Annotated in this window: 202 protein-coding genes, 4 tRNA genes and 1 pseudogene (2 of these 207 running past the window's edge); 106 read left to right on the forward strand and 101 right to left on the reverse strand. The window is 60.1% G+C overall.

Going from position 1 to position 228724, the window contains the following annotated elements:
- Positions 1–685: the 3' portion of an NADPH-dependent 7-cyano-7-deazaguanine reductase QueF gene (gene queF / locus ACMYUN_RS24025; protein WP_129999674.1), read on the forward strand. It extends 146 nt beyond the left edge of the window; the window shows 685 of its 831 coding nt (coding positions 147–831); its start codon lies off the left edge, out of view; the stop codon is at positions 683–685.
- A 185-nt stretch (positions 686–870) separates the two neighbouring features.
- On the opposite strand, the gene ACMYUN_RS24030 is transcribed toward queF, so the two are convergent.
- Entirely contained in the window at positions 871–1134 is a 264-nt protein-coding gene (locus tag ACMYUN_RS24030; protein ID WP_016775472.1) for a DUF4404 family protein, read from the reverse strand.
- Positions 1135–1242: 108 nt separating this feature from the next.
- Entirely contained in the window at positions 1243–1863 is a 621-nt protein-coding gene (locus ACMYUN_RS24035) for an HAD family phosphatase (RefSeq protein ID WP_310406599.1), read from the reverse strand.
- 198 nt (positions 1864–2061) lie between these two features.
- Between ACMYUN_RS24035 and ACMYUN_RS24040 the strand changes: the two genes are divergently transcribed.
- The 3 genes from ACMYUN_RS24040 to rssC all read left to right on the forward strand — a co-directional run bounded on the left by ACMYUN_RS24040 (position 2062) and on the right by rssC (position 4760).
- A complete protein-coding gene (locus ACMYUN_RS24040) occupies positions 2062–2751 on the forward strand; it encodes a VacJ family lipoprotein (RefSeq protein ID WP_039760748.1) in 690 nt (229 codons plus the stop codon).
- A 345-nt stretch (positions 2752–3096) separates the two neighbouring features.
- The gene (gene rssB, locus ACMYUN_RS24045; protein WP_415761952.1) at positions 3097–4281 is read left to right on the forward strand and encodes a two-component system response regulator RssB; all 1185 of its coding nucleotides are present in this window, start codon (positions 3097–3099) and stop codon (positions 4279–4281) included.
- On the forward strand, positions 4278–4760 hold the full coding sequence (gene rssC / locus ACMYUN_RS24050) for an anti-sigma factor antagonist RssC (protein WP_003226553.1): 483 nt from the start codon (positions 4278–4280) through the stop codon (positions 4758–4760). Before rssB ends, rssC begins: the two co-directional genes overlap by 4 nt.
- Positions 4761–4889: 129 nt before the next feature.
- Here rssC and tal read toward each other — a convergent pair whose 3' ends face one another.
- Positions 4890–5816 carry a transaldolase gene (gene tal / locus ACMYUN_RS24055; RefSeq protein ID WP_415761953.1) on the reverse strand — a complete coding sequence of 309 codons (927 nt, stop codon included), beginning with the start codon at positions 5814–5816 and terminating at the stop codon, positions 4890–4892.
- A gap of 202 nt (positions 5817–6018) precedes the next feature.
- Positions 6019–6975, reverse strand: coding sequence for a glycosyl hydrolase family 5 (locus ACMYUN_RS24060; RefSeq protein ID WP_415761954.1), 957 nt, complete (start codon positions 6973–6975; stop codon positions 6019–6021).
- Positions 6976–7264: 289 nt separating this feature from the next.
- Between ACMYUN_RS24060 and ACMYUN_RS24065 the strand changes: the two genes are divergently transcribed.
- From ACMYUN_RS24065 to ACMYUN_RS24100, 8 genes are all read left to right on the forward strand, one after another.
- Positions 7265–7705, forward strand: a complete 441-nt coding sequence (locus ACMYUN_RS24065; RefSeq protein ID WP_039760729.1) for a low molecular weight protein-tyrosine-phosphatase — start codon at positions 7265–7267, stop codon at positions 7703–7705.
- Positions 7706–7744: 39 nt separating this feature from the next.
- Positions 7745–9967 carry a polysaccharide biosynthesis tyrosine autokinase gene (locus tag ACMYUN_RS24070; protein WP_129999672.1) on the forward strand — a complete coding sequence of 741 codons (2223 nt, stop codon included), beginning with the start codon at positions 7745–7747 and terminating at the stop codon, positions 9965–9967.
- Between the two features lie 40 nt (positions 9968–10007).
- Positions 10008–11090 (forward strand): glycosyltransferase, encoded by a 1083-nt coding sequence (locus ACMYUN_RS24075; protein ID WP_016775464.1) that lies wholly within the window; start codon positions 10008–10010, stop codon positions 11088–11090.
- A 15-nt stretch (positions 11091–11105) separates the two neighbouring features.
- On the forward strand, positions 11106–12218 hold the full coding sequence (locus ACMYUN_RS24080) for a polysaccharide pyruvyl transferase family protein (protein WP_415761955.1): 1113 nt from the start codon (positions 11106–11108) through the stop codon (positions 12216–12218).
- Positions 12215–13447, forward strand: coding sequence for an oligosaccharide flippase family protein (locus ACMYUN_RS24085; RefSeq protein ID WP_415761956.1), 1233 nt, complete (start codon positions 12215–12217; stop codon positions 13445–13447). The genes ACMYUN_RS24080 and ACMYUN_RS24085 overlap by 4 nt, the downstream gene beginning before the upstream one ends.
- Entirely contained in the window at positions 13438–14541 is a 1104-nt protein-coding gene (locus ACMYUN_RS24090) for a hypothetical protein (protein WP_016775461.1), read from the forward strand. The genes ACMYUN_RS24085 and ACMYUN_RS24090 overlap by 10 nt, the downstream gene beginning before the upstream one ends.
- Positions 14542–14553: 12 nt before the next feature.
- Positions 14554–15600, forward strand: coding sequence for an acyltransferase family protein (locus ACMYUN_RS24095; RefSeq protein WP_415761958.1), 1047 nt, complete (start codon positions 14554–14556; stop codon positions 15598–15600).
- 223 nt (positions 15601–15823) lie between these two features.
- Positions 15824–16954, forward strand: coding sequence for an SGNH/GDSL hydrolase family protein (locus ACMYUN_RS24100; RefSeq protein ID WP_415761960.1), 1131 nt, complete (start codon positions 15824–15826; stop codon positions 16952–16954).
- 178 nt (positions 16955–17132) lie between these two features.
- Here ACMYUN_RS24100 and ACMYUN_RS24105 read toward each other — a convergent pair whose 3' ends face one another.
- Both ACMYUN_RS24105 and galU read right to left on the reverse strand, forming a co-directional pair.
- The gene (locus ACMYUN_RS24105) at positions 17133–17546 is read right to left on the reverse strand and encodes a mannose-1-phosphate guanylyltransferase (protein WP_415761961.1); all 414 of its coding nucleotides are present in this window, start codon (positions 17544–17546) and stop codon (positions 17133–17135) included.
- Positions 17547–17577: 31 nt separating this feature from the next.
- Positions 17578–18411 (reverse strand): UTP--glucose-1-phosphate uridylyltransferase GalU, encoded by an 834-nt coding sequence (gene galU / locus ACMYUN_RS24110; protein ID WP_024013613.1) that lies wholly within the window; start codon positions 18409–18411, stop codon positions 17578–17580.
- Positions 18412–18798: 387 nt separating this feature from the next.
- Between galU and galE the strand changes: the two genes are divergently transcribed.
- The 6 genes from galE (at position 18799) to ACMYUN_RS24140 (ending at position 25000) form a co-directional block, all read left to right on the forward strand.
- Positions 18799–19815 (forward strand): UDP-glucose 4-epimerase GalE, encoded by a 1017-nt coding sequence (gene galE, locus ACMYUN_RS24115; RefSeq protein WP_016775458.1) that lies wholly within the window; start codon positions 18799–18801, stop codon positions 19813–19815.
- Between the two features lie 230 nt (positions 19816–20045).
- The gene (locus tag ACMYUN_RS24120) at positions 20046–20282 is read left to right on the forward strand and encodes a hypothetical protein (protein WP_016775457.1); all 237 of its coding nucleotides are present in this window, start codon (positions 20046–20048) and stop codon (positions 20280–20282) included.
- A gap of 145 nt (positions 20283–20427) precedes the next feature.
- The gene (locus ACMYUN_RS24125) at positions 20428–21489 is read left to right on the forward strand and encodes a polysaccharide biosynthesis/export family protein (protein WP_042609067.1); all 1062 of its coding nucleotides are present in this window, start codon (positions 20428–20430) and stop codon (positions 21487–21489) included.
- A 12-nt stretch (positions 21490–21501) separates the two neighbouring features.
- Positions 21502–22167, forward strand: coding sequence for a YjbF family lipoprotein (locus ACMYUN_RS24130; RefSeq protein WP_415761964.1), 666 nt, complete (start codon positions 21502–21504; stop codon positions 22165–22167).
- A complete protein-coding gene (locus ACMYUN_RS24135; protein ID WP_129999665.1) occupies positions 22164–22925 on the forward strand; it encodes a capsule biosynthesis GfcC family protein in 762 nt (253 codons plus the stop codon). Before ACMYUN_RS24130 ends, ACMYUN_RS24135 begins: the two co-directional genes overlap by 4 nt.
- Complete coding sequence (locus ACMYUN_RS24140) at positions 22922–25000, forward strand: YjbH domain-containing protein (RefSeq protein WP_415761967.1); 2079 nt, start codon at positions 22922–22924, stop codon at positions 24998–25000. Before ACMYUN_RS24135 ends, ACMYUN_RS24140 begins: the two co-directional genes overlap by 4 nt.
- Positions 25001–26130: 1130 nt before the next feature.
- On the opposite strand, the gene ACMYUN_RS24145 is transcribed toward ACMYUN_RS24140, so the two are convergent.
- From ACMYUN_RS24145 to ACMYUN_RS24155, 3 genes are all read right to left on the reverse strand, one after another.
- A complete protein-coding gene (locus ACMYUN_RS24145) occupies positions 26131–27525 on the reverse strand; it encodes an undecaprenyl-phosphate glucose phosphotransferase (protein WP_310406577.1) in 1395 nt (464 codons plus the stop codon).
- Positions 27526–27914: 389 nt separating this feature from the next.
- A complete protein-coding gene (locus ACMYUN_RS24150) occupies positions 27915–28574 on the reverse strand; it encodes a winged helix-turn-helix domain-containing protein (protein WP_039760697.1) in 660 nt (219 codons plus the stop codon).
- A 277-nt stretch (positions 28575–28851) separates the two neighbouring features.
- Positions 28852–29592 (reverse strand): winged helix-turn-helix domain-containing protein, encoded by a 741-nt coding sequence (locus ACMYUN_RS24155; protein ID WP_415761968.1) that lies wholly within the window; start codon positions 29590–29592, stop codon positions 28852–28854.
- A 490-nt stretch (positions 29593–30082) separates the two neighbouring features.
- Between ACMYUN_RS24155 and ACMYUN_RS24160 the strand changes: the two genes are divergently transcribed.
- Positions 30083–30916 (forward strand): undecaprenyl-diphosphate phosphatase, encoded by an 834-nt coding sequence (locus tag ACMYUN_RS24160; RefSeq protein WP_415761970.1) that lies wholly within the window; start codon positions 30083–30085, stop codon positions 30914–30916.
- On the opposite strand, the gene ACMYUN_RS24165 is transcribed toward ACMYUN_RS24160, so the two are convergent.
- Together ACMYUN_RS24165 and dusA are read right to left on the reverse strand one after the other, a co-directional pair.
- Positions 30917–31297: a DUF2388 domain-containing protein gene (locus tag ACMYUN_RS24165; RefSeq protein ID WP_415761971.1), complete on the reverse strand. Its 381-nt coding sequence runs from the start codon at positions 31295–31297 to the stop codon at positions 30917–30919.
- A gap of 75 nt (positions 31298–31372) precedes the next feature.
- Complete coding sequence (dusA, locus tag ACMYUN_RS24170) at positions 31373–32359, reverse strand: tRNA dihydrouridine(20/20a) synthase DusA (RefSeq protein ID WP_415761972.1); 987 nt, start codon at positions 32357–32359, stop codon at positions 31373–31375.
- A gap of 220 nt (positions 32360–32579) precedes the next feature.
- Here dusA and lepB point away from each other — a divergent pair, with 220 nt between their 5' ends.
- Positions 32580–33374 carry a signal peptidase I gene (gene lepB, locus ACMYUN_RS24175; RefSeq protein WP_415761973.1) on the forward strand — a complete coding sequence of 265 codons (795 nt, stop codon included), beginning with the start codon at positions 32580–32582 and terminating at the stop codon, positions 33372–33374.
- Positions 33375–33515: 141 nt separating this feature from the next.
- Here lepB and ACMYUN_RS24180 read toward each other — a convergent pair whose 3' ends face one another.
- The gene (locus ACMYUN_RS24180) at positions 33516–34304 is read right to left on the reverse strand and encodes a transporter substrate-binding domain-containing protein (RefSeq protein ID WP_415761974.1); all 789 of its coding nucleotides are present in this window, start codon (positions 34302–34304) and stop codon (positions 33516–33518) included.
- A 100-nt stretch (positions 34305–34404) separates the two neighbouring features.
- On the reverse strand, positions 34405–34887 hold the full coding sequence (locus ACMYUN_RS24185; RefSeq protein ID WP_415761975.1) for a hypothetical protein: 483 nt from the start codon (positions 34885–34887) through the stop codon (positions 34405–34407).
- Between the two features lie 164 nt (positions 34888–35051).
- On the opposite strand from ACMYUN_RS24185, the gene ACMYUN_RS24190 reads away from it, so the two are divergent.
- On the forward strand, positions 35052–35720 hold the full coding sequence (locus tag ACMYUN_RS24190) for a ribonuclease T2 family protein (RefSeq protein ID WP_415761976.1): 669 nt from the start codon (positions 35052–35054) through the stop codon (positions 35718–35720).
- Between the two features lie 173 nt (positions 35721–35893).
- Here the strand turns inward: ACMYUN_RS24190 and ACMYUN_RS24195 are convergent, their stop codons facing one another.
- Positions 35894–36751 (reverse strand): LysR family transcriptional regulator, encoded by an 858-nt coding sequence (locus ACMYUN_RS24195; RefSeq protein ID WP_415761977.1) that lies wholly within the window; start codon positions 36749–36751, stop codon positions 35894–35896.
- Positions 36752–36860: 109 nt separating this feature from the next.
- On the opposite strand from ACMYUN_RS24195, the gene ACMYUN_RS24200 reads away from it, so the two are divergent.
- From ACMYUN_RS24200 to ACMYUN_RS24210, 3 genes are all read left to right on the forward strand, one after another.
- Positions 36861–37568, forward strand: a complete 708-nt coding sequence (locus tag ACMYUN_RS24200) for a haloacid dehalogenase type II (RefSeq protein WP_415761978.1) — start codon at positions 36861–36863, stop codon at positions 37566–37568.
- Between the two features lie 11 nt (positions 37569–37579).
- Entirely contained in the window at positions 37580–38353 is a 774-nt protein-coding gene (locus ACMYUN_RS24205; protein ID WP_415761979.1) for an aldolase, read from the forward strand.
- A gap of 174 nt (positions 38354–38527) precedes the next feature.
- Positions 38528–40096, forward strand: coding sequence for a diguanylate cyclase (locus tag ACMYUN_RS24210; RefSeq protein ID WP_415761980.1), 1569 nt, complete (start codon positions 38528–38530; stop codon positions 40094–40096).
- 160 nt (positions 40097–40256) lie between these two features.
- On the opposite strand, the gene ACMYUN_RS24215 is transcribed toward ACMYUN_RS24210, so the two are convergent.
- A complete protein-coding gene (locus tag ACMYUN_RS24215) occupies positions 40257–40604 on the reverse strand; it encodes a hypothetical protein (RefSeq protein ID WP_415761981.1) in 348 nt (115 codons plus the stop codon).
- A 189-nt stretch (positions 40605–40793) separates the two neighbouring features.
- Here ACMYUN_RS24215 and ACMYUN_RS24220 point away from each other — a divergent pair, with 189 nt between their 5' ends.
- A complete protein-coding gene (locus ACMYUN_RS24220) occupies positions 40794–41234 on the forward strand; it encodes a carboxymuconolactone decarboxylase family protein (protein ID WP_310406561.1) in 441 nt (146 codons plus the stop codon).
- 116 nt (positions 41235–41350) lie between these two features.
- Here the strand turns inward: ACMYUN_RS24220 and ACMYUN_RS24225 are convergent, their stop codons facing one another.
- From ACMYUN_RS24225 to ACMYUN_RS24235, 3 genes are read right to left on the reverse strand one after another with little or no spacing between them, the layout of a single operon-like run.
- Positions 41351–42943, reverse strand: a complete 1593-nt coding sequence (locus ACMYUN_RS24225; protein WP_415761982.1) for a DHA2 family efflux MFS transporter permease subunit — start codon at positions 42941–42943, stop codon at positions 41351–41353.
- Complete coding sequence (locus ACMYUN_RS24230; RefSeq protein WP_415761983.1) at positions 42940–44049, reverse strand: HlyD family secretion protein; 1110 nt, start codon at positions 44047–44049, stop codon at positions 42940–42942. The genes ACMYUN_RS24225 and ACMYUN_RS24230 overlap by 4 nt, the downstream gene beginning before the upstream one ends.
- 30 nt (positions 44050–44079) lie before the next feature.
- Positions 44080–44910 (reverse strand): AraC family transcriptional regulator, encoded by an 831-nt coding sequence (locus tag ACMYUN_RS24235; protein ID WP_415761984.1) that lies wholly within the window; start codon positions 44908–44910, stop codon positions 44080–44082.
- 96 nt (positions 44911–45006) lie between these two features.
- On the opposite strand from ACMYUN_RS24235, the gene ACMYUN_RS24240 reads away from it, so the two are divergent.
- The 6 genes from ACMYUN_RS24240 to ACMYUN_RS24265 all read left to right on the forward strand — a co-directional run bounded on the left by ACMYUN_RS24240 (position 45007) and on the right by ACMYUN_RS24265 (position 55695).
- Complete coding sequence (locus ACMYUN_RS24240; protein WP_415761985.1) at positions 45007–46149, forward strand: MFS transporter; 1143 nt, start codon at positions 45007–45009, stop codon at positions 46147–46149.
- 181 nt (positions 46150–46330) lie between these two features.
- Positions 46331–47167 (forward strand): hypothetical protein, encoded by an 837-nt coding sequence (locus tag ACMYUN_RS24245; RefSeq protein WP_415761986.1) that lies wholly within the window; start codon positions 46331–46333, stop codon positions 47165–47167.
- Positions 47145–51536, forward strand: a complete 4392-nt coding sequence (locus ACMYUN_RS24250; protein ID WP_415761987.1) for an AAA family ATPase — start codon at positions 47145–47147, stop codon at positions 51534–51536. Before ACMYUN_RS24245 ends, ACMYUN_RS24250 begins: the two co-directional genes overlap by 23 nt.
- A 118-nt stretch (positions 51537–51654) precedes the next feature.
- A complete protein-coding gene (locus tag ACMYUN_RS24255; protein ID WP_039760670.1) occupies positions 51655–52146 on the forward strand; it encodes a sigma-70 family RNA polymerase sigma factor in 492 nt (163 codons plus the stop codon).
- A 40-nt stretch (positions 52147–52186) separates the two neighbouring features.
- Positions 52187–53170, forward strand: a complete 984-nt coding sequence (locus tag ACMYUN_RS24260) for a FecR family protein (protein ID WP_415761988.1) — start codon at positions 52187–52189, stop codon at positions 53168–53170.
- Positions 53171–53268: 98 nt separating this feature from the next.
- Positions 53269–55695 (forward strand): TonB-dependent siderophore receptor, encoded by a 2427-nt coding sequence (locus ACMYUN_RS24265; protein WP_415761990.1) that lies wholly within the window; start codon positions 53269–53271, stop codon positions 55693–55695.
- Between the two features lie 54 nt (positions 55696–55749).
- Here the strand turns inward: ACMYUN_RS24265 and ACMYUN_RS24270 are convergent, their stop codons facing one another.
- Together ACMYUN_RS24270 and ACMYUN_RS24275 are read right to left on the reverse strand one after the other, a co-directional pair.
- Complete coding sequence (locus ACMYUN_RS24270) at positions 55750–57252, reverse strand: trypsin-like serine peptidase (RefSeq protein ID WP_415764000.1); 1503 nt, start codon at positions 57250–57252, stop codon at positions 55750–55752.
- A gap of 100 nt (positions 57253–57352) precedes the next feature.
- A complete protein-coding gene (locus ACMYUN_RS24275) occupies positions 57353–58504 on the reverse strand; it encodes an MFS transporter (protein WP_415761991.1) in 1152 nt (383 codons plus the stop codon).
- Positions 58505–58750: 246 nt separating this feature from the next.
- Here ACMYUN_RS24275 and ACMYUN_RS24280 point away from each other — a divergent pair, with 246 nt between their 5' ends.
- Positions 58751–59725, forward strand: coding sequence for a diaminopimelate epimerase (locus ACMYUN_RS24280; protein ID WP_415761992.1), 975 nt, complete (start codon positions 58751–58753; stop codon positions 59723–59725).
- 128 nt (positions 59726–59853) lie between these two features.
- Here ACMYUN_RS24280 and codA read toward each other — a convergent pair whose 3' ends face one another.
- The 5 genes from codA to ACMYUN_RS24305 form a co-directional block, all read right to left on the reverse strand.
- Positions 59854–61089, reverse strand: coding sequence for a cytosine deaminase (codA, locus tag ACMYUN_RS24285; RefSeq protein WP_415761993.1), 1236 nt, complete (start codon positions 61087–61089; stop codon positions 59854–59856).
- A 14-nt stretch (positions 61090–61103) separates the two neighbouring features.
- Positions 61104–62375, reverse strand: a complete 1272-nt coding sequence (codB, locus tag ACMYUN_RS24290) for a cytosine permease (RefSeq protein WP_415761994.1) — start codon at positions 62373–62375, stop codon at positions 61104–61106.
- Positions 62376–62678: 303 nt separating this feature from the next.
- Positions 62679–63491: an alpha/beta fold hydrolase gene (locus tag ACMYUN_RS24295; RefSeq protein ID WP_415761995.1), complete on the reverse strand. Its 813-nt coding sequence runs from the start codon at positions 63489–63491 to the stop codon at positions 62679–62681.
- 198 nt (positions 63492–63689) lie between these two features.
- The gene (queD, locus tag ACMYUN_RS24300; protein ID WP_007915588.1) at positions 63690–64046 is read right to left on the reverse strand and encodes a 6-carboxytetrahydropterin synthase QueD; all 357 of its coding nucleotides are present in this window, start codon (positions 64044–64046) and stop codon (positions 63690–63692) included.
- Between the two features lie 85 nt (positions 64047–64131).
- Positions 64132–65211: a patatin-like phospholipase family protein gene (locus ACMYUN_RS24305; RefSeq protein WP_415761997.1), complete on the reverse strand. Its 1080-nt coding sequence runs from the start codon at positions 65209–65211 to the stop codon at positions 64132–64134.
- 258 nt (positions 65212–65469) lie between these two features.
- Between ACMYUN_RS24305 and ACMYUN_RS24310 the strand changes: the two genes are divergently transcribed.
- Genes ACMYUN_RS24310 through ACMYUN_RS24325 form a run of 4 tightly spaced genes read left to right on the forward strand, consistent with a single transcriptional unit; the run spans position 65470 to position 68071 of the window.
- On the forward strand, positions 65470–65778 hold the full coding sequence (locus ACMYUN_RS24310) for a PepSY domain-containing protein (protein WP_016775414.1): 309 nt from the start codon (positions 65470–65472) through the stop codon (positions 65776–65778).
- Complete coding sequence (locus ACMYUN_RS24315) at positions 65778–66089, forward strand: PepSY domain-containing protein (RefSeq protein WP_129999634.1); 312 nt, start codon at positions 65778–65780, stop codon at positions 66087–66089. Before ACMYUN_RS24310 ends, ACMYUN_RS24315 begins: the two co-directional genes overlap by 1 nt.
- A 3-nt stretch (positions 66090–66092) precedes the next feature.
- Positions 66093–66761 (forward strand): response regulator transcription factor, encoded by a 669-nt coding sequence (locus tag ACMYUN_RS24320; RefSeq protein WP_252876626.1) that lies wholly within the window; start codon positions 66093–66095, stop codon positions 66759–66761.
- Positions 66758–68071, forward strand: a complete 1314-nt coding sequence (locus ACMYUN_RS24325; RefSeq protein WP_415761998.1) for a sensor histidine kinase — start codon at positions 66758–66760, stop codon at positions 68069–68071. The genes ACMYUN_RS24320 and ACMYUN_RS24325 overlap by 4 nt, the downstream gene beginning before the upstream one ends.
- Before the next feature lie 131 nt (positions 68072–68202).
- Here ACMYUN_RS24325 and ACMYUN_RS24330 read toward each other — a convergent pair whose 3' ends face one another.
- Entirely contained in the window at positions 68203–68958 is a 756-nt protein-coding gene (locus ACMYUN_RS24330; RefSeq protein ID WP_371699990.1) for a methyl-accepting chemotaxis protein, read from the reverse strand.
- A gap of 102 nt (positions 68959–69060) precedes the next feature.
- A pseudogene (locus tag ACMYUN_RS24335) lies at positions 69061–70449 on the reverse strand (HAMP domain-containing protein); the annotation flags it as partial.
- A gap of 286 nt (positions 70450–70735) precedes the next feature.
- Between ACMYUN_RS24335 and ACMYUN_RS24340 the strand changes: the two are divergent.
- Together ACMYUN_RS24340 and ACMYUN_RS24345 are read left to right on the forward strand one after the other, a co-directional pair.
- Positions 70736–72052: a Na+/H+ antiporter family protein gene (locus tag ACMYUN_RS24340; RefSeq protein WP_129999631.1), complete on the forward strand. Its 1317-nt coding sequence runs from the start codon at positions 70736–70738 to the stop codon at positions 72050–72052.
- A 108-nt stretch (positions 72053–72160) separates the two neighbouring features.
- Positions 72161–73843 carry a methyl-accepting chemotaxis protein gene (locus tag ACMYUN_RS24345; protein WP_415761999.1) on the forward strand — a complete coding sequence of 561 codons (1683 nt, stop codon included), beginning with the start codon at positions 72161–72163 and terminating at the stop codon, positions 73841–73843.
- A 126-nt stretch (positions 73844–73969) separates the two neighbouring features.
- Here the strand turns inward: ACMYUN_RS24345 and ACMYUN_RS24350 are convergent, their stop codons facing one another.
- Entirely contained in the window at positions 73970–74905 is a 936-nt protein-coding gene (locus tag ACMYUN_RS24350) for a LysR family transcriptional regulator (protein WP_415762000.1), read from the reverse strand.
- Positions 74906–75018: 113 nt separating this feature from the next.
- Here ACMYUN_RS24350 and ACMYUN_RS24355 point away from each other — a divergent pair, with 113 nt between their 5' ends.
- The 3 genes from ACMYUN_RS24355 (at position 75019) to ACMYUN_RS24365 (ending at position 76389) form a co-directional block, all read left to right on the forward strand.
- On the forward strand, positions 75019–75504 hold the full coding sequence (locus ACMYUN_RS24355) for a DMT family transporter (RefSeq protein WP_129999629.1): 486 nt from the start codon (positions 75019–75021) through the stop codon (positions 75502–75504).
- Positions 75505–75507: 3 nt separating this feature from the next.
- A complete protein-coding gene (locus tag ACMYUN_RS24360) occupies positions 75508–75960 on the forward strand; it encodes a DMT family transporter (protein ID WP_310406540.1) in 453 nt (150 codons plus the stop codon).
- A 261-nt stretch (positions 75961–76221) separates the two neighbouring features.
- Positions 76222–76389, forward strand: a complete 168-nt coding sequence (locus ACMYUN_RS24365) for a metallothionein (RefSeq protein ID WP_129999627.1) — start codon at positions 76222–76224, stop codon at positions 76387–76389.
- Between the two features lie 22 nt (positions 76390–76411).
- Here ACMYUN_RS24365 and ACMYUN_RS24370 read toward each other — a convergent pair whose 3' ends face one another.
- Together ACMYUN_RS24370 and ACMYUN_RS24375 are read right to left on the reverse strand one after the other, a co-directional pair.
- Positions 76412–76684, reverse strand: a complete 273-nt coding sequence (locus tag ACMYUN_RS24370) for a hypothetical protein (protein ID WP_129999626.1) — start codon at positions 76682–76684, stop codon at positions 76412–76414.
- A 49-nt stretch (positions 76685–76733) separates the two neighbouring features.
- Complete coding sequence (locus ACMYUN_RS24375) at positions 76734–76961, reverse strand: DUF6555 family protein (protein WP_415762001.1); 228 nt, start codon at positions 76959–76961, stop codon at positions 76734–76736.
- 146 nt (positions 76962–77107) lie between these two features.
- Here ACMYUN_RS24375 and ACMYUN_RS24380 point away from each other — a divergent pair, with 146 nt between their 5' ends.
- The 7 genes from ACMYUN_RS24380 to mnmH all read left to right on the forward strand — a co-directional run bounded on the left by ACMYUN_RS24380 (position 77108) and on the right by mnmH (position 82937).
- The gene (locus tag ACMYUN_RS24380; protein ID WP_415762002.1) at positions 77108–77872 is read left to right on the forward strand and encodes an AraC family transcriptional regulator; all 765 of its coding nucleotides are present in this window, start codon (positions 77108–77110) and stop codon (positions 77870–77872) included.
- A 226-nt stretch (positions 77873–78098) separates the two neighbouring features.
- Positions 78099–78272, forward strand: coding sequence for a DUF1427 family protein (locus ACMYUN_RS24385; RefSeq protein WP_073471384.1), 174 nt, complete (start codon positions 78099–78101; stop codon positions 78270–78272).
- A gap of 31 nt (positions 78273–78303) precedes the next feature.
- Entirely contained in the window at positions 78304–79260 is a 957-nt protein-coding gene (locus ACMYUN_RS24390) for a quinone oxidoreductase family protein (RefSeq protein ID WP_415762003.1), read from the forward strand.
- A 256-nt stretch (positions 79261–79516) separates the two neighbouring features.
- Positions 79517–79987 carry a hypothetical protein gene (locus ACMYUN_RS24395; protein WP_415762004.1) on the forward strand — a complete coding sequence of 157 codons (471 nt, stop codon included), beginning with the start codon at positions 79517–79519 and terminating at the stop codon, positions 79985–79987.
- A 9-nt stretch (positions 79988–79996) separates the two neighbouring features.
- Positions 79997–80626 (forward strand): hypothetical protein, encoded by a 630-nt coding sequence (locus ACMYUN_RS24400; protein ID WP_415762005.1) that lies wholly within the window; start codon positions 79997–79999, stop codon positions 80624–80626.
- 173 nt (positions 80627–80799) lie between these two features.
- Positions 80800–81834: a selenide, water dikinase SelD gene (gene selD, locus ACMYUN_RS24405; RefSeq protein WP_024013506.1), complete on the forward strand. Its 1035-nt coding sequence runs from the start codon at positions 80800–80802 to the stop codon at positions 81832–81834.
- Complete coding sequence (gene mnmH, locus ACMYUN_RS24410) at positions 81834–82937, forward strand: tRNA 2-selenouridine(34) synthase MnmH (protein ID WP_415762007.1); 1104 nt, start codon at positions 81834–81836, stop codon at positions 82935–82937. Before selD ends, mnmH begins: the two co-directional genes overlap by 1 nt.
- Before the next feature lie 134 nt (positions 82938–83071).
- Here mnmH and ACMYUN_RS24415 read toward each other — a convergent pair whose 3' ends face one another.
- Positions 83072–83746 carry a hypothetical protein gene (locus ACMYUN_RS24415; RefSeq protein WP_039763430.1) on the reverse strand — a complete coding sequence of 225 codons (675 nt, stop codon included), beginning with the start codon at positions 83744–83746 and terminating at the stop codon, positions 83072–83074.
- Positions 83747–84029: 283 nt separating this feature from the next.
- Here ACMYUN_RS24415 and ACMYUN_RS24420 point away from each other — a divergent pair, with 283 nt between their 5' ends.
- Together ACMYUN_RS24420 and hemB are read left to right on the forward strand one after the other, a co-directional pair.
- On the forward strand, positions 84030–84728 hold the full coding sequence (locus ACMYUN_RS24420; RefSeq protein WP_039763429.1) for a glutathione binding-like protein: 699 nt from the start codon (positions 84030–84032) through the stop codon (positions 84726–84728).
- Between the two features lie 246 nt (positions 84729–84974).
- On the forward strand, positions 84975–85949 hold the full coding sequence (gene hemB / locus ACMYUN_RS24425; RefSeq protein WP_415762008.1) for a porphobilinogen synthase: 975 nt from the start codon (positions 84975–84977) through the stop codon (positions 85947–85949).
- A gap of 124 nt (positions 85950–86073) precedes the next feature.
- Here hemB and ACMYUN_RS24430 read toward each other — a convergent pair whose 3' ends face one another.
- Together ACMYUN_RS24430 and ACMYUN_RS24435 are read right to left on the reverse strand one after the other, a co-directional pair.
- Positions 86074–87603, reverse strand: a complete 1530-nt coding sequence (locus ACMYUN_RS24430) for an FAD-dependent oxidoreductase (protein ID WP_415762009.1) — start codon at positions 87601–87603, stop codon at positions 86074–86076.
- A gap of 202 nt (positions 87604–87805) precedes the next feature.
- Positions 87806–90010, reverse strand: a complete 2205-nt coding sequence (locus ACMYUN_RS24435) for a TonB-dependent receptor (protein WP_415762010.1) — start codon at positions 90008–90010, stop codon at positions 87806–87808.
- Positions 90011–90277: 267 nt separating this feature from the next.
- On the opposite strand from ACMYUN_RS24435, the gene ACMYUN_RS24440 reads away from it, so the two are divergent.
- On the forward strand, positions 90278–91360 hold the full coding sequence (locus ACMYUN_RS24440; RefSeq protein ID WP_415762011.1) for a DUF1615 domain-containing protein: 1083 nt from the start codon (positions 90278–90280) through the stop codon (positions 91358–91360).
- A 71-nt stretch (positions 91361–91431) separates the two neighbouring features.
- On the opposite strand, the gene ACMYUN_RS24445 is transcribed toward ACMYUN_RS24440, so the two are convergent.
- From ACMYUN_RS24445 to ACMYUN_RS24460, 4 genes are all read right to left on the reverse strand, one after another.
- The gene (locus ACMYUN_RS24445; protein WP_415762012.1) at positions 91432–91872 is read right to left on the reverse strand and encodes a phage infection protein; all 441 of its coding nucleotides are present in this window, start codon (positions 91870–91872) and stop codon (positions 91432–91434) included.
- A gap of 132 nt (positions 91873–92004) precedes the next feature.
- Positions 92005–92697 carry an anti-sigma factor domain-containing protein gene (locus ACMYUN_RS24450; protein WP_415762013.1) on the reverse strand — a complete coding sequence of 231 codons (693 nt, stop codon included), beginning with the start codon at positions 92695–92697 and terminating at the stop codon, positions 92005–92007.
- Positions 92694–93221, reverse strand: coding sequence for a sigma-70 family RNA polymerase sigma factor (locus ACMYUN_RS24455; RefSeq protein ID WP_039763419.1), 528 nt, complete (start codon positions 93219–93221; stop codon positions 92694–92696). The genes ACMYUN_RS24450 and ACMYUN_RS24455 overlap by 4 nt, the downstream gene beginning before the upstream one ends.
- Before the next feature lie 161 nt (positions 93222–93382).
- A complete protein-coding gene (locus ACMYUN_RS24460; protein ID WP_415762014.1) occupies positions 93383–93904 on the reverse strand; it encodes a DUF3455 domain-containing protein in 522 nt (173 codons plus the stop codon).
- Between the two features lie 291 nt (positions 93905–94195).
- Here ACMYUN_RS24460 and ACMYUN_RS24465 point away from each other — a divergent pair, with 291 nt between their 5' ends.
- Complete coding sequence (locus ACMYUN_RS24465) at positions 94196–94825, forward strand: glutathione S-transferase N-terminal domain-containing protein (RefSeq protein ID WP_415762015.1); 630 nt, start codon at positions 94196–94198, stop codon at positions 94823–94825.
- Between the two features lie 129 nt (positions 94826–94954).
- On the opposite strand, the gene ACMYUN_RS24470 is transcribed toward ACMYUN_RS24465, so the two are convergent.
- Positions 94955–95395 (reverse strand): CBS domain-containing protein, encoded by a 441-nt coding sequence (locus ACMYUN_RS24470; RefSeq protein ID WP_039763416.1) that lies wholly within the window; start codon positions 95393–95395, stop codon positions 94955–94957.
- A gap of 301 nt (positions 95396–95696) precedes the next feature.
- Between ACMYUN_RS24470 and ACMYUN_RS24475 the strand changes: the two genes are divergently transcribed.
- Entirely contained in the window at positions 95697–98057 is a 2361-nt protein-coding gene (locus ACMYUN_RS24475; RefSeq protein WP_415762016.1) for a DNA polymerase II, read from the forward strand.
- Here the strand turns inward: ACMYUN_RS24475 and ACMYUN_RS24480 are convergent.
- From ACMYUN_RS24480 to ACMYUN_RS24490, 3 genes are all read right to left on the reverse strand, one after another.
- The gene (locus ACMYUN_RS24480) at positions 98022–98492 is read right to left on the reverse strand and encodes a DUF1810 domain-containing protein (protein WP_415762017.1); all 471 of its coding nucleotides are present in this window, start codon (positions 98490–98492) and stop codon (positions 98022–98024) included. The genes ACMYUN_RS24475 and ACMYUN_RS24480 overlap by 36 nt on opposite strands.
- 24 nt (positions 98493–98516) lie before the next feature.
- Entirely contained in the window at positions 98517–99338 is an 822-nt protein-coding gene (locus ACMYUN_RS24485; RefSeq protein ID WP_415762018.1) for an aldo/keto reductase, read from the reverse strand.
- A 227-nt stretch (positions 99339–99565) separates the two neighbouring features.
- Positions 99566–100714, reverse strand: a complete 1149-nt coding sequence (locus ACMYUN_RS24490; protein WP_415762019.1) for an aldose epimerase family protein — start codon at positions 100712–100714, stop codon at positions 99566–99568.
- Positions 100715–100990: 276 nt separating this feature from the next.
- On the opposite strand from ACMYUN_RS24490, the gene ACMYUN_RS24495 reads away from it, so the two are divergent.
- From ACMYUN_RS24495 to ACMYUN_RS24505, 3 genes are all read left to right on the forward strand, one after another.
- Positions 100991–101740 carry a hypothetical protein gene (locus tag ACMYUN_RS24495; protein WP_016775367.1) on the forward strand — a complete coding sequence of 250 codons (750 nt, stop codon included), beginning with the start codon at positions 100991–100993 and terminating at the stop codon, positions 101738–101740.
- A gap of 137 nt (positions 101741–101877) precedes the next feature.
- Positions 101878–102663 (forward strand): sulfite exporter TauE/SafE family protein, encoded by a 786-nt coding sequence (locus ACMYUN_RS24500; protein ID WP_039763409.1) that lies wholly within the window; start codon positions 101878–101880, stop codon positions 102661–102663.
- Positions 102664–102849: 186 nt separating this feature from the next.
- Positions 102850–103419: a DUF4174 domain-containing protein gene (locus ACMYUN_RS24505; protein WP_415762020.1), complete on the forward strand. Its 570-nt coding sequence runs from the start codon at positions 102850–102852 to the stop codon at positions 103417–103419.
- Between the two features lie 277 nt (positions 103420–103696).
- Here ACMYUN_RS24505 and ampC read toward each other — a convergent pair whose 3' ends face one another.
- Complete coding sequence (ampC, locus tag ACMYUN_RS24510; protein ID WP_415762021.1) at positions 103697–104863, reverse strand: class C beta-lactamase; 1167 nt, start codon at positions 104861–104863, stop codon at positions 103697–103699.
- A gap of 159 nt (positions 104864–105022) precedes the next feature.
- Here ampC and ACMYUN_RS24515 point away from each other — a divergent pair, with 159 nt between their 5' ends.
- Positions 105023–105895 (forward strand): LysR family transcriptional regulator, encoded by an 873-nt coding sequence (locus tag ACMYUN_RS24515; RefSeq protein WP_039763399.1) that lies wholly within the window; start codon positions 105023–105025, stop codon positions 105893–105895.
- 151 nt (positions 105896–106046) lie between these two features.
- Here ACMYUN_RS24515 and gudD read toward each other — a convergent pair whose 3' ends face one another.
- Together gudD and ACMYUN_RS24525 are read right to left on the reverse strand one after the other, a co-directional pair.
- Positions 106047–107390: a glucarate dehydratase gene (gene gudD, locus ACMYUN_RS24520; RefSeq protein WP_310406501.1), complete on the reverse strand. Its 1344-nt coding sequence runs from the start codon at positions 107388–107390 to the stop codon at positions 106047–106049.
- A gap of 25 nt (positions 107391–107415) precedes the next feature.
- Complete coding sequence (locus tag ACMYUN_RS24525; protein WP_039763397.1) at positions 107416–108762, reverse strand: MFS transporter; 1347 nt, start codon at positions 108760–108762, stop codon at positions 107416–107418.
- Positions 108763–109118: 356 nt separating this feature from the next.
- Here ACMYUN_RS24525 and ACMYUN_RS24530 point away from each other — a divergent pair, with 356 nt between their 5' ends.
- Both ACMYUN_RS24530 and ACMYUN_RS24535 read left to right on the forward strand, forming a co-directional pair.
- The gene (locus tag ACMYUN_RS24530) at positions 109119–109832 is read left to right on the forward strand and encodes a FadR/GntR family transcriptional regulator (RefSeq protein ID WP_310406497.1); all 714 of its coding nucleotides are present in this window, start codon (positions 109119–109121) and stop codon (positions 109830–109832) included.
- A gap of 91 nt (positions 109833–109923) precedes the next feature.
- Positions 109924–110154, forward strand: a complete 231-nt coding sequence (locus tag ACMYUN_RS24535) for a hypothetical protein (protein WP_129999607.1) — start codon at positions 109924–109926, stop codon at positions 110152–110154.
- A gap of 98 nt (positions 110155–110252) precedes the next feature.
- Here ACMYUN_RS24535 and ACMYUN_RS24540 read toward each other — a convergent pair whose 3' ends face one another.
- Entirely contained in the window at positions 110253–111155 is a 903-nt protein-coding gene (locus ACMYUN_RS24540) for a DMT family transporter (protein WP_415762023.1), read from the reverse strand.
- A 101-nt stretch (positions 111156–111256) separates the two neighbouring features.
- Here ACMYUN_RS24540 and ACMYUN_RS24545 point away from each other — a divergent pair, with 101 nt between their 5' ends.
- Positions 111257–112138: a LysR family transcriptional regulator gene (locus ACMYUN_RS24545; RefSeq protein WP_039763394.1), complete on the forward strand. Its 882-nt coding sequence runs from the start codon at positions 111257–111259 to the stop codon at positions 112136–112138.
- Between the two features lie 185 nt (positions 112139–112323).
- Here the strand turns inward: ACMYUN_RS24545 and yegQ are convergent, their stop codons facing one another.
- Entirely contained in the window at positions 112324–113652 is a 1329-nt protein-coding gene (gene yegQ / locus ACMYUN_RS24550; protein WP_415762024.1) for a tRNA 5-hydroxyuridine modification protein YegQ, read from the reverse strand.
- 156 nt (positions 113653–113808) lie between these two features.
- On the opposite strand from yegQ, the gene ACMYUN_RS24555 reads away from it, so the two are divergent.
- Positions 113809–114870 carry an AI-2E family transporter gene (locus ACMYUN_RS24555; protein ID WP_039763392.1) on the forward strand — a complete coding sequence of 354 codons (1062 nt, stop codon included), beginning with the start codon at positions 113809–113811 and terminating at the stop codon, positions 114868–114870.
- On the opposite strand, the gene ACMYUN_RS24560 is transcribed toward ACMYUN_RS24555, so the two are convergent.
- The 3 genes from ACMYUN_RS24560 to ACMYUN_RS24570 form a co-directional block, all read right to left on the reverse strand.
- Positions 114867–115049: a hypothetical protein gene (locus tag ACMYUN_RS24560; protein WP_016770690.1), complete on the reverse strand. Its 183-nt coding sequence runs from the start codon at positions 115047–115049 to the stop codon at positions 114867–114869. The two genes, ACMYUN_RS24555 and ACMYUN_RS24560, sit on opposite strands and share 4 nt — an antisense overlap.
- 104 nt (positions 115050–115153) lie before the next feature.
- Positions 115154–115348 (reverse strand): hypothetical protein, encoded by a 195-nt coding sequence (locus ACMYUN_RS24565; protein ID WP_016770691.1) that lies wholly within the window; start codon positions 115346–115348, stop codon positions 115154–115156.
- 230 nt (positions 115349–115578) lie between these two features.
- The gene (locus tag ACMYUN_RS24570) at positions 115579–115959 is read right to left on the reverse strand and encodes a hypothetical protein (RefSeq protein WP_024013471.1); all 381 of its coding nucleotides are present in this window, start codon (positions 115957–115959) and stop codon (positions 115579–115581) included.
- A 243-nt stretch (positions 115960–116202) separates the two neighbouring features.
- Here ACMYUN_RS24570 and ACMYUN_RS24575 point away from each other — a divergent pair, with 243 nt between their 5' ends.
- Together ACMYUN_RS24575 and ACMYUN_RS24580 are read left to right on the forward strand one after the other, a co-directional pair.
- Positions 116203–117021, forward strand: coding sequence for a shikimate 5-dehydrogenase (locus ACMYUN_RS24575; RefSeq protein WP_039763390.1), 819 nt, complete (start codon positions 116203–116205; stop codon positions 117019–117021).
- 187 nt (positions 117022–117208) lie between these two features.
- On the forward strand, positions 117209–117727 hold the full coding sequence (locus ACMYUN_RS24580) for a cupin domain-containing protein (RefSeq protein ID WP_415762025.1): 519 nt from the start codon (positions 117209–117211) through the stop codon (positions 117725–117727).
- 133 nt (positions 117728–117860) lie between these two features.
- Here the strand turns inward: ACMYUN_RS24580 and ACMYUN_RS24585 are convergent, their stop codons facing one another.
- Entirely contained in the window at positions 117861–118505 is a 645-nt protein-coding gene (locus tag ACMYUN_RS24585; RefSeq protein WP_039763387.1) for a YceH family protein, read from the reverse strand.
- 125 nt (positions 118506–118630) lie between these two features.
- On the opposite strand from ACMYUN_RS24585, the gene ACMYUN_RS24590 reads away from it, so the two are divergent.
- Entirely contained in the window at positions 118631–119140 is a 510-nt protein-coding gene (locus tag ACMYUN_RS24590; RefSeq protein WP_016775348.1) for a DUF1993 family protein, read from the forward strand.
- Positions 119141–119298: 158 nt separating this feature from the next.
- Here ACMYUN_RS24590 and sstT read toward each other — a convergent pair whose 3' ends face one another.
- Positions 119299–120531, reverse strand: a complete 1233-nt coding sequence (gene sstT / locus ACMYUN_RS24595; protein WP_110646841.1) for a serine/threonine transporter SstT — start codon at positions 120529–120531, stop codon at positions 119299–119301.
- Positions 120532–120838: 307 nt separating this feature from the next.
- Here sstT and ACMYUN_RS24600 point away from each other — a divergent pair, with 307 nt between their 5' ends.
- Complete coding sequence (locus ACMYUN_RS24600; RefSeq protein WP_415762026.1) at positions 120839–121996, forward strand: MFS transporter; 1158 nt, start codon at positions 120839–120841, stop codon at positions 121994–121996.
- On the opposite strand, the gene nhaR is transcribed toward ACMYUN_RS24600, so the two are convergent.
- Positions 121991–122890, reverse strand: a complete 900-nt coding sequence (gene nhaR / locus ACMYUN_RS24605; protein WP_039763383.1) for a transcriptional activator NhaR — start codon at positions 122888–122890, stop codon at positions 121991–121993. The two genes, ACMYUN_RS24600 and nhaR, sit on opposite strands and share 6 nt — an antisense overlap.
- Before the next feature lie 133 nt (positions 122891–123023).
- Here nhaR and ACMYUN_RS24610 point away from each other — a divergent pair, with 133 nt between their 5' ends.
- Together ACMYUN_RS24610 and ACMYUN_RS24615 are read left to right on the forward strand one after the other, a co-directional pair.
- A complete protein-coding gene (locus ACMYUN_RS24610) occupies positions 123024–123266 on the forward strand; it encodes a hypothetical protein (protein ID WP_065615992.1) in 243 nt (80 codons plus the stop codon).
- Between the two features lie 29 nt (positions 123267–123295).
- Entirely contained in the window at positions 123296–124045 is a 750-nt protein-coding gene (locus ACMYUN_RS24615; RefSeq protein WP_415762027.1) for a TerC family protein, read from the forward strand.
- 247 nt (positions 124046–124292) lie between these two features.
- Here the strand turns inward: ACMYUN_RS24615 and ACMYUN_RS24620 are convergent, their stop codons facing one another.
- Positions 124293–124460 (reverse strand): hypothetical protein, encoded by a 168-nt coding sequence (locus ACMYUN_RS24620; protein ID WP_310406486.1) that lies wholly within the window; start codon positions 124458–124460, stop codon positions 124293–124295.
- Positions 124461–124694: 234 nt separating this feature from the next.
- On the opposite strand from ACMYUN_RS24620, the gene ACMYUN_RS24625 reads away from it, so the two are divergent.
- The 3 genes from ACMYUN_RS24625 to ACMYUN_RS24635 all read left to right on the forward strand — a co-directional run bounded on the left by ACMYUN_RS24625 (position 124695) and on the right by ACMYUN_RS24635 (position 125882).
- Positions 124695–125366: a peptidase C39 family protein gene (locus ACMYUN_RS24625; protein ID WP_415764001.1), complete on the forward strand. Its 672-nt coding sequence runs from the start codon at positions 124695–124697 to the stop codon at positions 125364–125366.
- 90 nt (positions 125367–125456) lie between these two features.
- Positions 125457–125663 (forward strand): DUF6021 family protein, encoded by a 207-nt coding sequence (locus tag ACMYUN_RS24630; protein ID WP_039763378.1) that lies wholly within the window; start codon positions 125457–125459, stop codon positions 125661–125663.
- 12 nt (positions 125664–125675) lie between these two features.
- Positions 125676–125882, forward strand: a complete 207-nt coding sequence (locus ACMYUN_RS24635; protein WP_415762028.1) for a hypothetical protein — start codon at positions 125676–125678, stop codon at positions 125880–125882.
- Between the two features lie 54 nt (positions 125883–125936).
- Here ACMYUN_RS24635 and pbpG read toward each other — a convergent pair whose 3' ends face one another.
- The gene (pbpG, locus tag ACMYUN_RS24640; RefSeq protein WP_415762029.1) at positions 125937–126875 is read right to left on the reverse strand and encodes a D-alanyl-D-alanine endopeptidase; all 939 of its coding nucleotides are present in this window, start codon (positions 126873–126875) and stop codon (positions 125937–125939) included.
- 230 nt (positions 126876–127105) lie between these two features.
- Complete coding sequence (gene folD, locus ACMYUN_RS24645) at positions 127106–127960, reverse strand: bifunctional methylenetetrahydrofolate dehydrogenase/methenyltetrahydrofolate cyclohydrolase FolD (RefSeq protein ID WP_415762031.1); 855 nt, start codon at positions 127958–127960, stop codon at positions 127106–127108.
- A 275-nt stretch (positions 127961–128235) separates the two neighbouring features.
- Between folD and ACMYUN_RS24650 the strand changes: the two genes are divergently transcribed.
- The 11 genes from ACMYUN_RS24650 (at position 128236) to ACMYUN_RS24700 (ending at position 139228) form a co-directional block, all read left to right on the forward strand.
- Positions 128236–128312: transfer RNA gene (locus ACMYUN_RS24650), tRNA-Arg, on the forward strand.
- Between the two features lie 32 nt (positions 128313–128344).
- A tRNA-His gene (locus ACMYUN_RS24655) sits at positions 128345–128420 on the forward strand.
- Between the two features lie 57 nt (positions 128421–128477).
- Positions 128478–128562 (forward strand) — tRNA-Leu (locus ACMYUN_RS24660).
- Between the two features lie 77 nt (positions 128563–128639).
- A tRNA-His gene (locus ACMYUN_RS24665) sits at positions 128640–128715 on the forward strand.
- Between the two features lie 400 nt (positions 128716–129115).
- Positions 129116–130426: a trigger factor gene (tig, locus tag ACMYUN_RS24670; RefSeq protein WP_016775337.1), complete on the forward strand. Its 1311-nt coding sequence runs from the start codon at positions 129116–129118 to the stop codon at positions 130424–130426.
- A gap of 92 nt (positions 130427–130518) precedes the next feature.
- Positions 130519–131154, forward strand: a complete 636-nt coding sequence (gene clpP, locus ACMYUN_RS24675) for an ATP-dependent Clp endopeptidase proteolytic subunit ClpP (RefSeq protein ID WP_016775336.1) — start codon at positions 130519–130521, stop codon at positions 131152–131154.
- A gap of 112 nt (positions 131155–131266) precedes the next feature.
- On the forward strand, positions 131267–132550 hold the full coding sequence (gene clpX / locus ACMYUN_RS24680; RefSeq protein WP_016775335.1) for an ATP-dependent Clp protease ATP-binding subunit ClpX: 1284 nt from the start codon (positions 131267–131269) through the stop codon (positions 132548–132550).
- Between the two features lie 164 nt (positions 132551–132714).
- Positions 132715–135111, forward strand: a complete 2397-nt coding sequence (gene lon, locus ACMYUN_RS24685; RefSeq protein ID WP_039763374.1) for an endopeptidase La — start codon at positions 132715–132717, stop codon at positions 135109–135111.
- 149 nt (positions 135112–135260) lie between these two features.
- A complete protein-coding gene (locus ACMYUN_RS24690) occupies positions 135261–135533 on the forward strand; it encodes an HU family DNA-binding protein (RefSeq protein ID WP_003183171.1) in 273 nt (90 codons plus the stop codon).
- Between the two features lie 227 nt (positions 135534–135760).
- Complete coding sequence (locus ACMYUN_RS24695) at positions 135761–137632, forward strand: SurA N-terminal domain-containing protein (protein ID WP_415762032.1); 1872 nt, start codon at positions 135761–135763, stop codon at positions 137630–137632.
- A 735-nt stretch (positions 137633–138367) separates the two neighbouring features.
- Positions 138368–139228, forward strand: coding sequence for a DUF2242 domain-containing protein (locus ACMYUN_RS24700; RefSeq protein ID WP_415762033.1), 861 nt, complete (start codon positions 138368–138370; stop codon positions 139226–139228).
- A gap of 389 nt (positions 139229–139617) precedes the next feature.
- On the opposite strand, the gene ACMYUN_RS24705 is transcribed toward ACMYUN_RS24700, so the two are convergent.
- Together ACMYUN_RS24705 and ACMYUN_RS24710 are read right to left on the reverse strand one after the other, a co-directional pair.
- Positions 139618–140658 carry an AraC family transcriptional regulator gene (locus tag ACMYUN_RS24705; protein WP_039763370.1) on the reverse strand — a complete coding sequence of 347 codons (1041 nt, stop codon included), beginning with the start codon at positions 140656–140658 and terminating at the stop codon, positions 139618–139620.
- A 3-nt stretch (positions 140659–140661) separates the two neighbouring features.
- Positions 140662–141792: a carbon-nitrogen hydrolase family protein gene (locus ACMYUN_RS24710; protein WP_415762034.1), complete on the reverse strand. Its 1131-nt coding sequence runs from the start codon at positions 141790–141792 to the stop codon at positions 140662–140664.
- Between the two features lie 207 nt (positions 141793–141999).
- Here ACMYUN_RS24710 and ACMYUN_RS24715 point away from each other — a divergent pair, with 207 nt between their 5' ends.
- Positions 142000–144039: an FAD-dependent oxidoreductase gene (locus ACMYUN_RS24715; protein ID WP_415762035.1), complete on the forward strand. Its 2040-nt coding sequence runs from the start codon at positions 142000–142002 to the stop codon at positions 144037–144039.
- A 125-nt stretch (positions 144040–144164) separates the two neighbouring features.
- Positions 144165–145091 carry a 1-aminocyclopropane-1-carboxylate deaminase/D-cysteine desulfhydrase gene (locus ACMYUN_RS24720; protein ID WP_415762036.1) on the forward strand — a complete coding sequence of 309 codons (927 nt, stop codon included), beginning with the start codon at positions 144165–144167 and terminating at the stop codon, positions 145089–145091.
- Positions 145092–145094: 3 nt separating this feature from the next.
- Here the strand turns inward: ACMYUN_RS24720 and ACMYUN_RS24725 are convergent, their stop codons facing one another.
- Together ACMYUN_RS24725 and ACMYUN_RS24730 are read right to left on the reverse strand one after the other, a co-directional pair.
- Positions 145095–145643 (reverse strand): cytochrome b, encoded by a 549-nt coding sequence (locus ACMYUN_RS24725; protein WP_129999594.1) that lies wholly within the window; start codon positions 145641–145643, stop codon positions 145095–145097.
- 345 nt (positions 145644–145988) lie between these two features.
- Positions 145989–146285: a hypothetical protein gene (locus tag ACMYUN_RS24730; RefSeq protein ID WP_415762037.1), complete on the reverse strand. Its 297-nt coding sequence runs from the start codon at positions 146283–146285 to the stop codon at positions 145989–145991.
- Between ACMYUN_RS24730 and ACMYUN_RS24735 the strand changes: the two genes are divergently transcribed.
- Entirely contained in the window at positions 146279–146575 is a 297-nt protein-coding gene (locus ACMYUN_RS24735; protein ID WP_165368426.1) for a hypothetical protein, read from the forward strand. The genes ACMYUN_RS24730 and ACMYUN_RS24735 overlap by 7 nt on opposite strands.
- 89 nt (positions 146576–146664) lie before the next feature.
- On the opposite strand, the gene phnX is transcribed toward ACMYUN_RS24735, so the two are convergent.
- Entirely contained in the window at positions 146665–147492 is an 828-nt protein-coding gene (gene phnX / locus ACMYUN_RS24740) for a phosphonoacetaldehyde hydrolase (protein WP_415762038.1), read from the reverse strand.
- Between the two features lie 150 nt (positions 147493–147642).
- Positions 147643–148752: a 2-aminoethylphosphonate--pyruvate transaminase gene (locus tag ACMYUN_RS24745; RefSeq protein WP_415762039.1), complete on the reverse strand. Its 1110-nt coding sequence runs from the start codon at positions 148750–148752 to the stop codon at positions 147643–147645.
- Between the two features lie 113 nt (positions 148753–148865).
- Here ACMYUN_RS24745 and ACMYUN_RS24750 point away from each other — a divergent pair, with 113 nt between their 5' ends.
- On the forward strand, positions 148866–149726 hold the full coding sequence (locus tag ACMYUN_RS24750; protein WP_415762040.1) for a LysR substrate-binding domain-containing protein: 861 nt from the start codon (positions 148866–148868) through the stop codon (positions 149724–149726).
- A gap of 104 nt (positions 149727–149830) precedes the next feature.
- On the opposite strand, the gene ACMYUN_RS24755 is transcribed toward ACMYUN_RS24750, so the two are convergent.
- Positions 149831–151225: a type VI secretion system Vgr family protein gene (locus ACMYUN_RS24755; RefSeq protein ID WP_039763363.1), complete on the reverse strand. Its 1395-nt coding sequence runs from the start codon at positions 151223–151225 to the stop codon at positions 149831–149833.
- Positions 151226–151446: 221 nt separating this feature from the next.
- Between ACMYUN_RS24755 and ACMYUN_RS24760 the strand changes: the two genes are divergently transcribed.
- The gene (locus tag ACMYUN_RS24760) at positions 151447–152151 is read left to right on the forward strand and encodes a YebC/PmpR family DNA-binding transcriptional regulator (protein ID WP_039763362.1); all 705 of its coding nucleotides are present in this window, start codon (positions 151447–151449) and stop codon (positions 152149–152151) included.
- Between the two features lie 99 nt (positions 152152–152250).
- On the opposite strand, the gene ACMYUN_RS24765 is transcribed toward ACMYUN_RS24760, so the two are convergent.
- The 4 genes from ACMYUN_RS24765 to ACMYUN_RS24780 form a co-directional block, all read right to left on the reverse strand.
- The gene (locus tag ACMYUN_RS24765; RefSeq protein WP_415762041.1) at positions 152251–153564 is read right to left on the reverse strand and encodes a leucine-rich repeat-containing protein kinase family protein; all 1314 of its coding nucleotides are present in this window, start codon (positions 153562–153564) and stop codon (positions 152251–152253) included.
- Between the two features lie 226 nt (positions 153565–153790).
- On the reverse strand, positions 153791–154921 hold the full coding sequence (gene zapE, locus ACMYUN_RS24770) for a cell division protein ZapE (RefSeq protein WP_415762042.1): 1131 nt from the start codon (positions 154919–154921) through the stop codon (positions 153791–153793).
- Between the two features lie 210 nt (positions 154922–155131).
- On the reverse strand, positions 155132–155887 hold the full coding sequence (locus ACMYUN_RS24775) for an anti-sigma factor family protein (protein WP_415762043.1): 756 nt from the start codon (positions 155885–155887) through the stop codon (positions 155132–155134).
- The gene (locus ACMYUN_RS24780; protein ID WP_016775320.1) at positions 155884–156390 is read right to left on the reverse strand and encodes an RNA polymerase sigma factor; all 507 of its coding nucleotides are present in this window, start codon (positions 156388–156390) and stop codon (positions 155884–155886) included. Before ACMYUN_RS24780 ends, ACMYUN_RS24775 begins: the two co-directional genes overlap by 4 nt.
- 156 nt (positions 156391–156546) lie before the next feature.
- On the opposite strand from ACMYUN_RS24780, the gene ACMYUN_RS24785 reads away from it, so the two are divergent.
- Positions 156547–157653, forward strand: a complete 1107-nt coding sequence (locus tag ACMYUN_RS24785; RefSeq protein ID WP_415762044.1) for a catalase family peroxidase — start codon at positions 156547–156549, stop codon at positions 157651–157653.
- Positions 157650–158195, forward strand: a complete 546-nt coding sequence (locus ACMYUN_RS24790; RefSeq protein ID WP_415762045.1) for a cytochrome b — start codon at positions 157650–157652, stop codon at positions 158193–158195. The genes ACMYUN_RS24785 and ACMYUN_RS24790 overlap by 4 nt, the downstream gene beginning before the upstream one ends.
- 59 nt (positions 158196–158254) lie before the next feature.
- Here ACMYUN_RS24790 and ACMYUN_RS24795 read toward each other — a convergent pair whose 3' ends face one another.
- Complete coding sequence (locus tag ACMYUN_RS24795; protein WP_415762047.1) at positions 158255–159406, reverse strand: M14-type cytosolic carboxypeptidase; 1152 nt, start codon at positions 159404–159406, stop codon at positions 158255–158257.
- 418 nt (positions 159407–159824) lie between these two features.
- Positions 159825–160223 carry a DUF6124 family protein gene (locus ACMYUN_RS24800; protein ID WP_129999697.1) on the reverse strand — a complete coding sequence of 133 codons (399 nt, stop codon included), beginning with the start codon at positions 160221–160223 and terminating at the stop codon, positions 159825–159827.
- Positions 160224–160353: 130 nt separating this feature from the next.
- Here ACMYUN_RS24800 and ACMYUN_RS24805 point away from each other — a divergent pair, with 130 nt between their 5' ends.
- Positions 160354–161013, forward strand: coding sequence for a LexA family protein (locus ACMYUN_RS24805; RefSeq protein WP_039763355.1), 660 nt, complete (start codon positions 160354–160356; stop codon positions 161011–161013).
- 42 nt (positions 161014–161055) lie between these two features.
- Here ACMYUN_RS24805 and ACMYUN_RS24810 read toward each other — a convergent pair whose 3' ends face one another.
- The 4 genes from ACMYUN_RS24810 to ACMYUN_RS24825 form a co-directional block, all read right to left on the reverse strand.
- A complete protein-coding gene (locus tag ACMYUN_RS24810) occupies positions 161056–163005 on the reverse strand; it encodes an acetyl/propionyl/methylcrotonyl-CoA carboxylase subunit alpha (RefSeq protein ID WP_415762048.1) in 1950 nt (649 codons plus the stop codon).
- On the reverse strand, positions 163005–163817 hold the full coding sequence (locus tag ACMYUN_RS24815) for a gamma-carboxygeranoyl-CoA hydratase (RefSeq protein WP_415762049.1): 813 nt from the start codon (positions 163815–163817) through the stop codon (positions 163005–163007). The genes ACMYUN_RS24810 and ACMYUN_RS24815 overlap by 1 nt, the downstream gene beginning before the upstream one ends.
- Before the next feature lie 13 nt (positions 163818–163830).
- Entirely contained in the window at positions 163831–165435 is a 1605-nt protein-coding gene (locus tag ACMYUN_RS24820; RefSeq protein WP_415762050.1) for a carboxyl transferase domain-containing protein, read from the reverse strand.
- Between the two features lie 100 nt (positions 165436–165535).
- Positions 165536–166699: an isovaleryl-CoA dehydrogenase gene (locus tag ACMYUN_RS24825; RefSeq protein WP_123462381.1), complete on the reverse strand. Its 1164-nt coding sequence runs from the start codon at positions 166697–166699 to the stop codon at positions 165536–165538.
- 291 nt (positions 166700–166990) lie between these two features.
- On the opposite strand from ACMYUN_RS24825, the gene ACMYUN_RS24830 reads away from it, so the two are divergent.
- Positions 166991–168688 (forward strand): AMP-binding protein, encoded by a 1698-nt coding sequence (locus ACMYUN_RS24830; protein WP_415762051.1) that lies wholly within the window; start codon positions 166991–166993, stop codon positions 168686–168688.
- Positions 168689–169340: 652 nt separating this feature from the next.
- Here the strand turns inward: ACMYUN_RS24830 and ACMYUN_RS24835 are convergent.
- The 3 genes from ACMYUN_RS24835 to ACMYUN_RS24845 all read right to left on the reverse strand — a co-directional run bounded on the left by ACMYUN_RS24835 (position 169341) and on the right by ACMYUN_RS24845 (position 171922).
- Positions 169341–170240 (reverse strand): hydroxymethylglutaryl-CoA lyase, encoded by a 900-nt coding sequence (locus ACMYUN_RS24835; protein WP_415762052.1) that lies wholly within the window; start codon positions 170238–170240, stop codon positions 169341–169343.
- A 145-nt stretch (positions 170241–170385) separates the two neighbouring features.
- Positions 170386–170787, reverse strand: coding sequence for a MerR family transcriptional regulator (locus ACMYUN_RS24840; protein ID WP_041477108.1), 402 nt, complete (start codon positions 170785–170787; stop codon positions 170386–170388).
- A 205-nt stretch (positions 170788–170992) separates the two neighbouring features.
- Positions 170993–171922, reverse strand: a complete 930-nt coding sequence (locus ACMYUN_RS24845; protein ID WP_016775308.1) for a LysR family transcriptional regulator — start codon at positions 171920–171922, stop codon at positions 170993–170995.
- A gap of 171 nt (positions 171923–172093) precedes the next feature.
- Here ACMYUN_RS24845 and ACMYUN_RS24850 point away from each other — a divergent pair, with 171 nt between their 5' ends.
- Positions 172094–173323 (forward strand): acyl-CoA dehydrogenase, encoded by a 1230-nt coding sequence (locus tag ACMYUN_RS24850; protein WP_129999577.1) that lies wholly within the window; start codon positions 172094–172096, stop codon positions 173321–173323.
- 149 nt (positions 173324–173472) lie between these two features.
- Here the strand turns inward: ACMYUN_RS24850 and ACMYUN_RS24855 are convergent, their stop codons facing one another.
- Both ACMYUN_RS24855 and xthA read right to left on the reverse strand, forming a co-directional pair.
- Positions 173473–174807, reverse strand: coding sequence for a substrate-binding domain-containing protein (locus tag ACMYUN_RS24855; RefSeq protein WP_415762054.1), 1335 nt, complete (start codon positions 174805–174807; stop codon positions 173473–173475).
- A 204-nt stretch (positions 174808–175011) separates the two neighbouring features.
- A complete protein-coding gene (gene xthA / locus ACMYUN_RS24860) occupies positions 175012–175824 on the reverse strand; it encodes an exodeoxyribonuclease III (protein ID WP_415762056.1) in 813 nt (270 codons plus the stop codon).
- A 324-nt stretch (positions 175825–176148) separates the two neighbouring features.
- Between xthA and ACMYUN_RS24865 the strand changes: the two genes are divergently transcribed.
- The 3 genes from ACMYUN_RS24865 (at position 176149) to ACMYUN_RS24875 (ending at position 182264) form a co-directional block, all read left to right on the forward strand.
- The gene (locus ACMYUN_RS24865) at positions 176149–176799 is read left to right on the forward strand and encodes a GNAT family N-acetyltransferase (protein WP_129999574.1); all 651 of its coding nucleotides are present in this window, start codon (positions 176149–176151) and stop codon (positions 176797–176799) included.
- A 66-nt stretch (positions 176800–176865) separates the two neighbouring features.
- A complete protein-coding gene (locus ACMYUN_RS24870; protein WP_310406444.1) occupies positions 176866–178593 on the forward strand; it encodes an autotransporter assembly complex family protein in 1728 nt (575 codons plus the stop codon).
- Entirely contained in the window at positions 178590–182264 is a 3675-nt protein-coding gene (locus tag ACMYUN_RS24875; RefSeq protein ID WP_415762058.1) for a translocation/assembly module TamB domain-containing protein, read from the forward strand. The genes ACMYUN_RS24870 and ACMYUN_RS24875 overlap by 4 nt, the downstream gene beginning before the upstream one ends.
- 166 nt (positions 182265–182430) lie before the next feature.
- Here the strand turns inward: ACMYUN_RS24875 and ACMYUN_RS24880 are convergent, their stop codons facing one another.
- The 8 genes from ACMYUN_RS24880 to ACMYUN_RS24915 all read right to left on the reverse strand — a co-directional run bounded on the left by ACMYUN_RS24880 (position 182431) and on the right by ACMYUN_RS24915 (position 195453).
- Complete coding sequence (locus tag ACMYUN_RS24880; RefSeq protein ID WP_415762060.1) at positions 182431–184926, reverse strand: fimbria/pilus outer membrane usher protein; 2496 nt, start codon at positions 184924–184926, stop codon at positions 182431–182433.
- A gap of 85 nt (positions 184927–185011) precedes the next feature.
- Complete coding sequence (locus tag ACMYUN_RS24885; protein ID WP_415762061.1) at positions 185012–185758, reverse strand: molecular chaperone; 747 nt, start codon at positions 185756–185758, stop codon at positions 185012–185014.
- A gap of 74 nt (positions 185759–185832) precedes the next feature.
- Positions 185833–186417, reverse strand: coding sequence for a fimbrial protein (locus ACMYUN_RS24890; RefSeq protein WP_129999570.1), 585 nt, complete (start codon positions 186415–186417; stop codon positions 185833–185835).
- A gap of 105 nt (positions 186418–186522) precedes the next feature.
- Positions 186523–187170: a response regulator gene (locus tag ACMYUN_RS24895; RefSeq protein ID WP_129999569.1), complete on the reverse strand. Its 648-nt coding sequence runs from the start codon at positions 187168–187170 to the stop codon at positions 186523–186525.
- Positions 187171–187192: 22 nt separating this feature from the next.
- Positions 187193–190354, reverse strand: coding sequence for an ATP-binding protein (locus ACMYUN_RS24900; protein WP_415762062.1), 3162 nt, complete (start codon positions 190352–190354; stop codon positions 187193–187195).
- 87 nt (positions 190355–190441) lie between these two features.
- Entirely contained in the window at positions 190442–191629 is a 1188-nt protein-coding gene (locus tag ACMYUN_RS24905) for an EAL domain-containing protein (RefSeq protein WP_415762063.1), read from the reverse strand.
- On the reverse strand, positions 191616–194429 hold the full coding sequence (locus ACMYUN_RS24910) for an ATP-binding protein (RefSeq protein WP_415762064.1): 2814 nt from the start codon (positions 194427–194429) through the stop codon (positions 191616–191618). The genes ACMYUN_RS24905 and ACMYUN_RS24910 overlap by 14 nt, the downstream gene beginning before the upstream one ends.
- A 55-nt stretch (positions 194430–194484) precedes the next feature.
- Complete coding sequence (locus ACMYUN_RS24915; RefSeq protein ID WP_332769731.1) at positions 194485–195453, reverse strand: fimbrial protein; 969 nt, start codon at positions 195451–195453, stop codon at positions 194485–194487.
- Positions 195454–195974: 521 nt separating this feature from the next.
- Here ACMYUN_RS24915 and ACMYUN_RS24920 point away from each other — a divergent pair.
- From ACMYUN_RS24920 to ACMYUN_RS24935, 4 genes are all read left to right on the forward strand, one after another.
- Positions 195975–196457: a MarR family winged helix-turn-helix transcriptional regulator gene (locus tag ACMYUN_RS24920; protein WP_415762065.1), complete on the forward strand. Its 483-nt coding sequence runs from the start codon at positions 195975–195977 to the stop codon at positions 196455–196457.
- A complete protein-coding gene (locus tag ACMYUN_RS24925; RefSeq protein ID WP_415762066.1) occupies positions 196447–197916 on the forward strand; it encodes an efflux transporter outer membrane subunit in 1470 nt (489 codons plus the stop codon). Before ACMYUN_RS24920 ends, ACMYUN_RS24925 begins: the two co-directional genes overlap by 11 nt.
- A gap of 15 nt (positions 197917–197931) precedes the next feature.
- Positions 197932–199134: an HlyD family efflux transporter periplasmic adaptor subunit gene (locus tag ACMYUN_RS24930; RefSeq protein WP_016775298.1), complete on the forward strand. Its 1203-nt coding sequence runs from the start codon at positions 197932–197934 to the stop codon at positions 199132–199134.
- Between the two features lie 166 nt (positions 199135–199300).
- Entirely contained in the window at positions 199301–200830 is a 1530-nt protein-coding gene (locus tag ACMYUN_RS24935; protein WP_039763332.1) for a DHA2 family efflux MFS transporter permease subunit, read from the forward strand.
- A 120-nt stretch (positions 200831–200950) separates the two neighbouring features.
- Here the strand turns inward: ACMYUN_RS24935 and lpxH are convergent, their stop codons facing one another.
- The gene (gene lpxH / locus ACMYUN_RS24940; protein WP_039763330.1) at positions 200951–201703 is read right to left on the reverse strand and encodes a UDP-2,3-diacylglucosamine diphosphatase; all 753 of its coding nucleotides are present in this window, start codon (positions 201701–201703) and stop codon (positions 200951–200953) included.
- A complete protein-coding gene (locus ACMYUN_RS24945; protein WP_415762067.1) occupies positions 201700–202206 on the reverse strand; it encodes a peptidylprolyl isomerase in 507 nt (168 codons plus the stop codon). Before ACMYUN_RS24945 ends, lpxH begins: the two co-directional genes overlap by 4 nt.
- Before the next feature lie 251 nt (positions 202207–202457).
- Here ACMYUN_RS24945 and ACMYUN_RS24950 point away from each other — a divergent pair, with 251 nt between their 5' ends.
- Positions 202458–204155, forward strand: coding sequence for a glutamine--tRNA ligase/YqeY domain fusion protein (locus tag ACMYUN_RS24950; RefSeq protein ID WP_415762068.1), 1698 nt, complete (start codon positions 202458–202460; stop codon positions 204153–204155).
- Between the two features lie 18 nt (positions 204156–204173).
- Entirely contained in the window at positions 204174–205556 is a 1383-nt protein-coding gene (gene cysS, locus ACMYUN_RS24955) for a cysteine--tRNA ligase (RefSeq protein ID WP_415762069.1), read from the forward strand.
- Positions 205557–205678: 122 nt separating this feature from the next.
- Here cysS and ACMYUN_RS24960 read toward each other — a convergent pair whose 3' ends face one another.
- Positions 205679–207514 carry a sigma-54-dependent Fis family transcriptional regulator gene (locus tag ACMYUN_RS24960; protein ID WP_415762070.1) on the reverse strand — a complete coding sequence of 612 codons (1836 nt, stop codon included), beginning with the start codon at positions 207512–207514 and terminating at the stop codon, positions 205679–205681.
- A 386-nt stretch (positions 207515–207900) separates the two neighbouring features.
- On the opposite strand from ACMYUN_RS24960, the gene ACMYUN_RS24965 reads away from it, so the two are divergent.
- The 6 genes from ACMYUN_RS24965 to ACMYUN_RS24990 are packed head-to-tail and all read left to right on the forward strand — an operon-like array spanning position 207901 to position 213853.
- Entirely contained in the window at positions 207901–208995 is a 1095-nt protein-coding gene (locus ACMYUN_RS24965; RefSeq protein ID WP_415762072.1) for an ABC transporter ATP-binding protein, read from the forward strand.
- Positions 208995–210107 (forward strand): ABC transporter ATP-binding protein, encoded by a 1113-nt coding sequence (locus ACMYUN_RS24970; protein ID WP_415762073.1) that lies wholly within the window; start codon positions 208995–208997, stop codon positions 210105–210107. The genes ACMYUN_RS24965 and ACMYUN_RS24970 overlap by 1 nt, the downstream gene beginning before the upstream one ends.
- Positions 210104–210970 (forward strand): carbohydrate ABC transporter permease, encoded by an 867-nt coding sequence (locus ACMYUN_RS24975; protein ID WP_007912484.1) that lies wholly within the window; start codon positions 210104–210106, stop codon positions 210968–210970. Before ACMYUN_RS24970 ends, ACMYUN_RS24975 begins: the two co-directional genes overlap by 4 nt.
- Positions 210971–210979: 9 nt before the next feature.
- Positions 210980–211780 (forward strand): carbohydrate ABC transporter permease, encoded by an 801-nt coding sequence (locus tag ACMYUN_RS24980; RefSeq protein WP_003192012.1) that lies wholly within the window; start codon positions 210980–210982, stop codon positions 211778–211780.
- Between the two features lie 10 nt (positions 211781–211790).
- Positions 211791–212063 carry a DUF2160 domain-containing protein gene (locus ACMYUN_RS24985; protein WP_038861868.1) on the forward strand — a complete coding sequence of 91 codons (273 nt, stop codon included), beginning with the start codon at positions 211791–211793 and terminating at the stop codon, positions 212061–212063.
- Positions 212064–212110: 47 nt separating this feature from the next.
- A complete protein-coding gene (locus ACMYUN_RS24990) occupies positions 212111–213853 on the forward strand; it encodes an ABC transporter substrate-binding protein (RefSeq protein ID WP_129999555.1) in 1743 nt (580 codons plus the stop codon).
- 201 nt (positions 213854–214054) lie between these two features.
- Here ACMYUN_RS24990 and ACMYUN_RS24995 read toward each other — a convergent pair whose 3' ends face one another.
- The 13 genes from ACMYUN_RS24995 to nuoC form a co-directional block, all read right to left on the reverse strand.
- Positions 214055–214432 (reverse strand): type II toxin-antitoxin system VapC family toxin, encoded by a 378-nt coding sequence (locus ACMYUN_RS24995; RefSeq protein WP_415762074.1) that lies wholly within the window; start codon positions 214430–214432, stop codon positions 214055–214057.
- The gene (locus ACMYUN_RS25000; RefSeq protein ID WP_415762075.1) at positions 214429–214860 is read right to left on the reverse strand and encodes a type II toxin-antitoxin system Phd/YefM family antitoxin; all 432 of its coding nucleotides are present in this window, start codon (positions 214858–214860) and stop codon (positions 214429–214431) included. The genes ACMYUN_RS24995 and ACMYUN_RS25000 overlap by 4 nt, the downstream gene beginning before the upstream one ends.
- 441 nt (positions 214861–215301) lie before the next feature.
- Entirely contained in the window at positions 215302–216765 is a 1464-nt protein-coding gene (gene nuoN / locus ACMYUN_RS25005; RefSeq protein ID WP_024013420.1) for an NADH-quinone oxidoreductase subunit NuoN, read from the reverse strand.
- A 7-nt stretch (positions 216766–216772) separates the two neighbouring features.
- Complete coding sequence (gene nuoM, locus ACMYUN_RS25010) at positions 216773–218305, reverse strand: NADH-quinone oxidoreductase subunit M (RefSeq protein WP_016775285.1); 1533 nt, start codon at positions 218303–218305, stop codon at positions 216773–216775.
- 39 nt (positions 218306–218344) lie between these two features.
- Positions 218345–220198, reverse strand: a complete 1854-nt coding sequence (nuoL, locus tag ACMYUN_RS25015; protein ID WP_024013419.1) for an NADH-quinone oxidoreductase subunit L — start codon at positions 220196–220198, stop codon at positions 218345–218347.
- Positions 220195–220503 (reverse strand): NADH-quinone oxidoreductase subunit NuoK, encoded by a 309-nt coding sequence (gene nuoK / locus ACMYUN_RS25020; RefSeq protein ID WP_003180046.1) that lies wholly within the window; start codon positions 220501–220503, stop codon positions 220195–220197. Before nuoK ends, nuoL begins: the two co-directional genes overlap by 4 nt.
- Positions 220504–220506: 3 nt before the next feature.
- Entirely contained in the window at positions 220507–221007 is a 501-nt protein-coding gene (gene nuoJ / locus ACMYUN_RS25025; RefSeq protein ID WP_007951462.1) for an NADH-quinone oxidoreductase subunit J, read from the reverse strand.
- 9 nt (positions 221008–221016) lie between these two features.
- Entirely contained in the window at positions 221017–221565 is a 549-nt protein-coding gene (gene nuoI, locus ACMYUN_RS25030) for an NADH-quinone oxidoreductase subunit NuoI (protein ID WP_016775283.1), read from the reverse strand.
- 11 nt (positions 221566–221576) lie between these two features.
- Positions 221577–222584, reverse strand: a complete 1008-nt coding sequence (nuoH, locus tag ACMYUN_RS25035; RefSeq protein ID WP_016775282.1) for an NADH-quinone oxidoreductase subunit NuoH — start codon at positions 222582–222584, stop codon at positions 221577–221579.
- A complete protein-coding gene (nuoG, locus tag ACMYUN_RS25040; RefSeq protein WP_415762077.1) occupies positions 222581–225295 on the reverse strand; it encodes an NADH-quinone oxidoreductase subunit NuoG in 2715 nt (904 codons plus the stop codon). The genes nuoH and nuoG overlap by 4 nt, the downstream gene beginning before the upstream one ends.
- Positions 225296–225431: 136 nt before the next feature.
- Positions 225432–226787 carry an NADH-quinone oxidoreductase subunit NuoF gene (gene nuoF / locus ACMYUN_RS25045; protein ID WP_129999551.1) on the reverse strand — a complete coding sequence of 452 codons (1356 nt, stop codon included), beginning with the start codon at positions 226785–226787 and terminating at the stop codon, positions 225432–225434.
- Positions 226784–227281, reverse strand: coding sequence for an NADH-quinone oxidoreductase subunit NuoE (gene nuoE / locus ACMYUN_RS25050; protein WP_003223804.1), 498 nt, complete (start codon positions 227279–227281; stop codon positions 226784–226786). Before nuoE ends, nuoF begins: the two co-directional genes overlap by 4 nt.
- Before the next feature lie 2 nt (positions 227282–227283).
- Positions 227284–228724: the 3' portion of an NADH-quinone oxidoreductase subunit C/D gene (gene nuoC / locus ACMYUN_RS25055; RefSeq protein WP_415762078.1), read on the reverse strand. Its footprint extends 344 nt past the window's final position; 1441 of the gene's 1785 nt are visible here — the last part of the coding sequence; the start codon falls outside the window, past its right edge — the gene reads right to left on this strand; it ends in the stop codon at positions 227284–227286.

A 228724-nucleotide genomic window follows, 5' to 3' on the forward strand; every position in this document is an offset into this window, starting at 1 on the left:
GGATTTCTGGAACTGCTTCGAGCTGTCGTGGCTGCTGCCCTCGGGCAAACCGGTGGTGGCGATCGCCGAATTCAGCATACCGGCGGACTCGCCGAACATCATCGAGTCGAAGTCGTTCAAGCTGTACCTGAACTCGCTGAACCAGACGCCATTCGCCGACGTCAGCACATTGGAAGCGACGCTGGTCAAGGATCTGTCCGCCGCTGCCGGCAAACCGGTGGGCGTTCGCGTTCGCAGTCTGAAGGACGTCGAAGCCGAAGGCGTGGTGGCGTTGCCGGGCGTGTGCATCGACGATCTGGATATCAGCGTCAGCAACTACGAGCACCCGCGTCCGGAACTGCTGCGTTGCGATGATTCGCGCGTGGTCGAGGAGAGCGTGCACAGCCATCTGCTCAAATCCAACTGCCCGGTGACCAGCCAGCCGGACTGGGGCAGCGTCGTGGTGGAATACCGCGGCGCCGCGCTGGATCACGCCAGCCTGCTGGAATACATCGTCAGCTTCCGCCAGCACTCGGATTTCCATGAGCAATGCGTTGAGCGGATTTTTCTTGATCTGCAGCGGTTGCTGAAGCCGGAGAAACTGACGGTATTTGCGCGCTATGTTCGGCGCGGCGGGTTGGATATCAACCCGTATCGCAGTACCGAAAGCGTACAGCTGCCGAATCATCGCCTCGTACGTCAATAAGATCCGGAATGTGCGATATCCAATGTGGGAGCGAGCCTGCTCGCGAATGCGGTGTGTCATTCAACGATGATGTCGACTGACACGACGCCTTCGCGAGCAGGCTCGCTCCCACAAGGGCTTGCATGCACATTTTGCAAATGAAAAAGCCCTGCCATCGCTGGCAGGGCTTTTTTGTGCGGCGGGCGTCAGATGCCCATGCTGCCCAGCGTATTCATGATGTTGCGCAGGGTGCCGGCGATTGCCGGGTGTTCGACTTCGAAGCGCTCGACCGCCAGGTTCACGCCGTCGGCGATGCTCGCGTCCTGCGTGGCAGTTTCCAGCTGGATTTCCGATTCGATCTGCGCCATCAGCGCATGCAGATCCTCACGCTCGGCTTCCGACAGCGGTGGATTGTGTTCCAGCTGCTCGCGCAGGGTATCGAGCTGTTTTTGCAGTTCTTGGGCGGGCATGGTGGTTTCCTTTTATCAATAGGCACTGGCATTGACCGCAGCCGCGCGCCAAAGGTCTATGGCTGACCTTTAGATTAATCCACTCTGGGTAAACCTGCATGACGTCGATCAGGGCTTTTCGCCTTTGGCGCGGCGCAGGCTGATATCGGCGAGACAGGCGTCGAGTTCACCGAGATGATCGATCACCGAATGCACGCCCAGGCTGAACAGCTGCACGGTTGCCTTGCCGCGCAACTGTTCGCGCTCCTTTTGCGACAGAGCCTGCCACTCGCTCGGGCTCAGGCCGCACAGCGAGCCACAGGATGCCAGCCCAATCGTCCACAACCCGGCATTCAGGCCAGCCTGCAACAGGCGCGGCTCACCGCTGACCAGCACGCAGCCATCGAGTCGGTCGATGTTCAGATCCATCAAGGCTTGCCAGCACGCATTGGGCGCCGGCCACGGATTCATTGTTGCTGAATGTTGCGTCGGCTTGATCCAGTCCGGCAGCGAGGCGGCCAGTGACTGAGCGAGGGCAGGGGGTAACTCATCCAGCCATGCGCAGGGAATCTGCTGACGCTGCAAGCTTTTCAGGCTATCGAGTGCGCCAGGGGTGGCTTCGGTGTGTTGCGTCTGGGCGAGGGTCTGCTGCGCGGCCCGTGCACCGAAATCCACCAGGCAGCCGCTGAGGCCGAACAGTACGGCCGTCAGGCGGGGCGCGGCGACGGGCAAGGTTTCGGCGTGTGTCATGGCAACGTCCCTGAAATAACGCTCAAGGCTAGGGCGCGCGGGTGACAGTTGCATGACAGCCCTGTGAAAGTCGGCGTAGGAAACTTCCTGCATATCCTTGCTGCGGCGCACTGCCCAAATCGCCGTTTACGCTTATACTAGCGGCCTCAACGCACGGGCCGAGCGTCCGCGCCAGTATCAAATCCAAGGAGTTTTTCTATGCGCTGGAGCCCTTCGCTCACTCAGCTAAGTGTTTGTGCCAGCCTGTTGCTGGCGCCGTTCGCCACCCAGGCGGCCACCGAAGAAGACCCTTGGGAAAGCGTCAACCGGCCGATTTTCCAGTTCAACGACTTCGTTGACACCTACGCGCTGAAGCCATTGGCGCAGGGTTATGAGTTCATCACTCCGCAATTCGTTGAAGACGGCATCCATAATATGTTCCGCAACGTCGGCGACGTCACCAACCTGGCGAACAACGTTCTCCAGGCCAAACCCGCTGCCGCTGGCGTTGATACTGCCCGACTGATTTTCAACACCACCTTCGGTCTGCTCGGCTTCTTCGACGTCGGCACCAAGATGGGCTTGAACCGCAGCGACGAAGACTTTGGTCAGACGCTCGGCTATTGGGGCGTGGGCAGCGGCCCATACGTGATGCTGCCGCTGATGGGGCCGAGCACCCTGCGTGACGCACCGTCGAAATACGTCGACAGCTTCACCGGCGCGTACCGCTACATCGACCATGTGCCGACACGTAACTCGATCTTCGGCCTGAACATCGTCGACACCCGCGCCAGCCTGCTGTCGAGCGAGAAGCTGATCAGCGGCGACAAATACACCTTCATCCGCAACGCTTACCTGCAGAACCGCGAGTTCAAGGTGAAGGACGGTCAGGTCGAAGACGATTTCTGATTTCGACCGGTGACAGAAAGGCGACCCCTCGGGTCGCCTTTTTTGTGCGCGGCAGGGCATCGCCAGTGACCGTCGCTACCTTCCATCGGGTTACGCTTGGAGCGGTTCTTATAACTCCCGGTGATTTGACAAACAAAGTCGTCAAGCGACAATCGGCGCATGCTTGAAACGCTCTGCGGATGGGAGTACCGTCTGCGCCTTAGAAGGGCACCTCTGTTTAAAACCGCGCGCCAGGCGAATGCTTGAAAGTGCTGCAGCAGAGAGGCTAGAAAGCGAATCCAGTAGTCTGCGCAGGGCCGTTGCCCCGCTCACTACGCCAACCTAATTCTGGCGCCGTTTGCCCACATGCCAAAAACCAGTGCCACGCTGCTGATAATCGATGATGACGAGGTAGTGCGCGCGAGCCTCGCGGCCTATCTGGAAGACAGTGGTTTCAGCGTCCTGCAGGCCGGCAACGGTCAACAGGGTCTTCAGGTATTCGAGCAAGACGAGCCCGATCTGGTCATCTGCGATCTGCGCATGCCACAGATGGGCGGTCTCGAACTGATCCGTCAGGTCACCGAGCGCTCGCCAGAGACGCCAGTTATCGTCGTCTCGGGTGCCGGGGTGATGAACGACGCGGTCGAGGCCCTGCGCCTGGGCGCGGCGGATTACCTGATCAAGCCTCTCGAAGATCTGGCTGTGCTCGAGCATTCTGTGCGTCGGGCCCTGGATCGAGCGCGGCTGCTGCTGGAAAACCAGCGTTACCGCGAGAAGCTGGAGAAGGCCAACCGCGAGCTCGAAGCCAGCCTGAACCTGCTCCAGGAGGACCAGAACGCCGGTCGCCAGGTGCAGATGAACATGCTGCCGGAAAGCCCGTGGAGCATCGACGAATTCCACTTTGCCCACCAGATCATCCCGTCGTTGTACCTGTCGGGTGATTTTGTCGACTATTTCCGCGTCGACGAGCGCCGGGTCGCGTTTTACCTGGCGGATGTTTCCGGGCATGGCGCGTCATCAGCCTTCGTCACCGTGCTGTTGAAGTTCATGACCACGCGTTTGCTCTTCGAATCGAAACGCAGCGGTACCTTGCCGGAGTTCAAACCTTCGGAAGTGCTCGGTCATATCAACCGGGGGCTGATCAGTTGTAAGCTGGGTAAACACGTCACAATGGTCGGTGGAGTCATCGACGAGGAGACCGGTTTGTTGACCTATAGCATTGGCGGCCATCTGCCTTTGCCTGTGTTGTACACGCCTGACAGTGTTCGTTATCTCGAAGGTCGTGGCCTGCCGGTGGGGCTGTTCAATGAAGCCACTTACGAAGACCACGTGCTTGAGCTGGCGCCGACGTTCAGCCTGACGCTGATGTCTGATGGCATTCTGGACCTTTTGCCAGAAGCAACGCTCAAAGAAAAAGAGGCTGCTTTGCCTGAACGGGTGAAGTCAGCGGGCGGCAGCCTGGATGGTCTGCGGCAAGTGTTTGGTTTGGCCACGCTAGGGGAGATGCCGGATGATATCGCCCTGTTGGTGTTGAGCAGGAATCTTCAATGAGTACCGGTAGAATCCAGTTCGCCGAGCAGGACGGCACCTTTGTCCTGAAGTTCGTCGGTGAAGTTCGCCTGACCCTGTGTTCGGCGTTGGATGCGACTATTGAGAAAATCTTCACCGCGTTGAATTTCAACGCGATCGTGATCGATTTGACCGAAACCCGCAGCATCGACAGCACGACGTTGGGCCTGTTGGCCAAACTGTCGATCCTGTCGCGGCAGAAGGTCGGCCTGTTGCCGACGGTTGTCACCACCCACGAAGACATCACCCGTCTGCTGCAATCGATGGGCTTTGAGCAGGTGTTCAACATCGTCAATCATCCGGTGCCGTGCCCGGAGTGCCTGGACGATCTGCCGGATCAGGATCAGTCGGAGGAAGTAGTGCGAATCAAAGTGCTGGAAGCGCACAAGATTCTCATGGGCCTGAACGATTCCAATCGGGAAGCGTTTCATGATCTGGTGAATGCGCTGGAGCGGCATTGATCCAGTGAATTGAGGAAGCATGGGCCGGGCTCTTCGCGAGCAGGCTCGCTCCCACATTTTGATCAGCACTTACCATAAAAAAGGGCGAACCCTCACAGGTTCGCCCTTTTTGCGTTCTACAAACTCAAATCACAGCTTGGCCTGCAGCAACGCTTCCAGCTTCTCCTGGTCGCGGGCGAACTGACGGATGCCTTCAGCCAGTTTCTCGGTGGCCATCGCGTCTTCGTTGGACAACCAGCGGAATTGCGCTTCGTTGAGGCTCAGACGCGCTTCGCCGGCATTGCCCGGCGCCAGTTTGCGTTCCAGCTTGCCGGTGTCGGCGGCCAGCTTCTCCAGCAGTTCCGGACTGATGGTCAGGCGATCGCAGCCGGCCAGTTGTTCGATCTGGTTGATGTTGCGGAAGCTCGCGCCCATGACCACGGTCTTGTAGTCATTGGCCTTGTAGTAGTTGTAGATGCGCGTCACCGACTGCACGCCAGGATCATCGGCGCCGGTGTAGTCGTTGCCGTTGGCCTTCTTGTACCAGTCGTAGATGCGGCCCACGAACGGCGAGATCAGGAACACCCCGGCATCGGCGCAGGCGGCGGCCTGGGCGAAGGAGAACAGCAGGGTCAGGTTGGTCTGGATGCCTTCCTTCTCGAGGATCTCGGCAGCGCGAATGCCTTCCCAGGTCGAGGCGATCTTGATCAACACGCGGTCGCGGCTGACGCCAGCCTTGTCGTACAGCTCGATCAGACGATGCGCACGCTTGAGAATCGCATCCTGGTCGAAGGACAGGCGCGCATCCACTTCGGTGGAGATGCGGCCCGGAACCACGTTGAGGATCTCTTTACCCACTGCGACGCCGAAACGATCGCTGGCCAGGCCGACATCGCCCTTGCAGTCGCGAACGCAATCGTTCAGCAGTTCGGCGTAGCCGTGAATGGCCGAAGCCTTGAGCAGCAGGGAAGGGTTGGTGGTGGCATCGGTCGGTTTGACTCGGGCGATCGCTTCGAAGTCGCCGGTGTCGGCAACCACGGTGGTGAACTGTTTGAGTTGTTCCAGCTTGGAAGTCATGGGCGTGCTCTATCCTATGGGTCTGAAGACATTACCCGAGCGCTGACAGGCACTCAAGGGTGCATTCGTGGATCGATGGCCCCTGCGGCAACAACCTGAAAACGATTGTTTGAAAGGTGGGGCGCGGTGTCGCTGAATACGATGCCAAAACAGCCCACAGGTTCAAAGCAACCGACCTGTGAACAGACCGGTTGCCCACGACCTACTCGGCGTTCAACAAACCTTCCACGGACAAGCGTGCCGGTTTTGGCTGGCCGTCGGAGGTGAGAAAGCCGAAGTTCTTCTCACGATCATTGCTGCCGGTATCACTGTTCCTCCATTCATAGATAGAAGTCAGCGGGATATTCAGACGTTTAACGTCAGCGATAAACGCGTTGATCTTGGTCGCTTGTCCCTCAGGCCCGCCGTTTGAGGCGAGGGCCGAAATCCCCCATTCACTGATCACCCCCGGCAGATTGAAATTCTGCTGGATGAACGTCTGCGCGTTGCTGATCTGCGTGGCGGTCATGCCATAAGGATGATAGGAAACGGCTTTCAGGCATTTGGGGTAATCGCTGACGATACTTTTCATCGCCACCGTCGAAGCCGAGCCTGCGCTTGGCGGCCGAGCGAAGCCGAAGCCGACCCGTGGTGTCGTCTGCGGCTGGCCTTCGAAGGCCTTGCACATGCCAGCCATGAACGGCACGAAAGTGGTGTCGAAATTGCGCGTCGGCCAATAGGTTTCCAGGTCGGGTTCGTTCCAGATTTCGATCGCCACCAATTGCGAACTCCAGGATTTTTCCAGCCCGGTCACGGCGTTGGCGAACTTACCGCCGGCGGCGTTCAGTTCCTCGGGCGAAGTGGCCGGCAGTGCCTTGATTGCGCGCACTGTCAGCAGCACCGGAAGCCCGGCGGAAGCGGCGGCGGCGAAGGCGTCGCTGACCTGTTTTTGATAAGTCTTGGCGGTGAGGCTGTCGCTCCACACGCCGAAGCGCACAAAGCTGAAGCCTGCTGTCTTGATTTGCGCGGCATCGGCAGCGGTGAAGCTCTGGATCTTCACCTGAACGCCGATGGTTTTCGCTGGAAGGTTGGGGAACAGCTCGCTGGCGTGAACCTGGCTGGTAGCACCGAGCGCCATCAGGGCGAGGGCGGCGAGTTTATTGCGCTGTGCTGTTTTCATGTCTGCTCTCCTGAAGAGAATGACAACTACGAATAGGTATCCCGTTACTCAATTTCCGATAACGGTGATGGCACTAAGTGCGTGAATGTTATTTTTTGTCAGGAAAACAGCAACTGAAAATCACAGTTATTTTTAGTCCGCTAATTGTGGTTGGGGCGGCTTAAAACGCTGTGGTACTTAATGTTCCTGTACTAACAGGGCGAAGCTATTTCTGAGTGCAGGAAAGTCGTGAGGGTTCATTAACTTTCACGACATGTTGGCTGTTTGATATTACACAGGAATGCAAGACTTGTTCAAAAAGATCCTCGTTGTCTGCGTGGGCAATATATGCCGAAGTCCGACGGCTGAACTGCTGCTGCGCAACGCGCTGGCCCCTGCCGCCATCACGGTGTCCTCCGCTGGCCTGTCCGCGCGCGTGGGCGAGGGGGTCGAGGCCTCAGCGCGGCAGGTTCTCGAAGAACACGGGCATTGTGCCGAGGCCTTCAAGGCGCGGCAGTTGACGTCGGATATCGTCAATGACTCGGACCTGATCCTCGTCATGGAAAAGGCCCACATTAATCAAGTGCTGAAGATTGCCTCACACGCCAGAGGCAAAGTGTTTCTGCTCGGTAAATGGCAGAGCGAGCGCGAAATACATGATCCGTATCGTCAAGGCAAAGCCGCGTTTATTCATGCCCACGCATTGATTGAAGATGCGGTTAGTTCATGGGCGAAGCGTCTCGGGCATTGATGAATCTTCTTCAGAACAGTAAATGGTAAGAACAGACTTATGCAGTTACCGTCCGTAATCGGCACCCGCGACAATGATCAAGACAGTATTGATCTGCTCGGCATCTTCGGCAGCCTGATCGACCAGAAGTGGCTGATCGGCGCGCTGACCGGTGCCTTCATGGTCACCGGCGTCGCCTATGCGGTGCTGGCGACGCCGGTGTACCTGGCGAACGCGCTGGTGCAGGTCGAACCGAAAAAGAACGACATGCTCGGTTTCTCCGACCTCAACAGCATGCTCGGCGGGCAATCGCCGTCGGTGACCGAAATCGGCATCATCAAATCCCGCGCGGTGATCGGCAAAACCGTTGACGACCTGCGCCTGGATATCGACGTCACCCCCAACACGTTCCCGTTGATCGGCGGCTTCCTTTCGCGGCGCTATCGCGGTGACAGCGAGACCAGCGTCGCGCCGCCGCGCTTCGGTTTGACCAGTTATGCCTGGGGCGGTGAGCGCTTGGAGTTCTCTCGGCTGGAATTGCCGAAAGATCTGCTCGGCAAGAAACTCACCCTGATCGCCGGCGAGCAGCAGCGCTTTGAGCTGTTCGATGAAAACGACAATCTGCTCGCCGAAGGTGTGGCTGGCGAAGCGTTTGCCAACGACGGTGTAGAAGGGCAGATCGCGCAACTGGCAGCCAACCCCGGCACGCGTTTTCAAGTGGTGCGCAATCCACGCATCGTGACCATTCAGGGCTATCAGGACGCGCTGGATATCTCCGAACAGGGCAAGGAGTCGGGGATCATTCGTCTGGCGCTGGCCAGCTCCGACGCGGCCGAGGCGGTGAAGATCCTCAACAAGATCGCCTCGCTCTACGTCGAGCAAAACGTGCGCCGCACTTCGGCGGAAGCCGCGCAAAGCCTGGCCTTCCTGCAAAGCCAGTTGCCCCAGGTCAAGCGTGATCTGGCCAAGGCCAGCGACGCCCTGAATGCCTACCAGACCCACGGCAAGACCGTGAATATCTCGCTGGAAACCCAGTCGGTGCTGGGCCAGTCGGTAGCGCTGGAAACGCGCATCTCCGAACTGAAAATGCAGCAGGCCGAGCTTGATCGCAAGTTCACCAAACAGCACCCGGCCTATCGCGCCTTGATGACGCAGATCGGCGAGCTGACCCAACAGCAGAAATCCCTCGAAGGCAAGGTTCAGGACTTGCCGGCTACTCAGCAGGAACTGCTCAACCTGACCCGCGACGTCGAGGTGGCTTCGCAGATCTACACGCAGTTGCTTAACAAATCTCAGGAACTGGACATCGTCCGCGCCGGGGCCGTTGGCAATGTGCGTTTGATCGATACCGCTGATGTCGACCTGACCAGCCCGATCAAACCGAAGAAAGCGCTGATTGTGCTGATCGCGACATTACTCGGCGCGTTTGTCGGCGTGGCGCTGGTGCTGTTGCGCAAATCCCTGAGCCGAGGCCTCGAAGGCCCGGAAGGCATCGAGCAGTTGGGCCTGCCGGTGTATGCGTCGATTCCCTACAGCGCCTTGCAGGAGGAAGAGGACAACAAAAAGGGCCGCGCCCGCGATGGCGTCGACAAACCAGCATATCTGTTGGCGCTGCGCAACCCGACCGATCTGTCGATCGAATCGATCCGCAGCCTGCGCACCTGCCTGCACTTTGCCGGGCTCGACTCGACCAACAACCGCATCATGATTTCCGGCCCGAGCCCGCAGGTCGGCAAGACCTTCGTTTCGTCCAACCTTGCGGCGGTCATGGCCCTCAGCGGCCAGCGCGTGGTGCTGATCGATGCCGATATGCGCAAAGGGCACCTGCACAAAACCCTCAACACGCCGATCAGCAATGGTTTGTCCGACCTGCTGGTCAAGCGCTGCACCCTTGAGCAGGCGATCAACAAAGTCGAAGTCGACAACCTGCATTTCATCAGCCGGGGGCAAGTGCCGCCCAATCCTTCCGAATTGCTGATGCACGCCAACTTCCGTGAGCTGCTTGCGCAACTCAGCGAGCGCTACGACCTGGTGATCATCGACACGCCGCCGCTGCTGGCGGTGACCGATGCCGCCATCGTCGGTCGCGAGGCTGGGATCAGCCTGATTGTCACCCGCTTCGGGGTGAACCCGGCCAAAGAGATCGAACTGACCATTCGCCGCTTCGCCCAGAACGGCATCGAGTTGAAAGGCGCGGTGTTCAACGGCGTCGAGAAGCGTGCGGCCAGCTATTACGGCGGCACTGGCTATTACAACTACGAATACGCGTCCGACAAATCCTGATGGTTGCCGATTGTTCTTTCCTGTTTGAAGTGGGTGAGTTGTGAAAAAAATACTGCACGTGGCAGAGACGATCAAAGGTGGCGTGGCGACGGTGATCCGCACGATCTCGGCATCCCCCGAAGATGACGCGGCGAATTATCAACTGGTCTATCTGGTGCCCGAGGATCAGGCCAAAGAGCTGCACGGTATCGCCCCCCAACAGGTGCGCACCTTCCCGCGCAGCGGCCGCAACGTGCCGTCGCTGCTGCGTTTCGCCTGGCGTCTGAGCCAGGTGCTGCTCAAGGAAAAACCCGACGTCGTGCATTTGCACAGCACCTTTTCCGGCGTGATCGGCCGTGTTGTGTGCGTGCTGTTGCGACCATGGCGCAAGCCGAAAATCGTCTACTGCCCCCATGCGTTTTCATTCCTGATGGAAAGCTCGCCGACCAAGCAGAAGGTCTATGCGTGGATCGAGCGGGTGCTGCAGAAAGTCACCGACGTGATCATCTGCGTCAGCCAGTACGAGTTGGATAAAGCCGCGCGTTTCGGTATCGAGCGCAAGCGCATGAAGCTGATCTACAACGGCATTCATCACAAGGATGACGCGCCGAAAAGCGCTGGCGCCGAGCCGATTCATCTGCTGTTCGTCGGGCGTCTGGATTACCAGAAAGGCTTCGACGTGCTGCTCAAGGCCTACGCCAAGGTCAATCGCAACGACCTCAAACTGACGGTGGTTGGCAGTGCGGTCAACGAAGACTCTGTCGAGTGCCCGCCGATGGATTCGGTCGAGTACCTGCCCTGGGTGACCCCGAGTGAAGTGCAGGCGCTGTATCAGAAAGCCGATGCGCTGATCGTACCGAGTCGCTGGGAAGGCTTTGCCATGGTGCCGCTGGAAGGCATGGCCATGGGGCTGCCGGTGATTGCCAGCAACTGCACCTCGCTGCCGGAACTGGTCACCAACGAAGTGTCTGGCTACGTCTTTCCGTCCGGCGATCACCAGGCGCTGGCCGACGTGTTGACGATCATCCAGAAGCCGCGCCTGCTCGACCTTGGCAATGAAGGCCGGAGCATTGTCCGCGAACGCTTCAGCGCCGCGTTGATGATCCGCCAGACCTACGACCTGTATCACGCTCCCACTTATTAAGTAGAACTCAAGCTTATGAACGTAACGATTTTGCATGGCTACAGTGCGTCCAACTCCGGTGACGGTCTGCTCGTCGATCTGGCCATTGCTCTGGTGCAGCGTAACTTCGGTGAGGACACCGCGATCAGTGTCGTGGCGTCCGACCCTGAGTCGTTCAACTATCTGCCGCACCCGCGTTTCGATGCGCCGGTGATGGCGGCCAAGGGTCTGGGGCGGGTCAAGCAAGCGGTGTTTCTCAATCAGTCCTACGCCGGGCTCGCCGATCTGCTGAAGAAAACCGATCTGATCGTCGGTGTCGGCGGCGGTTACATGCGCTCGAAAAGCGCCTTCGAGCACATCAAGCTTAAGCTTGGCCACGCCAAGCAACTGGAAACCGCGATCCTCAGCCAAGTGCCGTCGGTGTACCTGCCGCAGAGCATCGGCCCGTTCCACGGCGAGAGCAGCAAGATTGTCGAGCACTACGCCAGCGCCGATGCGGTGTTCGTGCGTGACAACCGTTCCTCGGCGATTTTTGATGCTTGCGAAAACGTCTACCGCGCGCCGGATCTGGCCGTGCAGTCGCTGGCAAGCAAGATTCTGCAGCAACCGAAGTTCACCCGCTGCGCCGCCTCGCCGGCGACAGTCTGCGTGGTGCTGCGCAAGCCGCCGGAGTGGAGCAAAGAGAAGAAGGTCGCCTACGTGGCCAATCTGAAACTGCTGCTGCAGCGTCTGAAGAACAAAAGTAAAGTGGTCTGCGCCGTGCAAAGCGCCGTACGTGGCAACGATGACGGCGCGTTCTACCGCGAGCTGGGCATCAACGAAGACCTGCTGTCGCTGAAGGCAACCATTGCCAAGTACCAACCGGACCTGGTGATCTCGGTGCGTCTGCACGGCGCCATCGAATCGCTGCTCTCCGGCGTGCCGGCGTATCACATCAGCTACGAGCGCAAAGGCTTTGGCGCCTATCAGGACATGGGCGTCGAGGACTGGGTGATCAACGGCGGCGATATCGACGTCGACACCATCATCAACACTGTTTACGCGCCCAATGCCTTGGCGGATTTCGGCAAGCGCCTGACCGACACTTGCCGCGAAATCGAAGCGAAAACCGTGGCCATGGACGAAATCATCAAGGGTGTCGTTCGATGATATTTCGGCTGTTGCTTCGCGGCGGAGCCTTGGGCGCGAAGTTCTTGCTGGTGTTGGCCATCACCCATTACCTCGGTTACGAGGCGCTGGGCTTTTATGGTGTGGTGGTCGCGGCGTCGTTGATCGCTTCGAAGTTCTACAGCGTCGGCTTCAGTTCCGAAATAAACCGGCTGATCAGCGTCGGCGGCAGTTCGCGGCGGGTGGTCGACAAGGTTCTGCTGCTGTATCTGGCGGTGGGGCTGTTGCTGTCGGTACTGACGGTACTGATCTATTCGCTGTTCCAATCGGTGGAAGCGACCGTCACGCTGATCCTTTGCGTGACCCTGGTGCTGCTCACCGAGCACCTGTCGTTCGAAATCAATTCCTTCGTGTTTTCCGCGCAGAAAGCCACCGCCGGTGCTCTGCTGTTCTTCATCAAGACCGGCCTGTGGGCGGTGTTGGCGGTGGGCGGCATGGTGCTCGGCTGGGTCGCGGGCATCGCCAGTGTGTTGTGGCTGTGGGTCGCCGCCAACGTGCTGGTGATCATCGCCGGTTATTTGATCGTGGTGAACGTGCACAAGGGCCGCGAAGCCGCGCCGCTGGACACCGCGACGGTGTGGAAGGCCGGGTTGCCGTTCTATCTCGGCACCGGTCTGATCGCGCTGAGTCAGTACGCCGAGCGCTTTCTGATCATCGACCTCGAGCCTTACGCCAGCCTCGGCAAATACGTGTACGCGTGGTCGGCGGCCAACACTTTGCAGGCGTTGTCGTATGCGGTGGTGGCGGTGGTCGGCATCCCGGTGTTGGCCAAGCGTTTTCAGGCTGACCAGCAGGCGTTCACGGTCAGGCAACTGTTCGTCAACAAATGGGTGATGCGCTCGCTGGTGGTCTCCGCCGTTGTGGCTGTGGCGATCTACGTGTTTTTCAATGTGCTGCTCGATTACGTCGCCAGCAGCGTGCCGCGTCCGGATAACGCGCTCCTCGCGGTGCTGATTTTTTCCTTCGCCTTGCGGGCGATCGGCGACATCGTCTGGGGCGGTTTGATTGCTTCGAAAAACAGCCGGGTGTCGCTGGCCAGCGCGGCGCTCTGCCTGCTGATTTCAGTGCCGGTCAGCTATGTGCTGATCAAGCATTACTCGATCTATGGCGCGGCGTGGGGCAACGTCTTCGCCATTGTCGTGCAGCTTGGCGTGATCGCGGTGTTGACCCGTGTCAGCGGCGCGAAAAAGGCTGCGCTGTCATGGGCCTGAAACTGCCGCGCATCGAGTTTCGTGGGCGCAAATTCGATTCGTCGATTTCCTTCCTGATCCTGTTCACCGGGCTGTTTCTGTCAGTGGCGATGCCGTTGCTGGTGCCGCGTGATCCGGGTCCGGATGCGATGACCTTGTGGTCGTCGTATGCGCGCGCCGACAACTGCAATTTCTGGAACCCGTTCTCGCCGGATCGCTCGTCCTACGAATGTTCGGCGTTCCTGCTGCGGCCCACCGGGATCAACCTGACCAATGCCTGGGCCTACGGCATGTTCTGCAATTTCTTTCTCACGGCGATTCCGGTGGTGGTGTTTCGGCGCATGCCGCTGACCATTTTCGGCACCCTGTGCCTGTGGGGCATCGTGCGCTCGTTCTTCCTCGAGAACCTGACCAAGGAAATCATCGTGTCGGTGGCGGTGTTGAGCATTCTGCTCAGCGCATTGACGCGCAAATATCGCGGCGGTTTTTTTCTTTCGGCGGTGATTTACGGCGTGCTGATCCGGCCGTACTGGATTCTGTTTTCGCTGTCGTGGGTCGGCGTCTGCGTCATGAAAAAGTACGTCTCGCGATTTACCTTCTTTCTGATGCTGTTCCTGTTTTATCTGGCGGTGGCCATGGCCATTCAGCTGGCGCTGGGCTTCCCGGTGTCGTCGATCCGGGCGAGCAACAACGAGCTGCGCACGGCGGGCGAGGAGGGCTCGAAGTCGCTGATCGTCTCGTGGCTCAGCGGCAGTGACTTCGTCTCCCAGGCACTGGATTCGATGATCATTTTCTTCCGCCTGTCGTTCCCGGTTGAGCTGATTTTGCTGTCCGGGCCGGGGCAGGTGATCTTCGTTGCGCTGATGATCATGACCGCGCTGCTGCTGTTCAAAGTCATCACTTCGACCGACTACAAGGGCGCGCCGATCCAGACCAAACCCAAGGAACTGATCGCGATTCCGCTGGCGTTTCTGTTGGTGCAGGGCTTGTTCGAGCCGGACTTCGGCTCCTTCGCCCGCCACTTCTCGATGGTCGTGCCGGTGTTGTTCGTCGGCCTGGGCTTGATGCTGCGCGCGAACAAACCGGTGCAGGTCGAATCAAGAATTCTCACTTAAGGCAGGTGCTCTATGTCGAGCAAGAAAAAATCCCTGGAGATCGAAACCCTGCGCGGCCTGGCGTGCCTGCTGCTGGTGCTCTATCACGTCATCGGCCCGCTGGGCGGCGGCTTGAAGATCGACATCGGCTCGCCGTTCCGGGTCATCGCCGACTCGATGGTGTATGTGCGCATGCCGCTGTTCACGTTCATCTCCGGCTACATCTATTCGATCTACAAGATTCGCGGCAATGACTTTTCCGCCTTCTTCGCCGGCAAGGTGCGCCGGTTGATCGTGCCACTGTTCTGCGTCGGCGTGCCGTTTTCAGTGTTGCAAGCGGTAGGGCCGGGAGTGAACAAGGACGTCGGCGTGATCGATGCGTTGTTGTCGTTCTGGGTGCCGATCAACCACTTTTGGTTTCTGCAGGCGGTGTTCAGCATTTTCATCTTCGTCGGCCTGCTGGAATGGCGCGGCCTGCTGCGTTCGGCGACGCGGCTGTATGGCTTGTTTGCGTTTGCCGCGGTGTTGTTCCTGCTGCCGCCGTTGCCGCTGGATGCGTTCGGTATCAACGGCGCGATCTACCTGCTGCCGTTTTTCGTCGCGGGGATGATCGGTCAGGAAAATGTCGATGTTTTCAAGCAGCGTTTCAAAGTGATCGGGCCGCTGTTGTTTGTGCTGATCTCGCTGACGCTGCTGTACGTCGCGGCGATTGATCGTGAGCTGATTGTCGATCGCCGCAGCCTGATTGGTTTGGCCGTGGGGTGCGTGTCTTGCATCGCGTTGCTGTCGAGTGACATGCGCTCGAAAGCGCTGACCTGGCTCGGCGGGTATTCCTATGCGATTTTTCTGTTTCATGTGCTCTTCGCAGCGACCTCGCGCTTTGTCCTCGGGCGCCTCGGCGTGAAGGATGAGAGCTTGCTGGTGCTTGGTGGTCTGAGTTGTGGATTGCTCGGGCCGGTGCTGTTGGCGATGGTGTTCAGCCGGTTCGATTTCACCTCGGTGCTGTTCCTTGGCGAGCGGGCGGCGAAGGAGAAAGCGCCGGTGATTGTGGCTCCGGTGGTGCAGACGCAGAACAGCTGACAGCTTCGCGAGCAGGCTCGCTGCAAAATCACACAATCCCTGTGGGAGCTGGCTTGCCAGCGATTGGGGCAGGTCAGACGCAGTCATATTGACTGACCCACCGCCATCGCTGGCAAGCCAGCTCCCACAGGTGTTTCGATGTGCAGAGATTTGGCGGAGGACCATAAACCCCGTGGGACCGAGCCTGCTCGGGAAGGGTTATTACAGATGAAGGAAATTTTGCATGCTGGCAGTGGATGACGCTCAACCCGTAGCAGCGTCGGTGGTTCAGGTAGACGACGCCCGCCAGCGCTTTGCGCAGTGGCGCGAGGGCAAGGCCGGCAAGGTGCTGGCGGTTTCGGTGATTGGCGACAGCTACACCGCCGGGCAGGATTTCTACCTGAACAAACTGGTGCAGCGAGTGGCCGCCGAGGTGGGTTTCGCCGGCCCCGGTTACGTTGGTTTCAACCACGGCGCGGCGCTGGGCGGCACGCATTTCAAATACACCCGCAGCAGCGACAAATACTTCGGCGGCGGCTGGAAGGTTTCCGAGCTGGGCCAGGCCAGCCCGGACAGTCGCACGATCAGCGGCAAACCGGGCGCGTGGTTGCAAGTGGATGCCAGTCCTTCGCCGCGCATCGATACCGCGGTGACTCAGGCGAAACTGTTGTATCTGGGCAGCGGCGAAGCCGACGAGCTGCGCTATCGCTGGTCGCCCGCGCAAGACTGGCAACCGTTGCAGCTCGCAGGCTCAGGCGTTCAGGAAGTCGCGCTACCCAGCGCTCCATCAGCCGCAGACTGGTCATTCAAACTGGAAGTGGTGAAGGGCGCGCCGACACTGTTCGGCCTGTGGCTGGGCAACGCTCAGCAAGGCGTGCGAGTGTCGAAACTGGCAGCCTCCGGCGCGGCATCGGCCGATTTTTATCACACGGATCCACAGTGGCAGACGCAATGGAAAGCTGTGGTGGCGAAGATCCCGGCCGACGTTTACCTGATCATGCTCGGCGGCAACGATCAGGGCTTCGGCGTCAAGCCTGCGCAGTACCTGCAAAACGTTCAGGGCCTGGTGAGCATGCTGCGCGAGATCCAGCCAGCGGCGAGCATCAACCTGATCATGCGTCAGGACACCACGCGCTCCAGCGCTTATCCGATGTCGGCCTATGCGCAGGTGCTCGAACCGTGGGCGCGTGAACAGCATCTGGGTTTTGCCAACCTGCAATGCGCATTCGGCCCCGACATCAAACGCTACGCCAGCGCGATGATCGGCCCGGACAAGATTCATCCGTTACCGGCCACGGGCGGGAAGGTGATTGCCGATTATTTTTATGGCTGGATAACGGGTACGAGTACCGGTTGCGACGACTCGCCACCATGATCGTTCCCACGCTCCGCGTGGGAATGCCGCCCGGGACGCTCCGCGTCCCTCCGCAGCGTGACGCAGAGCGTCACTGGATGCATTCCCACGCGGAGCGTGGGAACGATCAATGCTGACTGTGCCGCCGCTTTCGTGAGCAGGCTCGCTCCCACAATGGATCGGCGTGAAGCCCGGGTGATCAGGCGTCGCGCTTGAAGGCGTCGATGAGCCCCAGCAGTTCGTCAAGCTTGCGCGGCATCAACCGCGCATCACAGCGCGTCTCGACGTTGATGATGATCGCCGGGTCGTTGCAGCAGATGCGCACGCGAAAACGCCAGTCGCTGAAGATCACCTTCAGGCCATCGCGGTCATCCATTTCCAGCGCCTGTTCGCCATACAACGCTTTCAGGTGCGCGAGCAGCGGATAGGGATCGCGCATCGGTCGGCGAATATCGCCGGACGCAGGGAACACGCCGATTCGCTCCACCAGCAGAATCGTGCCCAGCCAGGTCTCGTTGGCGCTGGGCAGCGGTTGATGGCGCGACAACCAGCTCATCACCCCGAGGTTGCCCACCTCACGTTCAATCTTTGTCGAATGTTGTGCAATATTCATGGTTGCCTGCCTCTGGTGGTGGGGAGTCGTCTCAGCGGCCCTTGAGGTACACGTTGTCGTAGCAGAAATTCGTCGCTTGCAAGTAACCCTCGGCATCGCCGCAATCAAAGCGCAGGCCTTTGAATTTGTAGGCCAGCACGCAGCCGTTCTGCGCTTGTTTCATCAGTGCGTCGGTGATCTGGATTTCGCCGCCCTTGCCCGGTTCGGTGTCGGCGATCAGGTCGAAGATGTCCGGGGTGAGGATGTAGCGCCCGATGATCGCCAGGTTCGACGGCGCGTCCTGCGGCGCCGGTTTCTCCACCATGTTGTTGACCCGGTAGATGCCCTCGGAAATCAGCTCACCGGCAATCACCCCGTACTTGTGAGTCTGGTCCGCGGGGACTTCCTGGATAGCGACGATCGAGCAGCGAAACTTCTTGTACAGCTGGATCATCTGCGACAGCACACCGTCGCCTTCGAGGTTCAGACACAGGTCGTCGGCCAGCACCACGGCAAACGGCTCATCGCCGATCAACGGGCGGCCACTGAGAATGGCGTGGCCCAGACCTTTCATTTCCACCTGACGGGTGTAGGAAAAAGTGCAGGTGTCGATCAGCTCGCGGGTGCCGGCGAGGAATTTCTCTTTCTCGGTGCCGCGAATCTGGTGCTCGAGTTCGTAGCTGATGTCGAAGTGGTCTTCCAGCGCGCGCTTGCCCCGGCCGGTGACGATGGCCATGTGTTGCAGGCCGGCGTCCCGGGCTTCTTCAACGGCGTATTCGATCAACGGCTTGTTGACGATCGGCAGCATCTCTTTCGGCATGGCTTTGGTCGCCGGCAAGAAACGCGTGCCGTAGCCGGCAGCGGGGAACAAACATTTACGAATCATAAAAGTATCCTGGACAGTCATGGAACACAGGCGACGGTTGCGCGCCACAAAGTGGCGGCAAGTTTCAATGATTATTGAAGGCTTACTTTAATACCCGAGTCAGGTTGTTGCTGGCAATTAGTTGAGCTGTTAAAAAGCGCTAATGTTATGAGATGTCGACTACTTGGTTATAAGTTATTTTTAGTCGGTATCTGTCGATAGTGATAAGTATCCAGGGAGTGCTAATAAGTACCCGTCAAACAGTTTGACCGGCAAAAATAATTATTGCCAGTGGTTGAACTAAATTTGTTTTAGGTTGTTGTCGCCCTGTTTGTGTGAATTGCTCCGCATCTCCACCAGGCATGGCTTGACACGCTACCGGGTATTTATTCAATGACGGACCGCGCTATGAAGATTCTGGTAACGGGTGGCGCCGGCTATATCGGCTCGCATACCACACTTGCATTGCTTGAAGCAGGTTATGAAGTTGTCGTTCTGGATAATCTTTGTAACAGCAGCGACGCAGCACTTCACGCCGTTGAAGCCATTTGCGGCAAAAGTGCATGGATGATTCGCGGCGATGTCTGCGATCGGCCGTTGCTCGACCGGATTTTCCGCGAGCATCAGATCGACGCCGTGCTGCATTTCGCCGGGCTCAAAGCCGTGGGCGAGAGTGTGCGCAAGCCGCTCGAATACTACGAAACCAACGTCGGCGGCAGCATCACCCTGTGTCAGGCGATGGCAGCGGCGGGGGTGTTCCGGCTGGTGTTCAGTTCCTCGGCGACGGTGTACGGCGAGCCTGAAGAAATGCCGATTCGCGAGGATTTTCCGACGGGCAATCCGACCAATCCCTACGGCCAGTCCAAGTTGATCGTCGAGAACGTGCTGCGTGACCTGAGCCTCGCCGAGCCGCGCTGGAGCATCGCGCTGCTGCGCTACTTCAACCCGATCGGCGCCCACGCCAGCGGGCACATGGGCGAAGACCCCAACGGCATCCCGAACAATCTGGTGCCGTATATCAGCCAGGTTGCGGTCGGCAGCCTGCGCGAGCTGTCGATCTTCGGTAACGATTACCCGACCGCCGATGGCACCGGCGTGCGCGATTACATTCATGTCGTCGATCTGGCGGACGGGCATTTGAAAGCGTTGCAGTCGATCAGCGAGCGCACCGGCATTCACACCTGGAACCTCGGCACCGGCGATGGCTACAGCGTGCTGCAAGTGCTGCATGCCTTCGAACAGGCGTGCGGGCGGCCGGTGCCGTACCGGATGATGCCGCGCCGCGCCGGTGATATCGCCGAGAGTTTCGCCGATGCTTCGAAAGCGGCGAAAGAACTCGGCTGGAAAGCCACGCGCAACTTGCAGGACATGGTCGCCGATACTTGGCGCTGGCAATCGAATCATCCCAATGGTTATTCGCGATGATGGCCATTTAGTCCGATGTTAGTTTCAGTCAGGTTGTTAGATAACGTCGGGAAATTACACTGGCAATGCCATTTGCAAATCCGTAGATATAAACCTGCCGTTCGACTTTAGCAGTTGCGTAGCGCTGTGAAAGAACAACGGATCTTGTTCGCGCTCTTTGCGGACTTGAAAGCTACCAGCTCTGACACAGACCTGTTTTTTAACAGTTCGAATGTTAGAAAGGAGTTGTTATGAAAAAAGTGATGGCAGTTGCCCTGTTGACGATGTTGAGCAACTGGGCTGCCGCCGCTGAAGCGCCGTTGACAGCGGTAACCAATGTAGGTGGCAGTGTGGCGGCTTCGCAAGCGCCCGCGGCCAGTACTGCAATGGTTGCCAGTGCTGTAGCGGCGTCCAACAGCGGTGGCAGTGCCAACGGTGGTACCACCGGTACGACGGGTACCACCGGTACAACCGGCACGCATAACTAACAGGAACATTTGTTAGTGCAGTACAGAGTCGCCCGACGCAAGTCGGGTGACTTTGTTTTTTGGATTCGCCCTTGAATAGCGTAGTGCCATTATGACTCGTAGTGTTTATCTTTTAATGTTGGCAAGTCTCGCTTTGCAAGGTTGCATGTTTTCCCCCGGCCAGTACCTGAGCACCAGCGATATCACCCGCCAGGGTGCCAGCGAAAGCAGTCGGGTCGAGCTGATTCCGATCACCCCGAAGCTGATCGCCATGAACCGCGCCACGCAGAAGCGTGAGTCGCTGCCGGCGGAGCTGCTGGTGACGCCGGCGGAATATCGCATCGGCAACAACGACGTGCTGTACATCACCGTCTGGGATCACCCGGAGCTGACCGCGCCGTCCGGCGCGCAACAACAGATCGATGCCAACGGCCGTCTGGTGCGCTCCGATGGCACGCTGTATTACCCGTTCATCAAGGAAGTCCAGGCCGCCGGCCGGACCATCCAGCAACTGCGCGCGGACATCGAACAGCGCTTATCGGCATTCATCGCCGAGCCGCAGGTCGATGTCGCGGTGCTGCGCTTCGCCAGCCAGAAAGTCGTGGTCACCGGCGCCGTTACGAAAGCCGGTCCGCAAGCGATTTCGACCAATCCGCTGAGCGTGGTCGAAGCCCTCGGTTCCGCTGGTATCGACACCAACAATGCTGACTTGTCGGGCCTGCTGCTGACGCGCAACGGGCGGGTCTATCCGCTCAATCTCGACTCGCTCAATCAGCAGGATTCCGAACTGCAGAACGTCTACCTCAAGGGCGGCGATCAGCTGTATCTGCCGTACAACGACAACAAGCGCATCTACGTCATGGGCGAAGTCAACCAGCCGCGCGCGCTGAGCTTCAAGACCGCAACCATGAACCTGTCCGACGTGCTCGGTTCGGTCGGTGGCCTGAGTCAGACCAGTTCCAACGGTAACGCGGTGTACGTGATTCGCGGCGTGGAAAATCTCGACGTCGAGCCGGCGAAGATCTATCAGCTCGAAGCCGAATCGCCGACCGCCATGGCGCTGGCCTCGCACTTCCAGGTGCGGCCGCAGGATGTCGTCTACGTCGGCCCGGCCAACGTCACTCGCTGGAACCGTTTCATCAGCCAGTTGGTGCCGTCGGCGTCGATTGTCGGCACCGGGGCTTCGGCAGCGAAGAACTGGAGCGAATACAGCAACAACAGCAAATAAGGCCGCCCGACTGTGAATCTATTGAAAGTGGGCGTCTGCCTGATGGCGGCCTCGTTGCTGTGCGGCTGCAATCCGCTAATGAGTGCATCGCTGAACAACCTCAAGGCCGCCGTCGTCGGCCCCGACGAGGTTGACGTTTCGGCGGCCGAAGTCGCCGGGGTCAATTACCCGCAACTCAAACTGACTACGCCGTCCGGCTCAGGCGTGCTGGCGCTGGTGCGCGAGCGCGAAGATCTACAGTTCTGGGTCGCCTCCGGCAAACAGGTTTTGCTGCTGCGCGATGGCCTCGCCGTGCGCAGCATCGGCCTCGGCCTGCAAGGTGATCTGGATGGCACGCGGCTGGCCGATGATTCGCCGTTCAAGCAAGGCCTGCATCACGTCGCCGACGGTTTCACCACACGGCGCTGGATTGATCTGTACAAGGGCCAGGAAGTCGGCGTGATCGTCAACAGCCGCTTTTCGCGCCGTTCCACCGAGACCCTGGAGATTCTCGACAAGGCTTACTCGGTGCTGCGCGTCGATGAACAGATCGACGCCCCAGCCATCGGCCTCAGCGCAACCAATCGTTACTGGGTCGACCCGCGGGACGGTTTCATTCTGCAGAGCGAGCAACAACTGACCTCGCAATTGCGCGTCAAGCTGGTGCAATTGACTCCTGACCGCAGGCATCTGCCGTGAAGCGCCTGGGCCTTATCGCGGCGGGTCTTTTGCTGATCTCTGGGGCGTGTCAGGCCGCCGTCACCGTGTCCGGCGACGTCGCCAATCCCGGTCCGATCGCATTGCCGCCGGGCGGGCGCCTGCTCGATGTGATCAGCGAAGCCGTGCCGAATGCCGAAGGCTACTGGCTGGCAGGCGGCTTGTTGCGCCAGTCGCTGGTCGCGGAACAGACGCGGCTCAAGGTCGGCGTGCTGTTCGATCTCGAGGTGCTGCAACGCATGGCGACGCTGTTTGATCGGCCTAGTCGCGCGGCACTGGCGCAGCGCGTTGCTGAAGAGGTTCGACAGATGCCGGTGACCGGCCGGCAGATCGCTGACCTAGATCCGGTGGCCGTGGAAGTCGGCTTCGCGCGCAACATTCGTTTGGATGACGGCGATCGGCTGATCTATCCGAAACGGGTTGATGAAGTGCAGGTGTTGGGCGCAGTCACCGAGCCGTGCCACTTGCCGTACCAGCCATTGCAGGAGGCCCGCGAATATCTCGAAGGCTGCTCGATTCTCGACGATGCCGAGGCCGATTACCTGTGGTTGATCCAGCCCAACGGCGTGTCGCGGCGCGTCGGCATCGCGCACTGGAATCGCGAGAGCGGGCAGTTTCCGGTGGCCGGCAGCAGGATTCTGGTGCCGATTAAAAATGATGATCTAGATCCGCCTCTTCCTGAACTGAATCAGCAGTTGGCCGAATTCATTGCCACGCAGCTGGCCGAGGTGGTTCGTTGAAGTTACGTTTTGCAGCTGTGTTGTTATTGCCCTGCGGTCTGGCTCACGCCGAGCCGCGCATCACCCAGAATGACTTCGGTGGCGCCGGTCTGTTGCAGACGCCGACCGCACGCATGGCCCCGGCCGGCGAGCTGAGCGTCAATGCCAACCGCACCGATCCGTACAGCCGTTACAGCGTGTCGTTGCAACCGCTGGACTGGCTCGAAGGTTCGTTCCGCTACACCGCGATCACCAACCGGCCGTACGGCTCGGAGGCCCTCAGCGGCAGTCAAAGCTACAAGGACAAGGCGGTCGACGCCAAAGTGCGCCTGTGGCAGGAAAGCCACTGGGCGCCAGAAGTGGCGCTGGGCTTCCGAGATATCGGTGGTACCGGTTTGTTCTCCAGCGAATTCTTCGTCGCCAACAAGCGCTTCGACAATTTCGATTTCAGTGCTGGCATCGCCTGGGGCTACATCGGTAATCGCGGCGACTTCGACAACCCGCTGGGCTACGTCAGCAATCGCTTCGATACCCGACCGGCGCTGGAAGGCACCGGTGACGTCAACTCCGGTGCGTACTTCCGCGGCAAGCCTTCGCTGTTCGGCGGCGTGAGCTACCAGACGCCTTGGGACCGCCTCAGTCTGAAGCTTGAATTCGAAGGCAACGACTACAAGAACGAGCCGAAGGACAACGAGATCAAACAGGACTCGCCGATCAACCTTGGCGCGGTGTTCAAGGTGACCGATTCGATCGATCTCAGCGCCGCGTGGGAACGCGGCAATACGGCGATGTTCGGCGTGACCTTTCACACCAATTTCGTCAGCCGCAAAGCGCCGGCCAAGACTTACGATCCGACTCCCGAACCGCTGCCGGCGAAGGCGCCGACGACCTCGATGGAACAGGTCAACTGGGCCGATGTGTCGCGGCGTTTGCAGCAGAATGCCGGGTACAAGGTCGAGCGCATCAGCCAGCGCGATTCCGAACTGATCGTCTATGGCGAGCAGCAGCGGTATTTCCATTCGTCCAAAGCCGTTGGCCGCGCGAGCCGGATTCTCGACAACAGCGTCAACGACGACATCGACTGGTTCACCGTGGTCAACAAGCGTTATGACTTGCCGCTGGAAGAAACCAGCCTGCCGCGCCAGACCTTCCGCGAAGTGATCAACAACGAAGAGCCGTTGGAGGCGCTGCACCGCACCACCGAAATCAACCCGGCGATGCCGCACAACGAGAAAACCCTCTACAGCGAAGCGCCGCAGCATTTCAGTTACGGCGTAGGATTGGGCTTCAAGCAGAACGTCGGCGGCCCGGATGGTTTGCTCTATCAGTTCAGTGCTGACGCCGACGCGGAATACCGCTTCAACCGCAACACCTGGTGGAGCGGTTTGCTCAGCGCCAACCTGGTCAACAACTTCGACAAATTCGTCTACGACGCGCCGAGCGGATTGCCCCGCGTGCGCACGGATTTGCGCCAGTACCTGACCACGTCAAACACGACCATGCCGTTGTTTCAGCTCAGCCATGCCGAGCAGTTAGACAAGGATCTGTATGGCATGGTGTACGGCGGTTACCTGGAATCGATGTTTGCCGGTGTCGGCGCGGAAGTGTTGTTCCGCCCGACCGGCGAGCGCTGGTCGCTGGGCGCGGATCTGAACTGGGTGCGCCAACGTGATTTCGATCAGGGTTTTGCCTTGCGCGATTACTCGGTAGTGACCGGGCATATCACCGGCTATACCGACCTGCCGTTCGACACGCTGGCGGCGGTCAGTGTCGGTCGCTATCTGGCCGGAGACTGGGGCACCACCGTGGACATCTCGCGCGAGTTTTTCAACGGTGTGCGCGTCGGTGCCTGGGCGACTATCACCACGGCCAGCAGCGCGGAATATGGCGAAGGTAGTTTCGACAAGGGCCTGTACCTGTCGATCCCGTTCGACGAAATGATGAGCATGTCGACCATGCGCCGTGCCAACTTGGTCTGGGCACCACTGACCCGAGATGGCGGCGCCAGACTGAGCCGCAGCTATCAACTGCACTCAATGACCGATAGCCGGGAAGGGGACATGTTCTATCGCAACTTCGAAAAGATTACCGAGTAAGCGCTGGTCTCCCGAGCCGAAACAAATCCTGTGTAGGAGTGAGCCTGCGTCACGCCACACATCCCGGCCATAACCCAACCCCCTGTGGGAGCGGGCTTGCCCGCGAAGGCGCCGGCACATCCAACATCTTCATCGCCTGACTCAGCGCTTTCGTGAGCAAGCCCACTCCCACAGTAAATCGGCACCACGCCACACATCCCGGCCATAACCCAACCCCCTGTGGGAGCGGGCTTGCCCGCGAAGGCGCCGGCACATCCAACATCTTCATCGCCTGACTCAGCGCTTTCGTGAGCAAGCCCACTCCCACAGTAAATCGGCACCACGCCAAACATTCCGGCCATAACCCGAATCCCTGTGGGAGCGAGCCTGCTCGCGAAGGCGCCAGCACCTCCAGCATCGCCATCGCCTGACTCAGCGCTTTCGTGAGCAAGTCCACTCCCACAGTAAATCGGCACCACGCCAAACATTCCGGCCATAACCCGAATCCCTGTGGGAGCGAGCTTGCTCGCGAATGCGCCAGCACCTCCAGCATCGCCATCGCCTGACTCAGCGCTTTCGTGAGCAGGCTCACTCCCACAGTAAATCGGCACCACGCCACACATCCCGGCCATAACCCGAATCCCTGTGGGAGCGGGCTTGCCCGCGAATGCGCCAGCACCTCCAGCATCGCCATCGCCTGACTCAGCGCTTTCGTGAGCAAGCTCACTCCCACAGTAAATCGGCACCACGCCACACATCCCGGCCATAACCCGAATCCCTGTGGGAGCGGGCTTGCCCGCGAAGGCGCCGGCACATCCAACATATTCATCGCCTGACCTACCGCTTTCGTGAGCAAGCCCACTCCCACCGGGGGTTGTGTTACACCACAATTTTCGACCCAAACCCTAATTCCCGTTGGAGCGAGCCTGCTCGCGAATGGTCCGGCACATCCAACATCTCCAGTGCCTGACACAACGCTTTCGCGAGCCTGCTCGCGAAGGCGCCGACACATCCAACATCTCATCGCCTGACACACCGCTTTCGGGAGCAGGCTCGCTCCCACGGGGGCGCACCTGTAGTCGATACTGGTTACCCAAATCCCGCTCACAAAAAAGGGGACTTTCGTCCCCTTGTGATCTGAGCGCTGAACCTCAGTAGATATCCTTCGACAACAACGTAAACGGCGTCTTCACGAGGATCTTCAGATCCAGCCACAACGACCAGCTGTTGATGTACTGCAGGTCAATCTCGACACGCTTCTGCATCTTGTCGATGGTGTCGGTCTCACCGCGGCAGCCGCTGATCTGTGCCAGGCCAGTGATGCCCGGTTTGATTCGGTGACGCGCCATGTAAGCGAGGATCTTGCCCGAGTAGTAATTGTTGTGCGCCACCGCATGCGGCCGTGGCCCCACCAGCGCCATGTGCCCCTGCAACACGTTGAACAGTTGCGGCAACTCATCGAGCGAAGTGCGGCGGATAAAACGACCTACTGCGGTGATACGCGAGTCATTGCGGCTGGCCTGCTTCACTTCGCGGTCATCGTGGACACGCATCGAACGGAATTTCCAGACCTTGATCACCTTGCCGTTCCAGCCATGGCGGTCCTGCTTGAAAAACACCGGGCCGGGCGAGTTGAGTTTTACCGCCAGAGCGATGATCAACAGCAGCGGACTGAGCGCGATGATCGCCAGGAATGCCACGGTTTTCTCAACCAGACTCTTGCTCAGGGCAGCGGTCGGGCGGCTGGTCAGCGGGCTTTCGTTCAAGTAGATCGCCGGCAGGCCATCCACGACTTTCACCGAATGGTTGAGCAAGGTCAGGCTGTTCAAATCCGGTACCCACACCACGTCGACGTTGGCACCGAGCAAATCGACATACATCGCTTCGATTTTCGCGGCTTCGCACAGCGGCAGGGTGATGTACAAGCGGCGGATGTCGTGGGCTTCGATCAGTTCGAGCAACTCGTCCTGAGCGCCGACGACACGCGGTGCGTCGGAAGCGAGGACTGGTTTGTCACCGTTGCTGACCAGGCCAATCAGCGGCAGGTTTTCCAGTTGGCTGAGTTTCTTCGCCAGGCCCAACGCCAGTTCGCCAGTGCCGACAATCAGCGTCCGGTGTTCGCTTTTACGCGAGCGCTGGTAGTACTTGGAAAACGCGTGCAACGGCGCGTAGAGGAATGCCTGACCGAGGAAGCCGTATACCGCCCAACTCAAGATCACCTGACGGGAAAACAGCTCATCGGCCTGACAGACAAACGCAATGCACGCCAGCGCGGCCATGGTCATCGACCAGCCCATGAACAGGCGGCCGAGGCCAGTCAGGTAGTTGTCGCGTTTGCGATAAACACCCGTGAATGTGTAAGCGGGCACCGAGGCCAGGACGGCGAGGGTGGCGCACATTCGGTAGTAGAACGCGACGGTGCCGGTGTGCTGTTCAGCAAGAATGAACAGCAGCGTCACGACGAAAGCCTGTGCCAGCGCCCATTGGCCCCAAAAGGTCAGTCCCTTGAGGCCCGTGCTTCGATTAATACTGAGAGAAAGATCCATACGATATCCCCAAAAGACGTCCATTCAGGTTTCAACAGTTGAAAGCCGAGTTGTTATGCAGACTTATTGTTTTTGTTTTAGCGAGTGTCTTGAGGTAACAACATCGAGAGCCGAACTGTCGTCAGCCAATAGACTAAGTTATTGTCCGGAATGGTGTCTGACGAGTTCTAACAAGATGGCACAGTGCCAACTTTTTAATAATTAAATAGATGGCTGTTAGAAAAGGTCGTAGAGAGGGGGATGAAAAAGCGAGGGCGTATTTGTTACTGTTGAAGGGTGGAGGCAGGGAGCTTTTATCGAATCAGGGAGGGTAAACCAAACAGAGTGCTCTTCTTGTTGTTGTAGTCGCACTTTATATCTGTTTGTCTCGGTTTGTGTGTCGCTTGTGATTAAGCGACGACTTCCTGGATCAGGCAATATCCGCGATTTCTTACGGCTCGGAACAATCGCTCGCCATTACTTGCGCTCTTGAATTTATCCTGCAATCGACTCAGGCACATTTCCAGGCCACGGTATTGCTCGGGTTCCCGGCCAATACTGATGATCAAGTCATCGCGACTGACCACACGCTCATCATGGCTCAGCATTTTTCTGACCAGAGCGGTTTCCAGACCAGTCAGGCTGATCGCAACATTGTCCTTGAGCAGCACGCCTTGTTCATCGTCAAGATGCCAGGTGTCACTGCAAGGCTCAGTGCTCTCGGTGACATTGGAGATATGAGCGCGTTCTGCACTGCGGGTCGGGAAGCTTTGAAACGGATTGTCTGTTTGCGCGGCTCGCCATTCATTTTCAAGAGTGGCCAGTATGCGTTGGGTATCATGTTCGATACTGCGCGCAACATTCTTTCGGCTGAGGCTTGGGTAACTGAACTCCATGACCATCGGGGCGGAAGAGGGCGAAGCAACACCTTCAACAAACATTTGTGCCTGCGACGTGCCAAACGAATTGAAACGCTCACTGGACAAGATGCTTTCCAGTTCACGTTGCGACGTTGTGCTGTGCGTCACAACAACAAAATATTTTCTGGGGAGGGTTGTACTCGTTTCCATGTCTCTCTCCTAAATACACACCAAAATTGGCTAAAAGATAAATCGGCAGGCGAGCAATGACTTCCTCGGAAGTAATCGTAGGCAGGGTTCTGGCCGAAAATGGCCATCGATAAATTCCACTCGATCTGCTGCTATGTTATGGAGTTTTATTGTTATGTGGCGTGATGCCGTGCTCATTCAAGTGCTTGAGTTTTAATAAGTATGAGGCGCTATTGAAACGATATGGCTGCATCAGACGATCCTTCGTACGTATGCAAAAGGGAAGACTGCCCGAGACTCAGGCAGTCGATATCAGGCCCCGCATCAGGCGATAGCCGTAGCCGCGGATGCTCTGAATCGCGTTTGTACCATACATGTCCTTGATTTTTCCACGCAAGCGACTGATTGATTTTTCCAGTGCCCGAGGGTCGTAGAAATTGGCGTTGAGGCCCATGATGCTGGCGATTTCATCATGACTCAGAATGTGATTGCCTGTGTGCGCAAAGGCCTCGAGGATCTTCATTTCGGCGAAAGAGATATCCAGTTTGCGCCGACTGTCCATCAGGCAGATCCGCGTCGGATCAAGCGTGAGGTTGATATCTCGTTGCCAGTCTTCGCTGTTGAAGAATTCCGCCAGCAAGTCTTCGCTGTCATCGCTCAATGTGTTCAGCTTGATACAGGCATCCGCCCCGGCGAGGAAATATTTGATCTTGTTGACGGCACCGCGGCCGGTAACGACAGCGCAAATAAGTGGCTTCAAGTTGTCATCGCGCAGGGTCTGCACCAAGGCCAGATTTTCTTCGATAGCTTGTGGATTATCGATGATGACGAAAATGGCGCGATAGGAACCTATGTAGCCGCGCTGTTTATATGAACTCGTGAAAGCACCTGTTTCCAGGGTCATATCGGGCTGCACGTGCTTTGCGATCAGCGATCTGAAATGATCAGCCACACCCATTGTACGACCCAGAGCAAGAACACCGGATTCATCATTTGTCGGGCGCGGACTTCTAGTCGCCAAGTTCCCTGAGAGCATCATGCGTTGACTCGAATTAGGTGCTGACATCGGGATGTTAAAGCACCGGTTCTCATCTGTGACTGACAATTGGTAACATTTGCGCGGATTTTAGACGTGTCTCCCGAGTTTTCTAACAATAACTAAGCTTTTCAGGCTTTTAGTTGATTTTCTCGGGCTTGTGAACTAATGCGCAGGTGATGGCTATATGCAATGGTGCCACTATTTTGAGCTTGTGGCGATGGCTTTGTCTATGTCCTTTTGCCATTGATTGGCCATGTCAACAATGTGTGAGGTTGATCACACTTCATATCTGAACTGAAATATTTGTTGTAATAGATGTAAATTTTTTCCGTTTAGTTCGTCGGCCGACGATTACTAACAGTCCTTGAGTCTAACTCTGCATAAACCCTATTCTTCCGGATCGGCGAATCGCTGTATGCATACTTCAGATACTCAACCCCTGAGTGTTATTGAACCGGTCGCTCACCCTGAGTGCTCTGACGGAGGATTAATGGATTTCTGGACCGTTTTCCAGGTGTTGATATTAGGCGCGGTAGAAGGCTTGACCGAGTTCTTGCCCATTTCAAGTACCGGTCACCAGATTATTGTCGCCGACCTGCTCGAGTTTGGCGGCGAACGCGCGATGGCGTTCAACATCATTATTCAACTGGGGGCCATTCTTGCTGTGGTCTGGGAGTTTCGTCCGAAGATCTTCGAAATCGTCAAAGGCCTGCCCACCGAGCGCAACGCGCAACGTTTCACCCTCAATCTGCTGATCGCGTTTTTCCCGGCCGTTATCCTCGGCGTGTTATTCGCCGACGCGATTCATGAATACCTGTTCAACCCGATCACCGTTGCGGTGGCCCTGGTTGTTGGCGGCATCGTCATGTTGTGGGCCGAACAGCGCAGCCATGTAGTCAGCGTCGAACATGTCGACGACATGCGCTGGTCTCACGCGTTGAAGGTCGGTTTCGTACAATGCCTGGCGATGATTCCCGGCACCTCGCGTTCCGGCTCGACCATCATCGGCGGTCTGCTCTTCGGCCTTTCGCGCAAAGCCGCCACCGAGTTCTCGTTCTTCCTCGCCATGCCGACCATGGTCGGCGCCGCCGTTTATTCCGGCTACAAATACCGCGACCTGTTCCAACCCAACGACCTGCCAGTCTTCGCCCTCGGCTTCGTCACCGCATTCATCTTCGCCATGATCGCCGTGCGTGGCCTGCTCAAATTTATCGCCAACCACAGCTACGCCGCGTTCGCGTGGTACCGGATCGGTTTTGGTTTGTTGATTCTGGCAACCTGGCTGTTTGGCTGGGTCAACTGGACCGCGGCTGCGGCCGCTTGATCACTGCGCGCTGATCAACGCCGCCACGGCGAGATCGTTTAACGTCGAATCCGACGACTCCTGACGAAAGCGCTGCAAGGCCGAGGTGAAATACGCGGCTTGCAGCATGCCGTCGCTGGCCAGGAAGTACCGCGCGGCTTCGATTTCCTCAGCCGAGTAAACACGTTTTTTTAGGCCGGATACGTCCAAGGTTCCATCGACCGACACCATCGTCGCGGTGAACACCAGAAAGCCAGACATTTGCGTCGACTCAAAAGGGCTACCGCTCCCTTCACCACACCCTCGTGCAAAATTGCAGTCGGCAAAGACGCTCGAGGAAACCGTCGAGCATAAAGCGAGGAGGGTGAAGCGATTGAATAGAGCACGTTTAAACGCGGGCATAACCGAGAGACATCCTGTCAGTACATCAAAATACCGGGCAACGCTCATGCGCCGCCCGCACACTCAAACCATCAATCAACGACCTTCAAGCAACTCAGCCGCCTGATCCAGCAACGCCAGCGGATCCTTGGCCTTGTGAATATCCACCGACAACAACTGACGGAATTTCCGCGCGCCCGGGAACCCCGTGCCCAGGCCCAACACATGCCGCGTGATGTGATGCATCGCACCACCGGCCAGCAAATGCTCGGCTATATAAGGACGCAACTGCGCCAACGCCTCAGCCCGACTGATCACCGGTGCGGTACTGCCGAACAGTTGCTGATCGACCTCCGCCAGCAAATATGGATTGTGATAAGCCTCACGCCCGAGCATCACACCGTCGAACGTCTGCAGATGCTCATGGCAGGCTTCCATGGTCTTGATCCCGCCGTTCAGCACAATCTCCAATTCCGGAAAATCCGCCTTCAACTGCGCCGCGACGTCATAGCGCAACGGCGGAATGTCGCGATTCTCCTTCGGAGACAACCCCTCGAGAATCGCAATCCGCGCATGCACGGTAAAACTCGTGCACCCGGCATCCCGCACCGTACCGACGAAATCGCACAACTGGGCATAACTGTCGCGCCCATTGATGCCGATCCGGTGCTTCACCGTCACCGGAATCGACACCGCATCGCGCATCGCCTTCACACAATCAGCCACCAACTGCGGATGCCCCATCAGGCACGCGCCGATCATGTTGTTCTGCACACGATCGCTCGGGCAGCCAACGTTCAAGTTCACTTCGTCGTAGCCGTGCTCTTGCGCCATACGTGCGCAGGCCGCGAGATCAAGCGGAACGCTACCGCCCAACTGCAACGCGAGCGGGTGTTCGGCTTCGTGGTGACGGAGGAAACGTTCGTGATCGCCGTTGAGCAACGCGCCAGTGGTGACCATTTCGGTGTAGAGCAGGGCGTGCTTGGACAGGAGGCGCAGGAAGTACCGGCAGTGGCGGTCCGTCCAATCCATCATGGGCGCGACGGAAAAACGGCGGGAGAGTGGGGCGGGTTGTAGGGACATGTGAGGAATCTGGAATCAAGAAGGCGAAGGCGCAAGAGTTTATCAGGATTACGGAACGGCAAAGATCCGTACAGCGGCGTTATGTGCTCAGGCCGGACGCGAACGCTCCGGCTGATTGGCGGATCTTGTTTAACGCTGCACCGACGCCTATGCCCGTTGGACAACTGGACTGAGTAATGGCAATTAAGTAGCATCCGTTTTTTTTCAGGATCAGTCCGTCATGGAAGCCACCTCGCCAAAGCGCCCACTGCAAGCGTTAGTCATGTCCTGTCTGGTGGCCGGCTGGGGGCTGGTCTACGTCGGTCAGGTCAAATGGGCGGTGCGCATTGCAGCTCTGCTTTATATCGGCGTTGTCCTGATGGGGGTTTGCGGATTAACGACTACTCCGATAGGGCTATATGCTGGCGTCGTGTTCGCCGTACTAGTGAAACTGGGTTCTGCGACTGTGGCGGCGATGCTGGCGCGCAGAAACGACACTTCGGTGACTAGCCCTGGCATTCGATTCCATGTGCTTTACGTGGCAACTCTTATCGTGATCACGCTTGTATTGCTGGGGCCGTTGAGAACTGCAACGTTGGGATTCAAAACTTACTTCATTCCCTCCGGCTCGATGGTTCCGACTCTGTCTATCGGCGATTACATCGTCACAAACCTGCGCATCGGCTCGCCGCAGGTGGGAGATATCGTGGTCTATCGCTACAACGGTACCGAAGCGGTCAAACGCGTTGCGGCTGTGGGGGGCGATACCTTGTCGATAGTCGACGGGGAGGTCATTCTCAATGGTAAAAACCTTGGACTGTTCTTTGCTCCGCGAGAGCGGGTGAAGAACCGTCGTTATATGCAAACTGCGCCAACGCTGGTCGAAAAGAATCATGTCTATCTGCTCGGCGATAACCGCGATAGCAGCAATGACAGTCGATTCATGGGGCAGGTGAAAGTTGATGACATCACCGGCATAGTCACCGGGATTTGGTGGTCAGAAGACCGGTCAAGGATCGGTACGGTTTTCCCTTGAGGGGGCTCTTGCAGGCACTTGCTTCTCCGGCGATTGCGCATCGCCGGAAAGCCATAACACCAACACACTGAAGTACGGCGGCAACAGCATCGGCAGCAGCCTCAATCATTAAAGCTCCGCCATGCTGCACGACGATAACCATTACTGCCCCGGCACCGCAATCCACTCGCTCAACGTCTGCTGATACTTGCCAGTGACCTTGCTCAAATGCAGCCACTGATCGACATACAGTTTCCAGCTGATGTCATCGCGCGGCAGCAAGTACGCTTTCTCACCGTATTGCATGTACTGATGCGGATTCACCGCGCACAAGCCGGGTTTGAGTTTCTGCTGATACAGCGCTTCCGAGGCGTCGGTGATCATCACGTCGGCTTTGTTGTCGAGCAGTTGCTGGAAGATCGTCACGTTGTCGTGCAGGGCCAGTTGCGCTTTGGGCAGGAAGGCGTGGACGAAGGCTTCGTTGGTGCCGCCGGCCGGTTCCACCAGGCGCACGTTGGGCTGGTTGATCTGGTCGATGGTCTGGTATTTCGACTGGTCGGCGCAGCGCACCAGCGGGATTTTGCCGTCGGTGTCGAGGGTGTTGCTGAAGTAGGCTTTTTTCTGCCGCTCGAGTGTGACCGAGATGCCGCCCATGCCGATGTCGCATTTGCCGGCCTGCATGTCGGGCATCAAGGTTTTCCAAGTGGTCTGCACCCATTGCACCTTGACGCCGAGGCTGTCGGCCAGTGAGCGGGCCATGCTGATGTCGATGCCTTCGAAGTCGCCGTCGCTGCGCTTGAAGGTGTAGGGCTTGTAGTCGCCGGTGGTGCAGACGCGTAACAGGCCTTGTTGCTGGATGCTGTCGAGGTGGGTGGTCGGCTCGGCGGCCTGAACGGTGAAAGGCAACGCGAGCAATGCACCGAGCAGGATTGTGGTTTTTGTCGTTGGCATCTGTCGGACTTTTCTCTGGGGTGGACGGAAAGGACGTGCTTGAAGTTAACCACGTTCTCACCGTTGATCCAGTCCGGCGTCGCGCGTCAGGGCTGATCCGTTACAGACCCAGCCCTTGCTGCACCACTTGCAGCAGATTGTTTTCGGTCAGCGCAATCGCATCCAGCTCCTGGCCGGTTTCGATGGTCTGCAACCACCAGTGACTTTCGCCATGCTCGTCAACCGTGCGCAGCAAGGACTGATCGCGTCCCGGCACCTTGATCTCGACACGTCCGCAACCGTCCTCGGTAAACCGCGCAATCGGATCGAACGTCAGGCTGTGATGGTTGGCCTCGATCACCAATTGGTCGATGGCGTAGTCATGGCTTTCGCCGTCCGGTGAACTTTCGCAAACGTGCGTAGGATTTCGCCGAATCTTCAGTCCTACTTCGGTGACCGGTTGCAGCCAGGCCTCGATACGGTGGTACAAGTCGTACACCTGAGCAGGCCAGCAATCGATCTCAAGCGCAGCGCAGGTGATGTCGTCAGCCTGTGTGTGCCGGGTCTGCTTGAGTCTGGCGGCGAGTTCGTCTGCTTTACTCATGTCGGTTCCCTTGTTGGATGTCTGCCTGTTCAGCGTAGACCTTTGCACGGCGCAGGGCCTTGCCTTGCGTCATGCGCTTGCAATACAAGCGTGTCGAAATCAGCACTGGCCAAGCCTGGCCAACAACGAAAACCACGGACGCAGGCGTCCCAAGGAACGGGTTAATGAAAAAGCTGTTTACAATTCTGGCAATGATCGCGCTGACAGCCGGTAGCATTGGCATGAGTTCGGCGCGTCAGTCGTCATCGAACAAAGCCCAGGCGGAATCGGTAGCGGGAGTGTTCGACTACTACCTGCTGGCGCTGTCCTGGTCGCCGACTTTTTGTCTGACGCACAAGGACGACGCGCAGTGCACGGGCAAGGGTTATGGTTTTGTCCTGCACGGTTTGTGGCCGCAATACGCCAAGGGCGGTTGGCCGCAATCCTGCCCGCCGCTGACCAGACTGTCGGCGGCAGAAACCAGCAAGGGCCTCACGATGTACCCGACGAAAAAACTCCTTGATCACGAATGGTCCAAGCACGGTACCTGCAGCGGTCTCGGCGCAATGGGCTATCTCGACAAGTCAGATCAGGCTCTCGGCGCAGTGAAGATTCCGCAGGCGTTACAGCCGTTCGGCTCGACCTCGTACTACTTCGAAGCTCAGGAGATTGTCGATCTGTTTCGCAAGGCCAATCCGGGTATTCCCGAGGACGGAATTGCGGTGGTTTGCAGCGGGCCGCAGCTGTCGGAAGTGCGCGTGTGCATGAACAAGGATTTGCAGTTCGGCGCGTGTGGCAAAGGGGTGAAAACTCAGTGTCGGGCGGGGGATATTCGGGTGCCGCCGGTACGGTAAGCCATCCGTAATGAGCCAAAAAAAACAGGCGCTCCCGTGAGCGCCTGTTTTTTTTGGCCTGAGGATTTGGAAATATGAATACGACCCACGCTACTACCCAAACACCATGAACATCCCCACCGCCGACCTGCTCCGCGAAGTCAACAAACCCGAATAAACAACCCCGGGGGGATTCAGGCAAATCCCCCCGCATCCACGCCCAATTCCCCACGCAAAAACTCCACCAGCCCCCGCTGCAACACGCTCAACGCTCCTTCACGACTAACCAACGCCAGTTCCGTCGGCGCCAACTCAGGAAGGTCCATACACACCTCATGCTCCGGCAATACCGCCGAAACCGGCAGCACCGAAACCCCCAACCCGGACGCCACCGCCGCTTGGATCCCGGTCAGGCTGTGGCTGCCGAACGCCACTCGCCACGGTCGCTGCGCTACATCGAGCAGGCGAATCGCCCGTTGCCGGTACAGGCAGCCTTGGGGAAACAGCGCCAGCGGCAGCACACCGTCGCGGGTGTCGACCTCAGCGCCTTTGACCCACACCAGCCGCTCCGGCCAGGTGGCCCAGGCCGGGCCGCTGTCGGGTTCGCGTTTGATCAGCGCAATGTCGATGTCGCCGGCGTCGAGGCGTTGGCGCAGGTCGAGGCTCATGCCGCTGATGGTTTCCAGGCGCGCCTGCGGATGGCTGCGGGTGAAGCCGGCGAGGATCAGCGCCATGCGCCGGGCGTCGAAGTCTTCCGGCATGCCGATGCGCAGCACTTCCAGGTCGACGTCGCTGGCCAGCGCTTGCGTGGCTTCGGCGGACAGCGCCAGCAACCGGCGCGCGTAGTGCATCAGCAGTTCGCCGTGTTCGGTGACCGCGACGTGCACTCCGGTGCGGTCGCGCAGGAGTAGCGGGTGGCCGACCAGATCTTCGAGTTTGCGCACCTGCTGGCTGACCGTCGATTGCGTGCGGTGCACACGCTCGGCAGCACGGGTGAAGCTGCCTTCATCGACCACGCAGACAAAGGTTTTCAGCAATTCCAGATCCAGCATGGCGGTATTCCTGATAGTTGTTTTGCGAATGACGATCGCGTGTTTATTTAATTTCACACTATCACCGCACGCTCATAAGCTGAAGTCCTTACTCTGGAGGAATCGACCGATGACCTTACACAACACGCCGCACCCGCACTGGCTGACCTTCGATTGCTACGGCACCCTCATTCAGTGGGATGAAGGACTGAAAGCCGTGGTCAAGAAAATGCTCAGCGACAAGCGCCAGCACGCAGTGGACGCCGATAAGTTGATCGAAGTCTACGACCGTCACGAGCATCGTCTCGAGCAAACGCCGCCGCACCGTTCCTTTCGTGAACTGAGCACGCTCGGCCTGCAACTGGCGCTGGAAGAATTGGGCTTGCCGAGCCAGCCCGAGGACAGTCAACGCCTGCCGGCCGCGATCCCGAACATGCCGCCCTTTGCCGAAGTGGTCGACACCCTCGCGCAGCTCAAAGCCATGGGCTTCAAGCTGTGCATCGTCTCAAACACCGACGACGACATCATTGCCGGCAACGTCGCGCAACTCGGTGGCCATATCGACCGTGTAATCACCGCGCAACAGGCCGGTGCCTACAAACCGGCGCCACGGCTGTTCGACTACGCTCATGAGCAATTGGGCGTCACCCGCGATGAGGTGGTGCACATCTGCGCCAGCCCGATGCTCGATCACACAGCGGCGCGCGACATGGGCTTTCGTTGCGTGTGGATCGATCGCGGCACGGGTCGTCAGTTGTTGCCGGACTATCGCCCCGACGCGATCCTGCCCAGCCTCGATCAAGTGCTGCCGCTGCTCAAATCCCTCGGCTGGACCTAAGGAGAATTGCCATGGCTCATATCTTGAGCGGCACTGGCAAAGCCAGACCCAGCGCAACGCTGCACCTGGAAACCGAGGCGATCATCACCGCCCGCAACGAACTTGCTGCGTGCTTTCAACTGGCCGCATTGCATGGTCTGGAGGAGGGCATCTGCAATCACTTTTCGGCGATGCTGCCGGGGCATAATGATCTGTTTCTGGTCAATCCATACGGCTACGCTTTTTCGGAAGTGACCGCGCAGAATCTGCTGGTCTGTGACTTCGCCGGCAATGTGGTCGCTGGCGATGGCGAGCCCGAAGCAACTGCGTTCTACATCCACGCGCGCCTGCACAAACAACTGCCACGGGTAAAAGTTGCGTTCCATACGCACATGCCCCACGCCACGGCGTTGTGCCTGTTGCAAGGCCCGCCGCTGGTGTGGCTGGGGCAGAGCGCGCTGAAGTTTTACGGGCGCACAGCGGTGGACGAGGATTACAACGGCCTTGCGTTGGACGCATCCGAAGGCGACCGCATCGCCAGCGTCATGGGCGACGCCGACATTCTCTTTCTGAAAAACCATGGTGTGATTGTCGCGGCGCCGACCATTGCCGAAGCCTGGGACGATCTGTATTACCTGGAGCGCGCCGCGCAGGTGCAACTGCTGGCGATGGCCACTCAGCGCGAATTGAAACCGGTGCCCCATGCGATTGCGCAGCGCACCTATGAACAAATGCGTGAAGGCGATGCACGAAGTGCCCGCGCGCATCTCACCAGTGCGATGCGGCGCCTGGCCCTGCACAACTGATTAGCGATAAAGAAGCAATCGTAAATAAATCGATGAAAAGCGATCATCCAAACTCGCGACGCGCCGATAACTGGGCGGGAAGCGGGCGTTTGCCCCGTGCATCCCGGTGGGCTACGCTCACGAACACAAGGGTTTCGGGCTCGCGCCCCTGCCGTACCTGCCCAGGACATGCTTTTGCCACTCTCCATTCACGATCCGCATCAGGCCCCCGGCACGCTCAAGCGCCTGCCACTGCGCAAAGCGGCGGTGCTGTTTATCGTTGCGGTGAGCCTGTGCCTGTGCGGTCTGCTGTACCTGCAACTGGAGCAGTCACGGCGTCAGGATCTGGCGGTGGCGAAGATGGCTTCGGGCAACCTGACCCGGGCCATGGCGCAGCAGGCCGAGGACACTGTGCGGGCGGCGGACCTGGTGATGACCAGCCTCGTCGACTGGATTCAGGACGATGGTTACGGGACGGCGCAGCGACCTCGGTTGCAGCGGATCTTTGCCCGCCGCGCGCAGCAACTGGATCAGTTGCACGGCATCTTTCTTTTCGATCGCGAAGGGCAGTGGGTCATTACGTCGTTCCCCAATCTACCCCGTGGCAATGGCGTGGCCGATCGCGAATATTTCAAGTTCCATCAGCAGAATGCTTCGACGGTTGCGCACATCGGCCAGGCGATTCGCAGCCGCGAAAACGGCGAGTGGATCATTCCGATTTCCAGACGCGTCAACGACCAGCTCGGCAACTTTCAGGGCGTGCTGATGGCTGGCATCCGCATGTCGTACTTCGATCAGTTCTTCAAAAGCTTCAGCCTTGATGACAGCGGCATCATGTTTCTGGCGCTGACCGACGGCACCTTGTTGGCCCGACGCCCCTTTGACGAAGCGCTGATCAATAGCTCGGTGGCCCACGGCGAGATCTATCAAACCCTGCTGCCCAACGCTAACGCGGGCACGGCGATGCTCAATTCCGTGGTCGATGGCGTGACACGATTGTATGGCTATCGGCAGCTTGCCTCATATCCGCTGGTGGTCTCTGCCGCGACTTCGCAAGACACGATTTTGCGGGGCTGGCACGACCGCGCATTTCAGTCCAGCGTGATCGTCGCGCTGGTTGTTTTGGGCATTGGTCTGTTCGGCTGGGTATTCATTCATCAGGTGCGCGACGGCGAGCGTATCGAGAAAAATCTACGCAGGGCTCAGCTGGCGCTGGAACAGATCGCCACCCACGACAGCCTCACCGGGCTGGCCAATCGACGCTTGTTCGAGCGTTCGCTGGATATCGAATTTGCCCGTGGCGCGCGCCAGGTCAGCCCGGTCAGCCTGATCATGCTCGATATCGATTTCTTCAAGCGCTACAACGACGCGTATGGTCATGTCGCCGGCGATCAGTGTCTCGCACAAGTGGCGCAAGTGGTGAAGACCTGCTGCCAGCGCAAGTCGGATCTGGCGGTGCGTTACGGCGGTGAGGAATTCGCCGTGCTGTTGCCGGACACCGACATCAACGGTGCGCTGGCGATTGCCGGGCAGATTCGGCGCAGCGTGATCGACAAGCACATCATCCACAGTGGCTCGCCGACCGGCTATCTCACCGTGAGCCTGGGCTGTTATGCGTTTATTCCGCACGGCAACGACAGCCCGCAGGTGTTTATCCAGCGCGCGGACGCGGCGTTGTATCAGGCGAAAAATGCCGGGCGCAATCGCGCGGCGGTGTATGCGTCGGAAGAAGGTTTTGCCGAACTGATGCGGTCGGATCGCTGATTCTTTCAATCAACATAAATCAGAAGTGGGAGCGAGCCTGCTCGCGAAGAGGGCATGTCAGTCACCCTGTTTTTTGACTGATACACCGCTTTCGCGAGCAGGCTCGCTCCCACATTGGTCCGTGACGGACTCAAGACTATCTGGGATGGCTCTTGTTCGTTCAGCCGCCCGTGCCACCGCCCGCGCCACCTGTACCGCCGCCGGCCGAACCGGTGCCACCACCCGCGCCGGAACCCGAACCGCTGGCGCCGCCATTGGTGCCCGTGCCCGTGCCCGTGCCCGTGCCGGTGCCCATGCCCGAACCAGTGCCGGTGCCGTTATTGGTTCCGCCAGAACCGCTGCCACCCGATGGCGAGCCCGGGGTGTTGTCTGGCGGCATGGTCGAGCTGCTGGCGCCGCCGGACTTGGTGCCCGTCGCATCGGTGCTGTCATTGGCAGCGAAGCTGGCGGCGGATGCCGTAGCGAGCAGACCGGCCAACAATAACGAAGTGAATTTGCGCGTCATCATGGTACGTCTCCTGATAAAGGGGATTACCTGATATTGGTCTCGCACGCCCAAGCCTTGGTGCCAGTCGAGTGACGAGCGGTCAATCGCCGCGCCAAGTGGCCTACCGTTCTTCTGCAATATTGGCTATTTGCCGAACCACCCCCGGGGACTAACGTAGCCACACATTCAATCGCTACCCCGGAGTCCACCATGCAACCTCGTGCCGATTTCTACACCGCTTCCCCTGATGCCATGAAGGCGATGATGGCGCTGGAAAATGCCGTCTCGAAACTGCCGCTGGAAAAGAGCCTGATCGAACTGGTCAAGCTGCGCTCTTCACAGATCAACGGCTGCGCATTCTGCATCGACATGCACACCGCCGACGCGATCAAGGACGGCGAAACCCCGCGTCGCCTGTTCGCCGTGACAGCATGGCGGGAAGCGCCGTTCTTCAGCGAGCGCGAACGTGCGGCACTGCTGTGGACCGAGTCGCTGACGCAACTGAGCCTGACCCACGCGCCCGACGAAGATTACGAGGTAGTCGCTGCGCAGTTTTCGCCCAAGGAACTGGTTGACCTGACCGTGGCGATCAACACCATCAACGGCTGGAATCGCCTGGCGGTGGGCTTCCGCAAACTGCCCCAGGCTTAAGTCCCACGCACATCCCCTGTAGGAGTGAGCCTGCTCGCGATAGCGGTAGGTCAGTCACCATGTTTGCTATCTGACAGACCGCTATCGCGAGCAGGCTCACTCCTACAAGGGAATCTTCAATGTGCTTGTGAACTCGGCGCCGCCGGTGGCTGCACCTTGCGCATCAAGGGCACCATCGCCGTGGCGATGATGAAGCAGACCATGATCATCAAAAACGTATCGCCATAAGTCTGCGTCTGCGCCTCGCGATACGTCACCAGCCACAGCTGCCGGAGGCTGGCGGTGACGCCGACATCGCCGCTCTGGCCGAGGTTGGCGAAGTTGCCGCCGACCTGCGACAGCCACTGATTCATCGCTTCATTGCTGCTGTTCAGATGCTCGGCCAACCGGGTGAAATGCAGGTTGGTGCGGTCATTGAGAATCGTCGCGCAGGCAGCGATGCCAATCGCACCACCGAGGTTGCGCATCAAGTTGAATAACCCTGACGCGTGCTTGAGCCGCGCCGGTGCCAGTCCCCCCAAAGTCAGCGTCACCGCCGGTGGCACGGCCAGTTGCTGGGCGATTCCGCGCAACGCTTGCGGCAGCATCAACTCTCCGGCGCCCCAGTCGTGAGTGATCGGGCTGAACTCCCACATCGACAAGGCAAACAGGCCGAGGCCGAGCATCATGATCCAGCGCAGATCAACGCGATTGGCCAGAAAGGCATACAGCGGAATCGCCAGGATCTGGAACACTCCGGTGGAGAAAACCGCCATGCCAATGTCCAGCGCGCTGTAGCCGCGCACGCGCCCGAGAAACAGCGGCGTCAGGTAAATCGTTGCGAACAGGCCAATGCCGGTGACGAAGGAAAAGAAGCAGCCGAGGGCGAAATTGCGATCCTTCAACGCACGCAGATCGACGATCGGATTGGCCACGTGCAGCGTGCGACCGATGAAGGCCAACCCGGCGAGTCCGCTGATCCACGCGGTAGTGAGGATTGTCTGGTCACTGAACCAGTTCCAGCGCGGACCTTCTTCGAGGGTGTATTCCAGACAGCCGAGAAACAGCGCGAGAAACACCATGCTCAGGTAATCCGCGCCCTTGAGCAGCGACAGTTCCGGCTGATCGATCTTGACCAGCATCGGCACCGCTACCGCGACGAAAATCCCCGGCACCAGGTTGATGTAGAACAGCCAGTGCCACGACGAAAGGTCAGTGATCCAGCCGCCGATCACTGGTCCCAGCGTGGGCGCCAGCGAAGCCACCGCGCCGATGGTCGCGGCGGCAATCACCCGTTGCTTGCCCGTGAAGAAAAAGAACGCAGTGGTGAACACCAGCGGAATCATCGAGCCGCCGAGAAAGCCTTGCAGCGCGCGAAAGGCAATCATGCTCTGGATATTCCAGGCCAGGCCGCAAAGCAGACTGGCGAGGGTAAAACCGACCGCCGATGCGCAGAACAGCCAGCGCGTGGAAAACACCCGCGATAGCCATCCCGACAACGGAATCACAATGATTTCGGCGATCAGGTAGCTGGTCTGCACCCACGCGGTTTCGTCGGTACCGGCGGACAAGCCACCGCCGATATCGCGCAGCGACGCCGAAACAATCTGGATATCCAGCAGGGCGATGAACATGCCGATGCACATCGTCGCGAAGGCGAACACTTTGGTCGCCGTGCTCATGTCCGCTGCGTTGAAGGGTTGCGCAGGAGCGGCGAGGCGGGTGCTCATGGCGCAACGGCTATGGCGGCGGTTTCAGGCTCGGCGCGGGTGTCGACTTCAGCGGTCACCGACAGGCCGGGGCGTAAATGGCCGAGCACACCGTCGGCAGGGTCCAGGACAATTCTTACCGGCACGCGCTGGACGATTTTGGTGAAGTTGCCGGTGGCGTTTTCCGGCGGCAACACGCTGAACAGCGAGCCCGTGGCGGGGGCGAGGCTATCGAGATGGCCGTGGAATTCCTGGCCTGTCAGCACGTCGGCGCGGATGCGCACCCGTTGCCCGGGTTTCATCCGCGCCAGTTGATCTTCCTTGAAATTGGCATCGACCCACAGACCGCTGGCCGGCACCACCGACAGTTGCTGAGAACCGGCCTGGGCATAGGCGCCGACCCTGGCGCGGCGATTGCCGATCACCCCGTCGACCGGCGCACGCAGTTCGGTGTAGCCGAGGTTCAACTGGGCCAGATCGCGTTCGGCGCGGGCTTGCTGAAGGGCAGCGCGGGCCTGTTGTTTCTGGGTTTCGATCACCGCCAGTTGCCGTTGCGCGGCGAGCAGTTCGGCCTGGGCGCGGGCGCTGAGGGCTTGGGCGGTTTTGAAAGTGGCGTCGGCACGCTGCGCACTTTCCACCGACACCGCATTGCTGCTCACCAGCCGCTTGTAGCGTGTGTTGTCGTCCCGTGAGCGTGCCGTCTCCGCGCTTGCCGCATCAATGCCGGCTCGGGCCTGACCGATCACGGCGTGCTGCAGTTGTTCGGTGGCGTCGAGGTTGGCCAGCAACGCTTCTTCGGCGGCCACCGCGCCTTCGGCCTTGGCGAGATTGGCGCGGTAGTCGCGCGCATCGAGACGGATCAACACATCGCCGGCCCTTACCGACTGGTTGTCGCTGACCAGCACCTCGTCGATGTAACCGGCCACTTTCGGTCCGATCACCGTAACGTTGCCTCCGATGTAGGCATCGTCAGTCTCCACGAGAAAGCGCCCGGTGCCCCACCAATGCATGGCGTACAAGCCGCCCAGGATCAGTGCGAGCAACGGGGCGCCCGCGATCAACAGGAGTTTGCGCAGCGCAGGTCTGGTCTTGACCGGAACGGGATCGGGGGAGGGCATGCTGGTCATGGCGTCTGTACCTGAGGAAACGAGGCGTTATTACAGTCGTAATATGACGCGAGTAATATTTGGTGGCAAATTATTTCTTTGGTCAATCGTCAGTTGCTTACCTGACCATTGGCCGGGCGTGCTGCCGGTGATGGATTTGAAGAAGGCGATAAACGCGCTGTCGCTGGCAAAGCCCAGCTCGAAGGCGCAGTAACCCAGTCTTCTTCCGGTGACGAGCAGTTCGATGGCGCGCATCAACCGCCACTGCTGACGCCATTGCTGATAACTCATGCCGGTCTCGCGCTGGAAGATCCGGCCGATGGTGCGGCTGCTGGCGCCGGTCTGTTGTTCCAGCACATGCAGTGCAGGGGGCAGGCGTTCGGGCATCGCCAGTAGTGGAGTCAAGCGTTTGTCTTGTGGCAATGGCAGCAGCATCGGTTGCTGCACTGCGTCATTGATTTCACTCAGGCACAGCCCGAGCAGGTGAGCGAATTTGCCTGTTTGCCAGTCAGTGTCGAAAGCTGCCGTAGCCATAGGCTCGAGCACCGCACGCAGCAAAGGGCTGACTTCGATGACGCAAACCTGTTGCGGCAGCTCATCACACAGATTGGCAATCAAGTAGATCGAGCGGTAATCGACACTCTGCTGCATCACCGCACGATGCCTGACCCCGGCCGGAATCCATGCTGCCCGCGACGGCGGCAACAGGCACAACTGTTGCGCCAGGGTAATCCGTATGCAGCCTCGCCGCGTGTACAGCAATTGCCCGCGCTGATGAAGGTGCATGCCTGAGTCGTGGTCAGCCAGGGTCGAGGCGAGGCCGATGACCGGAGCGGCAAAACTGTCTGCGTCAAACGTCGAATGGGCATCGAGCCAGGCCATGGGTTTGTCCGATTCCAATGATAAGTTGGCGTGATCTGGATAATACGCCAAGCGCAGGTTTTTAAACTTCTCTGCTGTCGTAGAGGAGTCATTGAGATGAACAAACGGAGTTTGCTGGCGCTGGCGATTGCGCTGTTGATGTTTCCGCAAATCGCGCAGACGCTGTACAGCCCGGCCTTGGGTGATATCGGTCGAGCTTTCGCTGTCGGCCCGCAAGCGGCAGCGCAGACGCTGTCAGTGTATTTTCTCGCGTTCGCATTTGGCGTAGTGGTGTGGGGCCGCGCGTGTGATCGCTTCGGGAGGCGTCCGGTCATGTTGGCCGGATTGGCGCTTTATGCAGGGGCGATGTTGGTCGGCCTGCGGGTCAGCAGTTTCAACGGCTTGCTGTTGGTGCAGGGCGTGGCGGCGTTCGGCGCGGCGGTGGCTTCGGTGGTTACGCAAACCGTATTGCGTGATCGCTTCAAGGGTGCCGAACTGGCGCAGGTCTTCTCACTGGTCGGCATCGCGCTGGCGGCGAGCCCGGCGATTGGTTTGTTCAGCGGTGCCAGTCTGGTTCAGGTGTTCGGTTATCGCGGGGTGCTGGGCGCGCTGTTAGTGCTCGCAGGTCTGCTGTGGCTGTGGAGTTTGTTAGGTCTGGTGGAATCCCGCCCTCGACAGACGCCCGATATCAGTCTTGTCGAAACTCTCTGGCGCATGCTGCGCGACTTGGGAATCTGGCGCTCGGCGCTATGGATCGCTTCCTTCAACGTTGCGCTGTTCAGTTACTACAGTCTTGCGCCGTTCATGTTTCAGCGTCTGGGCTTGAGCGAGAGTTGGTTCGGCTACAGCGGCGCGTTGCTTGCGCTGGGGTCGGGTTTTGGTGCGTGGTTCAACAAGCGTCTGTTGCAGGCCGGGTATGCGGCAATGCAATTGATCCGGCTTGCAGCGGTGTGCGGACTGGCCGGTGGCATTGGCGTCTGGCTGTTGCAGGACAGCGCCGCGTTCGTGTTGCCGATGCTGTTGATCGTGCTGGCATTCGGCATGGCCATCCCCAACGTTCTCGGCCTGGCGCTGGTGGATTACGCCGATCGGCTGGGGACGGCCGGTGCGTTGCTGGGTTTGATGTATTACTTGCTGATAGGCGCAGGGCTGATGCTTGCTGGTTGGTTTCAGGCTCTCGGTGAAAGCCTCATAGCCTGCAGCACCGTCGCCTTGCTGTTGACGGTAAAACCGGTCAAGGCAATTGTTCAAGAAAGGTAAGCGCTGTAGCAGGCGTTTTGCATTGCAATCGGTTGGACGAGAAAAATATCAGCGCCGGTGACCGCGCGCGAGTAAAGCCAGTAAGATGTCGTTAATGCCCAACTGCCACTAGTCGCGTTCGGGTTTCCATGGATGGCTTCAGGACTTTGAGTGCTGAGCGTAAAAAGACAAGGGGTGAACAATGGCAACGATTATTGGTGTGCACGGCATCGGGCATCAGTTTGGCGGTGAAAATACGTTAAGCGACCAATGGCTGCCGGCGCTCAAGGATGGTCTCGCACGTGCCGGACGAGAGTTACCTGACGAAGTGACCTTCAAATGTGCCTTCTATGGGGACTTGTTTCGCCCAAAGGGTAAGGGTGCCATACCGCCCTTTGGCGCGCAGGATGTCGATGTCTGGGAGGCGCAACTGCTCAAGGCATGGTGGGAAGAGGCGGCCAGAATCGATCCCGCGGTTCGCGCACCTGACGAGATCACAAAAGCAGGTCTGGTGACGTTCGTCCAGCGAGGTCTCAACGCGTTGACACGATCAAAATTTTTTTCCGGTCAGCTGGAAAAAATGATGATCAGTGATTTGAAGCAGGTCCATCGGTACTTCCATGACGATTCAATCCGTCAGGCCGCTCGTGCCAGCGTCGAAAAGTGGGTGGATGACGATACGCGGGTGATCGTCGCCCATTCCTTGGGCTCAGTGGTTGCCTACGAGGCGTTGTGCGCTAACCCCCAGTGGCCCGTCCGGCACTTCATTACAATGGGTTCGCCACTGGGCATCCGCAATCTGATTTTCGATGCCCTGCAACCCGCACCGCAACGCGAGCTTGGTGCGTGGCCAGGCAATGTGCAGCACTGGACCAATATTTCAGACAGCGGTGATGTAGTGGCCCTGACGAAAAAACTCGAGCCCTTGTTCATGCCGCGGATAGTTGATGTGAGCGTTGCCAATGGCATGAAAGTCCACGATGCGAACCGTTACCTCACGACCCGGGAGGCGGGAGATGCCATTGCAGCCGCTATCTGATATTTACCGACGTCGTCTGCTTGCCACTGGCACCGGTGAATTTGATAACCATGCGACGCTTTCGCAGGTTCCGGACGAGGTTGAAACAATCAAGTCGGCCTTCGGTGCATTGAACTATGAGGTCGTACCGGCACAACTTGATCTGGATCCCCGGGAACTGCAGGATCTGATTTTCGACGCTTGTGCAGACTGCACTGAAAACGATTTGCTGGTGCTCTATTACACGGGGCATGGTGAAAGTGACAACCAACTCTATCTATTGTCCCGAGGGTCAAAGCAGGCGGCTGAGGATCACCCAGCGCTGGCGGTAAAAGTCGTCGATCTGGCAGAGATTCTGATCAAGGCCAGAGCATCGCAGGTTCTTTTGATCCTTGATGTCTGTTACGCCGGCACGGGAGCGGGCGATTTTCTCAGAATGGCGGCCGATCTGACCAGGCAGCGGCCCTCATTGAATCCGGCCTACGTCATCGCGGCCACACGATCGCGAGATGAGGCGGATGAGGGGGCCTTGAGCAAGGCGTTGGCCAAAGCGTTGGCCAATCCCGACTGCCAGTTCGGTGGTGCTACTCAGCGCTACCTGGCCATGGACGAAGTCATGGAGGCGATCAGAGAATATCTCGCTGAACGCTTTCCCAAGCAGGAAGCGCAATTGGCGGGAGCGAATCTGAAAGGTCGTTGCCTGTTGTTCCCCAATCCCCAATACCGCCCCTATATTGACCCAGGCCTGGATCTGGCCAGGCAGCGAGTGTTTGATGAACACTGGTTACCCAAATCCGGAGGGCTCGAAGGTGGGTGGGGCGGGAGCTATTTCACTGGCCGTCATCGCGCGCTGCGACAAATAGGCGAATGGCTCTCACAGGTCGATACTCATGGGCGTGCACTGGTAGTTACCGGTGGCCCGGGGACAGGGAAATCAGCATTGTTGGGGCGCATCGTTTCGTTGTCTGAGCCGCGTTTTCGCGATCAGGTACTCGCGGTTGATGGATCTTCATTCGACGCTGCTGACGTACTACCTGAAGGCATTGTCGATGTCGCCATACATGCCCGGCACAAACTGTTGAGCGAGGTATTGAACGAGATCGCGAACAAGCTGGGTCTGTCGGATCGTGATCTGCCATCGATGCTTGAATCACTGGAAAAACGCGGCAGAAAAACGGTGATTGTCATTGATGCTCTTGACGAAGCTGCCGACAGCCAGACTATTTTGCAGCAGCTGTTGTTGCCATTGGCGACATTCAAGCATGTCTTCCTGTTAGTGGGTACGCGGCCCGACGCGACTTCATTGCAACAACGTTTCGAGGGGCTTGGGCCAGATACTGTGGAAGTCAATCTGGAGCATTCGCTGAATACAGAGCCCGGCGAGGTTGCGTTGTACGTCGAGCGACGGCTATTGGCCAGCGAAGAGCCCCGATGCTTCACGCCTTATCGCAAGCATCCGGAAATCGCTCGAAAGGTGGCCGAGGCTGTGGCGCAGCGTGCGAAGAACGTATTTCTGGTGGCACATACCGTCGCACTCAGGCTGTTCAAGATGGGCAAAATGGTCGACACCAGCCGCCCTGGCTGGATGGATCATCTATCAACCGAGTTGACGGACGCATTCAATCAGTATCTGGCTCCCCTGGAAGAGGAGAAAGAGGGGCTGGATATCGCCACCGCCCGCGCGGTTTTGCTGGCTTTGGCGTTCGCCGAAGGTGAGGGATTGCCGTGGGCCGATATATGGCGTTCAGTTGCTAGCGCCTTGAGCGGTCAGACGATCACCGACGCGAATATCATTGCCGTGCGCAAGTATGCTGCGCCCTTCATCGTGGAGTCCATGGAAGGCGATCGTTCGGTTTATCGGCTTTACCATGAGCAGTTGGCAGAGCATCTGCTCGAGAGTGATGGCCAGGCCCCGGCCCTGTCACGCCACTTGTGGGAAGCATTGCTGGCGTGTGTACCTGCAAATACCGAGGGGCGTCACGACTGGCTGCGTGCGCATCCTTACCTGAAGCGTCATGCCGCAAGCTTCGCAGTCAAGGCGGGCATGTTGCAGGCACTCCTCGACGATCCGGCATTTTTGGTGGTCAGCGATCCGGCTATTTTGCGCCGTTATCTCAACCCTCAGTCGTCCATCGCTCAGCCGATGGTTCAGGCCTATTTGCGAGTCTTTGGGGCTTTGCGGGAGTTACCCGAAGCAGAGCGCCGATCCTACCTGTCACTGGCATCCCAGCAGAGCGGCATTGATAAATCAGTGCCCTTGCCAGACGATGGGCATTTTCACTGGATGCCAGTCTGGGCGACCTGGAATCCGCCTGAAGGCAATACCGTGCTGGTTTCGCGAGATTCACGAGTGACCGCATTGAGTCTCGGTCAGTGGGGCGACGGTACTTCGGTGGCACTGGTCGGGCGCGAGGATGGATTGGTTGAAGTCTTTCAACTCGACAATGGCAGGCAGTTGGCGGCTTGGCAGCCCATGGTGGGTAGCTTCGTTTCACACTTGGCAATCATCGCAACGCCAGGCGGTGAAGTATTGGTTGCGAGCGGAGGTGAGGGTTGGCTGGCGACAACGAATCTTCGAAGCAAACGCGATATTCATGTCCCTTTCGTTGAGCAGGACGGTCGCATCACTGCGTTGACGGTGTGCCGGGAAGGCGATCGTTTTCTGTGTGTGAGTGCTCACGAGCGAAAGCTTGCGCGTACCCGCCTGGATGACAGAGCTGAGCTGGAAAGTGACCTCCGGGTCTGGGATTTGACTGACCTCGGCCTGCTTCATCTCAGAGTCGCTGCTTCGCGCGCCCGGATTCTGGATGTCGCGGTTGTTCTTGCGTTCGACGGCCTTCGAATTCTGTCAGCGGGCGATAGTTTCTTTGATGGTGCGCGATGTGCCAGAACCCTGAAAATGTGGACGCTCGATCTGGAGTTTCTGTGGCAGATACCTGCCACGATCGAAAGCGAATGTATTTCATCAATCCGCCTGCGCACGGTGGGTGGCGCTACGTATGCGGTAACCAATGACTTTTTCCGGGCGCCTCGAATTTGGCAAGTCCTGTCGGAAGAAATGATTCCTGTCTATTGCGCTCCAGAGGATAAAAGAGTGGCCTGGCTGGGCGAGTCGCAGGCATCACCTATTCTTTATCTGCTGGCTGAAGACGGGGCAATTGAAAACCAGATCATTGAAGTCACCAATCCTGTCGAAATCTCTTCGACCTCGACATCGGTCACGCGTACCGATGGCTACTGGACGGAGCAATTCCGTACCGACTGCTTCAACCTGGACACAAGTCATTTCTACCTGAGCAGCAATGCGGGCTCAGTCAATATGTGGAGCTTGAAGGACGCGCGATCGCAGACGCGCGCGCTACAGGAACGACAGTTTTTTCCAGGCCACGTCAAATGCATGTTCATGGACTCCGACGCTGCCAACACGATTTATTTTGGCACCGCTGCGGGAGAGGTCGTAGCGATCGATGAGATGAGCGGCAACCTGACTTGGACGTGTGAAATCATCCCGAATCAACGAATCCATGCCATAACCGGTTATGTAGATGAAGGAAAACTGCTGCTGGTCGTCGCCATCCGGGGAGTTATCTGGCTGGTCCCGGCAGGAGGTCAACCAGACATCTCGGCGGTGATTCAGGCAGGCGATGATGTGACACAGGTGCAAGTCGCCTGGATCGACGACGAACCGATGGTCGTGGCTTCGGTGAGTGAAGCCAACGTGAGCGCCGTGCGCATCTGGAGCCTGCGTTCAAAACTGGAAATCAATACGCTTCGCAATGAGTTTGGAGCCAAGTGGAACTATCAGCTCAGCTACGGCGAAGAAGACAAGCCCATCATGAGTCTTGTTTGTCATGCCGGTGATGCTGGAGCACGAATTGTATTCGCCAGCAAGTATTCGCAGATCATGGTTGCGCAGCATCCGGTTCCACCCTCTGAAAAGCCCAGGCTTTCGCTTTTTGATACTTGGCGCATTCCGGGTAGCAGCATATCTGCAGTACTTTCTCTGGCGCAAAGCGCGGATGGCGAGTTGATCGCTGCCGGCACCGATTCAGGTCGAATTGCATTGTGGCATTACCCAAGCGGCGTACGTCTGGCCTGCCAGTCGGGCACTCACCTCAATGGGCGCATTCAAGTCTTGGCATTCTGCGATGCCAGACCATCGCCACTCTTGGCATCAGGGGGTGAGGACGGTGTTGTCCGATTCTGGGACGGCGAATTGAATGCCCTGTTTCAAATCAATATCCATTCACCGATCCGCGGGATCTGCTTCACCGCAATGGCCCGCATGGTTGTAGCGACCCATAACGGAGTAGTGATGATCGCTCTTGACGAACAGATGCTGGAGGCATCCGCTGACCGTATCCGGGAGACAGTCGTCGCGGTAACGTAAGCGTTCTCGACTGAGGGTACCGGTGGAATTGGGAGATCAATGGCACCGGAACCCGTTGCTTCAACTTAATAATAACAATTACTATTCACGCCCTTTCCTCACCACGTCGCCCATCTCCATGCGCTCCCGCAGATCCGGCTTTTTCGAGCATTACGAAGAGTTGATCGGCACCTGGACTCGGCGCCTGCGCAATCGCGCGCAGGCCGAGGATCTGGCGCACGACACCTTTGTGCGGGTGCTCGAGGCGGATTCGGCGGCGGTGCAGCAGCCGCGCGCTTATCTGCACCAGACGGCGCGCAATATCGCCGTCGATGGTTATCGGCGTGAGGACCGGCGCGGCACCATGGAGTGGGAAGCGGTCGATGACAGTGCGTCGTCGGCGGGCGATCCGGAGCATTACATGCACGCGATCCAGCTGGCCGATTCCATCGAACGCGCGCTCAGCGAATTACCGCTCAACTGTCGCAAGATCTTCGTCTGGCAGAAGATCGAAGGGCTGACGCAGGCAGAAATCGCCGAACGCCTGGGGCTGTCCAAGAATATGGTCGAAAAGTATATGATCCGCACCCTGCGTCATCTGCGTGAGCGGCTGGATGGATTTCAATCATGAGCGCTCGCGCCTTTTCATTCTCAGTCGGACAGGACATTCCATGATGGAAACGGGTGATTGCGCCTGTGGGAAAACGGCGGTGCGTGACGAGGCGGCGGCCTGGTTCGTGCGTTTGCAGGAACCGAATGTCAGCGTCGAGCAACGGCGGCGCTTCGACGCCTGGCTGAACGAGCATCCGCAACACCGCAAAGAATTCCAATTGCTGCAAGGCCTGTGGACGGCGGCTGATCTGCTGCCGACTTCGCGCCTCAAAGCGCTTGCTGAAACACCGCCAACTCGCCGCGAGCGCCGGCCATTGCTGCGTTATGCCGTGGCCGCGGGTGTTCTGGCCGTGGCGCTGGGGCTTGGCCTGTTCAGTGGACTGAATAATCCGAGTGGCTACCGCGCCGAGTTCGTTACGGCGCTGGGCGAGCGCAGACATGTGGCGTTACCCGATGGCTCGGTGATCGATCTGAACAGTCGCAGCCGCTTGCAGGTGCGCTACGAGCAGGATCGACGTGTCATCGAATTGAGCGCCGGCGAGGCGATGTTCAGCGTTGCACACGACGCCTCGCGTCCGTTTATTGTCGAGGCCGGCAGCGGCAAGGTCACGGTCACCGGCACGCGTTTCGATGTGCGCCGCGATGCCACGCACACCCGCGTGGCGGTGGAGCAGGGCACGGTGAAAGTACAGGCAAGTGCTGCGCCGGACCACGAATTCATCAACCTCACCGCAGGTCTCGGCACGTCGGTCGATGCGCAAGGCAAAGTCCTGCCGGCCTACGCGGTCAACCCGGCGCAGCTGACTGCGTGGCGCAACGGCAAACTGGTGTTCAACAACGCCAGCCTCGGCGAAGTGGCGGCTGAAGTGTCGCGTTATCGGGATAAGCCGTTGATCGTTTCACAACCGGGCGTGGCCAGCCTGCGCCTGACCAGCGTGTTCAAATCCGATGACACCGACGCCTTGCTCAAAGCCTTGCCGAACATCCTGCCGGTGGCCGTGCGCACCCTTGCCGACGGCAGTCAGGAAATAATTTCCAGATAGCATTCAGGTTTTTTCCCCGTTCATCGTCTTCCTGTTCAACTGCAACTGGTTTGCATTAACAGCCGCACACTCTTGCGATCCACAGGACTCCGTACGACGTGAACATCACCACCCACCACAATAAAAAATTCCCTTGGCTGCCATTGGCTCTCGCGCTGGCGGTCAGCGCAGCGATGCCGTCGGCGTTTGCCGCTGAAGCCATTCATATCCGCGCGCAACCGCTGGGCCAGGCCTTGAGCGAACTGGGCCAGCAAACCTCGCTGCAGGTGTTTTTCAGCCCCGAGCTGGTGGCCGGCAAACAGGCGCCTGCGGTCGATGGCGACCTCTCGCCGGAACAGGCCTTGAGTCAGCTGTTGCAGGGCAGCGGCCTCGATTATCAGATCAACGAAGGCTCGGTGACGCTCGCCCCCGCCGCGACTTCCGCAGCCAGCAACGGCCCACTGGAGCTCGGCGTGACCGATATCAAAGTGGTCGGCGACTGGCTCGGTGACGCTGACGCGGCGGTGGTGCAAAACCACCCGGGCGCGCGCACGGTGATTCGCCGCGAAGCGATGGTCGAGCAGGGCGCGATGAACGTCAGCGACTTGCTCAAGCGCGTGCCGGGCGTGCAGGTGCAGGATTCCAACGGCACCGGCGGCAGTGATATTTCCCTTAACGTGGGCGTGCGCGGTCTGACGTCGCGCCTGTCGCCACGCTCGACTGTTTTGATCGATGGCGTGCCAGCGGCGTTCGCCCCATACGGTCAGCCGCAACTGTCGATGGCGCCGATTTCGTCGGGCAATCTCGACAGCATCGACGTCGTGCGTGGCGCCGGTTCCGTGCGCTACGGGCCGCAGAACGTTGGCGGCGTGATCAACTTCGTGACCCGGGCGATCCCGGAAAAACCCACCGGTGAAATCGGCACAACGCTGGAGACCACGCAGTACGGTGGCTGGAAACACATCGACACCGCGTTCCTCGGTGGCACCGCCGACAACGGCATGGGCGTCGCGCTGTTGTACTCGGGTGTCAACGGTCACGGCTATCGCGAGCGCAACAACGGCAACGACATCGACGACGTGCTGCTCAAGACCCATTGGGCACCGACCGATCAGGACGATTTCAGTCTTAATTTCCACTACTACGACGCCAGCGCCGACATGCCCGGCGGTCTGACCCAGCGCCAGTACGACGACAAGCCGTACGAGTCGGTGCGTGACTACGACCAGTTCACAGGCCGGCGCAAGGATGTGTCGTTCAAGTGGATTCGCCAGATCGACGAGCGCACTCAGGCGGAAATCCTCACCTATTACACCGACAGCTTTCGCGGCAGCACCATCGCCGCGCGCGATCAGCGCACCCTCAGCTCGTACCCGCGTTCCTACTACACCCTCGGCATCGAGCCGCGCGTGTCGCGGGTGTTCGATGTCGGCCCGACCACCCAGGAAGTCAGCGTCGGTTATCGCTATCTGAAAGAGGCCATGCACGAAGAATCGAGTCGTCTGGCGCTGGTCAACAATCAGCCGGTGGTCACGCCGACTTCCGACGGCCATGTATTCCAGGATCGCACCGGTGGCACCGAGGCCAACTCGGTGTATGTCGACAACAAGATCGACGTCGGCAACTGGACCATCACCCCGGGCATTCGTTTCGAACACATCAGCACCGACTGGCACGACCGCGCCGTACTCGACACCGCCGGCCGGCCGGTCCAGGAGAAAAACCGCAGCATCGAAAGCAACGAACCGCTGCCGGCGCTGAGCGTGATGTATCACCTGTCCGATGCGTGGAAGCTGTTTGCCAATTACGAGACTTCGTTCGGCAGCCTGCAATATTTCCAGCTCGGTCAGGGCGGTTCCGGTGACAGCACTGCCAACGGGCTGGAGCCGGAAAAGGCCAAGACCTACGAGATCGGCACGCGCTACAACGATGATGTCTGGGGCGGAGAGGTGACGCTGTTCTACATCGACTTCGATGACGAGCTGCAATACATCAGCAATGACGTCGGCTGGACCAACCTCGGCGCGACCAAGCACCAGGGCATCGAAGCGTCGGTGCATTACGACATGGCGGCCCTCGACCCGCGCCTCGATGGCCTGACCGCCAACGCCGGTTTCACCTACACCCGCGCCACTTATGAAGGCGAGATCCCCGGCTTCAAGGGCCGCGATCTGCCGTTCTATTCTCGGCAGGTGGCCACGGTCGGTTTGCGTTACGACATCAATCGCTGGACATACAACATCGACGGCTTCGCCCAATCGAAACAGCGCTCGCCGGGCACTGGTGTGAATGCGGATGGCAGCTTCAATGGCAATTACATCACCGAAGGCACGGCGGACGGGCAGTACGGCGACATCCCGGGTTACGTGACCTGGAACGTGCGCGGCGGCTATGACTTCGGCCCGCAGGTGTCGAACCTCAAGCTCGGTGCCGGGGTGAAGAACGTCTTCGACAAGCAGTACTTCACCCGTTCCAGCGACAACAACTCGGGGATGTATGTCGGCGCGCCGCGCACGTTCTTTGTGCAGGCGAGCGTCGGTTTCTAAGCCTTCGGCTATTGCTGGACTGGTGCGCAGGGGTTCAGCAATAGCCGTTCTCAGCTATTGAGGTATCAGGAAATTGATAACCGGGCCGGGATTGCCCACCAGATCTGCACCTTTGAGGCAGATGCTCTGCCGGCCATTTGCGAGGGAGACATGGAACACGCCTGTGGAGCCAGACACACGTTGGAATCCACGCTCGTCATGGCAATCGATATGCTCCGGCTGACCAGACTTGTACTGAAACCGAAAAGGATCCAGATCCGGTAGAGCCGGAAAAACCCTGATATCGTAGTCATCGCCATTCACCCACTCAACTTTATAGGTCGGCGCCAATGGCGCTGGCGCTTCCAGCAACCACCGCCAATAGACGCTGGCGGTCTTCCCTTCCGACTGTTTTGGCGCGTCCGTAGGCCGCTGTTGACCGATCAGGCAAAAAAAATACAGTCCCGCACCTTCTTTGAGTTCATGACTCAACTCATTTTCCGAATCAGGTCGAGCGGTTTGTATTTGGCTGTACCCTGCAAGTGACTGACATTCATCCAGAGTGCGCGTATAGCGATAGCGATAGAACGGGGCGCTCACTGAGAAGTTTTGCACCCACTGCCATGGCAATATCTGTCCGTGCTCGTCACGCTCGACCTTGATGTAATCGCTATCTTGCGATGCTCTTGGAAAAGACCATGCCGCTCCCAGGGGGCACTCACCCGGGCGCGGGTCAAATTGTCCTTTGGTGAAACAAGCGCCCAGGCCCTGGGTCGTCGAGGCATAGTTGGTATCTATACGCTTGTCGACCTGTCCGGCAACGACTTCGCAGGGAGCGCCTTCTTTACAACGATTGCGCCCACTTCCGTGGGTTGTAGTGCCCAGCACACCCACGATTTCATTGGTATAGCGCGCAAGCACCGGCGAGCCGGATAACCCACTGACGACACCCAGGCAGCGGTTGCTCGATTGGCCGATCCATCGCCATGGACCTTCGATGACAGACGCCGGGTGTTCTTGTCTGCATGCCATTCGCTGAATGAAACCGTCGATGGGCGCGCCCGTGATGAGAATGTTTTCTTCGGTGGCCAGTGGCTCATCTGCCAGTTTCAAAGGCTCGATACCGTCTCTGACCAGTTGTTCCAGAGACGGAGCAAGTTCAATGATAGAGATGTCTTGACCCCGCAGCGTGCTCCAGGCAATCCGATTCACAGCATAAGAGCGATTTTGCGGTTGAGTGTCGAAAAAATAATTGAATGTCACCCGACCCTTCGCAGGTTCATTGACGACGATCTCGTTGTTGCCGACCTCCGGGTGTGTGCAGTGCCCAGAGGTCAGTACATAGGCCGGGTGCGACAGCGTACCCGGTCCGCGGGTATCAATGAGTGTGCCGGAGCAGGTCATGCCGCCTTCAACTTCGACGCGGCCAATGGCTTGCCAATGCGCATATTGCCCGTTTGCATTGGCCAGTCGCTGAGCGGGAGCAAAGTTGACTGTGCCTTCGCCCCAGTCGTATCGACTGACAGAGAGACATCCCTGGAGAAGAGCAATGACTGCAACGGCACATCCCATTCTCATATTCACGGTGGATTTCCTTTCCGGTGGAGGGGAGAAATCAACATGATTCATGAGGCTCAGGCTTGTCTACTGTCAAACCTGACAGGTGTCGCACTGATGTTCAGACCTTCAATGTCTTCCCACCGATCGCCACAGCCACCAGCAAAACCGCCATCAATCCAAAGGCAAAGCTCAGACTGCTGGCATGCGCGACAAAACCGATCACCGCTGGCCCGGCGAGAATACCGGCATAACCGAGGGTGGTAATCGCCGGCACCGCGATGCTTTCCGGCATCACCGTTTGCTTGCCCACCGCCGTGTACAGCACCGGCACGATGTTCGAGCAACCGGCGCCGACCAGCGCATACCCGAGCAGCGCCGCTTGCCAGCTCGGTGCGAAGGTGGCGAGAAACAACCCCGCCGCCGCTAACAGCCCACCGAACAGAATGATTCGCGTCGCACCCAGCTTGCGCACGATGCGGTCACCGAGCAGGCGGCCCACGGTCATGGTCAGGGCAAACGCTGCGTAGCCCAGGCCCGCGTATGCCGTGTCGATCCCGCGTTCCTGCGCGAGGAACACTGCGCTCCAGTCCAGCGCGGCGCCTTCGGTGAGGAACACGATGAAGCACATGCCGCCGATAAACAGCACGATGCCATGGGGAATGGCGAACGCCGGGCCGGAGCTTTCGCTGCCGTAGGGCAACATGTGCGGCACGCATTTGAGCAAGGCGCCGATCAGCACCACGACCACCACCAGCATCGCCGCCAGCGGCGTCAGGCCGAGGCCGAGCAGGGCGCTGACGCCCGCCGCGCCGACGATGCCGCCGAGACTGAACAAACCGTGGAACCCCGACATCATGTGCTTGCCGCTGGCGCGCTCGACGATCACTGCTTGCAGGTTCACCGTCGAATCCACCGTGCCGAGGCCGGCACCGAACATGAACAGCGTGGCGATCAGCGCCGGGATCGACGACACCGTCGCCAACAACGGCAGCGCCGCGCAGATCAGAAAGGTACCGCCGGTGGCCACGCGTCGGCAGCCGAAGCGCGTGGCGAGAATCCCCGCCAGCGGCATCGCCAGAATCGAGCCGACGCCCAGGCACAACAGCAATAACCCCAGCGTGCCCTCATCCAGCCCGGCCCGGGCCTTGGCATATGGCACCAGCGGTGCCCACGCGGCAATGCCGAGGCCGGCGATGAAAAAAGCGACGCGGGTGGACATCTGTTGCAGACGTCCGGGGACGAAGGTGTCTTGGGGGGTGAGGCTGGTCATATCGATCCTTGGCAAAAAAACAACGGCATCCCGAGTGACATTCTGACGACGTTGAGGTTCGATCTCAGGCCTTTCGGGGCATACCGGTGGACATCCTACCCTGTGGGAGCGGGCTTGCTCGCGAAGGCGGTATGTCAGGCCAGGAATTTTTGACTGGCACACCGCCTTCGCGAGCGAGCCCGCTCCCACAGGGTGTGTATTAATCATTAGAGTGGCGTTCATCCATACGAAGGTAAACGGTTGGCAATGACGAGCTTCTACGACGCACGCGGCAATATCTACGCCGTGGTCTCACCCCAAGCCTTGCGCGAGGCCGGAATCGCTTTGCCGACAAGCGCCACCGAGTGCGCCGCCTCTGGGCAGCAATGGAGCGAGGCCGCCATCGCTTTGTGCTGCCACTGGCCCGAAGGCCAACGCCCGGCCAACAGCAAACCTCACCGCAGCGATGGCCTGCTGATCGGCCCATTCCAGACAGCGGCGCCGTTCGATGTGCTGATCGTCAACACCGACGGCAGCCTCGCCGAACGCAGTGGCAACGGCCTGACGATTTTTTCTCAGGCATTGACCGAGCAAGGCTTGCTGCCGGAGCAGGGCGCCATGCTGTGCGTGCATCATGACAAGGGCGAAGCGCTGGAAACCTCGGTAAAACCGGCCGAAGTCGAGGGCGTGCGCGGTTTCTGGCTCGACCTCGGCCAGCCCACATTTGGCCCGGAGGCTGTGGGGGCGCAGGCCGTTCAGCAGTTCAACAATCGCGACGTCAGCCATGTCCAGCCCCTGGCACAGCTCGATCCCGCTTGGACCCACAGCCAATTCGTCCGTATCGGCAATCCGCACTGTGTAACGCTGCTCAGCGATGCAAGCGCTTTGCCGAGCAACGAACAGATGGGTGAATCGCCCCTGAACGAACGGCTGACGGCAATTGCCTATGCCATGCCCACCGGTGCCGGCAATCCGTGCCCGGCGGGCGTCAATCTGCAATGGGCCGCGCTGGCGTCGCCGCAGAAAATCGCTGCGCGGGTATTCGAGCGTGGCGAAGGTCCAACGGCGTCTTCCGGCACCAGCGCCAGTGCGGTAGCGTGTGCAGCGTGGCGGGTGGGTTGGGTCGAGGCGGGGGAAGTGCGGGTGGTCATGCCCGGCGGCACCGCACCGGTTTTGCTTGAGGTTTCGGAAGGGGAGTTGTTGCGCGTCAGATTGTTTGGCACGGCGCGGTTGGCGGGTTGATTCGGCCGACGCCATCGCTGGCAAGCCAGGCTCCCACAGGTTTTGCGTGAGGGCCCAATCATGTGCTCAACACAAAACCTGTGGGAGCCTGGCTTGCCAGCGATGAGACCATCAGCCCCAGCGCAATCTCAATTGAACTCCACCACCGGCATCTGCCGCTTCATCAGCACCTTGCCGCCGCGAATCGAATACAGCGGCAGGCCTTGGCTGCGGATCACTTCGTAATCGCTGTCCGCTGAGAGAATCAGCAGGTTCGCCGGGCGGCCCTGTTCCAGTCCGTAGCGTTCGCCCAGGTGCATGGCCTGGGCGCTGTTGTCGGTGACCAGATCCAGCGCGCTTTGCAGGTTGCGATAACCGAGCATGTGGCAGATATGCAGACCGGCTTCAAGCACGCGCAGGATGTTGCCGTTACCCAGCGGGTACCACGGGTCGACGATCGAGTCCTGACCGAAACAAACATTCATGCCGGCTTCGAGCAGTTCGTTGACGCGGGTCACGCCCCGGCGTTTCGGGAAGTTGTCGAAGCGTCCTTGCAAGTGAATGCTTTCGGTCGGGCAGGAAACGAAACTGATTCCGGAATGGCCGAGCAGGCGGAACAGTTTGGCGCAGTAGGCGTTGTCGTATGAACCCATCGCCGTGGTGTGGCTGGCGGTGACGCGGGCGCCCATGTCGCGGCTGCGCGCTTCTTCGGCGAGCACTTCAAGGAAGCGTGAATGCGGATCGTCGGTCTCGTCGCAGTGCACATCGACCAGGCAGCCGGTGCGCTCCGCCAGGTCCATCAGAAACTTCACCGAGCTGACGCCCTGATCGCGGGTGTATTCGAAATGCGGAATGCCGCCGACCACATCGGCGCCCATGCGGATCGCCTCTTCCATCAGCTCGCGCCCGTTGCGGAACGACTCGATGCCTTCCTGCGGGAACGCGACGATTTGCAGGTCGATCAAGTGACGGCTTTCCTCGCGCACTTCGAGCATCGCTTTGAGCGCGGTGAGTTGCGGGTCGGTGACGTCGACGTGAGTGCGCACGTGCTGAATGCCGTGGGCGGCCAGGGCCTGAATGGTCTTCTTGGCGCGGGTCTTGGTGTCTTCTTCGGTGATGGTGACTTTGCGCTCGCCCCAGCATTCGATGCCCTCGAACAGCGTGCCGCTCATGTTCCAGCGCGGCTCGCCGGCGGTGAGGGTAGCGTCGAGGTGGATGTGCGGTTCGACGAAGGGCGGCACTACCAGATTGCCGCCGGCATCGAGGTCATCCGCGCCGAGGGTCGGCGCTTCGGTCTGACGGGCGATGCTGTGGATCAGGCCGTCTTCGAGGTGCAATTCGTGCAGGCCGTCCTGGTTGCGCAGGCGGGCGTTGATGATGTGCATCAGGCGAATCCTTTTTATAGGTCTTGTAGTGGTGCGCTGACGCGACGGGCGCCGAGCACACCGGTGACGATGACATACGTTAGCGCGGCAGCGGCAATGCCTACCAGCGGCGCGACCCAGGGCGAGCTGAACGCGGCGATGGTGCCGATGCCGTAGGCCCCGAGCCCCGGCCAGTTGAACGCCGGCAACCGTGCGTCGGCCAGACGCGGATAGTGGCCGCGCCAGCGATAGAAAAAGTCAGCCATGATCACCCCGCCAATCGGCGGAATCACCGTGCCGAGCAGAATCAGATACGGCACCAGCATGTCGTACATGCCGAGCAGGGCGAGCAGGGTGCCGATCACCGCGCCACCGAGGGTCACGGTTCTGCGCCGACCGGTCCGCAGCAGGTTGCAGCCGGCGACGGCGAAGTTGTAGATGGTGTTGTCCTGGGTGCTCCAGATGTTCAGCAGCAGCATGGCCATCGCGGCCATGGCGAAACCTTGCAACAGCAGCACTTCGACCACATCCGGTTGCTGATAGACGATCGCGCCATACGCGCCGATCAGTACCATCAGGCCGTTGCCGATGAAAAAACCGATCAGGCTGGCCAGCACCGCCACCTTTGCCGAGCGCGAAAATCGCGTCCAGTTGGTGGCTTGCGTTGCGCCGCTGACGAAGGTGCCGAACACCAGAGTGATCGCTGTCGACCAGTCCAGCGAACCGCTCGGCACCACGCTGAGCAAGCCTTCGAAGCCGCCGACTTTCACGGTCGCTGCCCACATCGACAGCATCAGCAGCAACAGCATCGCCGGCACCGCGATGTACGAGAGAATCTCCAGTCCGCGATAACCGATGTACGCCGTAGCGCAGAAACCCAGACCGAACAGCACCATCAGGACCAGCACGGTGGTTTCATCGAGTTTGAAATACTTGCCGATCACCACCGCTGCCGTCGCCGTGCCCCAGGCGTACCAGCCGATCTGGGTGAAACCGAGGATCAGGTCGCTGAGCTTGCTGCCGACTTCGCCAAAACAGAAGCGGCCCATCAGCACCGAATTGAGGCCGCTCTTGAAGGCGATGTAACCCAAGCCTGCCGCGTACAGACCGAGCAGCAGGTTGCCGACGATGATCACCGCCATCATTTCGGCAAAACCGAACGCGACCCCCAGCTTGCCGCCGGCAAACATGGTCGCGGTGAAAAACGTGAAGCCCAGTAACACCATCGCCGTCGAGGCCAGGCCTTTGCGCGCGTGCATGGGGACTTCACTGAGCGGGTAATCGTTGCCGGAGGCGTTCTGCGTCATGGGGCAGTCCTTGCTGGAAGGGGGAAGACACAGAAGGGTTGCAGCGGTCGTGCCAAGCGGCGCCGCGCCGGGTATGTATAGACGACACGGCGAAGTCAGGCGCGAAAACGGTGCACCCGAACACACCATGGCCCAGTCAGGGAGCGAGCCTGTTATGTGCATTGCAGATAATTCAGACTTGGCGCCGGACTCCTGTGGGAGCGAGCCTGCTCGCGAATGCGGGGTGTCAGTCACCGAAAGATGGATTGATACGATGCCTTCGCGAGCAGGCTCGCTCCCACAAGGAAAAGGCATGCTGTTGGCTTAGAGAAAACGCAGCAGGGCGGCGACGATGGCTTCGGGTGCGTCTTCCTGGACGAGGTGGCCGGCATTGGCGATGGCGTGAAATTGCGCTCCGGGAATCATCTGCTGTAAGGCGCGGCCACGTTCGATGGGAATCCACTGATCCTCTTCGCCCCAGAGAATCTGCACCGGACAGCGAATCGTCGGGTACAGGCTTTCGGCTTCACGAGTAAAGCGCTCGTCCATCTGCGCGATCTGCCGGTAGAACGCCGCTTGCCCCGGATCGCCCAGCCAAGGCCGCACATACGGCGCCAGTTCATCATCGGCAATCTCACGGTGAATCGCGCCGCGAATATAGGTCGGCACGATGGCGCGCTGGATGTAATCGGGCAAGCCGCTGAACGCGGCTTCGTGTTGACGCACATGCTGCACGAATGCCGAACCCCACGGCGTCAAGGCGACCGGGTCGATCAGGGTCAGGCTGCGGTAATCCTTGCCATTGAGCAGGTGCGCGCGCAACACCGTGGCGCCGCCGAAATCATGAGCGACCACGTCCGGAGTTTGCAGATTCCAGTGATCAAGCAGTTGCGTCAGGAGTTCGTTCTGCACGCCGAGGGAGACGTCGGCGTCTGGCTGCGCAGACTGTCCGTAACCGAGCAGATCGAAAAAGTGCACTCGGTGCGTGGCGAAAAAGTGCGGGGCGATGCGGTGCCACACGTAAGACGAAAACGGCGTGCCATGAACGAACACCAGCGGCGGACCGTCACCGCGCACGGCATAACGCACTTGATGCCCGTTGAAATCAAACACCTGATCCAGCAGCCAGTCCGTCATGGGCCTGTCCTCTTGGCGGGAGAACGGAAAGCATAGGCATAAAAAAACAGCCGTAAAGGCTGTTTCTGTGGATCAACGCTGTCCCACTGTAGGAGCGAGCCTGCTCGCGACGAGGGCGTGTCAGTCGATATCAATGTCGGCTGACCCACCGCTTTCGCGAGCAGGCTTGCTCCCACAGGGGTATTTGAGGGGGAGGCGTTATTCCCCGCGATAGATGCAGCCGCTGGTGCACGTCTCATGAATGCGGATCGCGCTGAGTTCCGGCAGCAATGGCTTCATCTCATTCCAGATGAATTTGGCCAGCACTTCGCTGGTCGGGTTTTCCAGGCCGGGAATGTCGTTCAGGTAGTTGTGGTCGAGACGCTCATACAGCGGCTTGAAAATCGCTTTGATCTCGGAGAAATCGCGAATCCAGCCAGTGTGCGGATCGAGGTCGCCGCTCAGGTGCAGCGCGACCTTGAACGAGTGACCGTGCAGGCGTCCGCACTTGTGGCCGTCCGGGACGTGCGGCAGGCGGTGGGCGGATTCGAAAGTAAACTCTTTGAAGATTTCCACGGTATTTTCGGCTCTGTTCAGATGGCGTTCGCCGCAGCGATTCGGGCAGGCGGCGAGTTTATCAGCTTGTCTTTGGCCGTGCTGACTAAAGGGTCAGCAAGCGCTCGGCGAGGCGACCGCTGGCCGTCAGTTCGAGGAATTCGTCGCCCAGTCGGCGGCTCTCTTCCATCGCCGCGTGCCAGTATTTCTGCCGGCTCGGCGCATCGCCCATGAAGCGTTTGAAGTCATTACGATCGGGCAGTTTGCCGTAGGGCAGGCGGGCCAGATATTCCTTCGACGGCGCGACCAGCAGCACATCCTGCAAACGCTGCACCGAAGCGCGGCGCCATGGCAGCGTCTTGTCGAACCAGCCGGGAATCACTCGATCGGTGAAGTGCGGATAGAGCACGATACCGTCGCCGCTGTAGGGCAGGTCGAGGTGGTAGTCGAGCAAGCCGCCGTCGCGGAACGTACCTGCGCCGGCGCCGGGCAAGTCGCGCACGCCTTCCATGACCATTGGGATCGATCCTGAAGCGAGCAGCGCCTGGCGCAGGTTGCCGGTATTGAGCGCAACGAAGCGCGAGGGGAAATCGGTCAAGGCATCAAGCGGCGGCGCCAGACGCGGATCGTGGATGATCAGCCGTTCGAAGTGCCGCGACAGCCGTGCACGGCCGCGCAGGTTGTCGGCGATTACCGAGCCCAACGCGAGACCGAGGCGCCCGCGATGGTCTTCGGCGAGACGGCCCTGGCTTTTCACCACCATGATGTTCAGGCGGTAATCGCGGTTTTCGAGGATGCTCGCATCGCGGCCATCGAGCAGATCATTGAGCATGCGCTGCGAGCTCCGGCTGATCTCGGCCATGGTCACGCCTTTGTTGAAATTCTGCTCGGCGTACAGCTGGCCGAGGCGGCGAATGCCCTCGGCTGCGTCTGGCAGGCAGGCGCTGGCGAAGCGCCAGGAACCCACCGAGGCGCCGATCAGCGAACGCTCACGCGGCGCACTCGGCAGCCACTCGCCGAACAATGCCAGATCAAGCCCCTGAATCCCCAACGCCTTTGGCCCACCGGCCGCACCGGGCAGGGTGCCGACGTCTGCAGCATTCAATCCCTGCGCACGAATCCGCGCCATGGCCCGCGGGCCGGCCTTGAGGGTGAGGGCGGGAAACTTGATGTGGATGGCGGTCATACCGGTCTCGATCGTTAGCAAGCTGGCGATTATAAGCACACCGCATAACCCTGTGGGAGCGGGCTTGCCCGCGATAGCGTCCTTTCAGTCACAGAGATGCAAGCTGTGCCGCCGCCTTCGCGGGCAAGCCCGCTCCCACAGAGTTATCCATCAGTCTGTGGTCCAGCGGAAAGGGCACAATGATGGCCATTCAGTTTCAGTTAAGTTGACCCCGCTAAGGTGCCCACCGTAGCAACCTATAAGAATTCGGAGACATCCATGAAAACCCTGACTGCCCTGACCACTGCCTCGATCCTCGGCCTTGGCGCCAATACCGCGCTGGCGCGCGATCTCGGACCTGACGAAGCGCTTCGTTTGCGCGACGCTGGTACTATCGTCTCCTTCGAGAAGCTCAACGCCATCGCCCTGGAAAAACACCCCGGTTCGGAGATCACCGAAACCGAGCTGGAGGAAGAGTACGGCAAGTTCATTTACCAGATCGAACTGCGCGACCCGAAAGGGCTGAAGTGGGATCTGGAGTTGAACGCGGTCGATGGTGAAGTGCTCAGGGATCATCAGGATACGTAATGAAGCTGAATAGTCGCGCCACCCGCCTCACGGCGCTGGCGCTGGTGTTGTTGTGCAGTACGGCCATGGCCCGCGACCTCGATCAGGACGAGGCCCTGACCCTGCGTCGCGAGGGTGTGATCCTGCCGCTGGAGCAAGTGCTGCAGCAGGCCATGGATCGCTACCCCGGCGCCAAGCTGCTGGAAGTCGAGCTGGAAGAAAAACACGACGTGTACATTTACGAAGTCGAATTGCTGACGGTCGAAGGCGTGGCGCGCGAGCTGCACCTGAAGGCCGATACCGGCGAGTTAGTCAAAGACAAGGAAGATTGATCGATGCGTTTGCTTCTGGTGGAAGACCACGTACCGCTGGCCGACGAATTGCTCGCCGGCCTGCAGCGCCAAGGCTACGCGGTGGATTGGCTGGCCGATGGCCGGGACGCGGTGTATCAGGGCAGCAGCGAGCCCTATGACCTGATCATCCTCGACCTCGGCCTGCCCGGCGTGCCGGGGCTGGACGTGCTGGCGCAGTGGCGCGCCGCCGGTCTGGCGATTCCGGTGCTGATCCTCACCGCGCGTGATTCCTGGGCCGAGCGCATTGAAGGTCTGAAGGCTGGCGCTGACGATTACCTGACCAAACCGTTTCACCCGGAAGAGCTGTACCTGCGCATTCAGTCGCTGTTGCGCCGCTCCAAGGGCCAGTCCAACCAGCCGACCCTGCAAGCCGCCGGCCTGCATCTGGACGAAGGCCGTCAATGCGTGGTTCGCGACGGCGCCGATATCCAGCTGACTGCCGCTGAATTCCGTCTGCTGCGCTATTTCATGCTGCACCCCGAACAGATCCTCTCGAAAAGCCACCTCGCCGAACACCTCTACGACGGTGAAACCGAGCGTGACTCCAATGTCCTCGAAGTTCACGTCAATCACCTGCGGCGCAAGCTCGGCAAAAGCGTGATCGAAACCCGTCGTGGTCAGGGTTACCTGTTCGGCGGGCAAGCTTCATGAGGTCAATCCAGCGCCGTTTGAGCCTGGGTTTGATCAGTGTGATGGTGGTCGTCGGTCTGGTACTGGCGCAAACCAGCCTGTGGTTGTTCGAAGTCGGTTTGCAGCGCTACCTCGAAGCCGGCCTGCGCAACGACAGCGAAAGCCTGCTGGTGGCGCTGGTGCGCGGCCCACAAGGTTTGCAACTGGATGAGCGGCATCTGTCGCCGGCCTATCAGCGGCCGTTTTCCGGGCACTACTTTCGTATCGATTTCTCCGACAGCCACTGGCGTTCGCGCTCGCTGTGGGATCAGGAGCTGCCGCTGCTGCCCCACCCGGGGCTGCACAGCAACCTGCAACTGGGCCCGGGCGGGCAACGCTTGCTGATATTGCGCTCGGACTATCGACGCCTGGGTCAGTCGATCTCGATCAGCGTCGCCCAGGATTACACGCCGGTCAGCGACAGTTTTCAGCGCATGCGTCAGATCGGCCTCGGCCTTGGGCTGGCGGCGTTGCTGTTGATCCTGTTCCTGCAACGCCTAACTGTGCGCCGCGCGCTGAAACCGCTGGAACGCGCGCGCGAACAGATCGCCCAGTTGCAACAGGGCCAGCGTTCACAACTCGACGACCAGGTGCCGGTAGAGCTGGAGCCGCTGGTGGCGCAGATCAACCATCTGCTTGCCCACACCGAAGACAGCCTCAAGCGTTCGCGCAATGCCCTTGGCAACCTCGGCCACGCGTTGAAAACACCTTTGGCGGTGCTGCTGAGTCTGGCCTCCAGCGACAAGCTCGATGACCATCCCGAGCTGCGCAGGATTCTCAAGGATCAACTCGAGCAGGTGCAGCAGCGCCTCAATCGTGAACTCAATCGGGCGCGGTTATCCGGGGATGCGCTGCCCGGCGCGTTGTTCGATTGTGATGCCGAGCTGCCGGGGTTGCTGGCGACGCTGAACATGATTCATGGCGAGCACCTGGCCTTGAGCTACGTCGCACCGCCCGGGCTGCAGCTGCCGTGGGACCGCGAGGACTTGCTCGAACTGCTCGGCAACCTGCTCGACAACGCCTGCAAATGGGCCGATGCCGAAGTGCGCTTGAGTGTCATCGAACGGTCTGACGGCTTTGCCCTGAGCGTGGAAGATGACGGCCCGGGGATTCCCGAAGAGCAGCGCACTCAGGTGTTCAGCCGTGGCACGCGGCTGGATGAGCAGACCCATGGGCATGGGTTGGGATTGGGGATCGTGCGCGATATTGTCGATACGTGGGGTGGCTTGCTGGTGCTGGGAGAAAGCGAGTGGGGCGGATTGAAAGTGGTGATTGAACTACCTAAGCGCTAATTGCCAAAACACCCTACATCCCCTGTGGGAGCGAGCCTGCTCGCGAATGCAATCTGTCAAACAAATGTTCGCTGACTGATACGACGCTTTCGCGAGCAGGCTCGCTCCCACATTGGGTTTTGCGGTGGATTCTAGACCCGAAACTGATCCATCAACCGCTGCTGCTGATTCGCCAGGCTGTTGAGCGACTGGCTCACCCGCGCCGATTCATTCGCCTGTCCGGACAGCGACTCCGTCACATCGCGTATTGTCGCCACGTTGTTGTTGATCTCCTCGGCCACCGCGCTCTGCTCTTCGGCAGCGCTGGCGATTTGCAGGTTCATGTCGCTGATCACGGTCACTGCATCGCCGATCTGCCGCAGCGCGGTCACGGCCTGGCCAACCTGCTCGACACTGCCCTGAGCCTGACGATGGCTGTTGCCCATCGAGCCCACCACTTCCTGCGTGCCGTTCTGCAATTGCTCGATGACCTGGCGGGTTTCCTCCACCGACTCCTGAGTGCGGCGCGCAAGGTTGCGCACTTCGTCGGCAACCACGGCAAAGCCGCGTCCGGCTTCACCGGCGCGGGCGGCTTCGATGGCGGCGTTGAGTGCGAGCAGGTTGGTCTGCTCGGCGATGGCGCGGATGGTTTCCAGCACCGTGCCGATCTTCTCGCTGTTCGCAGCCAGCCCTTCGACCTGAACCATCGCGGCGCTCATATCGGCGGCGAGGGTGTCGATGCTTGCGGTGGTGCGGTCGATCACGGTCAGGCCCTGACGGGTGGCGCGGTCGGCGTCCTTGGCGGCCTCGGCGGCTTGCGCGGCACTGCGCGCCACGTCTTGGGCGGTGGCGCTCATTTCGTGGGACGCGGTGGCGACCTGATCGACCTGGCGGTATTGCTGCTCCATGCCGGCGCTGGTCTGGGTGGCGATGGCCGAAGACTGGTCAGCGGTGTTGCGCGCATCCTGCACCGAGCGTTTCACCTCGGCGATAACCGGTTGCAGCTTGTCGAGGAACTTGTTGAACCAACCGGCCAACTGGCCGAGCTCGTCCTGTTTGTCATAGGCCAGACGCCGGGTCAGGTCGCCTTCGCCGCTGGCGATGTCTTCAAGCATGTGCGCCACGCCGAGAATCGGTCTGGTCACGCTGCGCGCCATCAGCCACACCAGCAGCAAACCGATCAGCGCGGCGAGCAGGCCGAGGCTCAGTTCGATCAGCGTGCCCGAAGTGTTGCTCGCATCCAGTTGCTGCTTGAGCGCTTCGGCGCGGCTGACCAGGACCTTCTCCGGCACATCAAGCAGCACGCCCCACGCCGGTCCACCGGGAATTGGCTGGAACGGCGACAGCACCTTCAACTGGCCATTGCTGTGCAGGCTGCTTACGCCAGGGCTCGCGGCGAGCAGACGCAGCAACTCGCTGCCGCTGGCCTGATCCACCGCATCCAGACGCTGGCTGAGTTTGCCGGCATCCGGGCTGTAGCCGGCGAGCAGGCCGGCGGGGCTGACGATACTGACGGCGGTCTGGCCGTCATACAGCTTGCGGCTGGCGTTCTGGCTGATCGCTTGCAGGCTGTTGAGGTTGATGTCGACCGACAGCGAGGCGATGACTTTGCCGTTGACCTGCAGCGGGAAGACGATGCTGGTCATCAGCACTTTCTGGCCGTCGATGACGTAGAAGTACGGCTCGATCACGCACGGTTTGAGCGTGGTGCGCGGGCAGGTGAACCAGGCGTTGGCGGCCTGACCGCTGGGGCCGGTGCTGGCGTCGCTCATGTCGCTTTCCGGCAGCGCCATCGAGGTGACTTTGCCCGGGGTCGGCTGCGACCAGTAAAGGGCAAAGCGGCCCTTGTCGTTGCTGCCCAGCTCAGCCTGGTCGGCGAACAGTTCGTCCTTGCCGTCCAGTGCATTGGCTTCGAACACCAGCGACAGGCCAAGCAGGTCCGGGTTGGCTTGCAGCGCGGATTTGACCTGACGGGTCATGTCCTCGCGCAGGTCGAAAGCATCGAGGAAGCGCTTCTCGGCCTGCTCACGCAAAAACAGCACCTGCCGCGAGAAACCGTGGCCGTATTGATAGGCGTCCATGAATTGCTGGCGAATGCCGGCGGCCTGCACTTCACCTTGCGATTCAATCCGCGCCTGCGCCGACTCGGTGAGCATCTCCATGCTCGAGGCCTTGACCAGCGCCGAGCTGTGTTCCATGCGATACAGCGAAAGACCGACCAACAGGGTCACGATACCGGCCAGGCAGAGGCCGGCGAGCAGGGTGATTTTCCATTGGATGGAAAGTTGTCTGAGCGACATGGAAATATCCTTATCCGATAAATATCTGAGACTTTGCACTGTAGCGGCCGCGTTTCGGCTTTCTTTATGTCGTGAGCGCAATATGACCGATTGCCGCATGCGGGGCCTGTGGTCCTGTGGTCCTGTGGCGAGGGGATTTATCCCCGTTCGGCTGCGAAGCAGTCGTGACACCTGCGTATAGGGTTGATTTGAAGTTTGCCGGGGGCGGCTTCGCCACCCAACGGGGATAAATCCCCTCGCCACGGGGCTTTGACACCGCCGTCACTCTGCGGCACAGTGCGCGCCCTCTAATAAGACCCTCTTTGCAAATCCGCCGGCCAACCCGGGGCGGACTCATCCTGTCTGGCGGTGTGTTTTCACCCGCAGTGTTTTTTGAGGTAGTGAAATGAATGCAGTCATAGCAGCCGTCGGCGTCATGCTGATCCTCAGCCTGTCGCGCGTGCATGTGGTGATCGCGCTGATCGTCGGGGCGCTGGTCGGTGGCCTGACCGGTGGTCTGGGCATCGACGCAACACTCAAGGCCTTCAACAGCGGCCTGGGCGGCGGCGCGACAGTGGCGTTGTCCTACGCTTTGCTCGGCGCTTTCGCCGTAGCGATTGCCAAATCCGGCCTGGCTCATGCGCTGGCCGACAAGGCCCTGGCCATGGTGGATCGGCAGCATGCAACCGGCGGCGGTAACGTCAAATGGCTGCTGATCGGCCTGCTGTGGGTGGTGGCGATTGCTTCGCAGAACATCCTGCCGATCCACATCGCATTCATTCCGCTGCTGGTGCCGCCACTTCTATATGTACTGACCAAGCTGCAACTCGATCGCCGTTTGATCGCCTGTGTCATGACCTTCGGCCTGATCACCCCGTACATGTTCCTGCCGGTGGGCTTCGGCAACATTTTCCTCAACGAAATCCTGCTGGCCAACGTCGCCCGCAGCGGCGTCGACATCAGCGGCATCAATGTCACCCACGCCATGGGCATTCCGGCGCTGGGCATGGTCTTCGGCCTGGCGATGGCGTTCATCAGCTATCGCAAGAAGCGCGTTTATGACTTGGCCAAAATCGAACAGGTCGAGCAGACGGCGGTGCAGTACAACCCGTTGAGCCTGATGATCGCCGGTGTGGCCATCGCTTCGGCATTCGTGGTGCAGTTGCTGCTGGACTCGATGATTATCGGCGCGCTGGTCGGGTTCCTGATTTTCTCGTTCTCCGGCATCGTCAAATGGCGCGAGACCGATGACCTGTTCACCGAAGGCATGAAAATGATGGCGATGATCGGCTTCATCATGATCGCCGCCTCAGGCTTTGCCGAAGTCATGAAGGCCACCGGGCAGGTGCAGACGCTGGTCGAATCGTCGGCGGCGTGGATCAATCACAGCAAAGGCGTGGGTGCCTTGTTGATGCTGCTGGTGGGCTTGCTGGTGACCATGGGCATCGGCTCGTCGTTTTCCACCGTGCCGATTCTGGCGGCGATCTTCGTGCCGCTGTGCATGCAACTGGGCTTCAGCCCGATCGCCATCGTCTGCATCGTCGGTACGGCCGGTGCGCTGGGCGATGCCGGATCGCCGGCCTCGGACTCGACCCTCGGCCCGACCTCGGGTTTGAACATCGATGGCCAGCATCACCACATTTGGGACACCGTCGTACCGACTTTCCTGCACTACAACCTGCCGCTGCTGGTGTTTGGCTGGGTCGCGGCGATGGTTCTCTAAACGCCCCACCAACCCCTGTGGGAGCGATGTTTCAAGATTCAACTTTTGCTCCGGCGTGCCGTTAAAGCCTTTAACCACGCCAACAAAATCAAAAGAGTGAGTCCCCCGATGCGCCTGAGTCTCAAGGCTAAAGTCCTGTCCCTTGCCGTTCTGCCGGTGCTGCTCTTTGCGCTGGTCATCAGCGTGACCACGCTGTTCATCCTCCAGGAACAGGCGCGCAAGGAGGTCGAACAGACCCGCGAGCGGCTGCTCAGCGACGCCAAGGCCACCCTGCAAAGTTACGTTGCCGTGGCCATGACCACGATCAAACCGCTGTATGACGCCGCCGCACCGGGCGACGACGCGGCGCGCGCCCAGGCAATCAAACTGCTCTCGGGCATCCGCTACGGCAAGGACGGTTACTTCTTCGGCTACGACTCAGAGACCGTACGCCTGTTCAAGGCCAACGACCCCGACGGCGTGGGCAAAAGCTTCAAGGACAACCGCGATCCGAACGGCGTCTACGTCAACCTCGGCCTGGTCAAAGTGGCCAAGGACGGCACCCACTATCTGCAATACAGCTCGCCGCTGCCGGGCAACGCCAAGGTGCTGGTGCCGAAACTCGGCTACACCGAATACCTGCCGAAGTGGGACATGGCGGTGGGTACTTCGGTCAACCTCGACGGCATCGAAGCGCAAGTGGCGCAGGTCGAGGCGCAGGTGCAGGAGCGCGTGCAAGGCTTGGTGCTGAGCATTGTCGGTGTTGCGGTGCTGGTGCTGTTGGTGATCGCGGCGGCGGGCATGCTGCTGGCCAACACCATTCTGCGCCCGCTGACCCTGATGAAAGCCAACCTCGACGACATCGCCGCTGGCGAGGGCGACCTGACCCGGCGCCTGAACATCACCAGCCAGGACGAACTCGGCGAACTGGCCGGCTCGTTCAACCGCTTCGTCGACAAGATCCACGGCCTGGTGCGGCAGATCACCGAGATGACCACGCAACTCACCGGGCTGGTCACCCAGGTCTCGGAACAGGCGCAGCGTTCCGATCAGGCGATGGAGCGTCAACGCCACGAAACCGATCAGGTCGCCACGGCGATCAACGAAATGTCCGCCGCCGCCCAGGAAGTGGCGAAGAGCGCGCAAAACGCCGCCGTCGCCGCGCAGCAGACCGACGAAGAAGGCCAAAGCGCCAAGCGAGTGGTCGCGGGCAGCATCAAGCAGATTCATGCATTGGTCGACGACATCCGCAACAGCGGCGTGTCGCTGGACAGCCTGCAGCAGGACGTCAGTTCGATCGTTGGCGTGCTTGGGGTGATCCGTTCGATTGCCGAGCAGACCAACCTGCTGGCGCTCAACGCCGCGATCGAAGCGGCACGCGCCGGTGAGGCCGGTCGTGGCTTTGCGGTGGTTGCGGACGAGGTACGCGCACTGGCCAGCCGCACGCAGATCAGCACTCAGGAAATCCAGGGCATGATCGACCGCTTGCAGGCCGGCACGCAGCAGGCAGTTGAGGCCATGCGCCGTTCCAGCGAGGCTGGCGATGGTACTTCGCAGCAAGCCAATCAGGCCGGTGCATCGCTGGATGCCATGGCGCAGTTGATCGCCACGATCAACTCGATGAACGCGCAGATCGCCAGCGCAGCGGAAGAGCAGACGGCCGTGGCCGAAGAAATCAACCGCAGCGTGCATCAGATTGCGGTGGCGGTGGACAGCGTCGCCGATGAAACGCAACTGGGCGCGCAGACCTCGCGCAGTCTGGCGGAGCTGGGGCAGCGGTTGGGCAAGCTGGTCGGGCAGTTCCGTATCTGAAGATTCACGATAATCCATTGTGGGAGCGGGCTTGCTCGCGAATGCGTTGTGTCAGACCCCCAATGGGTTGCATGGCACACCGCATTCGCGAGCAAGCCCGCTCCCACATTTGAGTTTCTGTAGCCTTCAAGTCTGGTCCCAATACGGGATTTCACCGAAGCATTCGATGAAGAAATCGATCACCGTCCTTACCTTCACCGACAGCCGCCGGCTCCCGGGCCACAGCACCGCGATCTGCTGCGGTTCCAGACTGTTCGACACCTGATACCCCCCCAGTACCGGCACCAGCGTGCCCTCGCGTACCGCTTCGCCAATCAGCCACGACGGAAACATCACCAGCCCCAGCCCTTGCTGAGCAGCCTGGGTGAGGGTGTCGGCGTGGTTGCCGGTGATCGGGCCTCTGACCGTGTACGGCGTCCAGTCCTCGCCATCACCGCGGAAAAACCAGCGCTGCTGACCGGCCGCGCCTTTGTAGGCCAGGCACTGATGTTGCGCGAGTTGGTCGGGATGCTGCGGTGTGCCGTAGCGTTTGAGATAGGCCGGGCTGGCGGCGACCTGAAAGCGGTGCGGCGCGAGAATGCGTGCCTGCATGCTCGAATCGTGCAGCGCGCCGATGCGAAACAGCAGGTCGGCGCCTTCCTGTAGCGGGTCGACGTAATGGTCGGTTTGCTGGATATCCAATTGCAGCTTCGGATAGCGCGCGCAGAGCTCGCCCAGCCAGGGCGTCAGATGGCGTTGGCCGAACACCACCGGGGCATTGATGCGCACCAGTCCGGTGGGTTCGCTTTGCTGTTCCTGCAGCGCCTGTTCGGCTTCTTCCAGTTGCGCCAATAGCAGCCGCGCATGGTGGCCGAGCGTGCGCCCGGCTTCGGTCGGGGTGACGGCGCGAGTGTGGCGGTAGAGCAATTGCTGGTTCAGCGCCTGTTCCATCAACTGGATCTGCCGCGAAATCGAGGAGGGCGCAACGCCTTCGCGGCGGGCGACTTCGGAAAAACTGCCGTGGTCGAGGACCGCCACAAACAGCCGTAGCGCTTTGAATCCGAGTTCGTTGAGCCCGTGCATGCCGTGTCTCGCTGTGCGTGTTGCGCAAAAGTGTTGTCCGGATGCTCCCATTTATCGCACAGCGGCGCCAGCCGATAATCCGCGCCATTGTTTTTGAGCGTGGAAGGTCAGGTATGCAGTCGTTGGATGAGGGATTGGTCGCCGCACCGGTGAAAAAATCGATGTTGCGTCTGCTGTTGCTGCCGCTGGTGATCCTTGCCGGCATGGGCTTGTCGGTCGAGGCCGGGTTGCTCGGGCCGCTGGGTGAGCAGGTCGGGCATTTGTGGGCGACGTTGAGCATCTTCGGCGTGGGTTCGGCGATTCTGTTTTTGCTCCTGCTGTTTGCCGGTCCGCAAAAAGGTCCCGCGCTGACCGAACTGCCGCGCTGGCAGTTGATCGGCGGTTTTCTCGGGCCGATCTACGTGGTGGTGCTGACGCTCGCGACGCCGCACATCGGCATTGCCATGACGATGATTGCGATTTTGTCCGGGCAGGTCGGCAAGAGTGTGCTGATCGACCATTTCGGCTGGTTCGGCGCGACGCGCAAGAAGGTCAACGGCGAGCGCTGGCTGGCGTTGGGCTTGATTGTGGTGGCTTTGGTTCTGATTGCGCGGGGGTGAGTGATGGGTCTGGTGATTTTGTTGGCGGTGGTGGTATTGGCCGGTGCGGTGTTGAGTGTGCAGGCCGCGATCAATGGGCGTTTGGGTGAGACGGTGGGTGTGCTGCGCTCCAGTTTGCTGACCTTTGCGGTGGGCACGGTGGTGACCGGGTTGTTGATTCTGTTTTTCGAACCGGCGCAGGCGGTGAGTCTGCTTGAGGTGCCGAAGTGGCAGTTGACCGGGGCGCTGTTCGGCGTGGTGTACATGATGGTGATGGTGGGTGCGGTGCCTGTGGTCGGGACGGCTGTGGCGACGGTGGCGGTGATTGTCGGGCAGTTGGGGATGGGGATGTTGATCGACAATTTTGGCTGGTTGGGGAATCCGGCGATCGGCTTGTCTTCGAGCCGGATGCTGGCGATGGTGTGTCTGGCGGTGGCGTTGGTATTCATGTATCGGAGTTCGCGGCAGGCGCAGTGATTTTTGAGTACATATCCGGTGCTGCGGGTGTTGCCCTCCGCTCAGCCTGCCGACGGGCTCTGAGATCAAGATCAAAAGCTACTTGAGCTAACGCTCATTGCTTTGTGCGGTGAACCCCTGTGGGAGCGAGCCTGCTCGCGAAAGCCATTTCTGCGTCGCCCAATCTCTCAACAGTTGGCCAGCCTGCAACACCACCTTCTACACTGTCCCTTATGGCTTGCTCGCAAGCTTCAGACAACCACCACGCAAGGAGTCTGTCCCATGTCCGACAAAAAATGCGACTGCCCGGGCTGCAACTGCACGATCAAAGAAGGCGATCATTCTTACGCTGTACACGGTAAACACTATTGCTGCGAGGCTTGCGCTCATCACCACAAGGGCGGTGAAGAGTGTGCGATGAAGGGTTGCGGTTGCGCCCATCCGAAATAATCACGGCAAAAAAAAGTGGAGCCTAATCAGGCTCCACTTCCATTTTCAGACTTTCGTCATCCCTTCGCTCAAAGTGCTTCACCGTACCTTGCAATGTTCGCCCTTCGACTTTGACCACCACAATCTTCGCCTGGTCGAGGTCTTCCGGTACCGGTGCCTGGACGCACAAGGTGAAGCGATAAGGGTCATCCGCGACCGTTTCCAGTGCGACTGCGCAATTCACCGTTTTGGTGATCTGGCCGAAGAAGGTGGTCAGGCCGTAGTCCAGTCGGGCCGGGTGATATGTGTCGGTCATCGGTCGATTCCCCCTGTCGATTGCCAAGCCTGCGGTAAAGGCGGTGGGGTCAGTTGGTCTGGCGCCAGGTGACGTTTTCCAGGCCGAATTTTTCTGCCATCGGTTTGCTGGTCTTTTGCACTTTCTCGCGGCCGAAGCGCGGGATGCGACCCACGCCCGCGTCGCAGCTTGCCCAGTGCCAGGCTTCGGCGTTGTCCATTTTGTCCGAGCGGATAATGAACGACTTGGGGGTGCCATGCAGTGTGTAGTTGATGACGTAAAGTTTTGCGTTGTTCATAAAGCCCGTATTCCTCCCTGTGGTAATAAACGGATCGCGCTGTGCCGAGAAAATTCAGTTGGATTGTCCGACGGTATCTATCGTTGGCGAGGGCCGGGCGTGCTGGTTACCATGGCGGCTTCGCCAACCCCCTGTGAACGCTCGCCATGGCCCTCGCCGCGCCCCCTGATCTGACCGATACCGATGTGCCCGTGCAACCGCTGGCGCGGACCTACCCGCGTGGCTTGTTCATTGAGCCGCACGAGCACGTCTGGGGGCAGTTGCTCTATGCGATGAGCGGGGTGATGTGGGTGGAAACCCCGCACGAAGCGCTGGTGGTGCCGCCGCAACGCGCGGTGTGGTTGCCGCCGGGGGTGCCGCACGGGATCCGGGTAGTGTCGGACTTGCAGATGCGCAATATCTACCTGCGCCCGGCGCTGGCGGCGACGCTGGATGCGACGGTGCAAGTGATCGAGGTCGGCGGTTTGCTGCGCGAGTTGATCGTCGGGCTGGTGGCGCAGGGAGATGCCGGCGAGGCTGAGTATTACGAGGCGCTGGTCGGGCTGGCGTTGCTGGAGCTGCACCGGGCAAGGCGTTCGCAACTGAAGATTCCGCTGCCGGACGAGTCCGACCGGCGTCTGATGAATCTGTGTCAAGCCGTGATGGCCGCGCCGTCGCTGGAGATCCCGTTCGAGCAGCATGCGCAGAACGCCGGGGCCAGCGTGCGCACCCTGGCGCGGTTGTTCAAGGACAGCCTCGGCATGGGCTTCGCCGAGTGGCGACGGCAGGTGCAGTTGGCCACAGCGGTGGCGTCCTTGATTCAGGGCGTGGCGGTGAGCGCCATTGCTCGCGATCTGGGTTATTCACCGAGCAGCTTCAGCGACATGTTTCGCCGGGAGCTGGGGGTGGCGCCTTCGCAATTTGCCGTGTAGGACAAATGTCTGATTTGTGAGATCCCTGTGGGAGCTGGCTTGCCAGCGATGGCGGCTTGGCATTCAACGGATATGTTGACTGACCCACCGCTATCGCTGGCAAGCCAGCTCTCACAAGGTTCTTTGTGAATTGGGGTTTTTGTCCGAAATTCAGAAGTCCTTGGCCGATACCGCTCCGCCCGTTTCCCTAGACTCTGCCCATCACTTATCGCGGCGGAGTTCCTCCATGAACTACCTCATTTCTCTGGCCATCGGCCTGGGCGTCGGCCTGCTCTATGGCGCGCTCGATTTCCGATCTCCCGCACCACCGGCGATCGCGTTGGTCGGTCTGCTCGGCATGTTGGCCGGTGAACAGTTGTGGCCGCTGGGCCGGCAACTGGTCGCTGGCTGGCTGTCCTGAATTTCCCTTTTTCTTTTCGGTGGATGTGCCCATGAAAGCGTTGCAATTCGATCAGACCGGCGACCTGTCTTCCCTGCGTTTCGTCGACGTTCCAACCCCGATGCCCGGCGCCAATGAAGTGCTGGTACAGATCAAGGCTGCCGGCCTCAATCCCAGCGATGTGAAAAACGTCCTCGGGCGCTTTCCCTACACCACGCTGCCGCGGATTCCGGGGCGGGATTTTGCCGGTGTGGTGGTCGAGGGGCCGCAAGCAATGATCGGTCAGGAAGTCTGGGGCACCGGGCGCGAGCTGGGCTTCTTCGCCGACGGCGCTCATGCACAATTTGTCAAACTGCCGGCCACTGGCGTGGCGCACAAACCGGCACATTTGAGTTTCGCCCAAGCGGCCAGTCTCGGCGTGCCGTACACCACGGCGTGGGATGCGCTGGAACGCAGCCTGGTCAGCGCCGATACGCGCTTGCTGGTGATCGGCGGCGGGGCAGTGGCAACCGCGGCTTTGGCCCTGGCAAAGGTGCGCGGCGCGCAATTGCTGGCGGCGGCGCGCCGGCCCGAGCAGGTGGCTGATTTGCAGCAGCAGGGCTATCAAACGATTCAGCTGGATAAGCCAGAAGACCTCGGTGCCCAGGTCAACGCGGTGTATCGCGGCGGCGCAGATGTGATCTTCGACACCACCGGTTTCTGGCTGCCGGCCTCGGTGGCGGCACTGGCCACCTTCGGCCGCATCGCCATCATCGCCGCGCCGGTCGACGGCCACGTGCAATTGCCGGCGCTGGCGCTGTATCGCAAGGGCGGCTCGGTGGTCGGGATCAACTCGTTGTTGTATGGCGTCGAGGCGTGCGCGGCGATGCTCGAGCAGTTCGGGCGGTTCTTCGATGAGGACCGCTTGCCACTGCCGCAGGGTCTGGTGGAGGTGCCGCTGGCTGAAGGGCTGGCGCGCTATGAAGAGGTCAATAATGGCGGTGGCGACAAGATCATCTTACTGCCCTGACTCACGCAAATCCCTGTGGGAGCGAGCCTGCTCGCGATGACGGTGGATCAGTTAAACAGTCGGCGACTGACACTCCGCTTTCGCGAGCAGGCTCGCTCCCACAGGGGAGCGCGCTGGATGCGGATGTTTCGGTTGATCTTGGCCGAGGTGGGAGACCCTCGGGGTGGTGGCCATTTTTCAGTTGTTGCTACCGGGTCGGTCAAGGAAAACCCTCCGGTACTGCTGGTAGAAACTCAATACCTCGAATGGGCTGACCATGCTGAATAATCACAATGAGCCTCTTGTTGATGCGCAAAGTGAGGTGATTAGAAGACCGGACGATGTAGAGCCGTTCCCAAGCGGAAGAATTACCTATCTCGCACCGTTGCCATTACCTACAGCAATACCGCCTTATGGGCCTCACATTGGGGAATTAAACGAAGCATACATGGACTTTGGGCTTGGACTCCCAGAGGTATTTTCGTGGCAGGTAATTCTCGGCGCGCCAACCGCAGGCGCCTTTATGATCATCGTTTTATTTCCTTTAGTTACAGGGTTACCAGGCATTATTTTTGGCTATGGAAACGGGGCCATTTGGGAATCAATGGTTGGTGTGTTCGAAGCGGGTTACGAGAACCAATCAATTTGCGGCCCCTTGATCCTTCTTATTGGCCTCGGCGTCTGGCACCACGCTCACAAAAAACGCCTCTCCCTCATCCCAACCCGCTTCAACCGCCAACGCCGCTAAGTCTGCTTCATGCCCGAAGGCGCCACCGAACCAGTCTTCATCCCATGGGAATCGCTTTCCGCGTGGATCATCGAAGCCAAGGGCTCCACCCAGTTCGGCATCCATCGCCAATACGGCATGGGCATCGGTTTTCGCCACGGCGAAACCCTCACCAGCCTCGAATTCCAATGCGCCGGCCTGGAGCTCGCGATCAGCCATTGGGAAGCGATTCGCGGTTACATGGAGTACGAAGTCAACGACCTCAAATCGATTCGGGATCTGCAGGATCTGCAAGGCCCGGACGACCCGCCCCACGAAGGCCTGCACACTTTCCGCAATGCCCGCGCGCGGATGCATCAGCAGATCCGTGAAGGCCGGCGCTCGCGGTTGTCGGGATTTTTTTGGTACCTGTATCACGTCATGACTTTATGGACGATTCCCAATCGCTTGGTCGAATGGGAAGTGCGCCGTCTGGAAAGAATCGGCAAGCAGGCGCTGCCGGAAGTCATGCGCGCATGGTCCGAGCCATTGCCGAAAGAGCAATGGGCCAAGCCCAGTGAAGAGCTGTTGCGACTAAGCGAACAAGTGCGGCGGATGCACAAGCGCCAGCCGCCTCGGCCGATTACGCAGATTTTCGCTGAGGTTGGCAGGCGGGGCTGACTGGACGGTGCAGGCAGGTTCGATTGCTTTCGCGAGCGGGCTAGCTCTCACAGGAGACCACCGTACAAATGTGGGAGCGAGCCTGCTCGCGAAGGGGGCCGCTCGGTCAGCACAAAAATCTGCGCGCTCGCGCTCTGCTAGAATCCGCCCCATTCATTGCCAGAGACTCTCCCATGAGCGAGCCGATTCGTCTGACCCAATACAGCCATGGCGCCGGTTGTGGCTGCAAGATTTCCCCACAGGTGCTGGAAGTGATCCTCGCCGGCAGCGGCGCACAGAACCTCGATCCGAAACTCTGGGTCGGCAATGCATCGCGCGATGACGCGGCGGTGTATGCGATCGATGCCGAGCGCGGGGTGGTGTCGACCACCGATTTTTTCATGCCGATTGTCGATGACCCGTTCGACTTCGGCCGCATCGCCGCAACCAACGCGATCAGCGACATCTATGCGATGGGCGGCGATCCGTTGATGGCGATCGCGATCCTCGGCTGGCCGGTGAATGTGCTGGCGCCGGAAGTGGCGCGGGAAGTGATTCGTGGCGGTCGCTCGGTGTGCGACGCGGCGGGCATTCCGTTGGCGGGCGGGCATTCGATCGATGCGCCGGAGCCGATCTTCGGCCTCGCCGTCACCGGTCTGGTGGAAAAGCGCCACATGAAACGCAACGACACCGCTACCGCCGGTTGCCTGTTGTACCTGACAAAACCGTTGGGCATCGGCATCCTCACCACCGCCGAAAAGAAGGGCAAGTTGCGCGCCGCCGATGTCGGTGTCGCCCGTGACTGGATGTGCACCCTGAACAAGCCTGGCAGCCGTTTCGGCAAACTCGCCGGCGTCACCGCGATGACCGACGTCACCGGTTTCGGCCTGCTCGGACACTTGGTGGAAATGGCCGATGGCAGCCAGTTGACCGCGCGCATCGCCTATGACCGCGTGCCGCGTCTGGACAGCGTCGAGTACTACCTCGATCAGGGCTGCGTGCCGGGCGGTACGCTGCGCAACTTCGACAGCTATTCGAGCAAGGTCGGCCGCGTGCAGGAGTTGCACAAACGCGTGCTGTGCGATCCGCAGACCAGCGGCGGTCTGCTGATTGCGGTCACGCCTGAAGGCAATGACGAGTTCCTCGGCGTCGCCGCCGAACTGGGCCTGAACCTTGCGCCGATCGGCGAACTGGTCGAGCGACAGACGAACGCGGTCGAGGTGATTTGATGCTCCGCGACTGCACCGACTACCGCGACATTTTCCTCAACGACCGACCAATGATGGATGCCCGCGCGCCGGTCGAGTTTCACAAAGGCGCGTTCCCCGGCGTGGTCAATCTGCCGCTGATGAACGATCTGGAGCGGCAGAAGATCGGCACCTGCTACAAGCAGCATGGCCAGCAGGCGGCAATCGAGCTGGGCCATCAACTGGTGTCTGGCGCAGTCAAGGCCGAGCGCATCCAGGCCTGGGCCGATTTTGCCCGGGCCCATCCCGATGGTTATCTGTATTGTTTCCGTGGTGGCTTGCGCTCGCAGATCACCCAGCAGTGGTTGCGCGACGAGGCGGGCATCGACTATCCGCGCGTCGGCGGCGGCTACAAGGCGATGCGCAGTTTTTTGATCGATGCCCTTGAGCAGGCCATCGCGCAGTGTGATTTTGTTTTGCTCGGCGGCATGACCGGCACCGGCAAGACCGAAGTGCTGGTGCAATTGCGCAACGGTGTCGATCTGGAAGGCCACGCCAACCATCGCGGCTCCAGTTTCGGCAAACGTGCCACCGGGCAGCCGTCGAACATCGATTTCGAGAATCGCCTGGCCATCGACTTTCTGAAGAAACGCGATGCCGGGATCGAGCAGTTTGTGCTCGAAGACGAGAGCCGTGTGGTCGGCAGTTGCGCCTTGCCGTTGCCGCTGTATCAGGGCATGCAACAGTACCCGATGGTCTGGCTGGAAGATCGTTTCGAGGATCGTGTCGAACGGATCCTGCGTGATTACGTCATCGATCTATCGGCGGAGTTCGCCTCGCTGCACGGCGAAAACGGTTTTGCCTTGTTTTCCGAACGTCTGCTGGAAAGCCTCAACAACGTACAGAAACGCCTCGGCGGTGAGCGCCATTCGCGGATGCTGGTGTTGATGGAGCAGGCGCTGGCCGAGCAGGGCCGCAGCGGTGCGGTGGAGCTGCATCGCGGCTGGATCGAGGGTTTGCTGCGCGAGTATTACGACCCGATGTATGTGTTCCAGCGCGAGAAGAAGGGCGGACGGATTGAGTTTGCCGGAGAGCGGGGGGCGGTGATCGAGTATTTGCGCGCGAGGGTGAGCCAGAGGGTTTGAAGGCATTATCGCTGGCCCCATCGCGGGCAAGCCCGCTCCCACAGGTATTGTGGGTGTACAGGTAATTCATACACACCCTCATACCTGTGGGAGCTGGCTTGCCAGCGATAGGGCCGGGTCAGGCAATACAGAACTCAGGTCGGGCAAGTGTCCTTGCCGTTATCCAGCCCCTGTTTGTAGCTATGACTCTGCAGACTGGCCTTGCCGTTGTGCCACTTCAGGGTCAGCACATACAGCGAGTCGAAGTCATCGCCGGCCCAGTCATCGGTAATTTTCTGCCGCTCGCCCACCGCATTGCCGGCGACCTTGTTGATCAGCTCCGGCAGGTAGCCGTGAGACCAGGCGGTGTAGATCGTCGAGTTGTGGTACTTCTCGTCCAGCAGCTCGCGGGCCAGATCGCTGGTGTCGTTGGCGGAGAACTCGATGTTCACCGGCAGGCCAAGTTTGATCGCGGCCGGGCTGATGGTCATCAGCGGACGAATGTAGCTGTAGGAATTGTCCAGTTCGCCTTCCTCGACATTGCGCGTCGGGTTGGCGGCGAACACATAGTCGGCCTTGCCGAATTTTTCCGGCAGCAGGGTCGACAGGTCGATGGCGCGGTTCAGGCCCTGGCAGTTGAGCTGGCCGAGGCCGCCTTCGGGCTTTTCCGCGTGGCGCAGGAACACCAGCGTCTGCGTGCCGTCCGCCGGTTGTGCGCGGCTTTCGCTGGATTCGAGGGAAAGAAACAGCGCACTGACTGCCAGCAGGGAGGGCAGGGCCACGTACGCGCGATGTTTGAAGCGTTTGGCGAAACTCATCAGGTTCGTCATCAATTCGAGGGTTCTTCAGCAAAATCGGTTAAGGCTGACAAACCTTGGCACCGCGGGCTCCCAGCACCGGGTGTTTCCCTGTCGTGAACAGCTTCCTCTGCGAGAAAGGCATAGCTCAGAGTCCTGTAATGCCCGTTTGGTTCGATCCGGGCCAGTGCGCAGCACTCTAACGGCAACCTTTGCGGGCATGCGGGCAGGTTAGCGACAGGATGTTACGGTTCGTGTAGGCGCGGCGGCAGGCCTACTTTATGATCGGTTTTCAATTTGTGACTGGATGCTTCCAATGACCGATCTGTCTGCATTCCCGATTACTCAGAAATGGCCGGCGCAGTACCCGGACTGGATTCAGCTCTACTCCCTGCCGACCCCCAACGGCGTCAAAGTGTCGATCATGCTCGAAGAGATCGGCCTGCCGTACGAGCCGCACCGCGTCGGTTTCGACACCAACGACCAGACCTCGGCAGAGTTTCTCTCGCTCAATCCGAACAACAAGATTCCGGCGATCCTCGATCCGCATGGCCCGGAAGACCAGCCGCTGCCGCTGTTCGAATCCGGCGCGATCCTTATTTATCTCGCCGACAAGAGCGGCCAGTTGCTCGCTCAGGAAGGCGCGCTGCGCTACGAGACCATCCAATGGCTGATGTGGCAGATGGGCGGCATCGGCCCGATGTTCGGCCAGCTCGGTTTCTTCAACAAATTCGCCGGCAAGGATTACGAGGACAAGCGCCCGCGTGATCGTTATGTCGAGGAGAGCAAACGTCTGTTGAACGTACTCAACACCCGCCTCGAAGGCCGCGACTGGATCATGGGCGAGCGCTACACCATCGCCGACATCGCCACGTTCCCGTGGGTGCGTAACTTGATCGGGTTTTATGAAGCCGGAGATCTGGTGGGCATTGAGAACTTCCCGAATGTCACGCGCGTGCTGGAGAAATTCCTCGCCCGCCCAGCCGTAATCCGCGGCCTGACCATCCCCTCCTGACAACACACATCCCCCTGCGGGAGCGGGCTTGCTCGCGAAAGCATCCCGTCAGTTGACGCATCTGTTGCTGACCCACTGCTTTCGCGAGCAAGCCCGCTCCCACAGGGATTTATGTTGCTGCAAAGAGATTATTGCGTACCCGGTAACGCTCTCTTGATTGATCCAGGTTTGTCCCGCACCCGCCGCAAGGCATAAGCTTCGCCCCCTACGACTTTCGTCTCATCCGCTGTTTTCAGGAAAGGCCCCATGTCCAGTCAGTTCCCCGAAGCACGTCCCCGCCGCCTGCGCCGCAATGCGAGCCTGCGCAGTCTGTTCCAGGAAACCGAATTCAGCCTCAACGATCTGGTCCTGCCGATTTTCGTCGAGGAAGACATCGACGACTTCGTGCCGATCACCAGCATGCCCGGCGTGCAGCGCATTCCCGAGCGCAAACTGGCCAGTGAAATCGAGCGCTATGCCCGTGCCGGCATCAAGTCGGTGATGACCTTTGGCGTGTCCCATCATCTGGATGCCAACGGCAGCGACACCTGGCGCGAAGACGGGCTGGTGTCGCGCATGTCGCGCATTGCCAAGGACGCCGTGCCGGACATGATCGTGATGTCCGACACCTGCTTCTGCGAGTACACCGATCATGGCCATTGCGGCGTGATGCACAACCACGAAGTCGACAACGACCAGACTCTGTTCAACCTCGGCAAGCAAGCCGTGGCCGCCGCCCGCGCCGGGGCTGACGTGATCGCACCGTCGGCAGCAATGGACGGCCAGGTGCGCGCGATTCGCCAGGCGCTGGACGCCGCCGGCTTCACGCAGATTCCGATCATGGCCTATTCGACCAAATTCGCCTCGGCGCTGTATGGCCCGTTCCGCGAGGCCGGCGGCAGCGCGCTCAAGGGCGATCGCAAAAGCTATCAGATGAACCCGATGAATCGCCGCGAAGCCCTGCGCGAATCGCTGCTCGATGAGCAGGAAGGCGCCGATGCGCTGATGGTCAAGCCGGCTGGCGCGTACCTCGATATCATCCGCGACATTCGCCAGGCTTCGAACCTGCCATTGGCGGCATATCAGGTCAGCGGCGAGTACGCGATGATCAAGTTCGGCGCCCAGGCCGGGGCGATCGATGAAGATCGCGTGGTGCGCGAAAGCCTTGGCGCAATCAAGCGTGCCGGGGCGGATCTGATCTTCACTTACTTTGCGATGGATCTGGCACTGGCGGGAATTTAATCAACGCTGCAAATGCAACTGTGGGAGCGGGCTTGCTCGCGAATTCGGACTGTCAGGCAGCGCATCTGGCACTGACACACCGCCTTCGCGAGCAAGCCCGCTCCCACAGTTGAAGGGTGGTTTGTCAGTTGAAGAACGGGCGGATGCCGTGATCGCGGAAGTAGCGTTCGATCACCTTTGGATCGGCACTGTTATCCGCCACCGCCACATAAGTATCCGGCCGCAACAGATAAAACCCGTTGCGCCCCAATCCCGCCGTTTCAAACGCCGGTCGCCAGTCGAACACATGCAGCGGCAAGTGATGTTCATTGCACCAGGCGATCATTTCGTCGCTGGTGTCGCCGTAGACATGCACCTGCCAGCACGGCTGCCGTAGCGGCTCGAAGTTATCTCCCTCGCCATCATGCGCCCACGGCAAGCGGTCACCGCCGTGCACGTGGCCCGCTTCGCCCTGGCTCAGCGGCATGCCGCGATAGTTTAGGGTGACCTGCGAGACCGTGCGAAACAGGAACTCGCGGCTGGCTTCGAACGAGGCCATTTTCGGTATCAGAAACGGCGCCACACGCATCCGTAGCAGGTCGGCCATGCGCCCCTCGGCGGTGACGAAACTGAACACCTTGTCGGTGGTGGACACCAGGCGGCGAGCGAAGGCGATGCGCTCGGTTTCGTAGGTGTCGAGCAGCCTCGGTTCGGCACCACCACTGAGCACGGCGGCGAGTTTCCACGCCAGATTGATCGCATCGCCGATGCCGGTGTTCATACCCTGGCCACCGGCCGGACTGTGTACGTGGGCGGCATCGCCTAGCAGAAACGCCCGACCGCTGCGAAAGTGCTCCGCCACCCGGTGATGCACGCGGTAGGTGGAGAACCAGTGGACGTCTTCGATATGCACTTTCAGGTGTTCAATGGCGCGGCTGCTGACGTCGGAAAATTGCAGGGTGTCGGCGCGCTCGGCGCGTTCATCACGCACCGTGCCGATCAACCGCGCACGGCCTGCGCCGGCCAGCGGGAACACCGCGAGAAAATCCGCTTCGTCGAGGTCCAGATGCAGCTCGCCATTCAGCGCCGGGCCGCTGGCCGTGACGTCGGCGACGTAGAAAATCTGCTGATAGGTACCGCCGGGAAAGTCGGTGTCGAGGGTTTTGCGCACCACCGAACGCGCACCGTCGCAACCGGCCAGATAACAGGCCTGACAGACTTCCTGGCGGCCATCGGGCAGGCGCAGATGAGCGGTGAGGGTGTCGCCGGTTTCTTCGAAGCTGTCCAGCGCGGTATTGCGCTCGACGCTGACGCCGTAGTCTTCCAGACGCTCGAGCAGCAGCCGTTCGTGCTCGTCCTGCGGGAAAATTTCGACGAAGGCGTAGGGCGTCAAGCCTTCGCCGATGCGCTTGAGCGGCAACTGCGCGACCGCTTTGCCGTTGACCCAGAAATTCGCCGCCGCAACCTGATGGCCGCGACGCACGATGGTGTCGGTGAGGTCGAGTTGGCGGTAGAGCTCGAGGGTGCGTGCCTGCACCGCCAGCGCGCGGGAAGTGGTGCCGGGTGCCGAGGTCTTGTCGATGATGCGCACGCGCACGCCGAGTTTGCTCAGCCACAGGGCGAGGACCAGACCGGTCGGGCCGGCGCCGATGATCAGCACGTCGCTGCGGTTCATGGGGCTGTCCTCTTGTGGCTGTGCAGCAAGTATGGATCAGGTCGCCAGTTCCGGCCTCTTCGCGAGCAGGCTCGCTCCCACAGGGAACGCATTCCAGTGTGGGAGCGAGCCTGCTCGCGAAGAAGCCGGATCAAGCACCACAAAAACCAGAAAGGCCCCGCAACTGTGAAGCTGCGGGGCCTTTTTTACGACGCGATGACGCTTAGAAGTCGATCGTCCCCGACAACTTCGCCACTCGCGGTTCGCCCTGGGTCAGGTAGCCGCCCTGAGCCGATTCCCAGTACTTCTTGTTCGCCACGTTTTCAACGCCGAACCGCACGGTCACGTCCTTCTCCGACACCTTGAACGCATAACGCGCGCCCGCGTCGAAGCGGTTCCACGTTGGCAGGCTGAGGTTGTTCGCGGCATCGGCGTATTGCCCGCCGGTGCGCAGCATCCGCGCATTCAGCGCAACGCCTTGCAGGCCCGGCACGTCCCAATCCACGCCAGCGTTGAACTGGAAGGTCGGCACGCCGATGGCGTGGTTGCCGTCGTTGGCGCCGTTGAGGGTGTTTTTCAGTTCGGTGTCCATCAGAGTCAGGCCGCTGATCAGGCGCAGGCCGTCGATCGGCTCGCCGAACACGTTCATTTCCACGCCTTTGTTGATCTGCTCGCCTTCACGCACGTAGGTGCAAGTGGTGGCGCTGTTGATTTCGCAGTAGCCGTCGCTTGGTTGTTCGATGCGGTAAACACCCAGACTCGCGCCGTAGGTGCCCATGTCGACTTTCACGCCCAGCTCGGTCTGCTTGGAGCGCTTCGGTGCGTAAACCTCGTTGCCATTGGTCACGCGGAAACCGCCGGAGCTGGTCGGCGAGGTCGGTCCCTGGGCCAGACCTTCGATGTGGTTGGCGTAGAACGACACATGCTCCCACGGCTTGAACACGATGCCGTACACCGGCGTGGTGATCGACTCGTCGTAGCTCGACGAGCGCGGTCCGCTGCCGTAGCTGGCGTAGCTGTAACCCTGCACCACCAGTTGCTGACGACGCAGACCAGCGGTGACCAGCAGGCGATCGTCGAAGAACCCGAGGGTGTCGGAGATCGCCACGCTGCGGTTGAAGGTCTTGCCGACGATGCCTGGATCGTTGAGATCGCCACCGGCGAAGTTACCGACCGGTGCCGGAGGGGTGATCGGGTGATAGATATTGTTGGAGTAGCGGGTCAGGTCGAAGTCATAGGCACTGCGCTGCTCAGCCCAGATCCCGGTCAGGCCGAAATTCAGCTTGTGGCTGACCGGGCCGGTGTTGAACTTGCCGTTGAGACCGGCCATGACGCTGGTGTTGTCCTCGTCATGTGGGACGAACGAGCCGGTGGTGAACGAGGCGCCGCTGTTGCCGACCAGCGTGGTCGAGTTGTAGCGCCCGACTTCACGGGTGTGCTTGGCGCCACCGGCGGCGTAGGCGGTCCAGTTGTCGTTGAGGTCGTATTCGGCGCGGAGCATGCCGAAGGTGTCTTCGATATCGGTATAACCCCATTTCGGCGCGTAGTTGGTGTCCGCCGATGGCGCGTCCGGGATGTGCGTGGCGGTGCCGAGGTTGACCGAGCTGCGGCCACCGTTGACGCGCTCCTTCTGATAGGCAAAGTCACCGGAAACCCGCAGCGCGTCGCCGCGGTAATCCAAACCGATGGCGAACAGTTTCGAGCGCTGGTTCTCGTGATCAATGCCGGTGTCGCCTTCGCGCTGCGACAGGTTGACCCGCGCGCCGAAGCGGTTGTCTTCGCCGAAACGCTGGCCGATATCGAAGTGATGACCGATGCGGCCTTCGCTGTTGATGTCGGTGGTGTAACGGCGCAGCGGCACGTCGCCGGCGCGCTTGGGTTGCAGGTTGACGCCGCCGCCGATGCCGGAACCGGTCGGGGTCACGCCGTTGATGAAGGCGTTGGGGCCTTTGAACACTTCCACGCGCTCCAGCGCATCGGTGGAAATGATCTGCCGGGGCAATACGCCGTAGAGGCCGTTATAGGAAATATCGTCGCCATTGAGCGGCAGGCCGCGAATCATGAAGACCTGCGCCTGGTTGGAGAAGCCCGAGGCCTGGCGCACGGAAGAATCGTTGAGCAGCACGTCGGCGACGTTTTCCGCCTGCTGGTCCTGGATCAGCTGCTCGGTGTAGGACGCTGCGCTGAACGGCACGTCCATCATGTCTTGATTGCCGAGCACGCCCAGCTGACCGCCGCGCGCGACCTGACCGCCAGCGTAGACCGGGGGCAGGGCGTTGGGCGCAGGGGCCTGGGCATTGACGTTGACGTCGTCGAGCACCAGCGCTTTGCTGTTGTCTTCAGCGGCGTGGGCGGTGACAGTCAGGGAGCACAGCAGGGCAAGCAAAGTCGGGCGAAATGGAGCGCCGAGTCGAGCTGAAGCGGGCATGTCGGATACCTGGAGGCGAACGGCCAATGAAAAAATAAGGGCGGCGCGGAACTCCTTGCGCTAATGCGACTCCAGGCGCGAATGATAGGGTTTCGCAGTAACGTTTTGCAATCAGTTTGTCATCCGTAGGAGCTGCCGAAGGCTGCGATCTTTTGATCTTGCTTTTTGCAGATCAAGGTCAATCTCAAGACCAAAAGATCGCAGCCTGCGGCAGCTCCTACGCGGGTTGTGTATGGTGGTCTGGCTAATTTGATTGGATGGAGCAACATGCGATTACTCATTACTCTCGGCGCTTTGCTGCTGCTCGCCGGTTGCGCCAGCCAGCGCAGCAACGAACCGGCGCCGCGCCCGCCGGCTGAAGTGAAGGCTGAAATTGTTCGGCTGTTGCCGGCGAAAACTGCCGACCGTCAGGGCTGGGCCACGGACATCTACGCCGCGTTCGCCGCGCAAGGCATCAACACCACCACGCAGAATCTGTGTTCGGTACTCGCCGTGGCCGAGCAGGAATCGACTTTCCAGGCCGACCCGACGGTGCCCGGTCTGGGCAAGATCGCCCGCGACGAGATCGACCGCCGCGCCGCCAAGGTGCACATCCCCAGCCTGTTGGTCAGCGGCGCTCTGCAAGTGCGCTCGCCCAACGGCAAGACCTACAGCGAACGCCTGAATGCGGCGCGCAGTGAAAAGGAGCTGAGCGCGATTTTCGATGACTTCATCGGCATGGTTCCGATGGGCCGCACGCTGTTCGGTGGCTTCAACCCGGTGCACACCGGTGGGCCGATGCAGGTCAGCATCGAATTTGCCGAGGAGCACGCCAAGGATTACCCGTACCCGGTGGACGGCACGATCCGCCGTGAAGTGTTCAGTCGGCGCGGCGGCATGTATTTCGGCATCGCCCACTTACTCGGCTACCCGGTGAATTACCGCGAGCCGCTGTATCGCTTCGCCGATTTCAACGCCGGCTGGTACGCCAGCCGCAATGCCGCGTTTCAGAATGCGGTCAGCCGCGCTTCCGGTATCCCGCTGACTCTGGACGGTGACCTGATTCGCTACGACTCGATCATGCCCGGCAGCACTGAACTGGCGGTGCGCACCCTCGGCAAGTCGCTGGGCATGCGCAACCCGACGATTCGCGATCAACTGGAGAAGGGCAAGACCCTGGAATTCGAGGAGACCAAACTCTATCAGCGCGTGTTCGAACTGGCGGAGCGGGCCGAAGGCAAAACGTTACCGCGCGCGGTATTGCCGGGGATTGTGCTGCAGAGTCCGAAGATCACCCGCAAACTCACCACCGCCTGGTTCGCCAAGCGCGTGGACGAGCGTTACAAGCGCTGCATGGCCAGAGCCGGATAAAACAAACAGACATAAAAAACCCGGCTGCGGGAGCCGGGTTTCTCTGCGGTGTTGCGCTTGAAGCCGTGCATTCAGGCAACACGGCGTTCGATCAGACGATCCGAACCACCTTCAGCAACGCGACGTTCGATCAGACGATCCGAGCCACCTTCGGCAACACGGCGTTCGATCAGGCGATCAGCGCCACCTTCGGCAACACGGCGTTCGATCAGGCGATCAGCGCCACCTTCGGCAACGCGGCGTTCGATCAGGCGATCAGCGCCACCTTCGGCAACGCGGCGTTCGATCAGGCGATCAGCGCCACCTTCGGCAACGCGGCGTTCGATCAGGCGATCAGCGCCACCTTCGGCAACACGGCGTTCGATCAGACGATCCGAACCACCTTCAGCCAGACGGCTTTCGATCAGTTTGTCCGAGCCGCCTTCGGCGATCATGGTGTGCGCCGGGGTAGCGGCGAAAGCGTTAACGGCGAAAACCGAGAAAGCAATGCTGAGGAGAGTCTGGCGTTTCATGATGGTGTGCTCCGGGGTGTTGTTGGTTGGTATGGAGCTGATGTTACGCCCGGAATTTTTTATGAGAACTTCATTGCCGTGATGGTGAACATCGACGTTGATGATGGTTGCGGACAACCGCGTAGCAGAGCCTCAGAGCACCTTCACCGCACGCCCGATCGCCTGAATCGGCCCGGTCGGTTTGCCGATCGGTGAGCCATTGGCGCCTTCCAGGGTCAGCTCAAACAGCTGGTTCGGTTGCAACGGCGGCAGCTTGTCCAGCGGCACCGACAAAGCCTGCCCTGGCTTGACCAAGCCCAATGACACCGGCCCCGACCAGCCGTCAGCCTTGGTCCAGAACTCCAGCGCCTTGTCCGCCGGCACCTCGACCACGCCCAGCGGAATCAACTGGATCTCCCGCGCATTGCTCGCCTGAATCACCCAGCCCGGGGCCTTGTCCTGCGGCGCTACCAGCACCACCAGATAACTCGGTTTCGGTGCTGTCTGGGTCAGCAGCATGGTGCCGAGGATCAACGTCGCCGCCAGCCCGGCCGCACTCAAACCGCGCCACAGCGGCAGCAGGTTCCACCACGAGGTCAGCGGTTTCTTCACCGTCAGCCGTTCGAGACTGCGTTCGATGCGAGGCCATAGCTGCGCCGACGGTTGCTGAGGTTCGGCCAGATCGGTCAGCTCCAGCAGGCGCCGCTCCCAGGCATCCACCGCCGCGCGCAATTCGGGATCGTTTGCCAGGCGCCGTTGCACCTCGCTGCGCTGCTCGAACGACAAGGTACCGAGCACATATTCGCCGGCCAGTTCATCCCGTTCCTGCGCTGATTCGCCGGTCATCCCATGCACTCCCGCAAAGCATTGAGGCTGCGCTTGATCCACGCCTTGACCGTGCCCAGCGGCGTGTCGAGGCGCGCGGAAATCTGCGCGTGGCTGTAACCGTCGACGTAAGCGTGGAGGATGCAGCTGCGCCGCTGCGGTTCCAGTTGCTCGAGGCAGCGATGAATGCGTGCCGAGTGAACATCGACCGCCTCATCAGGCGCCGCTGACTCATGTTCTTCGCTGAACGGCGTTTCCCGACTTTGCTTGCGTAACTGATTCAAAGCCAGGTGCCGGGTCACGCTGAACATCCAGCCCCGCGCCGAACCGCGTGCCGGGTCGAACCCGGCCGCGCCGTTCCAGATCTTGATAAACGCCTCATGCACAATGTCCTCCGCCAGCGCCGTATCGCGCACCAGCCGCTTGGCCACGCCGAGCAGGCGCGGGCCTTCCTGCACATACAAATCGCGCAAAGCCACGCGCTCCCCCCGGGCACAGGCAGCGAGGCGGGCTTCGTAATCGAAAACGGATTCGGCTAAAGGCATGGCGTGCAATCTAGCTCACATTTCCCAAACATCCAGACGCGTTGTTCCCTGTGGGAGCGAGCCTGCTCGCGAAGGCGGTGGGTCAGAAAGTAATAAGGCGACTGACACTCCGTCTTCGCGAGCAGGCTCGCTCCCACAGGATTGTGCACTGCTTCCGGATATCAGTTCGCCGCCCAGAAAATATAATCCGCCTGGTACTTCACCACTTCCTGCTTGCCCTTGTTCGCCATGGTGCACTCACTGCCCGGCGCCACGCCGCCCTTTAGCGCAACGCGCTGGATATAGCTGACCCCGGTCATCGCGCCTTTGCCCTCGGCCGGATTGGCCTTGACCAGTTGATAGGGCAGGTTGCCCGGGCTCGACGGGGCCACGGCCAATTGTGTGCCGGTGACTTTCGAACCGTCCTTGGCTTGCCAGGTCGCTGGCGGGCCGAAATAGGTGCCGACCTGTTTGCCGCTGCGATCATTGAGCACCGCTTTCGGGCCGACAAAGGTCCACTCGGTCTGCCCGGCCATATTGGGTTTGTCGCGGCATTCGTAGGTGATCTCGCCAACCCCGGTGGTTTCCAGGGCAATCATGTGCCCGTCCGGCACCTTGATCGCGTCGGGATAACTGCTCTGGGCGAAGGTGGTCGTGGTGAAAGCGAGCAAACCGGTGAAGCCAATCAGCTGGGTGATATTCATCCGATGATTCTCCGAAAAGGGTAGAGCGCTGACAGCACCAGAGTGGGCTGTTACAGGGACTACCCCTGGCGGAGGCGATTGGATGCAGTGGTCATGAAAAATATTTCAATGACCCACCCCAATTCCTTGTAGGCGTGAGCCTGCTCGCGATGGCGGCGTGTCAACCAAATCCATGTCACTGGAATAGCCCTATCGCGAGCAGGCTCACTCCTACATGGGTTACGTCGGAGACTTTTACACCCGAGCCACAGCCATCTACCCTGTGCAGAGGCCTTATCGGGGGAATCGGACATGTACCAGCTCTACGGGCACAAGAATTCCGGCGCGGCTGCCATCGAGGCAGCGCTGGAGTTGTGCCAGATCGCTTACCGCTTCATTGATACCGAAGCCAGCGCCGAAGCCGACGAGGCGTTGGGCAAACTCAATCCGCTGAAACAGATACCGACCTTGCAACTGCCGGACGGCAGCGCCATGACCGAAAGTGCGGCGATCCTGATTCACCTGGGCCTGACTTTTCCCAAGTCCGGCCTGTTGCCGAGCAAGGCTGCCGATCGTGATCAGGCGATTCGCGGTCTCGCCTATATCGTCAGCAATTGCTATGCGGCGGTCGGCATCATCGATTACCCCGAGCGCTGGCTGAGCACGCCCGACGAGAGCGCACGGCAAAACCTGATCGCCGGCGCCCGCCAGCGCTTGCACTTCAGTTGGGAGGTGTTTGCCGATCAGTTTGCCGGCGAGCTGTATCTGGATGACGAAACGCCCGGCGCGCTGGATGTGCTGGCGGCCGTGGTGAGCCGCTGGGGCGGCAGCCGCGAACATCTGCGCCAGACCCGCCCGGGCTTCTATGCGTGGCTGCAAAGGATCGACCGGCACCCGGTACTGGCACCGGTGTTTGAGCGGCATTGGCCGTCTCAGGGCTGACAATGGATCCCCTGTGGGAGCGGGCTTGCTCGCGAATGCGGTGGGTCAGCCAATGATGTATTGACTGACCCACCGCATTCGCGAGCAAGCCCGCTTCCACAGGGTCAAGTATGAGCGGAAGACCGGAATTTACTCCCCGCGAATATACTGCTCCAGCTGTTTGATCAGCTCGGCCTGTTCGGCAATCGCTTCCTTCACCAGGTCGCCGATCGACAGCAGGCCAATCAACTGGCCGTCTTCGACCACCGGCAAGTGGCGCAGGCGTCTGTCCGACATGATCCCAAGGCAAGTATCGACGGTTTGCCGGGTGTCCACGGTAATCACGTCCTTGACCATGATGTCGCGCACTGGCGTACCGACCGAAGAGCGCCCGTGCAGCACCAGTTTGCGTGCATAGTCGCGCTCGCTGATGATGCCGACCACTTTGTCGTCTTCGACCACCAGCAAGGCGCCGACGTTTTTCTCGGCCATCTTCATCAGCGCTTCGAGCACCATGTGATCGGGTTTGATCTGGTGCACTTCCTGATTTTTCTGATCTTTGAGCTTGAGCAGTTGGGCGACGGTCTTCATGGCGGTTACTCAGGTGTTGTCGTTGTTCATCAAGCATCGTAGACGTAGCCGCGCAGGGCAAGGTGGCAAAGCGGCAGTTAGCGTGCAAAAAACGCCATTTGCCGGAAAAAACTTCTTTGTATCGGTAAATGAAGCATCTGTGGTTAGGGGATTCATCCCCGTTGGCCTGCGCAGCAGGCCCTTTCATTAAAAGCGGGGCCGCTTCGCGGCCAGCGGGGATAAATCCCCTCGCCACAGATAAATCCCTCGCCACAAATGCTGCGTAGAATGGCGTTCTGATTGAAACGTTGAGGTCGCAGTGGTGGATTTACAGCAGGGCTTCGTCCTGACCCGGCATTGGCGCGATACGCCGGCCGGCACCGAAGTCGAGTTCTGGCTGGCGACTGACGCCGGGCCGCGCCGTGTGCGTCTGGCGCATCAGCCGTCGGTCGCGTTTATTCCCGCCGCACAGCGAGAAGCGGCCGAGCGGCTGTTGCACGATGAAAAGAATGTGGAACTGCGACCGTTGGCGCTGCTGGATTTTCAGCATCGTCCGGTGCTCGGTCTGTATTGCCAGCAGCACGGCCAGTTGATGCGTCTCGAAGCCGCGCTCAACCGCGCCGGCGTCGACGTCTTTGAAGCCGACGTGCGCCCGCCGGAACGCTATCTGATGGAGCGCTTCATCACCGCGCCCGTGCTGTTCGGCGGTACGCCGGGTGCTGACGGCGTATTGGTCAACGCCCAGTTGAAACCTGATCCCGGCTACCGGCCGAAACTGCGTCTGGTCTCGCTCGACATCGAGACCACCGAAAACGGCGAGCTGTATTCGATTGCGCTGGAAGGCTGCGGCGAGCGCCAGGTGTACATGCTCGGCGCGCCGAACGGCGACGCCAGCATTGTCGATTTCGACCTCGAATACTGCGATTCACGCACGCTCATTCTGAAGAAACTCAACGATTGGTTCGCCCGCCACGACCCTGACGCGATCATTGGCTGGAACGTTGTGCAGTTCGATTTGCGCATCCTTCACGAACACGCGCGACGCCTCGGCGTGCCGCTGAAAATCGGCCGTGGCGGCGAAGAAATGCAATGGCGCGAGCACGGCAGCCGTAATCACTATTTCGCCTCGGCCGCGGGGCGGCTGATCATCGATGGCATCGAGTCGTTGCGTTCGGCGACCTGGAGTTTCCCCTCGTTCAGCCTGGAAAACGTCGCGCAGACCCTGCTCGGCGAAGGCAAGGCGATCAACAATCCGTACCAGCGCATGGACGAGATCAACCGGATGTTCGCCGAAGACAAACCGGCGCTGGCCAAATACAACCTCAAGGACTGCGAACTGGTCACGCGGATCTTCGCCAAGACCGAACTGCTGACGTTTTTGCTTGAACGGGCCAGCGTCACTGGTTTGCCGGCCGACCGCAGCGGTGGTTCGGTCGCCGCGTTCACCCATTTGTACATGCCGTTGATGCACCGTCAGGGCTTCGTTGCGCCCAATCTGGGCACTAATCCACCCCAGGCCAGCCCCGGCGGTTTCGTTATGGATTCGCGTCCCGGTTTGTACGAATCGGTGTTGGTGCTCGATTACAAAAGCCTCTACCCGTCGATCATCCGCACCTTTCTGATCGACCCGGTGGGCTTGATCGAGGGCCTGCAACACCCGGACGACGCTGACTCGGTAGCGGGGTTTCGTGGCGCACGCTTCTCGCGCACCCGGCATTGTCTGCCGTCCATCGTGGCGCGGGTGGCCGAAGGGCGCGAGACCGCCAAACGCGAGCACAACGCGCCGCTGTCTCAGGCGCTGAAAATCATCATGAACGCCTTCTATGGCGTGCTCGGCTCCAGCGGTTGCCGGTTTTTCGATACCCGGCTGGCCTCGTCGATCACCTTGCGCGGCCACGAAATCATGCTGCGCACTCGCCAGTTGATCGAAGAGCAGGGCCACGCGGTGATTTACGGCGACACCGATTCAACCTTTGTCTGGCTGCGCAGCCTGCACGGTCAGGAAGAAGCAGCGCAAATCGGCCATGCGCTGGTCAAGCACGTCAACGATTGGTGGCGCGCGCATGTGCGCGAGGAATACGGGCTGGACAGCGCGTTGGAATTGCAGTTCGAGATTCACTACAAGCGTTTTCTGATGCCGACGATTCGCGGCGCGGAGGAGGGCAGCAAGAAGCGCTACGCCGGACTCGTCGCCCGCGCCGATGGCAGCGAAGAAATGGTCTACAAAGGCCTGGAAACCGTGCGCACCGACTGGTCGCTGCTGGCCCGGCAGTTTCAGCAAGAGCTGTATGAGCGGATTTTCCAGCGCAAGCCGTATCAGGAATACGTCCGCGACTACGTGCGCAAGACCCTCGCTGGCGAGTTCGATGATCGGCTGATCTATCGCAAGCGCCTGCGCCGTACCCTCGACGATTACGAACGCAACGTGCCGCCGCACGTCCGCGCGGCGCGGCTGGCCGATGACTACAACGCCGAGCAGGGGCGGCCCCGGCAGTATCAGAACGGCGGCTGGATCAGCTACGTCATCACCCTGGCCGGCCCGGAGCCGCTGGAGGTACGCCGCGCCGCCATCGACTACGACCACTACATCACCCGCCAGCTGCAACCGGTGGCGGATGCGATTCTGCCGTTTGTCGATGACGACTTCTCAACCCTGATCGGTGGGCAATTGGGCCTGTTTTGAGTCGAGCAATTGCAGCGTCCACGCATCGAGAATGCCGTGGAAATAACGCTCCAGCGCCTGATGGAACAGACTGTCCTCGGCGCTGAACTGGGCGTAAAGGGTCATCGAAGAATGAAATTTGAGGTCGTCGGGATGGCCGAAAATTTCAGCAATCGAGCGCTGCGACACATTCAGGACCAGCTGTGTGCAGGTACGCAGCCGCGCCCCGAGCAGTTCGTCGGCCAAGTAGGCCTGGGCTTCCTCGGCTGAACCAATCGCAAAGCGTCGGGCCATTTCGCTGCCGCCCAGTCCGGCGAACTGCGGAAAGACGAACCACATCCAGTGGCTGCGCTTGTGGCCCGTTTCGAGTTCACGCTGGACCCGTTCGAACACCGGGTCCTGTGCCTGGACAAAACGTTGCAGGTTGTACGGGTCGTGCAGATCTGTGCTTCTCATGGCGAAGCCCTCGCAGTCGGCAGCTCAAACCATCGCCAGCCGCTGCTTGCGTTGAGGCGCCGGGAACACTTTGTCCAGCGCCGCCAGATCCCCGGCGTCCAGTTGCAACTGCGCCGCCTCGGCATTGAGTTGCACATGCTCCGGGCGCACAGCCTTGGGAATCGCAATCACGCCGTCCTGACGCAGGAGCCACGCCAGTGAAATCTGCGCCGGGGTAGCGTTGTAGCGCCTGGCAATGTCCTGCAGAACCGGCTCGGCGAGCATCGCGCCGCCCTGGCCGATCGGACAGTAAGCCATCAGCGGCAGGCGCTGATGCTGGCACCACGGCAGCAAATCGAATTCGATGCCGCGCTCCTCGAGGTTGTACAGCACCTGATTGGTGGCGCAGGCCGAGCTGGACAGTTCTTCGAGATCGTCGACATCGAAATTCGACACGCCCCAACGGCCGATTTTGCCGTCCTCGCGCAGGCGTTCGAAGGCTTCGACGGTTTCCTCCAGCGGATACTGACCACGCCAGTGCAGCAGATACAGATCGATGTAGTCGGTACCGAGCCGACGCAAACTGCGCTCGCAGGCTTGCGGGATGCCTTGGCGGCTAGCGTTGTGCGGGTAGACCTTGCTGACCAGAAAGACCTTGTCGCGCAGACCGGCGATGGCTTCGCCGACCACCGTTTCGGCACCGCCCTCGGCATACATCTCTGCGGTGTCGATCAGGCTCATGCCCAGCTCGATGCCGGTGCGCAGCGCCGCCACTTCACGGCTGTGCGCCGAACGATCCTCGCCCATGCGCCAGGTGCCCTGACCCATTACGGGAACCTGCACACGGGCCAACTCAAGGGTACGCATTCAAACCTCCTGCCTGAAAGAATGGGTGTCTTTAGTGGGCAGCAGAATAGCGTTGGGGTTCAAAAAGCAAAAAAGATCGCAGCGGTCCGCAGCTCCTACGAGATCGTTCCCACGCTCCGCGTGGGAATGCATCAAGGGACGCTCCGCGTTCCAGCTCTGAAAGGGACGCGGAGCGTCCCGGGCTGCATTCCCACGCAGAGCGTGGGAACTATCATGCGGCGTGGGCCTTACTTGGCGGAGAACTTGAGGACCACGCTGTGAGCATAAGTCTGCCCCGGATCAAGCCGCGTGCTCGGGAAGTCCGGCTGGTTCGGCGAATCCGGATAGTGCTGGGTCTCGAGGGTGAACGCGCCCCAGTGCGGATAGACCTTGCCGCCCTTGCCCTTGACCGTGCCGTCGAGGAAGTTGCTGGTGTAGAACTGCACGCCCGGCTCGGTGGTGAACAATTGCAGGACACGCCCGGATTGCGGGTCGCTGACTTCGGTGGCGAGCTTGCTGACATCGCCCTTGGTGTCCAGCGCCCAGTTGAAATCGAAGCCGCCCTGTTTCGGCTCGGCGAATTTCAGCTGCGGATGATCAGCCTTGATGTGCGTGCCGATCGCCGTCGGTTTGCTGAAGTCCATCGGCGTGCCGGCCACAGGCGCCAGCTCTCCGGTCGGGATCAGTTTCGCGGTGACCGGCGTGTAATGGCTGGAGTTGATCATGGCGACTTGCTTGAGAATGTCGCCATTGCCGGCGCCGGCCAGGTTGAAGTAGCTGTGGTTGGTCAGGTTGAGCACGGTCGGCTTGTCGGTGCTGGCCTTGTAGTCGATGCGCAGTTCGTTGTTGTCGGTCAGGCGATAGGTGACTTCGGTGGTCAGATTGCCCGGGAAGCCCATCTCGCCGTCGGCCGACAGGTAGGTCAGGGTTACGCCCACCGAATCCTTGTCCTTGGTTTCCTTGGCCTTCCAGACTTTCTTGTCGAAACCTTCGGGGCCGCCGTGCAAGGCGTTGGATTTGTCGTTCTGCGGCACTTGATAGCGCTTGCCATCAAGTTCGAAAGCGCCTTCGGCCAAACGGTTGCCGAAGCGGCCGATGGTCGCGCCGAAGTACGCGGTGCCTTTCTGGTAGCCCTGCACATCATCGAAACCCAGCACCACGTCGTCGAACTTGCCGTGCTTGTCGGCAACTTTCAGCGCTTGCAGGGTCGCGCCGTAGGTGATGACAGTGGCTTGCATGCCGTGGCTGTTGCGCAGGATGTACTGTTCAACGGGCGTGCCGTCATTGGTCTTGCCGAAGGCTTTATGTTCGGCGGTCAGGCCCGCCGCGTTGGCGGAAAGGGTAGCGATCATCAGGGACAGTCCGAGGCCGGAGAGCAGGTGACGGGATTGAAGCATGGTTGACCTTCCTTTTTGTTGTTGTTTTCGTATTGACCGTAGGAGCTGCCGAAGGCTGCGCCTACCTGTCACTAGTCATGCTATTTGAGTAGAGAGAGAAGATTTATAGCGGATTTACCGGTGTTGGCAAGTATAAAGTCCGACTAATTGCCGGACCGAAAATCACCGAAGGTCGGTAAACACCCCAGGCACTGCACTTTTTCGCAATCGGTGGCTCTATGCATGGCCAGGATGCGGTGACTCCCGCCGCACAGGAATGTGCCTGTCCGAGACTTCATGCCGAGTGTTTTTGCCCTGATCACCGCCGCTCACCGCCGCCCGTGCCTGCTGCTGGCCTGCCTGTTGTCGCTGTTGCTCAGCGGCTGCAGCCACCAGAACGGCAATGGATTTTTCAATCAGATACGTGAAGGGCAGCCGCAGGAATTTCTGCAGACCAGCGTCGACCGCATGGCCACCCTGGCGATGCGCGACAACCTCGACAGCCTTTACCGGCTGATGGGCAAGCTCTATTTGCGCAACCCGGAAGAGCTGCGCAAATCCGGCTTCCTCACCGTCAACGCCGCCGTGAAACAGGTGCGTCTCGCCGTCGAGCAGCAGCAACCGTTGCCCGTGCTGGGCGGGCGCAAGGACCTGGCGGCGCTGAGCTATGCGATGAGCCCGGAGTTCCTCGGCGACCGCGTCGGCGCGTTCATCTACGCGATCGGTAGCATGCTGGTTACCGCCCACGGCAATCGCACCGAGTTCTACATGACCGACGCGATCAACCCGACGTTCGTGCACAACGCCGCGCGCAACATCGAAAAAGCCATGTGGATTTTGTCGCAACGGCAGAACAAGGAAGGTCAGCCATTGCTGTTCTCCAACGAAATCTCGGAGGAGGGCAGCAACCTCAGCTTCGCCACCGAATTCAGCAAAATCGTCGCGCGCCTGGATCTGCTCACGCAGATGCTCGATGAGCGCTATCGCAGGATCGGCCTGAATTACGCGCAGAGTCTGCTGTTCCTGAATTTCTTGCCGGTGCAGTGAGCTGTAGCGCAAAGCTCCCACAGGGATCTACGGTGAGTTCGATATGGCATAACGATAGACCGCATCGATATATGTGGTTATAAGAAAAATCGCTATGCTGCGGGCCAGATTTTTCCTGTCGTTTTTTGGACGCTTGAATGGAATTGGCAAATTTCGGCCTGGTGATTGCCGGGCTGGTAGTAGGGTTCATCGTCGGCATGACCGGTGTCGGCGGCGGTTCGTTGATGACGCCGATCCTGCTGTGGTTCGGCATCAACCCGGCGACGGCAGTGGGGACTGACCTGCTGTATGCCGCCATCACTAAATCCAGCGGCGTCCTCGTTCACAGAAAAAACAAGAACATCGACTGGGCGATTACCGGTTGGCTGACCCTCGGCAGTGTGCCGGCGGTGGCCATGACCCTGTGGTTCCTCAGCACCCTGCACACCGCGCCGGACGCGATGAACGCCATCATCAAACAGGCGCTCGGCTTCGTCCTGTTCGCCACCGCCCTGGCAATCTTCTTCAAGAAACGCTTGCTCGAATTCGCCCACAAACGCGCGGGTGGCAACTACAACCCGAGCGGTTCGCGCCTGAATATCATGACGGTGATCACCGGTCTGATCCTCGGCACCATGGTCGCGCTGACCTCGATCGGCGCCGGCGCACTCGGCACCGTCGCCTTGTTCATCCTCTACCCGCTACTGCCAACCCGCCGCCTGGTCGGCACCGAAATCGCCCACGCCGTACCACTGACCCTCGTCGCCGGCCTCGGCCACGCCAGCATGGGCAACATGGATTGGGGCGTGCTGGGTTTCCTGCTGATGGGCTCGCTGCCCGGCATCTGGCTCGGCAGCCACCTGACCGGTCGCATCTCCGACGAAGTCCTGCGCCCGTGCCTGGCGACGATGCTGGTGTTGATTGGTTACAAGTTGGCGTTCTGAGTCGGCCTGGAGAAAACACTTCCAATGCAGCGGCTGTAGGGATGTGCCGATGATCGCTCGCGCCATGTTGCGCAAAGTTCTCCCTGACCTAAGCTTCTGACAGGGCAATGCCTTTTTGCCAGACGCCGCCGGAACAATCGCCACGATGCGCAATCAGTAGTGCGTGGATATCAAAAGGAGATGCGCATGCTCATCAGGTCCCTGACCCTGACCCTCTTGCTGGCAATCGCCGGCCCCCTGTTCGCCGCCGACAGCGATTCACCCCTGGCCGGGGACGTGGGCCGCGCCCGCCCGCTGATCGTGATTGCGCAAAGCACCGTCGACCCGGTGTGGCTGAGCCTGAAAAAGGCACTGGAAGACCCGGCCAACAAAAAGGGCGTCACCGACCGCAACATCAAGGTCTACACCATTCTCAGCATGTCCGGCCAGCTCGACGGCAAGGACATGGGCCAGCAGGACACCATGGCCCTGCTGCGCTCGCTGAAGCTCGGCGCGGGGGCTTATCCGAAAGTGTTCCTGGTGGGCAAGGACGGCGAAACCAAGCTCTCCGCCTCGGGTGATGAAGCCAAGGCATTGAGCCTGGCGAAAATCTTCGAAACCATCGACGCCATGCCCATGGCCGAAAAAGAAGCCGCCGCTGCGGCCGCCGCACAAACGCCTGCCACCACCGAACCGGAACCGGCGAAAGGCGCGAAGGGCAGCAAGCCGAGCAAACCGGCGAAACCGAGCAAGCCGCCGCAGATGCCGGATGATTGATTGCGCGTTGACTGACTGAAGCAGAATCCCTGTGGGAGATGGCAAACCAGCTCCCACATTTTTTTGTGAGATGCAGAGACCAAATGTGGGAGCGAGCCTGCTCGCGAAAGCGGTTTTTCAGGCGCTGAAAGGTGACTGATCGAGCGCATTCGCGAGCAGGCTCGCTCCCACAAGTCGTCCGCTAATCGAAAGTCGTGGCAGCCTGCGGCAGCTCCATCATCAACCGAGTGAAAACCCGATCCTGTAGAAGCTGCCGCAGGCTGCGATCTTTCGCTTTTTAATCCGCCAACGCCGCAAAAACCGCGTGCGCAATCTTCACCCGTTCGACGTTCGGGTAGTTTTTGTTGGCAAGAATCACGATGCCCATGTCCCGCGACGGCACAAACGCTACATACGCGCCAAAGCCTCGTGTAGAACCGGTTTTGTTGAACAGCACATTGGCCGGTTCAGTTTGCGGTGGAGTCAGCCACTCGACTTTGTGCGGCTCCATGGCCATTGGGGTCGAGTTGCCGTTCTGCAGTTTTTCCAGACTGATCGGGTAGGTGTAGCGCTCCCAGCCCAGGCCTTGGGTCATGTCGCCGACGCGGTAATAACCGATGTGGGTGTTGGCGATGGCTTGGTGCAGATCCGGCGCGAGGCTGGCCGGTTTCAGCTGTGCCTGAACGTAGCGCAGCAGGTCGGCGGCGCTGGTTTTGATGCCGTAGGCTTCGGCGTCGAGGGCGCCGGGGCTGACGCGTACCGGTTGGTCGGCGCTGTCGTAGCCTTGGGCGTAAAGCTTCGACTGCGCTGCCGGCACGCTGAGGAAGGTGTGCTGCAAGCCGAGTTTCGGCAGCAGGGTTTGCGTCATGGCCTGCTCGAAGGGCTGGCCGAGGCTTTTCGCCGTCAGGTAGCCGAACAGGCCCAGGCTCGGGTTGGAATACAGGCGATGGCTGCCGGCGGGAAACTGCGGTTTCCATTGTTGGTAATAGCCGAGCATCTTGTCGGAAGAATCCGCCTCAGCGGGGAATTGCAACGGCAGACCCCCAGCACTGTAGGTGCCCAGTTGCAGCACGCTGATATTGTCGAAGGCGCTGCCCTTGAGCTCAGGCCAGAGATGGCTGGCCTTGCTCGACAGGTCGAGTTTGCCTGTGGCCTGGGCGTAACCGGCGAGGGTGGCGGTGAAGGTTTTACTCACCGAGCCGACTTCGAACAGGGTGTTTTCGCTGACCTTTTTTCCGGTGTCTTTCGCGGCGACTCCGTAGTTAAAGTAATGCGCCTGGCCGTTCAGAGTGATCGCCACGGTCAGCCCCGGAATGTTGTTTTGTTGCATCACCGGGGTCACGGCTTGGCTGACCATTGCCTGCAATTGCGCATCCGTCGGCGTTGCGGCATGACAGGCAACGCTGCCGAAGAACAGTGCGAAAGCACTATAGAAAAAGGCCTTGCTCGGTTTTAAGAAACGCATGAGTGAATCACTCTCCATGAGTGTCGATTGTTGTATCCCGCTACACTGCGGGTGATTTTTCATCGGACGGCCGATCAGCGCGGCCAATTTAGGCACTTCGTCGCCCCTCGACAAACGATGAAAACTCGCACGAGCCATTAGAAAAATTTGAGGCAACGCATGATTCGACCGCAACTGCCGCTCAACGCTCTGCGCGCGTTTGAAGCCTCGGCGCGCCACCTGAGCTTCACCCGTGCTGCCGTCGAGCTTTGTGTGACGCAAGCGGCGGTGAGCCATCAGGTCAAAAGCCTGGAAGCGCAACTCAACCTGACCCTGTTCAAACGCCTGCCCCGTGGGCTGATGCTGACCAGTGAAGGCGAAACCTTGCTGCCGGTACTCAGCACCTCATTCGATCATATTGCGCAGATGCTCGAGCGTCTGGCCGGTGGGCAGTATCGCGACATGTTGACGGTCGGCGCGGTGGGCACGTTTGCCGTGGGTTGGCTGTTGCCGAGGCTGGCGGACTTTCGCGGGAAATATCCGCTGATCGATTTACGCCTCTCGACGAATAACAACCGGGTGGATGTGGCGGCGGAAGGACTGGATTACGCCATTCGTTTCGGTGCTGGCGCCTGGCATGGCATTGAGGCGACACGCTTGCTCGATGCGCCATTGTCGGTGTTGTGCGTGCCGGAGATTGCCCGGCAACTGCACTCGCCGGCGGACCTGTTGCAGCAGACCTTGCTGCGTTCCTATCGCACCGATGAATGGCCGGAGTGGTTTCACGCAGCGGGACTGGCGACGCAGGCCGCGCCACCGCAAAGCATCGTGTTCGATTCGTCGCTGGCAATGATGGAAGCGGCATTGCAGGGCGGCGGCGTGGCGTTGGCGCCGCCGCTGATGTTCGCCCGGCAACTGGCAGCAGATGCGATTTGCCAGCCGTTTGCGATTGAGATCACCACCGGCAGTTACTGGCTGACGCGGTTGCAATCGCGAGCGGAAACGGTGGCGATGAAAGCGTTCAAGGCGTGGTTGCTGCAAGTTTCTGCCTGATTCACCTCATTCCCTGTGGGAGCTGGCTTGCCAGCGATGGGGTCGCAATGGCCAACATTGATGCTGGCTGACCCACCGCTATCGCTGGCAAGCCAGCTCCCACAGGTTTATCAGTTGAATTACAGGGCCGGGCTTTAATCCTCGATTTTTCTCACCGCACCAGACACGGCCGCTTGTTATCGAATTTCCACCCCGGAATCAGGAACTGCATCGCGACGCTGTCATCCCGCGCGCCGAGGCCCATGCCTTTGTACAGTTCGTGGGCCTTGGCCACTTGATCCATGTCCAGCTCCACGCCCAGCCCGGGTTTTTTCGGCACCTGCACGAGACCATCGACAATCTGCAGCGGTGCCTTGGTCAGGCGCTGGCCGTCCTGCCAGATCCAGTGGGTGTCGATGGCGGTGATCTCGCCCGGTGCGGCGGCGGCGACGTGGGTGAACATGGCCAGGGAAATATCGAAGTGGTTGTTGGAATGCGAGCCCCAGGTCAGGCCCCACTCATGGCACATCTGCGCGACGCGTACCGAACCCTGCATGGTCCAGAAGTGCGGGTCGGCCAGCGGGATGTCCACTGACTGCAACTGAATCGCGTGGCCCATTTCACGCCAGTCGGTGGCGATCATGTTGGTCGCGGTTTTCAGCCCGGTGGCGCGGCGGAATTCAGCCATGACTTCGCGCCCGGAATAACCGTTTTCGGCACCGCACGGGTCTTCGGCGTAGGCGAGCACGTGATGCTGATCGCGGCACAAACGGATCGCCTCTTTCAGTGACCAGGCGCCGTTCGGATCGAGGGTAATCCGCGCGTCTGGGAAGCGCTCGGCCAGTGCCGTCACCGCTTCGATTTCGGCATCGCCACTGAGCACGCCGCCCTTGAGTTTGAAATCCTTGAAACCGTACTTGGCGTGCGCGGCCTCGGCCAGGCGCACCACTGCTTCGGCGGTCATGGCTCTCTCGTGGCGGACACGGAACCAGTCGTTGTCGGCATCCGGTTCGCTGCGATAGGCCAGATCGGTTTCGTGTTGATCGCCAACGTAAAACAGATAACCGAGCATCTTCACTTCGTCGCGTTGCTGGCCTTCACCGAGCAGCGCCGCCACCGGCACGTCCAGATGTTGGCCGAGCAGGTCGAGGAGGGCGGCTTCCAGGCCGGTGACCGCGTGAATGGTGATGCGCAGGTCGAACGTCTGCAGACCACGGCCGCCGGCATCGCGGTCGGCGAAGGTCTGGCGCACCTGGTTGAGAATCTTCTGGTAGGTGCCGATGGGGCTGCCGACCACCAGATTGCGCGCGTCTTCCAGGGTCTGGCGAATGCGCTCGCCACCGGGCACTTCGCCGACGCCGGTGTGGCCGGCGTTGTCCTTGAGGATGACGATGTTGCGGGTGAAAAACGGCCCGTGGGCGCCGCTCAGGTTAAGCAGCATGCCGTCGTGACCGGCCACCGGAATGACCTGCATGTCGGTGATGATCGGAGCTTTGGCGGTATCGTGAACAGTCATTATTGTTTTCCTTGTCGAGACGAAGTCAGGCGTGTTTCGGTGCGGCGTCGGCCACAGCTTTTTCAGCAGCGGGTTTCGGCGTGGTGCGCGCGGCGAAGACGATGATTGCGGCGATGATCGAGGTCGCGGCCAGACCATAGAGGCCGCCCTGGATCGAGCCGGTGTGTTGCTCCAGCAGGCCGAAGGTGGTCGGCGCGACGAAGCCGCCGAGGTTGCCCACCGAGTTGATCAGCGCGATCACTGCCGCCGCGATACGAGCGTCCAGATAAGCCTGGGGAATCGGCCAGAACAGCGACGAGGCGGATTTGAAACCCAGTGCCGCAAAGCAGATCGCGACGAAGGCAAAGATCGGCCCGCCCGTGGTGGACATGAACATGCCGGCTGCGGCGATCAGCAGCGCCGTGGCGACCCACGCTTGCTGATGCTTCCACTTCGCCGACAGCGAGGCGAAGGCGTACATGCCGACGATCGACAGCAACCATGGAATCGAATTGAACAGGCCGACCTGCACGTCGCTGAGTTCGCCCATCTTCTTGATGATGCTCGGCAGCCAGAAGGTCGCCGCGTAAATGGTCAGCTGAATGAAGAAGTAGATCAGGCAGAACAGAATGATCTGCCGGTCCTTGAGCAGTTTGCCCAGCGACGGCCGGATCGGCGTCGCGGCTTCGCGGGCCTTTTGCTCGTCGTCGATGGCGCTGACCAGCGCATCCTGTTCGGCGCGGCTCAGCCATTTTGCGTCGTGGGGTTTTGCATCCAGCCAGAACCAGACAAAGACGCACAGGCACACCGAGAACATCCCCTCGATGAAGTACATCCACTGCCAGCCGTGCATGCCCAGGCCATTGATCTGCAGTAGCAGGCCGGACAGCGGACCGGAGATCAGCGAGGCCACGGCCGAGCCGCTGAGAAAGATCGCGATCGCCTTGCCACGCTCGACGCCTGGCAGCCAACGGGTGAAGTAATAGATCACCCCGGGAAAGAATCCGGCCTCGGCGACACCGAGCAGGAAACGCAAAATGTAGAAGTGGGTTTCGTTCTGGATGAACGCCATGCAGGCGGCGACTATGCCCCAGGTGAACATGATGCGGGTCAGCCAGATGCGTGCGCCGACTTTTTGCAGAAGCATGTTCGAAGGCACTTCGAACAGCGCGTAACCGATAAAGAACAGCCCGGCGCCGAAGCCATAGGCGGCAGCACCAATGCCCAGATCGGTTTCCATGTGCGTGCGGACGAAACCGATGTTCACCCGGTCAATGTAATTGACGATGAACATGATCACGAAAAGCGGCAGGACATGGCGTTTGACTTTGGAGATGGCTGAGGCGAGCGTCGGATCGACGCTTTCCTGCATCCCCGAGATGGAGGTTTTCACTGATGTTTCTCCCACTGATTATTTTTATGCGGGTAGGTCTGGGTGCTGCGTTGTTGATAGACATCATACAACCTAGCTTTTTTGTCCTACAAGTGGGCGGAGGTGATTAAATTCTTATGAGCGTTCGGATTTTTATACGAAACCTGGATTCTACGCCGTATTTATTGGGCGATCGGCAAGCATGATGGGGCGCCCCTTTGGACTTATGGCTGGGGATGCGCGTAGGCAGGCCGCATAACAGACCTGAGTCAATTGAGTGTTGTCATACAAGTTGTTGGGCTCTTAACCGCTAAAATCAATCTCAACCGTCATCCCGCAGTGCTACGATCGGCAAGCCCCGATCTCCGGAACCTACCATGCAAGAAGACCTCGACGCCCCCGCGCGCAAACGCACACACAACCTCGCTCATGACCTGGTGGAAAAACTCACCCAGAGCATCCTGCTCGGACAACTGTCGCCCGGTGACAAACTGCCGTCGGAGAATTCCATCGTTCAGGAACACGGGGTCAGCCGCACGGTGGTGCGCGAGGCGATTTCCAAGTTGCAGGCCTCGGGGCTGGTCGAGACGCGCCACGGCATCGGTACCTTCGTGATCGAGCGCGCAGCGGAGCAGGGCCTGCGCCTGAATGTCGACACGGCGCTTGGTGTGCGCAGCATCCTCGAATTGCGCATGGGTCTGGAGACGCAAGCGGCGGCGTTGGCCGCGCAGCGACGCAGTGAGCAGCAGTTGCAGCAAATGCGTCAGGCGCTGGATGACTATCAACGGCTGCTGGCCAACAACGACAGTTGCGTGGAGGCCGATCGGCGTTTTCATCTATTGATCGCCGAGGCCACCGGCAACGCTTGTTTCAGCGAGATCATGCAGCACTTGGGCAACGCGATGATCCCGCGCAATCGGCTGAATGCCGCCGAACGCGGCGCGGCGGATCTGAGCAAGCTCGGACACTTGGCGAATCTGGAACACGAGGCGATTCTGAATGCGATCAAGCGTCAGGACGCCGATGCCGCCCGCGCCGCCATGTGGCTGCACCTGACCAACAGTCGCGATCGCTTTATCGCCCAGGGCTGATGCCGCTGGTCTGATCTACCGCACGCCCTCGACACCCGCGCTTCCAAGTAATACGTCCTGGATAATCCGGGCCTGTATTGTGAGGTGCAGCATGGCTGATGACGCACTTGTTCCCGGTGGCATGGCGCCCACCGACCAGACCCGCCCCGTATCCGGCACCGACGAGCCGACGCTGAGCGATCACGATGCGCCGCCGGGGATGGACCCGGGGCGCGATCCACTGAGCGATGCCGACCGTCCGGACGACTGGAAGGATCCGCCGGATGACGACGATGTACCGCCGGCGGATGAGCCGACACCGTTGTCGGATGATATGCGCTGAGGTCTGGATTTTTCGCGAGCAGGCTCCCACAGGGAATTTGCGTCATCCACTGTGGGAGCGAGCCTGCTCGCGAAGACGGCATCGGATTCACAGCAGATTCACGCCTTGGTCTCAACTGCCCGAACGACCCCAGGCCCACGCTCCAGATTCAACGCCAACACACTGATCAACACCACCACCGCCCCCATCAGTACCATCAACGTCGGCCGTTCCCCCAATCCCCACGACGCGATTCCCATGGCCGTCGGCGGTATCAGATACAAAGTCATCGTCGCCCGACTCAAATCCACATGCTTGAGCACGAAGCCCCAGGCCAGATACGCCAGAGCGCTGGGAAACACCCCCAACATCAGCACCGCCCACTGCGCACGCGCCGGCGCCTGCATCTCGGCGTCAGCCAGCCCCGGCAGATAAATCAGCAACAGCAACGTCCCCGACCATACCGCGTAGCAGCCCAGGCTGAAACCGTCATACCGCCGCGCATGATGCTTTTGCAGGGCGAAATAGATGCTCCAGGAAAGCGCCGCCAACAAAATCAGCAAGCCATGGGCATTGATAGCGCCCATGCCCTTGTCGCCGCTGACTACGATCACCACACCGACAAATCCCAATAACACGCAACCCCAGCGCCAGATGCTGACGCAGTCCTTGAAGACGAATCGCGCCAGCAGCGTGCTGAACAACGGGCTCGATTGCGCCAGCACGCTGGAAGCCCCGGCACTGATGTTTTGCTGGCCGATGTTCAGGGCGACGTGATGCAGGCTGACGGCAAAGAAGCCCAAGGCAAACAGCAACGGCACATCGCGCCACTGCGGCAAGCGAATGCCCTTGACGATGGCGATCAGCGCCATCAACAGCGAGGCCAGCAGAAAACGCAGCAAGGCCAGATGTCCGGGCTCATACCCTTGCAAGCCGATGTGAATGCCAGTAGGCGAATAGCCCCAGCAGCCGATGACAAACGCCATGGCCAGGATAATTTTGCAGTTAGAAGTTGAAGTCATGATCGAGGCACCAAGGCAGTGGATGCGCCGAGTATCCGGGCGCCCGATCATTCGTCACAACTGACTTATACTGCGCTGACTGTTCACTCAGAGTGATGATTATGGAGCTGGCGCAAATCCGCATGTTCAAGACTGTGGCCGAGGTCGGCAGCATTGCCCGGGCCGCCGAAAAGTTGTTCTGCGTGCCGTCGAACATCACTGCGCGGATCAAAGCGCTGGAGGCCGAGTTGGGCGTGGCGCTGTTCTTGCGCGAGGGGCGCGGACTGCGCATCAGCCCGGCGGGGCAGACCTTTCTGGTTTATGCGGAAAAGATTCTGGCGCTGACCGTCGAAGCCAAACGCGCGCTCGACCCTGCCGCCGAGCCGTCCGGACCGCTGCGTATTGGCGCGATCGAGTCCTCGGCGACCGGGCGCTTGCCGCGCCTGCTGGCGAAATTCCACAAGCGCTACCCGCAAGTCGCACTGGAACTGACCACCGGAACCTGGAGCCAGTTGCTCGACGACACTGTCAACCATCGTCTCGATGGCGCGATCGTGGCGGTGGATGTCGAACGTGCGCAGCTCAAACGTACGCCGATGTATCGCGAGGAGTTATTGCTGATCGCTTCGACGTCATTCGGACCGGTGCGTGACATCGCGGATCTGCAAGACAAAACCGTATTCATGTGGCCGCAGGGGTGCCCTTACCGCGCGGCACTTGAGCATTGGTTGCTGCGTCAGGGGCAGGCGCTGCCGATTGTCAGTCTGGCCAGTTACGGAGCGATTGTCGGCTGCGTCAGCGCCGGTGCCGGGGTGGCGCTGGTGCCCAAGGGCGTGTTCGAGCAGTACGCCAAAGGTGCGGGCTGCGTGGGTCATGAATTTGCCGAACTGACGGCGATCGAGAATTTGTTTTACTGGCATGAGAATGCAGGCGTGCATCCCGCGCGGGAGGCGTTTGTGGGGATGTTGCGGGAGGAGTTTGCCGACGCAAGGTTGCGACAGTGATCGTTGTCGGATGATAGGTGCTGAGGTCTGGTGTTTTTTGCTGAGTTCGCCGGCCTCTTCGCGAGCAGGCTCGCTCCCACAGGGAGTTTTTGTCATTCACTGTGGGAGCGAGCCTGCTCGCGAAGACGGCATCGGCTTCACCAGCAAATCACGGCCATGCTGCGATTGCCAGACAGGATCGCCAGTCAACCAACTCGCAAATCCCGCATCAACAACCCAAAGCGCAAGTCCACCGCGTCCGGTATCGGCACGTACACCGTATGCCCGTCCCCCGGCGCCACTTTGATCGTTTGGCCGCTGACACTCTGCAACTCATGCAGATCAAAATGGAAATTGCCCTTGGGCGTCATCAGTTCCAGATGATCGCCTACGGCAAAACGATTCTTCACTTTCACCTCGGCCAGGCGATCCCGGCGCTCGCCGGTCAGCTCGCCAACGAACTGCTGACGCTCCGACACGGAACTGCCGTGCTGGTAGTTCTGATATTCGTCATGCACATGGCGGCGCAGAAATCCTTCGGTGTAGCCGCGCTGGGCCAGCGACTCCAGATCCAGCATCAGGCTGCGATCAAACGCGCGCCCGGCCACCGCATCATCAATCGCCCGGCGATACACCTGCGTGGTGCGTGCGCAGTAGAAGTGCGATTTGGTCCGGCCCTCGATCTTCAGCGAATGCACGCCCATGCGCGTCAGCCGCTCGACATGCTGCACGGCGCGCAGGTCCTTGGCGTTCATGATGTAGGTGCCGTGTTCGTCTTCGAAGGCTGGCATCAATGCCTCGGGCCGGTTGGTTTCCTGCAACAGAAAGACCTGGTCGGTCGGTGCGCCGAGGCCTAGCGTGGGCTCGGGTTGAAAGGTCTGGACGATCTCGCCGAGCTGGTTTTGCGTGGCTTCCTGCGCCGTGTATTTCCAGCGGCAGGCGTTGGTGCAGGTGCCCTGATTGGCATCGCGTTTGTTCATGTAACCGGACAGCAGGCAGCGCCCGGAATAGGCCATGCACAGCGCGCCATGCACGAATACTTCCAGCTCCATGCCTGGCACCTGCTCGCGGATTTCACCGATTTCTTCCAGGGACAGTTCGCGCGACAGAATGATCCGGCTCAGCCCCTGTTGCTGCCAGAACTCGACGCTCGCCCAATTCACCGTATTGGCCTGCACCGACAGGTGAATCGGCATCTGCGGATAATGCCGGCGCACCAGCATGATCAGGCCCGGATCGGACATGATCAGCGCATCCGGGGCCATCTCGATCACCGGCGCCAGGTCCTTGAGGAACGTCTTCAGTTTGGCGTTGTGCGGGGCGATGTTGACCACCACGTAGAAGCGCTTGCCCTGCGCCTGCGCCTCTCGAATGCCCAGCGCCAGGTTGGCGTGGTCGAATTCGTTGTTGCGCACCCGCAGGCTGTAGCGCGGCTGGCCGGCGTAGACCGCATCGGCGCCGTAGGCGAAGGCGTAACGCATGTTTTTCAGGGTGCCGGCGGGGGCGAGAAGCTCGGGGGCAATGAGAGTCTGCATTTGGCTGTCGGTCGCAAAAGCCGCGCAGGGTAGGGCAGCTGTTGCGAGGGTTTATTGATCTGGATCTATGCTCCATGAATAAACATGGCACTCGCGCGCGCGGCGGCTGACTAAGTGGGGCGGGCGTGCGTGACGCCTGACTGACATGGACCGGATATGAACGAAAAGAGTCTGCAATTCAAATCCCTGACAGTGCTGCTGGTGCTGGTCACGGTGGCCTTTATCTGGATTCTGCTGCCGTTTTACGGTGCGGTGTTCTGGGCTGTGATCCTCGGCATTCTGTTTGCGCCGGTGCAGCGCAAGGTGCAGCTGAAATTCGGCTGGCCACGCAACGTGACCTCGCTGTGCACCTTGAGCCTGTGCCTGGTGATCGCGATTCTGCCAGTGATCATCGTCAGCATCCTGCTGGTGCAGGAAGGCGCGACGGTTTACAAGAACATCGAAAGCGGTGAGTTGGACATCGCCGCCTATCTGGCGCAGTTCAAGCACAGCCTGCCGCCGTACTTTCAGCACTTGCTCGACCGCTTCGGCATGGGCGAACTCGACAGCCTGCGCGAGAAAATCGTCAAAACGGCGATGCAGGGCAGCCAGGTGCTGGCGACTCAGGCGTTCAGTTTCGGCCAGGGCACGTTTGAATTCGTGGTGAGCTTTTTCATCATGCTGTATCTGCTGTTTTTCTTTCTGCGAGACGGCCCCGAGCTGGCGCGCAAGATGCGCACCGCCGTGCCACTGGAGGAAAATCACAAGCGTCGCCTGCAATTGAAGTTCAACCGCGTGGTGCGCGCGACGGTCAAGGGCAACGTGGTAGTGGCCGTGACCCAGGGTGCGCTGGGCGGGCTGATCTTCTGGTTTCTCGACATTCCCAGCGCCCTGCTGTGGGCGGTGCTGATGGCGTTTCTGTCGCTGTTGCCAGCAGTGGGCGCTGGGATTGTCTGGGCGCCGGTGGCGGTGTACTTCCTGCTCAGCGGGATGATCTGGCAGGGTGTGGTGTTGGGCTTGTTCGGCGTATTCGTGATCGGCCTGGTCGATAACGTGCTGCGCCCGATTCTGGTGGGCAAGGACACGAAAATGCCCGATTACCTGATTCTGGTGTCGACCCTGGGCGGCCTCGCGGTCTTCGGCCTCAACGGCTTTGTGATCGGGCCGCTGATTGCCGCATTGTTCCTGTCGAGCTGGGCGCTGTTCGTCGAGACCAAGCCCAAGGTGCAGCTGCCTTAGGCATGAAACGTGTTGCTGGCGACTTGTTGCGACAAGGCCTGTGCTGCTGGCAAGGAGGTGAGCGGGCCGCTGATCGGCTCGCCATCGCGCACCAGATACCAGCAAGCGAGCAAACCGGATGCACGCAGCGAAGCGGGAACTGCGCTGCCGATCACCGACATGATTTGAACCTGTGCCATGGGAAAACCCTCCATCAAACTGATGGGGCTACCTTAGGGATTTGCCGGCACGACGGACAATCAACGCTTTCGATAGTGGTCATTGATGCCAGTGAGGTCTGGCGTCATTCCACCACTTGATCGAGCATGTGCATGACTTCGCGTTCATTGAGCAGGCCCTTGTGCACAAGGTTTTCGGCGAGCAGGGACAGCAGCTTGGCGCAGCGATGGCCTTCCAGGTGCTTGAGCTCGGTGAGCGCGCTGTAGACCTTGCTCGAGGTGCACAGACCAACGATGCGGTGCGGGTTTTGGGTGGGCATACAGTCGTCCTTGTTGTTATCGATCTGTTGTTTACGGACGGATTCAGATTGCGGTTCCGTCATGACAAAGTGGTGACCGTTTGATGAAAAAAAGCGCAACGGTCGATTCCATCGTGCCGACTTTAGCTGCTCACACTGTCCTCACAGCGACCTCGGCGCGATTTTTTCAGACCTTCGCCGACCAGCGGTCATAGAAAAGCCCCGCTCGAAAGCAGGGCTCTGTGTTGCGCTTACCAGCGTGGACCACCGTAGTAACCGTGTGGGCCGCCGTAATAGCCGTGGGGCCGACCGTAATAACCGCGAGGCGGGCCGTAATAGACCGGGGCCGGCTGTACGTAAACCGGTTGCTGCACATACACCGGCGCCGGTTGGTAATAGACCGGTGGTGGCGGTTGCTGCACGTAGACCGGTTGCGGCTGAACATAAACCGGCTGCTGCTGCACGTACACCGGCCGATCCTGGTTGATCAGTGCCGAGCCGATGATGGCCGAGCCGACGATCGCGCCAAACACTGCAGGGCCCTGCCAGCCATGGCCACCACCCGCTTCAGCCTGGCCGGTGACGGCAAGTGCGCCAATCAACAAAGCCATGATGGGAAGTTTACGAATCATGATAAGTCCTCGGTTCTTCGACCCGGCGGCTGGGCCTGAACCAGGCCCACAGTTGTCGCGGGGATACAGCTAAGACAGCAAATTTGCGAAATTCAGCACAGCCGCTGGGTAAATTTTGTGTAAGGTCTGTAGCGGCTTCTTTACCCGGCTGCGCGGCGCCACAAACAAGCCTGAATGATGATCCAGAACCCGGTGGGCTGGCCAATCCCGTCCATCCGAAAGTGCGTTTGAAGGAGAAGTTTCATGCAGATGAACCCGAACAAAGACACCCAACTGTGCATGTCCCTGTCGGGGCGGCCGGGGAATTTCGGTCTGCGTTTTCACAACCATTTGTATGAACAGCTGGGCCTGAATTTCTATTACAAGGCATTCAGCAGCCAGGACCTGACCGGCGCGGTCGGCGGCATCCGGGCACTGGGCATTCGCGGCTGCGGCGTGTCGATGCCGTTCAAGGAGGCCTGCATTGCGCTGGTCGATGAGCTGGATGCGTCGGCGGCGGCGATCCAGTCGATCAACACCATCGTCAACACTGGCGGCCACCTCAAGGCCTACAACACCGATTACATCGCCGTCGCGCAATTGCTGGAAAGCCACGCGGTGCCGAAAGATTCGACCTTCGCCCTGCGTGGCAGCGGCGGCATGGCCAAAGCGGTGGCCAGCGCCCTGCGCGATGGTGGGTACAAGAACGGTTTGATTGTCGCCCGTAACGAACGCGCCGGCCGCGCCCTGGCGGATTCGCTGGGTTATCGCTGGCAGGCCGAGCTGGGTGACGAGCGCCCGCAGATGCTGATCAATGTCACCCCGGTAGGCATGGACGGCGGGCCGGAGGCGGGGCAACTGGCGTTCGAGCCTGAAGTGATCAAAGCGGCTGAGACTGTATTCGACGTGGTGGCGATTCCGTCGGAAACACCGCTGATCGTGCGTGCGCGGGCCGAGGGCAAGCGAGTGATCACCGGGCTTGAGGTGATCGCGATTCAGGCGCTCGAGCAGTTTGTGCTGTACACCGGGGTGCGGCCGAATGAGGCGCAGTTTGCGGCGGCGGTGGCGTTTGCGCGTAGCTGATCGGGTTTGAAGTGGCGTGGCGGGCCTCTTCGCGAGCAGGCTCGCTCCCACAGGTTGAGCTGGAATGCGATTGAATGTGGGAGCGAGCCTGCTCGCGAAGGCCGCGCTGCGGTTCTCGATCACTATCTATAATCCTCGCCGGCACGCACAGACCAGCCCACCACAAAAACCTTAAACGAGGCCGCCCATGCATCCGCCCATCCTCAACCTCAACGAGGTCGAACTCGAAGCCCTACCCGAAGCCCTCGCGCCGCAAGGCGATACCGCCGGGCGTTATCAGCAGCGTATCGCGCGGATCGGTCAGCAACTGGGTGCGCAGAAACTCGGTTATCGCCTCTATGCGCTGCCGCCGGGCATGCGCGGCAGTCCATTCCACAGCCATCGGGTCAACGAGGAAATGTTCTACGTGGTGGCCGGGGAGGGCGAGGTGCGGTTGGGAGACGAGCGCTTTCCGATCCGCGCCGGTGATGTGATCGCCTGCCCACCCGGCGGACCGGAGAAGGCACATCAGATCATCAATACCAGCGCGGATGAGCTGCGTTATCTGGCGGTGAGCACTCAGCAGCAGCCGGAGATCTGCGAGTATCCGGATTCGAACAAGTATGCGGTGATGGATCATTTCACGGTGGATGCCGAGGGCAATGCCTCGGGTTTTGTCGCTGTCGCGCGGCAGGTGGATGGCGTGGATTATTGGGATGGGGAATAGAGCGGGCAGCTGAATATGGCGCAGACCCTGTGGGAGCGAGCCTGCTCGCGAAGGCGGTGGGTCAGTCGCCATGTTCGTTGACTGATTCGACGCTTTCGCGAGCAGGCTCGCTCCCACATTGGCTCTGTGGTAATTATTCGAGGCGGGCCAGGCGTTCTTCCAGTGCTGCGATCCGTGCTTCCAGCTCTTCGATACGCTCCAGTGAAACGCCACCGCTCGATCGCTCCCCAGGATTTTGCCGCGCCGTCAGGATCGCTTCGATATCCGCCGGATCGCCGAGGGCATGGGTATAACGGTCCTCACGCTGCCCGGCCTGACGCGGAATCAATACCGCCAGACCGCGGGCGATCAGGCGTTCAAGCTGATGCACGACCTGCTCGGCGTCTTCGAACTCGTGCATGCGCCCGCTGCGGGTCAGCAGTTCGTTGACGGTCTGCGGACCGCGCAGAAACATCAAACCCGTCAGAATCACCTGTGCCGGCACCAGTTCCAGCGCCTTGTCGACCTTGTGCTCCCAGCGGTCGGCACGGCTGCCCATGACCAGTCGGGTAAAGCCACGACCCTCCAGCGCGCGCAGGCTCTGGCCGACCTGGCCTTGATTGAGGTTCATCACAGGTTCGCGGCTGGTTTTCTGATTGCAGGCCAGCACCAGCGCGTTGAGGGTCAGCGGATAGGTTTCCGGGCTGGTGGCCTGTTTTTCGATCAGCGCACCGAGAATGCGGATTTCCGTGGCATTGAGCCGTGGCTGTTCGGAGGTGGATTCTTGTTCGTTGCTCATCGCGCGTTCCCTCTGCAGTCGAAGCCGCCTAGCCTAATCCTTGCCAAACAAAAGGCAAGCCGTGTGCTCATCAAGCATGGCTATAATCGCCACCACGTATTACCCAGCCATCACATGAGACTGCCATGACCATTTCACTGTACGCCGCATCCGTCCCGGTTTTTCAACAAATGCTCAACGCCCTGAGCGATGTGCTGAAAAAGGCTGAAGCCCACGCCAGCGCGAAAAACATCGACCAGAGCGTCTTCCTGCAAGCGCGCCTGTACCCGGACATGTTCCCGCTGGTGCGTCAGGTGCAGATCGCCGTGGACTTCGCCAAAGGCGTGTCGGCACGTCTGGCCGAAGTCGAACTGCCGAAGTACGACGACACTGAAACCACCTTCGCCGAACTGCAAGCGCTGATCGCCAAGGTTCTGGCCTTCATTGGCGAGATCAAGCCAGAGCAGATCGATGGCAAGGAAGGCATCGAAATCGTCACCCGTCCGGGCACGCCGAAAGAGAAGCGCTTCAGTGGTCAGGCGTATCTGCTGACTTACGGCTTGCCGCAGTTCTTCTTCCACGTCACCACCACCTACGCGCTGCTGCGTCATAACGGCGTTGAAGTGGGCAAGCGCGATTACATGGGCGCGTTCTAAACACCCCGATACGAAAAAGCCCGCCAAGGTTCGCGCCTTGGCGGGCTTTTGTTTTTCTGTGGGAGCGAGCCTGCTCGCGAATGCGGCGTATCAGGCGCTATTTATGCTGAAGGTCTCGCCCCTTTCGCGAGCAGGCTCGCTCCCACAAGGTAAGGCGGTTACGCCGTACGCTGAGCCTTCTCTTCCTCGCCCAGGCAAGCCGCCGCGGTAAACAGCACGTCTGTCGACGAGTTCAGCGCGGTCTCCGCCGAATCCTGCAGCACACCGATAATGAAGCCCACCGCCACGACCTGCATGGCGATCTCGCTCGGGATGCCGAACAGGCTGCACGCCAGTGGAATCAGCAGCAGCGAACCACCGGCCACACCCGAAGCGCCACAGGCGCAAATCGCGGCGACGACGCTGAGCAGGATAGCGGTCGGGATGTCCACGGCGATGCCCAAAGTGTGCACCGCCGCCAAGGCCAGTACGGTAATGGTGATCGCCGCACCGGCCATGTTGATGGTCGCGCCGAGCGGGATCGATACCGAGTAGGTGTCTTCGTGCAGGCCCAGGCGTTTGCTCAATTCCAGGTTGACCGGAATGTTCGCCGCCGAACTGCGGGTGAAGAACGCGGTGATGCCACTTTCGCGCAGGCACATCAGCGTCAATGGATACGGGTTGCGGCGCAGCTTCCAGAACACGATCAGCGGGTTCATCACCAGCGCAACGAACAGCATGCAGCCCAGCAGCACCGCCAGCAGGTGCGCGTAGCCGAGCAGCGCGCCGAAACCGGAGGTGGCCAGTGTCGACGCGACCAGGCCGAAGATGCCCAGCGGCGCGAAGCGAATCACCACACGGACGATCACGGTAACGCCGTTGGACAAGTCACCGAGCACTTCGCGAGTGGTATCGCCGGCGTGGCGAATGGCGATGCCCATGCCGATTGCCCAGGCCAGAATGCCGATGAAATTGGCATTCATCAGCGCGCTGACCGGGTTGTCGACGACGCTCAGCAACAGGCTTTGCAGCACTTCGCCGATGCCGCCGGGCGCAGTCACGGCCACGTTCTCGGTGGACAACACCAAATTCGACGGGAAGGCCATGCTGGCGACCACGGCCACCACCGCAGCGCTGAATGTGCCCAGCAAATAAAGGAACAGGATCGGGCGGATGTGGGTTTCCTGACCGTGCTTGTGGTTGGCGATCGAAGCCATCACCAGCACGAACACCAGAATCGGCGCCACGGCTTTCAACGCCGAGACAAACACCTTGCCGATGAACGCAGTGGACTTCGCCAGCTCAGGTGCAATCAGGGCCAGGGCAATACCAGCGATCAGACCAATGACGATCTGGGTCACCAGACTCAGGCGTTTCAGGCGTTGCAGTAACGAAGGGGATGAAGCGGTCATAGCGGCATCTCTGTTTTTTATAGGGTGCGAAGCGTCGTGGGCAGTCACGAAACGCCTGTCGAAGTGACATCAACGCCGCCAAACGGCACGTTGAACAGCTGTACGATTTTCAGGGCGCGGACTTTATCACAGCGTAGGCGTGAACCTTCAGGCCTGTGACGATCTGCCACCGAATCGGCCCGGCAGATCGGCAGTTTTGGGCAACTCAGTGCCGGCACAGTCTGTTAAGCTTCGCCATCCTCATTTTCAAGTTCTGCCAGCGGGCCTCCGGGTCATCGCTGGTGTCGTCGTTTTGCTGGAGTTGCGCATGCTGTTGCCTATTCTTCTGTTGTCCGCTGCCGGGTTCACGGTGCTGACCACGGAATTCGTCATTGTCGGCCTGTTGCCGGCGATTGCCCGAGACCTCGAAGTCAGCATCCCGCAAGCCGGGCTGCTGGTGACCTTGTTCGCCTTTACCGTGGCGCTGTTCGGCCCGCTCCTGACCGCTTATTTCGCCCGTTTCGAGCGGCGCAAATTGTTTATCAGCATCCTGATCATGTTCGGTCTGGCCAATACCGTGGCGGCGTTGGCGCCGAACATTTGGGTGATGGCCATTGCGCGGTTGATTCCGGCGTTGGGTTTGCCGGTGTTCTGGGCCTTGGCCAGTGAAACCGCCGTCGACATCGTCGGCCCGGATTTCGCCGGCCGCGCCATCGCCAAGATCGGCTTCGGTATCGTCTGCGCCACGGTGTTTGGCATACCGGTCGGCACGCTGATTTCCGACGCATTCGGCTGGCGCAGCGCATTCGGCATTCTCGCGCTGATTGCGTTTGCCAAAGCCCTGCTGCTGTTTGTCTACCTGCCGAAAACCAGTCTGCACCAGCATCAGGTCAGCTTCCGTTCGCAGTTCAAGATCCTGCGCAGCCCGCTGATGCTCGGCCATATCTTGTTGTCGATTCTGGTGTTCAGCGGCATGTTCACCGCTTACACCTACCTTGCTGACATCCTCGAACGACTTGCCGGTTTCAACGGCACCGTGGTCGGCTGGTGCCTGATGGCGTTTGGCGCCGTCGGGCTGATCGGCAACTCGCTCGGCGGGCGAGCGGTGGATCGGCATCCGCTGGGGGCGTCGGTGTTGTTCTGCGCGTTCATGATCGCCGGCATGGTCTCGCTGGTGCCAAACATTCATTCGCCGGTGGGTCTGGCGGTGGCGATGGGCATCTGGGGTGTAACCCAGGCGGCGTTGTTCCTGGTCAGCCATGTGCGCCTGATGAAGGCTGCGCCGCAAGCGCCTGCGTTTGCCGCGTCGCTGAACATCGCCGGAGCCAATCTCGGTATCGGCCTGGGCGCGATAGTCGGCGGCCGGGTGATCGACAGTGCCGGGCTGGGCTTTCTGGGCTTTGCCGCTGCCGGCTTCATTTTGCTGTCGGTGTTCCTCGCCATGGTGCTGATGACGCTGAAGCCGCGTGAAGTCTGCGCTTCATAACCCGGTAAACAACTCGCGTCGGGCACCCTCGGTAATCGCTACGATGCCAGGGTGCTTGACTTTGCGCTCCACCGAAATCGCATAGAACGACTCGCTCACCGCGTCGGTCTGGCCGATCAACTCGACGCCGTACTGGCGCTTCACTTCCTCGGCAATCACGCTCGGGCCGATAAAGATCCCGCTGCCGGATTGGCCGAAGGCCTGCATCAAAGCACTGTCATCGAATTCGCCGACAATCTGCGGCTGGATCTGCTGTTCGGCGAACCAGCGCTGCAAACGGCTGCGCACCACGGTTTCCGCGCCGGGAATCAGCAGCGGCGCGCCATGCAGACTGCGCGGGAAATCCTGGCCATACTGCGCGGCGAGTTCGGCGGTGGCGAAAAAACTGATCCCGCATTCACCGAGCTTCTGGCTGTAGCCTTTGATGTCCAGATGCGAAGGCATCGGGCTGTCGGAAATCACCAGATCCAGACGCTGAATGGCCAGATCGGCGAGCAGGCGCTCGAGCTTGTCTTCGCGGCAGGTGATGCGCAGCGGCTCGCTCAACTCCATGGTCGGCGCGATCAGGCGATAAACAATCGATTTGGGCACCACGTCGGCGACGCCGACGCGAAAGAGGATCTGCTGCTCGTTGGGCTGCGCTCGCAGCATCAGCTCCAGCTCGCCGCCCAGTTGAAACATCTGCTCGGCGTAGGGCAGGGCCTGGCGCCCGGCTTCGGTGAGCTCCAGCTGGCGGCCGACACGACGAAACAGTTCCACGTTAAAGGTTTGTTCGAGCAGGGAGATCTGCCCGCTGATGGTCTGCGGTGTCAGGTTCAGTTGCTCGCAGGCGCGGACAATGCTGCCGGTCTTGGCCACGACCCAGAAGTAATGCAGTTGGCGGTAGTTGAGCATGTTGATCGTCGCTTCGTGAAAACCGAAGTATAGCCGCTAAAAATACGAATTTTCCTGAACTGTCCATCTCCCTAGAATGCCCAGCCATCGACGGCCGGTGTGCGCGCCTGTCTGTTCATTCGAAGGAAACCTTATGAAATACACATTTCCCGCAGTGATGTTTGCGTCTTTACTGGTTCTGGCCGGTTGCGATCAGGCAGAAAAAAGCGCCCAGCAATTGATGGGCGCGGCGGCTGAAACCGCCAAGCAAGCGATCGACGACACCCACAAGGCCGCCGAGCAAGCGCTCAGCGATGCCACCGGTGGCTTGATCCAGAAGAAAGAAACACCGGAAAAACAGGCGGAAGAATCCGAATCTTCCTCCAAGACCATCTGAACCGTCTTACACAGAGTCAGGACTGACCCATGGAATATCTGTTAGAACTCGCCGCCAGCCCGACCGCCTGGGTTGCTTTGGCCACACTGGTGGTGATGGAAATCGTGCTCGGCATCGATAACCTGATCTTTATCTCGATCCTGACCAACAAACTGCCCGAACAGCATCGGCAGAAGGCGCGCCGTATCGGTATCGGCATGGCCCTGATTCTGCGTCTGGCGTTGTTGAGCACCATCGCGTTCATCGTGCAGTTGACCGAGCCTGTGATCGAGATCCTTGGCCAGGCGTTCTCCTGGAAGGACATGATCCTCATTGCCGGTGGTCTGTTCCTGGTGTGGAAAGCCACGACCGAGATCCATCACAGCATGGACCCGTCGCCAGAAGATCCGAAGACTGCGGCTTCTACCGTAACGCTGGGTTTTGCTGCGGCTATCGGTCAGATCCTGATGCTCGACATGGTGTTCTCGATCGACAGCATCATTACGGCTGTCGGCATGACCGAACACTTGCCGATCATGATCATCGCGGTAGTAGTGTCGGTGCTGGTGATGCTGCTCGCGGCTGATCCGCTGGCCAAGTTCATCAGCGACAACCCGACCGTGGTCATGCTGGCGCTGGGCTTCCTGATCATGATCGGCATGACGCTGATCGCCGAAGGCTTCGGCGCCCACGTACCGAAAGGCTATGTGTACGCGGCCATGGCATTCTCGGCGGGTATCGAAGTGTTGAACATGATGTCGCGCCGGGCGAAGCAGAAGAAGGTTGCTCAGCAGGCGTAATTGCTGAGAACACAAAAAACCGTCTGGGCTGGTTGAGTCCAGGCGGTTTTTTTTCACTTTGATATTGGCGGTGTGTTTGAAAACCAGCTCCTCACCCCAGTCCTCTCCCGAGGAAGAGGGAGCCGATTTTTGGGCTTTTCAAATGCTGAGTTCGGCTGGATATTTCAGGTCTGCGTAACTCAAAAGAACAACCCCAGTCAGTTCCCTCTCCCTCCGGGAGAGGGCTAGGTGAGGGCGCTTTTGATCTTCAATGCGCAGTAACGTGTCGCACGGCATGCTTTTCTGTCTTCTCAACCGGCATCGTCTGCACCGGATGATGATGCCGCCGCGAAATCCGCAGCACACCCCACAACATGGCAGTCGCCACGGCCAGCCAGCCGGCTATCAACATCACGATGGTCATGGTCAGGCTCATTGGTGCCTCCTCTTCGCCCTGCATCGGGCGCCTGCTTTTCGCAATTCGCTCTATTTGAGTGACAGTCTAGTCAATGGGGTGTTTCAAGCTATTGACCAAAGGTCGTTAGCGACCAATCAGTTTGCTCTATGCAATCGCAGAGTCTGCGGTTTAAGGCTATACCGCGGGCGGGTGCGGCTCTATGATCGCTGGCGTTGCCGGAACACGATGACCGGCGTCTGGATGAGAGTGACGATGGTGCGGGTATTTTCTCGAGTGAGTGGGGCGCTGCTGGTCGCCGTTTGTGTGGCGGCGCTGAGCGGATGTGCAGGCAATGTGGCGCCGCAAGTCAAACGCTTGCCGGAGCGGGTTGAGCTCAGCGGCACTTTCTATCGCGGCGAAGCCAACCAGAGTGGGCCACAGGTGCTGGCCAGCCTGCTGTCGCAACAAGGCATCGTCATCACTCCGGGATTACTGGAGAAGCCGCTGCACTTGCCGGGCGCTGAGGACAAGCTGCAGCAGAACATGCAGAGCCTTGCCCGCGAATATGGCCTGGTCGTCTATCCGCTCGACAGCAACCTGCCAGCGTTGCTGACCCAGGTTGCGGCCGGCTATCCAGTCATGGTGCGTTTCAGTGAAGGTTCGGCATTCTGGGCCGAGCCGCGTTACGCGATCCTGTCCGGCTACGACCGCAATAAACAGAAGGTCCTGCTGCGCGCCGGCATGAATCGTCGGCAGTTGATGGATTTTGGCAGCTTCGAGTCGGCGTTCGACAAGGCCGGTGGCTGGGCGATCCTGATTCAGAAACCGTCGCAGATCCCGGCAGACGTCGATCGCTCCCGTTGGCTGAAAGCCGCCGATGACCTGGCGCAGGCCGGTGAAGAAAACGCTGCGGCGCAAGCGCGAAAGGCCCTTGCGGCGCAATAGACCTCCGTTCGTCATCTGCCGGGCACGACTGCGCCCGGCGAGCCTCTGAAGATTAATGCCCGTGCTTCGCGGGTGAATCAAGGAGGCAACATGGCAGATTCCCCAACCCCGAAAGGTCCGCATTCGTCCGAACATTCCTCCGGCGATGATCTGGGATTCGACCCGGATTCGCCCGACCTTGACGATCCGCAAGTCGATCCGGTCGGGCCGGCGAAGGCGCCACTGGATATCGAGCGCGGTGAAGATCCCAAGAAGCCGGCCAAGCCCTACGACCCGTTGGGCGATCTGAAACCTTGATGTGAGGTGCGTATGAGTACCGATTCCAGTTTTGATGACCACAAACCTGAGAGCGTACCGACCACGCCGGAGCCGGAAGTTGATCCGGTGCTGGATTCGGACAGCCCGATGCGCGATCCACTGGCGCGGCCCAACGTGCTGACACCGGACGTTTCGCCAGAGCCGAGCTCGGGCGATGGCATCCCCGATGACGACAAAATGCCGCTGCCCAACGACTGATGCGCAGACGAAAAAAAGCCCCGAAGATTCGGGGCTTTTTCATGACCGCTGGACCTACTTGGCCGCTTCGACCACGCCGCTCTGACGGCTCTTGAGGTTCTTGTCGGCTTTATATTGCTGCGCCACCGCGGGAACAGTGGCGCTGCGTCCGGTTTCCACCCAGCTGCGGATACGGCTGGCATCGGCAAAATGCGTGTACTTGCCAAAGGCGTCGAGAATCACCAGCGCGACCGGACGGTTGCCCATCTTCGTCACCAACACCAGGCAATGGCCGGCCGGGTTGGTGAAACCGGTCTTGGTGATCTTGATATCCCAATCAGCCTTGTTGACCAAATGATCGGTATTGCGAAAGCCCAAGGTGTAGTTAGGCTTGCGGAACGCCACGGTCTTTTCCTTGGTGGTGGTCAGTTGCACCAGAAGCGGTTGCTTGTGCGCGGCCACCAGTAATTTGCTCAGATCGCGGGCGGTGGAAACGTTGCGCTCGGACAAACCGGTAGGCTCGACGAAGTGCGTGCTGGTCATGCCCAGCGCCTTGGCCTTGGCGTTCATGGCCGCGATAAAAGCAGCGTAGCCGCCCGGATAGTGATGGGCGAGGCTGGCGGCAGCGCGGTTTTCCGAGGACATCAAGGCGATCAGCAGCATCTCCCGGCGCGGCAACTCACTCTTGAGTTTGACTCGGGAAAACACACCCTTCATTTCCGGGGTGTTCCTGATGTCGACATCGATCCATTCGTCCATGTTCTGTCGAGCTTCCACCACCACCAGGCCAGTCATCAGCTTGCTGACGGAAGCGATCGGCACGATCACGTCAGGGTTGCTGGAATAGATGACTTTATTGGTCTGCATATCCATGAGCAGGGCGCTGCCGGACGCGATCTTCAAAGTCGAAGCGTCACGTGGGACAGCGGTGGTTTCCGCAGCGTTGATCGTTGGCGTGATGAATGTGCCTGTAACAGCAAACAACAGGCTCAGAATCGAGAGACAAATTTTCACGCGGGCGAACTCTGAAAGGTTGGATATACCGTTAGTTTGTAACGGGTTATTTCTTAAAACCGGCGCATTTTAGGAGTATGGCTGAAGAACTGTCGATGGTTGTTTGTAAGACCTGAAAATCCCGTGAAAAGGCCTGTAAAAAGAGCGGTTTCCGGCGAACGGTTGAAGTTTTTTCTCAGACATGAAAAACCCCGCACGAGGCGGGGTTCTGGTGCAGCGGAAAAATTCGATCAGACGTGCAGGGTTTCTGCGGCGTAGAGCGTGTTTTCCAGCAGGCAGGCGCGGGTCATCGGGCCAACGCCGCCTGGTACTGGCGTAATCCAGCCGGCGCGGGGCAGGGCGGTTTCGTAGACGACGTCACCGACCAGTTTGCCGTCGTCCTGACGGTTGATGCCGACGTCGATCACGATCGCGCCTTCCTTGATCCACTCGCCCTTGACCAGGCCCGGCTTGCCGGCGGCGACGACCACCAGATCAGCACGGCCGACGTGGCCCGCCAGATCCTTGGTGAAGCGGTGAGTGACAGTGACGGTGCAGCCGGCCAGCAACAACTCCATGGCCATCGGGCGACCGACGATATTCGAGGCACCAACGACCACCGCGTCCATGCCGTAAAGATCAGCGCCAGTGCTTTCCAGCAAGGTCATGATGCCTTTCGGGGTGCACGGACGCAGCAGCGGGATGCGCTGGGCCAGGCGGCCGACGTTGTACGGGTGGAACCCGTCGACGTCTTTGTCCGGGCGAATGCGTTCCAGCAATTTGGACGCGTCGAGATGTTCTGGCAGAGGCAGCTGCAGGAGAACGCCGTCGATGACCGGATCGTCATTGAGGCGATCGATCAGGTCGGTCAGGGCGTCCTGAGTGGTGTCGGAGGGCAGGTCGTAGGCTTGAGAGAGGAAGCCTACCTCTTCACAGTCTTTACGCTTGTGCGAGACATAAACCTGAGAGGCAGGATCGCTGCCGACCAGGATCACCGCGAGGCCGGGGGTGCGCAGGCCTTGCTGGCGACGCTCGGCAACTCGTTGGGCGATCTGCTGGCGCAGGCTGGCGGCGATCGATTTGCCGTCGATTAGTTGTGCAGTCATTGCGCGTGATTAACCATCGAGAGGGGAAAAAATGAGAACGCATTCTCGCATGCCGAGCGGTGAGGGCAAAGGCGCTTGGTCAGCAAATTCCTCTAACTCCTTTAATTAAATGAATTTTTTTCAAAAAGGATTTGACGACCTTTGGAGCCCTCTATACTATTCGTCGCACTTGTCGGGCACAGCCTAGCACTGGTTAAGAAGGTGAAGCGGAATCAAGGTTCTGCGACACTGGAAAGCACTTAGTTTGTAGTCCTTTAAGAGTACAGATTAACAAGGCGCCCGTAGCTCAGCTGGATAGAGCATCCGCCTTCTAAGCGGATGGTCGCAGGTTCGAGTCCTGCCGGGTGCGCCATTAGGCAGCTTTGGCACAAGTAGCGCGATATGGTGGGCGTAGCTCAGTTGGTAGAGCACGGGATTGTGACTCCCGTTGTCGTGGGTTCGATCCCCATCGTCCACCCCATATTTCGAAAGGCGCCAGATTTAACAGTCTGGCGCCTTTGCTTTAAAAGCTTCATCCGCGGATGTGGTGGAATTGGTAGACACACTGGATTTAGGTTCCAGCGCCGCGAGGCGTAAGAGTTCGAGTCTCTTCATCCGCACCAAATAAAGCTTTATCTGTGCCTCGGGCCTGATGAGGTTTTGACAAAGAAGTTGTTTGGCTTTTTTGTTACGCAATATGGTGGGCGTAGCTCAGTTGGTAGAGCACGGGATTGTGACTCCCGTTGTCGTGGGTTCGATCCCCATCGTCCACCCCATATTTCGAAAGGCGCCAGATTTAACAGTCTGGCGCCTTTTTTGTTTTAGCGGTTTTCAAAATCGACCTGGTCGGTTTCAGGTCGCAGGGCAGGGCACTTCATCGCATTTAAACGATCCGATGACGCTGAACTGCTCGTCGTTCCGGTTTTGCTGGAATGGCAGTCAGGGCGGATTTGATAGTTGCTTCTATATATAGAGGCGTTGAAACAGGGCCCTGACCTGATCGCTTGTATTCGCCAGTGGAGTGCGCGGCATTCGTGCGGCGCTCCCTATAAATTGCCTGCTGTTTTTTTACCCGTTTCCAGTAGGGTGACTTCTTGAGTTTGACCCACTAGAATGCATGCCCTTGATTTCGGGGTCGGAAACGGCCGGCTAACGTCTGTGCAACGAGGAATATCCATGCAAGTTTCTGTTGAAAATACTACTGCTCTCGAGCGCCGCATGAGCGTCACCGTGCCGGCAGAGCGCATCGAGACTCAGGTCAACAAGCGTCTGCAGCAGACTGCCCAAAAGGCCAAAATTGCTGGCTTCCGTCCAGGCAAAGTGCCAATGAGCGAAATCAAGCGCCGTTTCGGTGCTGATGCGCGTCAGGAAGCGGTAGGCGACGTCATCCAGTCTTCCTTCTACGAGGCTGTGGTCGAGCAGAAGCTCAACCCTGCCGGTTCGCCTTCGATCGAGCCAAAGTCGCTCGAAGCGGGCAAGGATCTGGAATACGTTGCTGTGTTCGAAGTCTTCCCGGAGTTCACCGTTGCTGGCTTTGAAGGCATCACCGTTGAGCGTCTGAGCGCTGAAGTGGCTGACGCTGACCTGGACAAGATGCTCGACATCCTGCGCAAGCAGAACACCCGTTTCGAAGTGGCCGACCGTGCTGCCCAGAACGAAGACCAACTGAACATCGATTTCGTTGGCAAGGTTGACGGCGAAGTATTCGCTGGCGGTTCCGCCAAGGGCACTCAGCTGGTACTGGGTTCCGGCCGCATGATCCCGGGCTTCGAAGAAGGCCTGGTTGGTGCTAAAGCTGGCGAAGAGCGCGTTCTGAACCTGACCTTCCCTGAGGACTATCAGAACCTGGACCTGGCTGGCAAAACCGCCGAGTTCACCGTGACCGTCAACACTGTGTCCGAGCCTAAGCTGCCTGAGCTGAACGAAGAATTCTTCGCTCAATTCGGCATCAAGGAAAGCGGCATCGACGGTTTCCGCACCGAAGTTCGCAAGAACATGGAGCGTGAACTGCGTCAGGCGATCAAATCCAAGGTCAAGAATCAGGTAATGGACGGTCTGCTGGCCACCAACCCGATCGAAGTGCCAAAGGCTCTGCTGTCCAACGAAGTTGACCGTCTGCGCGTGCAGGCTGTTCAGCAGTTCGGCGGCAACATCAAGCCAGACCAACTGCCAGCCGAGCTGTTCGAAGAGCAAGCCAAGCGCCGCGTCGTGCTGGGTCTGATCGTTGCCGAAGTGGTCAAGCAGTTCGACCTCAAGCCTGACGAAGCTCGCGTTCGCGAAATGATTCAGGAAATGGCTTCCGCTTACCAGGAGCCAGAGCAGGTCGTGTCGTGGTACTACAAAAACGAGCAGCAACTGAACGAAGTGCGTTCGGTTGTGCTGGAAGAACAAGTTGTGGATACTGTTCTGCAGAAAGCTAGTGTGACCGACAAATCGGTCTCCTACGAAGAAGCAGTCAAGCCGGTAGAAGCTCCAGCAGCCGACTGATTGATTTTGCGTTAGAAGTGCACACCATAAGCCAGCTCTCGAGCTGGCTTATGCGTATTCAAGACATAACTATTTGGGAGCGACTGCAGAGCATGTTCCGTAATTCTTATATTCAGCAGAACTCTGATATCCAGGCCGCCGGCGGCCTGGTCCCGATGGTTGTCGAGCAGTCCGCTCGTGGCGAACGCGCCTACGACATCTACTCGCGCCTGCTCAAGGAGCGAGTGATCTTTCTGGTGGGCCCGGTAGAGGACTACATGGCCAACCTGATCTGTGCGCAGCTGCTGTTCCTTGAAGCGGAAAACCCGGACAAGGACATCCATCTGTACATCAACTCGCCGGGCGGTTCGGTGACTGCAGGCATGTCGATCTACGACACCATGCAGTTCATCAAGCCGAACGTGTCGACCACCTGCATCGGTCAGGCCTGCAGCATGGGTGCATTCCTGCTCACCGCAGGTGCACCGGGCAAGCGTTTCTGCCTGCCGAACTCGCGTGTGATGATTCACCAGCCACTGGGTGGTTTCCAGGGCCAGGCATCGGATATCGAAATCCATGCCAAGGAAATCCTCTTCATCCGCGAGCGTCTGAACATGCTGATGGCCAAGCACAGCGGCCGTACTCTGGAAGAAATCGAGCGCGATACCAATCGCGACAACTTCATGAGTGCCGAAGCTGCGAAGGAATACGGCCTGATCGACGAAGTGATCAACCAGCGTCCAGCTTAATATAAGCAGCGCAAAACAGGCCTGATCGGCATGTCCGATCAGCGGCGGGCTTGAAAAAGCCCGCAATAGCCTTCATCTTGTGTTGCAAGCCTATCGGATTTGGATCGAACGAATGACTGACACCCGCAACGGCGAGGACAACGGCAAGCTGCTCTATTGCTCCTTCTGTGGCAAAAGCCAGCATGAAGTGCGCAAATTGATTGCCGGCCCCTCGGTCTTTATCTGCGACGAGTGCGTCGACCTGTGCAATGACATCATCCGCGAGGAGGTGCAGGAAGCACAGGCCGAAAGCAGCGCGCATAAATTGCCTTCGCCTAAAGAAATCAGCGGCATCCTTGACCAGTACGTCATTGGTCAGGAGCGTGCGAAAAAGGTTCTGGCCGTAGCGGTGTACAACCACTACAAGCGTCTGAACCAGCGTGACAAGAAGGCTGACGACGTCGAACTCGGCAAGAGCAACATCCTGCTGATCGGCCCGACAGGCTCCGGTAAAACCCTGCTGGCCGAAACACTGGCCCGCTTGCTGAACGTTCCGTTCACCATTGCCGACGCAACCACCCTCACCGAGGCCGGTTACGTGGGTGAGGATGTCGAGAACATCATTCAGAAGCTGCTGCAGAAGTGCGATTACGACGTAGAGAAAGCCCAGATGGGTATTGTCTACATCGACGAAATCGACAAGATTTCCCGCAAGTCCGACAACCCGTCGATCACCCGCGATGTTTCCGGTGAGGGCGTGCAGCAGGCCTTGCTCAAGTTGATCGAAGGCACGGTCGCTTCGGTACCGCCGCAAGGTGGCCGCAAGCATCCGCAGCAGGAATTCCTGCAGGTCGACACCCGTAACATCCTGTTCATCTGCGGTGGTGCGTTCTCCGGCCTGGAAAAGGTCATTCAGAACCGTTCCACCAAAGGCGGCATCGGCTTCAACGCCGAAGTGCGCAGCAAGGAAGAGGGCAAGAAAGTCGGTGAATCCCTTCGTGAAGTCGAGCCTGACGATCTGGTCAAGTTCGGTCTGATCCCGGAATTCGTCGGTCGTCTGCCGGTCCTGGCGACACTGGACGAGCTCGACGAGGCTGCGCTGATGCAAATCCTCACCGAGCCGAAAAATGCTCTGACCAAACAGTATGCCAAGCTGTTCGAGATGGAAGGCGTGGATCTGGAATTCCGTTCCGACGCGCTGAAATCGGTCGCCAAGCGTGCACTGGAACGTAAAACCGGTGCCCGTGGCCTGCGCTCGATTCTCGAAGGTGTGCTGCTCGACACGATGTATGAAATCCCCTCGCAGTCCGAGGTGAGCAAAGTCGTGATCGATGAAAGCGTCATCGAAGGCAAGTCCAAGCCACTGTACATCTACGAAAACAGTGAGCCGACGGCCAAGGCAGCGCCGGACGCATAAGCGTCCACCGCGCCGCAACAAAGAAGGGGCCTTCGGGCCTCTTTTTTTTTTAAGTCGTTTTTTGCCTGCGCTTTGCGCTTGTTTTTTTTCGAGGCAGCCCCCATCTTGGTTTCAAGCTTAATTCCATCTGATTACGGCCATACGGCCGCCGTAGAGGCGAAATCATGAAGACAACCATCGAATTGCCTCTCCTGCCATTGCGTGATGTCGTGGTTTATCCGCACATGGTTATCCCGCTGTTCGTGGGGCGCGAGAAATCCATCGAAGCCCTCGAGGCAGCGATGACGGGTGACAAGCAGATCTTGCTGCTGGCCCAGAGAAACCCGGCTGACGATGATCCCGGTGAAGACGCTCTCTATCGCGTAGGTACGATTGCCACGGTTCTGCAGCTGCTGAAGCTGCCTGATGGCACCGTCAAGGTTCTGGTCGAAGGCGAGCAGCGTGGCACCGTCGAACGCTTCAGCGAAATCGATGGCCACTGCCGCGCCGAAGTTTCTCTGATCGAAGAAGTCGACGCCGCCGAGCGCGAGTCGGAAGTCTTCGTGCGCACGCTGCTGTCGCAGTTCGAGCAATACGTTCAGCTGGGCAAGAAGGTTCCGGCGGAAGTCCTGTCGTCGCTCAACAGCATCGATGAGCCCGGTCGTCTGGTCGACACCATGGCCGCGCACATGGCGCTGAAAATCGAGCAGAAGCAGGAAATCCTCGAAATCGTCGATCTGTCGGCCCGTGTCGAGCACGTGCTGGCACTGCTGGATGCCGAGATTGACTTGCTGCAGGTCGAGAAACGCATTCGCGGTCGCGTGAAAAAGCAAATGGAGCGCAGCCAGCGCGAGTACTACCTGAATGAGCAGATGAAGGCCATTCAGAAAGAGCTCGGCGACGGTGACGAAGGTCACAATGAAATCGAAGAGCTGAAAAAGCGCATCGATGCTGCCGGCCTGCCAAAGGATGCACTGGCCAAAGCCACTGCCGAGCTGAACAAGCTCAAGCAAATGTCGCCGATGTCCGCTGAAGCCACCGTAGTGCGCTCGTACATCGACTGGCTGGTGCAGGTGCCGTGGAAGGCGCAAAGCAAAGTCCGCCTCGATCTGGCCCGTGCAGAAGATATTCTCGACGCCGATCACTATGGTCTCGAAGAGGTCAAGGAGCGCATCCTTGAATACCTCGCCGTGCAGAAGCGCGTGAAGAAAATTCGTGGCCCGGTGTTGTGCCTGGTCGGTCCTCCTGGCGTGGGTAAGACCTCGCTGGCGGAATCGATTGCCCACGCAACCAACCGTAAATTCGTGCGTATGGCCTTGGGCGGCGTGCGTGATGAAGCGGAAATCCGTGGTCACCGCCGGACCTACATCGGTTCGATGCCGGGAAGATTGATTCAAAAGATGACAAAAGTGGGCGTACGCAACCCGCTGTTTCTGCTCGATGAAATCGACAAGATGGGCAGCGACATGCGTGGCGATCCGGCGTCGGCGTTGCTGGAAGTGCTCGACCCTGAGCAAAACCACAACTTCAATGATCACTATCTCGAAGTCGATTACGACCTCTCCGATGTGATGTTCCTGTGCACGTCGAACTCGATGAACATTCCGCCAGCGCTGCTGGACCGGATGGAAGTCATCCGTCTGCCGGGTTACACCGAAGACGAGAAGATCAACATCGCCGTGAAATATCTGTCGCCTAAACAGATCGCCGCCAATGGTCTGAAGAAGGGCGAGCTGGAGTTCGACGAGGAAGCGATCCGCGACATCATCCGTTACTACACCCGTGAAGCGGGCGTGCGTGGCCTCGAGCGGCAGATTGCCAAGGTCTGCCGCAAGGCGGTCAAAGAGCATGCCCTCGAAAAACGCTTCTCGGTGAAAGTGACAGCTGATCTGCTCGAGCATTTCCTCGGCGTGCGCAAGTTCCGCTACGGCCTGGCCGAGCAGCAGGATCAAGTGGGTCAGGTGACGGGCCTGGCGTGGACTCAGGTCGGCGGTGAATTGCTGACCATCGAAGCTGCAGTGATTCCGGGTAAAGGACAACTGATCAAGACCGGTTCGCTCGGTGATGTAATGGTCGAATCGATCACTGCCGCACAAACCGTGGTGCGCAGCCGCGCCAAGAGTCTGGGCATTCCGCTGGACTTCCACGAGAAGCGCGACACCCACATTCACATGCCGGAAGGGGCGACCCCGAAAGACGGCCCTAGCGCTGGCGTAGGCATGTGCACGGCGCTGGTCTCGGCGTTGACCGGCATTCCGGTACGCGCCGATGTCGCCATGACCGGTGAGATCACGCTGCGTGGGCAAGTGCTGGCGATCGGCGGTTTGAAAGAAAAACTGCTGGCGGCACATCGCGGCGGAATCAAGATTGTGATTATCCCGGAAGAAAACGTCCGCGATCTGAAGGAGATTCCTGACAATATCAAGCAGGATCTGCAGATCAAACCGGTTAAATGGATTGACGAGGTCCTGCAAATTGCGCTGCAATACGCGCCGGAGCCCTTGCCGGATGTGGCTCCGGAGATAGTTGCCAAGGACGAAAAACGCGAGTCTGATGCCAAGGAAAGAATTAGCACGCATTAATACGTTTTAGCCTGGGGGGCTTTCCTTGACAGCATTTTAGAGCCCTTGTTATAAAGCGGCTCTTAAGTGTCTGTAGGCCATTCAGCACTCGTTTTTGCTTTCACCAAAAAACTTAGAAACATCTCAAAATAGATATAAGGGGACTTAGAGTGAACAAGTCGGAACTGATTGATGCTATCGCTGCATCCGCTGATATCCCGAAAGCTGCTGCTGGCCGTGCGCTGGACGCTGTAATCGAATCCGTCACTGGCGCTCTGAAGGCTGGCGACTCCGTTGTTCTGGTTGGTTTCGGTACTTTCTCCGTGACTGACCGTCCGGCTCGTACCGGTCGTAACCCGCAAACCGGCAAGACTCTGGAAATCCCGGCTGCCAAGAAGCCAGGTTTCAAAGCCGGTAAAGCACTGAAAGAAGCTGTTAACTGAGTTTTCAGGTTTTTACCCATCCGGGTCGGGGTCAAGCCTGACTTGGCAGCGGAGCGGTAGAGCAGGTGGCTGGAACAGGCACCTGTAACGCCGGGATCGAGGGTTCGAGCCCTGTCCGCTCCGCCAGTTACGAGAAGGCGCATCCTCGGATGCGCCTTTCTTCTATCCGGATTCTACCCACGCTCCACGGTTGCCTAAATTGAAGTTCAACCGTTTCTGGGGGACGCATGCTGCAGAATATCAGGGACAATTCACAAGGCTGGATTGCCAAGACAATTATCGGAGTCATCGTTGCACTGATGGCTCTGACCGGTTTCGATGCCATTTTCCAGGCCACGACTCACAAGAACGAGGCGGCCAAGGTCAACGGTGACGAAATCAGCCAGAACGAGCTGAGCCAGGCCGTTGACATGCAACGCCGTCAGCTGATGCAACAGCTGGGCAAGGACTTCGATGCTTCCTTGCTCGACGAAAAAATGCTGCGCGAATCGGCTCTCAAAGGCCTGATCGACCGCAAGTTGCTGCTGCAAGGCGCCGAACAGGCGAAATTCTCTTTCTCCGAAGCCGCGCTGGATCAGGTGATTCTGCAAACGCCTGAATTCCAGGTTGACGGCAAGTTCAGCTCCGAGCGTTTCGACCAGGTGATCCGTCAACTGGGTTACAGCCGCATGCAGTTCCGCCAGATGCTGGCTCAGGAAATGTTGATCGGCCAGTTGCGCGCCGGTGTTGCAGGCAGCGGTTTCGTCACCGACGCCGAAGTGCTGGCATTCGCCCGTCTGGAAAAACAGACCCGTGATTTCGCCACTCTGAACGTCAAGGCCGACCCGGCTGCGGTCAAGCTGACCGATGACGAGGTCAAGGCTTACTACGACGAGCACGCCAAGGAATTCATGACGCCGGATCAGGTGATCATCGATTACGTCGAGCTCAAGAAATCGTCGTTCTTCGATCAGGTCGCGGTCAAGGATGAAGACCTGCAGGCGGCGTATCAGAAAGAGATCGCCAACCTGTCGGAACAGCGTCGTGCCGCGCACATCCTCATCGAAGTGAACGACAAGACCAGCGAAGCGCAGGCCAAGGCGAAGATCGAAGAAGTCCAGGCGCGTCTGGCCAAGGGCGAAAAATTCGAAGCGCTGGCCAAAGAGTTCTCGCAGGATCCGGGTTCCGCCAACAATGGTGGTGACCTGGGTTATGCCGGTCCTGGCGTTTACGACCCGGCTTTCGAAAAAGCGCTGTACGCCTTGTCGAAAGACCAGGTGTCCGAGCCGATTCGTACCGACTTCGGTTATCACCTGATCAAGCTGCTGGGCGTGGAAGCGCCCGAAGTACCGACCCTGGCCAGCCTGAAAGACAAGCTGACCCGCGAGCTGAAAGCCGCTCAGGTCGAGCAGCGTTTTGTTGAGGCGACCAAGCAACTGGAAGACTCGGCGTTCGAAGCCTCTGACCTGGCACAGCCAGCAGCGGACCTGAAATTGACCGTGCACACGTCCAAGCCGTTCGGCCGTGAAGGTGGCGAAGGTGTTGCCGCCAACCGTGCCGTGGTCACTGCTGCATTCAGCCCGGAAGTCATTGACGAGGGTGCCAACAGCACCGCCATCGAGCTGGATCCGGAAACCGTGATTGTGCTGCGCTCCAAGGAGCACCTGAAGCCTGCGCAGCTGCCGCTGGAAAGCGTGAATGCGGCGATCCGTACTCAGCTGACCAAGGAACATGCCAGTGCCGAGGCCAAGACCCGTGCCGAGAAGCTGATCGCCGATCTGCGTGACGGCAAGGCGCCGCTGGACAAGGCGGTTGATGGTCAGAACTGGAAAACCACCGAAGCGGCTACTCGTGGTCAGGAAGGGGTTGATCCGGCCGTGCTGCAGGCGTTGTTCCGTATGCCGAAACCGGCTGCCAAGGACAAGCCGACGTTCTCCAGCGTTACGTTGCCGGATGGCAGTCTGATGATCGTGCGTCTGAATGGCGTCAATGAAGCGGCTGCACCGACGGATGAAGAGAAGGCGCAATATCGTCGTTTCCTCGCCTCCCGTGAAGGGCAGCAGGACTTTGCGGCGTATCGCAAGCAGTTGGAAGCTGAGGCGAAGATCGAGCGGTTTTGATCTTTTGACTGGCGTTTGAAGGAGCCCCGGCCTGTTGGTCGGGGCTTTTTTGTTTTTTGGGCGTGGCGGCCGTTGGGCCGGCCATGCTGTTGGGTTTTGGGTGAATATCCGTTTTTTGCGGTGTTGCGGCTGGCGGTTTCGCCCTTACGGCGACTTACTTTTTTACAAGCGCCTAAAAAAGTAAGCAAAAAACGCTAGCTCCTGCGTTCGGCCCTCGCAGGCTCGGGTTCCTTCGCTGCGGGACTGATCCGGGCGCAGCGGCTACGGTTTGCTTCGCTGCACCTCCTTCCGCTGTGTCTGGCTGCGCCAGACGGTCGCTGCGCTCCCACGCCCGGATCAATCCCTCCGCTCAGCCTTCCGACGTCGCCGGTGGATCAAGATCAAGAGCACTCGAGCTTGCGCTCATTGTATTGAGTGGTGAAGAGCGGATGCGCTCGCGTTTGCTTTTCTGTGGGAGCGAGCCTGCTCGCGAAGGCGGCCTGATAGCCGACCTGATTCTTGGATGTACACCGTCCCGTGGCGTTTAGAACACGCCGGTAGGTTCTGGATGTTATGGCCGTCGAGTCGACAGGCGACAGCGAAATTGCGCGCGTTGATCGATCATTTGTCCACGCGGCTTTTTCCTGGCGGTCATGACCGGTAAAGTTGTAACCGATTCTTGACACTATTCCATGCGCCATGGGGCGGCGATCTGTTGCACAATACGCCCCGGACTGTTTTCCTTCAGGATGTTCAATGTTGATTTCCACTCCCATGCGTGTTGTCGGGCTGGCGCTTTTGTTGACTGCGGTGGCCGGTTGTTCGAAGGACAAGCCGATCTATGAGCATGAGAACTTCGATGACTCCGGCACCTTTTCGCGCAATTACCCGGTGACTGATACCGCCAGCTGCGAAGCGGCCCGTCGCGCGTTGCTCAGTCAGGGCTACATCATTACCAGCAGTGATCCGAAACTGGTCAGCGGTCACAAGAGCTTCCAGCAGACCGGCGAGACCCATCTCGAGATCAGCTTCAACGTGGTCTGTGCCGAAGATGGCAGCGCCGGGCATCACGCGACGGTGTTCGCCAACGCCCTCCAGGACCGTTATGCGCTGAAGAAGACCAACAATTCGGCCAGCCTCGGGGTTGGTGTGCTGGGCTCGGTGTCGATGCCGATCGGCTCCTCGGATGATTCGATGGTCAAGGTCGCCAGTGAGACCGTCACTGCGCAGAAGTTCTACGAGCGGTTCTTCACACTGGTGGAGCAGTTCCTGCCCGCCGATGCGAAGAAGGCTGCACACATCGAAGAAAAACCGAAAACCGACCTCGGTGTGCCTGAGCCGAAGGTGACGCCTGCTCCGGCTGCTGCGCCACTGGTGCCGACACCTGCGGCGGAACCGGCTCCTGCGCCAGCTGCCGAGCCTGCACCGGCGCCTGTCGACACCGCGCCAGTGAGTTCCGAGCCGGTCGTGCCACCCGCGGAGTCGGCGCCGATCACGCCAGCGCCTGCGCCCGCAGAAGAGCCAGCGCCGGCCAGCGAAACCATCACGCCACCGACCAACCCGGATATTCCGCCACCGTCCGAGCCGATTCCGGCGATGCCTGCGTCGGGCCAATAAAAAACTCAGCGAAACCCTGTGGGAGCGAGCCTGCTCGCGAATGCGTAGTGTCAGTCGACAGATGATCAGACTGACACACCGCCTTCGCGAGCAGGCTCGCTCCCATAGTGGTTTTCGGGTGGGCATAAGATCTGGTTACATACCTGCGACATCAGCGCCGCGATAAATCCCCAACCACCTGCTACGTTTTATTCATGAAGGCGGCGTTTCACTTTTCCTTCACACGGGCACTTTATGCTCGGGGCACAGGTCGATTGATCAGGCCATTTTCATAGCGAGCGGTTTGGGGGATTTATACGATGGATGAGTATCAGGAAGAACTGCTCGAATACCAGGCCTATGAGCTGGATCAGCCAGAGCCGGCTGACGACGCCACAGAGCTCTGAGCGTCAGGCTCCCGAGCGGTAATTTCGTCGAGATTCGCCGGGCGTCTGCCCGCTCCAGCGCTTGAAAGCGCGCTGGAAGGCTTCGGCTGAGGCAAAGCCCAGAAGATAGGCGATCTCACCGAACGCCAATTCGGTGTCGCGGATGTAAGTCATCGCCAGGTCCCGGCGAGTGTCATTGAGGATTGCGCGGAACTGCGTGCCTTCCTCGGCGAGTTTGCGTCGCAAGGTCCATGTCGGCAGTTTCAGGCGTGCCGCGACTTCTTCAAGATCCGGTTCGCGGCCTCCATTGAGCAGCGGGCCGAGCAGTTGAGTGATGCGCTCGCGCAGGCTGCGGGTGCGGGTCATTTGGTCCAGCTCCCGCTCACACAGTTGCAGCAGATGCCGCCAAGTGCCCGGACAATGTTCAGGGTTGCGCAGGGCGAGACTGCTCAGGCTCAGGCGCAGTTGGTTGTGCTCGGCGCGGAACTGGATCGGGCAGTCGCCGAGCGCGGCGTAGGCGTCGCGATAATCCGGCGCTTCGAATTCGATTTCGATCCGCTCGGCGCGCAACGTTTCGCCGCACAGGCTCGACAACTGATGCAGCCAGCCGGCGAGGATCGAGTCGACCACGAAGCGGTTATAAGCGTTGTACGGGCTGATCGAGTAGAAGCGCAGCCAGGCGCCGCTGGCGTCTTCATGGAAAGTGGATTGCCCTCGGTAGTTCGAGCCGTAGAGCGGTTCGAAACGCGTCAGGCAACGGGCCGCTTCGCGCACGGTGGGTGCTTGCGCGGCGGTGATGCCGGCCAGCCCAGCCTGATTCAAGCGGATCATGCGGCCCATGCGCAGGCCCAGAGCGGGATCGCCGGTGAGTTGAATCGCCGCATGGCCCAAGCGCATGTAACGCGGGATCGATAAGCGTGCCCCGGCCTCGGCCAGCCGCGCGGTATCGAGGCCGTATTGCTCAAGCAGAGGCAGCGGATCGACGTCGTGGCTGCGCACGGCATCGGCCAGACTGTGGACGAAACCCACCGACAGATCCCCGAGGCGCATCGGCTGCGGCTTCATGGATTACAGCCAAACGTTCAGCAAGCGCGCACCACGGGCCTCGCCATCGGCGAACTGCTGACCGTTGCTGCTGAGGAAGCTTCTGCCGGTGCTCGGCTTGTCCCAGAATTGCCCGCGCATGAACACACTGACGCCGGCAACCGCGCGGCTGCTCGGTGGTTGTGCGGTAAGGGTCAGTCGATGCCAGGCCTGTCCTTCACTGAGGTCGCCGGGCTTGAGGCTGACTGACCCCGGCGTGCTCGAACCTTTGTAACCGCGCCATGGCTTGTCCCACGCGCCTTGGCCAATAACCTGCGCCGGTACGGCCACCAGTTGCGCGCCTTGGTCATCGAGTGTGCGGTAGTTGGAGGGATACCAGCTGTCACTGCCGATCAGGATGCCGAGGCGTCCGGCCGGGGTGTCGACGACCTGAATGGAGTGCTTGTCTTCGGCCTCAATCACACCCTGCTGATCAAAGATCGGGTGCATCTGCCGTTGCGGCTGCCCCAGCGGCAAACCGTCGCGGCCGAATACCACACTGCTGTTGAACAGCGCGCCGCTGCCAGGCTTGAGCTGGCCATCACGGATACTCGGCTCTGGCAGCACAATGGAGCCGGCGACCAGGGTGACCTGAAACTCCTTGGCCAGACCGCCGAACAGCGCCTGATAATCCTTGGCAATGGCTTTCGATTTCATCCGCAGATAAGCATCGTCCAGGCGTTGCTCGCCCTTGGCCCGCAGCCACGCGCGGGCGAACAGCAGCGGATTGCTCGCCGCCAGCCAGTTCATCGCCTCAGCCAGCGTCGGTGCCTGATAGAGCTCGTCTTTCTCGCCGCTGATCATCAGCCACGTACCGACGTGCTCGGGCAAAACCACCACGGTTTTTTCGTTGAGCAAGCCTTGATCGCGGGCCTGCTGCAGGTATGCCGCGAGTTTGCGGTGCAGGCGTGCGGAGCTTTGGTAATCGGTGGGGAACAGTTCGGGCTGAATGCCGAGCAGGTTGCCACGGTCGCCGGGCGTGCCGTGATCGACGGCGAGCTTGATGCGCAGGTCCGACAGGTAATGCCCCGCCGGACGGTCTGCCGCCCACATGGCGTAGGTGGTCAGGGCGGCAACGAGGGCCATGGAGAAAAACAGATACAGAAGTTTGCGCATGAAAACCAACAACAGCCGGGTACAGAGTGTGGCGCCTAGGGTAGGGCCCATGGCCCGGATTGCCAAGGGGCGCTGCGCATTTGGATCAATAACTTGTCAGTTACGGTCATTGAGTGACAGCGGTACGACTCTTAGTCTGTCGAACATGACTGACGGGGGACGCAGAGCTCCCGCAATTTTCCGTGATCGCTCGTTGTGGAGTTACCGATGACCGCCGCTCATTACCCGCATTTGCTGGCCCCGCTGGACCTGGGATTCACCACGCTGCGCAACCGCACGCTGATGGGCTCGATGCACACGGGCCTGGAAGAAAAGCCGGGTGGCTTCGAACGCATGGCGGCGTACTTCGCCGAACGTGCCCGTGGCGGTGTCGGCCTGATGGTGACCGGCGGTATTGGCCCGAATGACGAGGGCGGCGTGTATTCCGGTGCGGCCAAGCTCACCACTGAAGAAGAGGCGCTCAAGCACCGCATCGTCACCCGCGCGGTGCATGAGGCGGGCGGCAAGATCTGCATGCAGATTCTCCACGCCGGCCGTTATGCCTACAGCCCGAAACAGGTAGCGCCGAGCGCGATTCAGGCGCCGATCAACCCGTTCAAGCCCAAAGAGCTGGATGAAGAGGGCATTGAAAAGCAGATCAGTGATTTCGTCACCTGCTCGGTGCTGGCGCAGTCCGCCGAATACGACGGCGTCGAGATCATGGGTTCGGAAGGTTATTTCATTAACCAGTTCCTCGCCGCCCACACCAACCACCGCACCGACCGCTGGGGCGGCAGTTACGAAAACCGCATGCGCCTGCCGGTGGAAATCGTCCGCCGCGTACGCGAAGCGGTCGGGCCGAATTTCATCATCATCTTCCGCCTGTCGATGCTCGACCTGGTCGAAGGTGGCAGCACCTGGGACGAAATCGTCACGCTGGCCAAGGCCATCGGACAGGCTGGCGCGACCATCATCAACACCGGTATCGGCTGGCACGAAGCGCGGATCCCGACCATCGCCACCAAGGTTCCGCGTGCAGCGTTCAGTAAGGTCACGGCCAAGTTGCGTGGTTCGGTGAGTATTCCGCTGATCACCACCAACCGCATCAATACCCCGGAAATTGCCGAGCAGATTCTTGCCGAAGGCGATGCCGACATGGTCTCCATGGCCCGACCATTCCTCGCCGATCCGGACTTCGTCAACAAGGCCGCCGCAGGCCGTGCCGACGAAATCAACACCTGCATCGGCTGCAACCAGGCGTGCCTCGACCACACCTTTGGCGGCAAGCTGACCAGTTGCCTGGTCAACCCGCGTGCCTGCCACGAAACCGAACTCAATTACCTGCCGGTGCAGCAGATCAAGAAAATCGCCGTGGTCGGTGCCGGCCCTGCCGGGTTGTCCGCCGCCACCGTGGCCGCCGAGCGCGGTCATCAGGTGACGCTGTTCGATTCGGCCAGCGAGATCGGCGGCCAGTTCAACATTGCCAAGCGCGTGCCGGGCAAGGAAGAGTTTTTCGAAACCCTGCGCTACTTCAACCGCAAGCTGCAAACGACGAATGTCGAGGTATGCCTGAACACCCGCGTCGATGTGGCGAAACTGGTTGAGGGCGGCTACGACGAAATCATCCTCGCCACTGGTATCGCCCCGCGCGTGCCGGCGATTCCCGGCGTCGAGAATGCCAAGGTGCTGAGTTATCTGGACGTGATTCTCGAGCGCAAACCGGTCGGCAAGCGCGTCGCGGTGATCGGTGCAGGCGGGATCGGTTTCGATGTCTCGGAATTCCTCGTTCATCAAGGTGTAGCCACCAGTCTGGATCGCGCAGCGTTCTGGAAAGAGTGGGGCATCGACACGCAGCTGGAAGCGCGGGGTGGTGTGGCCGGTATCCAGGCGGCACCGCATGCACCGGCCCGTGAGGTGTTTCTGCTGCAGCGCAAGAAAACCAAGGTCGGCGACGGTCTGGGCAAAACCACCGGCTGGATTCACCGCACCGGTCTGAAGAACAAGCAGGTGCAGATGCTGAATAGCGTCGAATACCTGAGCATCGATGACCAGGGCTTGCATATCCGCATCGGCGAAACTGGCGAGCCGCAGCTGCTGGCGGTGGACAACATCGTGATTTGCGCCGGGCAGGATCCGCTGCGTGAGTTGCACGATGGCTTGGTCGAAGCCGGGCAGAACGTGCACTTGATCGGCGGCGCGGATGTTGCGGCGGAGCTCGATGCCAAGCGCGCGATCAACCAGGGGGCGCGCCTGGCAGCTGAGTTGTAAGCACATTCTGCAGGAGCTGCCGCAGGCTGCGATCTGTTGATCCTGATTTCAACAGCAAGATCAAAAGATCGCAGCCTGCGGCAGCTCCTACTAGTATGTGGTCTTTTCCAGATTGCACAGTGCCCATGCTTTTGCCTCCCGCCAACTGGTTACCCCAGGCCCCCCTCCAACCGCTCCGTCTTGATTGGCTGGAAAGTGCCGGCGTCGAAGTCGCGATCCTGCGCCTGGACCAGATCGACCCGCTGATCAGCGGCAACAAGTGGTTCAAACTCGTCGAACATCTCAAAACCGCCGAGCGCGCCGGCGCCGAAGGCATCATCAGTCTCGGCGGTGCACATTCCAATCACCTGCACGCGCTGGCGGCGGCAGGCAAGCGGCTGGGGTTCAAAACCGTGGGGCTGCTGCGCGGGCATCCGCAGGACACGTCGACGGTGGAGGATCTGCACGCGTTCGGCATGCAGTTGCACTGGCTGGGTTATGCCGGCTATCGCGCGCGGCACGAGGCGGGATTCTGGACGCCGTGGCAGGAGCGATATCCGACGTTGCATGCGGTGCCAGAGGGCGGTGGTGGATTGGCCGGCGCGCTGGGTTGCGCTGCGATCATGCAGCAGGTCGACGAACAATTGGCCAAGCTGGGCTGGGATGATTTTGACGCCTGGTGGCTGGCCTGTGGCACCGGCACGACACTGGCCGGGCTGGCGCTGGCTGACAGTGGCAAGCGCTCACTGTATGGCGCACTGGCGGTGCCGGATGATCACGGCGTGGGGCCGAACATCGAGTCGATCCTTGGACATGCCACCGCGCCCGTGGCGAGCTATCGACTGATCGACGCCAGCCGGGGTGGCTTCGCCAAGGTTGACCAGGCGTTGCTGACGTTCATCGAACAGACCGAGCAGGTCAGTGGCGTCCCTTTGGAACCGTTGTACACCGGCAAGGCCTTGCTGGCGCTCAAGCAGCTTGTCGAGTCAGGCGGATTCGCTGCTGGCACTCGAGTGGTTTTCGTTCACACGGGCGGCCTGCAAGGGCGGCGCGGATTTGCCGCAACGCCCTGACGCTCAGCCGCGCTTGGGCATCATCCGCAACAGCGTGTTATCGCGCACCACGTAATGGTGATAAATACCCGCCAGCGCATGCAAGCCGATCAGCCAATAGCCAATCGTGGCGATCAGCACATGCCAGCCTTCGACTTGTTTGGCGAAGGCCTTGTCTTCACCTACCAACAGCGGCAAATCGAAGCCATAGAACATGACCTGATGGCCCTCGGCGCTGGTGATCAGCCAGCCCAATATCGGCATGCACAGCATGAACAGGTACAACGCCCAATGCATCAGCCGCGCCGCCAAGGTCTGCCAGGCGGGGGATGCGGGGAAGATTTTCGGCGCAGGGCCGAGGCTGCGCGCGAGCAAGCGAAACCACACCAGTACGAACACAGTAAGGCCGAGCAAATAGTGCATTTCGCGGATCAACGCGCGGCCGCCGCTGCCTTTGGGGAAGAAACCGCGCAATTCCATGCTGGCGTAAACCAGCACCAACAGCACCAGCATCAGCCAGTGCAGCAGAACCGAAACAGTGCTGTAACGCGATTCTGAGCTTGTCCACGGCATGAGATTTTTCCTCTGGATCGGAATGCAATGGCCGTCATCACGGCACTGCTTTCACTGTAAACCTGTCGAGATGTTTTTGCCCGCAGCGCTCGCTGTTTTTTTTGCAATGAAAAAAGTGCAAAGAGTGCGGAGTGAATTGACTGATTACTTTAAAGTCATTCTTCTGTTTATTTTGCTGTAGCGTAACTTCATGTTGTTTATATCTTGTGCTTTATTTTGGTTTGAGTGTGTTGTTGTTCGCGATTACTGTTGGTCCGGGTCTTTAGCTTGTTATTAAAGATGAATGCTAATTTGTTAATCAGAGTATTAATATGAAAAGTCCGATCCCCAAACCTCGTCCGTCTATCACCCAGCCGAAGCCGGTAGTTCCTGCCAAACCGGTTGCGCCAACAAAGCCGGTTGCACCGACCAAGCCAGTTGTGCCGACCAGGCCAGTGGCACCGACCAAGCCAGTTGTGCCGACCAGGCCAGTGGCACCGACCAAGCCGGTTGTGCCGACCAGGCCAGTGGCACCGACCAAACCGGTTGTGCCGCCGAGGCCAGAGGCACCGACCAAGCCGGTTGTGCCGCCCAAACCAGTAGCACCGACCGCCCCGGTTGCACCGACGGCGCCAACCGAATCGAAGCGACCGCCTGTGCCATGGCCGACAATCAACATCAATATCGACCCGGTGGCGTTGATCGCATTGATCCAGGCCGCCAGAGCAACCGCCGATACTGACGGTTCGACTTCGCTACCCGAAGGAATCATCCAGCATGAAGATGGCCGGGTTGAACACCCAAGCGGGCTGATTATTTGGGCGGACAATACAATCGAATATCCGGATGGGCGTATTGTCTGGGAAGACGGTACCGAACGGTTGCCTGATGGCCGCGTTAAAACCCCAGAGGGTCTGGTTTATGATGCGGAAGGTAACCTTGTTACGGAGTAAGTTTCAAAACCTTAGTTTGTATTTGTAATATGTAAAACAAAAAAACACCGCTGGGAACTTCGAACAGCGGTGTTTTCTTTTAGACAGGCTCAGGGGTTCTGCGGCATCTGCCCGTTGGCCAGACGCTTGTTGATGTCGACGATTACTTGCGGCAAATCGCTGATAGTGTCGATCATGTAATGCGGGCGCGAACTTTCAAACAGCGCGTGGATGCGCTGGCGTTCGCTGGCCAGTTCGTCGCTGCCCAACGCGCGGAAACCTTCATAGTCCAGACCCAGCGCGTTGCCCGAGCAAATCAGCGCAACCGTCCACATGCCAGCCCGGCGACCTTCGAGAATGCCCGGCACGGTGTCGTCGATCTTCACGCACGCTGCAACATCGTCGATACCCAGAGCGATCACGTTGGCCAACGCTTGCGCCGGCCATGGACGACCGTTTGGCACTTCGTCGGTGGCGACCACGTGGTCGGCGACGTAGCCGTTGCTGGCGGCGAGTTCGACGACTTTGTCCATCACCGCTTTCGGGTACCCGGAGCAGGAACCGATCTTGATCCCTTGCTCGCGCAGTTGGGCGATGGCGTCCAGCGCGCCGGGAATCAGTGCCGAGTGCTCGGCGATTTTTTCGATCTGCAACGGCATGAAACGGTTGTAAATCGCGGTGACGTCGTCATCGGTCGGCGTGCGACCGAACACCTGGCGATAACGCTCGGCCACCTGCGGCTGATCACAGAGGGTGCGGATGTGGTCCCACTTGCCCATGCCCATCGGCCCCCGGGCTTCTTCGATCGATACCCGTACGTCGAATTCGGCGAAGGCTTCGACAAAAATCTGTGTCGGCGCAAACGAGCCGAAATCGACCACGGTACCGGCCCAGTCGAGGATCGCGGCTTGCAGCTTGTTTGGGTTGGTGTAGTTCATGGCAATCAATTCCTGTGAAAAAGAACTATTCGAATTTGGCGATCCTGTGGGAGCGGGCTTGCCCGCGATGAGGCCCTTTCAGTCGACATCCATGCTGAATGTCAGACCGCTATCGCGGGCAAGCCCGCTCCCACAGGAACCGTGGGGCGCTCAGATGTCTAGCACTTCCATCTCGCGCAGCACTTCACCCACCGCTGCCACGGCCTGGCGCATTTGGTCCGGGGAGACGTGGCCAATGCAGCCGACGCGGAAGGTTTCGACCTGGGTCAGTTTGCCGGGGTAGAGGATGTAACCCTTGGCTTTGACCCGCTCGTAGAAGTCCTTGAACTGGTAACGCGGATCCTGCGGCGCATGGAAAGTGGCGATGATCGGCGCCTGGATCGCCGCTGGCAGAAAGCTGCGCAAACCGATTTTGTTCATCTCTTCCATCAGCGCCTGACAGTTCGCCGCATACCGCGCATGCCGCGCCGGCAGACCGCCTTCTTCGCTGTATTGCAGTAATGCTTCGTGCAGTGCCGCGACCACATGGGTGGGCGGGGTGAAGCGCCATTGCCCGGTCTTCTGCATGTAGGCGTGCTGGTCGTACAGGTCCATCGCCAGCGAGTGCGAATTGCCGACAGCGGCGGCCAGGGATTCCTTGTGGGCGAAGACGAACCCCATCCCCGGTACGCCTTCCAGGCATTTACCGGAGGCGGCGATCAGCGCCTCGAACGGTACTTTTTGCGCGTCTACGGGCAATGCGCCGAAAGAGCTCATGGCATCAATGATCAGGCGTTTGCCGTGTTGCGCCACGACCTCGGCGATTTGTGCCAGCGGATTGAGGATGCCGGTACTGGTTTCGCAGTGAATCAGCGCCACGTGGGTGAGGTCAGCATCGGCGCGCAGCAAGCGCTCGACGTCGGCGGCGCTGGTCGGTTCGTCTTCGGCGGTTTCGAACGTGCTGAACGAGCGCCCGAGGACTTCGCAGATCTTCGCCAGCCGCTTGCCGTAAGCGCCGTTGATCAGCACAAGAATTTTGCCATCACGCGGCACCAGCGTGCCGATCGCCGCCTCTACGGCAAAAGTGCCGCTGCCTTGTAACGGTACGCAGTGGTGGCTGGCGGCGCCGTTGAGGATGGCCAGCAATTGCTCGCAAACGCTGGCGGTCAACTGGTTGAAGCGGTCATCCCACGAGCCCCAATCGAGCATCATTGCCTGACGGGTGCGGGCCGAGGTGGTCAACGGGCCGGGAGTGAGCAGAATCGGTGCGGCGGTACTCATTCATGTGTCCTTGCGAAAACGCTGGGGGATGAAGCTACGGGCCCTACGTTGCAATTCGCCGTTGCATCAATCAAATTGTTTATTGTTATGCCAGCCATCAGTGAGAGTTATCCATGAACCTGTTTCAGCTTCGCGCTTTCGATGCCGTGGCCCGCGAAGGCAGCTTCACCCGCGCGGCTGCACGGTTGTTCATCAGCCAGCCGGCAGTCACCGGACACATCAAGGCGCTGGAGGAGCACTACCAGATCACCTTGTTGCGGCGCACCGCGCGACGGGTGGAACTGACCGAGGAGGGCACTAAACTGGCGGCGATCACCCGCGCCATGTTCGGCCTGGCCGAAGAAGCGCAGACCTTGCTCGAAGCAAATCGGCAGTTATTGACCGGGCGTCTGGAGGTGGCGGCGGATGGGCCGCACATGGTCATGCCGATGCTGGCGAGCCTGCGCGCACGCTATCCGGGCATCACCGTCAACCTGCGTCTGGGCAACGCGCAGGAAACCCTGGCGGCGCTGTTGTCGGAACACGCCGATGTCGCGGTGCTGACCGAGGTCGAGCCGCGCAAAGGCCTGCATCTGCAAGCACTGAGCGAGTCGCGGATCTGCGCGTTGGTGCCAGTGGGGCATCGCTGGGCGAATCGCTCCGGTGAAGTGAAACTCAAGGAGCTGGACCAAGTGATCATGGTTCTGCGCGAGCCGAGTTCGATTACCCGGCGCACTTTTGATCAAGCGTGTGCGCAGGCTTCGATTCAGCCACGGGTGTTGCTGGAGCTGGACAGTCGCGAGGCCGTGACCGAAGCGGTTGCGGCCGAGTTGGGGGTGGGTGTGGTGTCATCGATGGAGGTCAGTCATGACCCGCGCGTGGTGGCGATCCCGATTGTCGGGGAAGGGCTGGTGAACCGGCACATGATCGGCTGCATGGAGCGCCGACGCGAGTTGCGCTTGATTCAGGCGTTTTTTGATTTGGCGCCAGCCTGAATACCGAGGCGCCCTCTTCGCGAGCAGGCTCGCTCCCACGTGGATTCTGCGCCTGGCGCGATGAATGCGGGAGCTGCCGAAGGCTGCGATCTTTTGTCTGTGCTCTAGTGTTCGGCGCGGTTGATCAGCCAGTCGAGCAGCAGGCTGTCGCGCGCGGGCTCTGCCTCGCGGGCCGGTGGCTGGCGTGGGTGGCCGAGGCACAAGATCGGTCGGTCCGGATCGCTGTCGAGAAAGCTGACCCACACTTCGCTGCCGGCACTGGGTAAATCGTCGACGGCGACGGGGCCGTTCAACCGGCTCAGGGCGATTGGCAGCCAGAGGGCGTCACTGTCGTTGCCGTACTGATTGTCAGCGGGCCACAGGATCACGGCGAGGCAGCCGTTTTCATCTACTTGCGCTGGCTGCCCCGGCGCACCCGCTACCCGCGCCAGGTGGTAACCGGCCACATTCGGACGCGGCTGTTTGAGTGCTGGGCGAAAGTCACTCGACCAGGGCTGTGCAGTGAAATCGTTGTGATAGCGATGAACCGTTGCGCCCGGGTCAAGAATCGAAGGGTGCTGTCCGTGGTGGCGTACGGCGCTGATCAGCCATTGTTCGTTGAAGTGATGAATTGGGTGCTCGGTCACCAACAGCAATCGGCCACTGAGCAAGTCGCTGCAATCGCTGCGCCCGTGAATCGAGCGCAGCTGGCAGCGTTGGCGTTGCAAATGGCGCCGGCTGCGTTGTTCGGCATACAGGCGTTCAATTGATCGCGCCGGCGTTTGCAACCCTGCCGAGGCTTCGTTGGCGGCTTCATCAATGCAGGCAGGCTGGCCGCGATTGCGTACCGCATGGAGCATCGGCACCGGCGCTGCGCGGTGCTGTTGATAGAGCGCGCTGACGCAGGGCGTGGGCGGGTGCTCATCCGCGTTGAAAGGGATTTCGACCGGTTCCTGTGGCAGGCTCAGGCTGTCGTCGGCGAACACCACAACATGGCCGTCTGGCCCATGTTCGAAGTGATAGTGGATGCCTTCTTCTTCACAGAGCCGCTGCAGCAGCGCCAGATCGCTTTCGTCGTATTGAATGCAAAACGCCCGCGGCGGGTAATGGCCGACGCTCATGTCAATGCGGTAGCTGTGCGCCGGCAAGGCATGCTCTTCAAGCAATTGCTGAATGATTTGCGGCGCATTGAGGCGAGTAAACACACGTCGTTCAGGCGCTTGCGCCAGTTGTTGCAGATGCGGCACCAGAATCAGCCGATAGCCCACCCGATGCGTGCCGCGATGTTCGCAACTGGCGCTGGCAATGACGCCGTGGAAACCGTGCTGTTCACTCAGCCGCAGAAAGGCCGGCCTGTGCAAAAAGGAGCCAGGGGCGATGGCGGGGGCGAGGCCGAGCAGTTCGATGTCGAAACGGTAGGGCTGGTTCAACGCCTCCTCGCCGCGAAAACGCACGACCGGCAGGCGCAATTCGCTGTCGGTCAGCGTAAGGGTGAACGGACTTTCCTTGTCATTGAGCATTCGAGCAGGCCCTGTCAGGCGATACGGGGTTTCAAGGGTACGAAACCGTCAGGCTGAATGGTCATGTCAAAGGCGCTTTTCAGAATCCCCCTACATGCTTTGGTGAAGATGTCGATTCCGCTGACTGTTTTTTTGGGTGATTGCCGACTTTAGGCCGTATAAACTTGCCGCCACGCGTCGGCCAATAGATGTCTCGGCGCCACAGATCAAGAGAGTGAGTAATGGGCGCACAGTGGAAGGTTAAACACAAAGAAGCGGCAGCCAACGCCAAAGGGAAGATCTTCGGCAAACTGGTGAAGGAAATCACCATTGCTGCACGCAACGGTGCCGATACCGCCACCAACGCACACCTGCGTCTGGTGGTCGAACAGGCGAAGAAAGCCTCGATGCCAAAAGAAACCCTCGATCGCGCGATCAAGAAAGGCGCCGGTCTGCTGGGTGAAACCGTGCAATACCATCGCGTGACCTACGAAGGATTTGCCCCGCATCAGGTGCCGCTGATCGTTGAATGCGTCACCGACAACATCAACCGCACCGTCGCGGAAATCCGTGTGGCGTTCCGCAAGGGCCAGTTGGGCGCTTCCGGTTCGGTGGCGTGGATGTTCAACCACGTCGGCATGATCGAAGCTTCGCCGGACACCCCGGACGCCGATCCGGAGATGGCGGCGATCGAAGCCGGTGCCCAGGATTTCGAACCGGGTGAAGAGGGCGCGACGCTGTTCCTCACCGATCCGACTGACCTCGACGCCGTGCAGAAAGCGCTGCCGGAACAAGGCTTCACCGTGCTTTCGGCCAAGCTTGGCTACCAGCCGAAAAATCCGGTCAGCGGCCTGAGCGACGAGCAAATGGCTGAAGTCGAAGCGTTCCTCGAAGGCCTCGACAACCATGATGACGTGCAGGACATGTTTGTCGGTCTGGCTGGCTGATCTGTCGCGCCGGTAAGCCTTTTCGCGAGCAGGCTCGCTCCCACATTGGAATGCATGTCTAATGTGGGAGCGAGCCTGCTCGCGAATGCCGCGCAGCGGTCAAAGGTTTTGCAGAATTTCACTGACTTCGCTGAATGCCGGGCGTCCCAAGACATCCGCCTGACAGCAGCGCTGCTCCAGCGCTTCCAATGCCAGGCGCCGCTCTGTACTCAACCCCGAGTCGACACGCGCCAACACTTCCCCAAGCAACACACCGAACGCACGTACCTCCAAGCGCTGCAATGCGCGTGTTTGCACATCATCGCGGGTGGCGTGAAACGAGGCCGCGCCGAAATCCCCCAGCAGACAATCGCCGCGATCATTCAACAGGATGTTGTGGCCATAGAGGTCGCCGTGGGTGATACCTTGGCGGTGCAGGTGCTCGGCCGCTGAGGCGATGCCTTGGGCGACGCGCAGGGCAACCTCGGCGGAGAACCGGCGATCTTCGGCATAAACATCCCGCGAGCACGAGTCCAGGCTCGGCAAGCCGGCGAGATTGCCGAAGCTCGGATCAATCAGTTGCATCACCAGCCCCTGCTGTTCATCGGGATGGCCGCTGATGCGCCCTTCGACGCGGATCAGGTTCGGGTGCAGGCCTGCGGTGATGCAAGCGTTCATCTCATGCAACGGCGAGCCGTCGCTGGTCATTTCGCCTTTGTACAACTTCACCGCAACCGCCTGCGCCGAGCCATCGTCACGCTGCCAGACCGCCCGGGAAATCACCCCGGAAGCGCCTTCGCCCAGTTGTTGTTCCAGGCGCAGCGCCGACCAGTCGATCAGTGGTGTGGCTTCCAGTGCGACGGCATCGGCTTCGGTTTCCAGCGGATTGCCGGCGTAGGCGAGCCAGGTCAGGCTCGGCAAGGTCAGCAGCCACTGTGGCAGCTCGTTGAGCTGGTTGGCGGCGATACGGAGCAATTCCAATCGATGACAATCGCGCATAGATTCTGGCAGCGAGCGCAGGCGATTACCGGCGAGCATGAGTTTCTGCAAAGCGGGGCGTTCACCCAGCTCCCTCGGCAGGTTCTCGATGCGGTTATCGGTGAGGATCAGCCAGCGCAGCTGCGGCGGCAGGGCGGCACCGGGCACCGTGACGATGCGATTGGCCTTGAAGCCGACCATGGTCAGCGCGGTGCACTGGCCGAGGCAGGCCGGCAGCTCGGTGAACTGGTTGTCGGAGCAGAACAGCACGCGCAGGCGGGTCAGGCGATGCAGGTCGTCGGGCAGGCTGCTCAGCGCGTTGCCGCTGAGGTTGAGCACTTCCAGCGTGTCGGCGAGTTGGAAAATTTCGTTCGGGAATTCGGTCAGGCCGCAAGACAGGTCGAGGCGGGTAATGCCCGACAGCTCGCCGGCGCGCAGTTGAGCAAGGGTGTGCATGTCTGGTTTCGCTATTGATCGGTGGAGCGACGCGGGGGCGCTGAGGATGGGCGACATGATAGCGGTAAAGCAATGTCTGGTTTATCTGGTATTGAAGTTGGCTCGGGACCTGTGGGAGCGAGCCTGCTCGCGAAAGCGGTATGTCAGTCAGAATTTATGTAACTGATACACCGCTTTCGCGAGCAGGCTCGCTCCCACAGGGTTCGCTTCCACAAGGTGCGGCATATCAGGCGGGGGCGTGGATTTCCTGCAATTGCCCCAACCGGCTGCGCGTGCGTGCCAGGTCGATGGCGTTTCCTTCAAGACTTTGGCCCAGCGGTAGTTGGCCCAGCAGCGTCAGGTGTTTGTCCTGGTCGTAAAGCACGTCGATGAGATTGATGAAGCGCTGCTGCACGGCGATCGGACACTCCCCGAGCTGCGGCAGGTCATCGATGATCCACTGATCGAAGCGCTGGCACAGCTGCAGATAGTCCATCACCGCCGTTGGTTGTTCACACAAGTCGTTGAAGGTGAACGCGACTCTTCGGCCCTCGCACAAGCGTGCTCGAAGCTGGCGCTTGCCAACCTCGAGGGCAAGAGCAGGCGCGTCGGCTGCCGGCAGATTCAGGGCCAAGCGCTGAGCTGATGTCGCCGGCCACACGTAATGACCTTGGGTGAACACTTGATGCGTGTGTTGACGGTTGAGCGTGCGGTAGTCGTGGGCGCCGCCGACTTCCATCACCTGCATGCGTGTATTGATCAGCTCGATCACCGGCTTGAAGCGCGCGTGATACAGCGGATTGGGCAGCAGGCCTTCAGGCGCGTAGTTGGAGGTCACCAGCAGCATGATCCGCCGTTTGAACAGGGCCTTGAACAGCCGCGTGATGAGCATCGCGTCGCCGATGTCGTGCACATGAAACTCGTCGAAACACAGTACCTGACAATCTTCCAGCAACTCGTCCAAGGTGATTTCCAGTGCGTCTTCCTGCTGGCGATGACGGAACATGCCGTCGTGCAACCGAGCGAAGAATTGATGGAAATGCAGGCGGCGTTTACGCGTGATCGGCAGCGCCTGGAAGAAACCGTCTAGCAACCAGCTCTTGCCGCGCCCGACGGCGCCGTACAGGTACAGACTCGGCGGTGTGTGGCCGCTGTCGCCGAGCAGCACGCTGGCCTGCTGCGCCATGCAATCGATGACTTGCTGCTGGCTGCGGCTGAGGGTGTAGCCCTGGCTCTTGGCCTTGTTGCGGAAGTAATCGCGGATGGCTGCGGCATGCGCATCGTGCCCGGCGCTGGCGGGCAGGCTTTTGCCGAACAGGCGACGCAAGATCGGCCAGCGTTGGCTCAGACGTGATCGTTTCGGCGTTCGGGCGGACACGCGGGACAGGCTCCTGGTTGATTGGATCGGCTCCAGCGGGAGCGCGGTGGCCCAAGTGTAACCAGAGCTCGGGCGTTGGCTACATGAAATATCACGGCGTACACGGTCCACTGTAGGAGTGAGCCTGCTCGCGATAGCGGCTAATCAGTCACATCATCAGTGTCTGAAAAAACGCTATCGCGAGCAGGCTCACTCCTACAGGAGATCGTCTCAGAACGGTGGCGATTGCTTGAGGAACTGCGCCGCTGGCGAGTCGGTCGGGCTGACCACCGCATAGTTGTACCCCGGCCCTGACCAGTAATCGGCTTGCAGATCGCCATCGCTGCGCGAACCGCGCGGCAGCAGGGTGTTTTTCGGTCCTGGCGGACGCAGGTAGAAACTGACCTTGTGACCGCTGCCATCCTCATACATCACCATTGCCGCCGGGCCTTCATCGGTGCTGAGCAAGCGCCCGCTGACCGGCTCGAATCCCGCTGCCTTGAGATCGGGCAAACGCCTGGCGTCGCTGAAGTAACGGTCGAGCCAACGCTGCATGTCGCCGTCGCTGTCGACCTTGTAATCGGCGGGCAGCACGCCTTGCTGGGCGATCAGTCGATAGGCTTGCAACGCGTCAGTCATCGGCAATTGCGCAGGGCGCACCAGGGTCATTTCCCGCGCCTGCCAGCCACTGAAACCGCCGATGCTGACGGCGATCAGCAACACCGCCGCGCTGGCCAGATGCCGACGTGACTGCTGGCGGCGACGCTGGCGAATCATCATTGGGTCGAGCGCCGGATTGGCCGGTTGCTGCAAGGCGCCACTCAACGCTGCGCGCAATTGCTGGGCGTCCCGCTGCCAGGCGCGCACCTGCGCCGCTTCTTCAGGATGGCTGGCCAGCCAGGTCTCGAGCACGCGCCGATCGGCGTCGCTGAGCTGGTGGTCGACGTAGGCGTGCAAATCGCGTTCGCTGGGAGGCAGGCTGATCATTTGAGTATCCGCAAGGAAGGGCTGCTGATTTCGCCGTCGCTGAGTTGGCGCAAGGCCTGGCGGGCGCGGGACAGGCGCGACATCACGGTGCCGATCGGGGCGCCGAGGATCTCGGCGACCTCTTTATAGGACAGGCCTTCCACCGAGACCATCAGCAGCAAAGCGCGCTGTTCGGTGGGCAGGCGTTCGAAGGCTTGCAGGGTCGACTGGGCAATCACGGTGCGTTCCACCGAGGGTTCGGCATCGTCACGACCGGTGAAAAATTCCAGCATGCGCGCATAGCGCCGCGAGCGACGGTGCGCATCGAGAAATTGCCGATAGAGGATCGCGAACAGCCAGGCGCGCAAGTCGCCTTCGGCACGTTTTTCACCCCACGCCGAGAGTGCCCGTTCGAGGCTGGCCTGGACCAGATCGTCGGCGCTGCTGCTGTTGCGCGTCAAGGACACGGCGAAGCGGCGCAATCTGGGAATGATTTCTCTCAACTGTTCGTCGAATTCGCTCATGAATTTCTGCTGGTCGCTACGCTGTGGACTAGGAAGACGCCCGTCAGTGCAGGTTATTCCCCGTGCGCAAAAATAAATACCGCGCCGCGGAATAAACCCGGACGGGGTGCGTCTTGCTGACTCTTTCCACTTGTGGCCGATGGCCTGGAGATATTCATGGTTGATCGCTCGTCCCCTAACGCGGCACCGCCGGGCAGGCCTGCGCGCCCGCCACTGAGCGCCGCGAGCCTGATCTTGCGTCTGGGCGCCATTGGCGTAATCGTCGCCGCTGTGGCCGGGGCGTTTGCCTACGTGCATGGCAACATTGACCCACAACGACTGACGCCAAAAGCGTTGGTCGATGTGCTGGAAAAGAACAACGGCGTGCATCCCGGTTTCCGCCGCAATCACGCCAAGGGTGTCTGCGTGATCGGCCATTTCGAAAGCAGCGGCGAGGCGCGGGCATTCTCTACGGCACAAGTGTTCAACCTGCCGCAGACGCCGGTGGTGGGGCGTTTTGCCTTGCCGGCCGGTAATCCCTATGCGCCGGACAGTGCCGTGCCGATCCGCAGTCTGGCTCTGCGTTTCACTCAGGCTGACGGGCAGCAATGGCGCACTGGGATGAACAGCATGCCGGTGTTCCCGGTCGGCACGCCCGAGGCGTTCTATCAATTGCAGCAGGCGCAGTCGCCTGATCCGGCCACCGGCAAGCCCGATCCAACGAAGGTGCCGGCGTTTTTCGCCGCACACCCGGAAGCCGTGCCGTTTCTGACGTGGGTGAAGACCGCCAAGCCTTCGGCCAGTTACGCCACGGAGACCTATAACAGCATCAACGCGTTCTATCTGGTCGATGGCAACGGCAAGAAACAGGCGGTGCGCTGGAGCATGACGCCATTGGCGCAGGACGCGGCGGGTGCCACCGCCCCTGAAGGCGCAGACTTTCTCGAGAAGGATCTGGTGCAACGCCTGGCCGCCGCACCTTTGCGCTTCCAGTTGAACATCACCCTGGCCAACGCCGACGACCCGGTCAACGATGCCAGCAAGACTTGGCCCGCAAATCGAAAAGTGCTGAACGCCGGGACTCTGGTGCTGGAGAAAACCCAGCCGCAGCTCAGTGGTGAATGCCGCGACATCAACTACGACCCGCTGGTATTGCCGGCCGGAATTCAAGGCTCGGAAGATCCACTGCTGGCCGCGCGTTCTGCCGGTTACGCCGATTCCTACCTGCGTCGCACCAGCGAAGTCAGCCAGTTGCCCGCCGCCAAACAGGAGGCTCGTCCATGAACAAGCAACCGACTCATTTCGTTTTGCTGGCGCGCCTGCTGCACTGGCTGATGGCGCTGATGATCATCGCCATGCTGTTTATCGGCGCGGGCATGGTCACTTCGGTGTCGTCTCGCCATGAATGGCTGATTCATCTGCACAAGCCACTGGGCATCGCGATTCTGGCGCTGGTGATTGTGCGTCTGCTGGTACGGTTCACTACGCGTCAGCCACGGTTGCCGGATGATCTGCCGGGCTGGCAGGTGTTGGCAGCCAAGGCTTCCCATGTCTTGTTGTATGCGTTGATGCTGGTGTTGCCACTGCTCGGCTGGGCGATGATCAGTGCGTCGGGCGAGCCGGTGATGCTCTCGGCGTCGCTGCATCTGCCGTCGATTGTGCCGGCCGATGCGCAACTGTTTGCGGTGCTGCGCAAGTCGCACGGCTATCTGGCGTATCTGCTGTTTCTGACGGTGCTGCTGCACCTGGCGGCGGCGCTGTTTCATGGCTGGGTGCGTCGTGACGAAGTCCTCGACAGCATGTTGCGCGGGCGCGATCGCGGCTGACCGGTTAAAGCAAAAGATCGCAGGCCGGCTGCGATCTTTTGTTGTTACAGGGGAGGGGATCAGCGCAGGGTGTCGACCATTTCGGCGAGGGAGGTCAGCACATCCTTGCCCAATTGCTTCGAACGTTTGCCCGACCAGCCGGTGAGCTTGTCCGGGTGGTCGTCGTGGTCCTTGAACGGCATCTCCAGGGTCAGCGACAGGCAGTCGTATTTCTGTCCGACGCTGTTGCAGGCCAGCGTCATGTTGGCCTGTCCCGGTTCGTCGCGGGTGTAGCCGTAGGTGGTCTGGAAATCTTTGGTGGTGTGCTTGAGGTGGCTGCGGAAATGCTCTTCAAGCTTTTCGATGCGCGGTGTGAAGCCGGGATTACCTTCACAGCCGGCGGTGAAGACGTGGGGTATTTCCTCGTCGCCGTGTACGTCGATAAACGCATCGACGCCATACTTTTCCATCTGCTGCTGGACGAACAGCACTTCGGGGCTGATGTCCTGACTGGCGTTCTGCCAGGCGCGGTTCAAATCCTGGCCCATGGCGTTGGTGCGCAGGTGGCCGTGGAAGGCGCCGTCCGGATTCATGTTCGGTACCAGATACAGATCGGCGCTGGCCAGCAGTTTGTTCAGAATCGGGTCGTCATGGCGTTCCAGACGCTCGATCACGCCTTCCATGAACCATTCCGCCATGTGCTCGCCCGGGTGCTGCTGGGCAATGATCCAGATCTTGCGCTGGCCTTCGGCGCCACTGCCTTTGCGCAGCAATTGAATGTCACGGCCTTCGACACTTTTGCCGGTCGCCAGCAATTCGGTGCCAGCCTTGCTCAGCGCCTGCTCGATGAGCCAGTCGTGACGGCCGCGGCTGTAGGGTTCGAAGTAGGCGAACCAGGCATGAGTCTGTTCGGCTTCGAGGCAGAAGCGCAGGCTGTCGCCTTCGAAGCTGGTGGGGATGCGGAACCAGTTGACGTGGTCGTAGGAAGCGACTGCCTGATAGCCGGTCCAGGCTTTGTTGTAGGAGGACTGGCTGGCATTGACCAGGCGAAACCAGTGTTCCTGATGCACATGCAGGCCGCTGGCTTTGAAGTGGAACCACTGAAAATGAGCGCTGCGGGTGTCCGGACGGATGGCCAGAACCGGATTGAGCGGGTTGCTGATGTCGATGACTTGGATGTTGCCGCTGTCGAAATTGGCGCTGATGTCGAACGAAGATTTGGCCACGGTCATAATCGCTTCCTGAGCAGGATTTTTATGACCGGTACTTTACACGCAGGCTGGGGTGAAACCGAGGGGAATTGCGGGTGGAGCGGGGGGCGTCTTCCGTGACGCGCCAGCAGCTTAGAGGCTGTGCGATTGATTCTCAAGTGCTGATCGCCATTAGTTAGGCCCGATGGAGCCTGGTCTGGCTTGCCAATCGATATTCATTTGATATTATCCGCGCCATCGAATTTGCAGCACCCAAAGACTTCATTAGCCTGAAGACACAAGCCCGAAAAACGGGCAAAAAAAGACCCGGCAAAAAGCCGGGTCAAAAACCGTGATTAGCCTGATGAGGAGATAGTCCAGAAGACCGACCTAAGGTCTCTGGTCCATCGACTGATCTCGCGACCAGCTGCTTGCAATAATAATCATTATCATTTGCAAGTCAAACGTTTTTATCTGCGCGATGGGAAAATTCTTTCCTGTCCGCCCGTACCTTGTCCGCCGTGACTTCGTCGTTGTCGATCGAATGGTCGACCATCGCCCGCGCCATATCCACCATGTGCACCACCGAGAAGGCCAGGTCGCGATTCGTGCCTTGCAGGTTTTCTGCCGCCTTGAACGCTGTAGCGGCTGCACATCGCAACAAGTCCGAGGCGTGCACCAGTGCTTCCTCGCCACTGAGATGGTTTTTGACATCGAAAAAACGTTCGTCCGTCTCGGATTTCGAAACAGTCGGTTTCAAGTAGTAGTCCAGCGCTCGCTGTGCCGCGGCGTTACCTTGAGGCGAGGTGAAGCTGGTGTCGATTTGCAGATCGGGCAGGTCTTTGCTGCTGATGTTCATCATGAGAAGGCACTCCATGTTCATTTGAAAGTCCGTTTCCCTAGGATAGTACCGCCTGTATTTGTGACGAGAATTTAAATACTACAATATGTGTTTTGCTGGTCGAAGACGTCCGCGTAAGGTGCGGCACATGGATAAATGGATTGAGTTGGTCAAGGCCAAGATGAGTGAACTCAAAGTCACTCAAACAGAGCTCGGAGAGCGCGTCGGCATGTCCCAGGGCGGGATCGGTCATTGGCTGAACAAGCGTCGCGAACCCGGTGTTACCGAAATGAATCGCGTGCTCAAGGCGCTGGGAATGGACTTCCTCGAAGTCGTGCTGGTGATCCGCGAACCGCAGCCGACGCCGGAAGACGAAATGCCGCTGGCGCAGAAGTACAACCCGTACTTCCGTTACCCGGTTTGCGATTGGCGTGCACCGTGCGAAGTGCGCGACGCTGCGGCGAGCTATCCCGGAGCATCAGCGAAGCAGCGCTTCGAACTCACGGATTACCACGCTCGTGGCGGTGCCGCGTTCTGGCTGACGGTGACGGGGGATTCGATGACCGCGCCCAGCGGCCAGAGCATTGCCGAGGGCATGCTGATTCTGGTCGACCCGGAGCTGGAGGCGGTGCCTGGCAAACTGGTGATCGCCCAGTGGCCGGACAGCGAAGAAGCGATTTTCCGCAAACTTGACGAGCAGGCCGGCCAGCGTTACCTGGTGCCGCTCAATCCAACCTGGCCGAAAACCCTGCTCACCGATGAATGCCGGATTATCGGCGTGGTGGTTCAGGCGACGGCGCGTTATTGAACGGATCGATCCTCGCTCAAGGCCAGGATCGATCCTTTCATTTCACTCTTCTTCCAGCTCCACCAAAGCGCTGCCTTCACTGACCATATCGCCTTCCTGGCAAAACAGCGCTTTGACCACCCCGGCGTGCGGCGCGCGGATGCTGTGTTCCATCTTCATGGCTTCGAGCACCACCAGTTGCGCCCCGGCCTCGACCGATTGGCCCACTTCGACCAACACACGCACGATGCTGCCGTTCATTGGTGCGGTCAGACCGCCCTGATGGCTGTGGCTGGCTTCAACGGCACTGATCGGATCGAACGCTTCGATGCGCCGCAACTCGCCTTCCCATTCCAGGTACAACGCGCCACCCTGATGAATCGCCCGCAATGTGCGGCGCACGCCGTCATGCTCGACGACCAGCGCTTCGCCCAGCAGTCTGGCGTGGGCCGCCGCTCCCAATGTCAGTGCGCGATCCTGCCCCTCGCAACTCAGATGTAAAGTGATTTCTGCCGGCAAGCCTGTCCGCAGACCACTGCCGCAAGACCAAGGCGAGGCGGGATCATCTGCCCGCGCACGCTTGGGCAAACTCTGCGCAAACGCCTGCGCCGCCGCCCGCCAGAACTCATCGCTCAATGTGCCTGGTGCAGGCAGCAATTGCTCCTGATAGCGCGGGATAAACCCGGTATCCAGCTCTGCCGCCGCAAATGCCGGATGCGCGATGATCCGGCGCAGGAAATTGATGTTGGTCTTCAGCCCGCCAATAGCAAACTCGCCGAGCATGTTCAACAGACGCAAGCGTGCCTGTTCGCGATCTTCGCCCCAGGCAATCAGTTTGCCGAGCATCGGGTCGTAGAACGGCGATATCTCGTCACCTTCCTCAACGCCGCTGTCGACCCGCCGCCCTGGCCCTTGCGCCGATTCGCGGTACAAGTGCAGACGCCCGGTGGCCGGGAGGAAATCATTCGCCGGATCTTCGGCATACAAGCGCACTTCAATCGCATGACCGTTGAGCGGCACCTGCGCTTGGGTAATCGGCAGCGCTTCCCCACGGGCGACGCGGATCTGCCAGGCGACCAGATCGAGCCCGGTGATTGCTTCTGTTACCGGGTGCTCGACTTGCAGCCGCGTGTTCATCTCCATGAAGAAAAACTCGCCGCGCGCATCCAGCAAAAACTCCACGGTGCCGGCGCCGACATAACCGATCGCCTGCGCCGAACGCACAGCCGCTTCGCCCATTGCCCGGCGCAACTCGGGCGTCAGGCCCGGCGCCGGGGCTTCTTCGACGACTTTCTGGTGCCGACGCTGGATCGAGCAGTCGCGCTCGTTGAGGTACAGGCAGTTGCCGTGCTGATCGGCGAACACCTGAATCTCCACATGACGTGGCTTGAGCAAATACTTTTCCACCAGCATCCGCGAGTCGCCAAATGACGATTGCGCTTCGCGCTGCGCCGAGGCGAGGGCTTCGGCCAATTGGCTGACATCCTCGACCACTTTCATGCCTTTACCACCGCCGCCGGCCGTGGCCTTGAGCAGCACCGGATAACCGATGCGTTCGCAGGCTTCGCGGAAGGTGTCGAGGTCCTGCGCTTCGCCGTGATAGCCCGGCACCAGTGGCACGCCAGCCTTTTCCATCAGCGCTTTGGCGGCGGATTTGCTGCCCATCGCATCGATGGCCGAGGCGGGCGGGCCGAGGAAGATCAGTCCGGCGCCTTCGATGGCGCGGGCAAATCCGGCGTTTTCCGAGAGAAAGCCGTAGCCGGGATGAATCGCCTGGGCACCGCTGGCCTTGGCGGCGGCGATCAATTTGTCGATTTGCAGATAACTCTCAGCGGCCTTGCTGCCGCCCAGATCAACACGAATATCGGCCTCACGGCTGTGCCGCGCATCGCGGTCGGTGGCGCTGTGCACGGCGACGGTAGTCAGGCCCAAGGCCTTCGCGGTGCGCATCACCCGGCAGGCGATTTCGCCGCGGTTGGCCACCAGCAGGGTGGTAATCACAGGTGCGCTCATCAACGCGACTCCTTGGTGGATGCGGCTTGCCAGTTCGGTGGGCGTTTCTGCAGGAAGGCGCGCAAGCCTTCCTGGCCTTCAGGGCTGACGCGAATCCGCGCGATGGCATTTTCGGTGTAACGGCGCAGGGCCGGGGTCAGCGCGCCGTTGCCGACTTCACGCAGCAGATCTTTGCTGGCGCGCATGGCGGCGGGGCTGTTGAGCAACAGGTTGTCGATCCACTGTTCGACCTGTTGCTCCAGTTCAGTGGCGGGATAGCTTTCCGACAATAAACCGATCTCCCGCGCCCTCTGCCCGCCGAAGCGCTCGGCCGTCAGTGCATAACGCCGCGCCGCCCTTTCACCGATTGCCTGCACCACGAACGGGCTGATCACCGCCGGCGCCAGGCCGATGCGCACTTCCGACAGGCAGAACTGCGCGTCATCGGCGCCGATCGCCATGTCACAGCAACTGATCAGGCCCAGCGCACCACCGAACGCCGCGCCCTGAACCACGGCCAGCGTGGGGATTTTCAGTTTGGCGAGGTTGTACATTAGCTCGGCGAGTTCGCGGGCGTCATCGAGGTTGGTGTGGTAATCGAGTTCCGCCGATTGCTGCATCCACGCCAGGTCTGCGCCGGCGCTGAAATGCTTGCCACGCCCGCGCAGCAGCAGGAAACGCAGGCTCGAGTCGCTCGCGACCTTGTCGATGGCCAAGATCAGCTCGCGGATCATCTCGGCATTGAAGGCGTTGTTTTTCTCGGCGCGGTTGAGCCACAGCGTCGCGAAACCGCGTGGATCGGTTAGCAGTTCGAGGGTATTGAAGTCGTTCATCAGATTCTCCCCATCACATCCGGAACACGCCGAAGCGGCTCGGTTCGATTGGCGCGTTCAGCGACGCGGACAAGGCCAGGGCCAGCACATCGCGGGTCTGCGCCGGGTCGATAACGCCGTCGTCCCACAACCGCGCGCTGGAGTAATAGGGGTGACCCTGTTCTTCGTACTGATCGAGAATCGGCTGCTTGATCTCGCTTTCCTGCTCGGCGCTGAACGCCTGACCGCTGCGTTCGGCCTGTTCGCGTTTGACCTGCACCAGCACACCGGCGGCCTGTTCGGCACCCATCACGCCAATTCGCGCGTTCGGCCACATCCACAGAAAACGCGGATCGTAAGCACGACCACACATGCCGTAGTTGCCGGCACCGAAACTGCCGCCAATGATCACGGTGAATTTCGGCACTTTGGCGCAGGCCACCGCGGTCACCAGTTTCGCGCCGTGTTTGGCGATGCCGCCGGCCTCGTATTTCTGGCCGACCATGAAACCGGTGATGTTCTGCAGAAACAACAGCGGGATGCCGCGCTGGCAGGCCAGTTCGATGAAGTGCGCGCCTTTCTGCGCGGCTTCGGCGAAGAGGATGCCATTGTTCGCCAGAATCGCGATCGGGTAGCCGTGCAGGTGCGCGAAACCGCAGACCAGCGTGGTGCCGAAGAGCGCTTTGAATTCATCGAACACCGAGCCGTCGACCAGCCGCGCAATTACTTCGCGCACATCGAATGGCTGCTTGGCGTCAGCCGGAACCACGCCGTACAACTCGTCGCTGGCGTACAGCGGCGCGATCGGCGTGCGTTGCTGCACCTCGCCGAGCTTGCGCCAGTTGAGGTTGGCGACGCTGCGGCGGGCGAGGGCGAGGGCATGTTCATCGTTCTCGGCGTAATGGTCGGCCACGCCAGAAGTCTTGCAATGCACATCGGCACCGCCGAGGTCTTCGGCGCTGACCACTTCACCGGTCGCGGCTTTCACCAGCGGCGGGCCGGCGAGGAAAATCGTCGCCTGGTTGCGCACCATGATCGCTTCGTCCGCCATCGCCGGCACGTACGCGCCGCCGGCGGTGCACGAGCCCATGACCACGGCGATCTGCGGGATGCCCATGGCGCTCATGTTGGCCTGGTTGAAAAATATCCGCCCGAAGTGCTCGCGATCCGGAAACACTTCGTCCTGACGCGGCAGGTTGGCACCACCGGAATCCACCAGATAAATGCACGGCAGGCGATTCTGCTGGGCGATGGTCTGCGCACGCAGGTGTTTTTTCACGGTGAGCGGGTAATACGAGCCACCTTTCACCGTCGCATCGTTGGCGACGATCATGCATTCAACGCCTTCGACGCGACCGATCCCGGCAATCACCCCGGCGGCCGGGACGTCTTCGCCGTAAACCGCATGGGCGGCGAGTTGGCTGATTTCGAGAAACGGCGAGCCGGGGTCGAGCAGGCGATTGATGCGCTCGCGCGGCAGCAATTTACCGCGCGAGGTGTGACGCTCCTGGGCTTTGGCACCGCCGCCCTGCGCCACTTGGGCGAGGAGGGTGTGCAGCGCGTCGACCTGTTTGAGCATCGCCGCGCTGTTGGCGGCGAACTCCGCTGAACGCGGGTTGAGCTGAGTGTGCAGAATCATGGGGCTTACTCCGTAAGCAGCTTCTAGCTACAAGCGGCAAGTCGGGGCAAGAGCGCGGTTCTCTTGCAGCTTGAAGCTTGCGGCTTGCAGCTGCCGAAATTCATTTCGTCTCGTTGAACAGTTCACGGCCGATCAGCATGCGCCGGATCTCGCTGGTGCCGGCACCGATTTCGTAGAGCTTGGCGTCGCGCAGCAGGCGGCCGGCGGGGAATTCGTTGATGTAGCCATTGCCGCCGAGAATCTGGATCGCGTCGAGGGCCATTTGCGTGGCGCGCTCGGCGGTGTAGAGAATCACCCCGGCCGCGTCCTTGCGCGTGGTTTCGCCGCGCTCGCAGGCCTGGGCCACCGCGTACAGATAAGCGCGGCTGGCGTTGAGCTGGGTATACATGTCGGCGACTTTGCCCTGGATCAGCTGGAACTCGCCGATGCTCTGACCGAACTGCTTGCGGTCGTGGATGTACGGCACGATCAGGTCCATGCACGACTGCATGATCCCGGTCGGGCCGCCGGAGAGCACCACGCGTTCGTAATCGAGGCCGCTCATCAGCACTTTCACGCCACCGTTGAGCACACCAAGGATGTTCTCTTCCGGCACTTCGACGTCATCGAAAAACAGCTCGCAGGTGTTGGAGCCGCGCATGCCGAGCTTGTCGAACTTGTTGCTGCGGCTGAAGCCTTTCCAGTCACGCTCGACGATGAACGCGGTGATGCCGTGCGGGCCTTTTTCCAGGTCGGTCTTGGCGTAGATCACGTAGGTATTGGCGTCAGGGCCGTTGGTGATCCAGGTTTTGCTGCCGTTGAGGACGAAGTGATCGCCGCGTTTGTCGGCGCGCAGTTTCATCGAAACCACGTCGGAACCGGCGTTAGGCTCGCTCATCGCCAAGGCGCCAACGTGCTCGCCGCTGATCAGTTTCGGCAGGTATTTGCTTTTCTGTTCGTGATTGCCGTTGCGGTTGATCTGGTTGACGCAAAGGTTGGAGTGCGCGCCATAGGACAACGCCACCGACGCCGAGCCACGGCTGATTTCTTCCATCGCCACCACATGCGCCAGATAACCCAGACCGGCGCCGCCGTATTCTTCCGGCACAGTGATGCCGAGCAGGCCCATGTCACCGAATTTGCGCCACATGTCGGCGGGGAACAGGTTGTCGTGGTCGATCTGCGCGGCACGCGGGGCGATCTGATCGGCGACGAAAGACTGCACCTGATCGCGCAGCATGTCGATGGTTTCACCGAGGGCGAAATTCAGGGATGGATAGCTCATGGGTCACCTTTTGGCTTTTTTATCGGGTGCAGCGCACGACGAGTCGGCGCTCAGCTTTACGTTAACGTAAAGCTTCCAGAGACCGACTGTCAATCGGCTTTACGTAAGCGTCAACTTGGGCGAGAGTAAGGGCAGTTCAGGATTGAAAACGGAGAGCTTTCTGTAGGAGTGAGCCTGCTCGCGATAGCAGTGTGTCAGTCAATATTTGCGTTTGCTGACACGACGCTATCGCGAGCAGGCGAAGGCCTACAGGACCGTCGTTACCCATAAATAAAGACAATAGGGGTCATCATGGATCAACCCAGCGCAAACCGGCAGCGTAGCTACAGCCGTGGTTCTCAGGACAAGGCTTTGCTGGCGATGACCATCGGTCAGCGTTTCGATCAGACTGTCGCACAACACCCGGACGGCGAGGCGCTGGTGGTGCGCCATCAGCAGTTGCGTTACTCCTGGCGGCAATTGGCTGAAGCGGTGGATGAGCAGGCCAGAGCCTTGCTCGCACTGGGTTTGCAGACCGGCGATCGCCTCGGCATCTGGGCGCCGAACTGCGCGCAGTGGTGCATCACCCAGTTCGCCACGGCGAAGATCGGCGTGATCCTGGTCAACATCAATCCCGCCTATCGCAGCTCCGAACTCGAGTACGTGCTCAAGCAATCCGGCTGTCAATGGCTGGTCTGTGCCGGAGCGTTCAAGACCTCGAATTACCACGCAATGCTCCAGAGCCTGGCGCCAGAATTGGCCGAGCACGCCATCGGTCACCTGCGCAGCGAACGCCTGCCGGAGCTGCGCGGCATGATCAGCCTCGATGCCAATCCGCCGCCCGGTTTTCTGCCGTGGTCGCAGCTCAGCGATCTGGCGGTCAGCGTCTCGCCCGATCAAATGCGTGAACGCAGTGCCAGCCTGCATTTCGATCAACCGGTGAACATCCAGTACACCTCCGGCACCACCGGTTTTCCCAAGGGCGCGACCCTCAGTCACTACAACATTCTCAACAACGGATACATGGTCGGCGAAAGCCTCGGCCTGACGGCTGCCGATCGTCTGGTGATTCCGGTGCCGCTGTATCACTGCTTCGGCATGGTCATGGGCAACCTCGGTTGTGTCACCCACGCCAGCACGATGATTTACCCCAATGACGCCTTCGATCCGGCGCTGACCCTGCAAGCGGTAGCCGAAGAACAGGCCACGGCGCTGTACGGTGTGCCGACCATGTTCATCGCCATGCTCGATCAGCCGCAGCGGCAGACCTTCGACCTGTCGAGCCTGCGCACCGGAATCATGGCCGGCGCCACCTGTCCGATTGAGGTCATGCGCCGTGTGATCAATGAAATGCACATGAGCGAAGTGCAGATCGCCTACGGCATGACCGAAACCAGCCCGGTGTCGCTGCAGACCGGGCCAGCGGATGAGCTGGAGCTGCGCGTCACCACGGTCGGGCGCACCCAGCCGCAACTGGAAAGCAAGATCATCGACGCCGCTGGCCACCTCGTGCCGCGCGGCACCATCGGCGAATTGTGCACGCGCGGTTACAGCGTGATGCTCGGTTACTGGAACAATCCGCAGGCCACCGCCGAAGCCATCGACGAGGCGGGATGGATGCACACCGGCGATCTGGCGAGCATGAACGAGGAGGGTTACGTCAACATCGCCGGGCGTAACAAGGACATGATCATTCGTGGCGGCGAGAACGTTTACCCCCGTGAGCTGGAGGAGTTCTTCTTCACCCATCCGGCGGTGGCGGACGTGCAGGTAATCGGCATTCCGTGCTCGCGCTACGGTGAGGAAATCGTCGCCTGGATCAAATTCCACCCCGGCCATAGTGCCTCGGAGCTGGAGCTGCAAACCTGGTGCAAGGAACGCATCGCCCACTTCAAGACACCGCGCTACTTCAAGTTCGTCGACGCGTTTCCGATGACGGTGACGGGCAAGATCCAGAAATTCAGAATGCGGGAGATCAGTATCGAGGAGCTGAAAATAACCGAGCGGTAACCTAAACCCTGTGGGAGCTGGCTTGCCAGCGATGGCGTCAGGTCAGCCAGCATCAATGTTGAATGTTCTACCGCAATCGCTGGCAAGCCAGCTCCCACAGGGATTGGGGGAATTCAGGAATCGCAGAAAGCACAAAGGGGAGCCGAAGCTCCCCTTTAATTTGTCGTTGCGTGCTCTTTTTATTATTGAGGGTCGGTCTGTTGTTGTTTTTGGCAACCGTGGCCCTGTACAGCTTTTTGGCGACCCCCATCCGGGGTCAAGAGCAAACGTATTTTTTTGAGCGCTGATCTGCTTTCTCGTTTAACGATCCAACCGATTCGGGAGCTACCTGAAGGTAGTTTTATTGTTCTCTGCCCGGTTGCGGGTCACTCCTGAGAGCACCCTGAAAAGCACACCTTCTCCAAAAAAATCTGTTAGCTGCGTCTCTGCCGTGTTGTTCTTGTTATGTCAGAGTCGTTTCGTCTTGTTTTTATTGGTTTGCGGCTTTTTATTCTTGTTATGCGATAGAGATAGCAGGTGTCGTGCCAACTTTTAAAAAGCTTTATAAATCAGTCGGTTAGGGTTTTAGGGTTTTTTCAGCTCCGGGCAAAGCCAGACAATTTGTTTCCGTGTTACTCGCTTTTGCCCACATCACTGACGCAGCGGTAACACCTCACTGGGCGCTGCGCGCCTTGGCCACCCGCGAGCCGCTGGGCCGGCCGAGCACTGCGCTGATCTGCTGGCCCGCGATAATCAAGGCGTCCAGGTCGATGCCGGTCTCGATCCCCAGGCCGTTGAGCAGGTACACCACGTCCTCGGTGGCAACGTTACCGCTCGCGCCTTTGGCGTACGGGCAGCCGCCGAGGCCGGCGATAGAGCTGTCGAACACCGCAATGCCTTCGAGCAGGCTGGCGTAGATGTTGGCCATGGCCTGGCCATAGGTGTCATGGAAATGCCCGGCGAGTCTGTCCCGTGGCACCTGCGCCGAGACCACCTCGAACAGGCGCCGGGTCGCGCCCGCCGTGCCGGTGCCGATGGTGTCGCCCAGCGACACTTCGTAGCAGCCCATCGCGTACAGTTCGCGCGCGACCATTGCCACTTGCTCCGGCGCAACGGTGCCTTCATACGGGCAGCCCAGCACACAGGACACGTAACCGCGCACGGTAACGCCGTGTTGTTTCGCCGCTTCCATGATCGGCGCAAAGCGCGCCAGGCTTTCGCTGATCGAGCAGTTGATGTTGCGCTGCGAGAACGCCTCGGACGCCGCTGCGAACACCGCGACTTCCTTGACCCCGGCGGCGAGCGCGTCTTCAAAGCCGCGCAGGTTCGGCGCCAGCGCGCCGTAGGTCACGCCGGGCTTACGCTGGATCTGCGCAAACACCTCGGCGGAGCCGGCCATCTGCGGCACCCACTTGGGCGAAACGAAACTGCCGACTTCGATATAGCCCAGACCTGCAGTGCTCAGGGCATCGACCAGTTGCACCTTGTCAGCGACGCTGATCGGCTGGGCTTCGTTCTGCAGGCCATCGCGCGGGCCGACTTCGATCAGGCGTACTTGGGAGGGGAGGGACATGGGCGGGACCTGCTTCGTGGATTCGTGGTGATCCCTGTGGGAGCGGGCTTGCCCGCGATGAGGCCGGAACATCCTGCAATGATGTTGACTGACCCGACGCCATCGCGGGCAAGCCCGCTCCCACAGGGAAAGGTGTATTGGCAGACTACTGGGCTATTTGCTGGCTCTTGAGCGTCTGCTCCAATGCCTGCACGCAGCGCTCTTCGGCCGTATCCAGCTCGAGCTTCATCTGTTCGATATCGAGCAATTGCTGCTCGAGCTGTTCGCGGCGTTCGCTGATTTTCGCCAGCATGCTGTTGAGCTGCTTGGTGTTGCCGCCGGACGGGTCGTAGAGTTCGATCAGCTCGCGGCATTCAGCCAGGGAAAAACCGATGCGCTTGCCGCGCAGGATCAGCTTGAGGGTGACCTTGTCGCGCGGCGAATAGATGCGTTCCTGGCCACGACGCTCGGGGCTGAGCAGGCCTTGCTCTTCATAAAAGCGGATCGCCCGGGTGGTGATGTCCAGCTCGCGGGCGAGGTCGGAAATGCTGTAGGTCTGACTGCTCATGAAAGCGCTCGGAAAAGGGGCATGGCGCTAAGCTAATCGGTGGTTTACGTTTACGTCAAGAAGGATGGTTGTGGTTGTCTGTACAGGCCCCTTCGCGAGCAAGCTCGCTCCCACAGTGGATGTGTGTGAACACAGGATTTGTGTTCGACAGAAAACCCTGTGGGAGCGAGCTTGCTCGCGAAGAACGGTGACACGGTGTCGTGTCTTAAACCTTCTCCAGCTTCTTCTCCTGCGCCGTCACCTGCTGGCACAACTCGATCATCTGCTCGCGCATCCAGCGGTTGGCCGGGTCCTGGTCGGTGCTTTCGTGCCAGTACAAATGCGTTTCCACCGACGGCACATCATTCACCGGCAAGTTGAACGATTGCAGGTCATGACGGCGGGCGAAGCGTTCCGGCACGGTCATGACCATGTCGGTCTGCTGCATCACTTGCGAGGCCATCAGATAGTGCTGCGAGCGCAGGGCGATCTTGCGCTGGATGCCCATTTTGCCCAGCGCCAGATCGACATAGCCCAACCCGCTGCGGCGACTGGAAATATGGATGTGGGTCAGCGAAAGATAATCATCGAGGCTGAGTTTTTCCTTGCCCGCCATCGGATGGCCTTTGCGCATGGCGCAGACGTAACGGTCGTCCATCAGCTTGACGTGGCGCACCTGCGGGTCGGTGTTGAGCGGCGCATCCACAGCGAAATCCAGACGCCCGGCCGCGAGTTCCTTGGTGGTTTCCCGGCGCTTGGACAGAAAGCTTTCGATGATCACCGTTGGCGCCAGGCGGCGCAGGCGCTGGAACAATGGCGGCAGAATGATCGCTTCGGTCAGGTCGGTCATGCTGATGCGGTAAGTCTTCACCGCCTGCGCCGGGTTGAATATGCGGCTTTCCTGCACCGACACGCGCAGCAGCGACAGGGCGTTGCGCACCGGGCCGATGATGTTCTGCGCCATCGGCGTGGGAACCATGCCCTGGGCGGTACGCACGAAGAGCGGGTCGTTGAAGGTTTCGCGCAACCGCGCCAGGGCGTTGGACACCGCCGGCTGGGTGATCCCGACAATCTGCCCGGCGCGGGTCAGGTTGGCTTCGGTGTAGATCGCGTCGAAGACGATGAAAAGGTTGAGGTCGACCTTGCTCAGATTCATAACGCGGCTTCTCTTGTTATTAAGTGCAAGTGTTTTGGGGCTGACAATCAGCCGATCATATATCGGTGATGAATGTTTATACACGCCGAGAATAGGCTAGGTAAATTATGAGTGCTGTTCTAGCATCGATTGCATGACTTGAACAACCTCTGCCCGAGAAGGTAACTACCCATGGATTTCGCTTATTCGCCCAAGGTTCAGGAACTGCGTGAGCGCGTGACTGCGTTCATGGACACTTACGTTTACCCGGCCGAGGCGGTGTTCGAACGCCAGGTCGCCGAGGGCGACCGCTGGCAGCCGACCGCGATCATGGAAGAGCTCAAGGCCAAGGCCAAGGCTGAAGGCCTGTGGAATTTGTTTCTGCCTGAGTCCGAGCTGGGCGCTGGCCTGACTAACCTTGAATACGCGCCGCTGGCGGAAATCATGGGCCGTTCCCTGCTGGGGCCGGAGCCGTTCAACTGCTCGGCGCCGGACACCGGCAACATGGAAGTGCTGGTGCGCTACGCCAACGAAGAACAGAAACAGCGTTGGCTCGAACCGCTGCTGCGCGGCGAGATCCGTTCGGCGTTCGCCATGACCGAGCCCGACGTGGCGTCTTCCGATGCGACCAACATGGCCGCCCGTGCTGTGCGCGATGGCGATCAGTGGGTGATCAACGGCAAGAAATGGTGGACCTCCGGCGCCTGCGATCCGCGCTGCAAGATCCTGATCTTCATGGGCCTGAGCAACCCCGACGCACCGCGTCACGCTCAGCACTCGATGATCCTCGTGCCGGTCGATACCCCCGGCGTGAAGATTGTCCGTCCGCTGCCGGTGTTCGGTTACGACGACGCACCGCACGGTCACGCCGAAGTGCTGTTCGACAACGTGCGCGTGCCGTACGAAAACGTCCTGCTGGGTGAAGGACGCGGCTTCGAAATCGCCCAGGGTCGCCTTGGCCCAGGGCGGATTCACCACTGCATGCGTTCGATCGGCATGGCCGAACGTGCGCTGGAACTGATGTGCAAACGCTCGGTGAGCCGCACCGCGTTCGGCAAACCGCTGGCGCGTCTGGGTGGCAACATCGACAAGATCGCCGACTCGCGGATGGAGATCGACATGGCGCGTCTGCTGACGTTGAAAGCGGCGTACATGATGGACACCGTCGGCAACAAAGTGGCGAAGAGCGAGATCGCGCAGATCAAGGTTGTGGCGCCAAACGTCGCCCTGCGGGTGATCGACCGCGCTATCCAGATGCACGGCGGGGCAGGGGTGTCGAACGATTTCCCGCTGGCCTATATGTATGCGATGCAGCGCACCCTGCGTCTGGCCGACGGCCCGGACGAAGTGCACCGCGCGGCGATCGGCAAGTTCGAGATCGGCAAGTATGTGCCGAAGGAGATGATGCGTAGCGGCCAGTAACACCGAGTTGCCTCATTCGCATTCCCCCCAGTCTGATCGTTCCCACGCTCTGCGTGGGAGTTCCGCCATGGACGCTCTGCGTCCACTGTGACGCGTAGCGTCACGGGATGCGTTCCCACGCGGAGCGTGGGAACGATCAGGCGTCAGGATCAATACACCCAAACCTCAACCCGCCGATTCTTGATCCGCCCTTCATCCGCGCTGTTGGTCGCCACCGGCATCAGCGCACCAAAGCCACGCACCTCGCGCATGACCACACCGTCTTTGACCAGCTCGCGCCGCACCGCCATCGCTCGCAGCTTCGACAGCAGATCGGCCCGCGCCGGGTCATCCTTCAAATCGCCAAACCCCACCAGCGTCACTGCCCGTTCGGTCTTGCCATTGCGCTTTATATAGTCGAGCACCCGCGCCAGATCCTGCCGCGCCTTGTTGTCCAGACTGGCGCTGCCCTCGGCAAACCGGAAATTCACTGTCAGACGCTGGGCATGTCGGCTGAGGGATTGGTAACCCTCGGGCATCAGCGCATTCGGCGCCACGCTCATGGCTTGCACGGTCTGGCTGACAAAACCACTGGCGGCAACGATCGCCTGACCCTGGTGGCTCTGCGCGAACGCGGCTAACGCCTGCACCCACGGATTGCGGCTGTCCGGCGGCAGATAAAAGAACAAACGTCGCGACAGCGGATAGTCTTCGGTGGCGATCAGACTGTTCAGCGGCAGCATCGCTTGCGAGGCGCCATCGGCAATCGCCACGGCTTTGGCCTGACGCACGTAAGGCAAGCCGATAAAACCGATACCTTGCGGATCCGCGCTGACCGCGTCGGACAATTGCTCGCTGGATTCGAAACGTTTCGCTGTGTTGCTGAGACTTTTCCCACGCCGGCTCAGGACCAGCTCCTTGAACGTGTCGTACGTCCCGGACTGATCATCCCGCGCATATAAATGGATGGCGCCGCCACGGCTACCGAGCTCTTCCCAGGTTTTCACTTCGCCGGCAAAAATCCGCGCCAATTGCTCGGTGTCCAGCTGCTGCAATGGATTGGCCGGGTTGAGGATGATCGCCAGGCCGTCGATGGCAATGACTTGCTCGGCCGCCGGGCTTTTCAGATCCCCGAGGGCTTGCAGGGCAAGCAGTTCGCTGTCCTTGATCTCGCGGGAAGAGGCGGCCAGATCGGCGCTGGCGTTTTTCAGCGCAGTGAAGCCGGTGCTGGAACCGTGGGCGGCGACTTCGATGATTACGCGCTGGCCTTGTGCGGTCTGGCCGACGATGCGTTGCTCGTTGGCGGTATCCGGGGTTTCGCGGTGGATTTTCAGCAGGCCCTGTTCCTGCAACAGGCCTTCGACCAGCGCCGGACCAAGTTCGGCGCCGATGGTGTTGGAGCCCTGAATGCGTAATGCCGGGCCGTTTTCGGGGATCGGCAGGGCGGCGGCGGACACCGACAGCCAGCCACTCAACAGGAAAACGCAGAGAACACGCAGGGTCATGCCGGCACCGAATCAAGCCAAGGGGATTGCCGGGGAGATTAAGTCAGGCGCGTGACCGAAATATGACAGGGATTGAAGGGTGTAAATATCAATTGTGGGAGTGAGCTTGCTCGCGAAGGCGGCGTATCAGCAACATATCTGATTACTGACACTCCGCCTTCGCGAGCAAGCTCGCTCCCACAGGGATCTCAGGCAACTCGCGGATCAGGCCAGCTCAAGCCAGATCGGCGCATGGTCCGAAGGCTTTTCCATGCCGCGCAGTTCGTAGTCCACCCCGGCATCCCTGACCCGTGGCAGCAGGCCATGGGACGCCAGAATCACATCGATGCGCAGGCCACGCTTGGGCTCATCTTCGAAACCACGGCTGCGGTAGTCGAACCAGCTGAACATGTCGGTCACCTCGGGGTTGAGGTGCCGATAGCTGTCGGTCAGGCCCCAGTTCTTCAGGCGCGCCATCCACTCGCGTTCTTCCGGCAGGAAGCTGCATTTGCCGGTTTTCAGCCAGCGCTTCATGTTGTCCGGGCCGATGCCGATATCGCAGTCTTCCGGGGAAATGTTCACATCACCCATCACCACCAGTGGCTGTTCGTTGTGGAACTGGCTTTCCAGCAGTGCTTGCAGATCGCTGTAGAAACGCTGCTTGGCGGGGAATTTGGTCGGGTGGTCGCGGCTTTCACCCTGTGGGAAATAGCCGTTCATGATCGTCACCGGCACGCCATTGGCATCAGCGAAAGTGCCCCAGATAAAGCGCCGCTGCGCGTCTTCTTCATCCGTGGCGAAGCCTTTATGGATCGCGATCGGTTCGTTGCGCGAGAGCAGGGCGACACCGTAATGGCCCTTCTGGCCATGGAAGTGCACGTGGTAGCCGAGGGCGCGAATGTCTTCGAGGGGGAACTGGTCGTCGTGAACCTTGGTTTCCTGCAGGCCGATCACGTCGGGCTGATGTTTTTCGATCAGCGCTGCCAGCTGATGCGGACGGGCACGCAGTCCGTTGATGTTGAAGGAAACAATCTTCATGGTCGGCAGTCCTGGCAAAAGGGCGATGCTAGCTGACATGGGGGAGATGGGCCAGTGTGGGACAAATCATTTTGGCCTGTGGGATTTGTAGCGCTTGTCCCGGCCCCATCGCTGGCAAGCCAGCTCCCACAGGTTTCTGTGGTGTATGTAAATGTTGTGAACGACGCAGACACTGTGGGAGCTGGCTTGCCAGCGATGAGGCCCGCCCCAGTCGATGAAGATCCGAGGCTGGTCTAACCTGTCAGGTGAACCACCACATCCGCCCAAGGTTCGTACCAACAAGCGCGCCTGCCACCGAGCGCGCCACCGGGGAGAATCACTGCAATGCCTGAAACCCAGTTCGCCGTCGCCGATATCCACATGCTCGACCGCGGCTATTCCCGCGAAGCCCGCTCGTTGCTGTATCAGGCCTATCGCCACGAGCCGACCTTCGGCTACCTGTTCGAAGCCGAACGCCCGGGCTATGAACAACGCGTGCGCGCGACGGTGCGCGAGCTGGTCAAACAGCATTTCCTTCAGGACCTGCCGGCGATCGGCCTGCTGGTCAACGATCGCTTGATCGGCATCGCCCTGATCGCACCTCCGCAACGGCGCCTGGGCGTTACCGAAAGCTGGGCTTGGCGCTTGCGCATGGTGCTCAGCACCGGGTTTCGCTGCACCCGGCGTTATCTGGAATATCACGCTGCCGTCGCCGCGTGCGTGCCCGGTGATTCGGTGCACATGCTGCCGTTACTCGGTGTCCACCCGCAGTTTCAGGGCAAGCACTACGGCGAACAGTTGCTCACTGCCGTGCACAACTGGTGCGCCGTCGATGAAACCTCGCAAGGGGTGGTGCTCGACACCGGCAACCCGCGCTACCTGGAATTCTATAAAAGGCAGGGTTATCAGGAGATCGGCGAGGTTGCCGTCGGGCCGGTGCGCGAACACGTATTTTTCCACGCCAATCCGCAGGTGTTACAAACAGCAACGGGATAATGATCGAACTTCTTCACAAATTACCTGTTCTATCAGGCTCCCGAGCCCGTGATAGCATCCGCGCCTATGAAGTTTCCACGAAGATTTACCAGCGGCGTGCTGATGCTGTTATCCAGCTGCGCGGCGCTGGCGCAAAGTGAATTGGATGTACGGATCAAGCCGTCCAACGATGAACTCAAGGCCAATATAGAAGGCTATATCGGCAGCCTCGGCGATCGCGACGAAGAAGCCTTGCTGCGCTTCAGTCGCGGTGCCGAAGAGCAGGCGCGCAAAGCGGCCCAGGCGCTGGGCTACTACCAGCCGCAAATCGACAGCGACGTCAAGGGCGGGGAAAAACCGCGTCTGGTGCTCAACATCGATCCCGGCGAGCCGATCCGCCTGCGCAACGTCACCGTACGTGTCGATGGCCCGGCGGCCTCGCTGAAATCCTTCCGCGTACCGAAAGGCGACCTGCTCAAGTCCGGCGCCGTGCTTAACCATGGTCGTTACGAAGACGCCAAACGGGTGATCCAGAACCAGGCCTCGCGCTTCGGTTACTTCAGCGGCCATTTCACCAGCCAGAAACTCATGGTCGATCCCCGCGCGGGCGTGGCCGACATCGAATTGATCTACGACAGCGGCCCGCGCTATGCGTTGGGCAATGTCAGTTTCGAGGGCGACACGCCATTCGATGAAGACCTGCTGCAACGCATGGTGCCGTTCAAGGCGGGCGAACCCTACGACTCCGAATTGATCGCCGAACTCAATCGCGACCTGCAATCGAGCGGCTATTTCGAAGGCGTGCGCGTCGACGCGGCGCCGACGGCGGCAAAAAATGATGTCATTCCAGTCGAGGTCAAACTCGACACGCGCAAGCCGCGCACCATGGGTCTGGGCCTTGGCTACTCGACCGACGTCGGCCCGCGCATCAAAGCCAACTGGACGCGTCACTGGGTCAATCCGCAGGGCGACAGTTACGGCTGGGAAGCTGAACTCTCGGCGCCCCGACAGAACGTCGGGCTGTTCTACGACATTCCGCTCGACCCGCCATTGACCGACAAATTGCGCTGGGCCGGCGGCTATCAATTCGAAGACATCGAAGGCTCCGACACCCTCAGCAAGCTGCTGACCTTCGGCCCGGAATGGCACAGCAAGTTGCCCAGCGGCTGGCAGCGGGTGATCTCGCTGAAATGGCAGCGCGAGGAATACGAACTCGGCGACGACTCGGGCCTGAGCACGTTGCTGATGCCCGGCATCAGTTATTCGTACCTCAAAAGCGACAACCGCATCGATCCGCGCAACGGCTATCGTTTGAGCTTCGAAAGCAAAGTGGCCAAGGAAGGTCTCGGCTCCGACAACAACCTTTTATATGGCACCGCGCTGGTCAAGGGCCTGACCACGGTGTTCGACAAGCACCGCTTGCTCGGCCGCGTGCAGGTTGGCGGCAGCGCCACCAACGGCTACAACTCGATTCCGCCATCGCTGCGCTTCTTTGCCGGTGGCGATCAGAGCGTGCGCGGTTACGACTACCAGAGCCTGTCGCCGAAAAACTCTGACGGCGACCGCATCGGTGGCCGCTACATGATTGCCGGCAGCGTCGAATATCAATATTCGATTGCCGAGAAATGGCGTGTGGCGACCTTCGTCGACCAAGGCAACTCTTTCAACAAACTCGAACTGCCCGACCTCAAGACCGGGGTCGGTGTGGGTGTGCGCTGGGTCTCGCCGGTCGGGCCGATCCGCCTCGACCTCGCTCGGGCGCTGGACGATGACGGCGGCTTTCGCTTGCACTTTTCCATGGGGCCTGAGCTGTGAAGCGTGGTTCGAAAATAACAGCGCTGACTTTGTTGGCGCTGGTCTTGTTGATCGTCTTGAGCCTGGCCGCACTGCTTGGCACGCAGGCCGGCAGTCGTTGGGCGTTGGGCCTGGTGCCGGGCCTGAGCGTGGAGAATTTCCATGGTCGCCTCGCTGGGCAGTGGAGCGCCGATCACCTGGTGTGGCAGCAGGACACCAGCCGTGTCGAGCTGAACAAGGCGATCTTCGCCTGGTCGCCACTGTGCCTGACGCGCATGGCCTTGTGCATCGATCAGCTCAAGGCCGAGCAGGTGATCCTGCAATTCCCGCCGAGCGAAGCAACCACCGACAGCGGCCCGATCAAACTGCCGGACCTGCAATTGCCTGTGGCCATCGAACTGGGCGATGTTGAGGTCGGCAGCCTGTTGTTCAACGGCAGCGAACAGCTCAAGGGCTTGCAACTGGCGGCGCACTGGACCGCTCAGGGCCTGCAGATCGACAGCGTGAAATTGCAGCGCGACGAACTCAGCCTGAACCTGTCCGGCCTGCTGCAACCGAGCGGCAACTGGCCGCTGAAAATTCAAGGTGATCTGACCTTGCCCGCGCCCGGCAGCGAGCCGTGGACCCTGGCGCTGAAAGTCGACGGCGATCTGTTGAAAACCCTCAACCTGCACGCCGACAGCCGTGGCTACCTCGATGGCCAGTTGAACGGCGAGTTGCAAGCGCTGGCGGAAAACCTGCCAGCAAAGGTGCGTATCACCAGCGACGCGTTCAAGCCGAGCGCCGATCTGCCGGACACTCTGCAATTCAATCAGCTGGTGCTCACGGGCGAAGGCGACCTGAAAAACGGTTATCAACTGCTCGGCAACGCAACGTTGCCCGCCGAAAAATCGCCGGTGGCGCTGTTGCTCAAAGGCAACGTCGACGCCACTGGCGCGCAGATCGCCGGGCTCGACCTCAACGCCAACGACAAGCAAAGCCTCAAGCTCACCGGCAACGTCGACTGGAGCAAGGGCCTCAGCGCTCAGGCCAACATCAACTGGCAAGACTTCCCGTGGCATCGGCTCTATCCGGAAATCGACGAGCCGCAAGTCGCGTTGCGTACTTTCACTGGCGAAGTGTCCTACACCGACGGCCAGTACCTCGGTAATTTCGACGCTGCGCTGGATGGCCCGGCCGGCGCGTTCACCTTGAGCAGTCCGTTCAGCGGCAGCCTCGAACAGATCGCCTTGCCGCAACTGGTCATGCAGGCCGGGCAGGGCAAGGCCGAAGGGCACGTGAATGTGCGCTTCGCCGACGGCATCGCCTGGGATACCGCGCTGGACCTGTCGGCGCTCAACCCGGCGTACTGGGTCGCGGAACTGCCGGGCACTCTGGCCGGGCCGTTGAAGAGCAAAGGCGAGATGAAGAATGATCAGCTCAGCCTCAACGCCGACCTCGATCTCAAAGGCAAGCTGCGCGGCCAACCGGCAATCCTGCAGGCCAAGGCGGACGGCGCGGGCGAGCGGTGGAACCTCAACGCCCTGCAAATCCGTCTCGGCGACAACAGCATCAACGGCAAGGGCAGCCTGCAGGACAAACTCGGCGGCCAGATTGACATCAAACTGCCGCGTCTGGCCCAGCTGTGGCCGCAATTGCGCGGGCAGGTCAACGGTCAGATCAACGTCGCCGGTACGCTGAAGGCGCCGCAGGGCAAGCTCGATCTGCAGGGCTCGCAACTGGCCTTTCAGGACAACCGTCTGCAAAGCCTCAACCTCGACGCCACGCTCGACAGCGCGCAGCGGGCGAAGATCAATCTCAAAGGCAGCGGCATTCAGACTGGCGATACCTCGTTGGGCACCCTGACCGCCAGTGCTCAGGGCGATATCAAAAGCCAGAAACTCAACCTCGACCTGATCGGACCGAAGCTGAAACTGGCCCTGGGTCTGGACGGTAATCTCGACAAAGGCAACTGGCGCGGTCGCTTGGCCAGTGGTGACATTCAAGCCGGTGGCCAGGACTGGAGGCTGCAAAGCCCGGCCAAGCTGGAACGTCTTGCGGACGGCCAGATCAATTTCGGCGCGCATTGCTGGCTGTCCGGCAACGCCAGCCTGTGTGGCGAGGACCAGCGCCTGATGCCCGAGCCGAAGCTGCGTTATCACCTCAAGCAATTCCCGATCGAAAGCCTTGCGCAATGGCTGCCCAAAGACTTCGCCTGGCAGGGTCGGCTCAACGCCGATCTGCAACTGGACTTGCCGGCGAGCGGCCCGAACGGCGTGGTCAGTGTCGATGCCAGCGGCGGCACCCTGCGCGTGCGTGACAAGGATCGCTGGCTGGATTTCCCCTACCAGACGCTCAAGCTCAGCAGCAAGCTCACGCCCAAGCGCGTCGACACCGAGCTCAATTTTGTCGGTGGCAAACTCGGCGAATTGATGGTGCAGGCGCAGCTCAATCCGCTGCCGAAAAACAAACCGCTGAGCGGCTCGTTCCGCCTCTCCGGCCTCGATCTGTCGGTGGCGCGGCCGTTTGTACCGATGGTTGAGAAACTCACTGGCCGCCTCAACGGCAGTGGCACGATCTCCGGTGGTTTGCTGGCACCGTTGGTCAACGGTACCGTGCAGCTCAGCGACGGCGAAGTGTCCGGCGCCGAACTGCCGATGGAGCTGCAGAACCTGCAACTGACCGCGGCGATCGCCGGCGAATCGGTGCGCCTGGACGGTGGCTGGAACAGCGGCAAGACTGGCAAGGGCAGCCTCAACGGCAACGTCGCCTGGGGGCAGGCGCTGGTGGTTGATCTGGCGCTCAAGGGCACGCAATTGCCAGTCAGCGTCGAGCCCTATGCCAAACTGGAAATGGCTCCGGACCTGAAAATTTCCATGGCCGGCGATGAGCTGAAAGTTGCGGGCAAGGTGCTGGTGCCCAAAGGCGAAATCACCGTGCGCGAGCTGCCACCATCAACGGTGAAAGTCTCCGACGACACCATCATCGTTGGCGCGCAGACCGAAGAGGGCAAACCACCGATTCCGATGAAAATGGACATCGACGTGATCGTCGGCCAGGACAAGTTGAGCTTCGCCGGTTTCGGCCTGACCGCCAATCTGCAAGGCCAGGTGCACATCGGCGACAACATGGACACCCGTGGCGAACTCTGGCTCAACGACGGCCGCTATCGCGCCTACGGCCAGCGCCTGACAGTGCGGCGTGCGCGCCTGTTGTTTGCCGGCCCCATCGACCAGCCGTATCTGGACATCGAAGCGATCCGCCAGACCGACGACGTCATCGCCGGTATTCGCCTGAGCGGCAGCGCCGAACAACCGACCACGCAGATATTCTCCGAACCGGCGATGAGCCAGGAACAGGCGCTGTCGTACCTGGTACTGGGTCGTCCGCTGAGCACCAATGGCGAAGACAACAACATGCTCGCTCAGGCCGCACTGGGCCTGGGGTTAATGGGCAGCGCCGGAGTCACCAGTGGCCTGGCCAAGGATCTGGGCATCGAAGATTTCCAGCTCGACACCCAGGGCAGCGGCAACGACACCAGCGTCGTCGCCAGCGGCAACATCTCAGAGAAACTCAGCCTGCGCTACGGCGTCGGCGTCTTCGAACCGGCCAGCACCATCGCCCTGCGCTACAAGCTGAGCAAGAAGGTCTACGTCGAAGCGGCGAGCGGCGTGGCGAGCTCGCTGGATATTTTCTATAAGCGGGATTTCTAGGGCGAATTTCTGTCCTCGAACCGAGTTGCTCCAATCGCTGGCAAGCCAGCTCCCACAGGGTCTGCGTCGTGCACACTATCCATGTACGCCTCAGAACCTGTGGGAGCTGGCTTGCCAGCGATGGCGTCATTTCAGACAACATCGATGATGCGACTGACGCCCAAGCTCATTCCTGCATTTGCGCCGGGCGGCACACCAGTGAGGCGCGTTCGTAGTTCAGCGCCTTGTCACGCTCGGGCAGTGCATACGGCGCTTCACAGCGCTGGCCTTGCCACTTGATGGTCAAAGTGCCGGCGTCGTCCTCGACCAGGGCCAGGGCCTTGCCGCTCGGGTCGGAGATTGCCAGTTGCTTGCCGGCGGCGTCTTCCAGCGCGGCGCCGAACGGAATCGGCTGGTGCTGTGCGTCGAACAGGGAAAACTGCACCCGGCGCCCGGTCTTGCTCGCGTAGCGCGCCAGCACCACCGCACCACGGCGCGGCACCACTTGCTGGGTAGCGTTTTCAATTTCGAAATCGCCGCCCAGATCGCGGGTGTCGAGGCTGATCCAGTTGACCCGATACGGTTGTGCGTTGGAGACCACCGCATAACCATTGCCAGCGGTTTTCGCCCCGGAAAAGCTGGCGATCTTCACGCCTTCAACACCCTCGACCTGGGCCAGCGCGAACGTCTCCCCAACGGTCTGCCCGAGGTTGATGCCACCAGCATGGCCGACGATCGAACCAGCGACATTGAGATTCTGTGAGTTATAGCCACGGCCCTGGCTGTAACCGGCACTGATGTCCATCAATGAGGTTCGCGTGCTGAGGTTGGCCGAACCCGTACTGCCGCCAATGCGACTGTTGCCGCCCTGTACCGAGTAATAGGTGTCGCTGTCTTCGGACAGATAGCCATTGATGCCGACCTGGGTGCTGCTGTCGTCTTTCTGCGTGCTGGCCGAAACGAACGCTCGCGGCGCGCGGGGCTTGGAGCCCAGCGGAAACGACACTGAGAGGTTGAACAGCGTGTCGTTGTTCGCCGGGCCGTAGTTGCCGACATCCTTGGTGTAAGTGGCACTGAGGTTGTAGCTGACATCACCCCAATAGTTGCTGTATCCGGCTGACAGGCTCTGCGAACCGCCGCGCCCCCAATAACGCTGATCACTGGCGTTAAGGTAGATGCTGCCGAACTGCTGATTGCGCCCCAGGCTCTGGTTGACGGTCAGATCGGTGCGGGTTTTTGAGTTACCGGTGCGCTGCTCGCCCTCGCGGCTCAGCTCCTCGACGTGTTCGCTCAAGGTGCGATAGCCCTCGGTCGAATAGCGATAGGCGGCGAGGGTGAAGTTGGTGTCAGTCCCAGTGAAGGTCTTGGCGTACAACGCGCGCAAGCTGTTGCCCTTGACGGTGCGGCCAAAGGTGCGGCTGTTGGAGTGGGTCAGGTCGAGCGAGATTGCGCCGATCGCCGTATTGCGCCCGGCGCCGATCGACAGTGCCTGGAAATTCTCGGTGGCCTGGGTACCGACAATTGCCGACAGGTTACTGCTGACGCCATAAGCCACGGTGCTGCTGACAAACTCCGGCGTCTGCTGGTCATCGCTGTTGCTGTTGTAGCGGCCCGCCGAGACGCTGTATTTCAGTTGCCCTTCGCGCACCATGATCGGCAGGCTGGAAAACGCCTGCACCGTCACCCGGCGCCGGCCATCGGCTTCGATCACGGTGATTTCCAGATCGCCATTGGAGCCGCTGGGGTAGATATCGCTGATCTCGAACGGCCCGGGCGGCACGTTGGCCGTGTACAGAATGTAGTTGTTCTGGCGAATCTCGACGGTGGCACTCGATTGCGCGATGCCGCGAATCACCGGCGCATAGCCGCGCTCGCTGTCGGCGCGCATGCCATCGTCGGAGGCCAGTTTCAGGCCGCGATAGCGCACGCTGTCGAACAGGTCGGCGTCGGAGAAAATGTCGCCGGCACTGAACTGGCCTTTCAACACGGTGACGTCATGTTGCAGATAACTGCGGTTACTCTTGAACGTGCTGGGCCGGCCGGTGCTGCTGTTGAAGTTCGATTCGTTGCGCAAGCGCCAGCCGCCGAGGTTGATGCCGTTGCGCAGGCCGACGTTATTGGCAATCGTAGTATTGGCGTCGCTGCTGTTGCGGTTGCTGCTCACCTGATAATTGATGAACGCCGCCGGTACACCTTCGTCCCACAGCGCGGGGTCGACATAACCACGGCGGCCGCGCTCCATCGCGCTCTGCGGCACGCTGACCAGCAAGCGCAGGCGCGGCACGTCATAGCGCACGATGGCGTGGTCGATCAGCGCGGGCAGGTCGAGGCAGGCATCCGCATCGGCGACGTCGAGCTTGCCGCTGGCCTGCAACTTGCCAATATCCACGCCCAGTTGCTTGAGCATGTCCAGGGTCAGACAGGCCTCGACCTTGTGACTGTCGGGGAGACGGCGAAAGGCGATATCGCGCCGGCCCACCAGCATATCGTTGCCATACAGATCGACCCGATAAGTGCCGGGCAGAACGCGGCTGCCGGCGAGCAGCGATTGCAGGTCGATGGCGGACGTCGCGCCTTGCAGAAACGAGGTATTGAATTGTTCTTCGGCGTCAGCCAGACAGGTTGTGCTGAAGACCAGGGCGACCGAAAACGGCGCCAGGCCATCGCGCTTGAGTAAAAACATGCAGGAACCCTATATCACCTCCGATACGAACTAACGGAGCGAAGAGAAATACAGTGAAAGTGCGGCTGTAAAAGCGGCACGCGAGTTATGGCGATTCTTTATCCGGGCTGGCGCTCACTTCGGCGCTGCTGGAAAGTTGCGCGACATAACGATCGCGGGCGCCATAGTCGTTGATGCTGCTGAATGACAGGCGCAGGGAGATGGCCGCGTGACGATGTTTGAGAGCGAACTCTTTTTCTTCACCGGGGGCGATCATCATCGAGTCGAATGGATGCTCGCTGGTAGTGCCGGATTGCAGGGTGATGTCGGCAATCGACACGTGGTACAGGCCGGGATTTTTTACTACCAGCACGCTCTTGCCGGCGCGCTCGGTCAGTCGCCAGGTCACTTCGGCCGGTGCCTGATAGGCATTGTTTTTCAGCCCGGCAGGGCGGAAGAACAGCTTGATCCGTTGGCGCACCGCCAGTTGCAGAGTGTTCGCGGTCTTCGCTGACTGCGGGATCTCTTGCACGTTCAGCCACACCACCGATTCGCGGTCTTTGGGCATACCGGTGCCTTCGTAGATGACCCGCAGAATCTGCTGCTCGCCGTCGCTGACGCGCACCAGCGGCGGAGTGACGGCGAAGGGCACAGAGGCCTCGTCGCTGTCGGTATCGACCCACGACTGAATCAACACGTCGGCACCGCTGTTACGCACGGTGATGCCAGCTTCTTTGTGCTTGCCGTCGAATATCAGCCGGGTGCTGCTCAGGGAAATGCCGGCCATGGCCTGATTGACGGCGAACAGGCTCAGAAGGCCGACGCAAAGGAACAGGGAAGGACGTATGAACATGAACGATTACCGCGCAGAGTGAAAGAAAGTGCGGGACCGTCCGGCCCCGCACAGTGCTCGATGAAGCTCGCGGTTTATTCGTATTGCAGGGTGAACGGCAGGGTCGCGTCGCCACGGCCGGCAACGGCCAGTTTCGGATCGACAGTGGTCACGTAGGCTGCCGAGAATTTCAGCGTGGTGTTGCTGTCCTGCAGGGTGTTTTCGATGCGTGCGGTGGTCGGGGAAGTCAAATCGATTACCTCGCCGTTGGCATCCAGCAATGCGATACCGATACCTTTGGCAGCACCTAAACCTTCGATCAGTTTCAGGACTTTGGTACCCGCTTCAATGCCCGACCCGCCCTTGGTTGGTTCAAAAATCATGGCAACCTTGGTGCCGGCGTTGCAGTTGATCTTCATGTCGAAGTTCTCGACGCTCAGGGTGCCGTTGCCTTTCGGCGCGGTAGCGGTGCCCATGTCCTTGATCGACACTTCACCCATGTTTACCGAAATGGTTTTTTCCTTGCCGGCGCCTTCGATCGAGCAGGCATCGTTGTTGATATTGCCGGTGAAGTTGATGGTGCCGCTGCCAGCCTTGGTAGGCACAACCGGATCGGCCGCGAGAACATTACCGGCAGCGAAGATCGACAGGGCGAGAAGCGTGCGAGACAGCTTTTTCATGTTGCTTTTCCATTGGTGGGTAAAGACAACACGATAAAATCCGCTCGGGTCCTGCAACATCAGACGATCCCTAGAAGCCGCCAGGTTGCAAGGGGTAACGGTCAGTCAATTGAACAAGTTGCGCTCGATGCAATAAGCCAGCAACTCCTGATCACTGCTGACATCCAGTTTGCGCATGGCCGAAATCTTCTGGGTGCTGATGGTTTTTGCACTTCGATTCAGACCTCGGGCAATTTCATTGACGCCTTGCCCTTGAACAAACAAACGCAGGATTTCATGTTCCTTGGGCGACAGTCGGGAAAAGCGTTCATCGAGATCGGCGCCATCGTCCAGTACCGAAGTCGGCGCCGGTTGATGGCCGCGTACCCGTTTGCCCTTGGCGATGGCTTTGAGCGCCACTTCTATTTCAATGTGCAACTGGCTTTTCTGGATGACTGCGAGTACGCCGAGCTCTTGCAGGCGGGTGAGGATCAACGGATTGGAAATCATGGTCAGCACCAGCACGCGCACTGCGGGAAAGTGGCGGGTCACGTACTCCACCAGTTTCAGGCCGTCACCGTAGGGCGAGTCACCGGGCATGTTGAAATCGGTGATCAACAAGTCTACCGGTTGTGACTTCAGCAGCTCGATCAAACCATCGGAACACACCGCTTCGCCAACCACGCGGAAGCGCCGGTCGCGCTCGACCAGTTCCCGCACCCCCAGCAAAACGATGGGATGATCATCGGCGATGACAACGTTGAAGGTTTCCATGAGTGCTTTATCCAGAGTGAAATTATTCAAGGGCGTCGAGCAGGTCAGTCAGCCGCGCCAGTTGTCGGCGCACTTCGACGGCCAGCGGTGCGGTCATGGCCATGCCGGTCAGGCGGCATTCGAGTTCAACGAACGCGTGGGCCAGCGCCTCGACCTGCACCGCGCCCAGCGCCCCGGCCATGCTGTGCAATTGCTGCGCGACACGGTTGGCGTCGGCTGCTTCCAGCGCGCCGAGCGTTGTTTGAATGTCTTTGCGCAGCGTCGAGACAAACAACTCGCGCATCTTCGGCGACAACGTCGGCAAGGGGTCTGCGAGCGGCGCGATGACGGTCTGGCAGTGGCTTTGCAAATGCGCGCGCAGTGTCGCCAGGTTCAGCGGTTTGACCAGCCACGCGTTCATGCCCACGGCGGCGCAGCGTTCGCCTTCTTCGCGCAGGGCGTTGGCGGTGACGCCGATGATTGGCAACATCGCACCCTGTTCGCGCAGCGCTGAAGTCAATTGGTAGCCGTTCATGACTGGCATGTTGACGTCGGTCAGCAGCAGATCGAAGCGCCCCGGTGCCCATTGCGCCAGGGCCTGTTCGCCATTGGCGGCGACGATCACCGAGCAGCCCAGCGCCTCCAGTTGTTCCTTGATGACCGCTGCGTTGATCATGTTGTCCTCGGCCACCAGCACGCGCAGATTCAGCGCTCGGGTCTTTTCCTGAGGCGAGGGAGCGCGGCGCTGATGGGCGTCGTGTCGGGCCAGCGCAATCGCCCAGTCAATCGCGCGGACATCGTCGGCATCGACCTGCCAGTCGCTGCCGCTGATTTGCGCCGGGTTGGGGCCGCCCGGTATTGCGGCGATTCGCGGGCCATCGAAAACCGTGGCGTTGGCCAGCGGCGCAAGGTCCACCAGCAGCGCCGAGGACGGCGGCAACTCATGCGTCACCAGACGGCAATCCAGACCGAAGCGGTGCAGCCAGCCGAGCAAATGCTGCGCCAGTTCGGCGACCGGGGCGCGCACATAAACGGCGGCACTGCCGGCCTCGAACGATGGGCAATCGGCGAGGCTGCCCGGCGCGCGATCCAGCGCCAGTTGCAAGTTGAAGCGGCTACCGAGCCCAGGTTCGCTGACCACGTTGAGGTCGCCATGCATCAACTCGCACAGCCACTTGCAAATGGCCAGACCGAGACCCGCCCCAGCATGACTGTCGGCCTCGTTGACCTGATAGAAAGGGTCGAACAATTGCTCTTGCTGCGCCTGGGAAATGCCCACGCCGGAATCGCTGACCTGCCACTGCACCTCGGCGCGGCCGTCAGTGTTTTGCAGCACCTGAACGCGTACGACCACACGGCCGTTATCGGTGAACTTGATCGCGTTGCTCAGCAGATTATTGAGGATCTGGCGGATGCGCTGCGCATCGCCAAACAGTTGGTCCGGCAACGTCGCATCGATGCAGGCATACAATTGCAAGCCTTTGCCACGGGCAAACGCGCCGTAGCTGCGCACCACATCTTCGGTCAGCTCCAGCGGGCAGAACGGCTGACGCTCGAGGTTCATCTGCCCGGCCTCGATCTTCGACACATCCAGCACGTCGCTGATCAGTTTGAACAGGCTGGCCGACGAGCGCTGAATGGTTTCCAGATAGGCCTGCTGACGCGGCGCGAGATCGGTCAGGCCGAGCAGTTCCAGGGTGCCGAGCACGCCATACAACGGCGTGCGGATTTCATGACTCATGGTCGCCAGAAAGCGGCTCTTGGCCTGATTGGCCGAATCGGCGGCCTGACGGGCGATTTCCAGTGCCGCTGCATCTTCGACATGGCGGGTGACATCGTGCAGCGCACACAGCCACGCGTCCTGGCCCTGATAGCGGGTGGCGATGAAGGCCAGGTGCAAATGCCGATGGTCGATCTCAAGTTCCGCGTGGCCATGGCCAGTCGTGCCTTGTTGTTCGAGCAGGCTGATCAATTCCTCGGTGTCGTGCCATTGCTGGGCGCGCTGGTTTTCCAGCAAGACCTGATGATCACGACGGCTGATCACGCATAGACCGGTGGGTGCGGTATCGATGAGCGCACGGCTGAACGCTTCACTTTCGGCGATGCTGGCGTGGGCAATCCGGGCGGGCAAAATTACCCGTTGCGCGTACCAGCGATTCAGCGCGCGGCCGCAGCCGAGCAGTGCCAGAACCAGGCCCAACAGGCACAGCAATGGCCATAGCGCGTAATCGAGAAAGCTCTGCACACTGATCACATAGATCGCCGTCCAGTGCTGTTCGCCGGGGCTGCTCAGCTTGAACACCAGACCGTCACGGGTCAGGTTCGCGCCTTCATCGAGCACCTGATCAGGCTTGAGCTCGCCGATCAACACCGTGCCGCTGGGCGTGATCAGGGTGAAGTCGTCATAGATCGACCACTCCATCAAACGCTCGATGTTGTTGACCTGTGACAGCTTCAGCAGCGAACCGAGCACTATCCAGGAATTCGCCCCTTCGATGGCCAGCGTCGGTTTGCTCAGGTTGATCCGCACATAAGCGAGCAGGCTCGGGGTAACGTTGTCGACCGCAGCGAACGGGTAGGGCACCCAGTGCACTTGCGCCGAAGTCTGCGCGCGCCGTTGCAGATTCTTTTGGGTCATGATCTCGACGAAGGTGCTGATCTGCGTCTGCCCGGCACCGCGCAAGCGGCCGGCAGCGGGCACGGCGATATCGAAATTGTCCGGCCCATTGAGCAGGATCACCTGCGGCGACTGGTAATGCGAGGCCGCCCAGAAAGCGCTGTAATACGCCGCCAGATAGCTGCCGAGGGCAAACACTTTGGGGTATTGGCTGGGGGCGATTCGCTCGGGATCGATCTTGACGCTGAACGGCAGCGAGAACGGCAGGCCACGGCCCTCATAGATGTTCGGCCCTTCCTCGGGCAAACGCTTTTGCATCACCGGCGGCGCCACGGTTTCCGGAAAGTACTCGCCCTTGTCGCTGGCCCGTGAGATATCGCCGAGAAACGCTTCCTGCTCGCGAATGTTTTCCATCAGCCGGGCGAAGTGGAACTGCATCGTATCGCGCTGTTCCTCGACCATGCGCTGGACGCCGAGATAGCTGATGCCCAGCAACAGCAAAACCAGCGCGCCGAGGATCAGCAAACCCTTGTTCAGGCGCAGCGAGCTGCTGGCGAGTTTTTCCAGCAAGGCATTGGGATGCGGCATCAACACGCCCGGTCAGTGAAAGTGATTACGCGAGTGAACATGGATGGCCTCGATGGCAAGTGGTGATTGTCCACTGCGTTGTGCGGGTCACCAGACATTTGCCGGGCCGTCGTGGCTGAGCAACTGCTGGAACTGCTCCGAAGACACCGCGTGGGAAATCAGGAAACCCTGAACCTGAGTGCAGTCGATCTTACGCAACAGAGCAAGTTCTTGCGCGGTTTCCACGCCTTCGGCCACTACCGTCAGGCCCAGTTGTCGACCCAGCGTGACAATACTGGTCAGCGCTTGCGCCAGTTCGGCGTTGCTGTTGCAACCCTGAACCAGTGCGCGGTCGATTTTCAGTTCGGTAAAAGGCGCCGACACCAGGTTCATGTAAGAGCTGTAGCCTTTGCCGAAATCATCCTGGGACAAGCCGAAGCCCTTGATCCGCAAGCGGCAGGCCCCGGCGTAGAAATTGCTGATGTCATCGGGCACCGAGCACTCCATCAGCTCGAAACAGATCCGCGCTGGCAACCCGTCGTGTTGCAGGACAAACGCGAGGATGCGATCGGGCAGGTCGTGGCTGTTGAGCAAGTGCGTGGGCAGGTTGATCGACACCGGAATGTCATAGCCTTGCTGGCGCCATATGGCTTGGGCGTTGATGGACTGTTCGAGCATGCGCCAGAGCAGATGCTCTTCAAGGTCGTGGGCGATCAGCGCCGGTAGAAAAAGCCCCGGCAACAGCGTGCCATGGTCGGGGTGAACCCAGCGCACCAGTGCTTCGGCGGCAACGATGCGGCCATTGTCCAGTGCCTTTTTGGGTTGAAACCATGCTTGCAGCTCAGCGTTGTCCAGTGCACGCAAAAGACTTTTCCGATCGATACCGGCATGCATGGCAACAGGCGCATCCTGACGTAATGCCCGCAACTGTTCGATCAGGCAGCGCAATGCCGCGCTGTTGACCGGTTTGGAAATCAGCCCGATGACTTTCACTTGCAGGTTGCTCGCCACCAGGCTCGCACCCATCAGCATGCGCCGCGAGGCGGCGCTCATGATCGCCAGGGCCGGGCGCGATTTCTGCGTGGCGAGGCCCTGAATGAACTGCACGCCGTCCATGCCCGGCATCAGCAGATCGGTGAGCACCAGATCGAACTCGCGGTTCTTCAGACGGCACAAGGCTTCTTCGCCGTCCCGGGCAAATTCCAGATCGAACACACCCAGTTCGTTGAACAGGTTCTGCAAGTACAGATGCTGGAACGGGTGATCTTCGACTATCAGCAGGCTAGAGGACTTCATCGGCGACTCGTTGGTAGGGAGCCAGTACGGTCGACAAGGCTCGCAACGTGAAAGGTTTGATCAGGCAATGATTCATCCCGGCGGCCAGGCACAACGCCTCTTCGCCGCGCAGGGCGTTGGCGGTGGCGCCGATGATCGGCGTGGCGCAGCCCAGGTGGCGCAGAGCCTTGGCCAGCTCATAACCGTTGAGGCGCGGCATGTTCACGTCAGTCAGCACGACATCGAAGCTGTCGTCCTGCCACAGCGACAAGGCTTCTTCACCATCGCTGGCGAGCGCCACCTTGCAGCCCAGTTCCTGCAATTGGTCGCGCAGGATCAGTTGGTTGATCGCATTGTCTTCGGCAACGAGGATGTGCAGGTGTAACGGCGCCAGCGCCTGGGGTTGCGCGGGGCACTGATGGTCGATGACGTTGCCGCCCTGCGCCTGACGCACGGCCTGGAGGATCGCGGCCAGATCGTTCAGGTTGACGAGCCAGCCGTCGCCTTTGCTCAGCGACTCCCACGCGCCATCGCCGCTCGCCAGAATACGCGGCCCTGACCAGTGCAGTTCGCTGCGCTGTTCCATCGGCGCAGGCCACAACTCAAGCAACACGCCATCGTCGCCACCGTCGTGGCTGGCCGGTGCGCCGATATGCGGCAGAGCGCCCCAGCGACGCAGCCAGCCAGCGAGGCTTTCGGCCAGCTCGCGCACCGGCGACACCACGTAAACGGTATCGGCCGCGAGCTTCGGCTTGCCTTCAGGCTGCGCATTACCCGAGCGCTGTTCCAGCGGCAAGGTCAGGGAAAAACTGCTGCCCAGCCCCGGCTCGCTGACCATGCGCAGGGTGCCATTCATCAGATGGGTCAGGCGCAGGCAAATCGGCAGGCCCAGGCCGGTGCCCGCCACCTCATGGCTGTTGCCTTGGGTCTGGTAGAACGGTTCGAAGATACAGGCTTGATCCGCGTGGGCGATCCCGCGCCCGGTGTCCGAGACCTGCCATTGCAGGCAAACGCGTTCGCCTTCGCGTGTCAGCACTTTGACTCGCAATACCACGCGCCCGGAATCGGTGAATTTGACCGCGTTGCTCAACAGGTTATTAAGAATCTGCCGTAGACGACTGACATCGCCGATCAGGCTGTCGGGCAGTTGCGGGTCAAAGCAGGCGTACAGCTGCAAGCCCTTGCTCTGTGCCGCTGCCGCGTAGCCCTGAACGGCTTCTTGCGCGAGCGCTACGACGGAAAAATCACTGAGTTCCAGCGCCAGTTGCCCGGCCTCGATTTTCGACACATCGAGCACGTCGCAGATCAATTGCAGCAGGGTCGCCGATGAGCCTTCGATTGCTCGCAAGTAACCTTTCTGCTGGGCGTCGAGCCGGGTGCGAGCGAGCAACTCCAAAGTGCCGAGCACGCCATACAGCGGCGTGCGAATTTCGTGGCTCATGGTCGCCAGAAACAGGGTTTTCGCTTCGTTGGCGGCATCGGCCGACTGGCGCGCCTGCTCCAGCGCCGCTTCGATCTGGCGACGCGCGCTGATGTCGCTGAAAGCGCAAAGCAATACGTCCTCGCCCTTGTAACGGGTCGGCGCGCAGCTCAGGTACAGGTGGCGGCCGTCGGCGGTTTCGAAATAGTCGGTCAGGCACGGCGCGTTTTCTGCAAATGCTGCGCGGATCCAGCCGGGGCCGAGTTGTTCGCTGCAGGCGCCCAGCCATTGCTGCGCCAGCGTGTTTTCCAGCACCACTCGAGCGTCGCTGCGGCGTAACACGCAGAGCGCCACTGGCGCGGTCTGAATCACGTCGCGGCTGAACAGCTCGCTTTCGACCAAGGCTTGAATCCGTTGCAGGGTCGGCATGATGAAGCGATGCTCCAGGCGCCGAATCAACAGCCACACCAGGCTGATACTGGCCACGCAGAACACCAGCGCGCCAAGCATCTGTGGCCACAATGCCCACAGCACGGCCAGCAAGTCGATGGAGTAGGTCAACTGCCAGTCCGACGATTTCAGCTGTTTGCGCAACACCAATTGCTCGGGCAGCCAGCCGTCGCCGACGAAGCCGAAGAAATCCTGCTGGCGCAGCAGCGGCAGATCCTGCCCGGGCGGCGGCTTGTGGCTGTTGCTGAAGAGCGGCATGCCTTGCGAGTTGAACATGGTGAACTCGCCGGCGCTGTGGTCGCTCAATGCGTTGGAGACTTCACGGTCGTCCATCTCCAGACCGAGCCAGCCGGAATCGAGGTCGCGATCATCCAGACGAATAAAGATGTACAGCTGCGAGTGCCCTTGCGCGTTGTGGGTCAGCCAGATTTCCTTGACGGCGCTGGTGTTGTCACGCTTGAGGGTTTCCAGGCGCTCGAGCATCGCGCCGGGGAAGTCGCCGGCCATCGGCGTTGTGTTGTACAGGCGCCAGACCTGCGCCTCGGCGCCGCTACTGACGTAGAGCAGATTCAGTTTGCGTGCTTGCAGATAGTCGCGCATGCGCTCGGTCAGCCAGATACTCCATTGCTTGCCCGAGGGTTGTCCGAGCAACAGGCGAATTTCCTCTTCAGACAGCGGCGCGCTTAACGCGGTCTGCCGGGTCGCCGACAAACTCAGGCTTTCCAGCAGCGCCTCGCGGGTGGTGAAAAAAGTGTGCGCCTCGGCAATGGCGCTGCTCATGTAGCTGCGCCGCTGAGAAATCTCGTTATTGAAGGTGAACAGCAGGAAGCTGTACACGCCGCCGAGGATGCCCACCAGCAATACCCACGCGAAAATGCGCAACAAGCGTCGCGCAGCGTGAGGCGTGGACAGCACCGGGCTGATCTGATGGAGGTAGTTCTTCAATCGCATGCCGGCACAGTAGGGGCGCCCGGGCAGGACGAAAATCAGACGATTCTTAAAGACTTCACAGGTAATTGACGATGAAGGTCACTTCGGTATTGGCGCTGCCGGCGCTGAGCTCTTCATTGCCCAGGCGGTAATACGCGGCTGACAACGGGATCTTGAAATTGAGCCCGGTGGTGGTGAAAGCATCGAACGGGTAGATCGTGTCGAAAGCGATTGGCTGGCCCGCTTCATTCATCACTTGCAGGCCGATGCCTTTGGCGGTGGAGCCGGCATTCAGTGCGACGATGCCCTTGGTCGCATCGATCACCTGTGTGTTGGCCTTGAGCGAATAGGTGACTTTCTTGATGCCGGTCTGGCATTGGTTCAGGGCAATATCGAAGCGCACCGTGCGCGGCTTGGCGCCGGCTTCGCGAAATTCATGAAGCTGATAATCGTCGCCCATCGCCACCGGCACGGAAGGTGTCTCGCAGGAGGCGGCGTTCAGTACGATAGGGTTCATCAGGTTGAGTTTTTTCAGGATCAGATCATCGTCCTGCAGGCTGCCCAGATACCCTGCATCGATGTTGACTTTCGGTGCCAGCGCGCCGGTCTTGACGATTTCCAGGCGCACCGAATTTGCACCGAAACCATAGCTGGTGTTGGGTGCAATGGCCTGCGGCGCTGATTGGTAGCGGTCCAGTGCAGTGAACCAGATGCGGTAGGACAACCCGCTTTTGCCTAACGGAAAAAGAGTTTCCGTACCGCTGGCGGTGCCCAGTTTCGGATTCATCAGAAAGCCGAACATGGACGTCTTCGAGCAGCTCCAGATGTGCCCGACCGACTGCACGGTGTCCTGATAAACCACGGTGCCATTGGGTGTGTCGGCAGCAATGTTCAGAGTCGAACTGGCCAGGCTGGCGCCAAAGTTGAGGGTGTCGAGTTTCGAATCGACTGCCACGCAGCTGCCAGCCATGGCATTCGAAGCGCAGGCAAGCAGGGTGACTGCGGTACAGAACAGGAGCGAGCGCTGGATTTGGAAACGCTTCATGAAGAGGGCTTTTCGTGTCGGCGGATGAGCGGCGTACGTTAGCCACGGCACTCAAGCCTGAATATCAGGCGATTCCTAGAAGACGCAGACGCTCCCCACTTGCAATGCGTGCCCTGTGGGAGCGAGCCTGCTCGCGATGAGGCCATCAGCCGCACCATTGGTGGTGAATGAGACGACGCCTTCGCGAGCAAGCCCGCTCCCACAATGCCTGTGTTTTCCCTGCGCAAATGCGTTTCCTGTAGGAGTGAGCCTGCTCGCGATGAGGCCGTCAGCCGCACCATCGATGGTGAATGAAAGGGCGCCTTCGCGAGCAAGCCCGCTCCCACACTGCATGTGTTTTCGCTGCACCAATGCGTTCCCTGTGGGAGCGAGCCTGCTCGCGAATGCGGTTGCCCACGCAATAAAACCCAGCCCACTGGTCAACTAATTACCAAGCCCCCTAACTATTGCGTTGACATTCGCTGCCTAAGCAGTAACATCTCGACATACATTCACTGCCTAGGCAGTTATCAGGTCAGCCCATGAAGCATTTCACCCCGGAAGAATTCAAACATTGCCACCTAGGCTTGTTGCTCGGTCGTGCCGCGCTGCTCAAGGACCGGATCATCGATACCCACATGGAGCCCCACGGCATTACCGCCGCGCAGTTCAAGGTGTTGATCATCATGGCCCAGTTCGGCGTCGACACCCCGGCTGAGCTGTGCCGGCATCTGTCGCTCGATAGCGGATCGATGACGCGCATGCTCGATCGCCTCGAGCAGAAGGCTTTTCTGATTCGCCAACGCAGCGAAGACGACCGCCGGCAGGTGCAACTGAAACTGACCGAACAGGGCCAGCAACTGACCGATCGCCTGCCGCAGATCGGTGCCGATGCGATGAATGAGCTGGCCGGCGCGATCTCCCGCGAGGAATTGAAAAACCTGGAATACATCCTCAAGAAAATCCTGCTGGCTGCCGGTGACCCGATCACCCTCCAGCGCTTAGGTGACCACAATGAGCGCTAAGACCTTGCGCAGCAGCCTGACGCTGCTGCTGTCGGCGATGATCCTCGCCGGTTGCGCCAATTACAGCGGCCTCGACACTGAAGGCCAGCGGCTCGACGCGGCGCAACTGAAGACAGCGCAGTCTCTCGACGGCGTCACGCTGTCACCGGCGGCGTGGCCGAAAAGCGATTGGTGGAGCGGCCTCGGCGATCCGCAGCTCGACGGCCTGATCCGTGAAGCCCTGCACGACAGCCCGGACATGCAGATCGCCGCAGCCCGCGCCCATCAGGCCAGTGCCGCCGCGTATGCCGCCGATGCCGAGCGTTATCCGACCCTCGACGCCAGCGCCGGCATCAGCCGTTCGCGTCTGGCACGCGACCAGGATCCGCGCGGGCAGGGCGGTGCCTATGCGACGGTGCGCAATGTCAGCGCCGGCTTCAATTACAACTTCGACTTGTGGGGCGGCCAGCGCGATGCCTGGGAAGCTGCACTCGGCGAGGCCCGTGCTGCTGAAGTCGACCGTCAGGCCGCGCAGCTGACACTCGCCGCTGACGTCGCTCGCGCCTACAGCGATCTCGGTCAGGCGCACATCGTTTATGACCTCGCCAGCGAAGACCTCAAGCGCACCCGGCAAATGCTTGATCTCAGCCAGCGCCGCTTGAGTTCGGGGATCGACAGCCAGTACCAGTTCCAGCAAACCCAGAGTCTGGAAGCCAGTTCTCAAGCGAGCCTGATCGACGCGGAAAAACGCTTGAACAGCGCGAAAATCGCCTTGGCCGTATTGCTCGGCAAAGGCCCGGATCGCGGCAACGAGATCGCCCGACCGAAAGTCCTGCAGGCCAGCGCCGTGGCAGTGCCGTCGGTATTGCCGGCGGAACTGCTCGGGCGCCGCCCGGATCTGGTCGCGGCGCGCTGGCGCGTCGAAGCGGCGAGCAAAGACATCGATGCGGCGAAAACCCGCTTCTATCCCAACCTCAACCTGTCGGCTTCGGCCGGCGCCGAGTCGTTGTTGGGTGATGCGATGTTCGGCTCGGCCAGTCGCTTCTTCAACATTGCCCCGACCATTTCCGTGCCGATCTTCGATGGCGGCCGCCTGCGCGCCAACCTCGATGCCCGCGACGCCGATTACGATCTGGCGGTGGCGCAGTACAACAAGAGTCTGGTCAAAGCCCTCGGCGATGTCGGCGACACCATCAATCAGCTGCGCGATATCGGCCGGCAGATCGGTGCGCAGCAACACGCCACCGACATCGCTCAGGATTCTTACAACACCGTCGTCCAGCGTTACGGTTCCGGCATCGGCAACTACCTGGACGTGCTCAGCATCGAGCAGCAATTGCTCCAGGCCCAGCGTCAGCTGGCGACCCTCAATGCCGAGCAGATCGACCTGTCGATTCAACTGATGCAAGCGCTGGGCGGCGGCTTTCAGGGTGAAAACCTGAACGCAGCCAACGCCAGCCCCGCCTCGTCGCACCCATAATTCAAGGTATTTGTCATGGCCACTGCCGAAAACACCCAAGCTCAAGACAACACCCCGGACACCGGCAACCCGCGCAAACGCAAGGTGATGCTGTTGGCGCTTGCCGTGGTCGTCCTGCTCGCCATTGCCGGCGTCTGGGCCTATCACGAGTTCATCGGGCGCTTTAACGAAAGCACCGACGATGCTTACGTCAACGGCAACGTCGTAGAGATCACCCCGCTGGTCACCGGCACCGTGGTCAGCATCGGCGCCGACGATGGTGATCTGGTCCAGGAAGGCCAGGTGCTGGTCAATTTCGACCCCAACGACGCCGAAGTCGGCCTGCAAAGTGCCAAGGCGAAACTGGCGCGCACCGTGCGTCAGGTGCGTGGTTTGTACAGCAACGTCGACGGCATGAAAGCCCAGGTCAATGCGCAACAGGCCGAAGTGCAGAAGGCGCAGGACAACTACAACCGGCGCAAGAATCTGGCGCAGGGCGGGGCGATTTCCCAGGAAGAACTGTCCCACGCTCGCGACGACCTGACCTCGGCGCAGAACGCTCTGGCCAACGCCAAGCAGCAACTGAAAACCACCAGCGCCCTGGTCGACGACACCGTGGTCTCGTCGCACCCGGACGTGATGTCGGCGGCTGCCGATCTGCGTCAGGCCTACCTGACCAATGCGCGCAGCACCTTGATCGCGCCGGTCACCGGTTACGTCGCCAAGCGCACCGTGCAACTCGGCCAGCGTGTGCAGCCGGGCACCGCGTTGATGGCGGTGATTCCGCTGGATCAGTTGTGGATCGACGCCAACTTCAAGGAAACCCAACTGCGTGACATGCGCATCGGTCAGCCAGTGGATATCGAGGCCGACATTTACGGCAGCGACGTGAAATACAGCGGCACCGTCGACAGCCTCGGCGCCGGTACCGGTAGCGCGTTTGCTCTGCTGCCGGCGCAGAACGCCACCGGTAACTGGATCAAGATCGTTCAGCGCGTCCCGGTGCGCATCCACATCAATGCCGAAGAACTGGCCAAGCACCCGCTGCGTGTCGGTCTGTCGACCAATGTCGAGGTCAATCTGCACGACCAAAGCGGCCCGGTGCTGGCCCAGCAACCGCCGCAAAAGGCCTCGTTCAGCACCAACGTCTACGAGCGCCAACTGGCTGAAGCGGACGCGATGATTGCCCAGTTGATTCACGACAACAGCGCAGCAGCAGGCAAGACCGCGCAGCGCTGATCCGAGATTTTGACACTTCCTCTTGTGGGAGCGAGCTTGCTCGCGAAAGCGGAGTGTCAATCACAGTTGATTTGTCTGTTACACCGCCTTCGCGAGCAAGCTCGCTCCCACAGGGGTTGCGGTGTTCATCGGTACGCAGCGCCAACCCGGTTTCATAGGATCCACCATGAGCAATAACGCTTCTTTCACGCCGCCCAGCCTGTTGCTCAGCACCATCGGCCTGTCGCTGGCGACGTTCATGCAAGTGCTCGACACGACCATCGCCAACGTGGCGCTGCCGACGATTTCCGGCAACCTCGGGGTGAGTTCGGAGCAGGGCACCTGGGTGATCACTTCGTTCGCCGTGAGCAACGCGATTGCGCTGCCGCTGACCGGTTGGCTGAGCCGCCGCTTCGGCGAGGTGAAACTGTTTCTGTGGGCGACGATGCTGTTTGTACTGGCGTCGTTTCTCTGCGGTATCTCGACGTCGATGCCCGAGCTGATCGGCTTTCGCGTGCTGCAAGGCCTGGTGGCCGGGCCGCTGTACCCGATGACGCAGACCCTGCTGATCGCGGTGTATCCGCCGGCGAAACGCGGGATGGCCCTGGCGCTGCTGGCGATGGTCACCGTGGTCGCGCCCATCGCCGGGCCGATTCTCGGCGGCTGGATCACCGACAGTTACAGCTGGCCGTGGATCTTCTTTATCAACGTGCCGATCGGCATTTTTGCGGTGATGGTGGTCCGTTCGCAACTGGCGAAACGGCCGGTGGTCACCAGTCGCCAGCCGATGGATTACGTCGGTCTGATAACGTTGATCATCGGTGTCGGCGCGTTGCAGGTGATCCTCGACAAGGGCAATGACCTGGATTGGTTCGAGTCGAATTTCATCATTGTCGGCGCGGCGATTTCCGTGGTCGCGCTGGCGGTGTTCGTGATCTGGGAAATGACCGACCGCCATCCGGTGGTCAACCTGCGCCTGTTCGCCTATCGCAACTTCCGCATCGGCACGCTGGTGCTGGTGCTGGGTTATGCCGGGTTCTTCGGTATCAACCTGATCCTGCCGCAGTGGTTGCAGACACAAATGGGCTACACCGCGACCTGGGCAGGTCTGGCGGTGGCGCCGATCGGGATTCTGCCGGTGCTGCTATCGCCATTTGTCGGCAAGTATGCGCACAAGTTCGATCTGCGACTGCTCGCCGGCATTGCGTTTCTGGCGATCGGCCTGAGCTGCTTCATGCGTGCCGAGTTCACCAACGAAGTCGACTTCCAGCACATCGCGCTGGTGCAGTTGTTCATGGGCATCGGCGTGGCGCTGTTTTTCATGCCGACGTTGAGCATCCTGATGTCGGATCTGCCGCCGAGCCAGATCGCCGACGGGGCCGGTCTGGCGACCTTCCTGCGGACCTTGGGCGGCAGCTTTGCGGCTTCGCTGACCACGTGGATCTGGATTCGCCGGGCCGATCAGCATCATGCGTATATGAGCGAAAGCATCAGCACGTTTGAGCCTGCCACCCGCGAGACCTTGAATCAGTTGGGTGGGGCGAGTCAGTCGGCATATGCGCAGATGGATCAGATTCTGACCAGCCAGGCGTACATGCTCTCCACCGTGGATTACTTCACGTTGCTGGGCTGGGGGTTCATGGGGTTGATTCTGATTGTGTGGCTGGCTAAGCCGCCGTTTGCCGCGAAGGCCGGGCCAGCCGCGTCCGGACATTGAGGCAACACATAACCTGTGGGAGCGGGCTTGCCCGCGATGGCGGATTTTCAGTCAACAGAGATGTTGAATGTGATGGCCTCATCGCGGGCAAGCCCGCTCCCACAGGGATAGCAGTGATCCTTAGGCGCTCGGGGCGGGCAGGGCGGGTGGCGGGGCGAAGTCGAACGGGGCCAAGGCATACCCGCTCTCATCGACCTGCAACGCCCAACCCTGGCGATCCCAATCCCCGAGCACAATCCGCTTCGCCGCCTGCTCACCCAGCTGCAACTTGTGAATCGCCGGGCGATGGGTGTGGCCGTGGATGAGGGTTTTCACGGCGAATTCTTGCATCACCCGTGGTATCTCTTCCGGGGTGACATCAACGATGTCATTGGCCTTCATCCGCGTCTGTGCACGGCTTTCGCTGCGTAGCTTGCGCGCCAGTTTGTGGCGGCTGCTCAGCGGCAGGTGACGGAGGATGAACAGGGTGACCGGGTTGCGCAGATAGCGGCGCAGCTTCATGTAGCCAACGTCGCGGGTGCACAGGCTGTCGCCGTGCATCAGCAGCACTGGCTCGCCGTAGAACTGCACGACACTCGGATCCTTCAGCAAGGTGCAGCCGGCCTGTTTGCAGAAAGCCTTGCCGAGCATGAAGTCGCGATTGCCGTGCATGAGAAAAATCGCCGTACCGCTGTCGCTCAAATCGCGCAGGGCCTGGCAGATGGAACGCTGAAAGGGCGTCATGGCGTCGTCGCCAATCCACGCCTCGAAGAAGTCGCCGAGGATGTACAACGCACTCGCCGAGCGGGCGCGTCCGGCGAGCAAATCCAGAAACGCCCGGGTAATGTCCGGGCGCTCCTCTTCCAGATGCAAGTCTGAAATCAGCAATATCACGCTGCGATGATCTCGGCTTTCTCGATGATCACGTCGTCTGCGGGTACGTCCTGGTGGCCGGCCTTGGAAGTGGTCGACACGCCTTTGATTTTGTCGACAACGTCGGTACCGGCGGTCACTTTACCGAATACCGCGTAGCCCCAACCCTGCATGTTCTTGCCGCTGTGGTTGAGGAAGGTGTTGTCGGCGACGTTGATGAAGAACTGTGCCGAAGCCGAATGCGGCTCCATGGTGCGGGCCATGGCGACGGTGTATTTGTCGTTGGAAAGACCGTTGTCCGCTTCGTTCTGGATGCTTGGACGCTTGTCTTTCTTTTCTTTCATGCCAGGCTCGAAACCGCCGCCCTGGATCATGAAGTTGCCGATGACGCGGTGGAACACGGTGTTGGTGTAGTGACCGGCGTTGACGTATTCGATGAAGTTGGCAACGGTGATCGGCGCCTTTTCAGCGTTCAGTTCGATGACGATGTCGCCATGGTTGGTGGTCAGTTTGACTTGAGTCATGGTCATTACTCTTCATAGGGAATTCGTGGTTCTGGGACATTGAGCACCACAACCGGTTCAGCCTGCTTCGGCCAAGGTGCGCAGTTTAGCGTGACAGGCGCGAATTTCGAGGCGGTTTTTCAAATCCCTGCGATTAAATGCATGCCTTTATCGGGGCTGCTCTGTCAGGCCCTTGACAGCATCGGCTATGATAGCGGCTTTGTTTTGTCTGGCCCCTCTTCGCGGCCGCGCACCTGTACGTCAAGGATCCTATGAGCAAGCCCACTATCGACCCTACCTCGAATGCCAAGTCCGGCCCTGCCGTGCCGGTCAACTTCCTGCGGCCGATCATCCAGGCAGACCTGGACTCGGGCAAGCACACCCAGATCGTGACTCGCTTCCCGCCGGAGCCAAACGGCTACCTGCACATCGGCCATGCCAAGTCGATCTGCGTCAACTTCGGTCTGGCCCAGGAGTTCGGCGGCGTTACGCACCTGCGCTTCGACGACACCAACCCGGCCAAGGAAGATCAGGAATACATCGACGCCATCGAAAGCGACGTCAAATGGCTGGGCTTCGAATGGTCCGGTGAAGTGCGCTACGCCTCGCAGTATTTCGACCAGTTGCACGACTGGGCGGTCGAGCTGATCAAGGCCGGCAAGGCCTACGTCGACGACCTGACCCCGGAGCAGGCCAAGGAATACCGTGGCAGCCTCACCGAGCCGGGCAAGAACAGCCCGTTCCGTGACCGTTCGGTTGAGGAAAACCTCGACCTGTTCGCGCGCATGAAGGCCGGTGAATTCCCCGACGGCGCGCGCGTGCTGCGGGCGAAGATCGACATGGCCTCGCCGAACATGAACCTGCGCGACCCGATCATGTATCGCATCCGCCACGCTCATCACCACCAGACCGGCGACAAGTGGTGCATCTACCCGAACTACGACTTCACCCACGGTCAGTCGGACGCCATCGAAGGCATCACCCATTCGATCTGCACCCTCGAGTTCGAAAGCCATCGTCCACTGTACGAGTGGTTCCTGGAGAACCTGCCGGTGCCGGCGAACCCGCGCCAGTACGAGTTCAGCCGCCTGAACCTGAACTACACCATCACCAGCAAGCGCAAGCTCAAACAACTGGTTGACGAGAAGCACGTCAATGGCTGGGACGATCCGCGCATGTCCACGCTGTCGGGCTTCCGCCGCCGTGGCTACACGCCGAAATCGATCCGCAACTTCTGCGAAATGATCGGCACCAACCGTTCCGACGGCGTGGTCGATTTCGGCATGCTCGAATTCAGCATCCGTGACGACCTCGACCACAGCGCCCCGCGCGCCATGTGCGTGCTGCGTCCGCTGAAAGTGGTCATCACCAACTACCCGGAAGGCCAGGTCGAAAACCTCGAACTGCCACGCCACCCGAAAGAAGACATGGGCGTGCGCGCGCTGCCGTTTGCCCGGGAAATCTACATCGACCGTGAAGACTTCATGGAAGAGCCGCCGAAGGGCTACAAGCGCCTGGAACCGGCCGGTGAAGTGCGTCTGCGCGGCAGCTACGTGATCCGTGCCGACGAAGCGATCAAGGACGCCGACGGCAACATCGTCGAACTGCGTTGCTCGTACGACCCGGACACCCTCGGCAAGAACCCGGAAGGGCGCAAGGTCAAAGGCGTGATCCACTGGGTGCCGGCCGCCGCCAGCGTCGAGTGCGAAGTGCGTCTGTACGATCGCCTGTTCCGTTCGCCGAACCCGGAGAAGGCCGAAGACAGCGCCAGTTTCCTCGACAACATCAACCCTGACTCGCTGCAAGTGCTGACCGGCTGTCGCGCCGAGCCATCGCTCGGCAACGCACAGCCGGAAGACCGTTTCCAGTTCGAGCGCGAAGGCTATTTCGTCGCGGACCTGAAAGACTCGAAACCCGGTCAGCCGGTATTCAACCGTACCGTGACCCTGCGTGATTCGTGGGGCCAGTGAGTGAGTCAAGGAACTAACGTGCTAACGATCTACAACACGCTCACCAAGAGCAAAGAAGTCTTCAAGCCGCTGGATGGCAACAAGGTGCGCATGTACGTCTGCGGGATGACCGTGTACGACTACTGCCACCTCGGCCACGGCCGCAGCATGGTCGCGTTCGACCTGGTGACGCGCTGGCTGCGCTTCAGCGGTTATGACCTGACCTACGTGCGCAACATCACCGACATCGACGACAAGATCATCAATCGTGCCCGCGAGAACGGTGAATCGTTCGAAGCGCTGACCGAGCGCATGATCGCCGCGATGCACGAAGACGAAGCGCGCCTGAACATCCAGAAGCCGGACATGGAACCGCGCGCCACCGATCACATCGCCGGCATGCACGCGATGATCCAGACCCTGATCGACAAGGGCTACGCCTACGCACCGGGCAATGGCGACGTGTACTACCGCGTCGCCAAATTCATGGGCTACGGCAAGCTGTCGCGCAAGAAAATCGAAGACCTGCGCATCGGCGCACGTATCGAAGTCGACGAGTCGAAGGAAGACCCACTCGACTTCGTCCTGTGGAAAGCCGCCAAGCCGGGCGAGCCGAGCTGGGAATCGCCATGGGGCGCCGGGCGTCCGGGCTGGCACATCGAGTGCTCGGTGATGTCGACCTGCTGCCTCGGCGAGACTTTCGATATTCATGGCGGCGGCAGCGACCTGGAGTTCCCGCACCACGAAAACGAAATCGCCCAGAGCGAAGCGGCCACCGGCAAGACCTACGCCAACGCGTGGATGCATTGCGGGATGATTCGCATCAATGGCGAGAAGATGTCCAAGTCGTTGAACAACTTCTTCACCATCCGCGACGTGCTCGACAAGTACCACCCGGAAGTCGTGCGTTACCTGCTGGTGTCGAGCCACTACCGTAGCGCGATCAACTACTCGGAAGACAACCTCAAGGACGCCAAGGGCGCACTGGAGCGTTTCTACCACGCGCTGAAAGGCCTGCCGAGCGTGGCGCCGGCCGGTGGCGAAGCGTTCGTCGAGCGTTTCACCACGGTGATGAACGACGACTTCGGCACCCCTGAAGCCTGCGCCGTGCTGTTCGAGATGGTGCGTGAGATCAACCGCCTGCGCGAGAGCGATCTCGATGCAGCGGCGGGCCTGGCGGCACGTCTGAAAGAACTGGCGAGCGTGCTGGGTGTGTTGCAGTTGGAGGCGGATGACTTCCTGCAGGCCGGCGCTGAAGGGCGGGTCGATGCGGCTGAGGTTGATGCGCTGATTGCGGCGCGCCTGGCAGCTCGGGCGGCGAAAGACTGGGCCGAGTCGGACCGGATTCGTGATCAGCTGACGGCGATGGGTGTCGTGCTGGAAGATGGCAAGGGTGGGACTACCTGGCGTCTGGCTGACTGAGGCCCAAAGCCCCTACGATGATCGTTCCCACGCAGAGCGTGGGAACGATCGATTTTCAATGCACGACACAAATGCCCTGTGGGAGCGGGCTTGCTCGCGAAGAGGCCCGTCCAGACAACTTGTCATTCAGCCTGCCGCAACCTCTTGTAAAGCGTATTCCGGCTCACCCCCAACCGCCGCGCCAGGTGCGAAATATTCCCCCCGGCCGCCTTCAACTCGCGATTCAGCGCTTCAACATCATTCAAATCCAGTCCCAACGGCGCCGCCGTTTCCACTGGCTCCATCTCCAGATCGACAAAAAAATCATCCGGCAAATGCTCTGGCCGCACCGGTTGCTCCTCGGCCATGGCCAACGCCACCTGCATCACGCTGCTGACCTGCCGCAAATTCCCCGGCCACGGGTGCTTTGCAAACAGCTCCAGCACCTCAGGGCTCAGTCCCGCCCATTGCGTCGGCTCGCGATGTTGCTCCCACAACCGTTTGAACAGCGCCTGCTTGTCACTGCGCTCGCGTAACGGCGGCAGCTCCAGCGTCAGGCCACCAATGCGGTAATACAAATCCTCCCTAAACCGGCCCAATTGCACTTGCTCGCGCAACGAACGGTTGGTCGCCGAGATAATGCGCAGATCAACCGGGAACAACTCGCTGCTGCCTACCGGCTGCACGCAGCGCTCCTGCAACACCCGCAACAAGCGCGCCTGAGTCGGCAAAGGCATATCGCCGATCTCATCGAGAAACAGCGTGCCTTTGTCGGCCTTGCGGATCAGGCCGATGCTGCCTTTCTGGTTGGCCCCAGTGAACGCGCCTTTCTCGTAACCGAACAACTCCGACTCGACCAGTTCAGCGGGGATCGCCGCGCAGTTCACTGCGATGAATGCCTGTTTTTGTCGAGAGCTGGCCTGGTGCAAGGCTTTGACGAAGACTTCTTTGCCGACTCCAGTTTCACCGTGGATCAGCAGCGGAATGTCTTTTTCAAGCAGGCGTTCGGCTTGGCGCACGGCTTTTTCCACGCGGCTGTCGCCGAAATGCAGGCTGTTCAGGCTGATCGCGCTGGATGGCGTGGGCTTTTCTTCCGTGACAAACACCCGGGCTTTAACCGGCGCCTGTTTCGGCCGTTTCAACAGACATTGGAAGCGGTTGCGCCCGGAGGTCTGCAAGGCGAATGGCAAACCGTCCGGCTGATTGATCAGCTCCAGCAGAGAGACCTTGAACAGGCTTTCAACACTGACCCGCGACAAGCGCACACCCAGCAAATTGTCCGCGCGACGATTGGCCGACAGCACCTGACCGCTCTCATCAAAAATCAGCAACCCGGCCCATTGGCTGTCGAGGTTGTTCAACCCGGTGTTGAAGGTCAGTTGAAAATGCTGGCCATGGAACAGGTTGAGGATCAGCCGATTCTCCACGGTCTGGCTCATCATCTTGACCATGCCCAGGGTGTGCGAGGGCGGCAGGTAGCTGTCGCTGGAGACATCGAGGACGGCGATGACCTTGCGCTCGGCGTCGAAAATCGGCGCGGCGGAGCCGGTCATGAAGCGGTTGGCCTTGAGAAAGTGTTCGTCGTGTTCGATGTGCACCGCTTGCTCGCAGGCCAGTGCGGTGCCGATTGCATTGGTGCCGCTGCTGCGCTCCATCCAGCTCGCCCCGGCCTGAAAACCCCGGGCCAGACTCGGCTCGATAAAGCGCTGCGTGCCCCACGAGGTCAGCACCTGGCCCTGATTGTCGGCGAGCATGATCAGGCAGTTGGAATTGCTGAGGATGTTTTCGTAGTAGGGCAGGACTTCCTGATGCGTGGTCTGCACCAGCGAATGATGGCTGTCGAGCAATCGCGCGATGCCGGCGGCGGGCAATTGATCGAAGGCAGGCGTGCTCTGGTGGTCGAGGCCGAACGCGCGGCAACGTTGCCAGGAGGTCTGGACGATCGCATCGTGGGACAGCGGCGAAGCAGGTGCGGCCATGGCAGGTCAGCCTCTGATGCAGCGATTTTTATTGTTGTTATGAGCCCAAATCCTGAACACAACCCAGATCAACTGTGGGAGCGGGCTTGCTCGCGAATGCGGTGTGTCATTCAACTGATTCGGTGACTGATACTGCGCATTCGCGAGCAAGCCCGCTCCCACATTGGATCTTCGGCGTTGATGAGCTCGGGCAAAAAGCGTTCATAGAGTGTTGTTCACTATTGTTCATTGTCAATCACCCCGACTGTTCAAAAGTGTTCAGCTGTGAACGCCGCTTGCCCCCGTAAACACTGCTTCTCAAGACAAATCAACCACTTGCCATTTCTGGCACGAATGTCGCTCTGTTGCTCCGGTCGCTTGACTCCAAAAATAACAAAGGCCGAGCCATGTCACTCACCCTGGAGCACGTCAGCCGTACCGTCGAGGGCCAGATCTGGATCGACGATGCGTGCCTGAAATTCGAACCCGGATCCTTCAACGTTCTGCTCGGGCGCACGCTGTCCGGCAAGACCAGCTTGATGCGCCTGATGGCCGGCCTCGACAAGCCCGACAGCGGCCGCGTGCTGATGAACGGCGTCAACGTTACCCAGCGCCCGGTGCGGCTGCGCAACGTGTCGATGGTCTATCAGCAGTTCATCAATTACCCGACCATGACCGTGTTCGAGAACATCGCCTCGCCACTGCGTCAGGCCGGCATCTCGAAAGAAATCATCCACAGCAAGGTGCAGGAAACCGCACGCATGCTGCGCATCGAGAAGTTCTTGCAGCGCTATCCGCTGGAGCTCTCTGGTGGACAGCAGCAACGCACGGCCATGGCCCGCGCGCTGGTCAAGGATGCTGAACTGATCCTCTTCGACGAGCCGCTGGTCAATCTCGACTACAAGCTGCGCGAAGAGCTGCGCCAGGAAATGCGCGAGCTGTTCAAGGCGCGTCACACCATCGCCATCTACGCCACCACCGAGCCCAACGAAGCGCTCGCCCTCGGCGGCACTACCACCATCCTGCACGAAGGCCGGGTGATCCAGAGCGGACCGTCGACTGAGGTCTATCACCAGCCGCAATCGGTGCTTGCCGCTGAATTGTTCTCCGAGCCGCCGATCAACCTGATGCCGGGACGCATCGCCGGCAACGAAGTCAGCTTCGCCAATTTCGTCCACTTCCCGCTGAACGTCGATCTGCGCCCGGTAGGCGAGGGCGAGTTCCGCTTCGGCGTGCGCCCCAGCCATATCTCGCTGGTGCCGAGCAACGATGATGATCTCGAACTGGCGGTGACCGTCGAGGTCGCCGAGATCAGCGGTTCGGAAACCTTCCTGCATGTACGCAACGAGCACTTTCTGTTGGTGCTGCACTTGCCCGGGGTTCATGAGTACGACGTCGATGCGCCGATCCGCATCTATATCCCGACCCACAAACTGTTCGTTTTCGATGCGCAGGGCCGTCTGGTGCAAGCACCGGGCCGGCGTGTCGCGAGGGTTGCCTGATGGCCGAAATCCGTTTGCAACACCTCGCCCACAGCTACAGCAAAACCCCGAGCGGCGCGGAGGATTATGCGATCCGCGAGATGGATCACGTCTGGGAGCAGGGTGGCGCCTATGCTTTGCTCGGCCCGTCCGGTTGCGGCAAGTCGACCTTGCTCAACATCATTTCCGGCCTGCTCAGCCCGTCCCAAGGCCATGTGTTGTTTGACGGCAAAGCGGTCAACGACCTGACCCCTGAGAAGCGCAACATCGCTCAGGTTTTCCAGTTCCCGGTGGTCTACGACACCATGACCGTGTTCGACAACCTCGCTTTCCCGCTGCGAAACCAGGGCATGGCCGAGGCGAAAGTGCACAGCAAGGTGCAGGAAATTGCCGAAGTGCTCGACTTGCAGAATCTGCTGAGCAAGAAAGCGCGCAACCTCACTGCCGACGAAAAGCAGAAAGTCTCCATGGGCCGTGGGCTGGTGCGCGACGACGTCTCGGCAATCCTCTTCGACGAGCCGCTGACGGTGATCGACCCGCACCTGAAGTGGAAACTGCGGCGCAAGCTCAAGCAGATCCACGAGCAGTTCAACATCACCATGGTCTACGTCACCCACGACCAACTGGAGGCCTCGACGTTCGCCGACAAGATCGCGGTGATGTACGGCGGCCAGATCGTCCAGTTCGGTACGCCACGGGAATTGTTCGAGCGGCCGAGCCACACCTTTGTCGGCTATTTCATCGGCAGCCCGGGGATGAATCTGATCGAGGTGCAGCCGCAGCCCGGTGGCGTCGGTTTCGCTTCGACGCACTTGCCGTTGTCCGACGCCTTGCAGCGCCATATAGAGCACGGCCAGTGGAAAAATCTCAAGGTCGGCATCCGCCCGGAGTTCATTCATGTGTGGGACGAGCCGTTTGACGACGCGATGCAGGCCGAAGTCGTACACGTCGAAGACCTCGGCACCTACAAGATCATGACGCTCAACCTCGACGGCGCGCCGTTGAAGGTGCGCCTGGCTGAAGACAAACCGGTGCCGCAAGGCACCGCGTACATCAGTTTTCCGGCGCAATGGCTGATGGTCTATGCCGATGAATTTCTCCTGGAAGCCAGTGACGAGGAGGTGCAGCCATGAACAAGGTGCAGAACAACAAGGCCTGGTGGCTGGTGTTGCCGGTGTTCCTGCTGGTGGCGTTCAGTGCGGTGATCCCGATGATGACCGTGGTCAACTATTCGGTGCAGGACATCTTCGACCAGTCCAGCCGCTACTTCGTCGGCGCCGACTGGTACAAGCAGGTGCTGCTCGATCCGCGTCTGCACGATTCGCTGCTGCGCCAGTTCATCTATTCGGCGTGCGTGCTGCTGATCGAAATCCCGTTGGGCATCGCTGTCGCGCTGACCATGCCGACCAAGGGCCGCTGGTCGTCGGTGGTGCTGATCATTCTGGCGATTCCGTTGCTGATTCCGTGGAACGTGGTCGGCACCATCTGGCAGATTTTCGGCCGCGCCGACATCGGCCTGCTCGGTTCCAGCCTCAACGCGATGGGCATCAGCTACAACTACGCGGCCAACACCATGGACGCCTGGGTGACGGTGCTGGTGATGGACGTCTGGCATTGGACTTCTCTGGTCGCGCTGTTGTGTTTCTCCGGCCTGCGGGCGATTCCCGACGTGTATTACCAGGCCGCGCGCATTGATCGCGCCTCGGCGTGGGCGGTGTTCCGCCACATTCAATTGCCCAAGCTGAAAAGCGTGCTGCTGATCGCGGTGATGCTGCGTTTCATGGACAGTTTCATGATCTACACCGAGCCGTTCGTGCTCACCGGCGGCGGGCCGGGCAATGCCACGACCTTCTTGAGTCAGACGTTGACGCAGATGGCTGTAGGGCAATTCGACCTCGGTCCGGCAGCGGCGTTTTCGCTGGTGTACTTCCTGATCATCCTGTTGGTGTCCTGGCTGTTCTATACCGCCATGACGCACTCCGATGCCAACCGTTGAGGCCCGGCCATGAGCAAAAGAAAGCTGATTCCGTTGCTGGTCTACATCCTGTTCCTGCTGGTGCCGATCTACTGGCTGCTGAACATGTCGTTCAAGAGCAACACCGAAATCCTCGGCGGCCTGACGCTTTTCCCACAGGACTTCACGCTGGCGAACTACAAGGTGATCTTCACTGATCCGAGCTGGTACACCGGCTATCTCAACTCGCTGTATTACGTCAGCCTCAACACGGTGATTTCCCTGAGTGTGGCGCTGCCAGCGGCTTACGCGTTTTCACGCTATCGTTTCCTCGGCGACAAGCACCTGTTCTTCTGGTTGCTGACCAACCGCATGGCGCCGCCGGCGGTGTTCTTGCTGCCGTTCTTTCAGTTGTATTCGTCGATCGGCCTGTTCGACACGCACATCGCCGTGGCCCTGGCGCATTGCTTGTTCAACGTGCCGCTGGCGGTGTGGATTCTCGAAGGTTTCATGTCTGGCGTGCCCAAGGAGATCGACGAAACGGCTTACATCGACGGCTACAGTTTTCCCAAGTTTTTCGTGAAGATTTTCATCCCGTTGATCGGTTCCGGTATCGGCGTCACGGCGTTTTTCTGCTTCATGTTTTCCTGGGTCGAGCTGCTGCTGGCGCGCACCCTGACTTCGGTCAACGCCAAGCCGATTGCGGCGGTGATGACGCGCACGGTGTCGGCGTCGGGGATCGATTGGGGCGTGCTGGCAGCGGCGGGGGTGTTGACCATCCTGCCGGGCATGCTGGTGATCTGGTTTGTACGCAACCACGTGGCCAAGGGCTTTGCCCTCGGTCGAGTCTGAGGAGCTGATGATGGAATGGATGAGCTGGACGACACCGACCGCCGCGTTCTTCATCGGCATCGGTCTGATTCTGGTGGGCATGACCACCTGGGAATTGCGCTCGCCGAGCATTCTGCGGCGCGGGTTTCTGCCGATTGCCACGACCCGTGGCGATCGCTTGTTTATCGGTCTTCTCGGCAGCGCCTACCTGCATTTGCTGGTAATCGGCGTCACCGACTGGAGCATCTGGGTGGCGTCCGCGTTGTCCCTGGTGTGGCTGTTGGCTGTGATGCGTTGGGGCTAGTCGAATCGTTCGGCAACGCGGCTCCACAACTTAAACAGGAGGTCTCTATGTTCGATAAAAACAATAAGCTGCGACATAGCATTTCATTGGCAGCCATGCTGGCACTCAGCGGTTTGAGCGCATCTGCCTGGGCCGACGCCTACGAAGATGCTGCAAAAAAATGGATTGGCAGCGAGTTCAAGCCCTCGACCCTGACGGCCGAACAGCAGCTGGAAGAACTGAAATGGTTCATCAAGGCCGCCGAGCCCTTTCGCGGCATGGACATCAAGGTCGTTTCCGAGACCCTGACCACCCACGAATACGAGTCGAAGGTGCTGGCCAAGGCCTTCAGCGAAATCACCGGGATCAAACTCACCCACGACTTGCTGCAGGAAGGCGACGTGGTCGAGAAAATGCAGACCGTGATGCAGTCGGACAAGAATATCTATGACGGCTGGGTCAACGACTCGGACCTGATCGGCACGCACTTTCGCTATGGCAAGACCGAATCGATCACCGACCTGATGGCCAACGAAGGCAAGAACTTCACCTCGCCGACCCTCGACATCAAGGACTTCATCGGCATCTCTTTTACCACCGCGCCGGACGGCAAGATCTATCAACTGCCCGACCAGCAATTCGCCAACCTGTACTGGTTCCGCGCCGATTGGTTCGAACGCGCCGATCTGAAAGCCAAGTTCAAGGAAAAGTACGGTTACGAGCTGGGCGTGCCGGTGAACTGGTCGGCCTATGAAGACATCGCCAAATTCTTCAGCGAAGACGTCAAGGAAATCGACGGCAAACGCGTCTACGGCCACATGGACTATGGCAAGAAGGACCCGTCGCTGGGCTGGCGCTTCACCGATGCCTGGTTCTCCATGGCCGGTGGCGGCGACAAGGGCATTCCCAACGGTTTGCCGGTCGACGAGTGGGGCATTCGCGTCGAGGACTGCCATCCGGTCGGCTCCAGCGTGACCCGTGGCGGCGACACAAATGGCCCGGCGGCGGTGTTTGCCACCACCAAATACGTCGACTGGCTAAAAAAATACGCGCCACCGGAAGCGGCCGGCATGACCTTCTCCGAGTCCGGCCCGGTACCGTCGCAGGGCAACATCGCCCAGCAAATTTTCTGGTACACCGCGTTCACCGCCGACATGACCAAACCGGGCCTGCCAGTGGTCAACGCCGACGGCACGCCGAAATGGCGCATGGCACCATCGCCGCGCGGGCCATATTGGGAGGAGGGCATGAAGCTCGGCTATCAGGACGTGGGTTCGTGGACGTTCATGAAGTCCACGCCTGAGAAGCAGAAACTGGCGGCATGGCTGTACGCACAGTTCGTTACTTCGAAAACCGTATCGCTGAAGAAAACCATCGTCGGCCTGACGCCGATTCGCGAGTCGGACATCAACTCGCAGGCAATGACCGATATGGCGCCGAAGCTCGGCGGTCTGGTCGAGTTCTACCGCAGCCCGGCCCGCGTGCAATGGACCCCGACCGGGACCAACGTGCCGGACTATCCGCGTCTGGCGCAACTGTGGTGGAGCCACATCGCCGAAGCGGCCAGCGGCGAGAAGACTCCGCAACAGGCGCTGGATGGTTTGGCCAAGGATCAGGACGCGATCATGACCCGCCTCGAACGCTCCAAGGCCCAGGCCGTGTGCGCACCGAAAATGAACCCGGAGCGCGATGCGCAATACTGGTTCGATCAACCGGGCGCACCGAAGCCGAAACTGGCCAACGAGAAGCCGAAGGGCGAGACCGTGAGCTACAGCGAACTGCTGAAATCGTGGGCGGATGCGCGCAAGTGATGTTGGAAATGTAGAAGCGAACGGCACCGGAAGGTGCCGTTTTTTTGCTGCCTGATCTGCCGCTTTCGCGAGCAGGCTCGCTCTCACAGGACCTAAGGTGTCATCGGATGTTTTGAGCAGACCTATCCATTGTGGGAGCGAGCCTGCTCGCGAAAGCGATGTGTGAAACACAATGATGTCGACTGACTTGCCACCGCCGGGTCAGACCAGAACGGCCAGATCGGTGTACTGAGCCACCAAAGGATCAGCCGTGAGCAGCTTCATCGGCTCGGTCATTGCTGTGGCCACAATAATGCGGTCAAACGGATCCCGGTGATGGTGTTCAAGATCTTTCACCGCAATCGCGTGTTCTGCGCTCACTGGCAATTCGATAAACCCGCTATCAATGCAATATTGACGGATTTCTTCCAGGTCGACATTCAGCTGTCCAAGTCCGACCTTGATCGCCATTTCCCAGAATGTTGCCGCGCTGACGTAGATATCGGCTGCATTTTCAATGATTTTTCTGGCTTTGGTGGTCAGTCTGGCATCATCACTTAGCGTCCAGAGCAGAATATGCGTGTCAAGCAGAAGCCTCATGCCTGCGTGCCTTCAAATGCATCCAATATTTCGTCGGAAAGAGGTGAGTCGAAATCCTGGGGCAGTACGAGTTTGCCCTTCATCGCGCCAATGCGCTGTGCGCTGGATCTCCCTATCGGAACAAGACGAGCCATCGCCCGGCCATGCTTGGCAATCGTGATGACTTGGCCAGCAGCGGCATCATCGACGAGTTTCGATAAATTGTTTTTGGCCTCAGCCAGCGGAACGATGATCATCAGCTCACCTCTGTATTCTGGATAAATATAGCCAGAATATTTCAGCGCTGCAAAGTTGCGCCAATGCTCCGTGCAGCCAAGCGTCCTATCCGTCGACCTGCGCTGATAGGGCAGTTGCGCAACATTGCATTGTCGCTGGGCAGCCAAAGCATCGACACCCTCCATCAACTCACAAAAGATATCTCGTTTCATTACCCGCCTCGATTCAATATCCACCTGCCAGGGCGCCTACCTTAGAACTGTTCTCCGGGGTTGGCTGTAGGACGAAACGGAGGTTAAGGAGAGAGCTTTCGGAGTTTGTATGAGGATGCGAGTGGGCCGGTAAAATATCGTACAAAACGCTTTCATGCTGTATCCAGAACCCAGGCAGTACACGAGACTGCAGGAGCGAGCCTGCTCGCGAAAGCGGTGGGTCGGTTAGCATATCCATCGACTTGTAGGACGCCATCGCGAGCAGGCTCACTCCTGCAGGGTGTGCGATGCACCCGGATGCTATGAGCGACACACACACCTGTGGGAGCGGGCTTGCCCGCGATGACGCTTACACAAACGCCGGCGATATTGACTTTCGCTACAAACAAAAAACGGCACCCGAAGGTGCCGTTTTCATTTCCAGCCAGATCAGCCGAGCAATCAGCCCGCCAGACCCGCCTGCTGTACCAGCACCAGCAATGGCTGCGGGTACACGCCCAGGAAGAATGCGACCAGGGCGATGGCCAGCAGCATGACGCCGCCTGCCTTCTGTTCCCAGTGCAGTTGGGCGTCGTGGCGACGCAGGTTAGGCTCGATCAGGTACAGGGTGACCATCACGCGCAGGTAGTAGAAGACGCCGATGGCGCTGCCCAGTACCAGTGCGCCGACCAGCCACCACTGACGCGTTTCGACGCCGCTGGCGATGATGTAGAACTTGCCGATGAAGCCGGCGGTCAGCGGGATGCCGGCCAGGGACAGCATCATCACGGTCAGCACCGCGGTCAGGTACGGACGGCGCCAGAACAGGCCGCGGTACTCGTACAGCGCGTCGGCGTCGCGGCCGTTGTACGGCGACGACATCAGGGTGATCACGCCGAACGCGCCGAGGCTGGTGATCACATAAGTCACCAGATAGACGCCGATGGCTTCCACCGCCAGACCCTTGCTCGCCACCAGCGCGATCAGCAGATAGCCGAAGTGCGCAATGGACGAGTAACCGAGCAGACGCTTGAGGTTGCTCTGGGTCAGGGCCAGCAGGTTACCGAACAGGATCGAGGCGACCGCGATCACGCTCAGTACGTCGCTCAGCACACCGCTGCTGGCGGCGGGGGAGAGCTGGAACAGACGCACCATCACCGCAAACACTGCAACCTTCGAAGCGGTGGCGAGGAACGCTGCCACCGGAGCCGGTGCACCTTCGTAAACGTCCGGCGTCCACAGGTGGAACGGTACCAGCGACAGCTTGAACGCCAGACCGATCAGCATCATGCCCAGGCCCAGTTGCGCCAGCGGGCTTGGCAGGCCGGTCGCGGCCAAGGCCTGACCGATGCCAACGAAGCTCAGCGAACCGGCGTCTGCGTACAGCAGCGCCATACCGAACAGCAGGAACGCGGAACCCGCGGCCGACAGCACCATGTACTTGATGCCGGCTTCCAGCGAACGCTTGTTGAAGAACGCGTAAGCCACCAGACCATAGACCGGTACCGAGAGCAGTTCCAGACCGATGAACAAACCCGCCAGGTGCTGCGCGCTGACCAGTACCAGACCACCGGCGGCGGCCATCAGGATCAGCAGGTACAGTTCTTCGCGATTGCCCGGGTAGCCCGAACCGCCATCACCCAGATAGGCGTGGGCGAGGGTGACGCAGGCGAGGGTGGCAACCAGAATCATCGCCATGTACAGGCAGGCGAAGGCATCGATCTGCAGCAATGGGGTCACGGCCAGAGGCGCGACTTTCAATGCAGGCAGGATCGACAGCAGGGCCAGGTTCAGACCCGCCACCGAAATCAGGAAGGTCTGCGAGTGGTTGCGGCGCCAGGCGATTGCCAGCATCACCACGATAATGGTGAGGCTGGTGATCAACAGTGGCGCAAGCGCAATAAAGTGTTGAATCGTGAATTCCATAGCGCTCTTACCGGGCCGAAGCGAGTTGAGAGAAGGCGGTGCCGAGCCACTGCTGCACGCCATGCATGGTGGCGGCAGAGGTGTCGAGGAACGGTTGCGGATAGACGCCGAGGTAAATCAGCAACACCGCCAGACCGAGCACCATGATCAGTTCGCGCGCGTCCATGCCGTGCAGCACCGCGTCGGATTTCGACGGGCCGAAGTAGGCACGGTGGATCATGATCAGCGAGTAGACCGAACCGAACACCAGACCGGAAGTAGCAATCGCCGTGACCCATGGAGCGCTGGCGAACGAGCCGATCAGGATCAGGAATTCGCCGACAAAGTTGCCGGTACCCGGCAAGCCCAGCGACGCCGCAGCGAAGAACAGGCTGATCGCCGGCAGGTACGCGATACGCGACCACAGACCGCCCATCTCACGCATGTCACGAGTGTGCAGACGCTCGTACAACTGACCGCTGAGGATAAACAGTGCCGCTGCCGACAGACCGTGCGCGAGCATCTGGATCACTGCGCCTTGCAGCGCCAGTTGGCTGCCGGAGTAGATGCCGATCAACACGAAGCCCATGTGGGAAACGGAAGAGAAGGCAATCAGACGCTTGATGTCGGTTTGGGCGAACGCCAGGAACGCGCCGTAGAAAATCCCGATCAGACCGAGGGTCATGGCGATCGGCGCAAACTCAGCCGAAGCGTTCGGGAACAGCGGCAGGGCGAAACGCAGAAGACCGTAGGCCGCAGTTTTCAGCAGGATACCGGCGAGGTCGACGGAACCGGCAGTCGGTGCCTGGGCGTGAGCATCAGGCAGCCAGGAGTGGAACGGAACCACTGGCAGCTTGACCGCGAAGGCGATGAAGAAGCCGAGCATCAGAATGTACTCGGTGGTCATCGACATCTTGGTTTTCAACAGGTCGGCGTAGTTGAAGGTGATCACGCCGGTGTTGTTGAAGTTGACCAGCACCAGACCGAGGATCGCCACCAGCATGATCAGGCCGGACGCCTGAGTGAAGATGAAGAACTTGGTCGCTGCGTAGATCCGGGTTTTCTTGCCGTCCGAAGAACTGTGACCCCAGAGCGCGATGAGGAAGTACATCGGCACCAGCATCATTTCCCAGAAGAAGAAGAACATGAACAGGTCGAGGGCGAGGAACACACCAACGACGCCGCCCAGGATCCACATCAGGTTCAGGTGGAAGAAGCCAACGTGACGTTGAATCTCTTTCCACGAGCAAAGTACCGAGAGGATACCCAGCAGGCCGGTCAGCAGGATCATCAACAGCGACAGGCCGTCGAGGGCCAGGTGCACGTTGATGCCGAAACGCTGGATCCAGACATGCTTGAACTCAAGCGCCCAGGTCGGATCGGCGCCCGGCGCCGGTGCGAATGAATAGTCACCGTGGGCCCACAGCCAGAGGCCGAGTGCGAGTTCCAGGGTCATGGTCAACAGCGCAATCCAGCGCGGGAGGGTAGCGCCGAAGCGCTCACCCATCCAGCACAGCAGGCCGCCGATGAAGGGGATCAGGATTAGCCAAGGCAGAATCATGACGGGCTCGTTTCCTTTCGCAAATTCGCAAGGTTCATATCAGACCGCTACCAGCACGATGGCGCCGATCACCAGCACGGCACCAGCAGCCATCGAAGCAGCGTACCAACGCAGTTGACCGGTCTCGGTGCGGCTCAGGGCAGTGTGACCACCCTTGGCCATACGCGGGATCAGACCGATGGTCTGGTCGAGCGGGTCTTTGCGCAGTACATGGCTGATCGCAAGGTACGGCTTGACGAACAGTTTGTCGTAGATCCAGTCGAAGCCCCAGGCAGCGAACCACCAGGCCGAAAGGAAACGGCCGATGCCGCTGTTGGCGATTGCCGTGACGAAGCGACGCTTGCCAAGGAACAGCAGCGCTGCCAGCAGGATACCGGCCAGGGCGATGGCGCCCGAGGCGATTTCCAGACTGTGCTTGGCTTCGCCACCGGCATGGCCAACGCTTTGCGGCAGTACGCCGTGCAGCGGTGGCACGATCATCGCGCCGACGAAAGTCGACAGCACGATCAGTACCGACAATGGCAGCCAGTGAGCAATGCCGTGGCCGGCGTGGGCTTCGGTCTTGGCTTCACCGTGGAACGCGATGAAGATCAGGCGGAAGGTGTACAGCGACGTCATGAACGCACCGACCAGACCTGCGTAAAGCAGACCCTGGTTACCGCTGGCGAACGCTTCCCAGAGGATTTCGTCCTTGGAGTAGAAACCTGCGGTAACCAGTGGCAGAGCGGCCAGCGCGGCACCACCGACGATGAAGCTGGCGTAGGCCAGTGGCAGTTTCTTCCACAGACCGCCCATCTTGAAAATGTTCTGCTCGTGGTGGCAGGCAACGATCACCGCACCGGAAGCAAGGAACAGCAGGGCCTTGAAGAAGGCGTGGGTCATCAGGTGGAAGATCGCGCCTTCCCAGGCGCCAACGCCCAGCGCCAGGAACATGTAGCCGATCTGGCTCATGGTCGAGTAGGCGAGGATACGTTTGATGTCGGTCTGTACCAGCGCGGCGAAACCGGCCAGTACCAGGGTCACGCCACCGACGATGCCGACGAGGTGCAGGATGTCCGGCGCCAGCGCAAACAGACCGTGGGTACGGGCAATCAGGTAGACACCGGCGGTCACCATGGTCGCGGCGTGGATCAGTGCCGAAACAGGGGTAGGGCCGGCCATCGCATCCGCGAGCCAGGTTTGCAGCGGCAGTTGCGCCGATTTACCGACAGCACCGCCGAGCAGCATCAGGGTTGCCAGAACGATCCAGAAGTCGCCGACCTTGAAGTGCTCCGGCGCACGTACCAGCAGTTCCTGGACGTTCAGCGTGCCCAGTTGCTGGAACAGGATGAACAGGCCGATGGCCATGAACACGTCGCCGATGCGGGTGACGATGAACGCCTTGAGTGCCGCGTTACCGTTGTTGCGGTTGCTGTAGTAGAAACCGATCAACAGGTACGAGCACAGGCCCACGCCTTCCCAGCCGAAGTAGATGAACAGCAGGTTATCGCCGAGGATCAGGAACAGCATGCTGGCGATGAACAGGTTGGTGTACGAGAAGAAGCGCGAGTAACCGTCTTCACCACGCATGTACCAGGACGCGAACAGGTGGATCAGGAAGCCGACGCCGACGACCACACCGAGCATGGTCACCGACAGGCCATCCAGGTACAGCGCGAAGTTCGGCTGGAAACCTTCCACCGACATCCAGCGCCACAGCACCTGGGTGTACACGCCACCCTCCGGCGGTGCGACGTTGAATTGCCAGATCACGTAAGCGGTGACGATGGCCGACAGGCCGATCGAGCCGACACCGATCAGTGCCGAGAGGTTTTCCGAGAAGCGGCCGCGCGAGAACGACAGCAACAGGAACCCGATCAGAGGGAATACGAAAGTCAGAAAGAGTAGGTTCATCCGCGCATCTCACTGGCAGCGTCGATATCGAGCGTGTGGAAGCGGCGATACAGTTGCAGCAGGATCGCCAGACCAATACTGGCCTCGGCTGCGGCAAGGCTGATCACCAGGATGAACATGATCTGTCCATCCGGCTGCGCCCAGCGGGCGCCCGCGACGATGAAGGCCAGGGCAGAGGCGTTCATCATCACTTCCAGACTCATCAACACGAACAAAATGTTGCGGCGGACCATCAGGCCGACCAGACCAAGGCAGAACAGGATGCCGGCGACGGCCAGTCCATGTTCGAGAGGGATAGCAGGCATGTCTTACTCCTTCGCCTCGTTACGGCCCAAATGGAACGCCGTGACGGCCGCAGCAAGCAGCAGCATCGAGGCGAGTTCGACCACCAGCAGGTACGGGCCGAACAGGCTGATGCCCACGGCTTTCGCGTCTACGGTGGTGTGGCCGATGGCCTGGCCGCTCTGGTGAGCGAACAGCACATACAGCAGTTCGGCCAGCAGCAGCGCGGCAAGAATCACCGGCCCCGCCCAGATGCCGGGCTTGAGCCAGGTGCGTTCCTGCTGCACCGAGGCGGGACCGAGGTTGAGCATCATCACCACGAACACGAACAGCACCATGATGGCGCCGGCGTAGGCGATCACTTCCAGCACACCGGCGAAAGGCGCGCCGAGAGCGAAGAAAGTCATGGCCACGGCGATCAACGAGATGATCAGGTAGAGCAGGGCGTGCACGGGGTTGGTGTTGGTGACCACACGCAGCGTGGACACCACAGCAATACCCGATGCGAAATAGAAAGCGAATTCCATCGTTCTTCCTTAAGGCAGCAAGCTCTTCACGTTGATCGGTTCGGCTTCGTTCTGCGCAGCGCCTTTCGGCTTGCCAGCGATTGCCATACCTGCAACACGATAGAAGTTGTAATCAGGGTTTTTGCCGGGGCCGGAGATCAAAAGATCTTCTTTCTCGTACACCAGGTCCTGACGTTTGAACTCGGCCATCTCGAAATCCGGGGTCAGCTGGATCGCGGTGGTCGGGCAGGCTTCCTCGCAGAGACCGCAGAAAATGCAGCGCGAGAAGTTGATCCGGAAGAAGTCCGGGTACCAGCGACCGTCTTCGGTTTCAGCTTTCTGCAGCGAGATGCAACCCACCGGGCAGGCCACGGCGCACAGGTTGCAGGCTACGCAGCGTTCCTCGCCATCGGGGTCGCGGGTCAGGACGATGCGGCCACGGTAACGCGGCGGCAGGTAGACCTGCTCCTCTGGGTATTGCAGGGTGTCGCGCTTGCGAAAGCCATGGCCGAAGACCATGACCAGGCTGCGCAACTGGGTACCGGTACCCTTAACGATGTCGCCAATATATTTGAACATGGGTCAAATCCTCACTGAACCGCAACCGCAGGCGTGTTCATCAACACAACCGCAGCGGTCACCAGCAAATTGATCAGGGTCAGTGGCAGGCAGAATTTCCAGCTGAAATCCATCACCTGGTCATAACGCGGACGCGGGATGGAAGCGCGCAGCAGGATGAACAGCATGATGAAGAACGCGGTCTTCAGTGCGAACCAGACGAAGGACAGTTGCGGCAGGATGCCGAACGGACCGTGCCAGCCACCGAAGAACAGGGTGACCAGCAGCGCCGAGATCAGGATGATGCCGATGTATTCACCGACGAAGAACATGCCCCATTTCATACCGGCGTATTCAATGTGGTAACCGTCGGCCAGTTCCTGTTCCGCTTCCGGCTGGTCGAACGGGTGACGGTGAGTCACGGCGACGCCCGCGATGAAGAAGGTACAGAAGCCGAAGAACTGCGGAATGATGAACCACAGGTTCTGTGCCTGGTATTCGACAATGTCGCGCATGTTGAACGAGCCGACCTGCACCACGATGCCCATCAGCGCAAGGCCCATGAACACTTCGTAGGACACGGTCTGCGCCGAGGCACGCAAGCTGCCGAGCAGGGCGAACTTGTTGTTGCTCGACCAGCCGGCGAACAGCACCGCGTACACCGACAGACCGGCCATGGCGAAGAAGAACAGCAGACCGATGTTCAGATCCGCCACGCCCCAGGTCGGGGTGATCGGGATGATCGCAAAGGCAATCAGCAGGGCGGACATGGCCACCACCGGCGCCAGGGTGAAGATCACCTTGTCGGCAAACGGCGGGGTCCAGTCTTCCTTGAAGAACATCTTCAGCATGTCGGCGGCGATCTGGAACATGCCGAACGGGCCAACGCGGTTCGGACCGTAACGGTCCTGCCACCAGCCCAGCAGGCGACGTTCGACAAAGCTCAGCAACGCGCCTGCGACCACCACGGCCAGCAGGATCACGATGGCTTTGATGACCGTCAGGATCACATCGATCACTTCAGGGGTGAACCAGGTCATTGCGCTGCCTCCTGCAGACCGTCGACGGACACGCCGGCGAATGCCGGTGGAATGCCGGCGATGCCCGCAGGCAATGCCACCAGACCGGCGCCCAGTTCTTCATTGATGCGCAGCGGCAGACGCAATGTCTGACCGGCGACGTTCAGGCTCAGCAGGGCACCGTCGTTGACGCCGAGGCGATCCGCTTCGGATTTCGCCAGCGCGACGTAAGGTGCCGGAATGCGTTCCTGTACCGGGGCGGCTTTCGAAGAGTTTTCTTCGCTGCCGAACAGGTGGAAGAACGGCACGGCTTGCCAGGTACCCGGCGCCGGGTTGAATGCACGCGGCGCAGCAGCGAACCAGTTCAGCGAATCGCCAGTGCTTTCGATCAGGCGGGTGCCCGGATCGCCAGCGCGCAGGTGACCACCGACTTCGTCCTGGAACTTGTTCCACGCTTGTGGCGAGTTCCAGCCCGGCGACCATGCGAATGGCACCTGCTGACGCGGTTCGGCGGAGCCCGAGTAACCTTCCATGGAGAAGGCGAAGGCGGTGTCCTGGTCTTGCGGGGTGCGTGGTTCGTGAACGCTGATATCGGCGCGCATGGCGGTGCGCCCGGAATAACGCAGCGGCTCACGGGCCAGTTTCAGACCCTTGATGCGGAAAGCAGCCGACGGTGCAGCATCGACGATACGTGCCAGTTGCGCGGTGCTCGAAGCCACGGCAGCGGTGACGTGGTCGAGTTGCGTCCAGTCGATCGCCTGGTTCAGCAGGGTCGCGCGCAGGGCGTGCAGCCAGCGCCAGCCTTCGTGCACCAGAATGCTCGCGTCCAGGTATTGCGGATCGAAAACCTGGAAGAAGCGCTGGGCGCGGCCTTCCTGGCTGACCAGCGTACCGTCGCCCTCGGCGAAACTCGCCGCAGGCAGCACCAGGTGCGCGCGATCGGTGGTGGCGGTTTTCTGATGGTCGGCAACAATCACCACTTTCGCGGCGTTCAGCGCAGCATCGACCTTGGCTTTGGCGGTGCGGGTGTACAGGTCGTTTTCCAGCACGACGATCGCGTCGGCCTTGCCATCGATGACCGCTTGCAGCGCGGCGTCGACCGATTCGCCACCGAGCATGGCCAGACCGAGGCTGTTGGCTTCCGGCACGATCAGGCTGATCGAACCGTTCTTCTCGCGCAGCTTCAGGGCTTTGGCGATGTTCGCGGCAGCTTCGATCAAGGCTTTGGAGCCCAGCGAAGTACCGGCGATGATCAGCGGACGCTTGGCCGCGAGCAGGGCATCGGCGATGCGCTGCGCCAGTTCCAGGGCTTCGGCGTCCAGACCTTCGACGGCCGGAGCGCTGGCATCCAGCGCGTGAGCCACGGCGAAACCGATGCGTGCCAGGTCATCTGGAGCGGCGTGTACGCACTCTTCGGCAACGTCGTCGAGCTTGGTTTCGGCGAGGCTGGCGATAAACAGTGGGTTCAGCGCGTGCTGACCGATGTTCTTCACCGCCGCGTCGAGCCAAGGCTGAACGCGCATGGCTTCGGCCATGTCTTCAGCCTTGCCCTTGACCGACTGACGCAGGGCCAGCGCCATACGCGCGGCGGTCTGGGTCAGGTCTTCGCCGAGGACGAAAATCGCGTCATGATCTTCGATGTCGCGCATGTTCGGCACTGGCAGCGGGCTGTCGTTCAGCACTTGCAGGACCAGACGGATGCGCTCCAGCTCGGAGGCTTCGATACCCGAATAGAAGTGCTCGGCACCGACCAGTTCGCGCAACGCGTAGTTGCTTTCAAGACTGGCGCGCGGCGAACCGATGCCGACGATGTTGCGTCCGCGCAGCAGGTCGGCGGCTTTGTCCAGCGCAGCGTCGAGGCTGAGCTTGGTGCCATCGGCCAGCAGCGGCTGACGTGGGCGGTCGGTGCGGTTGACGTAGCCATAACCGAAGCGGCCACGGTCGCAGAGGAAGTACTGGTTCACCGAACCGTTGAAACGGTTTTCGATGCGACGCAGCTCACCGTAACGCTCGCCCGGGGAGATGTTGCAACCGCTCGAGCAGCCATGGCAGATGCTCGGCGCGAACTGCATGTCCCACTTGCGGTTGTAGCGCTCGGAGTGAGTCTTGTCGGTGAACACACCGGTCGGGCAAACCTCGGTGAGGTTGCCGGAGAATTCGCTTTCGAGGGTGCCGTCCTCAACGCGACCGAAGTACACGTTGTCGTGGGCGCCGAACACACCGAGGTCAGTGCCGCCGGCGTAGTCTTTATAGAAACGCACGCAGCGGTAGCAAGCGATGCAGCGGTTCATTTCGTGGGAAATGAACGGCCCAAGTTGCTGGTTCTGGTGGGTGCGTTTGCTGAAGCGATAACGGCGCTCGTTGTGGCCGGTCATCACCGTCATGTCTTGCAGGTGGCAGTGACCGCCTTCCTCGCATACCGGGCAGTCGTGCGGGTGGTTGGTCATCAGCCATTCGACAACGCTGGCGCGGAACGCCTTGGATTCTTCATCGTCGATGGAGATCCAGGTGTTGTCGGTGGCCGGGGTCATGCAGGACATGACGATGCGACCACGGGTGTCGTTCTCGTCGGTGTACTGCTTGACCGCGCACTGGCGGCAGGCCCCGACGCTACCAAGCGCGGGGTGCCAGCAGAAATATGGAATGTCGAGGCCCAGCGACAGACATGCCTGTAACAGGTTGTCTGCCCCGTCGACTTCGAGCGCTTTGCCGTCTACGTGGATAGTGGCCATGGTTCAAAGGTCTTCGTTGGCCCGGTGTCAGCGGGCGTGGCTAATGGAATCTTGTTATGCGTCCGAATCCAAACAGCCCCGAAGGGCGTCATCGGACGAAAGGCGAAGGGCACGGACCCTTCGCCTTTTTAAGCGTTTACGCGCCGATTACGATCGGCCTTGCCAGAGGCGGGACGGCGGCGCTGACAGGCGCGATACCGGCTTCGAACTCTGGACGGAAGTATTTGATCGCGCTGCCCAATGGCTCCACGGCTCCCGGTGCGTGAGCACAGAAGGTCTTGCCCGGGCCGAGGAAACCGACCAGGCCCAGCAGCGTCTCGATGTCGCCTGGCTGGCCCTTGCCCTGTTCGATGGCCATCAGCAGCTTGACGCTCCATGGCAGACCATCGCGGCACGGGGTGCAGAAACCGCAGGATTCGCGAGCGAAGAACTGCTCCATGTTGCGCAGCAGCGAGACCATGTTGACGCTGTCGTCCACCGCCATCGCCAGACCGGTACCCATACGGGTGCCCACTTTGGCGATGCCGCCGGCATACATTTGTGCGTCGAGGTGCTCGGGCAGGAGGAAACCGGTACCGGCACCGCCTGGCTGCCAGGCCTTGAGCTTGAAGCCGTCGCGCATGCCGCCGGCATAGTCTTCGAACAGTTCGCGACCTGTGATGCCGAATGGCAGTTCCCACAGGCCCGGGTTCTTGACCTTGCCGGAGAAGCCCATGAGCTTGGTGCCCATGTCTTCGGAACCTTCGCGGGCCAACGATTTGTACCAGTCAACGCCGTCAGCGATGATCGCCGGCACGTTGCACAGGGTTTCGACGTTGTTCACGCAGGTCGGCTTGCCCCACACGCCGACGGCGGCAGGGAAGGGCGGCTTGGAGCGCGGGTTGGCGCGGCGGCCTTCGAGGGAGTTGATCAGTGCGGTTTCTTCACCGCAGATGTAACGCCCGGCGCCGGTGTGGACGAACAGCTCGAAATCGAAACCGCTGCCCAGAATGTTCTTGCCCAGCAGGCCGGCCGCCTTGGCTTCTTCCACGGCACGGTTGAGGTGCTTGGCGGCGGTGGTGTATTCGCCGCGCAGGAAGATGTAGCCACGGTAGGTTTTCAGCGCGCGGGCACTGATCAGCATGCCTTCGATCAGCAGATGGGGCAGTTGCTCCATAAGCATGCGGTCTTTCCAGGTGTTCGGCTCCATTTCATCCGCGTTGCACAGCAGGTAGCGGATGTTGATGGATTCGTCCTTGGGCATCAGGCCCCACTTCACACCAGTGGGGAAGCCTGCACCGCCGCGACCCTTGAGGCCGGCGTCTTTCACGGTCTGGACGATGGCGTCCTGATCCATGTCGGCGAAGGCTTTACGCGCAGCGGCGTAGCCGTTCTTGGCCTGATACTCGTCGAGCCACACGGCTTCGCCGTCATCGCGCAGACGCCAGGTCAGCGGGTGAGTCTCGGCCGAACGCTGAATGCGGTTGGCTGGACCAAAAGATGTCAGGGTCATACGTAGCCCTCGAGCAGTTTGGCCACGCCAGCAGGCTGCACGTCGCCAAAGGTGTCGTCGTCGATCATCAGCGCCGGCGCCTTGTCGCAGTTGCCGAGGCAGCAGACAGGCAGCAGGGTGAAACGACCGTCGGCGGTGGTCTGACCCAGGCCAATGCCCAGATTGTTCTGGATTTCGCTGACCACCGACTCGTGGCCACCGATGTAGCAGACCATGCTGTCGCAGACGCGAATGATGTGGCGGCCGACCGGCTGACGGAAAATCTGGCTGTAAAACGTCGCCACGCCTTCAACGTCGCTGGCCGGGATGCCGAGGATCTCGCCGATCGCGTAGAGGGCGCCATCCGGCACCCAGCCGCGTTCTTTCTGGACGATCTTCAGGGCTTCGATCGACGCCGCGCGCGGGTCTTCGTAGTGATGCAGCTCGTGCTCGATGGCCGAGCGCTCGGTTTCACTCAAGGTGAAACGGTCTGTCTGGATAAGCGTGCTGTTCATGCTTAGCGGTCCACGTCGGCCATAACGAAGTCGATACTACCCAGGTACGCAATCAAGTCCGCGACCATGCTGCCTTTGATCACCGAAGGGATCTGCTGCAGATGCGGGAAGCTCGGAGTACGGATCCGGGTACGGTAGCTCATGGTGCCGCCGTCGCTCGTCAGGTAATAACTGTTGATGCCCTTGGTCGCTTCGATCATCTGGAAGGATTCGTTGGCCGGCATGACCGGGCCCCACGAAACCTGCAGGAAGTGCGTGATCAGGGTTTCGATGTGCTGCAGCGTGCGCTCTTTGGGCGGCGGCGTGGTCAGCGGGTGATCCGCCTTGTACGGGCCTTCCGGCATGTTGCGCATGCATTGATCGATGATCTTGATGCTCTGGCGCATCTCTTCGACGCGAACCATGCAGCGGTCGTAGGCATCGCCGTTGACGGCCAGCGGCACTTCGAATTCGAAGTTCTCGTAACCCGAGTACGGACGCGCCTTGCGCAGGTCGAAATCGCAACCGGTCGAACGCAGGCCGGCACCGGTGACGCCCCATTCCAGGGCTTCTTTGGTGTTGTAGGCAGCAACGCCGATGGTACGACCCTTGAGGATGCTGTTCTGCAGGGCAGCCTTGGTGTATTCGTCCAGACGCTTGGGCATCCACTCGACGAAGTCCTTGACCAGTTTTTCCCAGCCGCGCGGCAGGTCGTGGGCGACGCCGCCGATGCGGTACCAGGCCGGGTGCAGACGGAAACCGGTAATCGCTTCGATTACCGTGTACGCCTTTTGGCGGTCGGTAAAAGTGAAGAACACCGGGGTCATGGCGCCGACGTCCTGGATGTAAGTACCCAGGAACAGCAGGTGACTGGTGATCCGGAAGAACTCGGCCATCATGATGCGGATGACGTCGACCTTCTGCGGCACCTTGATGCCGGCCAGCTTCTCGATCGAGAGCACGTACGGCAGGTTGTTCATCACGCCGCCGAGGTAGTCGATGCGGTCGGTGTACGGGATGTAGCTGTGCCAGGACTGACGCTCGCCCATCTTCTCGGCGCCACGGTGGTGGTAACCGATGTCCGGGACGCAGTCGACGATCTCTTCGCCGTCGAGCTGCAGAATGATGCGGAACGCACCGTGCGCCGAAGGGTGGTTCGGGCCTAGGTTGAGGAACATGTAGTCCTCGTTGGCACCGGAACGCTTCATGCCCCAGTCTTCCGGACGGAAACGCGCGGCTTCCTCTTCCAGCTGCTGCTTGGCGAGGTTGAGGCTGTATGGGTCGAATTCGGTGGCGCGCGCCGGGAAGTCCTTGCGCAGCGGGTGACCTTCCCACGTCGGCGGCATCATGATGCGCGACAGGTGCGGGTGGCCTTTGAAGTCGATGCCGAACATGTCCCAGACTTCGCGCTCGTACCAGTTGGCGTTGGGCCAGATGCTGGTGACGGAAGGCATGCTGAGGTCG

The organism is Pseudomonas sp. CP4 (assembly GCF_047758505.1).
GTDB classification, from domain to species: domain Bacteria; phylum Pseudomonadota; class Gammaproteobacteria; order Pseudomonadales; family Pseudomonadaceae; genus Aquipseudomonas; species Aquipseudomonas fluorescens_AO.

Coding starts and splice junctions, on each gene's coding strand:
- ACMYUN_RS24895 (WP_129999569.1), bottom strand. CDS start 187,170: ATGGAAACCTTCAACGTTGTCATCGCCGATGATCATCCCATCGTTTTG.
- ACMYUN_RS24975 (WP_007912484.1), top strand. CDS start 210,104: ATGAACAAGGTGCAGAACAACAAGGCCTGGTGGCTGGTGTTGCCGGTG.
- ACMYUN_RS24995 (WP_415762074.1), bottom strand. CDS start 214,432: ATGAGGCTTCTGCTTGACACGCATATTCTGCTCTGGACGCTAAGTGAT.
- nuoE (WP_003223804.1), bottom strand. CDS start 227,281: ATGAACAGCACGCTTATCCAGACAGACCGTTTCACCTTGAGTGAAACC.
- ACMYUN_RS24870 (WP_310406444.1), top strand. CDS start 176,866: ATGAAGTTTCCACGAAGATTTACCAGCGGCGTGCTGATGCTGTTATCC.
- ACMYUN_RS24415 (WP_039763430.1), bottom strand. CDS start 83,746: ATGACGAACCTGATGAGTTTCGCCAAACGCTTCAAACATCGCGCGTAC.
- nuoI (WP_016775283.1), bottom strand. CDS start 221,565: ATGTTCAAATATATTGGCGACATCGTTAAGGGTACCGGTACCCAGTTG.
- ACMYUN_RS24700 (WP_415762033.1), top strand. CDS start 138,368: ATGTTGATTTCCACTCCCATGCGTGTTGTCGGGCTGGCGCTTTTGTTG.
- ACMYUN_RS25000 (WP_415762075.1), bottom strand. CDS start 214,860: ATGAAACGAGATATCTTTTGTGAGTTGATGGAGGGTGTCGATGCTTTG.
- ACMYUN_RS24440 (WP_415762011.1), top strand. CDS start 90,278: ATGCGATTACTCATTACTCTCGGCGCTTTGCTGCTGCTCGCCGGTTGC.
- ACMYUN_RS24840 (WP_041477108.1), bottom strand. CDS start 170,787: ATGAGCAGTCAGACCTACAGCATTTCCGACCTCGCCCGCGAGCTGGAC.
- ACMYUN_RS24250 (WP_415761987.1), top strand. CDS start 47,145: ATGCCATTGCAGCCGCTATCTGATATTTACCGACGTCGTCTGCTTGCC.
- ACMYUN_RS24450 (WP_415762013.1), bottom strand. CDS start 92,697: ATGACCGGCGAATCAGCGCAGGAACGGGATGAACTGGCCGGCGAATAT.
- ACMYUN_RS24125 (WP_042609067.1), top strand. CDS start 20,428: ATGTTTTCCCCCGGCCAGTACCTGAGCACCAGCGATATCACCCGCCAG.
- ACMYUN_RS24180 (WP_415761974.1), bottom strand. CDS start 34,304: ATGCCAACGACAAAAACCACAATCCTGCTCGGTGCATTGCTCGCGTTG.
- sstT (WP_110646841.1), bottom strand. CDS start 120,531: ATGACCGCTTCATCCCCTTCGTTACTGCAACGCCTGAAACGCCTGAGT.
- ACMYUN_RS24575 (WP_039763390.1), top strand. CDS start 116,203: ATGCAGATGAACCCGAACAAAGACACCCAACTGTGCATGTCCCTGTCG.
- tal (WP_415761953.1), bottom strand. CDS start 5,816: ATGACTTCCAAGCTGGAACAACTCAAACAGTTCACCACCGTGGTTGCC.
- ACMYUN_RS24085 (WP_415761956.1), top strand. CDS start 12,215: ATGATATTTCGGCTGTTGCTTCGCGGCGGAGCCTTGGGCGCGAAGTTC.
- ACMYUN_RS24540 (WP_415762023.1), bottom strand. CDS start 111,155: ATGACTTCAACTTCTAACTGCAAAATTATCCTGGCCATGGCGTTTGTC.
- ACMYUN_RS24240 (WP_415761985.1), top strand. CDS start 45,007: ATGAACAAACGGAGTTTGCTGGCGCTGGCGATTGCGCTGTTGATGTTT.
- ACMYUN_RS24480 (WP_415762017.1), bottom strand. CDS start 98,492: ATGAGAAGCACAGATCTGCACGACCCGTACAACCTGCAACGTTTTGTC.
- ACMYUN_RS24925 (WP_415762066.1), top strand. CDS start 196,447: ATGAGCGCTAAGACCTTGCGCAGCAGCCTGACGCTGCTGCTGTCGGCG.
- xthA (WP_415762056.1), bottom strand. CDS start 175,824: ATGAAGATTGTTTCCTTCAACATCAACGGACTGCGTGCCCGTCCGCAT.
- ACMYUN_RS24375 (WP_415762001.1), bottom strand. CDS start 76,961: ATGAACAACGCAAAACTTTACGTCATCAACTACACACTGCATGGCACC.
- nuoF (WP_129999551.1), bottom strand. CDS start 226,787: ATGACCCTGACATCTTTTGGTCCAGCCAACCGCATTCAGCGTTCGGCC.
- mnmH (WP_415762007.1), top strand. CDS start 81,834: ATGCTCCGCGACTGCACCGACTACCGCGACATTTTCCTCAACGACCGA.
- ACMYUN_RS24705 (WP_039763370.1), bottom strand. CDS start 140,658: ATGAAGCCGCAGCCGATGCGCCTCGGGGATCTGTCGGTGGGTTTCGTC.
- selD (WP_024013506.1), top strand. CDS start 80,800: ATGAGCGAGCCGATTCGTCTGACCCAATACAGCCATGGCGCCGGTTGT.
- codA (WP_415761993.1), bottom strand. CDS start 61,089: ATGCACATCATCAACGCCCGCCTGCGCAACCAGGACGGCCTGCACGAA.
- ACMYUN_RS24445 (WP_415762012.1), bottom strand. CDS start 91,872: ATGAAACGCCAGACTCTCCTCAGCATTGCTTTCTCGGTTTTCGCCGTT.
- ACMYUN_RS24195 (WP_415761977.1), bottom strand. CDS start 36,751: ATGCTGGATCTGGAATTGCTGAAAACCTTTGTCTGCGTGGTCGATGAA.
- ACMYUN_RS24060 (WP_415761954.1), bottom strand. CDS start 6,975: ATGAAAACAGCACAGCGCAATAAACTCGCCGCCCTCGCCCTGATGGCG.
- ACMYUN_RS24345 (WP_415761999.1), top strand. CDS start 72,161: ATGCGCCTGAGTCTCAAGGCTAAAGTCCTGTCCCTTGCCGTTCTGCCG.
- ACMYUN_RS24205 (WP_415761979.1), top strand. CDS start 37,580: ATGGCTCATATCTTGAGCGGCACTGGCAAAGCCAGACCCAGCGCAACG.
- ACMYUN_RS24370 (WP_129999626.1), bottom strand. CDS start 76,684: ATGACCGACACATATCACCCGGCCCGACTGGACTACGGCCTGACCACC.
- ACMYUN_RS24580 (WP_415762025.1), top strand. CDS start 117,209: ATGCATCCGCCCATCCTCAACCTCAACGAGGTCGAACTCGAAGCCCTA.
- ACMYUN_RS24555 (WP_039763392.1), top strand. CDS start 113,809: ATGAACGAAAAGAGTCTGCAATTCAAATCCCTGACAGTGCTGCTGGTG.
- ACMYUN_RS24695 (WP_415762032.1), top strand. CDS start 135,761: ATGCTGCAGAATATCAGGGACAATTCACAAGGCTGGATTGCCAAGACA.
- ACMYUN_RS24360 (WP_310406540.1), top strand. CDS start 75,508: ATGGGTCTGGTGATTTTGTTGGCGGTGGTGGTATTGGCCGGTGCGGTG.
- ACMYUN_RS24490 (WP_415762019.1), bottom strand. CDS start 100,714: ATGCTTCAATCCCGTCACCTGCTCTCCGGCCTCGGACTGTCCCTGATG.
- ACMYUN_RS24950 (WP_415762068.1), top strand. CDS start 202,458: ATGAGCAAGCCCACTATCGACCCTACCTCGAATGCCAAGTCCGGCCCT.
- ACMYUN_RS24990 (WP_129999555.1), top strand. CDS start 212,111: ATGTTCGATAAAAACAATAAGCTGCGACATAGCATTTCATTGGCAGCC.
- ACMYUN_RS24460 (WP_415762014.1), bottom strand. CDS start 93,904: ATGAATATCACCCAGCTGATTGGCTTCACCGGTTTGCTCGCTTTCACC.
- ACMYUN_RS24890 (WP_129999570.1), bottom strand. CDS start 186,417: ATGAAAAAGCTGTCTCGCACGCTTCTCGCCCTGTCGATCTTCGCTGCC.
- ACMYUN_RS24765 (WP_415762041.1), bottom strand. CDS start 153,564: ATGCACACCCTTGCTCAACTGCGCGCCGGCGAGCTGTCGGGCATTACC.
- ACMYUN_RS24310 (WP_016775414.1), top strand. CDS start 65,470: ATGAAAACCCTGACTGCCCTGACCACTGCCTCGATCCTCGGCCTTGGC.
- nuoG (WP_415762077.1), bottom strand. CDS start 225,295: ATGGCCACTATCCACGTAGACGGCAAAGCGCTCGAAGTCGACGGGGCA.
- ACMYUN_RS24980 (WP_003192012.1), top strand. CDS start 210,980: ATGAGCAAAAGAAAGCTGATTCCGTTGCTGGTCTACATCCTGTTCCTG.
- ACMYUN_RS24945 (WP_415762067.1), bottom strand. CDS start 202,206: ATGACTCAAGTCAAACTGACCACCAACCATGGCGACATCGTCATCGAA.
- ACMYUN_RS24190 (WP_415761976.1), top strand. CDS start 35,052: ATGAAAAAGCTGTTTACAATTCTGGCAATGATCGCGCTGACAGCCGGT.
- ACMYUN_RS24535 (WP_129999607.1), top strand. CDS start 109,924: ATGGCTGATGACGCACTTGTTCCCGGTGGCATGGCGCCCACCGACCAG.
- ACMYUN_RS24165 (WP_415761971.1), bottom strand. CDS start 31,297: ATGCCCGCGTTTAAACGTGCTCTATTCAATCGCTTCACCCTCCTCGCT.
- ACMYUN_RS24615 (WP_415762027.1), top strand. CDS start 123,296: ATGGAATATCTGTTAGAACTCGCCGCCAGCCCGACCGCCTGGGTTGCT.
- ACMYUN_RS24815 (WP_415762049.1), bottom strand. CDS start 163,817: ATGAACGACTTCAATACCCTCGAACTGCTAACCGATCCACGCGGTTTC.
- ACMYUN_RS24200 (WP_415761978.1), top strand. CDS start 36,861: ATGACCTTACACAACACGCCGCACCCGCACTGGCTGACCTTCGATTGC.
- ACMYUN_RS24570 (WP_024013471.1), bottom strand. CDS start 115,959: ATGATTCGTAAACTTCCCATCATGGCTTTGTTGATTGGCGCACTTGCC.
- nuoK (WP_003180046.1), bottom strand. CDS start 220,503: ATGCCTGCTATCCCTCTCGAACATGGACTGGCCGTCGCCGGCATCCTG.
- ACMYUN_RS24960 (WP_415762070.1), bottom strand. CDS start 207,514: ATGGCCGCACCTGCTTCGCCGCTGTCCCACGATGCGATCGTCCAGACC.
- ACMYUN_RS24755 (WP_039763363.1), bottom strand. CDS start 151,225: ATGCTCAATGACAAGGAAAGTCCGTTCACCCTTACGCTGACCGACAGC.
- codB (WP_415761994.1), bottom strand. CDS start 62,375: ATGACGCAGAACGCCTCCGGCAACGATTACCCGCTCAGTGAAGTCCCC.
- clpX (WP_016775335.1), top strand. CDS start 131,267: ATGACTGACACCCGCAACGGCGAGGACAACGGCAAGCTGCTCTATTGC.
- lon (WP_039763374.1), top strand. CDS start 132,715: ATGAAGACAACCATCGAATTGCCTCTCCTGCCATTGCGTGATGTCGTG.
- ACMYUN_RS24565 (WP_016770691.1), bottom strand. CDS start 115,348: ATGCCCACCCAAAACCCGCACCGCATCGTTGGTCTGTGCACCTCGAGC.
- ACMYUN_RS24835 (WP_415762052.1), bottom strand. CDS start 170,240: ATGTCCCTCCCCTCCCAAGTACGCCTGATCGAAGTCGGCCCGCGCGAT.
- hemB (WP_415762008.1), top strand. CDS start 84,975: ATGTCCAGTCAGTTCCCCGAAGCACGTCCCCGCCGCCTGCGCCGCAAT.
- ACMYUN_RS24495 (WP_016775367.1), top strand. CDS start 100,991: ATGCCGAGTGTTTTTGCCCTGATCACCGCCGCTCACCGCCGCCCGTGC.
- ACMYUN_RS24070 (WP_129999672.1), top strand. CDS start 7,745: ATGCAGTTACCGTCCGTAATCGGCACCCGCGACAATGATCAAGACAGT.
- ACMYUN_RS24850 (WP_129999577.1), top strand. CDS start 172,094: ATGGATTTCGCTTATTCGCCCAAGGTTCAGGAACTGCGTGAGCGCGTG.
- ACMYUN_RS24390 (WP_415762003.1), top strand. CDS start 78,304: ATGAAAGCGTTGCAATTCGATCAGACCGGCGACCTGTCTTCCCTGCGT.
- ACMYUN_RS24530 (WP_310406497.1), top strand. CDS start 109,119: ATGCAAGAAGACCTCGACGCCCCCGCGCGCAAACGCACACACAACCTC.
- ACMYUN_RS24145 (WP_310406577.1), bottom strand. CDS start 27,525: ATGGATCTTTCTCTCAGTATTAATCGAAGCACGGGCCTCAAGGGACTG.
- ACMYUN_RS24610 (WP_065615992.1), top strand. CDS start 123,024: ATGAAATACACATTTCCCGCAGTGATGTTTGCGTCTTTACTGGTTCTG.
- nuoH (WP_016775282.1), bottom strand. CDS start 222,584: ATGACCTGGTTCACCCCTGAAGTGATCGATGTGATCCTGACGGTCATC.
- ACMYUN_RS24350 (WP_415762000.1), bottom strand. CDS start 74,905: ATGCACGGGCTCAACGAACTCGGATTCAAAGCGCTACGGCTGTTTGTG.
- ACMYUN_RS24785 (WP_415762044.1), top strand. CDS start 156,547: ATGGTTGATCGCTCGTCCCCTAACGCGGCACCGCCGGGCAGGCCTGCG.
- ACMYUN_RS24305 (WP_415761997.1), bottom strand. CDS start 65,211: ATGACCGCCATCCACATCAAGTTTCCCGCCCTCACCCTCAAGGCCGGC.
- ACMYUN_RS24855 (WP_415762054.1), bottom strand. CDS start 174,807: ATGACCCTGCGTGTTCTCTGCGTTTTCCTGTTGAGTGGCTGGCTGTCG.
- ACMYUN_RS24625 (WP_415764001.1), top strand. CDS start 124,695: ATGGTGCGGGTATTTTCTCGAGTGAGTGGGGCGCTGCTGGTCGCCGTT.
- lepB (WP_415761973.1), top strand. CDS start 32,580: ATGGAAGCCACCTCGCCAAAGCGCCCACTGCAAGCGTTAGTCATGTCC.
- ACMYUN_RS24730 (WP_415762037.1), bottom strand. CDS start 146,285: ATGGCACAGGCGGTCGCTTCGATTCGGTTGGCGCCGTCGGTGCAACCG.
- ACMYUN_RS24420 (WP_039763429.1), top strand. CDS start 84,030: ATGACCGATCTGTCTGCATTCCCGATTACTCAGAAATGGCCGGCGCAG.
- ACMYUN_RS24470 (WP_039763416.1), bottom strand. CDS start 95,395: ATGAAGACCGTCGCCCAACTGCTCAAGCTCAAAGATCAGAAAAATCAG.
- ACMYUN_RS24280 (WP_415761992.1), top strand. CDS start 58,751: ATGACGAGCTTCTACGACGCACGCGGCAATATCTACGCCGTGGTCTCA.
- ACMYUN_RS24105 (WP_415761961.1), bottom strand. CDS start 17,546: ATGAATATTGCACAACATTCGACAAAGATTGAACGTGAGGTGGGCAAC.
- rssC (WP_003226553.1), top strand. CDS start 4,278: ATGAGTACCGGTAGAATCCAGTTCGCCGAGCAGGACGGCACCTTTGTC.
- ACMYUN_RS24275 (WP_415761991.1), bottom strand. CDS start 58,504: ATGACCAGCCTCACCCCCCAAGACACCTTCGTCCCCGGACGTCTGCAA.
- ACMYUN_RS24365 (WP_129999627.1), top strand. CDS start 76,222: ATGTCCGACAAAAAATGCGACTGCCCGGGCTGCAACTGCACGATCAAA.
- ACMYUN_RS24590 (WP_016775348.1), top strand. CDS start 118,631: ATGACCATTTCACTGTACGCCGCATCCGTCCCGGTTTTTCAACAAATG.
- ACMYUN_RS24985 (WP_038861868.1), top strand. CDS start 211,791: ATGGAATGGATGAGCTGGACGACACCGACCGCCGCGTTCTTCATCGGC.
- ACMYUN_RS24430 (WP_415762009.1), bottom strand. CDS start 87,603: ATGAACCGCAGCGACGTGCTGATCATCGGCGCCGGCCCGACCGGTCTG.
- nuoL (WP_024013419.1), bottom strand. CDS start 220,198: ATGAACCTACTCTTTCTGACTTTCGTATTCCCTCTGATCGGGTTCCTG.
- ACMYUN_RS24330 (WP_371699990.1), bottom strand. CDS start 68,958: ATGGAGCAGCAATACCGCCAGGTCGATCAGGTCGCCACCGCGTCCCAC.
- ACMYUN_RS24825 (WP_123462381.1), bottom strand. CDS start 166,699: ATGAGCTATCCATCCCTGAATTTCGCCCTCGGTGAAACCATCGACATG.
- ACMYUN_RS24720 (WP_415762036.1), top strand. CDS start 144,165: ATGCTTTTGCCTCCCGCCAACTGGTTACCCCAGGCCCCCCTCCAACCG.
- ACMYUN_RS24215 (WP_415761981.1), bottom strand. CDS start 40,604: ATGATGACGCGCAAATTCACTTCGTTATTGTTGGCCGGTCTGCTCGCT.
- ACMYUN_RS24030 (WP_016775472.1), bottom strand. CDS start 1,134: ATGCCCGCCCAAGAACTGCAAAAACAGCTCGATACCCTGCGCGAGCAG.
- ACMYUN_RS24715 (WP_415762035.1), top strand. CDS start 142,000: ATGACCGCCGCTCATTACCCGCATTTGCTGGCCCCGCTGGACCTGGGA.
- ACMYUN_RS24585 (WP_039763387.1), bottom strand. CDS start 118,505: ATGAGCAACGAACAAGAATCCACCTCCGAACAGCCACGGCTCAATGCC.
- nuoM (WP_016775285.1), bottom strand. CDS start 218,305: ATGATTCTGCCTTGGCTAATCCTGATCCCCTTCATCGGCGGCCTGCTG.
- ACMYUN_RS24790 (WP_415762045.1), top strand. CDS start 157,650: ATGAACAAGCAACCGACTCATTTCGTTTTGCTGGCGCGCCTGCTGCAC.
- ACMYUN_RS24160 (WP_415761970.1), top strand. CDS start 30,083: ATGGATTTCTGGACCGTTTTCCAGGTGTTGATATTAGGCGCGGTAGAA.
- ACMYUN_RS24780 (WP_016775320.1), bottom strand. CDS start 156,390: ATGAGCGAATTCGACGAACAGTTGAGAGAAATCATTCCCAGATTGCGC.
- ACMYUN_RS24935 (WP_039763332.1), top strand. CDS start 199,301: ATGAGCAATAACGCTTCTTTCACGCCGCCCAGCCTGTTGCTCAGCACC.
- ACMYUN_RS24930 (WP_016775298.1), top strand. CDS start 197,932: ATGGCCACTGCCGAAAACACCCAAGCTCAAGACAACACCCCGGACACC.
- ACMYUN_RS24295 (WP_415761995.1), bottom strand. CDS start 63,491: ATGACGGACTGGCTGCTGGATCAGGTGTTTGATTTCAACGGGCATCAA.
- ACMYUN_RS24710 (WP_415762034.1), bottom strand. CDS start 141,792: ATGCGCAAACTTCTGTATCTGTTTTTCTCCATGGCCCTCGTTGCCGCC.
- ACMYUN_RS24965 (WP_415762072.1), top strand. CDS start 207,901: ATGTCACTCACCCTGGAGCACGTCAGCCGTACCGTCGAGGGCCAGATC.
- ACMYUN_RS24545 (WP_039763394.1), top strand. CDS start 111,257: ATGGAGCTGGCGCAAATCCGCATGTTCAAGACTGTGGCCGAGGTCGGC.
- ACMYUN_RS24795 (WP_415762047.1), bottom strand. CDS start 159,406: ATGACCGTGGCCAAATCTTCGTTCGACATCAGCGCCAATTTCGACAGC.
- ACMYUN_RS24515 (WP_039763399.1), top strand. CDS start 105,023: ATGATTCGACCGCAACTGCCGCTCAACGCTCTGCGCGCGTTTGAAGCC.
- tig (WP_016775337.1), top strand. CDS start 129,116: ATGCAAGTTTCTGTTGAAAATACTACTGCTCTCGAGCGCCGCATGAGC.
- galU (WP_024013613.1), bottom strand. CDS start 18,411: ATGATTCGTAAATGTTTGTTCCCCGCTGCCGGCTACGGCACGCGTTTC.
- ACMYUN_RS24600 (WP_415762026.1), top strand. CDS start 120,839: ATGCTGTTGCCTATTCTTCTGTTGTCCGCTGCCGGGTTCACGGTGCTG.
- nuoN (WP_024013420.1), bottom strand. CDS start 216,765: ATGGAATTCACGATTCAACACTTTATTGCGCTTGCGCCACTGTTGATC.
- ampC (WP_415762021.1), bottom strand. CDS start 104,863: ATGCGTTTCTTAAAACCGAGCAAGGCCTTTTTCTATAGTGCTTTCGCA.
- ACMYUN_RS24355 (WP_129999629.1), top strand. CDS start 75,019: ATGCAGTCGTTGGATGAGGGATTGGTCGCCGCACCGGTGAAAAAATCG.
- ACMYUN_RS24505 (WP_415762020.1), top strand. CDS start 102,850: ATGCTCATCAGGTCCCTGACCCTGACCCTCTTGCTGGCAATCGCCGGC.
- ACMYUN_RS24395 (WP_415762004.1), top strand. CDS start 79,517: ATGCTGAATAATCACAATGAGCCTCTTGTTGATGCGCAAAGTGAGGTG.
- ACMYUN_RS24185 (WP_415761975.1), bottom strand. CDS start 34,887: ATGAGTAAAGCAGACGAACTCGCCGCCAGACTCAAGCAGACCCGGCAC.
- ACMYUN_RS24255 (WP_039760670.1), top strand. CDS start 51,655: ATGCGCTCCCGCAGATCCGGCTTTTTCGAGCATTACGAAGAGTTGATC.
- ACMYUN_RS24380 (WP_415762002.1), top strand. CDS start 77,108: ATGGCCCTCGCCGCGCCCCCTGATCTGACCGATACCGATGTGCCCGTG.
- ACMYUN_RS24800 (WP_129999697.1), bottom strand. CDS start 160,223: ATGAACATCAGCAGCAAAGACCTGCCCGATCTGCAAATCGACACCAGC.
- ACMYUN_RS24915 (WP_332769731.1), bottom strand. CDS start 195,453: ATGAAGCGTTTCCAAATCCAGCGCTCGCTCCTGTTCTGTACCGCAGTC.
- ACMYUN_RS24120 (WP_016775457.1), top strand. CDS start 20,046: ATGAAAAAAGTGATGGCAGTTGCCCTGTTGACGATGTTGAGCAACTGG.
- ACMYUN_RS24910 (WP_415762064.1), bottom strand. CDS start 194,429: ATGCGATTGAAGAACTACCTCCATCAGATCAGCCCGGTGCTGTCCACG.
- ACMYUN_RS24150 (WP_039760697.1), bottom strand. CDS start 28,574: ATGGAAACGAGTACAACCCTCCCCAGAAAATATTTTGTTGTTGTGACG.
- ACMYUN_RS24465 (WP_415762015.1), top strand. CDS start 94,196: ATGTACCAGCTCTACGGGCACAAGAATTCCGGCGCGGCTGCCATCGAG.
- folD (WP_415762031.1), bottom strand. CDS start 127,960: ATGACTGCACAACTAATCGACGGCAAATCGATCGCCGCCAGCCTGCGC.
- ACMYUN_RS24810 (WP_415762048.1), bottom strand. CDS start 163,005: ATGAGCGCACCTGTGATTACCACCCTGCTGGTGGCCAACCGCGGCGAA.
- ACMYUN_RS24230 (WP_415761983.1), bottom strand. CDS start 44,049: ATGACCAGCATGCCCTCCCCCGATCCCGTTCCGGTCAAGACCAGACCT.
- ACMYUN_RS24455 (WP_039763419.1), bottom strand. CDS start 93,221: ATGCCTTTAGCCGAATCCGTTTTCGATTACGAAGCCCGCCTCGCTGCC.
- ACMYUN_RS24805 (WP_039763355.1), top strand. CDS start 160,354: ATGGATAAATGGATTGAGTTGGTCAAGGCCAAGATGAGTGAACTCAAA.
- ACMYUN_RS24760 (WP_039763362.1), top strand. CDS start 151,447: ATGGGCGCACAGTGGAAGGTTAAACACAAAGAAGCGGCAGCCAACGCC.
- ACMYUN_RS24820 (WP_415762050.1), bottom strand. CDS start 165,435: ATGATTCTGCACACTCAGCTCAACCCGCGTTCAGCGGAGTTCGCCGCC.
- ACMYUN_RS24900 (WP_415762062.1), bottom strand. CDS start 190,354: ATGCCGCATCCCAATGCCTTGCTGGAAAAACTCGCCAGCAGCTCGCTG.
- ACMYUN_RS24905 (WP_415762063.1), bottom strand. CDS start 191,629: ATGAAGTCCTCTAGCCTGCTGATAGTCGAAGATCACCCGTTCCAGCAT.
- phnX (WP_415762038.1), bottom strand. CDS start 147,492: ATGAACTACACCAACCCAAACAAGCTGCAAGCCGCGATCCTCGACTGG.
- ACMYUN_RS24325 (WP_415761998.1), top strand. CDS start 66,758: ATGAGGTCAATCCAGCGCCGTTTGAGCCTGGGTTTGATCAGTGTGATG.
- ACMYUN_RS24095 (WP_415761958.1), top strand. CDS start 14,554: ATGTCGAGCAAGAAAAAATCCCTGGAGATCGAAACCCTGCGCGGCCTG.
- ACMYUN_RS24035 (WP_310406599.1), bottom strand. CDS start 1,863: ATGACACACGCCGAAACCTTGCCCGTCGCCGCGCCCCGCCTGACGGCC.
- dusA (WP_415761972.1), bottom strand. CDS start 32,359: ATGTCCCTACAACCCGCCCCACTCTCCCGCCGTTTTTCCGTCGCGCCC.
- galE (WP_016775458.1), top strand. CDS start 18,799: ATGAAGATTCTGGTAACGGGTGGCGCCGGCTATATCGGCTCGCATACC.
- ACMYUN_RS24880 (WP_415762060.1), bottom strand. CDS start 184,926: ATGTTTTTACTCAAGCGCGATGGCCTGGCGCCGTTTTCGGTCGCCCTG.
- ACMYUN_RS24725 (WP_129999594.1), bottom strand. CDS start 145,643: ATGCCGTGGACAAGCTCAGAATCGCGTTACAGCACTGTTTCGGTTCTG.
- ACMYUN_RS24920 (WP_415762065.1), top strand. CDS start 195,975: ATGAAGCATTTCACCCCGGAAGAATTCAAACATTGCCACCTAGGCTTG.
- ACMYUN_RS24970 (WP_415762073.1), top strand. CDS start 208,995: ATGGCCGAAATCCGTTTGCAACACCTCGCCCACAGCTACAGCAAAACC.
- ACMYUN_RS24235 (WP_415761984.1), bottom strand. CDS start 44,910: ATGGCCTGGCTCGATGCCCATTCGACGTTTGACGCAGACAGTTTTGCC.
- nuoJ (WP_007951462.1), bottom strand. CDS start 221,007: ATGGAATTCGCTTTCTATTTCGCATCGGGTATTGCTGTGGTGTCCACG.
- ACMYUN_RS24845 (WP_016775308.1), bottom strand. CDS start 171,922: ATGAATCTGAGCAAGGTCGACCTCAACCTTTTCATCGTCTTCGACGCG.
- ACMYUN_RS24320 (WP_252876626.1), top strand. CDS start 66,093: ATGCGTTTGCTTCTGGTGGAAGACCACGTACCGCTGGCCGACGAATTG.
- ACMYUN_RS24635 (WP_415762028.1), top strand. CDS start 125,676: ATGAGTACCGATTCCAGTTTTGATGACCACAAACCTGAGAGCGTACCG.
- ACMYUN_RS24040 (WP_039760748.1), top strand. CDS start 2,062: ATGCGCTGGAGCCCTTCGCTCACTCAGCTAAGTGTTTGTGCCAGCCTG.
- ACMYUN_RS24400 (WP_415762005.1), top strand. CDS start 79,997: ATGCCCGAAGGCGCCACCGAACCAGTCTTCATCCCATGGGAATCGCTT.
- ACMYUN_RS24100 (WP_415761960.1), top strand. CDS start 15,824: ATGCTGGCAGTGGATGACGCTCAACCCGTAGCAGCGTCGGTGGTTCAG.
- ACMYUN_RS24245 (WP_415761986.1), top strand. CDS start 46,331: ATGGCAACGATTATTGGTGTGCACGGCATCGGGCATCAGTTTGGCGGT.
- yegQ (WP_415762024.1), bottom strand. CDS start 113,652: ATGCAGACTCTCATTGCCCCCGAGCTTCTCGCCCCCGCCGGCACCCTG.
- ACMYUN_RS24620 (WP_310406486.1), bottom strand. CDS start 124,460: ATGAGCCTGACCATGACCATCGTGATGTTGATAGCCGGCTGGCTGGCC.
- ACMYUN_RS24745 (WP_415762039.1), bottom strand. CDS start 148,752: ATGAGTACCGCCGCACCGATTCTGCTCACTCCCGGCCCGTTGACCACC.
- ACMYUN_RS24260 (WP_415761988.1), top strand. CDS start 52,187: ATGATGGAAACGGGTGATTGCGCCTGTGGGAAAACGGCGGTGCGTGAC.
- ACMYUN_RS24885 (WP_415762061.1), bottom strand. CDS start 185,758: ATGTTCATACGTCCTTCCCTGTTCCTTTGCGTCGGCCTTCTGAGCCTG.
- nhaR (WP_039763383.1), bottom strand. CDS start 122,890: ATGCTCAACTACCGCCAACTGCATTACTTCTGGGTCGTGGCCAAGACC.
- ACMYUN_RS24435 (WP_415762010.1), bottom strand. CDS start 90,010: ATGCCCGCTTCAGCTCGACTCGGCGCTCCATTTCGCCCGACTTTGCTT.
- ACMYUN_RS24080 (WP_415761955.1), top strand. CDS start 11,106: ATGAACGTAACGATTTTGCATGGCTACAGTGCGTCCAACTCCGGTGAC.
- ACMYUN_RS24270 (WP_415764000.1), bottom strand. CDS start 57,252: ATGAGAATGGGATGTGCCGTTGCAGTCATTGCTCTTCTCCAGGGATGT.
- gudD (WP_310406501.1), bottom strand. CDS start 107,390: ATGACTGTTCACGATACCGCCAAAGCTCCGATCATCACCGACATGCAG.
- ACMYUN_RS24775 (WP_415762043.1), bottom strand. CDS start 155,887: ATGATCAGCCTGCCTCCCAGCGAACGCGATTTGCACGCCTACGTCGAC.
- ACMYUN_RS24340 (WP_129999631.1), top strand. CDS start 70,736: ATGAATGCAGTCATAGCAGCCGTCGGCGTCATGCTGATCCTCAGCCTG.
- ACMYUN_RS24630 (WP_039763378.1), top strand. CDS start 125,457: ATGGCAGATTCCCCAACCCCGAAAGGTCCGCATTCGTCCGAACATTCC.
- ACMYUN_RS24155 (WP_415761968.1), bottom strand. CDS start 29,592: ATGATGCTCTCAGGGAACTTGGCGACTAGAAGTCCGCGCCCGACAAAT.
- ACMYUN_RS24750 (WP_415762040.1), top strand. CDS start 148,866: ATGAACCTGTTTCAGCTTCGCGCTTTCGATGCCGTGGCCCGCGAAGGC.
- ACMYUN_RS24865 (WP_129999574.1), top strand. CDS start 176,149: ATGCCTGAAACCCAGTTCGCCGTCGCCGATATCCACATGCTCGACCGC.
- ACMYUN_RS24500 (WP_039763409.1), top strand. CDS start 101,878: ATGGAATTGGCAAATTTCGGCCTGGTGATTGCCGGGCTGGTAGTAGGG.
- clpP (WP_016775336.1), top strand. CDS start 130,519: ATGTTCCGTAATTCTTATATTCAGCAGAACTCTGATATCCAGGCCGCC.
- rssB (WP_415761952.1), top strand. CDS start 3,097: ATGCCAAAAACCAGTGCCACGCTGCTGATAATCGATGATGACGAGGTA.
- ACMYUN_RS24485 (WP_415762018.1), bottom strand. CDS start 99,338: ATGCGTACCCTTGAGTTGGCCCGTGTGCAGGTTCCCGTAATGGGTCAG.
- ACMYUN_RS24225 (WP_415761982.1), bottom strand. CDS start 42,943: ATGAGCACCCGCCTCGCCGCTCCTGCGCAACCCTTCAACGCAGCGGAC.
- ACMYUN_RS24830 (WP_415762051.1), top strand. CDS start 166,991: ATGGATCAACCCAGCGCAAACCGGCAGCGTAGCTACAGCCGTGGTTCT.
- ACMYUN_RS24090 (WP_016775461.1), top strand. CDS start 13,438: ATGGGCCTGAAACTGCCGCGCATCGAGTTTCGTGGGCGCAAATTCGAT.
- ACMYUN_RS24560 (WP_016770690.1), bottom strand. CDS start 115,049: ATGGCACAGGTTCAAATCATGTCGGTGATCGGCAGCGCAGTTCCCGCT.
- ACMYUN_RS24315 (WP_129999634.1), top strand. CDS start 65,778: ATGAAGCTGAATAGTCGCGCCACCCGCCTCACGGCGCTGGCGCTGGTG.
- ACMYUN_RS24385 (WP_073471384.1), top strand. CDS start 78,099: ATGAACTACCTCATTTCTCTGGCCATCGGCCTGGGCGTCGGCCTGCTC.
- ACMYUN_RS24220 (WP_310406561.1), top strand. CDS start 40,794: ATGCAACCTCGTGCCGATTTCTACACCGCTTCCCCTGATGCCATGAAG.